This is a genomic window from Methylocystis parvus (genome assembly GCF_049675845.1).
Taxonomy (GTDB): Bacteria; Pseudomonadota; Alphaproteobacteria; order Rhizobiales; family Beijerinckiaceae; genus Methylocystis; species Methylocystis parvus_A.
In genome coordinates this window covers 1,508,115-1,735,935 of record NZ_CP187161.1, presented here as the reverse complement: position 1 = coordinate 1,735,935, position 227,821 = coordinate 1,508,115, and the positions used below count along the sequence as shown (strand labels likewise).

The following is a 227,821-nucleotide window of genomic DNA, read 5'->3' as shown; positions in this document are numbered from 1 at the left end:
CAACGCCCGCCGAATATGACGCCGGCTCGATCGAGGTGCTGGAGGGGCTGGAGCCGGTCCGCCGGCGCCCCGGCATGTATATCGGCGGCACGGACGAGACCGCGCTGCACCACCTCTTCGCGGAAGTGCTCGACAACTCGATGGACGAGGCCGTGGCCGGCCATGCGACCTTCATCGAGGTGACGGTGGAGCCGGGCGGTTGGCTGACCGTGACCGACAATGGCCGCGGCATTCCCGTCGGCCCGCATCCCAAGATGAAGGACAAGTCGGCGCTCGAAGTCGTCATGACGGTCCTGCATGCGGGCGGAAAATTCGACAGCGGCGCCTATCAGACCTCGGGCGGCCTGCACGGCGTCGGCGTCTCGGTCGTGAACGCCCTTTCCGAGAAGGTGGAGGTCGAGGTCGCGCGCGACCAGCAGCTCTACCGCATGGAGTTTTCGCGCGGCCTGCCGCTCGGCAAGCTCCAGAATGTCGGCAAGATCCACAATCGTCGCGGGACGCGCGTGCGCTTCAAGCCGGATGCGCAGATCTTCGATCAAAGCGCGCACTGGAAGCCGGCGCGGCTCTTCCGCATGGCGCGCTCCAAGGCCTATCTCTATGGCGGCGTCGAAATCCGCTGGCGTTGCGATCCGTCGCTGATCGAACCCGGCTCCGACATTCCGGCCGAGACGGTGCTGTGCTTTCCCGGCGGCCTGAAGGATTATCTCGCGCGCGAAACGCACGGTAAGGAGCTCGTCACCGACCAGCCCTTCGCCGGCAAGGTGACGCGCGAAGGCGGCCATGGCTCGCTTGAATGGGCGATCGCCTGGTTCGCGGAGGATGACGGCTTCATCAATTCCTACTGCAACACGGTCTGGACGCCGGATGGCGGCACGCATGAAGCGGGTTTCCGCCTCGCGCTGATGAAGGGCCTGAAGGACCACGCCGACCGCACTAATCAGTCGAAGCGCTTCAAGGACGTGACCGCCGACGATCTGATGGGATCGGCGGCGGCGATGATCTCCGTCTTCATCCATGATCCGCAATTTCAGGGTCAGACCAAGAACCGCCTGATGAGCGTCGAAGGTTCGCGCATCGTCGAGCAGACGGTGCGCGACGCCTTCGATCACTGGCTCGCGGCCGCGCCGACGCAGGCGAACAAGCTCATCGATTTCGCCGTGTCGCGCGCCGAAGAGCGCATGCGCCGCAAGGCGGAAAAGGATGTCGCCCGCAAGACGGCGACGCGCAAATTGCGCCTGCCGGGCAAGCTGGTCGACTGCACCAACAATTCGGCGCAGGGCTCGGAGCTCTTCATCGTCGAAGGCGACTCGGCCGGCGGCTCCGCGAAGGAGGCGCGCAACCGCGCGACGCAGGCGGTGCTGCCCCTGCGCGGCAAGATTCTCAACGTCGCCTCAGCGACGAAGGACAAGCTTCTCGCCAATCAGCAGCTCGCCGATCTCACGCAGGCGCTTGGTTGCGGATTGGGCTCGCATTATCGCGACGAGGAACTGCGCTACGAAAAAGTGATCGTCATGACGGACGCCGACGTGGACGGCGCGCATATCGCGTCGCTGCTCATCACCTTCTTCTATCGGCAAATGCCGCGGCTCATCGAGAAGGGCCATCTCTATCTGGCGCAGCCGCCGCTCTACAAGCTCACGCAGGGGCCGAAGACCGTCTATGCGCGCGACGAAGACCATCGCGAGGAGCTGATCAAAACCGTGCTCACCGGCAAGGGCAAGGTCGAGGTCAACCGCTTCAAGGGCCTCGGCGAGATGAGCGCGGCGCAGCTCAAGGAGACGACCATGGACCCGGGCAAGCGCACGCTGCTCAAGGTCGTTCTCGCAGGCGAGGAGCGCGACGACGTCGCCGATTGCGTCGAGCGCTTGATGGGCAACAAGCCCGAGGCGCGCTTCGCCTTCATTCAGGAGAAGGCGGCGTTCGCGACGGATCTGCTGGATATTTGATCCTCATTGCCGTTAGGCCCTCTCCTCGTCCCTTCTCCACAAGCGGGAGAGGGAACGCTCGCGATCCGCGGCGTTGATAAAGGCCACGCGCTGCTCCCTCTTCCGCAAAACTGGGAAGGGGGCGAAGACGTCGCCGAAGCGCTCGCGCGCGCGGCGGTCTCGCTCTATAATGCACCCGCCCCAGATACAGGTGATGCGTGAGCGATACGGACACTCTTTCCGACGCCGGCGAGGCGCGCGCCGCGCCTTCCGGGTGCGATGCGATCAAGGATCAAGCCTATGCGCTCGAGCGCATGCAACTCGCGCTCGACGCGGGACGCACCGGCGTGTGGGATTGGAACCTCGTCACCGGCGAAGTGCATCTCGACGCGCGCGTGCGGCAATTATGGGGTCTGCCCGACCATATCGAGCCTGGCTTCGACGTCTTTCGTAACGCCATTCATCCGCAGGATCGGCGGCGCAGCAAGGAGGCCGTCGGCCTCGCGCTCGATCCCGGCTTCGAGGGGGATTACGAGATCGAGTATCGCGTCATCGGCGTGAGCGACAAGATCGAGCGCTGGGTCTCGATCCGCGGCCGCACTTTCTTCGAGGAGGGTCGCGCCGTTCGCATTCTCGGCACGGCGCGCGACATCACCGAGCGCAAGATGCGCGAGCAGCATGTGCGCGTCCTCTTGCGCGAGCTGGTGCATCGCTCGAAGAATCTCCTCGCCGTCGTGCAGGCCATGTCGCGCCAGACGGCGGCCGGCTCCCCATCTGTGGAGGAATTCCAGCGCAAATTCAGCGCGCGCCTGCAGGCATTGTCCATGGCGCATGACCTCCTCGTTTCACAGGACTGGCGCGGCGCCGCCATGCACGATCTCGTGCGGGCGCAAATGGCCTATTGCCTGGATATCTCGAAGGACAGCCTCGGCGAACGTGCGGCGATCGACGGGCCGAAGATCATGCTGAAGCCGGAGGCGGCCCAGAATATCGGCCTCGCCTTGCACGAGCTTGCAACGAACGCGTTGAGCTATGGCGCGCTGTCGCGCCCCGAGGGCAGCATCTCGCTGAAATGGGGGTTCGACAATGATCGCCTCAACATCGAGTGGCGCGAGATCGGCGGGCCGGCGCTCGCCATGCCGCCCCGCGAAGGCTTCGGCCACAAGGTCGTGAAAAAGCTGGTCGCTCTTGCGCTCGACGGCGAGGCGACCCTGAGCTTTCCGCCCGACGGGTTGATCTGGACGCTCTCCATTCCCGCAAGTTTCGCGATGATGCGGGATTAGGATGCGCGACGATTATCCAAGCAGATCGACAAGCGGCGCAATGAGCGGCGCGTCGGCGGGCGGCATGTCGTAATTGCGCAGATCGCGCGCCCGCACCCATTTCACCGCCTGTCCCTCCGCCGGATGCACGAAGCCCTCCCATTTGCGGCAGACGTAGAGCGGCATGAGGAGATGGAATTCCTCATAGGCGTGGCTCGCGAAAGTCAGCGGCGCGAGGCAAGGGGCCTTTACGGAGATCGACAGCTCCTCGGCGAGTTCGCGAATGAGCGCGTCCTCCGGCCGCTCGCCGGGATCGAGCTTTCCGCCGGGAAACTCCCATAAGCCGGCAAGCTGCTTGCCCTCAGGGCGCTGCGCGATGAGCACGCGATTGTCGGCGTCGACAAGCGCGCAGGCGACGACGAGGAGGAGCTTCATGCAGACCCTTATTTGCCGGAGACGATGACCTCGACGGGTTTTTCTTCCGCGCCGGTGACGGTGACCTCCTCATATATCAGCCCGCCTTCCTGGCGAAAGGCGTTGTCGGGCTTCCAGATCACCTGCGTCGAGACATAGTAGCGTCCGGGCGGCACGTTCTCGAAAGTAAAGCGACCCGTCGGGCCGGCTTTCGCCGTGCGGGTGTGGGCGACATAATCGGGGTCTGGATCGTTTTTCGGGATCGACGTCGCAGGCGCGAATTTGGCGCCGTGGAAATAATAATCGAGCCGCGCTCGCGCATAGCTCGTATCGGGAATGAGGCGCACCGTCTCGCCCGAGGCATAGCGCACATTCATGCCGCCGGTTCTGTCGGGGAGGAACGCCTGCCCGTGGATCGCGGTCTTGCCCGGCTTGTCGAGATAGGCGGCTTCCGCCGCGTCGAAGCGCAGTTGCGGCGCGGGGGGCGCGGAGTTGCAGGAGAGCAGGGGGAGGGGAAGGAGAAACGGGACAAGACGCAGCAAATACATACGCGCAACGCTCCAGGCGACATCTGCAATTACGGCAGAGTTCCAGCTTGGGCGGCGGAAGGCAAGGCGTTTGAAATCAGCGTTGTTGCGGGCGGCTTTACGTGGGTCCGCAGCATGGTCGCGGTAAAGAGCCTTGATGAGCGCCCCCTCCCCAGCCCTCCCCCGCTTCGCGGGAGAGGGAGTAGGGCGTGGCCTTCATCGGCGCCGTTGATCGCGAGCGTCCCCTCTCCCGCTTGCGGGGGAGGGACAGGGAGGGGGCCGCGCGCGAAATCAGCTCCGGTAATCTCCGTTGATCGCGACATATTCCTTCGTCAGATCGCAGGTCCACACCGTCGCGGCGCCGGCGCCGAGGCCGAGATCGACATTGATGACGATCTCCTGCCGCTTCATGATCTCCGAGACTTCGCGCTCGTCATAGGCGGGATCGCGCAGGCCTTTGAAGGCGACGCGCACCCCGCCGAACCAGATGGCGAGCTTGTCGCGGTCGGCGCGCTCGCCCGCCTTGCCCACCGCCATGACGATGCGGCCCCAATTGGCGTCCTCGCCGGCGATGGCGGTTTTCACCAGCGGCGAATTGGCGATGGAAAGCGCGATCTTCTTGGCGGCCTTGGCGCTGTCGGCGCCTGTCACCGACACTTCGACGAATTTGCGCGCGCCTTCGCCGTCCTTCACGACCTGATGCGCGAGATCGAGCAGCACCTCATCGAGCGCGCGCTTGAAATCCGCAAGGCGCCGGTCGCTCGCCTTCTCGATCTTCGGCGCGCCGCGCTTCTTGGCGGCGCCCGTCGCGAAGAGCAGCAGCGTGTCGGAGGTCGAGGTGTCGCTGTCGACCGTGATCGCGTTGAAGGAACGCTGCACCGATTTCGAGAGCATCGTTTGCAGCGCCTCGGCGGCGATGGGCGCGTCTGTGAAGACGAAGGAGAGCATGGTCGCCATGTCCGGCGCGATCATGCCCGCGCCCTTCGCCATGCCGCTGATCGTCACCTCCACGCCGCCGATCGTCGCCGTGCGGGTCGCGAGCTTGGGGAAGGTGTCGGTCGTCATGATGGCGCGCGCGGCTTCCTGCCACCGGTCGGCGCGGGCCTCCTTGGCGAGCTTGTCCAGCACGCCGTCGAACTTCGAGGCGTCGAGCGGTTCGCCGATGACGCCCGTCGAGGCGAGGAAGACCTGGTTCTCGCGCGCGCCGGTCGCGGCGGCGGCGAGCTTGGCGGAGAACTTCACCTGTTCCGCGCCGGTCTTGCCGGTGAAGGCGTTGGCGTTGCCGGAATTGACCAGCAGCGCCTTCGCCTTGCCGCCCTTGAGCTTGGCGCGGCACCAGTCGACCGGCGCCGAGGGGCATTTGGATTTGGTGAAGACGCCCGCGACCGTCGCGCCTTCGTCCATTATGGCGAGCATCACGTCCGTGCGGCCGGCATAGCGGATGCCGGCGGCGCCGGCGGCGAAGCGCAGGCCGTCGAGCGGCGCGATCTCGGGAGTGGTTTTCGGCGCGAGCGGGGAGAGGGGGGCGTCATGGGCCATCGGAATCACCGGAGCAGGGATGGACTGCGCCGGGTTTGGCCTTGCTGCGCTGCGGCGTCAAGCGTCTGCGCGCCAGAGCGATGCCGAGGACCGGCTTTGGGCGCGACGGCGTTTGCCGGCAAACCTCCGAGGCGGCCTCGTCCTTCGAGACGCGAGCTTCGCCCGCGGGATGAGGCCCAGCTGTTTCACCCAAAAAGCAGAAGCCCCTCATGCCGAGGCGCCTGCGCGGCAGGCGTCTCGAAGCACGAGGGGCGTCGACTCGATCGAAGCGCGGTTTACTTCTTCTCGGCGGGCTTGCCGGCCGGGGCCGGCGCGGCCTTCGCGTCGGCCGGCTGGTCGGTGCGCTCGATCTTGGCGCCGTCGCGCAGCTTCATGACCAGTTCGCTCTGGGCCTTCTGCACCACGTAGCGCGCGACCTGCTCCTTCACCTGATCGAGCGGCGGGAAGGTCTTCGGGCGCGTCTCGTCGAGCTTGATGATGTGCCAGCCGAACTGGGTCTTGACCGGCTCGGACAGCTCGCCCGGCTTCATCTTGGACGCCGCCTCGCCGAATTCCGGCACCATGCGGTCCTTGGTGAACCAGCCGAGATCGCCGCCCTTGGAGCCCGGATCCTTGGACACTTCGCCGGCCACCTTTGAGAAGTCCTCGCCGCCCTTCACGCGGGCCAGCGCCTTCTTGGCCTCGTCCTCGGTCGGCACGAGAATGTGGTGCGCGTGATATTCCGTCTCGGGCTTCTGGTTCTTCGCGGCCTCGTCATAGGTCGCCTTGATGGCGGCGTCGGTCGCGGCCTCCTTGGCGACGTTGCCGAGCAGCGTCTCCATCAGCGCCTTGTCGCGCAGATAGGCCATCTTCTTGGCGAAGTCCGGCGTTTCGGCGAGCTTGTCGGCCTGCGCCTTCTGCACGACGAGCTGCTCGTCGATAAGGAAATCGAGAATGTAGCTGTCGCGCGCCTTGCCCTCGAGCTGGCGCGGAATGCCCGGGCCCAGATCGTCCATGGCGAGCTTGACGTCCTCGTCCGTGATCTCGACGCCGTTCACCTTGGCGAGAACTTTCGCCTGCGCGGGGAAAGCGGCCGCCATCAGGGCGACGAGGCCGATCGTCCCGAGTGCGGCGCGGGTCATGGAACGCGCATTCTTGCTAGACATGATATGCTCCAGAAATAGAGGCAAACCGCCCCGGAAAACCGCCGCCACGGCCGGTGCGAATGGTTCCTGCGTGACGAATGGGGCGTATCTATGCCGGCGGCGCGCCTCCTGACAACTCCCTGCCGCCCGATAATTCCGCGCCTTTGACGGGTCCGACGAGCCGCACGAAGACCTCGCGGGTCTTTTTTTCGGTCTCGGTCAGCAGCGCCTCGAGATGCGAGAGATCGGGCGAGTCGCCGACGCGCAGCAGCAGCTCGGCGAGGCCGCGCGGTGCGTCCTTCGGACGGAAGGCGCCGTCGATAGCGAGCCGCAGGAGCTGGGTAAGCCCTTGATAAAGACTGTAAGCGTTCAGCAGCGCCTCGGCCGCGCCGGCGTCGAGAAGCCCGGCCTCGCGAAGTTTCCGCAGGGCCTCCGGCGTCGTCTGTGAAAATATCTCGGGCCGGTCGCCGCCATGAAGCAGCATGAGATATTGGGTGAGAAACTCGACGTCGATGAGCCCGCCGGCGACCTGCTTGACCTCCCAGGGATTTGTGGAGCCCTTCTCCTTCTCGATGAGGCGGCGCATGGCGAGAACGTCCGTCTTCAGCTTTTCGGCGCTGCGCGGCAGCATCAGGGCGTCCTGAATCGCCTGCTCGACGCGGGCCGTGAAGTCGGCCGGCCCCGCAAGCACGCGGGCGCGCGTCAAAGCCATATGCTCCCACGTCCAGGCCTCGTCCGCCTGGTAGAGTTCGAAGGATTTCAGGCTCGACGCGATGGGCCCCTTGTTGCCGGAAGGCCGCAGGCGGAAATCCGTCTCATAAAGCAGGCCTTCGGCGGTCGGCGCCGAGAGCGCGGTGATGAAGCGCTGGGTGAGGCGCGCGTAATATTGCGGCGTTGAAATCGAGCGCTCGCCCTCGACCGACTCCGCCAGCGGATCGGCGTCGTAGAGCAGCATGAGGTCGAGATCGGAGGCGGCGGTCATCTCGCGGCCGCCGAGCTTGCCCATGGCGACGATGGCGGCCGCGCCGCCTTCGATGCGGCCATGGCCTCTCTCAAACTCCTTGCGAACTTCCTCGAAGAGCATGGAGATAAGCGTCTCCGCGAGGCGCGTATAGGCGAAACCGGCTTCGGCGACGGAGACGGAGCCGGTGAGCACGCGCACGCCAATGAGGAATTTCTGCTCCTGCCCAAAGATGCGCGCGGCGTCGAGCACGTCTTCGTAAGAGCGAGCCTCCGCGAACAATGCGGCGAGACGCTCGCGCAGATCGTCGTCAGTCGGCATTGTCGTGAAGAACGCCGGCTCCATCAGCGCCGCCAGCACATGCGGACGCTTCGAGACGGTAGCGGAGAGCTTCGGCGCCGCGCCGGTGATGGCGGCGATGAGGTTGAGCAGGCGCGGCTGCGAAACGAGCAGCGAGAAGAGCTGCACGCCCGCCGGCAATCTTTGAATGAGCTTGTCGAAGGCGAGGAAGGCCTGATCGGCGTTTTCCGTCGCGGCGAGCGCTTCGAGCAGGATCGGCGTCAACTCGGTGAGGCGCTCGCGCGCGACCGTGGAGCGCGTCGCGGCGTAGCGGCCGAAATGCCAGCCGCGGATCGTCGCGGTGACCATCTTCGGGTCCTTGTAGCCCATCTTGGCGAGCGTCTCGATCGTGCCCGGATCGTCGTCGTCGCCGGTGAAGACGAGATTGCCGCCAGTGGAGGAAAGCTCCGGCGCGCTTTCGAAAAGCTCGGCGTAATGACTCTGCACGATGTCGAGCCGCTTCAGCAGCGCCTCGGCGAAAGCGTCGTAATCCGCAAAGCCCATCATGCGGGCGATGTTCTCGACGCCTTCCTTCGTGTCGGGGAGCGTATGCTTCTGCTCGTCCGCGACCATCTGGATGCGATGCTCGACGTCGCGCAGGAAGAGATAGGCCTCGGTGAGATCGTCGCGCGTTTGCTTTTGAACCCAGCCGCTTTCGACGAGCTGGTCGAGCATGGGCAGCGTCGCGCGGCCGCGCAGCCGCTTGTCGCGCCCGCCGGTGATGAGCTGCTGCGTCTGCGTGAAGAATTCGATCTCGCGAATGCCGCCGCGCCCCAATTTGATGTTGTGGCCGATGACGGCGATCTTGCCATGTCCTTTGTGCGCGTGAATCTGCCGCTTGATGGAATGCACGTCGGCGATGGCCGCGAAGTCGAAATATTTGCGCCAGACGAAGGGTGCGAGCTCCTTCAGAAATTCCTCGCCCGCATAAATGTCGCCAGCGACGGGACGCGCCTTGATATAGGCCGCGCGCTCCCAGTTCTGCCCCATGCTTTCATAGTAGGAGAGCGCCGCTTCGAGCGGGATGGCGATGGGCGTCGCGCCGGGATCGGGACGCAGGCGCAGATCGGTGCGAAACACATAGCCGTCGGGCGTGCGGTCGCTCATGATCTTCACGATGCGTTTCGTCAGCTTCACGAACAGATCGACGTCTTCCAGTCGGTCGACAACACGGGCTCGTGCGCGGTCGAAGAACACGATGAGGTCGATGTCCGAGGAATAATTCAGCTCATAGGCGCCGCCCTTGCCCATGCCGAGAAAGATCCAGCCCGAGCCGCGCTCGGGATCGCGCTGGTCGGCGAGTTCGAGCTTGCCCGCGTGCTGCGCCTGGCGCAACGTGAAACGGATGGCGGCGGAGAGCGTCGCGTCGGCGATGCGGGTGAGGGCTTCCGTCGCCTGCAACGTCTCCCATGCTTTCGAGAGGTCGGCGAGCGCGATGACGAGCGCGGCCTCCTGCTTGACGAGACGCAGGCGACGCATGAGGTCGGCTTCGTCGTCCGTTTCGATGGCGTTCGTCTCGTCGATCAGCGCCTCGACTCGCGCTCGCGGATCTGCCGCGAGCCCCGCGGCGAGGCGCGCAGGGTTCTTGGCGGCGAGGTCGGTGAGATAGGGCGAGGAGCCGAAGGCGCCGAAGAGGAGATCGCGCGCCTTGGGATGTTCGCCGAGGAAGGCGCCGAGGGCGCCGGTCGAATCCTTCTCGAGCACGCGGTCGAGGGCCGTCCGGGCCTTGTCGGCGTCGGCGGGGGCGATGATGATTTTCGCCCTCTCGATGAGGGCGGCGGCGTCGAGCGTCAAAGGCGTGTCCCTTCCCGGTGCGCCGCTGAAGCCAAAGCCCCCTCTCCCCGCGTGCGGGGAGAGGGCCGGGGTGAGGGGCGGGCCATCATGACAATGGTCGCCGCTTGCGTCTGACAAGCGATGGCGACGTCATTCGTCGATGCCGCTCGCCCCTCACCCTAACCCTCTCCCCGCAGGCGGGGAGAGGGAATGCGTCGGCCCAGCGCATGGCCGTCTGATGCGGCCTTTTCGCTCCCGTATAATCCGGCTATGCCCGCAAAGCAGCCCCAGCGGTCAAGGAACCGGGAATGTCCAAGAAAGATATCGCCGCCCATCTCTCCCGCATCGCCGAAGCGCTGGAGCGTCTTGCGCCGCCTGCGCCGCCGGCCCCGGATTTCTCGGCCGCCGAGGCTTTCGTCTGGCGTGCGGCGGGGACGGTCTTTCACCCGGTCCCGAAGGTGAACCGCGTCGATCTCTCGCTGCTGGAAGGCATAAACCTCCAGCGCGACATCCTTTTTTCCAACACGGCGCGCTTCGCCAGGGGCCTGCCCGCCAACAACGCGCTGCTCTGGGGCGCGCGGGGCATGGGAAAGTCCTCGCTCGTCAAGGCCGTGCATGGCGCGCTGGCCGGGGAGGGGCGCCTTAAGCTCGTCGAAATCCACCGGGAGGACATCGAGGCTCTCCCCGATCTTCTCGGCGCCCTTTCGGGACAGCCCTACCAGTTCATCGTCTTCTGCGACGATCTCTCCTTCGACGGGCCGGAGACGAGCTACAAGGCGCTCAAAACCGCGCTGGAGGGCGGCGTCGAGGGGCGGCCGGAGAACGTGCTGTTCTACGCGACCTCCAACCGCCGCCATCTCATGCCGCGCGACATGATCGAGAACGAAAGCGCCGGCGCCATTCACGGCAAGGAGGCGGTGGAGGAGAAGGTCTCGCTCTCCGACCGTTTCGGCCTGTGGATCGGTTTCCACAATTGCAGCCAGGACGATTACCTCGCCATGGTCTTCGGCTATGCGCGCCATTTCGGGCTGGACGCGCCGGAGGCGGACATTCGCGCCCAGGCGCTGGAATGGGCCATGACGCGCGGCGCCCGCTCGGGTCGCGTCGCCTGGCAGTTCGTGACGGATCTGGCGGGGCGGTTGGGGAAGGGGCTGTAGCGCTTATTTTTGAACGCTGCGGATAACGCCCCTCGTGCTTTGAGACGCCTGCTTCGCAGGCTCCTCAGCATGAGGGGCTTCTTCTTCCTATGTGAAACGCTTAGGCCTCATCCTGAGGAGCGAGCGAAGCTCGCGTCTCGAAGGACGAGGCCGCCTGGGGATTTAGGGCTCTCTCACAACCCCGCATGCGCCATTTCGATTTGCGGCGCGCGCGTGTCCGTGTCGCCGAATTTCGCGCGATAGACGACGAAATTCTCCATCACGCGCTGCACGTAATTGCGCGTCTCGGTGATCGGGATGCGTTCGACCCAATCGATCGGATCGACATTGGGCTTGCGCGGATCGCCATAGGCGTCGATCCACTGCTTCACGCGCCCGCCGCCGGCGTTATAGGCCGCGAAGGTGAGGAGATACGCGCCCTTATATTCGCCGAGCAGAATGCCGAGATGCGCCGCGCCGAGCTTGGCGTTGAAGGACGGCTCGCTGATCATGCGCGAGAGGTCGAAGGCGACGCCATGCTGATAGGCGGTGTGGCGCGCCGTCGAGGCGATCATCTGCATCAGTCCCATCGCGCCGGCCGAGGAAACGGCCTTCGGATCGAAGGCGCTTTCCTGACGCGCGATGGCGTAGACCACCGAGCGCGACGCCGAGTGCGGCAGCGCCTCGAAATCTGGAATGCCGTAAGAGGGGAAGGCCACGTCGTCGAGCGGAACGCCGCGATAGGACGCGCTCTTGCCGAAGACGAGAGAGAGCTTGGCGTCGTGCTGGCTCGAGATGACTTCGCCCAGCGCCGCGACCTGCTTCGCATCGGTCATGTTCTTCGCCGCGTCGAGGGCGAGCGGCGCCGCCACTTCCTTGTCGCCGGTCGCGAGCAGCAGCTCGACCACCTTCACCGCCTCGTGACGTTCCTCCGCCTTCGCCGTCGCGGGGGCGGGGCGCAGCGGCCGGTCCTCGGCGCCGAGTTTTGCGCTGGCGAGCTGGCCATAGAAGGTCGTCGAATGCGCGGCGGCCTGCCGGTAGAAATCGCGAGCGCGGGCGTCGTCTTCCGCCGTGCGGAAAGCCTCGGCGGCGCGGCCGCGCCAATAGAGCGCGCGCGACCTCTGCAACGGCGTCTCGGCGGCCTGATCGAGCGCCGCGAAATGGCGCGAGGCGCGCGTCGGATCGTCGAGGAAGCGCAGCGCGATCCAGCCCGCCTGGAATTCGGCCTCGACCTTGTTGCTGGTCGAGCGGGCGTTGTGCTGCGCGGCGACGACATAGGCCGTGTCCGCGTCGCCGAGATCGAGCAGCTTGCGCGAGGCCTGCCGACGCTCCGCCCACCAGGCGTCGCCGTCGATCACCCTGGCGGGATCGGTCGGCGCCTTGCGCAGCAGCGCGCCGGCCTCGGCGAATTTCTTGGCGTTGTTCGCGATCCGCACGCGCGAGAAGAGGAGGCCCGGATCGTTCTGCAAGGCAGGCGGAACGGAAGCAAACAGCTTGTCGCCGGCGCCGCCGGCATTGGCCGCGGCGCGGGCGCGGGCCAAAAGAACCACGTCCTTGCCCGCGAGTTCGGCCGCGCGCAGCGCCGGCCCGTTCTTCCCGGCGTAAAGAAGCCGGTCAGCGCGGTATTTGTGATCCGCCGGGGCGAGAAGCTCGCCCAGCTCCTTCAGGAACTGCGTTTCGAATGCCTGCGGGAGATCGTCCTCGCGCCATGCGTCGCGCGCATAGAAGGCGGCGGTGTCGAAATCGCCCTCGCGCGCCAGCGCCTTTGCGATGGCGTATTTGCCGTAGGGCGTCGCGGGCGGCGCATTCTCGAACCAGGCCTTCACGACCTTGTCCGGCTGATGCTCGCTGACCAGCGCCTCCTCGGCGCGCCGGCGCAGCCAGTCGGCGGCCGGCCAGTCGGGATGCGCCTCCAGAAAGGCCGTGATCCGCTTGAATCCCGCCTCATGCGAGTGCAGCTTCAAGCCCGCCCAGTGCGCGGCCGTATGCGCTTCGCTCGACTTGAGTTTGGCGGACGCGGCGTCGCCCGCCGCGAAGTCGGCGGCCTTGAAGGCGGCGAGCGCCTGATAGAAAGCTTCGGAATCGTCGCCCAGCAACTTGCTGGCGTCGAGCGGGGCGCTGGTTGGGCCGCGCAGCCAGCCGTCCGGAGGCGCGTAATTGGCGAGCGGCGAAACGGCCGCGTCGTCGGGCCCGAAAAGCCCGGCCTGAGGCGGATGGGCGGCTTCCGTATGTGGCGGCTCGCCGGTCACGAAGCCGCGCACGCCCTCTTCCAGATTGCCGACGCGCACGCGCCAGGCGCCGAGGCTGAAGGGCACATGCGGGACCCAGCGCGCCGTATCGCCAGACTTGCCGGCGTCGAGGTCGCCCACCGTGCCAAAGCCCGTGAAGGCGGGCGCGACGAGCGCAATGGCCGTGGCCGTGGCCAGGACCTTGAGGCGGATCGAAATGCGTGGAGGCAACATCATCGGCTTTGTTCCGTCGTTGCGCAGAAGCTGCTCTCTATTCATTTACGAATCGTCAACCAAGCGAGGCCGACAGACGCCGGCGCACAGGCTTGGCGGCTACGCTCTTTTTCGACACGCGCTCTAGGTGGGGCTTTTCTAGCAAGCGCCCAGCGGCTATGAAGGACGCTTCCATAATACGGGCGCGAATACGGCGGCTGTGAGGCGCGGGGAAGTTCCTGATTCTATGAGCACAAAGCCGATTTTTCACGGGTCGATCACCGCTCTGGTCACGCCTTTCGCCAGTGGCGAGGTCGATTTCGAGGCGCTGCGCGCGCTCATCGACTGGCAGATCGAGCAGGGCACGCATGGGCTCGTGCCGGTCGGCACGACGGGCGAGAGCCCCACGCTTTCCCATGAGGAGCATGGCCGCGTCATCACCGAGACCGTCCGCGCCGCCAAGGGGCGCGTGCCGGTCATTGCCGGCGCCGGCTCCAACAATACGCGCGAGGCCATCGCCATCGCCGGCCACGCCGAGCGCGCCGGCGCCGACGGCCTGCTCGTCGTCACGCCCTATTACAACAAGCCCAATCAGGAGGGGCTTTATCAGCATTTCAAGGCGATCAACGACGCCGTCTCGATTCCGATCGTCATCTACAACATCCCGCCGCGCTCGGTGATCGACATGAGCGTCGACACGATGAAGCGCCTCTCCGAGCTCAAGAACATCGTGGGCGTGAAGGACGCGACCGGAAATATCGGCCGCATCTCGCTGCAGCGCGAAGCGATGGGTCCGGAATTCATCCAGCTCTCGGGCGACGACATCACGGCGCTTTCCTGCATGGCTGCGGGCGCGCATGGCTGCATCTCCGTCGTCTCCAACATCGCGCCGCGTCTATGCGCCGATCTGCAGAACGCCTGCCTTTCCGGCGATTACGCCAAGGCGCTGGCGATCCAGGACAAGCTCGTGCCGCTGCATGTCGCGGCCTTCCTCGAGGCGGGCGTGACGGGCGCGAAATACGGACTTTCGCTGCTCGGCAAGGTGCGTGAGGAAGTGCGGCTGCCGCTCGTGCCCTCGACGCAGCCGACGAAGGACCGTATCCGTGCGGCCATGATTCACGCCGGCGTTTTGCCGGGCTGAAGGTAGTCCGTGGCCGCAAAACAGGAGCCGAACTTCAAGGTCGTCGCCGACAACCGCAAGGCGCGCTACCACTACGAAATCGGCGAGACCTTCGAGGCGGGATTGGCGCTCACCGGCACCGAGGTGAAGTCGCTGCGCACCGGCAAGGCGACGATCGCCGAGAGCTACGCCCATGTCGACCGGCATGGCGAGGCGTGGCTCGTCAACGCCAATATTCCCGAATATCTCGCGGGCAATCGTTTCAATCACGAGCCCAAGCGGCCGCGCAAGCTGCTGCTGAAGACGCGCGAACTCGCCAAGCTTTCGCAGGCGGTGGAGCGCGAGGGCATGACCATCGTGCCCCTGAAGCTCTATTTCAACGAGAAGGGCCGCGCGAAACTTACAATCGCGCTCGGCAAGGGCAAGAAGATCCACGACAAGCGCGAGGTCGAGAAGAAGCGCGACTGGAGCCGCGAAAAGGGCCGGCTCATGCGCGACAAGGGGTGAGCCAGCTCTTGGCTCTCCAGCGAAACATGCATCGCCAAAAAAGCCCGGCGAGCCGGGCTTTTTGTTTGTGCGCCAAGGAAAATCGATCGACATGAAGGCCCGCGCCGGCTTATGGAAAGGCAAAGCGAGGATATTACTCCTCGTCTTCCTCATGGCCGGCCGGCGCAGGCGCCGGCATCGGCGGACGGCGTTCCTGATAGCGCTGCATACGCTCGGCGCGCTCGCCCGGATCGCGGCCGATCTTGCCGACGAGATGGATGAGGTCGATGAATTCGTCCGCCTGACGGCGCAGTTCGTCGGCGATCATCGGCGGCTGCGTCGTGATCGTGGAGATCACCGAGACGCGCACGCCCTTGCGCTGCACGGCCTCGACCAGAGAGCGGAAGTCGCCGTCGCCCGAGAAGAGAACCATGTGGTCGATGTGTTCGGCCATTTCCATCGCGTCGACCGCGAGCTCGATGTCCATATTGCCTTTGACCTTGCGGCGGCCGAGCGAGTCGACGAATTCCTTGGTGGGTTTCGTCACGACGGCGTAGCCGTTGTAGTCCAGCCAATCGATCAGGGGGCGGATGGAAGAGTATTCCTGGTCTTCGATCAGCGCTGTATAGTAGAAGGCGCGGATGAGACGGCCCTTGCCCTGGAATTCGCGAAGCAGACGTTTGTAGTCAATATCGAATCCCAGCGACTTGGCGGTCGCGTAAAGATTTGCGCCGTCAATGAATAACGCAATTCGTTCGATATCTGCCATTTTATTCTCGCGTTCGGGTTGTATGTGGTGACGTTTCTATAGCGCTGCCTTGCTTAGCCTTCTGACGGCTCATGGCTACGATCGCTGACCACAACTGCGTTGCTACCTGCTCGGCTCCAAGCTGCGTTTCAAAATCAATTTTAAATTTTGAACACGGCTACTATTCGACTACGCCGCTGCGACTGTTGAAAGATGGCAAAAGCGCCTTGTCGAAAGCTGGACGCCGGAGCGTCATACCGATAAATTGCGCCTATAAGCCGCGAGGTCAAGTCCGTCCCAAGGGTTTCATGCATAAAACATTGCCTGTTTTGGCGAAAGTTAATCCCAAAATGGGCGTTCGCAAGCTGAGCTGTTGGAAAACCAGCGGCGCGCCATTGATTGACGAACAATTTTAGTGTAGTTGCCCGGGCTTCCCTCTTCAATCAGGAGCCGTTAGAGATGGCGCGCGTCACCGTCGAAGATTGCATCGACAAGATCGAGAACCGTTTCGATCTCGTTCTGCTCGCCGCTCATCGGGCGCGCCTCATTTCTTCCGGCCAGCCGATCCTCGTCGATCGTGACCGCGATAAAAATCCGGTCGTCGCGCTGCGCGAGATCGCCGAGACCCAGCTCTCCCCCGAGGATCTGTCGGAAGACTTCATCCATTCGCTCCAGCGCCATGTCGAGGTCGACGAGCCGGAGGCGGAAGCCGCTCCGGCCCTGACGCCCGCCGTCGGCGGCGATTTCGACAGCGACCAGCAGTTCGACCGCATGACGGAAGAGGACCTGCTGCGTGGCCTCGAGGGCCTGGTTCCGCCTGCCGAGGTGGAAGAGGACGGCGAGTAAAAGCTTTCCAAATTCCGCCGCCTTTTGCTGGAGGCGGCGGTAAAGCTGCGCTATGCTCGACATCCGTTCTCTAGCGGCGAGCGAAGTCCGTCGGGCGTTCTAGTTGCGCCGGCGGCGCGCGGGCCGCGCCGTTTCGCCCTGGCTTTCGCGCATGATGCGTCAATACGAACTCGTCGAGCGGGTTCGGAAATATAATCCGAACGTCGACGAGGATTTGCTGAACCGCGCCTATGTCTACGCCATGAAGGCGCATGGCCAGCAAACGCGCGCCTCGGGCGATCCCTATTTCTCCCATCCGCTCGAAGTCGCGGCGATCCTCACGGATTTAAAGCTCGACGACGCGACGATCGTCGCGGCCGTGCTGCACGACACGATCGAAGACACGGAGACGACGCGCGAGGAGATCGACCGTCTCTTCGGCTGCCAGATCGGCAAGCTCGTCGACGGCCTCACCAAGATCGAGAAGCTCGACCTCGTCTCCAAGCAGGCGCGCCAGGGCGAGAATTTCCGCAAGCTGCTGCTCGCGGTGGCCGAGGACGTGCGCGTTCTGCTCGTCAAACTCGCCGACCGCCTGCACAATATGCGCACGCTGCATCATGTCCCGCTCGACAAGCGCGCGCGCATCTCGCAGGAGACGCTCGACATCTACGCGCCGCTCGCGGGCCGCATCGGCATGCAGCGCCTGCGCGAGGAGCTCGAAGGCCTCGCCTTCCGCCATCTGTCGCCCGAGGCGCATCAGGCGATCGAGCAGCGCCTGCACGAATTGCGCACCAAGAATGGCCGCATCATCAAGCGCATTGAGGACGAACTCGCCAAGGAATTCGTGGAGCGGGGCATCGAGGCGGCGGTCACAGGCCGGCAGAAGACGGCCTATTCGGTGTGGCGAAAGATGGAGCGCAAATCCATCTCCTTCGAGCAGCTTTCGGACATTTTCGGCTTCCGCATCATCGTCGGCACGGTCGAGGACTGCTATCGCGCGCTCGGCATCGTGCACACGAAATGGCCAAGCGTGCCGGGGCGATTCAAGGACTACATTTCAACGCCCAAGCAGAACGATTACCGCTCGATTCATACGACCGTAATCGGCCCCGGCCATCAGCGCGTCGAGTTGCAGATCCGCACGGCGGAAATGCATGAGATCGCCCGCTTCGGCATCGCCGCCCACGCCCTCTACAAGGACGCGACCGGCGATGAGGGGCGCGAGGAGCTCGCCAAGGAAAGCCGCGCCTTTCGCTGGCTACAGGAGACGCTGGAGCTGCTCGCGCATGGCGACAGCCATCCGGAAGAGTTTCTCGAGCATACGCGGCTCGAACTCTTCCAGGACCAGGTCTTCTGCTTCACGCCCAAGGGCGCGCTTATCGCCCTGCCGCGCGGCGGCACCCCGATCGATTTCGCCTATGCGGTTCACACCAAGCTCGGCGACTCGGCGGTCGGCGCCAAGATCAACGGCCGCGTCGCGCCGGTGCTGTCGCAATTGCAGAATGGCGACGAGGTCGAGATCATCCGCGCCGACGGCCATGTGCCGCCGGCGGCGTGGGAGGCGGCCGTCGTCACCGGCAAGGCGCGCGCCAGCATTCGCCGCGCGACGCGCGAGGCCGTGCGCCAGCAATATGCGGGGCTCGGCCGGCAGATCGTCGAACGCGCCTTCGAGCGTGCTGGGCGGCCCTATTCGGACGATCGGCTCAAGGGCGCGCTGACGCGCCTCGCGCGCCATTCCATAGACGATGTGCTGGCGGCGGTGGGGCGCGGGGAGATTTATTCCGGCGACGTCGTAAAGGCGGTCTATCCGGACTTCACCGAGGATCGAAAGACCGCGCAGACGCCGCCGGCGCCGGGCGAACCGGGCTGGTTCGGCGTGAAGGCCAACGCCAATGTCGTCTTCAAGGCGCCGGGCGCCGAGGGCGACGCGGGCGCCATCCCCATTCGCGGCCTGCGCGGCGACGCGCCGGTGCGCTTCGCGCCGGAAGGCGGTGCCGTGCCGGGCGACCGCATCGTGGGCATCATCACGCCGGGCGAAGGCATCACCATCTATCCGATCCAGTCGCCTTCGCTGACCGCCTTCGACGATCAGCCCGAGCGCTGGCTGGACGTGCGCTGGGATATCGATCCGGAAGCGCGCGCCTATTTCCCGGCGCGCATCGTCGCGACGGTGCTGAACGAACCTGGCTCGCTCGGCGCGCTTGCGACGCTGATCGGCGAGACGGGCGCCAATATCGACAATATCAGCTTCAAGGCCCATTCCCCGGACTTCCGCGAGATGACCTTCGACCTGGAAGTCGCGGATCTGAAGCACCTGACCGGCGTGCTGACGAAGCTGCGCGCGAGCCCGCTGGTAAGCAAGGTGGAGCGCATGATCGGCTGATCCTGCGCCCCACTCGTTCCTGAACGCGTTCTAGAAGCCCGCCGCCCCGCACTGGCCGATTTTTCCGCTCGTCGCGACATTTGTCCCGTAAGTGATCGGATTCGGGCTGTTGCCGACGCATTCGAGCTTCTTGCCGACGAGATTGCTCGTCATCAGCGCCGACACATTGTTCTGGGAAGGCGCGCCATTGGCGATATTTCTGTCGACGCGGATATTGCCGCCGACATCGACCTTGTAGACGGCGCAGAGCGCCGCGTTGCCGACGCATTCGACGTCGCCCGCGATCAGGGCGCGGCCAGACGTGCCGTCGATGAAGCCCGCCACCCAGAGGCTGCCGTAATCGAGCTTGCCGGTGCAGCCGCGGATCTGAACGTCGCCGCGCACCAGCAGAGGCGCCGCCTCGCCCCTCAACAGAACCTCGGCGCAATCGGTCGCTTCGACATTGCCTGCGACGGTTCCGCCGCGAAACTTCAGGGTCGCCTGCTTTCCGACGACCAGATTGCCGATCACCGAGACGCCGGTGATGTCGCAAGTCTGTCCGTCTGGGACCACGAGGCGGCCGGGAACGGTGGCGCCCGCGGCGATGGGCGACGCCGCGCTGCAATTCGTGTCCGCCGCGATGGCGGCCGACGCGTCTGTGGTTAGAAAGGCCAGAAAAGCCAGCCTGCTAATCTTTGTCATTTATCCTTCTCCATCCGAAAATGCCGGAAAGAGTTCGCAGACCGACTTGGAAATTCAAATTAATAGAGAGTTAATAATGAACTATCGAGGTTAACATCCCCAGGCAGTCGCGCACGCCCCCTTGCTTCCGAAGGCGGGGCGTTCTCCACGCTTGGCCCCGCCGCTCGGCGACGCTCTCTAGTAGGGCCGCTCCAGCCTGCAATCGGCTTCGCCCGGCTGGCAGCGCGGCTGGTAAGCGTAGGGAATCATAGCGCCGACGAACATGGCGACGCCCAGGATGATAATGGCGACCTTGTAATCGATCTTGAAGCCCATGGCGGATTCCTTTCGGTGACGTTGCGTTTTTGAACCAGTCGCGCGCAGCGTTGTCCGTGACAATGTCTCTTGGCGAAGCGGTGCGCGGAACGCGGGCCAATGACAAGTCCGCCGCCGCCTTGCTATGAAAGCGCATGACCATCAAACCTCTACGCCTCGGCGTCAATGTCGACCACGTCGCCACCATCCGCAACGCCCGCGGCGGGCCGCGTCCGGATCCGGTCCGGGCGGCGTTGCTCGCAATCGACGCCGGCGCGGACGGCATCACCGCGCATCTGCGCGAGGATCGCCGTCACATCACCGACGCAGACATGGCGCGGCTGAAGGCGTCAATCACGAAGCCGCTGAATTTCGAGATGGCCGCCACGGGCCAGATGCTCGACATCGCGCTCGCGACCGCGCCGCACGCCGTCTGCCTCGTGCCGGAAAAGCGCACCGAGCGCACGACCGAGGGCGGGCTCGACGTCGTCGGCGGCCACGACTATCTCGCGCCTTATGTCGATCAGCTCGCGCGGGGGGGGATCAGGGTGTCGCTCTTCATCGAGCCCTCGACGGAAGCGATCGACGCCGCCGTCTCGATCAAGGCGCCGGTCGTCGAGCTGCATACGGGCGCCTGGTGCCACGCCGTCGAGGTGGGCGAGGCGGCGCTGGCCGGGCGGGAGTTCGAACGCGTCAGGAAGGCCGCCGCCTATGCCGTCGAGGGCGGGCTTGAAGTTCATGCGGGCCACGGGCTCGACTACGACACGGCCCGGCAGGTCGCGGCGCTGCCGCAGGTCGTGGAGCTCAATATCGGGCACTTCCTGATCGGAGAGGCGGTCTTTGTCGGCCTCTCCGAGGCCATCCGCCAGATGCGCAAGGCGATGGACGAGGGGCGGGTCTCATCCTGCCCCTGAGGGGGCGGGCCCCGCTCAAAATGCGGCCCAACCGGTTCCCCGCCGCAGTTCTCATCGCCTCGATGGCGTGCTAAGCGGGATCGAGGGGCGGCTGGCCCCCAAATGTCAAGGAGCGCACGGCTTGAGCAGGAACGTCCCGGTGGCCCAGAAACAGGATGAAGGCGGGGTTCTGGAGACCATCAAGGTCATCATCCAGGCGCTGGCCATCGCGCTCGTTATCCGCACGCTGCTGTTTCAGCCGTTCAACATTCCCTCGGGGTCCATGATCCCGACGCTGCTCATCGGCGACTACGTCTTCGTTTCGAAATACGCCTATGGCTATTCCAACTATTCCATGCCCTTCGGCCCCAACGTCTTTTCGGGCCGCGTTCTCGCCTCGCCGCCCAAGCGCGGCGACGTCGTCGTCTTCAAGCTGCCGCGCGACAATGAGACGGATTACATCAAGCGCGTGATCGGCCTGCCGGGCGACCGCATCCAGATGATCGAGGGGCGTCTCTACATCAACGGCGTCGTCGTGCCGCGCGAGCCGATCGCCAAGGCGCTCACGGAAAATCGCAATGGCGACGAGGTGCCGGTCGCGACCTACAAGGAGACGCTGCCGGGCGACGACAACCATCCGGGCGTCGAGCACACGATCATCGAGATCGACGGCGATCACTTCATCCACGACAATACGGATCTCTTCGTCGTGCCGCCGGATCATTACTTCATGATGGGCGACAATCGCGACAACTCGACGGATTCGCGCATCGCGCCGGATCTCGGCGGCGTCGGCTATGTGCCCTTCGTCAATCTCGTCGGCCGCGCCGAGATCATCTTCTTCTCCGTGAAGAAGGACGAATCCGCGCTCGCCTTCTGGCGCTGGCCCTGGTCGGTGCGCTGGGACCGCCTGTTCAAGCCGGCGCATTGAGCGAGCGTGAATGGCGCGGACGAAGCCTGATCTCGCGGCGCTCGAGGCGCGCATCGGGCACGACTTCAAAGACAAGGCCCTGCTGCGCTGGGCGCTGACCCATGTCAGCGCCGCGACGCAGCGGCCGGATTCCTACGAGCGGCTGGAGTTTCTCGGCGACCGCGTGCTCGGCCTCGCCGTCGCGCACATGATCTACGGGACGTTTCCCGGCGACAGCGAGGGCGAACTCTCGCGCCGCCTTGCCGCGCTGGTGCGCAAGGAGACCTGCGCGGAAGTCGCCGAACTGTGGGGCGTCGGCCCCCATATCCGTCTCGGCGAGGGCGAGGCGCAGACGGGCGGGCGCAAGAAGCGCGCGATTCTCGGCGACATTTGCGAGGCGATCATCGGCGCCGTGTTCCTCGATGGCGGCGCGACGGCGGCCGAGCGCATCGTGCGGGAGGCTTTCGGCCCCAAGATGCACGAAGCGGGGCGGAGCCTTCGCGACGCCAAGACGGCGTTGCAGGAATGGGCGCAAGCCCGTCGCCTCTCCCCGCCGCGCTATCGCATGGTGACGAGAAGCGGCCCCGACCACGCGCCGTCTTTCGAGCTGGCGGTGGAGGTCGAGGGTTTCGAGCCGGCGACCGGGGCGGGAAGCTCGAAGCGCGTGGCGGAGCAGGCGGCGGCTGCCGCTTTTATGGCGCGCGAAGGGGTGACGGAGTGACGCCAGTTCCCTCTCCCCGTGAAACGGGGAGAGGGTTAGGGTGAGGGGCGAGGCAGTCTATGGCGGCGTTCGTCAGTGCGAGCAATTCAGAGCTCTGGATTGCTTCGCCGCTCTCGGGCGGGTGGCAGGCGCTCGTTGCGGCCCGCCCCTCACCCCGGCCCTCTCCCCGCAGGCGGGGAGAGGGGGCGGCGGTTCGTTTGCGGCGCTTTAGTCCGTAACGTGCGGAAACAGGAACACCTATTGACCGACGAAAGCGACATGGACCAAGAAACAAGCTGCGGCTTCGCAGCTCTCGTCGGCGCGCCCAACGCTGGCAAGTCGACGCTGCTCAATCAGCTTGTCGGCGCGAAAGTCTCGATCGTCTCGCGCAAGGCGCAGACGACGCGCGCGATGGTGCGCGGCATCGCCATCGACGGGCCGGCGCAGGTCATCCTGGTCGACACGCCCGGCATTTTCAAGCCGAAGCGCAAGCTCGACCGGGCGATGGTGGCGAGCGCGCTCTCCGGCGCGGCGGACGCCGACGTCATCGCCTTGCTTGTCGACGCCCGCAAGGGGCTCGACGAGGAGGTGGAGGCGATCCTCAAGCAGCTTGAGGAGACGAAGGCGCCCAAGGTTCTCGTGCTGAACAAGGTCGACGTCGTGGCGCGCGAAAAGCTGCTGGGGCTGACGGCGAAGCTCAATGAGCGCGCCAAGTTCGAGGAGACCTTCATGGTCTCGGCGCTGACCGGCGACGGCGTGTCCGACCTGCTGCATGCTTTGGGCAAGCGCATGAAGCCGGGGCCGTGGCTTTATCCCGAAGACCAGCTCTCGGACGCGCCGCTGCGCCTGCTGGCCGCCGAGATCACGCGCGAGCAGATCTATGAGCGGCTGCATGACGAATTGCCTTATCAATCCACCGTCGAGACGGATAGCTGGACCAACCAGAAGGACGGTTCGGCTCGCATCGAGCAGACGATCTATGTCGCGCGCGACGGCCAGAAGAAGATCGTGATCGGCGAGGGCGGCAAGACCATCAAGGCGATCGGCGCGGCGGCGCGGCGCGAGATCGCGGAGGCCGCCGAGCAGAAGGTGCATCTCTTCCTTTTCGTGAAGGTGCGCGAGAACTGGGCCGAAGACCCCGAGCGCTATCGCGAGATGCGGCTCGATTACCCGAAGGGCGAGTAAGCTCTAGCCGCTTTCGATTCGCGAGGTTCGCATGTCCAGGAAAAGACTGACCGTCTACCGCTATCTCACCGGCCCCGACGACGCGACCTTCTGCCATCGCGTCACCGAGGCCCTGAGCAAGGGTTGGACGCTCTATGGCGGCCCGACGCTGACATTCGATTCCGCGCAGGGGCGCGTGATCTGCGGGCAGGCCGTGACGAAAGAGGTCGAGGGCGTGGAATATAGCCCCGAGATGAAGCTTTCGGAGCAGTAAGTCGACTCGCCAGCGCCGCGACCATCCCTCCCCCTTGCGGGGAGGGCAGGGTGGGGGAGAGCCGCACAGGCGATCGAGATTGTGACTCCCACCCCCCTAGCCCCTCCTCGCAAGGGGGAGGGGGATTAGATTGTCAGTGCTGAAAGAGACGCCATGGAATGGCAGGACGAAGGTCTCGTCATCGGCGCCAGAAGGCACGGCGAGACGTCCGTCATTCTGGAGTTGATGACGCGCGCCCATGGCCGCCACCTCGGCGTCGTGCGGGGCGGGCGGTCGAAGGCGCTGCGGCCTGTATTGCAACCGGGCAATCTCGTGGCGGCGACGTGGCGGGCGCGGCTTGAGGATCACATGGGCGCCTTCGCGGTCGAGCCCCTTGTGTCGCGCGCGGCGCGTTATCTCGATCGCGGCGCGGCGCTGCACGGCGTCGCGACCCTCGCCGCGCTGCTGCGGCTTTTGCCGGAGCGCGATCCGCAGGAGGAATTGTTCGAAGCGGCGGACGCCATCGCGGTCGCGCTCGGCGCGGAAGGCGCGGCCCCGATGATGGCGCGTTTCGAGCTGGCGCTACTCGGCGCGCTGGGCTTCGGACTCGATCTGGAGCGTTGCGCCCTCACCGGCACGCGAGAGGATCTGGCTTACGTCTCGCCAAAATCCGGCCGCGCCGTGAACCGCGTCGCGGCGGCGCCCTGGCGCGAGCGACTGCTGCCTTTTCCGCGACTGCTGCAGGAGGATGTGGAACTCGCTTCGCCCGAGGAGGTGGCCGACGCTTTTCGGCTGACGGGCTATTTTCTCGCGCGCGATGTCTTCTCCCCGCGCGGCGCGGCCATGCCGGCGTCGCGGGAGCTTTATATCAGCGCGATTGTCAGTTGATCACCGGAGATCGTCGCAGATCACGCGCGATTCGCGGCTCGTGACGCCATAGCCCTCATCCGTGTCGACGAGGATCTCGCGGCACATGGCCTGCATCGCATTGTCGGCGTTGCGCGCTTCTTCCTGCGCCGGGGCCTGATGTCGGCGCTGAAAGCGGCCCGAATCACTGGCGATCAGTTCGACGCTCTCGACCGCTTGGGCGGCGCCCGCAGCGATGAGCGCCACGCCAAAAACCGCGAATACTCTGGGGATGGACGTCATGGTGCGGAAACCACAGAAATGTAAGAGGAAAGCGCCGGCGGGGAAGCGAAGCGGCGCATCGCTGTCGTTACCTTTCTATGAAGGGCGGCCATGCGTCGCAAGCTCAATTTTGCAACATTGACGGCTAAAAATGAAAATCCGGTTGCGGGTTGGTTTTAGCGCTCGTTCGCCGCGCAATTGCCGTTTTGCTGGGCGCTTGCGTGCGGGCCCGTGCGCCAATAGGACAAAAGCGGCGGAACAAACAGGAACGAGTTGATGGCGCAGAAGGGCGGTCCAACGGGCAAGGGCAAGGATGGCGGCGGCGAGAGCGTCGTGACGCCCGTCGATTTGCGCGAGGCGCTCGAAGAACGCTATTTGCGCTACGCACTCTCGACCATCACGGACCGCGCGCTGCCCGACGTGCGCGACGGATTGAAGCCCGTGCATCGGCGCATTCTCTATGGCATGCATGTCCTGCGGCTCGATCCCGGCGCGCCCTTCAAGAAATGCGCGAAGATCGTCGGCGACGTGATGGGCTCCTATCATCCGCATGGCGACCAGGCGATCTATGACGCGCTGGTGCGCCTCGCGCAGGATTTCTCGTCACGCTATCCGCTCGTCGACGGGCAGGGGAATTTCGGCAATATCGACGGCGACTCCGCCGCAGCCTATCGCTACACCGAAGCGCGCATGACGGCGGTCGCGCGCGGGCTTCTCGAAGGCATCGACGAGGACGCGATCGACTTCAAGCCGAATTATTCCGGCGAGGAGAAGGAGCCGATCGTCCTTCCCTCGGCTTTGCCGAATATGCTCGCCAATGGCGCGCAGGGCATCGCCGTGGGCATGGCGACGTCGATCCCGCCGCACAATCTCGCAGAGCTTTGCGACGCGGCGCTCTATCTCATCTCGCATCGCTCCGCGACGAGCGAGCAATTGCTCACCTTTGTGCAGGGGCCCGATTTTCCGACCGGCGGCATCATCGTCGACAAGCGCGAGGAGATCGTCGAAGCCTATCGCACGGGACGCGGCTCCTTCCGCGTGCGCGCGCGCTGGACGAAGGAAGAGCTGCCGCGTGGCGGCTGGGTGGCGGTCGTCACCGAGATTCCCTATGGCGTGCAGAAGTCGCGCCTCATCGAGAAGCTCGCCGAGCTCATTTCCGAGCGCAAGCTGCCGCTCGTCACGGACGTGCGCGACGAGTCGGCCGAGGATGTGCGCATCGTCTTGGAGCCGCGCGCGCGCAATGTCGATCCGGCCTTGATGATGGAGACGCTCTTCAAATTCTCCGAGCTGGAGACGCGCTTCAGCCTGAACATGAACGTGCTGGTCGATGGCGTGACGCCGCGCGTCGTCTCGCTCGACGAGGCGTTGCGCCAGTGGCTCGATCATCGCCGCAACGTGCTTGTGCGCCGCTCGCGGCACCGCCTCGCGGCGATCCTGCGGCGCATCGAACAATTGGAAGGCATGATCATCGTCTTCCTCAATCTCGACGAGGTGATCCGCATCATCCGCGAGGAGGACGACGCGAAGGGCGAGCTGAAAAAGGCGTTCAAGCTGACCGACTTGCAGGTCGATTACATTCTCGACACGCGCCTGCGCTCTTTGCGCAAGCTCGAAGAGATGGAGCTGCGCCGCGAGCTGGGCGACCTCACCAATGAACGCGCCGAGATCGAGAGCCTTCTCGAAGACGACGGCAAGCAGTGGAAGACGATCGCGGCGCAGGTCCGCGATCTGAAAAAGCTCTACGGCCCGCAGACGCCGGTCGGCAAACGCCGCACGACTTTCGAGGACGCGCCGGCTGCGGTCGACCTCGATCTCGCGGAGGCGATGATCGAGCGCGAGCCGATCACCGTCGTCGTGTCGAAGAAGGGCTGGATCCGCGCGCTCAAGGGCCATGTGCAGGATCTGTCGACCTTGCAGTTCAAGGGCGACGACGCGCTGGACACGAGCTTCTTCGCGCAGACGACGACGAAGATTCTCGTGCTGGCGACGAACGGCAAGGCCTTCACGCTCGACGCCTCGAAACTGCCGGGCGGGCGCGGCCATGGCGAGCCGATCCGGCTTTACGCCGATATCGACGAAGGCGCCGACATCGCCCGCGTGCTGCCGCATACGGGCGGCGCCTCGCTGCTGCTCATCGGCGACGACGCGCGCGGCTTCGTCGTCGCGCAGGACGACCTTCTGTCGTCGACCAAGAAGGGCCGCGCGGTAATCACCGTCGAGCCGCCCGCGAAACTGAAGGTTGTCACGAAGGCCGAGGGCGATCACGTCGCCATCATCGGCGACAACCGCAAACTCCTCGTCTTCCCGCTGGAGGAAGCCCCGCGCATGGCGCGCGGCAAGGGCGTGCGGATGCAGCGCTACAAGGATGGCGGCGTCGCGGACGCGAAGGTGTTCGCGCTCGCCGACGGGCTGAGCTGGACGGATTCGGCGGGGCGCGTCTTCAACGTCGGGGCGGCGGAGCTGAGCGAATGGATGGGCCACCGGGCGGAAGCGGGAAGGCTGCCGCCGCGGGGGTTCCCGAAGAATAATTCTTTCGGGTGACGTAGGGGGCGCGCTTTGGGGCGCGCATCTCCTAGAAACGAAAGACCGACCGCAACGCTGTCGCCGTCTGCGCCTGATGCGCCATGTTCATATATTCCATGACGCGGCCGATGATTACGGCGAAACCGAAAAACCAATAGGACAGGCTGGTGCGGTCGGTCATGAGCAGCCACACGCCGATCGAGGTGCAGGCGATGGTGGCGAGAATGGGCGAATATTCCACAAGCTCGGCATGCGTCAAAAACATAAGCGGCGTTCCAATAAATCTGGACGAATAGCGGCAGCTTATGTGTGTGGGCGTTAGCGTAAGGTTAGCAATAAAACGCCCTTGCTCCCGGCGCGCAGGCCGCGAGAAACGAAAAGGCTTTTGGCGACGGGGAGGTTATGTCGCGGGACGACGGACGAAAATTTTTCGGGCGGCGTCGACATCTCGACGCCGCCGTTCTCCGTCAATCAGCTCGGCTTCGAAAAATCCGGAATCTTGAAGAACAGCTTCCCCTGCCGCCACATCGTGAAAGCCACGCCGCCGGCGACGAGCGCGAAAATGCCGAAGCCGATATAGAGGTAGAATTCCTCGTCAGTCATAAGACCAACGGAGAAGGGGTGGCGTCCCTCATAGCTCTTCGCGCCATTGTCGCTCGAGAGCTTGGCGTAGAGCACGTAATAGCCGGGCTCTTTGAAGTTGTGGTCGAAATTGACCATTCCGTTGGGGAATTTCTGCACCGGCAGCTTCGCGACGACGTCGGCGTCCGGGTCGGGCTGCGCCTCGGGCCCCTTGGCCTTCAGCACGCGAATGTCCCATTTCATGTCGCGCAGTTCGCTGTCGCCGGCGTCGAGCACGATGACGGAGGGGCCGGTGTCGGGCAGCGTCACGCATTCGCGGTCGATGTTCTTCTTGGGCTGCATGGCCACGAACTTCATCGACTTCTCGCCGAGCGCGACAGGGCATTCGGGATCGTAATAATGCCAGCCGGCGGCCTGCGCGGACGACGAAAGACCCGCGGCGCCCATGAGCAGCGCCGCGCCAAGAAGCAGTTTCTTCACCTTACAACCCCGTCCTCGTATGCGTTCCCGCATCTAATACAGCGAGCATCTGGTCCATGGCGAGGGCCGGCTCGGCGCATTTTGCGTCGCCGACGATCCGGGCCGGGACGCCCGCCACGGTCTTGTTGGCCGGAACCGAATCGAGCACCACGGAGCCCGCCGCGATCATGGCGCAGCGGCCGATCTCGATATTGCCCAGCACCTTGGCGCCGGCGCCGATCAGCACGCCTCGCCGAACCTTTGGATGGCGGTCGCCGCGCGACTTGCCCGTGCCGCCGAGCGTCACGCCATGCAGCATGGAGACGTCGTCCTCGATAACGCTGGTCGCGCCGATGACGACGCCGGTTGCGTGGTCGATGAAGACGCCCTTGCCGATTTTCGCGGCCGGATGGATGTCGGTCTGGAAAATCTGCGAGGACAGGCTCTGCAGCGTCAGAGCGAAGTCGCTGCGGCCGTTCTTCCACAGCCAGTGCGCGAGCCTGTAGGTCTGCAGCGCGTGGAAGCCCTTGAAGTATAGGGCCGGCTCCAGAACCCGCGTGCAGGCGGGATCGCGCTCCAGAACCGCCAGAAGGTCGGCGCGGAACGCCTCGATCAGCCCCGGCTCGCGCGCGAGGCAGGCGTCGAAGGCCTGCCGAATCGCGGCGTAAGGCGCCTCCGGGCGGTCGAGGCGCTGGGCGACGCGATGGGCGACGACGCCCGCCACGCTTTCCTGCGCCATGATGGCCGGATAGATGAAGCCGCCGAGCTCGGGCTCGCGGCGCAGCACGTCCTCGGCCTCCAGCCGCAGCCGGGCCAGAAGCGGGTCGAATTCAATGACGGTCGCGGCTTGCTCCCGCGTTTCGGCGGCCATGGGCTCCTCCTGAAGACGCTATATAGCGCCTCGGCCACGCCCGCGCATCACGGGCGCGCCGCCAGGAATTCGAGCGCGGCCTGCTTGTAGATCCGGTCGCCGACGGCGCGGTTGTGGTCGCGGCCGGGGATATCGACGAGGCGCACGTTCGGGAAGAGCGGTTCGAGCGGTGAGGGATCGCCCGCGACATCGTCGCGCGTGCCGACGCAGATGAGTACCGGGCAGGTAATGTTGGCGAGAAGGGCGGGATCGAGCGCCTTGCGCGCGCCTCGAACGCAGGCGGCGAGGGCCGCGAGGTCGCTGCGGGTCGATTCGGCGAAGCCACGGAATATCTTGAGCATTGAATTGTCGATGTCTTCGATCCGTTCGGCCTCCATGGCCTCGGCGAGGCCGCTCGGCAGGCCCGCCTCCTGGACGAGATACTGGCCGATGCCGCCCAGAATCAGCGAACGGACCCGGTCGGGTTTGGCGAGGGTCAGCACGGTGGCGATTCGCGCCCCGAGGGAGTAGCCCATGACGTCGGCGCGGGCGATGGAGAGGTGATCCATCAGATTGGCAACGTCGCCCGCCATGAGGTCGAGCGCGTATTGGGCGGGATCGTAGAGCTTCTGGGAGCGGCCGTGCCCGCGATTGTCGAGCACGACAACCCGGCGCCCGTCTTCGGTCAGCGTCTTCACCCACTGGGTGAACATCCAGTTCACCGCATGGGTGGAGGCGAAGCCGTGGACGAGGACGATCGGCTCCTGCCGGTCTTCGCTGAGGGGCTCGAAATCCGAATAGGCAATCTCGACGCCATTCGAGACGAAAGTTTCCATCGCAAATCCTGTGTGACAGTTCCTAATTAAAGGCTCACACAGGCTGTGCAAGCCGCAGGCCGGCAAATTTCGCCTGTTTAGATAAGAGCTCTTGCCATTCGCTCCGCTTGTCGCTAAACGGACGCATGTCGCGACGCGGCGGCCCCAAGAAGGGCTGCGAAGCGCGAGACGGGCGCCCGTAGCTCAGCTGGATAGAGCACCAGACTACGAATCTGGGGGTCAGAGGTTCGAATCCTTTCGGGCGCGCCATTCAAGCCAAAAGCATGAGAGACTGCGTCCGTAGGCGTTTCCCTGCGGAGTTGGCCTGCGCCATTGAGCGGACGACCAGCCTCATCTGCCGCCCGCATTGAAGCCGGCTCGACGCTCCTCTCGATTAGTTCGCCGAAGGGGTCGTCACGACGACCGACGGAAAATAGGCGTGCGCGTCCTCTGCGTATAAGCCGACATAGCCGCCGGAATAGGGTCGCTCCGTATCGACAAAAGTCGGGAACGCGCCTGTCGTCGGGTTGGCGAGGGGCGCCCCGTTGACCCATATCGAAAGCGCCGTCGCCGAAGCTGTCGCGGCCTGTTTGACCGTGACGACGTATCGCTGTCCGATCGGGAACTTGGGCGTCGTCCCAGTCGCCAGAAATCTCTGGTTCCCGGCGTAAGCGAGGTCTTCTTTCCCAAGCTCCCAGCCAGTCGGCTTGCCGATGAAATAGTAGAAATGCGTGTTGTCGCCATAGTCCCACAGCAACCACGCAACCTCCCAGGCGTTCGGGGTGCTGCGGAGCTGCCTTATGGTTTGCGTGGAGGCTTCGAGCGTAAAGTTTCCGCCCGTCGGCACGGTCGGCCCGGTGGGCCCTACGATCAATCCGCTATGGGTCTCGCCGCGCTTCGTCGACGTTTTCGGCGTGATCGAAGGCGCCGGCCCGTCGAACAAATTCGAAGCGTCGGACGCCGCTATCTGGTTGCAGCCGAAGCCGTTGAAGACGGACCGCCAGTTGGGCGTAAGGGCGGCGCCGTCGCTGACGCATTCCGTGCTCGCGGGTGGGCCTGCAAATGTGTCGGAAAAAGCGATTTGATCCGGCGTTACGGTCGCGGTGGCGGAAGCGATCGTCCTTCCGCTGCAGGTCACGCCATAAGTGGTTGTCGCCGATAACGACACATTCGTGGATCCCAATGCGCCCGAAAAATCGAACCCCGCGCCCGTGCAGCTCGAGGCGTTCGATGAATTCCACGCAAGCGTCGAAGCGCCTGCATTGATGATCGTCGGCTTGACGGAAAGCAAAGCCGTCGGCGACCCCGAGACCGTAACCTGCACGCTCGCCGTCGCCGAGCCGCTGCCGGTGCATGTAACGGCGTAGGTGGTCGTAAGCCAGGGCGTCACCGATTGGCTCCCTGAGGTGCGCAAACTTGTTTCAAATCCGGAGCCGGTGCATGATTTTGCGTTCGTCGAACTCCAATTCAACGTTGATACGTCCCCGTAGGAGATGCGGGTCGGGCTGGCGGTGAGTGTAACTGTCGGCGGCTTCGCCAAGGCGGGACTGAAGAAGGCAAGCGTGAAAGCGAAGGCTGACATCAAATGAAGCGCCGCTGATTTCGCATAAGCGTTCGCGCGCATTCTCGTTGGGCCGGGATGCATGTCTTCTGTCATGGCTCTTCCCCTCGAGGCTTCTGGTTTCGACGCATCTTTGGTCTGGCAGGGTTGAGGCGTTTCCATCTCCAAAAATTCAGGCAATGAGGATTGCGAGCATCGTCATCGAAAAGAGGCTTGTCGTTTTCTTGGCGCGCGACGCACGAAAGCCGAAGGGCGCCGCCGATGATCGGCGGCGCCCCGTTCAGCTTTGGAGATAGGTGTCGGGGGGCATGAAACACTCAGGGTCGAACCGACGGCCACAGTCGTGGAAACCCCGCATGGCGATTGCTCCCGAGCTAAAGCACGCAAATGTTTGTTACGACGCCATTGGTTATGCCGCTCGCCAAGGTTAACGCTCCTTCCCGAGGAAAGGTTGCTGGTAAATTCAAATAATGCGTAAGAAAAATTGCATGTATACTGAATACTCTTGCATTTTGGCTTGATTAATAGTTGAGATTCAGGTCGATATAGTTGCGGCGCCGGTCAGATTGACGTTTTGCTATCGCTCGCGCTCTGTCGGAAGTCTCTACGGCTGGTGGTGCGCGCTTGTTCAGTGGTCACTGCGCCGTCCAGCCGCCATCCATCGACAGAATGGCCCCCGTGATTCCGCGCGCATCGTCCGATGCGAGAAAGACGGCGAGCGCCGCGACCTGTTCGACCGTCACGAACTCCCGCGTCGGCTGCGCCTTGAGCAGCACCTCTTCGATGACCTGCTCCCGTGTCATGTCGCGGGCGCGCATCGTGCCCGGAATTTGCCGCTCGACGAGCGGCGTCCATACATAGCCGGGCGCGATGGCGTTCGCCGTCACGCCGTCCTGGGCCATTTCGAGCGCGACGGCCTTGGTCAGCCCCGCAACGCCGTGTTTCGCCGCGACATAGGCGGATTTGAAGGGAGATGCGACAAGCGCGTGGGCCGAGGCGATGTTGATGATGCGCCCCCATTTGCGGCTCTTCATCCCCGGCGCGACCGCGCGGATGGCGTGGAACGCGGACGACAAATTGACGGCGATGATCTGATCCCACTTCTCGACGGGGAAATCCTCGATCGGCGCCACGAATTGCACGCCAGCATTGTTGACGAGGATATCGACGGAGCCGAATGCCTGTTCGGCGCGCGCAATCATTTGCGCGATTTCCAAAGGGGAACTCATATCCGCCGGGAAGTAGAGCGCCTCGACGCTATAGTCGGCCTCGATCCGCCTACGCGCTTCCTCTGCCTCCTCGGCCGGGCGCGAGCCGTTCATCGCGACATTCGCGCCCTGCGCGGCGAGAGCCTGCAGGACGGCAAGGCCGATCCCGCTCGTGGAACCCGTCACCAGCGCGGTCTTACCCCGAATCATATCGTCACCTTGAAAACGAGAAGGCATGGCCCCGGCCTCGTCAGGATATCGGGCCGCGCCAGTCTATAGAAGGCGCGAAGCGCCGGCGACGGCAAGACAGGCGAGCCTATCCTTGATGAATTTCCTCATTGTTTTCGTGGGAGGGGGGATCGGCGCGGCCGCGCGTCACGGCCTGGGCGTCGTCGGGATGCGCCTTGGACTCATGTCGCCGCTTGTCACCATGTCCATCAACGTCGCAGGCTCTTTGATGATGGGCATGGTCGTTGGCTATTTCGCCTTCGCCGGACATGCGTCGCAGCACTGGCGGCTTTTTCTCACCACTGGATTTCTGGGGGGATTTACGACTTTTTCGACCTTCTCGCTCGACGTCGTCCTTTTCTATGAAAGAGGGGAGACGCTTGCCGCTTGCGCCTACGTTCTCGCCTCCGCGCTGGGCGCAATCAGCGCCGCTTTCGCCGGTCTGGCGATCATGCGAAGCGCATTCTGACGCGAACCCGCTTCGAGCTGCTTCTTCGCGCGCTGAGCGCTGCGCCGGCCGCTTCCCCGCCTAATTAAGCAGGTGACGACCAGCGGGGCGTCGATCTTTTTCCGCGTCAGGCATGGGAGCGGCAAATGCATGAGGGCTTCGTTTTCACGCCGGAAATGATGTCCGACGCCCTGGAGGCGAATGGTTGGTTCAACGCTTGGGATATCTACTGGACGCGCGGAAAGGATAAGGGCGACGACTGGGGCGGCCTGGCCTTGAGCGACGCATTCGAAGTGCTGCTGAGGGAAAAGGCGATACTGCCGGCCGCAACGGCCCGGCGCGGCTTTTCGACGGCCGCCGCCTAGCGGTTTTCCAAACGCGAGCGGCGCACCTATCTTACAATGGCTCAGTTGTTCGGAGGGGATCGACATGGCGGCGCTCAGGCGACTCTCGGAGATTCTGACGCCGGCGCCGAAGCCGGATCGGCTTTACGAGATCTCGCTTTTCGACAGGCGCTTCGAATTCGTCGGGCTCAAGCGTCTGCTCGGCGCGGCGGATATCGACAAGGCCGGTGACCGGCTGGCGCGCCTCGCCGCCAAAAGCGAGGTCGAGCGGGAAGCGGCCCGCGCCATCCTTTCCGATCTGACGCTTCAGGAAGTTTACGACACGCCGCTCGTCGATGACGATGGCCGCGTGGATGACGTCATGCGCGTGAGCTATGACATTGACCGCGACATCTTCGAGAAGCACGCGCATCTGACGCTTGGGGCGGCGAAGGATTTAATCCTCGATCGCTCGGGGGACGAGGTCTCGAGCTTTGCGCGCGGACTGACGGCCGTGACGGTCGCGGCGATCGCGAAGATCATGGATGTGCACGAGCTCATCCTTGCAAGCCGCAAGCTCGCGCGCGCGGCGACCGCCCGCACGACGGTCGGCTTGCCGGGAACGCTCTCGTCTCGGCTGCAACCAAACCATCCGACGGACGATCTCTCGGCGGTGACGCTGCTGGTTTACACCGGCTTGAGCCTCGGCGCCGGGGATGCGCTCATCGGGATCAACCCGGCGCTCGACACGATCGAGAACACGACGACGCTTTTGCGTCATATCGATGCGTTGCGCCGGCGCACAGGCGCGCCGACGCAGATTTGCGTTCTCTCGCACATCCGCACGCAGCTCGCCTGTCTCGAGCATGGCGCGCCGGTCGAAATCATGTTTCAGAGCCTCGCGGGCACGCAGCGAACGCTCGGCGAAGAGTTCGACTGCGATGTGGAACTGCTCGACCGCGCTTATCGCATCATGGCCGAGCGCGGCCCGCTGCGCGAGACAGCCGGGCAATTCATGTATTTTGAAACCGGCCAGGGCAGCGAACTGAGCTACGGCAAGCATAACGGCATCGACATGACGACGACGGAAGCGCTCTGCTATGCGCTGGCGCGCCGCTACGATCCCTTCATGGTCAACAATGTCACGGGCTTCATCGGGCCGGAGACGCATCGCAGCAATATGGAAATGATCCTGTCGAATCTTCAGGATCATTTCATGGGCAAGCTCATGGGCCTGCCGATGGGCATGGCGCCTTGTTACACGCTGCATTCCGAGATCACGCCCGAGGGCCAGCAGATCGCCGCGCAATTGCTGACGGCGGCGGGCGCCAATTATTTCATGGACGTCTATCTCGGCGTCGACCGCATGCTCGCCTATTTCGACACGTCCGGACATGACGATCAGACGCTGCGCGAAATTTTCGCGCGCGAGCCGGCGCCGGAGTTTACCGACTGGGCGATTGCGCGGGGGATTTTCGAACGGGATTGCGCCGGACGCTTGAGACGCGGAGCGAATTGGGGGAACCCGCGCATCTTTTGCGAATCCGACGCGGAACTCGGGGAGCTGTGCGGCAAGCTGCCGATCGCCCATGGCTGGGAGAATGCAGGGCCGCGTCCCGCCAACGCCGTGTCACGAAGGACGCGCGCCAATCTGGCGTTGGCGCGCGAAGCGATCTACGCCGAACTGTCGCCGCACAAGCTCGGGCCGGCGCCGCTGCGGACCGTTCGCACGCGCGCGGCGACGAAGGCCGAGCATCTCGCGGCGCCGGAGCTCGGCGCGCTTCTCGATCTCGAGTCGCTAAGCGAGCTGAAGCCGGACGGCGCCGATGTGCGCATCCTTGTCTCGGATGGGCTGAGCGCAGAGGCGATCCATCACAATATTCCGCAACTGCTGCCTGCGCTGCTGGACTTGCTGTCGCAACGCGGCCTGCGCGTCGCGACGCCGCTCCTGGCGCCCAATGGGCGCGTGAAGCTCGCCGAATCCGTGGGCGAGGCGACTGGATCCAAAATCATCGTGACGCTCATCGGCGAGCGACCGGGCGGCGACGCCATCTCGTCGCGCAGCATGTCCGCCTATCTCGCCCTTCGCGTTCAGGACGAAGAGACAGGGTCGCGTAACGCGGTCAGCCGATATGAATATTCGGTGATCTCCAACATCTACGAACAGGGAACGCCGCCGCTCAGTGCGGCGGAGGCGATCGCGGAGCGCGTTGGGCAGATGCTCGCGCACGGCGCCGGGGGCAATCGCCTCGAGCTTCTCTTGCAGGACGAGAAAGGTCAGCGCTTCGATCGCGCGTAATAGCGTGCGATCGCCGCAATTTCTTCGTCGGACATCGTGCCGCCCATAAATCCCATCGTGTCGTGACGCCGCTTGCCCGCGCGAAACGCCTTTAGCTGGGCGACGAGAAGGCGCTCGCTCTTGCCGGCGATCGACGGCGTCTGGTCAGGTACGACCGAAACGCCGCCCACGCCGTGACAGGTGTCGCAATTCATTTTCAACTCATCAAAGCGATGCGCCGATATCTCCGCGGCTGCGGCGATATGGGGGAAAAGTGCGCAGGCGAAAATTCGAATAGCTATTTTCATCGAGAAGACTCTCCTGTGAAACGAGCTGCAACTTAAGTATAGCGAGCTCTGTCGATGTGATTTTGCCATTTATCTCAAAGGCATGAAGAAATGAAGCGGGTAACTTTTACGTTAAATCGCTTCTGGTGTTGCCAATTAGAAAAGTTGTTTGCTACGAATTGGCCTTGAGGCCGTCACTCGAGCGGTCGATTGCTGCACGAATTTTCAGCTCTTTGCTTGGAGCGGGCGACATGATGAAGCTAAAATGGCCTTCCCTTCTCGCGGGCGTCTCCCTCTCGCTCGCATTTGGCGGGACTCCAGCCGAGGCGGCGTTAAATCGCGTTTGGGTGTCCGGTAAAGGCCTCGATCAGCCCAGTTGCGGCGCGCTGGTTTCTCCTTGTCGCCAGATAAATTACGCCATCACAAACGGCATCGTCGCGGCCGGCGGCGAAATCAACATTCTCGATCCCACCGGCTTCGCCCCTTTCACGATCGCCACGGCCTTGAGCATCGTGAATGACGGCGTCGGCACGGCGAGCATTCAGCAAAGCAGCCCGGGCGGCAACGCCATCACGATCACGGCTCCCGCGAACGCGCCGATCATGCTGCGTGGATTGAGCATTGAAGGACTCGGAGTCGCCGCCAATGGCGTGAGCTTTACGTCCGGCGCCTCGCTCGACGTCGTCAATTGCGTCATCCGGCATTTCACGACGGCAGGCGTCAACGTCACGACCAACGCCGCGGTGAAGTTCAACCTCATCGACAGCCTCGTTTCGGATATCGCCGCGTCGGGCGTCAAGCTGTCGCCGGGCGGCGCCTTGATCGGCTCGGTCTTGCGTTCGACCTTGATCAATAACGGCGCGAACGCATTTTCGCTCGACGGCAGCGCCGCAGCCTCTTCAGCGGGCGTCATGATCACCGTTGCGGATTCAAACGCGTCCAACAATGGCGGAGCGGGCTTTGCCGTGTTGTCGGGGGCTGGTCAATCCCTCGCGACTCTCGTTGCGACGAGATCCATCGCAAGCGGCAATGTCGGAGCCGGCTTTAACGTCGGCGCCAATAGCGTTCTGCGCTTGAGCCACTCCGTCGCCGCCGGCAACGCGATCGGCGTGAACATAACGGGCGGAACCGCCTATTCGCTCGGCGACAACAGTCTCAGCGCGAACAACTCGGCGACGGCGGGGCTCACGGCTGACCCGGCTCAATAATCCGGTTCCCGCGAATCCCTGTCGCTCCAACCCGAAAAGCCGCCTGTTTGCCGCGCTTCGAGAGGTCGTCATGAGCCATCTGAAAGCATTCAGAATCGCCTCGGCGGCGGGGGCCGTTGCGCTGTCCTTCGCCTTTCCCGGCCTTGCCGAAGCCGCGCTTAGCCGCGCATGGGTTTCGAGCAAGGGCGCCGACGGGGCAGGGTGTGGCGCGCCCACATCCCCGTGTCGTCAGATCAAATACGTGCTGGACAACAATATCGTCGCTCCCGGGGGGGAGATCGACGTTCTCGATCCCGCCGGCTTCGCGCCGGTGACGATCACGATGGCTGTCAGCATCGTCAATGACGGCGCCGGGACGGCGAGCGTCCAGCAGGGCGCGGCAGGCGGCGCCGCCATCACGATCAACGCCGGCGCTAACGACGCCGTTCACCTCCGTGGCCTGTCCATCGACGGCGTCAGGACGGGTCACTACGGGGTGTTGTTCAACAGCGGCGCCTCGCTCGACATCGTGAACTGCCGCATCGGCAACTTCGCGAGGACCGGCGTCGTCGTCCAGCCCACCGCAGGCACGGTCAAGCTCGCCGTTCTGAAATCCAGCGCCTCGAACAACGCGCAGTTCGGGATTCTCGTCAATCCCGCGAGCGCCGCCGTCGTGAAGGCGAATTTCAGTCAGGTCGTGGCGCAGAACAATGCGCTCATCGGCATCCATGTCGTCGGCATGAATGCGACGTCTGCTCCGTTTGGCGTCGACATGACGATGTACGGCAGCGACGCCAGTTCCAACGGGAACTACGGCGTCATGTCCGTGTCGGACGCCGTCAACCGGTCGACGGGCATGACGCGGGTGGTCGTCAGCCAAACGACGGCGAATCAGAACTACGCCGGCGGATTCGGCGCGCTCGGCGATGGCGTCGGCGGCGGCGCCGTCATGTTCCTGGATCGCTCCGTATCCATCGGCGGCGTCTATGGCGATTGGTTTCAGTTTTACTCCACTTCCACAAACTACCTGAAGGGCAACTCCGCCGATTCTTTCTGGAATATTTTCACGGCAAGTCGCCAGTGAGAAACCCATTCGAGTTGGATCAGCCGAGCGCATCGGACATTCGAGGAAACCCGCGGAGCGAGACACGCCAATGGCTCTGAAAATTGCAACTAGAATTATCGCCGCGGCGGCAGTTTTCTGGAGCGTCGCAGCGTCCTGTGCGCCGGTGGCGGTCAGTGAGAGCGACCGGCAAGCCGCGCAAACAGCCACAAATTACGGCGCGCATTTCTTTCCGACCCATGAGAAAATGAAGGCCTATCCGCCCTCGGCCCGCACAGTCGGTTCGTTGGCGCTCCTCGGGAGGCTGACGCAAAATCTGGGGACGCCATCTCCCTTCAAAGCCGATCTGGCGACGTCAGGGGGGCCCTTCATTCAGAGCGCCACACAATATCTGGTCTTCGTCAATTGCGCCGCCGGGGATTGCTGGGGAACGCCGGGACCCGCCGCCTCGCTTGCCGACCTCAACGCCAGCGATTTCATTCACATTCTGGACCAATATACTGGCTCGACCGCCAATGGCCGTTATCCCGTTGCGCCCATCGCGCCTTTCAACGTCACGACGCCGGCCGCGCCCATCCTTTACGAGAGTGACCTGACTTCCTCCCTCCATGCAGCCATGGTGGCGGGGAGCCTCACAGGGGGGTACGACAAAATCTTTCATATCCTCCTGCCGAACGGCCAGGCGACATGCTTCGACGCTCCCGATGACAGCAAGTGCTACTCTCCGGGCAACACGAGCACATTTGTGTTCTGCGGCTATCATGGCGCCATCGACTTCCCCGATTTGGGCCATGTGATTTACACTGTCGAGCCGTATCAGGCTGTCAATGAGTGCTCGAACTACTTCGTCTCGCGCTCTGGGCACAGCGTGATCCAGGATGCGACGCTGCGCATTCTCGGGCACGACCTCTTCGGGGCCGTCACCAATCCAGATATTTCCAACGGCTTCGTCAACGCCGGGGGGAGTGAAATTGGCGACATCTGCAACGGGACTCAGTTTTCGATCCCATTGACCTCGTCCGAATATGTGGTCCAGCTCGGATACTCGAACATCTCGCACGCCTGCGCTTCTTTGCCATGAGGCCGCCGCCATCTCTCGCGACGCGCGCGAGAGATGGCGTTTGGGCGTCAGGCTTGCGCAGGCGCAAAGCCCCGCTGGCGCAGCAGGGGTTCGACCGTCGGCATTCTGCCGCGAAAAGCCGCATACGCCTCTGCCGCATCCCGCGCGCCGCCCGCTGCGTAGATAAAATCCTTGAGCCGCGTCGCCACGTCGGGCGCGAAGGGATCGCCCTTCTCCTTGAAGGCCTCGAAGGCGTCGGCGTCCAGCACCTCGGCCCACAGATAGCTGTAATAGCCGGCGGAGTAGCCGTCGCCGGAGAAGATGTGGCTGAAATGCGGGAGCCGGTGCCGCATCACAATTTCCTGCGGCATGGCGAGACGCGACAGCGCTTCCGCCTCAAAGGCGCTGGCGTCGACGCTGGCCGCGCTGCGGTCGTGAACGTCCAGATCGACATAGGCCGAGGCGCAGAATTCGACTGTCGCGAAGCCCTGGTTGAAATGGCGCGAGGCGACGATGCGCTCGAGAAGGTCGTCGGGCATGGGGGCGCCCGTTTCGGCGTGCAGCGCATATTCCCGCAACACGACCGGCTCCAATAGCCAATGTTCATATAGCTGCGAAGGCAGCTCCACGAAATCGCGCGCAACATTGGTTCCCGCAACGAGCGGATAGGTCACGTCCGAGAGCATCCCATGCAGTCCGTGACCAAACTCATGGAAGAGCGTGCGTGCGTCGTCGAGGCTCAGCAAGGCCGGCGCGCCGTCGGCTCCCTTGGTGAAGTTCATCACATTGACGATGATCGGACGCACCTCGCCATCGAGCTTTTGCTGCGATCGGAAATCCGACATCCAGGCGCCGCTGCGCTTCGACGGCCGCGCGAAATAATCGGCGAGAAACAGCGCGACATGTCTTCCGTCGGTGTCGAGAACCTCGAAGGCGCGCACGTCGGGGTGATAGAGCTTCAGGCCCTTCTGCTCGACGAAACGCAGGCCGAAGAGCTTCCCGGCGACGTCGAAGGCCGCCGCCATGATCTTTTCGAGCTGGAAGTAGGGGCGCAGCGAAGCCTGATCGAGATCGTAAAGGTTCTTGCGCACGCGCTCGGCGTAATAACGCCAGTCATGTGCGGCGACGGTGAAATTAGCGCCTTCCTTCTCGACCATCGCCTGGATATGCGCGCGCTCTTCGGCGGCGCGCGCCAGCGCCGGCGTCCAGACGCGATCGAGAAGATCGCGTACGGCGCCCGGCGTCTTCGCCATCGTGTCGTCCAGCTTGTAATCGGCGAAGGTTTCGAAGCCGAGAAGCCGTGCGCGCTCTTCGCGCAGAGACAGGATTTCACGAATGATCGCGCGATTGTCGGTATCGCCGCCATTCTCGCCCCGGCTCGCCCAGGCCCTGAAAACGATCTCGCGCAGATCGCGCCGTTCGGAGCTCTGAAGAAAAATCTCCGCGCTCGATCGCGCGAGCGTCACGGCGTATTTGCCGGGCGAGCCGCGCTCGGCGGCGACGCGCGCGGCCGCCGCGCGGAAGTCTGCCGAAAGCCCGTCGAGATCGCTCTCGTCCAGAAGCAGAAGCCAGGAGGATTCGTCCGCGAGAACGTTCTGCGAGAAGCGCGTGGAGAGGCCGGCGAGCCGCTCCAATATCTCCGTCATGCGCGCCTTGTCCGTCTCGTTCAGCTTCGCGCCGGCGCGGACGAAATTCTTGTAGGTGAGCTCCAGAACGCGGGCTTGCTCCGGGGCGAGACCGAGACTGTCGCGTTTCGCGTAAAGCGTTTCGACCCGGCGAAACAGCACAGGGTTCATGGAAATTTCGCTGGAATGGCGCGAGAGCGCGGCGGCCATGTCGCGCTCGATATCCTGCATCTCGGGATTGGTGTCGGTGGCGGTCAGGTTCCAGAAAACCGAGCCCACGTCGGTCAGGAGGCTCCCGGCGCGTTCGAGCGCCTCGATCGTGTTCGCGAAATCCGGTTCGGCGGGGTTTTGCGCGATGGCGTCGATTTCGGTCCGGTGCCGCGCCAGCGCTGTTTGGAAGGCGGGGCGAAAATGTTCGGGCTTGATCTCGCCGAAGGGGGGCAGTCCAAAAGGCGCCGTCCAAGGCGCCGTCAGCGGGTTCGACATGAGAGTTCTTTCCTGGTCGTCGCGTTTTCACGCAATTTGGCGGCCAGAATAGCGGCTTTTCCTCCCCTAAGACATCAGGACTGTATCGAAGCCCCGCCGACCCCCCTCTGGTCGACGGTCTTTTAGCGACGATTCACTCTTCGTCGTCGTCGCTCGCCTCTTCGCGATGCGCTTCGGAAACGGCCGAAGCGACGTCGGCGACGGAGAGGAACTCGTCCTTGTCCACGTCGCGGAGAATGTCGCCCAGACTTTCGGAACTGTCCTTCGTCCAGTTGACCTCCTCCTTGCCGTGCTGGCGGATCAGGTCCTCTTTCGAGATCGGGAAGCTCGTCCCGTGCAGCGCCTGCGTCACCGAGGCGACGCCGAAGGCGAAGCCCTTTGCAGGGCCCTTATGGCCGCTGCCGCGTCCCTCGCCCGTGTTTTCGGTCGTCCGAGGCATGCGATCCTCCGCTCTAGTGCTTCTTGCCCTTGCCGGAAGAGCCGCCGCTCTCGGCGCGCTTGCCTTCCTCGATGAGCTCCTTCACGCGCTGCCCGCCCTTGTGGCCGAGCTCGGAATAGCCCTCGGGACCCAGCTCTTCCTTACGGATTTCGCCGCCCATCTTGCCGGCTTCCTTGACGGTCATCGGCCCTTTCGCGCCCGATTTGCCGCCCTGCGATCCTGTCTGTTTCTGTGGCATCGTTTCTTACCTTTCGCGACGAAGCTCAATCAGGCCTCGCCGTCCTCTTCTTCTTCGTCGTTGGCATTTTCGATTTCTTCGCCGCCATCCGCCCGCTCGGCGCGCTTGCCTTCTTCGACAAGCTGCTTCACGCGCTGGCCGCCCTTATGGCCGCCGAGCCGTCCCGCTTCCTCGACGGTCATCTGCCCCGGCCGCGCCGGCGGCTTTTCCTGCTCGGTTTGTTTCTGCGCCATGTTTGCCTCCTTTCATGCGAGGAGCTGTCAGTGGCGCGGCTTGCTGCGTCCGCGGCTCTCGCCGCCTTCGCTCTCTTCGTCCTCGCTCATCTTGGAGCCTTCGCCGCCGCCCTCGGCGCGCTTGCCTTCTTCGATAAGCTGCTTCACGCGCTGGCCGCCCTTATGGCCGAGCTCCGAATAGCCTTCCGGGCCGAGCTGCTCCTTGCGCGCTTCGCCGCCCATCTTGCCCATCTCGGAATAGCCTTCCGGGCCGAGCTGCTCCTTGCGCGCTTCGCCGCCCTTCTTGCCCATCTCGGAATAGCCCTCGTGGCCGAGCTGCTCCTTGCGGACCTCGCCGCCCATCTTCCCGATCTCGGAATAGCCTTCCGGGCCGAGCTCTTCCTTGCGGATCTCGCCGCCCATCTTGCCGGCTTCCTGCACCGTCATCGTGCCTTTGGGCTTCTGCGTGCCTTTTTCCTGTTCTGTGCCATGCTGGCGGGCCATTGTGACCTCCCGTTACAAACTGCGCTGGAAGTTCGGGGCCGGTTCTCTTGTCCCCTGCCGAAACGAACGCCCGAGCGCATGTTCCGGTCCTCGATGGCTGCTTGCCGGCCAGCGCTTTGTCCAAGCCGAGCAGCCTTCCTTCTGGGTGTCGCGGCGCCGGCGCTTCAGCTGCTGAAACGCCGGTCGCACTCGCCAAACCATCGAAGATCAGCGCTAGATCGGTTGCCCGCTGAGCATGGGAAGTAAGTACGAATACGTAACCGGGCGTTCATCCCGCAAAGAGGCGCGCGACGCTTTCGCCAGTGGTGTTTTTTCTCCCGCGGCCAGCATGTTTGGCGCGCTCTTGGCCGCGACCTTTTTCGTCTCCCATGCGTTGAAAGGGCATGAGCCCCACGGATGCGCGGCTCGATCGTAATCGACTCCGCGCCGGTGCGCTGCGTACGGTCTATGAGCGAGCCTTTTATTATTTCTCGGCTGATTGGCGCTGGATCGCGACGCTTGTCGCGCTGATTGGCGTTTCCGTCGCGGTGGGCCTTCTCGAAGCATGGCCGCTCGCCATTCTCGTCGACACCGTTCTCACGCACGAGCCGAGGACCGGCTGGCTGCATCATTATTTCCTGGCCGTGCTGCCGCCGGACAAGCCGGGGCAAATCATGGGCCTCGTGCTCATCGGCCTGGCCTTCCAGGTCGTCGGCTACGCGGCGTGGATGGCGCGCATGATGATCAACGCCTATCTGAGCGCCTGGGGCACGACGCGCGTGCGCGCGAATCTCTTTGGCAAGCTGCAGCGACTGGATCTCGCCTATCACCAGTCGCGGCCACTAGGCGATTCCCTTTATCGCCTCACCACCGACGCTTTCGGGCCGTGGGGCATCGTCGACATCACCATCGGCACCTCTGTCGCGTCGGTGACGCTTACCGTGATGACCGCAATCATGCTCTCTCGCAATGTCGGGCTTACGGTCGCGGCCTTCGCCGTCGCGCCGCTCATATTGTGGAGCAATTGGCGCTTCGGGCTGCGCATTCATCAACGCGCGCTCGAGTCGAAGCAGATCGACGCCGAGCTCACCGCGCATATCCAGCAGGCGATGACGCGCGTGCCGCTCTCGCAGGCGTTCCGGCGCGAGCCTTGCGAGTTTCAACGTTTCGACGAGGCCGTGTCGCGCAGCGTGAAGGCCGTGCTGCGCCTCAATTGGCAGGAGCAGCTCTATCCCCTCGCGCGCGACACGATCCTTTCCATCGGCTCCGCCTTCATCCTCGGCTATGGCGGCTGGCTCGTTTATCGCGACCAGTTTCTGGCGCCCGTTCCCGACGGCATGACCGTCGGCGCGCTCATCGTCTTCATGGACTATTTGCGCAAGCTCTGGGATCCGTTGAAATGGCTCGCCGAGTTCTTCTCGAAGATCCGTACCTTCGAGGCCGCCGCACGCCGCGTGTTCTTCGTGCTGGACGCGCCCGAAGCGATCGCGGACAAGCCAAATGCGCGTCCCCTCGCGCCGCGCCCGCGCCGTCTCGTTTTCGATCATGTGTCCTTTGGCTATGAGCCGGGCCGTCTTGTTTTGTCGGATGTCACGGCGACGATTGCGCCCGGCGAGATGATAGCCTTCGTCGGGCCGAGCGGCACGGGCAAGAGCTCGCTCCTCAAGCTCATGTTGCGTTTTCACGATCCCTCACGCGGCGCCGTGCGGCTCGACGGCGTCGATGCGCGGGACGTGAGGCTCGCCGATCTACGCGCCCATTTCGCTTTCGTGACGCAGGATAATCTCATGCTGCCCACGAGCGTGGCCGAGAACATCGCTTATGGGCGTCCCTCAGCCTCGCGCGAGGAGATCGAAGCGGCGGCGACGCTTGCGGGCGCCGCGGATTTCGTGGACGACCTGCCCAAGCGCTACGACACGATCCTCAGCGAAGGCGGCGCAAATCTCTCCGGCGGACAGCGCCAGCGCATCGCTATTGCGCGCGCCCTTCTCAGCGCGGCGCCTTTCCTCATTCTCGACGAGCCGACGAGCGCGCTCGATCCGCAGAATGAGCAGATGCTCGTCGAGACGCTGCATCGGTTGAAACGCCGCCGCACGATCGTGCTCGTCACGCACCGGCTGCATTCGGTCGTTGATTGCGACCGCATTTTCATGATGGATGCGGGCCGCATCGTGGAGCGCGGCGCCCACGAGCAGCTTCTTGCGCAAGCCGGCGCCTATGCGGCCCTCTGGCGTGGGGAGCTGACGGAGCGGCAGGCGCAGTCCGCGCCGGCGCTGGAAAAGAGCGCCCCGGCGCGAAATCCAATATTCTATAGATATAGTTGACTAAAGGGTGGCGGCGCGATAGAACGCAAGCGTCGCCCGCAGAGAGCTTGCGAGCAAATGCAAAAGGAATGCGTTCATTGCCTCCGGAAGTCGGCCCGCAAATTCTCATGACTGCCGGCCGTTCACGCCGCGGGCCGGCGCCGATCAAGCTCGCAGACGCATCGTTGCAGGCGCTGATTCCCAAGGCGGAAGAGGCCGAACAATTTCTCAAGGCGCTCGCCAATGCGCACAGATTGATGATCCTCTGCGAATTGCTCGAGGGCGAAGCCTGCGTCACGCAGTTGCAGAAGGCCGTTGGGCTCAGCCAGTCGTCGCTCTCCCAGCATCTTGCGCGACTGCGGCAGGATGCGCTGGTGAAGACGCGCCGGGAATCCCGGACCATTTATTACTCGCTCGCGGATGACCGGGTTAAGCGCATGATCGCCCTGCTGCACGACATCTTCTGCGCCGTCCGGGTAGATTAACGAGCCTCGTTCACTCAGCGACAGGTTGGAAGGCGGACCGGCTCGAGCCGACGCCTCGACGCGCTCTGCATCCCCCTGATTCGCTGCTGGAAATCAATGTTTTTATTCTCCGCAATTTCGCGGGAAGGAAACAATTTTAACCATCCTGCTAATCCTCTGATGAGGAGTTTACTTTACTCCTTCGCGCATCGGGATAACCCTTTGATAACCATTGCGACCATGCGCCGAAGACGCGCGGGCCCCTGGTTTCGCTCGGGCAGGAGCACGAATGAAGCAGCCGATCACGCGCGAACTTTACTCTTATTGGAGCCGGCTGAAGGGCGCCCGTCTTGCGCCGGAACATAATGACATCGACCTTTTGGCGATCCGCCATCTGCTCGCTGACGTCTTCACCATTCAGATCGACAGGCTGCGGCAATTCCCGTTCAGAATGTGCGGCACGCGGATCAACGCCTACTGGCTGTCGGAACAGAAGGGCCGGTCCTTCCTCGATCTGTGGGAGGCCGAGGATCGCCGCCGGGTCTCCTCCGCGATCGCGGCCGTCCTGGACGGAGTCGAGCCGCTCGTCGCGGGCGCGCATATCGACGCGCATGAAAGCGCCGCGCTCGACATGGAATTATTGCTGCTGCCGCTGCGTCACTTTGGAAAGACGCATGCGCTGATGCTGGGCGCCCTGACGCCGGCGCAGGACCCCGCATGGCTCGGGCGAAGACGGGCGCCCGCCCTGGCTCTTCGCTCGATGCGCATCGTTCACGCAAGCGAACTGCGAATGCCGACGCTGCGCCATGCCGACGCTCCCGGGCCGCCTAACCTCGTGATCCACGAGGGCGGCAAGGCGGGGGAGAGCGCTCGCCTCTAACCCGCTCACCCGTGCAGGCCGGGCGCCTCATGGCCGGTGCGGGCGACATATTCCGTGTAGCCGCCTTCATATTTGTGGACGCCTTCAGGCGTCAGCTCCAGCACGCGATTGGAAAGCGCCGCAAGGAATCGGCGATCATGCGAGACGAAGAGCATGGCGCCCTCGTAATTGCCGAGCGCCGTAATGAGCATTTCCTTCGTTGCGAGGTCGAGATGGTTCGTCGGTTCGTCGAGCACGAGGAAGTTCGGCGGATCGTAGAGCATCTTCGCCATGACGAGCCGCGCCTTCTCGCCGCCCGACAGCACGCGGCACTTCTTCTCGGCGTCGTCTCCCGAGAAGCCGAAGCAGCCCGCGAGCGTGCGCAGCGAGCCTTGCCCCGCCTGCGGGAACGCGTCCTCCAGCGTCTCGAACACCGTGCGGTCGCCGTCCAGCAGGTCCATGGCGTGCTGCGCGAAATAGCCCATCTTGACGCTCGCGCCGATATTCACCGCGCCGTCATCGGGCTGCGCGGAGCCGGCGACGAGCTTCAGCAGCGTCGACTTTCCGGCGCCGTTGACGCCCATCACGCACCAGCGCTCCCTGCGGCGCACGGCGAAATCGAGGCCCTCATAGATGGTGCGGCTGCCATAGCTCTTGTGAATGCTCTTGAGCGTCGCAACGTCGTCGCCCGAACGCGGGGCCGGACGGAACTCGAAAAGGATGGTCTGGCGGCGGCGCGGCGGCTCCACCTTCTCGATCTTGTCGAGTTTCTTCACGCGGCTCTGCACCTGCGCGGCATGCGAGGCGCGCGCCTTGAAGCGCTCGATGAATTTGATCTCCTTGGCGAGCATCGCCTGCTGGCGCTCATATTGCGCCTGCATCTGCTTCTCGTTTTGCGCGCGTTGCGCTTCGTAGAATTCGTAATCGCCCGAATAGGTCGTGAGCGAGCCGCCGTCGATCTCGATGATCTTGGAGACGATGCGGTTCATGAACTCGCGGTCATGCGAGGTCATGAGCAACGCGCCTTCATAGCCTTTCAGGAACGCTTCGAGCCAGATGAGGCTTTCAATGTCGAGATGGTTGCTCGGTTCGTCGAGCAGCATGACATCGGGGCGCATGAGGAGAATGCGGGCGAGCGCGACGCGCATCTTCCAGCCGCCGGAGAGCGCGCCGACGTCGCCGTCCATCATCTCCTGCGTGAAGTTCAGCCCCGCGAGCACTTCCCGCGCGCGGCCCTCGAGCGCATAGCCGTCGAGCTCCTCGAAGCGGCCCTGCACCTCGCCATAGCGCTCGATGATCGCGTCCATGTCGTCCTGGTCGGGGTCCGCCATGGCGGCCTCCAGCTCTTTAAGCTCGGCCGCCACCTCGCTCACCGGTCCGGCGCCGTCCATGACCTCGGTCACGGCGCTGCGGCCCGACATTTCCCCGACATCCTGGTCGAAATAGCCGATGGTCACGCCGCGATCGACGGAGACCTGCCCTTCGTCGGGCAGCTCCCGCCCGACCATCATGCGAAAGAGCGTGGATTTGCCGGCGCCGTTCGGGCCGACGAGCCCCACCTTCTCGCCCTTGAGGAGCGACGCGGAGGCCTCGATGTAAAGGATCTGGGAGCCGTTCTGCTTGCTGACGTTTTCGACGCGGATCATGTCTTTGGGAGAGCCGGAGGGAAGGGATTGGGCGCCCTTATGGCACGTCTCCCCCCGGCAAGGTAAAGCCTATTTCGCCCGCGCCTCCCAGACCGGGGCCTTCGGCTGGGTCAAATCCAGCGTCCAGTTCAGCCGGCTGATGAAATTATAGCCGAGAATGAAGGGCGTCTGAGGCCCCAGCGCCTCCCGCAACACGCCGAAATCATAGGCGAGCGCATAAACGCCCTTGAGAACCCGGCCCCCGCCCAGATCGAGCGATTTGACGCTGTAGATCTTCGACGTGAACGCCGCGCCGCCGGCCTCGCTCGCCTTGCCCTTGCGCTTAACGAGCGTGAAGAGGCCCTTGTGGCTGTCGACGAATTTCTGGTCCACGGCGGAGATTTCCGCGCCCGTGTCGAAGAGCCCGACGACGGTCGTATTGCCTAGTTTCACCGCGAGGCCGACGAGCTTCTGCTCCGGGCCGATCAACCGGAACGGCGTCGGATGAACCGGCGGGTCGCCGAAAAAGGTCATTTCGCGCTTCGTGAAATCAAGCGAAAAGCGCGCGCCCTTGAAGAAATCGAGGCCGAGGAGATCGTCGCCGTCATTCGCCGCGCAGCGCGCGACCTCGTATTTGGCGCGGGCGATCCCGTTTCCCTGAGCGGCTTTGATCTCGACATTCTTCGCCTCGACATCGTCGCAGCGGACCGTCCGCCCGGACGCCCCCGTGGAGTCGCTCTGCCCGATGACGGCGAGATCCCTGTTCCAGGGCGCCAGGGCGACGCGCGTCGTGGAGGCGCCCGTATCGAGCCGCATCGTCCCCATCATGTTTCCAAAGCGCATGGGCAGATAGATTCGGCCGCCGCCGAAATCCGCCTGCGTCAGCGTCATCGGAACGACCGAGCGGCCGGGCTCGGCGCGGAGGTCGGCGGCGAATAGCAGGGAGGCGCATAAAAAGGCGAGGCGTCCAGGCGTCTTCATCTGTGCATGTCACCTATTCAAAAATGCCTTTGGGAAATATCCGCGCCCCGCGCGCGTTCTGCAATGGGCGTGCAAGCTCCCTAAGCCACGGAGCCTGTCCCGGCGATTGAGCGCGACAGGAGCGACGATATGGTTGCGGTTACGTTCCCCGACGGGGCTTCCCGTCAGTTCGAGCCCGGCGTCACGGGCTTCGACATCGCCAAGAGCATCTCACCCTCTCTCGCCAAGCGCACTGTCGCCATGACGCTCGACGGCGAGCTCGTCGATCTCATGAAGCCCGTCAAAAAGGACGCGAAGATCGAGTTCGTCTCGCGCGACGATCCGCGCGCGCTGGAACTGATCCGCCACGACGCGGCCCATGTGCTGGCCGAAGCCGTGCAGGAGCTTTATCCCGGCACGCAGGTGACGATCGGCCCCGTGATCGAAAATGGCTTTTATTACGATTTCCATCGCGCCGAGCCCTTCACGCTCGAGGACCTGCCGGTCATCGAGAAGAAGATGAAGGAGATCATCGCGCGCGACGCGCCGATCGTGCGCGAAGAGTGGGACCGCGACCACGCCAAGACATGGTTCATCGCCAAGGGCGAGACCTTCAAGGGCGAGCTGATCGACAGCATCAAGTCGGACGAACCGCTCTCCGTCTACAAGCAGGGCGACTGGCTCGATCTCTGCCGCGGCCCGCATCTGCCGTCGGTCGGCAAGGTCGGCACGGCGTTCAAGCTGATGAAGGTCGCCGGCGCCTATTGGCGCGGCGATTCGACGAAGCCGATGCTCTCGCGCATCTACGGCACGGCCTGGGCGACGCAGGAGGATCTCGACGCCTATCTGCACCGGCTGGAGGAAGCCGAGCGCCGCGACCATCGCCGCCTCGGGCGCGAGATGGATCTCTTCCATTTCCAGGAAGAAGGGCCGGGCGCGATCTTCTGGCATCCCAAGGGCTGGACGCTTTCCAGACGCTGATCGCCTACATGCGCCGCAAGCAGAAGGCGGCGGGCTATACGGAAGTCAACACGCCGCAGGTGCTCGACCGCGCCCTGTGGGAGACGTCGGGCCATTGGCAGACCTATCGCGAGAACATGTTCGTCACCAAGACGGAGGACGAGCGCGTCTTCGCGATCAAGCCGATGAACTGCCCCGGCCATGTGCAGATCTTCAAGAACGGCCTGAAGTCCTATCGCGATCTGCCGGTGAAGATCGCCGAGTTCGGCGTCGTTCATCGCTACGAGCCTTCCGGCGCGCTGCACGGCATGATGCGCGTGCGCGCCTTCACGCAGGACGACGCGCATATCTTCTGCTCCGAAGACCAGATCATGGAAGAGGCGCTGAAGATCAACGATCTCATCCTGACGATCTATCGCGACTTCGGCTTCGACGACGTCGTGGTGAAGCTCTCGACGCGGCCGGAAAAGCGCGTGGGCTCGGACGAGCATGGGACAAGGCGGAAGCGGCGCTTGGGCGCGTGCTGGAAGAACTCGGCAAGCGCGGTCTCAAGACGAGCATCCAGGAAGGCGAAGGCGCGTTCTACGGGCCGAAGCTCGAATACGTGCTGCGCGACGCCATCGGCCGCGAATGGCAATGCGGCACGACGCAGGTCGACTTCAATCTGCCGGCCGCGTTTCGGTGCGTTCTACATCGACGCCGACAGCGGAGAAGAAGACGCCGGTCATGGTGCATCGCGCCATGTTCGGCTCGCTCGAGCGCTTCACCGGCATCTGATCGAGCATTACGCCGGCCATCTGCCGCTGTGGCTCTCGCCGTTGCAGATCGTCATCTGCACGATCACGCAGGAGGCGGACGACTACGCCTATGAAGTGGCGGCGACGGCGCGCAAGCTCGGCATGAATGTCGACGTCGACGCGCGCAACGAGAAGATCACCTACAAGGTGCGCGAACACTCGCTCGCCAAGGTTCCGGTGCTTCTCGTCGCGGGCAAGAAGGAGGCGGCGGAGCGCACGATTTCCATGCGCCGTCTGGGCTCGCAGCAGCAGACGCAGATGGGGATCGACGAAGCTCTGAAGTTGCTGGGCGACGAGGCGACGCCGCCGGACGTGCGGGGGTAGGGGATCGCCCCCTCCCCAACCCTCCCCCGCTTCGCGGGAGAGGGAACAAATTGCCGGTTCATTGAACCTCGGACACGGGCCCGGACAGCGCAACACCCCTTCTCCCGCAAAGCGGGGGAAGGTGGCGCGACGCGCCGGATGGGGGCGCGAGCGTTAGAGCGCCAACAGCGCCAATGCCGTGGCCGGCGCGCAATTTGCAGCGGCGACGCGCAACTCGTCCGATGCAGCAACGATGAAAGCGGCAAAGTCGCGATAGCTGCGGCCCTGCCTCTGCGCGAGTCGCTCGGCAACAGCGCGACCAACCCCGGCGCCGATGAAAGACGCGTCGGGCGCAATCGCATTGCGAGAGGCGAGCAATGCGATCTGATCTTCGATGACGCGCATTTGCGCGCGGGCGAAATATGCGGCGAGAGAAAAAGCCTGAGCGTCTGAGAACTCGGCCCCGTCGCGCCCGACGACTCGCGCCAGGCGCGCGCGCGACGCCGCGACGGTTTTCGGCCTTCCATCCGCCGTCGGCGACAGATCGGCCGCGCTATCTCCCTCTTGCAGGTCGCCAAGCGCGCGCCTTACGTCAGCCATCGACGCGAAGGCCTCGTTGACGAGCGGCGTCCATTGGCCGCCGACAGGCGCAAGGCGCGCATAGGCTTGCGGGGCGCCGCGCGAAAAGCCAGCATAGGCAAGTTCGCCGCAGGCAAGTCGTTCGGCGTCGGTCGCGCCCTGCGCGTCGACGCGGCCATTGCTGATCGGGACGAGGTCCGTCGTCGTCGAGCCCATGTCGATGAACAGCGCGTCGCTGCAATGCTGCGTGACAAGCTCGGCGCTGGCGCGCCAATTGGCGGAGGCGACGGCTTCCGCCGCATCGGCGACCGAGCTGCGAAGGATGAAGCCGCGCGCGCCCGCGTAAAAAAGAAGATCGCCCGCGCCGATCTCGCGCGCGGCGATGGCCGCGACCGAAACGACGCCTGCGGAGCGATCCTCGAAGGCGTCTGACAATTCGGCCGTCATGGTGACGCGATGACGCGCGGCGGGGCCGAGTTCGGCGAGGGTCTCGCGGATCGGCGCTTCGAGATGCGCGAGGCCCAGATGCGGCGCGCAGGCGCGCTGCGTCACCGCGACGATGCGCCCGTTCTCGGCGCGGGCCGCCTTCACATGCGCGCCGCCAATGTCCCAGCCGATGGTTGCGGTCATGCTCTTCTCGAAAAGAAAAAGGGGAGCCGCAAGGCCCCCCTTCAAATCTTGGCCCAGGCCCGAACCTTAGTTCGGAGCGAAGGGGTGCTTGGCGTCGTTGCGCTTGGCGACGACTTCCGAAGCCTTCGGCTCGCCGGCGACGGCGCGGGCGATGGCTTCCTTCGTGGCCTGGTAGTTGTAGTCCTGGATCTTCTTGTCGTCGTTGGCGTCCCAGTGAATGAACACGCCGACCGAGATGAAGAGGTCGTCAGCTTCGTCGACCGGAATCACGCCCTCGGCGACCGAGTCGGCGACGGCCTTGGCGACGCCGTGCTGGGCCGGGCCGAACATCTGGACGGCCTGCTTGGCGCCCTTGATCGTGACCTTGTTGAACAGGATCGTGTTGGGCTTGCAGAGCAGGTTCGGGGCGACGACCGCGAGAAGGGTCGTGAAGCCGTCCTTGTTGTTGACGAGCGCGTTCGCGAAAGCGAGCTCGGCGGCCGAACCGCGCGGACCCATGATGAGGTCGATGTGAGCGACTTCGTTGCCTTCGCCGACGAGCGACTCGCCGACGAGCATCTTGTTGATCTTCGCCATGTGCGTTTCCTTTCGAAGAAACCTACGCCCCGCCGCAGCGGCGGGCGTTTGGGGAAAGCGCCGTGCGCATAATTGCGCCGGCCTTGAGAAGCGCCGCGGGCCTTCCGCGGCGCGCACTCAATCAGTTTCGCGTGACTTTGCCAAGACTATCGCTCCGGCGATCGACCTGGCCCACGCGATTTAACTCAAACCAGCTTGCGCGCCAGGGCGAAAGCGTGACGGAAATCGAGGCAGAGCGGCTTGTCGGATTCGACCATCTGCTTGAAGAGGCCCGATTCCGTACCGTATTTGACGTTGCCGATCGCCAGCGCGCCGATGCCGAGCGCGCCGTGATCGGAGATCACGACGCCATTGTCGTGCAGGCCGCAGCCCTCGACGCCGAGCGGCGGAACGGCGTTGACGTCGGCGGCGATGAGCAGGTTCTTGGCGGCGTTGAGATCGGCCTTGGAGAGCACCTGCACGCCGGCGCGGGCGCAGCACAACGCGATCTCGTGATCGAGAAGCAGGCTGCGCACCATTTCCTGCGAGCTGCCGTCAGCCGGCTTCACCTTGATGTTGAAGCGCTTCGACATTTCGTCAGCCTGCTTGGCGACGCGATCGAGGCCCGAATAGCCGACAATGGTGACTTCCGCGCCTTCCAGCGCGGCGATCACCGCGGAGGAATAGCCCACGACGCCCGTTGCGCCGTAAATGACGATCTTGGCGCCCTTGAGCTCGCGCTGCTTCTTTTCCTTCAGCACCTTCTCGGTGCAGGCGACCATCGCGCCGGCGGTGGTGAAGGAGCCGTAGGGATCGGCGAAGAGCGACACTTCGAAAGGCTTCAGCAGCGCCTTCTGGGCGGCTTCGAGCATGTCGAGCGCGAGCACCGCGTCGCGGCCGGCGAAGAAGATGCCGGTCTTCAGAGCGGCGGAGGGGGCGCGGGAGAACATCGCGTCCTGGACGAGCGCGGTGACTTCGTCGAGCGTGACGTTGGTGTAGGGAATCGCGGCGTCGTAGCCGGCGTCGAGGGCCATGTTCACGTCGAAGGGGCTCATATGCTTCAACGTGCTGAGCATATGCAGGATTGCTTTGGCCATTGGAAAATCCCTAACCTTTGTCGTTCTGGCCCGGCGCCGAACGGCGGGCGCGGCGGGAGGACAGGCTCCGGCTCTGTCAATTTTCGATGATTCCGGGCATGAAGAATGGCGCGCAGGGCGCCGGGCCCCGCCCGGAGCGACGATGAGGCTTAGAGCCCAGAATGTGGCCAATGTCCAGAGGCGAATACGCCGCAGCAGGGGCTTTCCCCGGGCCTTTCCCGCCTTCGCCCGGTTGACGCTCGGCAGGCTTGGACTTATAAGGCGCGCGATCAGGGCTCGGCGCGAGAGCGGCGGGCCTTTGCTGTCGTTTCCACCCATCCGCTGACGGCTGTGGGCTCAAAGGCCCCTCCCGGCGCATGGATTGTCTAAAACGGTTCGAAAGGAAGTTCCATGTCCCGGCGTTGCGAGCTGACCGGCAAGGGCGTGCAGACGGGCAATCTCGTCAGCCACTCCAATCGCAAGACGCGCACGCGTTTCCTGCCCAATCTCGTCAATGTGACGCTCGCCTCCGAGGCGCTGGCCCGCTCGGTGCGCCTGCGCATCTCGGCGGCGGCGCTCCGTTCGGTCGAGCATCGCGGCGGCCTCGACGCCTTCCTGGCCAAGGCGCATGACGAGGAACTGTCGCAGGGCGCCCGCGCCCTCAAGCGCGAGATCGAGAAGAAGCAGGCTGGCGCGACCGCCTGATTGCGCAAGATCGTTCTGGTCCGGCACGGCCCCGTCGCTTTGAAGGCGTCGGGGCTTTTGTCGTTCGAGGACTTTCAGGCGTATATCGCCGCCTACGAATCATCGGGCCTTGTCGAGGCTGCGACACCGCCTGAAGAACTTTTCAGGCAGGTAGCCGACATCTCGACGGTCTTTGCGAGCAATGCGCCGCGTGTTGTCGAGACGCTGGCGCGGCTTCGTCTTGAGCCAAATGTCGTTTCATTGGAATTCCGGGAAGCGCCGCCGAGTGCGCCCAGGGCGACGCTGCGCCTGCCGGCCATCGTCTGGCTCGGACTGGCGCGCGCCCGCGGCGAATTCAGCCCCGCCCTCGCAAGCGCGCGCGGCGACCTTCGCAGCCGCGCCGCCGCTTGCGCCGAACGGCTGATCGAGGCCAGTCAATCGGGTCCCGCGGCGCTTGTCGGCCATGGCTGGTTCAATCGCTATGTTGCTGGGGCGCTGACGGCGCGCGGCTGGCGGCGGGCCGGCGGTCCCGGCTTCGCCGGCCCTTGGGGATATTTGAGCCTCGAGCGTCACGTCGGCTGAAAGGCAGTTTATCCCGAACGCTGCGCAGCCTTGCGGAGCGCGCTCTAGCTAACTGCTGATCGGCGGGCGGCGAGGAGCGCGCAATGACTTATTTCATGTTCAGCACAGGCATAGAAAACAGCAGTCCCAAAATCGCGCATGGGCGCAAGCGCATCGACGAGATGGAGCTTTGCGGCCATTACCGGCGTTGGCGCGAGGATTTCGACCTCGTCGAAGATCTGGGGGTGAACAAGCTGCGCTACGGCGTGCCGCTGCACAGGACATGGCTGGGGCCCGGCCGCTATGACTGGGAATTCTCCGACCTCGCTTTCAGCGACCTGCACGCGCGCGGAATCTTCCCCATCGCCGATCTCTGTCATTTCGGCGTGCCGGACTGGATCGGAGATTTCCAGAACCCGGATTTTCCGGAGCTCTTCGCGGGTTATGCGAGAGACTTCGCGATCCGCTATCCGTTCGTGCAACTCTATACGCCCGTTAACGAGATGTATGTCTGCGCGACCTTCTCGGCCGCCTATGGGTGGTGGAACGAGCAGCTGACGACGGACCGGGGCTTCGTCGCCGCGCTCAAGCACATCGTGAAGGCCAATGTTCTCGCGATGTACGCGATCCTCGCCGTGCGTCCCGACGCGATCTTCGTTCAAAGCGAATCGACCGAGTATTTCCACGCGGAAAATCCGCGGGCGCTCGGTCCGGCGGAGCTGCTCAACGAAAGGCGGTTTCTGTCGCTCGACCTCAATTACGGTTGGCGCGTCAATTCGGAAATGTTCCGTTTCCTGATGGATAACGGCATGACCCTCGAAGAATACGACTTCTTCATGCGCGAGCATCTGAAGAGCCACTGCATCATGGGAAACGATTATTACGGGCGCAACGAGCATAATGTGACAGAGGAAGGCAAGACGTCCTCTTCGGGCGAGATTTTCGGCTATAACGAGATTACGCGCCAATATTACGAGCGCTACCGCCTTCCGGTGATGCACACCGAAACCAATACATGCGAAGGGCCGAGCGGCGATGAGGCCGTGCGATGGCTGCGCAAGGAGTGGGCGAACGTCCTGCGCGTCAGAAACAGCGGCATGCCCATTGTCGGCTTCACCTGGTATTCGCTCACAGACCAGATCGATTGGGACATCGAACTGCGCGAGGCCCGCGGCAGGGTTTGGCCGGTCGGCCTTTACGATCTCGATCGCAAGCCGCGCGCCGTCGGTAAGGCCTATAAGCAGCTCATCAAGGACTGGCGTGAAGTGCTGCCCGCGCAGAGCGTCTGCCTCACCGTGCCGCTCGCGCCCTATGGGGCCGGAGAATTGGGCGTCGCCGTGCGGCCGATCGAGGCGGAGCGGACGGAGGCACAGGCGAGTTCGGGGTAGTCATTCGATTGCCGTTCAGGTTGCCCGCGGCCCGCGCGCTCCGATGTAATTCGCGAAAGGGAGCGCCGAATGGACATACATGACGAAGCCCCTGTCGCCGTCGTCACCGGCGCTTCCGCCGGCGTCGGCCGCGCCGTCGCCGCCGCCTTTGCGCGGCGCGGATACCGCGTCGCCCTGCTGGCGCGCAGCCCGGAGGGGTTGGAGGGCGCCTATCGCGACGTGGCGAATGCGGGCGGCCAGCCTTTCGAGCTTATCGCCGACGTCGCCAAGCCTGACGACGTCTTCGCCGCCGCCGAAGCTGTCGTTGCGCGTTGGGGCCGCATCAATGTCTGGGTCAACGACGCTATGGAGACGGTCGTTGGACCCGTGGACAGGATCACGCCCGAAGAGTTCAGGCGCGTCACGGAAGTGACGTATCTCGGCGTCGTTCACGGCACGCTCGCGGCGCTGCGCCACATGCGAGCCCGGGACGAGGGTCATATCATCCAGATCGGCTCTGCGCTCGCCTATCGCGCCATCCCGCTGCAATCCGCTTACTGCGCGGCGAAATTCGCCATTCGGGGGTTCACCGATTCGCTTCGCGCCGAGCTTCTGCACGACAGAAGCGGCATCCGGCTGACCATGGTGCAGCTGCCCGGCGTCAACACGCCGCAATTCGACTGGTCGCACATGCATTTCACGCATCGTCACCAGCCGATCGGAACGGTGTACGAGCCCGAGGCTGTGGCGGATGCGATCGTGGGGGCCGCGCAGGCGCCGCGCGCGCCGCGCGAATTGTGGCTCGGGGCGCCGACCGTTCAGTCGATCGTCGGCCAATTCGTTGCGCCGCGCTTTCTCGACCGCTATCTCGCGCACAACGCCTATGAGGCGCAGCTTTCCAACGACCCCGTGCTGCCCGGCGATCCCGACGAATTGCGCGGGCCCGACGATCGCGACCATGGGGCGCGCGGGCGCTTTGCAGCGCGGGCGCAGAACAGCATCTTGGCGGTCGATCCGGCGCAGCTACGCGCCGGCGCCGTGATCGCCAGCCTCGGCTTGCTCGCGGGCGCGTTTTTCCTCGGGCGCGGCTCGCGGGCCTGATTACGCCGCGCCTCTATGCGCGGCGATCTTCTCCATCACCATGTCCCACGCCTCGCGTTCCGCGGGGCCGGCCGTCTTGTCGATGGCGATCTTGAGATAGGCGATCTCGCTGTCGATCTTCTCGCGCGACAGCATATTGAGACGCGTCGCGAGAATCGCCGCCTCCAGCACGGCGGCGCGCGCGCGGTTCATGCCGAGGAAGGGCCGATGCGATTCCGTATGCTTCACCTTGCAGAAGAAGCGCGGACGAACCTCGTCTTCATCGACGCGCGCGATCTCCAGTTCCGCATGGGCGAGGGCGCAGGAGAGGCGCGGCGCGGGCCAGCCTTCGATGTCGGTCAAAGGAAAGCTGCGCTTGCCCACGACGAGGCCCGCAAAGACGCGCGCGTCGTCGGTGAAGCTGGCCGTGAGCTTTTTGTTGTGTTCGAGATTGAAGAGCGTCTTCGACGGACGGAACGGCGCGGCGATCCAGTAGTCGCCGTCGTCGATGAGCCCGAGCGGCGCGATATGCGGGCGGCCTTCGGGCGAGAGCGTCGTGAGGACGCATTCATGAATCAGAGGCATTGCCTTTTCCCTCGCCCGCCTTGCGCATGGTGTGGCCCATTTCCTTGAAGCGGGTCGCGTCTTCTTCGTTGTTGTCCGTGGCCGCGCCAAAGTCGAGCGGCTCGTCCTGCCGGTAGCGCTTGCCGAGCTTGTAGGCGAGCTCCGCCTTCATCAGCTCCGCCCCGAGATAGAAGGCGTGCGCGCCGTCATGCTCCACATTGAGATGCGGAAAAAGGGACATCGCGTCCTGCTCGACGCAATGAAAATGCTTGGCGAAAATGTGTACGCCGTCGCGTGTGACGTCGATGCGGAAATTCGAATCGCGCAACTCGCGCGCGAGCTCGGCGATCTCCTCGGGCGTCGTAGCGTAAGGCCGCCTGTCATGCACCTGCAGCAGCGCGTCGCTATAGCCCTTCGGCAAAGCGCGGTCGGCGCGCGCGGCGTACATCAGGCGACGCGCCGCATCGTGCTCCTGCAGCGTGCGCCGTGTATGCGGACTCACCTGCACGGTGAGGAGATGGCGAATGTTCAGCTCCGAGCAGATGCCCAGCATCGCCGCCGTGACGCCTCCCGAATCCGCATCGGTAAGCTCGGTGAGATTGCCCGTGCCCATCATGATCTCGGCCTCTGGCTCGCGCGCGCGTATTTCCACATAGCGCGCGATCGAGGCCGCGAAACCGAAGTGAATAGGGTCGAGGATTGGATCGAGAATGAAGTCGATGCCGCGCTTGCGGGCGATGTGCGCGGCGCGTTGCAGCGAGTCGAGATCGCCATGCGGGCGCGGCACGAGGATCGGCACGAGCGGCGAGTTGTCGGGCAGAATAGAGAGCGTTTCTTCGTCGAGGCTGAGCAGATGATCTGCGCCCGCCTTCGCGGCGCGCGTCAGCTCGGCGACATTGGCGGAATCAACAGAGACCTTCAGCCCCCGCGCCTTCAGCGCCGCGATCGTCTCCTCCATATGATCGAAGGGCGTGTCGGGCAGGCAGCCAAGATCAATGACGTCGGCGCCGGTGCGCGCAAGCTCAAGCGCCTTGGCGACGACTTCCTCGACGCTCATCTTCGAGGCGTCGACGATCTCGGCGAAGATGCGCATGTCGTAGCGCGAGAGATCCGGCTTCGTCCGGCCGCGGCCCAGATATGCGGGAAGGTCCGCGACCTCCTCCGGCCCGCGCTCGAAGGGCACGCCGAAATCCGTCGTCAGCGCGTCGAGATCGGCGCGGCAGCGACCCGGTAAAATGACGCGGTCGGCCTCGAGCGGGCGCGGCAGGCGGCGCTGGATGATCTCCTGCGTCATGAGCGCCGCGACCTTCACGCCGATATCGTGAACGCGCCAGCCCTGCGCCGCCTCGCCAAAGCCCGCGACCATCCGCTCGAGTCGCGGATAGGCCAGATGGCCGGTGAGGAAGAGGAGGCGCTCGGTCATGACTGTGCTTTCCTGCGGGCGGAGGTCGCAATCGAATGTGAGATAGCGGCTTTACCCCGCCCCGGCGCTTCGCGCCCACGCTCCCCCTCCAGAGCCGTTTCCGATCCGATTGCATCGGATCGTGGCTCCAGCTTTTTGTTTCGACGCGCTTTCTCGCGCCGAACCAGTTTCCACTCCAGCGGAAAGCGCTCCAGGGGAGTGTGTGAAGCGGTGTCGATCACGCGTGCTCCGCCAGCTCCCGCTTGCGGCGCTCCACCGCCTCCACGAGAGCGGCGAGGCTCTCCACCACCTGCGTCGCCTCGAAGGATTTGAGCTTGTCGGTGTTCTCGAGGTCGATGCGGCGCGGATAGACCATCACCATGCCCTTGGGCGCGCGGGTCTCGAGCTCCGGCGCGGTGTCGCAGGCGAAGACGATTGTCGGAACGCGGCATTTGCCGGCCTGGGCGAAGACGTTGGTCGCGAGATTGTCGGAGATGCCGACGACGGCCTTGGCCACGGTGTTGGAAGTCGCCGGCGCCACGACGAGCGTGTGATAGACATTGTAATAGAAGCCGCCGACCGGCGCCGCGCTCGCGGTCGTGTCCTTGAAGATGCGGATCGTGTCCGGCAGGTTGAGATCGTGCTTGTACATCCGCACGACCTCCGCCGCCGCCTTGCTGACGAAGAGGTCGCAATGGTCGAGCGAGCGGATCATCTCCAGGCATTCGGTAAAGAAATGGCCGGAGCCGGTGAGCGCCCATCCCCAGCGCGGCGTGACGACGTCTTTCTTTTTTGTCATGAAGCGATCTTCTGTGTTGGGGAGACGACAGGCGCGCCGGGCAGGGCGCCGCTGGCGAGACGCGCGCCCGCATCGGGAAGCGCGCGTGGACCGGCGACGTAGACGGGCGTTCCGCCGACATAATCAGGAAAGGCCGGATCGACAATGCCGGCCGAGGCGAGGCTCGCAGAAGCAGAATCGGCGCCGATATCGACGCTCTTGATCATCAGCAATGCGTCGGCGCGGGTCTGGCGCGCGAGCCAGGCCGCGAGGCTGTCTGAGGTCACCTCCCAGCCGGGGACGATGTCGCGCGCGGCGCAGACCATATTCGAGGCGCGCCACAGCGCGATGCGGCCCGCCGCATGGATGACCTCGATTTCCTCGGGCGTCGCGGCGAGGTCGAGACCGTAAAGTTCGGAAAGCGCCAGCGCATATTGCTCCATGGCGAGCACGGCCATGGCGTGGGCTGTCTCGTCGGAGTAGCGCAATTTCGGCTGCGCGGCGCGGACCGCATCGGCGAAGGGGCCGCCGCCGCCCACCAGCGTCAGGCGATGCGGCCAGCGCTTCAGCGCCTCGATCCAGCGCGCGAGATTGGGCGAGTCGTGGAGCGAACCGCCGATCTTGACGACGAGGAGAGGCGCCCGCGTCATCGCGTCAGCTCGGGGTCGAACGGCGGGCGCCCTCATGGCGCTCCCGGCGGATCTTCACGCCCACGGCGCCCGGCGCGACGTCGAGCTTTTCGACCTGCACCGTCACCGAGCGCACGCGTTCATGCAGCAGCACGCTTTCCGCTAGACGCTCCGCGATCGTCTCCACCATGGCGATATGGCCGCCCGAGAGGATCATTTTGATCGCGTCCATGATGACGTCGTAGGAAAAAACCGCGCGCATGTCGTCAGAGACTTCGATGCGGCTCACTTCGGCGTCGACATTGAAGCGCACGCGCTGCGTATGGCCGTATTCATGGGCGTAGGCGCCGACTTCCATCGGCACGATATAATCGTGCAGGAAGACGCAGTCCGTGTCGTTCGCGCCCGGCGGCTCGATGAAGCCGCGCGCGATGAGCGACCATTCGGCGGCCATCTCCTCCACGACGTCGCGCCGCGTCGGGATGAGGTCGCGGATGAGCGCGACGGCGGGCGCCGAGAGCGCGCCCTTGCGGTCGCCATGGGCGCAAAGCGCGCCTCGAAAGCCGATGACGTCGGCGCCGGTGACGAGAAGGCGCGGCACGTCCGGCGGCTCCAGCGCGCCGGCGAGGCCCGCGGCGAGCCGCAGCTCGCGGCAGCGCTCGGTGAATTCCGAGAGGGCGCCGACGGTCATGATGTCGATGAGGCGGCCATTCTCCTTATGCGCCGTGTCCAGCATGGCGCCGTGGAAACCGGCCTTGGCCAGAGCGGGCAGGCGCGCGAAATCCGGCCGCAGATCGGCGAAGAGCACGCCGACGAGCTTGACCCGCTCCGCGAGGGGCGCGAGCGCTGCGACCATTTCATCGGCGTCCGGCGTCAGCGGCAGGGCGAATTTGACATATTCGACGCCGGTCTTGATCGCCTCCTCGAAGGCGCGGCGCGCCTGGGCCACGTCATGGGGCAGATCCACCACGGCGCTGACCGGCCGGCGGCCGTTCACGGCGGCGACGATCTCGGCGACCTTGGCGAGGGGCAGCGCGCCGAGCGCGCCTCGGGCCGGGTCCTTGCAGTCGACGATGTCGGCCCCATAGGCGAGGGCGATCTCCGCCTCTTCGCGCGACAGAACGCTGGCCAACATCAGGGTCATTTATTCGGGCTCCCAAGAAAATAGCCGGCGACCCCTTCTCCCGCTTGCGGGAGAAGGGAGCGTCCGCCTGCGATGCGGACCCTCCTTATACGCTCTTGTCGCTTCTGTGAATTGAGCGCGGCGCTACTCGATCTGCGACCCGTTCGCCGACAGCACGGCCGCCGCGAGATAGAGCGAACCGGCGATCAGCACCCGCGGCGGCTGGTCGAAGGCGCGCGCGGAGAGGATTTGCAGCGCCTCTTCGACGCTGTTGGCGGCGGCGGTGGATGGGATGCCTTCCGCCTTCGCGAGCGTCGCCACTTCCTCCGGCGGCCAGCTCTTGTGCTCGCCCTCGACCGGCACGGCGACCACCTCGCGGGCGAGGCCGGCGAAATGCTTGAGCAGCGCGCGCACGTCCTTCGTCGTCTGAGCGCCGCAGATCAACGCCAGCGGGCGGGGCGAACGATCGTGGAATTCGGCCATGGCTTCGGCCAGCACGCGGCCGCCGTCTTCATTATGGCCGCCGTCGAGCCAGACCTCGGCGCCCGCCGGGGCGGCGTCGACGATATGGCCGCGCAGCAGGCGCTGGAGGCGGGCGGGCCATTCGGCGCGGGTCAGGCCCGCCTCGATGGCGCTCGTTGGAATCTCCGGGGCGACGGCGCGCAAGGCCGCGATGGCGTTGGCGGCGTTCTGGTGCTGGTGGCGGCCGGGCAGTCGGGGCAGGGGCAGGTCCAGCAGCCCGCGCTCGTCCTCGAAGACGAGGCGGCCATTTTCCTCCCGCACATGGAAATCCTGGCCCGCGACGGAAAGCGGCGCGCCGACCCGGCGGGCTTCGCGCTCCAGAACCTTTTCGGCCGCCTCCGACTGGAAGCCGATGATCGCCGGGGCGCCGCGCTTGAAGATGCCCGCCTTCTCGAATGCGATCTTCTCGACCGTGTCGCCAAGAAACTCCATGTGGTCCAGCGACACGGAGGTGATGATCGTCGCCTTGGGGTTCTTGATGACGTTGGTCGAATCGTAGCGACCGCCGAGGCCGGTTTCGAGCAGCAGCCAGTCGGCGGGATTGTCGGCGAAAAGCGAGAAGGCGGCCGCTGTCGTCACCTCGAAGAAGGTGATGGGCTGGCCGCCATTGGCCTCCTCGCAGCGCTCCAGAATCGCGTTGAGGCGTTCGTCGTCCACAAGCTTGCCGCCGCCTTCCGCGCCGAGCCTTATGCGCTCGTTGAAACGGATCAGATGGGGCGAGGTGTAGACATGCACCCTCTTGCCCGCCGCCTCGAGCATGGCGCGCAGGAAGGCGATGGTCGAGCCCTTGCCGTTGGTGCCGGCGACATGGATCGTCGGCGGCAGGCGCAGGTCCGGACGGCCGAGCGCCTCCAGCAGCCGCTCGGTGCGGCCGAGCGACAGGTCGATCTTCTTGGGGTGGAGCGTGAGCAGTCGCGACAGGATCGCGTCATGCTGATCCATGGCGGCCGCGCCTTTCTCGAAAGATCAGGCGGCGCGGCGCGGCGGGGACTTGGTCAGGAGGCCGCACAGGCGCGCGAGAGTCTCGCGCATTTCCTGACGCGGCACGACCATGTCGACCATGCCATGGTCGCGCAGATATTCCGCGCGCTGGAAGCCCTCGGGGAGCTTCTCGCGAATGGTCTGCTCGATCACGCGCGCGCCGGCGAAGCCGATAATGCGCGCCGGGCTCCGCGATCTGAATGTCGCCGAGCATGGCGTAGGAGGCCGTGACGCCGCCCGTCGTCGGATTGGTGAGCACGACGATATAGGGCAGGCGCGCGTCGCGCAGGCGCTGCACGGCGATGGTCGTGCGCGGCATCTGCATGAGCGAGAACATGCCTTCCTGCATGCGCGCGCCGCCGGAAGCCGTGAAGATGATGAAGGGCGTGCGTTTGGCGAGCGCATGCTCCGCGCCAGCGACGATGGCCTCGCCCGCCGCCATGCCCAGTGAGCCGCCGAGGAACTCGAAGTCCTGCACGGCGACCGTCACCTGCGAGCCGTCCAGTTTGCCCGTGGCGAGCGTCACCGCGTCCTGCGCGCCGGTCTTGACGCGATATTCCTTCAGCTTGTCGACATAGCGCTTGATGTCGCGGAACTTCAGCGGATCGACCGGCGCCTCCGGCGTCGGCAGCAACTCCAGTTCGCCATTGTCGAACAGGCTCGTCAGGCGCACGTCGACCGGGCAACGCATGTGATAGCCCGAGCTCGGCACGACGAAGAGATTGGCCTCGATGTCCTTGTGGAAGACGAGCTGGCCGCTGTCGGGGCATTTCACCCAAAGATTTTCCGGCGCCTCGCGCTTGATGAGGGCTTTGATCTTCGGCGGGACGACGTTCGAATACCAGTTCATGCCCAAAGCCTCGTGAGCCAGGAAAATGCGCCGCCATTTTTGGCGGGGGCCGTCGCGGCGCGCGCGGCGCGCACGCCCGCCGAGATGCTGGCGACGAGCGACGTCACAGCCTCGACGCTCTTCTCGGTCGCCTTGTTCTCCGCGCCGAGAGACCCTTTCAAAGCGTCCACCAGCGCCGAGCCGACGACCACGCCGTCGGCGTTGCGTGCGATCTCGGCGGCGTTGTCGGCGTTCTTCACGCCGAAGCCCACCGCGATCGGCAGGCCGGTGTGCCCCTTGATTCGCTTCACGGCCGCGCTCACGCCGGCATAGTCCGCCAGCGCCGCGCCCGTAATGCCCGTCAAGGAGACATAATAGACGAAGCCGGAGGTGTTTTCGAGGACCTTGGGCAGGCGCTTGTCGTCGGTGGTCGGGGTGGCGAGGCGGATGAAGTTCAGCCCCGCGTCGCGCGCCGGGATGCAGAGCTCCTGATCCTCCTCGGGGGGAAGATCGACGACGATCAGGCCATCGACGCCGGCACCCCCGGCGTCGGCGAGGAACCTGTCGACGCCATAGACATAGATCGGATTGTAGTAGCCCATCAGCACGATAGGCGTGGCGTTGTCGCCGGCCCTAAAGTCGGCCACGAGCTTCAGGGTTTTCTTCAGCGTCATGCCGGCCTTGAGGGCGCGCAGGCCCGCCGCCTGGATCGCCGGGCCGTCGGCCATGGGATCGGTGAAGGGCATGCCGAGTTCGATCACGTCGGCGCCCGCCGCAGGCAGGCCCTTGACGATGGCGAGCGAGGTCTCGGGGTCGGGATCGCCGGCCATCACGAAGGTCACGAGGGCGGCCCGGCCCTCGGCCTTGAGGGCGGCGAAACGGTCGTCGATACGGGTGGACATCAGAATTTCAGGTCTTTCCGGTTCGGCGGTTCTCCCGCCCGTTTTCGACCGCAGGCTTAGTCCCTGGCCCGCCTCCCGTCCACCCCCTCTGGCGTCGCAGAGCGCCGTCCGAGGGGGCGGATCGTCAGCCGGGTCAGATCGTCACCTGCGCCCCCAGCTCCACGACCCGGTCGGACGGAATCGCGAAGAAGTCCGTCGCATTCGCGGCCTGCTTGGTGAGGGCCACATAGAGCTTGTCCTGCCAGGGCGGCATTTCGGACGCCGGGCTTTCCTTCACGACGCGGCGGCCGAGGAAGAAGCTCGTGGTCATGATGTCGTATCTGTAGCCGGCCTTGCGCATCAAGACGAGCGCCGCGGGCACGCGCGGGCTCTCCATGAAGCCGTAATGCAGGACGGCGAGGTCGAAGCCGTCCGCCAGCTTCGTCAGCTCGAAGCGCATTGCCGGCTCGACGCGCGGGCAGTTTTCGGTTCTCACATAGAGGATCAGCACGCGCTCGTGCAGCACCTTGTTGTGCTTGATGTTGTGCATCAACGCGGTGGGCGCGACATTCGGGTCGTTGGTCAGGAACACGGCGGTGCCGGGCGCGCGCATCGGCTTCGATTTCTCGAGCATGGGAATGAGCTCCATGATCGGGATCGAGTCGCGATGGGTCTTTTCCTTGAGCAGCCGCGTGCCCCGCACCCAGGTCCACATCACGATCATGGAGCATCCGCCGAGCGCCAGCGGGACCCAGCCGCCATCGACGACCTTTGTGAGATTGGCGGCGAGGAAGGCGAGATCGACTGTGAGGAAGGAGGCGATGACGAGGACGCAAAGCCAGAGCGGCCACTTCCAGTCATAGCGCACGACGATGAAGGCGAGGGCCGTCGTCACCACCATGGTGCCCGTGACCGCGATGCCATAGGCGGAGGCGAGCGCCGACGAGCTGCGGAAGGCGATGACGAGCAGCAGCACGCCAAGCAACAGCAGGCGATTGACCCGCGCAATATAGATCTGCCCCTCTTGCTTCTCGGAAGTGTGGGTGATTTCGAGGCGCGGCAGCAGGCCGAGCTGGATCGCCTGCCGCACGATCGAAAAGGCGCCGGTGATGACCGCCTGGCTGGCGATGACGGTCGCCACGGTGGAGAGCAGGACGAGGGGCAGCAGCGCCCAGTCCGGCGCCAGCAGGAAGAAGGGATTGTCGATGGCCTCGGGCCGCGACAGGATCAGCGCGCCCTGGCCGAGATAATTGAGCAGCAGCGCCGGCAGCACGAAGCCGATCCAGGCGGCCTGGATCGGAAAGCGCCCGAAATGGCCCATATCGGCATAGAGCGCCTCCGCGCCCGTCACGCCGAGAAAGACCGAGCCGAGAATGGCGATGCCGAGCCAGCCATTGTTCAAGAGGAACGAAAGTCCCTGACGCGGGTCGAAGGCCCAGAGCACCTGCGGCGCGTCGCCGATATGCAAGGCGCCGAGACCGCCGATGATCGCAAAGAAGACGACCATGATGGGGCCGAAGAAAGCGGCGACGCGCGCCGTGCCGTGGCTCTGCACCCAGAAGAGGGTGATGAGGATCGTCAGCGCGATCGGCATGATGTAGTCGCTCAGGCCATGCGCGACGAGTTCGAGGCCCTCCACCGCCGAGAGGACCGAGATGGCCGGCGTGATGATGGCGTCGCCAGAAAAAAGCGCCGCTCCCGCGACGCCGAGAAGAAAGATCGCAAGAGAGCGGCCGCCGACCGAAGATTCGGCCAGCGCCATCAATGAAAGCGTGCCGCCCTCGCCGCGATTGTCCGCGCGCATGAGGAAGACGACATATTTCAGCGTGACGGTGACGATGAGCGCGAGGATGAGAAGCGAGATCGCGCCGATGACGGCGTCTTCCGTCAGCGCGTCCGCTTTCACGCTGTGCGAGAGGGATTCGCGCAGGGCGTAGAGCGGGCTCGTGCCGATGTCGCCATAGACGACGCCGATCGAGCCGAGGATGAGCGCCGGCGTCGAGTGCTTGGCATGATCCCCATTTGTTTCCGAAATGTTTCCGGCGTCGACTGGCGCGTGCTTTGTCATTGAACCGGCTCCAAAAAATGAGAGCGATTAAATCGTGACCTGCGCGCCGAGTTCGACCACGCGGTCGGATGGAATGGAGAAGAAGTCCGTGGCGTTCGCGGCCTGTTTGGTGAGCGCCACATAGAGCTTGTCCTGCCAGGGCGGCATTTCGGACGCGGGGCTTTCCTTCACCGTGCGACGGCCGAGGAAGAAGCTCGTGGTCATGATGTCGTATTTGAAGCCCGCCTTGCGCATCAGGACGAGCGCCGCCGGCACGCGCGGGCTCTCCATGAAGCCGTAATGCAGGACGGCGCTCGAGAAGTCGTCGGACAATCGGGTGAGTTCGAATCGTTTTTCCGGCGCGACGCGGGGGCGGTTCTCGGTCCGCACGCAGATGATCAGCACGCGCTCGTGCAGCACCTTGTTGTGCTTGAGATTGTGCATCAAGGCGGTGGGCGTGACGTTGGGGTCGTTGGTCAGGAAGACGGCGGTGCCGGGGACGCGCGTCGGCTTCGATTTCTGGAGCATCTCGATCAGCTCCATGATTGGAATCGAGTCGCGATGCGTCTTCTCGGTGAGGAGCCGCGTGCCGCGCACCCAGGTCCACATAACGAGCATCACGCAGCCGCCGAGCACGAGCGGCACCCAGCCGCCCTCGACGATCTTGAGCATGTTCGCCGCGAGGAAGGTGAACTCGACGACCAGGAAGGACGCCGCAAAGAGAATGGCGAGCCAGAGCGGCCAGCCCCATTTGCGCCAGGCGACGATGAAGAGCAGCGACGTCGACAGCACCATCGTGCCGGTCACGGCGATGCCATAGGCGGAGGCAAGCGCAGAGGAGCTCTTGAAGGCGACGACGAGCAGCAGCACGCCGACGAGAAGCAGCCGGTTGATGCGGCCGATATAGATCTGCCCTTCGAGCATCGCCGAAGTGTGCGTGATTTCGAGACGCGGCAGCAGGCCGAGCTGGATGGCCTGACGCGAGAGCGAAAAGGCGCCGGTGATAACCGCCTGCGCGGCGATGGTCGTCGCCATGGTCGAAAGGATGACGAGGGGCAGCAGCAGCCAGTCCGGCGCCATCAGGAAAAAGGGATTGCCGACCGCCTCCGGATGCGACAGGACGAGCGCCCCCTGGCCGAGATAGTTGAGGAGCAGCGCGGGCAGAACGAATCCGAGCCAGGCGAGCTGGATCGGGAAGCGGCCGAAATGGCCCATATCCGCATAGAGCGCCTCGACGCCGGTCACCGCCAGAAAGACGGAGCCGAGCACGGTGAAGCCGAGCCAGCCATGCGTGAGCAGGAACTCGACGCCGTAGCGCGGATTGAAGGCGCGAAGCACTTCCGGCGCATCGGCGATATGCGACGCGCCGAGCACGCCCATCGTGAGGAAGAAGACGATCATGATCGGCCCGAAGAGGGCCGCGACGCGCGCCGTGCCGTGGCTCTGCACCCAGAACAGCGTCACGAGAATGAAGATCGTGATCGGGATCACGAATTCGCTGAAGCGATGGGTGACAAGCTCCAGGCCCTCGATGGCGGAGAGCACCGAGATCGCCGGCGTGATCATCGCTTCGCCCGCAAAGAGCGCCGCGCCGCCGACGCCCAGCAGAAACGCGATCTTCGTCTGCCGCCCGAGCGCGGTCTGCGCCAACGCCATCAGCGAGAGGATGCCGCCTTCGCCGCGGTTGTCGGCGCGCATGACGAAGAAGATGTATTTGATCGTCACGGTGAAGATCAACGCGAAGATCAGCAGGGAGATCGAGCCGATGACGCCTTCTTCCGTCAGCTGGTCCGCCTGCACCTGATGGGCGAGCGACTCACGCAGCGCGTAAAGCGGGCTCGTGCCGATGTCGCCGTAAACGACGCCGATCGAGCCGATGACGAGGCCGAGAAGGCCGCTCTTGCCGTGACCATGCTCGTGCCCGTGACCCTCGGACCCCTGCTCACGGACCGGCGCGGTTTTTTGCTCCGCGCTCGTTTGCTGCGTCATGAAGGGATCCTTGTGGAAAATTGGGGATGCGCGCAAACCGGCGCGCGAGGGGAGGGAGCTGGCTCGACCACGACCTTCCGGGCAAACACGAACGCAGCCCTCCTGCGCGAAAGGGCGTCCCTCCCGCAAATGGCGCCGCGATATACGCCCTTTTATCCCGGATGAGAAGGCCAAGTTTTGCGGCGCGAAAAGACGGTTTACGGCGCTTGCGGTCCCGCGCCGAGGCGCGCAACCTGTGCGAGATAAAAAGCGGGAGGGGGCGACGTTGACGCAGGACAAGAATGACAAGGGCTTCGCGGCCGCGGCGGGGGAGGTGTCGATCCACGTCATCCGCACGGACGCGGAGGGACTGGAGACGGGGCTCGCGACGTTGCCTTGCGGCGCGCCCGCCTATTATGCGCGACCCCACCACGGCCACAATTTGCCCGTGGTTCTGGTGGCGCAGGAAATTTTTGGACTGCACGAGCATATTCGCGACATTGTGCGCCGCTTCGCGAAAATCGGCGTCTTCGCCATCGCGCCCGATTTTCTCATCCGCCACGGCGACCCCATGACCGCGCCGGACATCGATGCGATCCGCGCCATCGTCGCAAAGGTTCCGGACGCTGAAACCATGACCGCCTTCGACGAGGCGCTGGCCTGGGCGGAGGGCAAGGGCGGCGACGCGTCGCATGCGGCGATCACCGGCTTCTGCTGGGGCGGGCGCATCGCCTGGCTCTACGCCGCGCATAATCCGCGCCTCGCCGCCTGCGTGCCGTGGTACGGCCGCCTCGACGGCGCGCGCACGAAAGAGCAGCCGCGCTGGCCGATCGACGTCGCGGGCGAGATCAAGGTTCAGACGCTCGGCCTTTATGGCGGCGACGATCCGAGCATTCCCTACGACCTCATCCTGACGATGAAGGACAAGCTCGACGCCGCCGGCGCGCCTGCGGACATCATCATCTACGACAAGGCCCCGCATGGCTTTTTCGCGGACTACCGGCCGAGCTATCGCGAGAAGGACGCGCATGACGCCTGGGGCCGGATGGTCGCCTTTCTGCGGGCGCAGGGCGTCGGGTAAGGCTCTCCGTCATGGCGATGAGCGCCAGCGACGAAGCAATCCAGAGCCTCATCCGACTCCTGGATTGCTTCGCTGCGCTCGCAATGGCGGACCCAGATCCGCCTTGGCTCTAAAAGTCGCTCGCGAGCCCTTTCACTTCCCAGTCGCCATAGCGCGCCGGGTCGAGCCCGCCGCGTCCGCCGCGTTCATCAGGCTGAGTCGGCGCTGTCGCCGCTTTCCGCCGCGCTTGCGCCTCGGCGAGGGCCCGCTGCGCTTCCGGCGACAAATTGCGCTGTGTTTTTAGCGGCTTGGGGCGGCGCTTGGCGTCGCCGCTTTCTCTTGTGGTTTCGGACATGGTCGACGCCTGACTTTCTCGCCGCCGCGCGCCCCCTTGTGATATGATTCGCATCAAGCTGGGGACCTGTGGAGACGGCCGTTTGAGCGATAGTAGATCATTCCCCGGGCGGTCGAAACCAGCGCGGCAGTCCACCCGGCAAGGCTTTGTGCCCGCCGAGGCGGCGCGCGAGGCCGAAGCCGCCAAGATACCCGGTCTGCCCGCCCGTCTCGCCGCCGCCGCCATCATCGGCGACGTGGTGCAGGGCGGCCATCGGCTGGACGAATGCTTCTCGCCGCAGGCCGTTCCCAACCGTCTCACGGGCCTCGATCCGCGCGACGTCGCATTGACCCGCTCCATCGCCACCGTGTCGCTGCGCCGCCTCGGCGTCATCCGCCACGTTCTGGGCGAACTCCTCGAAAAGGGCCTGCCGCGTCAGGCCGGGCGGCTCGAATACACGCTCATAGCGGCCGCCGCGCAGCTTCTCTTTCTCGACGCCGCCGACCACGCGGCGATCGACCTCGCCGTGCGCGCGACGAAGCTCGAACCCAAGACCGGCGCCTATTCGGGCATGGTGAACGGCGTCCTGCGCAATCTCGCGCGGCGCCGAGATGAATTTCTGGAGATCGCCGCCGGCGGCGAATATGACGCGCCGCCCTGGCTCGCCCAGCGCTGGCGCAAGGCATATGGCGACGACGCCGCGCGCGCCATCGTCGCCATGCATATGCAGGAGCCGCCGCTCGACGTCTCGGTGAAATCCGATCCGGAAGACTGGGCCGAGAAGCTCGACGGCGTCGTGCTGCCGACGGGCTCCGTTCGCCTCCGGTCCCGCGCGCCGATTACGGAGCTTGCCGGCTATCGCGACGGCGAGTGGTGGGTGCAGGACGCCGCCGCCGCGCTGCCCGCGCGGCTTCTCGCGACGAAGCCCGACGAGCGCGTGCTCGACATGTGCGCGGCGCCCGGCGGCAAGACCGCGCAGCTCGCGCTCACCCGCGCCCATGTCGTCGCGCTTGACCGTTCCGCCGAGCGCCTGAAGCTCCTCGCCGCCAATCTCTCGCGGCTCGATCTTCGCGCCGACATCGCGGTCGGCGACGCCACCGGCTATCAGGCGCAGCCCTTCGACGCCATTCTCATCGACGCGCCGTGCTCCGCCACCGGCACCGCGCGGCGCCACCCCGACGTGCCCTGGACAAAGAAGCCCGGCGACATCGAAACGCTTGCCGCGCTGCAATCCAAAATGCTCGCCCGCGCCGCGCTGCTGACGAAAGCCGGCGGCCGCGTCGTCTATTGCACCTGCTCGCTCGAACCCGAGGAAGGCGAGCAGCAAATCGCCGCCTTCCTGCGCCGCAACCCCGACTTCCGCCGCGAGCCGGTGACGGCCGCCGACGGCGTGCCGGCCGAGTTCATCAACAAGGACGGGGATCTTCGCACGCTGCCGAGCTATTGGCCGAACGAAGACGCGCGCCTTGCGGGGATAGACGGATTTTTCGCGGCAAGGCTGGTGCGGGGGGCGTGAGAGCGCGCGAAAGCGCCCGCCGCCAAATCCCGGCGCGGGTTGCAACAGGAGGCCGGGACGCCCCGGCCCCGTTCGGCCGAGTGCGTGGAAAATAAATGCGCACGACGACGAAGCGTCCCGGCCGCGGTCTTTATTCGCGAGGCGCCTTTCCGGCCGGGATCTGCGCAAATGCGTTTCCCCCTTCCAGCGCGACCGCCTGACGACAGCCGCTTCTTTCCCGATTTGCCTTACGCAAACCGGGCGCGTCGCAAGGTTTCTTATGCGCCGCCGCCGGTCGCGGACGCTTTCCCTTTCGGTAATCGCGCCCCGTTCAATTCCGCCCAGCTTTCAAGCCTCCGCACGATGGAGAAGCCCGGCGAGCGACGCCGAAATCCGCTGGAGCGAGGGTCGCCGCTCCCTGCTTGACCGGCCCCGCTGGCGCCGCCGACCCAGGCGACGCCCCTGCAAGTGACGAGGCGCGGCAAAGATAGGGGACGTTTGGCGACTGCGGATAAATGGGGCGCGCCGCCCCTCAGATTTTTGACAAACCTCCGAGGCGGCCTCGTCCTTCGAGACGCGAGCTTCGCTCGCTCCTCAGGCTGGAGACCTTTGCACGGAAGCGGGTGTCTTGCGCGAGACGGGTTTAACGGCCCGTGGGCCGCTGTTGGATCTGTCGGTTTGGGCGGCGGGGATGCTTCGCCTGGACAGGCCAGCGCTGGGCGGACGCTCCCCGGGGCGTCCGCCTTGCCTTCACTGCGCCGCGAGGACGCGCCAGCGACGTAGATTGAAGGCGAGGCAGAAGAGCGTGAGATCGGCGGCGTTGCGTAATTGCGAAAAGGCGCGCATGCGGCCGAGCCGATAAGTTCGCTTCATCGTGCCGAATAGGCTTTCGACCGCGCGGCGAACCAGCGACAGCTCATGATTGCGCGCGACGTCCGCTTCCGTCAGGGGCCGGCCGCGCTTGCGGCGCATGAGGCCGTCGCCCAGTTCCCGCCGCGCAAGCTCCGACCGCAGTCCGTCGCTGTCATAGCCGCGATCCGCATAGACGGTCCCCGCCGCCTGATCGAGAAGTTGCGGCGCGACCGAGACGTCCTGCACATTGGCCGGCGTCAGCCTCATGTCGCGCACGAGGCCGGAGCCGGCGTCGACCGCCACATGCATCTTGTAGCTGAAGGCGAAACGGCCGCGCTCATTGGTCGTGCCGAACCGCGCCTCCTTGTCGGTCGAACTTGTCTTTCCTTCATCCATGCGCGGGCGTCTGGCGGCGCTCGTCACCAGCGTCGCGTCGATCAGCGTGCCTTGCTTGACCATGAGCCCCGCCGCCTCGATCTGGCGATTGGCCTCCGCCAGCAACGGGTCGAGCAGATCATGGCTCCCAAGCTTCTCGCGGAAACGCCAGATGGTCGAATGATCCGGCGTCGGATCGCCGAGCGCGAGGCCGGCGAAAGCCATGAAGCTCAGGCGATCCGCCAGCGCCGTCTCCATTTCCGGATCGGAAAGGCCATGCCATCGCTGAAGGAGCAGCGCCTTGAACATGACGAGCGCCGGATAGGAGGGCTCGCCCCTCGCCGCGACCGGAATCGCCCCGAGCAGCTTCTCGAAGGGCGCCCAATCGACGAGGCGCGCGATCTCCATCAGAGCCGAAGGCCGGGATTGAGGGCGCTGGGCAACCAACCCATCGACAAAATCAAGCTGGCCCACCCGGCGCTTCGGCATGATCATCCTCCCGCTCTGCCGGGAGTGAATCACGCCGAAACGTTTCGTGCAAAGGTCTCCAGCATGAGGCCTAAGTGTTCTGCGCAGAAGAAGAAGCCCTTCATGCTGAGGAGCCTGCGCAGCAGGCGTCTCGAAGCACGAGGGGCGTCAGCCCGATTGGTCAGCGCCCTGACGACTCTCATGAAGATGAAAGCGCGCGCCGACTATTCCGCTGCGAACTCCCTAAAAGCCCCCACCACCTCCAGATAGACCTGTCGCTTGAACGGCACGATCAGATCGGGAAGCTTCGAAAGCTTCTCCCAGCGCCAGTCGTCGAATTCCGGCTTGTGCTTGCCGCCGCCCGGCGCGTGAATGTCGATCTCGCTGTCGCTGCCCAGAAAGCGCAGGGCGAACCAGCGCTGCGTCTGGCCGATATATTTGCCGCTCCAGCGCTTGTTGGCGTCGGGCGGCAGGTCGTAGGAGAGCCAGAGCGGCGCCTCGGCGACGAACTCGACGCTCGTGACGTTCGTCTCTTCGTGCAATTCGCGCAAAGCCGCCTGAAATGGCGTCTCGCCCTCGTCGATGCCGCCTTGCGGCATCTGCCAGAGAAACGGTTCGGCGACCTGATCGAAGGCGCCTTTTCCCTTGCGGTGGCCGACGAAGACGAGGCCCTGCGCATTGATGAGGGTAACCCCCACGCAGGGGCGGTAACGGCTGTCGGGCGGGGTCATTGGCCGCGCCCCGCATCTGCCGAAGAGGCGCCGCGCGGCGCGAGCGTCGCGGAGACGGGCGCGAGCGCGATGCCGCGCCGCTCCAGATCGCGCGCGTAACGCGCAATGCGCGCGACGGTCGCGGGCGTCGCGTTGGCGAAGCCGATCGCCGCGCCCTTGTCGCGCGCCAGCGTTTCGAGCTGGGCGAGCGCCGCGTCGATGGATTGCGGCGTCGCGCGCTGGTCGAGGATCACGTCGACCTTGCCATTGGGCAGGGACAGTTTGGGCGCCAGCTTGCCCGCAAGGGATTGCGGCGAGGCGCCGTCGTCGAGGAAGAATAGCCCGCGCTGGGCGATCTCGCTCAAGGCGCCGTAAAGCGCGTTTTCATCCGCCATGAAGCGCCCGCCGAGATGGTTCATCACCCCGGCATAACCCGCGAAACGGCTCATCAGCCATTGCATATCGTCGGCGCCGCCGTCCTGCGCGCCCGTGACGAGGGTGTGTGGCCCCGGATTGTTCTGCGGATAGTCGAAAGGCTCCATCGGCGCCTGCAGCAAAGCCTCGTGCCCGCGCGTGCGCGCCTGCGCGACGAGGCGGTCGAGATCGGTCCCGTAGGGCGCGAAGGCGAGCGTCACGCCCTCGGGGAGCTGTTCGATCGCGTCGAGCGAATATTGCGCGTTGAGCCCCAGCCCGCCGACAACGAGCGCGAGGCGCGGCGCGCCGGGCTTGATCGTCGGGCCGGTGACGAAGGGGCGGGAATAGACGTCCATCGGCCGCGCGCCGTCGGCGCCGATGCGCGGCAGCAGGCCGTAGCGACCCTTCTCGACCACGCGGCGGTCAGGGGCGGGGGCGAGCTTCACGCCCGAAGGCGGATCGATGCGGATGATGCGGGCCGTCGAGCCCTCGCCGCCATGGCGCGTGACTTTCACGCCTGAAAGCTGCTCGATCTCGCTTATCCCCAACTCATTGCCGGGCAGGACCGGCTCGGCCGCGGCGACGGTCTGCTGCTGTTGCGGCGGCGGCGCGGAGGCGGGCTCCGGCGGCTTGGCCGGCTCGATCTTCGCGACGGCGTAGGGCTCGCCGCCGAACGGGTCCTTCGGGGCGAGATAAAGCGCGATCGCCCCCGCCGCGACGAGCGCGCCGGCGACTGCGACGACAGGCCGGCGGGGCGAAGACGCCGCGTCCGCAGCCGGACGCCTGGGCTCTCGTCCAAGAGGTTCGTTCAGTTCGTCGGTCATGCGGGCGGGCGCTCGAAATCGGGGCGTCAAAATCTTGACGAATCACACCCCCGCATCTTGACGGCTGAGGCCCCGGCCGTCGAGCGGAAAGCCGCCCTAGAGCCCGTGGAGCGCGCCGTCGGCCTCCATCAACTCCAGAAGCATCCCCTCGCGCAGGCCGCGATCGGCGATGCGGGTGCGGGCGGCCGGGAACATCTCGCGAATCGCCTCGAAAATCGCGCAGCCGGCGAGAACGAGGTCGGCGCGCTGCGGGCCGATGCAGCCATTGGCGACGCGCGCCTCGAAATCCATGTCGCGCAGCCGCTCGATCGCCTTCGTCGCCTCGGCGTCGGACATCCACAGCCCGTCCACCCGCCAGCGGTCATAGCGCTCGAGACCGAGATGCACGCCGGCGAGCGTCGTCACCGTGCCGGAGGTGCCAAGAAGGTGAAAGCGCGAGCAGCGGCGGACTTCCGCCGTCTCCTGCACAAAGGCCTCCAGCGCGTCGAGCGCATATTGCTTCATCGCTGCGAAGGTCTTCGCGTCCACGACGCGGCCGCCGAAATGCTCGGCCAGCGTCACGACGCCGAGTTCGAGCGAGGTCCAGCTATGGAGGTCGCGGGCCTCGCCCGAGGCGGGCGAGCGCGTGAGCCAGACGAGCTCCGTCGAGCCCCCGCCAATGTCGAAAAGCAGCACGCTGGCGGCCTGCGGATCGGCCAGAGAGCCGCAGCCGCGCGCGGCGAAGCGCGCCTCCGTCTCGCGGTCGATGACTTCGAGCTCCAGCCCGGTGCGCTCGCGGACGCGCTCGACGAATTCCTCGCCATTGGCGGCGCCGCGGCAGGCTTGCGTCGCGACGAGACGGGCGCGGGTGACGCCGCGCGCCTCCATCTTGTCGCGGCAGACTTCCAGCGCCGCGATGGTGCGCTCGATGGCCGCCTCGCTGATGCGGCCCGCGCGGCCCAGTCCTTCGCCGAGGCGCACGATTCGCGAGAAGGCGTCGACGATGCGCAGGAAATCGGAATTGCGCCGGCGCGCGCGTCGCTCCGGCCGGGCGATGAGCAGGCGGCAATTATTGGTGCCGAGATCGAGCGCGGCGTAGGTGTGGCCGTTTCCATAGGCGGCGTGCCCGGCCGAGCCCGCCGCTACAGCCGTTACGGCGGCCTGCGCGCGCGCCGCGCCGCCGGCTTCCGCCGCCTCCAGACCTGGCCCCGCATGAGGAGGCCGATCGGTCCCTGCCAAGTTCCTGCTCCCGCGATATCCGCCGCTTTTCGCCGCTCGCGCGACCACATTCGCGTAAACGTCTTAAATGCAGGATTGCGGACCCGCCCGCAAGTGGCGCATGGCGGCAGCGACGCCTTGCCGCGAGATCCCTGGGGCCATCCCTGCTCGCCTGCAAGAGGCGGTTGACAGCGCGCCTCGCTCTCTCTAGATCACGTCCCGCTACGGCGACGCGCCGCCGGCCCGTTGGGGGATAGTTCAACGGTAGAACAGCGGACTCTGACTCCGTTAATCTTGGTTCGAATCCAGGTCCCCCAGCCACTATTTTTCCAGAAAAATCAGCGATCTTTCAAACCGTGTCACGACGGGGCGCCTTTCGTGTCACCACGGTGTCACCGGTCGGCGGGTGAGCCTTCGACAATTTGTCAAACCCTCGCGCGGCCCCGATTTGCCGGGACCGCGCCTAGAGCCGGCCATCATCCAGAGCGGCGGCCCAAGGCCTGTTTGGCGGCCTCGATCAGCTAGCGCGCTAGCCGCATGTGAGGGCCGCTGTAACGGTCGCTGGCGCGCGCGTCTGATCGAGGCGATTGAAAACGTCACATTTTGGAAAGCAGGGCTGAAGGTTGCGTTGATCTTGGAAAGAAAACCGCCCCGCCGTGGACGAAACGGCGGGGCGTTTTGATTTTTGGCTTTTGAACGAGGCTCTTCAAGCCGCCTCGAACCTATCCTGTCGCGGGCGAACCCGCACAAATATAAATGCTCGCGGCTTGTTTTGAGATCCGTTCAGCCGTTCGATCTCCGCGGTAACCGATCTCTGGTCTATCCATTTCAAGAAGGTCGACGTCTGTAACCGGTTTATGTAGCCGATCGTGTGTGACTCGATCAGCAACGCTATCGCGTTTGGATCCTTTTCGTTTGTGGGTTCGTGTCTGAGTTGGACACGCTGCCCCACTGCGATGGGGAAATCGAGGTCCTTTTTGTAATAGCGAAATCCGGCCACCTCCAGCATAAGGTCGCATTCAGCGATGCTCGGCTCCAAAGGGTCGACCAAAGAGAATCCGTCGCTTGGGAGTTTTGCCTCGGTTGCCGCAAGCATCGCAAGATCCGACAGCTGCGCTTGCGGATCAAGGCAGAATTGCTTCTGATAGGTCGCATAATCAGGCCGATTGCGGGGCGGGAGGCGTCGCAAAAACGCTTCAATGACCCCCTCGGAGTGCTCGGGACGTCGAGGATTGAACGCTGGGTAGCCTTGGTAGCCCAAGCTGAGTATTTCCGAATAATTCCGTCCCTGGTTTGCTGCCTCGAACTCCGCCCCCGTTAGATAACGAAGGCGAATTCCATCGTCTGCCGGCGCGATAACCGCTACAGCCCAACGAAATCTTGTTCCGACCCCGTCTGGCGCTTGCCAGGCCAGATAGAGCCGCTCTGGTTCACAAAAGTGCCGAATAAGGTTCGCCATCTCAGCCTTCCAGCAAGTTCACCAGAGCCGCTTTCCTCGCCTTGACCAGCGAGAAAACGAGCGCCGCTCGCTCTCTAGAGAATTTAATGCCAGTGTCATACGCGACACATTCCTCCAAGATGGATTTAACGTCCTCGAGGTCGAATTGCAGTATTTCTCGCATCTCTATCGCTAATTTCGGCGAGGATTTTAAGAATTCGCGGCACAATTCAAAATGCCCCAAGGGTCCGTCTTTTTGCCATCCACAGTGATGTTTCCCCCGCTGAATATACGCTTCAACATTTTCGGGCATGGCTTGAGAGATCAGCTTTGCCTCAGCTACCTCATAGGCCAGGCTTGTACCATTGTCGAATAAAGGCGCTAAGGCTGTTTCGACCTTTCCGCGTCCAGGGTGACGAAACAAAAATCCCCAGTTTTCAGGGTGGCGGTCTGTGTTCCCAATGAGTGCGTCGAAAACAACAGCCTTCGCCCACCAATCTTGTGCAGGAGCCCCGCACAGCGCGCGACTAACCGTCAAATTGAGAGGTAGCCGATGGGGGCGGCCCTTCTTTTTGTCCACCAGGATTCGTGTCATAAACTCTGACGCGTGAATGAACCTAGTAGGTGCGGAATCCCCAGGATGACCGTAAAAAAATTCGATCAGTGCGCCTATCTCCTGAGAATTCTTGTCCTCGGCAATAAAACAGGGCGGGACAGGAAGGCCCAATAAGATGCCGATTCTGTAAGCAATAACTTCAGACCACGCTTGTTGCTGAAATCGACCTACGCCGATTTTAAACAAGTAAGAGTGGCCTGGAATGAGGCAGTTTTCCGTCGGTCTGGACGGACAAAGCAACATCTTTTTGGGCTTCGATCCAACAGGGAATACGGGAAACTCCTCGTGCTTAGCCCAGCTGGTCACATCAATAACTTGGGTCTGCATGGGGTAATTGGACAAATCGACGACCTCTGAACGGCGAGAATCAAGGTGATGAGTGTGCCTCAAAATGCCATCCCGCTACACCGGCCCCGCCATGGATCTTGCCAACATGCGCAGCCTAGGGATGCGCGCGGTCGACGTATCTTGCGCCTGCGGCCGGCGGGAGTCGGTCGACGTGTCGTCGCTGCCAGGCTCGATTGAGGTTCCCGCGCTGCGCCGCCGGCTGCGCTGTTCGGCTTGTGGCGCTCGGCCGGAGGACGTGCGACCAGACTGGTCCCAGTATCGGGCGAGCGGGATGGGGCATATGTCACCGTCTCGCTAAATTGGATTTATGGGAATCCTCGCCATCCTCGGACGTGTCGGTAGGAAGATAATGAAAGGTGTGATTGCGAGGAGGCTATATGCGATTTTTGCTCGTTCTAGGCGCACTAGCGGCATTTCCCGCCGTCGCTCAACCGGTCCAGCGGCACTTGTCCGCAACCGATTTCCTCGTCGATGGTGCCGATCTCATTGATAAGCGCGTGGCGGTTTCAGACTGCCGCATCGTCACCGCGTCCACGTCGTTCCTGCAATGCAGCACCAATGGCGGGTCGTTCATGATCGACTCGACGGGTCTCGACAAGGAGACGCTCCGCCGGGCGATCAAAGCCTGCAGTTCAGTTCTGACCGGGCCGCAATGCCAGGCGGATGTCTACGGGACTGCATTCTATTTCCATGGCAAGCCCGGCCTGCGTGATGCTGTGATTTCGTGGGGCGGCAGAAGCGGCGTGATATCCGCCGCTCCGGCGCCGGCCTACAGGCGCCAAGAGCCATCGCAGCCCGAGCCGTGTCGCGGTCGCATGGCGCGCGGCGCGGGCAGCGTGACTATGTGCATTGAATAGCAGCGCATTATAGCTGGAGACTGAGCCGGCCCCGCGGGACAACATCCGCGCGGGCTTTCTCAATCAACTTTCGACATTCGGTTGGGTGCCACTTCCCTGCTGCCAATCTTTTTTCGACATGCTCTCGATAAATTTGAGGAGGCCGAACCCGCGCCGATTTATGACGCGCAGCGTTACAATATTTGCACGCCGCCGCGAGATTTATCCGTCTATTTTTGCCGCCTTCACTCCGAGGGGCGAGGTGTTCCACAGTGCATTGAAACCTCTTGGCGATGCTAACCGAGATCGAATATCTCGACGCAAATGCGTCCGCGCTCCCCGACCACATCGGAAAGCCGCAATAATAGCAAAGCCATCCCTGCTCGCAGGCGAGGTTATATCGTAGTTTTTGAATCGTGCGCATTTCTCACATCCGTCCACGTCATGGTGAATCGGATGTGCAGCAGCCCCTTGGGCTGCTCCCGCATTAGGAAGGCCTTTGCCTCGCACGAGACGGCACAACGCGCAGTTGTTGCCACTCCGAAGTACGCACTGGACATACCCGCGTCTACCACAGGCACTCTCTGGTTCGCCGTTTGGCTCCCCGCTTGAGCGTTCATCTCAAACCCAGCCACAACAGGCTATCTCAGAATTTGGACTCTCACAACACGGTCCAGCAAGCACCGATTTGCCCACAAGTAACCGTCCGGTGGGACGCGATGAATCGTTCAGAACCTCACGATTTAGTGAGAGAAGGCCCCGCGTCAGGTCGATAGCTCCTTGCCTGGAGCTTTTTGCACTCCCCCCCTGCCCCTAGCCGCCAAGGCCTGCACGGATCGTGCGGAGCGCCTTCTCGGCTTCGGCCATCAGCCTCAAGTAGATCCTGTCGGCCTCGCTGCGGTCGGCTTCGATTAAGTCTTCGGCAAATTCCACGGCCGACGCCTCGTCCATGCCCGAGACGATGCATCGGCGGATGAGGTCGTCACGGTTATTTTGTGGCATTGATTAATCCTTGTTCGGGTGCAGCGATTTTGATTTCGAGTTCGGCGACGCGCTCGCGCCACAGCGTGCGTTCGTTTGGTACAGCCTGCTGGATGTACTCGCCCATTATGGTTTCGAAGCTCTCGAGCGTGAGATAATGCGCCGCCGGCTTTGGCGCCCCTTGCTCCAAAGCGGTGAGGCGAATTTCCAGCGCGGCGAGTCGCCCCTGCGATTCCTCGCGCTCTTTCTTTGTGACCCTTGCGATTGCCTCGATCATCGCGTCCTGACGCGCGTCGGCCGCCGCGACACTGAGATACTGCCCGGGCGCCGCCGGCGCGGGTTGCGGAGATGGCGCCCGGCTGCGTTCGAGCGACTGCTCCCACGCCCGCTCATCGTCTCGCGCGCGCCGGCCGGCTTCGTATTCGCGCCAGCGACGGTCAGCCTCGGCCGGGTCGGGGCGCGGCTCCTGGAGCGCCGCGTCAACACGCTGCAACACCTCGGCGGCGCGTTCGAGGGCGCGCTCGACGCGCGCGGCGCGGTCGTCGTCGGTCGAGTCGGTTAGAGCCACGAAACGCCCTCCATTTTCGCAACGCGATTGCCGCGCGAGATGAAGCTCATATCGATGAGCAGGCGCAACGAAACGCAGGCCGTCTGCCATGCCGAGCGAACCGGGTCCGCCGTCGCCGGGCCAGTCCCGGAGACGATTTCCGCCGGGTCGTCAGCCATGTGCAGCGTCGCGGATTCGCTCGCCTGAATGTCAATTTCGCCGAACGATGACGCGAAGCTCGCCGGGTCAATTGCAACCACAGTTCCAGCCGCGAGCGCCTTCGTTTCGAGAACCGGATAGGACAATTGCGGGAGACGGACGCGAAGCGTCGCGGCCTCGCGCGGGTTGCAGGCAATCATCGCCCCGCCTGTTCCGCCTGCATCGGCGAGGCCGGCAATCAGCGCCTCCACGTCGGTCACGGGGTCGCCACAACTCGACACGCTCGCCGCGCCGAAAAGCAGGCCGGGGTGGATAATGTCGTCGCCTTCCGCGTCGCTGAAAATCGCCGCGTCGATTGTCGCGGCGGCGCGCTCACGTAGCACTAGGTCAAGGACGCTGGCGCCATTGGAGGCTTTCAGCAACTCACGCGAGGTCACGAGGCTGACGCCGGCCTTGCGCATCGGCCCGAGCGCGTCGCCATCGAGGTCGAGAGAGCCGACTGGAATCGGCGCGCCCTCCCCAACCCACGCGACCGCAGTCGGCGTGTCGGCAAGGCGGGGATAGGAGATGGTCGAGAACGGCTTCAGGTTCACGCGCTGGCCCGCCTCGATAAGCCGCGCGCCGGCTGAGATCGGCGCGAGCGACGCGACATAGGCGCCGACTGCGGCCTGCGTCAGCGCGCCGTGGTCGGCAATCATGCCCACGGTCGCGTCGGCTTTCAGGACGGCGTGCGGGTCGAGAAGCCGGGTTGCGGCGGGGTCGGTTTTTTCCACCTTCGCGGCGCGGTCGTATAGCGCGGCGGCGCGCGCGGCGGCGAGGTAGGCGGCCTTCGCGATGGTCCCGGAATAATCCGGGCGGCGCGCGCCCAAGAGTTTGTCGATGGCTTCGCGGCTCAATTCCGTAAGTCCTTCCGAATGCGTGTCTCGACGAAGAGTTGCACGTTCGGGAATCGCGCGGCGTGACGCGTCACGGGACATAGGCGGCGCAAATTTTGGCGAGGAGCGCGCTTAGCGCCCGCTCAATCGCCTGCACATCGTCGGCGCGGAGAGGATCCAAATGACCGAGCTCAATCAGCGTCGCTTCGAGGGCGAGCTCGTCGACTTCGGCGCGGACTATCCGCCGGCCGGCTGCCCTTCGAGCGCGAAGGCGGCGCATTCGGGAGGCCGATTTCATCGCTTTTCATCCCCGAAGGGGATGAACCAAACTTTTAGTTTCAAAATCGGTTTCGGTGCGAACGGAGGTCGCGCGTCAGGTCGATAGCTCCACCCCCTGAAGATTCGACCCTCCCCCCCCCGGCCATCACCCCGCGCCCGGTCATGTGGCCGCCCCCGGCTGCGTCGTCGCCGTCTCGAACGCTGTGCGGGCGCGCCGGTAGGCGGCAAGTTCCGCGGGCGTGAGTCTCACGGGCGGGCGCGGGAGCCACGCCTCTGCAATCCGCCCGTCCGGGGTCAGGCTGAAGGAGACGGTGTAGCGCCCACATCTGGCGACGAAGGGGGAGTAGAGGACGATGGCGCTCATTGCGGCGCCCTGCAGTCATCGCATCGCCATAACTCGCGCCCGTCGCATCGCCACGCGGTCGGGGCGATCCGGCCACACGCGCAGAAGCGGTCGGTGAGCCGCGCGCGGATGGCGTCGGCGTTCCTCTGGTCGGCCGCCTGCTGGAGGGCCGCGGGGTTGTAGGCGCACTCGGCGACGAGGGCCTCGACCAGCGCGTCGCGGTTCTCGACCAAGACAGGCTTGAATCGCTCCACTTCATGCGCCGGGCCGCGGCATTTAAGCCGCCCGCTTTCCGAGACGCCAATGGTGAGGCCAGCCTCGCGCGCCTGCTTCAGGAGACGGGCGGCGCTCATAGCTCAACCTCGATTTCCCCGATAATCGCGTCAGTTTTTTTCGGCTGGTCGTCAGTCATAGGACTCATAGGGGTCATAGGCTCAAGTCCGGCCGGATGTGTCCTATGAGTCCTATGCGCGGCCTGCCCACCGGAATTTTTCAGCTGGTAGGTTGCGGCATTCCATTTGCCGGCCGCTTCCTGCTTCGACATGACAAATCCGGCGAGCCGTGTACCGGCCAAGCTGCTGACGGCGCGCGCGACGAACTGACGGCCTTTCTCCTGGGGGTCGATGACGCATAGGACTGATCGGTCTAGGTCCTTCACTGGGACAACGCCGTCGCGATGCGCGGCCCACCAAGCGCTGAAGATTTCCGCCGTTCGCTGTCGCCTCGGGTCATTGGCCTTGGCTTCCGCAACACGTTCGACTGCGTCCTTGCATCCGAGAGCGAGTAGCGGGTCCCTGCACCAGCGAGCCCAAGCATCAAAGCCGCCGAGCGCCCGTCCTGCCTTCAACTCGGTCTGTCGTCCCCATCGCCAGATTGTCAGACAATCGGCGAGCAGTTCGGCGCGGCGGTCTGTAATCTCCTTGACGATGTCGCCTCTAAACGGACGCGTCTCAGGGGCCTCGGTCCTCGCGTCGAAGCGGACCTCGATGAAACGGCGCGCAAGGTCTTCTGAAACCCGCAGGCCATTCCCCGTTATCGTCAGGAAGGCGGAGGCGTTCAGCTTCGCCATCTCTGTCCGCCCGAGAATACGAATTTCAGCTGGACGCTCAGTAATGGCGGAGGCGAGCAAGTCGGACTTGAGGGCGGCGCCATTCACATTGTCGACGAGGATGGACGGTGCGCTTTCGATGAGCTTGGCCGAGAGTCGCTTTTCCAGCTCCTCAATGCCGGAGCCCGCCGTCACCGCTGCCGGCTGCCGTCCGAAGGCAATAGCGGAGATGCAGCGAGCGAGCTTTCCCTTTCCGGTTCCCGCACCGCTCGTCTCCGCCGCGGTGAACAGCACGCCAGGCGCAAGCGGCATGGAAGGCCGACAAACAGCGGTCAGAAGCGCAGTCAGGAAGGTGCTCTCGTCCATGAAGGGCGCCGTTCCTATATCGACAATCTCCAACCCGGTCGCGCCGCTCCGGGTCGTCTCCGCGTCGGCAAAGCAAAACGTGCGGAAGGAGATCCTGATCCTACGCAACGCCGCCTGCGCATCTTGAGCCGTGGGGCGGGCAGGAACCAAAGTCGCGACATCGGGAACGTTTTCGAGCCAGAATCCGCTATCGCGGTCGTATCCACTGGCGCAGCGAATTGAGCCGTCTTCCGCAAGCAGAGGCGCAGACGCGATGCCGTTTAGAACGTCGAGATTCCAGTCGCCGGACGCGCTGAGATACATGCTAGCCACGGACTTTGGCAGACGGGCGTCAACTTCTACTCGGTCGCCTTCCTTCGCCTTGATGGCATACGGACGCGCGAGCTTGTGCGCGGTCAGGACGATTGCGTCGGCGTCCATTTTGACTGCGACGGCGCCGCCTTGCGTCTTGTCGTGCACAATGCGCACAGGCGCGCCTCGGTCGAAAAACTCGCCGCTCTCAGCAAAGATGTCGCGCAACTGCTCGACGGTCATGTCGGGATTGACGGCGTCGACCAGAATGCGCGGCTTCTGCGCCGTTCGAATGGGTCGCGGCGCTTCAATGACGATGTGTTCGTCTTGAGTGCTTGCCGTCTTCTCTTCGTTGTTAGCGCCGCCCTTGGCCTTTTCGCGATAGGAGCGTGCGGCTTCCGCAGCCCAGGCGTTTTTCTGCTCTTCGGACCAATTTGGGTTGAAGCTATTTTCCGCCATTAGCGGGCCTCTTTCTGAAGGAGAGCAAGCGCGCGGCGGATTTCCCGGCCGACGATTACCAGCTGCTCAAAATGCGCGGCGGCGGTCGTGTCGGCGCCGCGGAGCGCGGCAAGACTCGCGGCGCTGGCGTAGTTGGCGGCCACGTCGAAGAGCTCGGCGAGATAATCACGGAGCAGTTCCGGGGCGATTGTTTCGGCGCCAGGCGCCGGCTTCATCGTCGCGAAGGGCGCGCTCATAGCCGCGCCTCCCTTGTCTCGAAGGCGATTTCCGCGACGGCTGCCGCAATCTCCGGCGTGAGACCGAAGCGGCGCGCGAGGACACGAACGCGAAGTTGTTGCAGAGAGGGGAGGGCGGTTATATGCTCAGGAACATTCGCCGACACAGCGATGCATTCCAGAGCCCGCCGAGCGCCCCCCGCCGGCGGGTTCAGTTTTTCGGGGGCCATCTGTTACGCGGCCTCCCCGACTTTGCGCAGAGCGCGCGCTTGGGTTGTCGACCGGACGGTTCTGCGTTCGAACCAGGCGTCGACCGCGGAGCGGCGATATCGAACGAGTCGGCCAACCTTAATAAAATCGGGGCCGCCGCCTTTTGTGCGAAGCGCCTCCCAAAATTCAATCGTCGTCCCCGTTTCAGCCGCGAGGCGCGCGGTATCGATCAGGGGATCATCGTTCTGGATTAGTGCGAGCGCGGTATCCATCTAGCACCCTTTGGTTTCGTTGGGTGCTAGTCACATTAAACACGTCTCAGGCCGTTTCATCAAAATAGCGGTCCAAACAAATCAGAGCATTTTTTTGGACATTTTGATTTGGCCTAAGAGCCATTCGAGTTCTGGGTCGCGGCTCTTGGGCGCTTCTTTCGTTGTGATAGCTAAATAAACGTCGATGCGGCTCAGGCCCCAACGGTCTATGACATGCTTGATTTGTCGCTCGCACCTGCTTTCATCATATTTTTGCGCGAGTTCTGGCCTTGCGGCCAACACCTGGTTCACCTTGGCGCGCGCCGCCTCGACCGTAGAACGGCTTATCCCCCAATGCGCCATTGCGTCGGCGACGGCCGCCTCCGCCTTTCGTCCGAGTGACGTGCGCTCGTCAACAAAATCCCAAATTGTCCCCGCGTCGACTTTTTGCTTCCTTGGCCGCCCGGGTCGTCTTTTTAGTTCCGCTACGTATAAACTCTGGGCCTTGTCGTCGAATATATCGGCCAGCGCATCGCGTATGACGCGAGGAATCTCAGGGTCGCCTCGTAATAGCTCGGCGATTCTGGCCCGCGCTTCATCTGGCATTCGAGAATTGAGAGCGCGTGACCAGGTGAGTTCAATGAAAAGGTCGCGGAGATCCGTGTCATTGCCCATCGAGCACCGCCTTGCCAAAGCTCGCGGCGCTTTCAGCAGCGGCCTTGCGGCGCTTGTCGCTGGCGTGAAGATAGCCCGCCGTGGTCGTCAAATCGGCATGCCCTAGGAGCGCTTGGACGGCTCGCACGTCGGCGCCGCTTGCGAGGGCGCCGGTCGCGGCGCTGTGGCGAAGATCGTATGGTCGAAAGTGTTCGACGCCCGCGCGCTCTTGAGCCGCCTTTAGCGCCTTCTGGACGGTCGCGAGCGGCTGGCCAACACGCCTCCCAACGAAGACATATTCGTTGCCCTGGACGCGCGGCGTTGCGCTCAGGACTTTGATCGCCGCGTCGGTTAGGTCGATCTCCCGCTCGCCGGTCTTGCCAATGACAAGCATCTTTCGGCGCGGAATATTGACGCGCGCCCAAGTTAGCGTGCGCACTTCGCCCGGTCGCAAGCCGCAGATGAGCGATAGGCGGAAGAGATTGGCGGCCCATGGCGTCACCGCGCCTTCGATCTCAAGCTCAGTGAGGGCGCGTCCGAACGCGGCGAGTTCGTCATGTTCCAGCGCTCGCGCGCGGCGCGGGGGCCTCTTGATCGCAATATCCGCCGCAGGATTATGGTGCGATGCTGGAAGGTGACGCGCCCGAATGGCCGCGTTGATGGTCTTTCGGATCAGCGCGACGACGTAGGCTTTGTTTCGCGCTCCGGTCGTCGCGGCGACGATCTTATCAACGTCGGCCGGCGTCACATCGCCGACGAGCTTCTTGCCGAGCTTCGGTAGGATCAGGCGGTTTGCCCTGTCCTCATAGTCGGTGATGGTGCGCTCTGAGAGGCGAGGGCGGTCAATCTCGTCAATCATCTCCCGCCACATCTCGCCAAACGTCGGCTGGTCTGTCCTGTCGCCGATGGTTAGGTCGCGGCCTTCCCTCGCGGCGACCATGATGGCGCGCGCGCGGTGGAATGCTTCGTCATAGGTGAGGATACTGGTCGCGCCGAGAGCCACGCGGCGGCGCTTTGACCCGATGCGAAAATCGACGATGTAGGCCACCGCGCCTTCGGTCACGCGAAGGCCGAAGCCGGGCAGGGCGTCGTCCCACAGGAAGCGGCGCGGCCCCGGCGTGACTCCATTGACGGCTTTTTGCGAGAGCTTCACGGGCGAGTCCGACAATCTAGATTTGTGACACGGGATTAGCGGACTCCCCTTTTGAGCCCGCCGTGTCACCATCATGTCACCAAATGGCGCGGGGTTCAATTGGGTTTGGTTGGGTTTGCTCGAAGATAAAACCCATGTTTTCCAGGTGTTTCACGGCTCTGCAATGTTTCACAAGGTTGCGTTGGGGTCGAAAGTTTGGACTCTGACTCCGTTAATCTTGGTTCGAATCCAGGTCCCCCAGCCAAACACACTCCGATTCCAGAGACTTGGCCGAGTCGACGTAAAACCCCCGCATTCCGCGGGCTTTTGCGCGCGGGAAAATCGCAGACCGCCCGGGACGCGGTCTTTCGCGGGAGTTTGGACCCGCGATCTCCAACCCGGAATTTCCAATTTTCGTTTCTTTCGAGGTCGGGGGCGGGGAGACGGGGTTCGCGAGCGGCGGAGACCGGTCCGACAGAGGCTGTTGGAGGACGGTTGCGCCAGTCCGGAAGGGGGCGCGCGGGCGCACCGATTCTCTGTCGATCCCTGTTCGTATCTGGGATTCGACTTCAGGCCGAGAGGTAGCGCTCTTCCTGCTCCGCCCAGTTCAGCGGCAGGTCGCCCAGCAATTTTGTTGGGGTGAGATCAGCGCCGCCACTCCCCTCGGCGATCGCCTCGACGAGGGGGGGGGGAGAAAGATAAGCGAGCGCCGCAAGCCGTCGCAGATAAGCCGCGCCGAGCCCTTCGCGGGCCGCAATGTCTGAGAAGCCGAGACTTGGATCGCGCTGGATTTCGGCGATCCAGGCTTTGGCGCGGGCGATGGCTGCGAGGAGGGCCGTCCGAGCCTCGTCACTCAGGGCGCCGGCATCGGGTGGCCGATGCACGACACCTTTCCGCACGGGAAGCGCGGGCATGAAGGGGCTCGTGATGGGGTTTCCCTCTTCCTGACTCTCCCCGTTCTCGACTCTTGTTTCGGGCCGAAGATAGATCGAGATGCTCTGCCGATTGACGACGGCTCGATTGAGCAATCTATCCACAAGATCGCGATCCGCCTCCCGGACCCTTGTCTCGCTTTCAGAATGCTCACGACGCAGGGCCGCCATCACAAGAGTCTCGACATCCGGCGCAGAGACCCTCGGGACGGAGCCGGCGTCTAACTTTCTTCCCTGCAAGAGAGCCTGCGATACGTAGTAACGGTAGCGGACGCCCTTTTTGTTGGCATGGGCCGGCGACATTGGATTCCCGCGGTCGTCGAAAATCTTCCCCGCGAGGAGCGACGGCGACGCCTGGCGCACCGCGTTGCGCCCAATGGATTGTTCCTTCAATTTCTGCTGAACTGCGTCGAAAGTCTCACGGTCGAGGATCGCTGGCTGCTCGCCCTTAAAGGTTTCACCGCGATAGGCGATCTCGCCAACATGGATGCGGTTCTTCAACAAATAGAACAGCGCCCCGACGCCAAATTGTGGGGCGGGGGAGTTGGCGGATGATTTCTTTGGCTTCGGTCGAAGCCCCTCCGCCCGCAACGAGGCCGCTAATGTCGCGATCGAGCCCAGATGCAGGTAATCCATGAAGATCTTTCTCACGAGCGCCGCTTCCTCGGGAACGATCTCGAGCTTCTTGTCGACGCTGCGATAGCCAAGCGGCACGGGGCCGCCAACCCAGATGCCCTTTCGCTTGGAGGCGGCGATCTTGTCCCTCACACGCTCCCCGATCACCTCACGTTCGAACTGGGCGAAGGAGAGAAGGACGTTGAGGGTCAGCCGCCCCATGCTGGACGTGGTGTTGAAGGACTGTGTGACCGAGACGAAGGAGACGTCGTATTCGTCGAAGAGTTCGACGAGCTTGGCAAAATCGGCAAGGGACCGGGTCAGGCGGTCGACCTTGTAGACGACGATGACGTCGACCTGCCGCGCCCGCACAAGATCCATCAGGCTTTGCAGCGCCGGCGGATCGAGCGAAGCCCCCGACAGGCCGCCATCGTCGAAACGATCGCGAAGCGGCGTCTAGCCTTCATGCGCCTGGCTTTTGACATAGGCCTCGCAGGCCTCTCTCTGGGCGTCGAGGGAATTGAAGGCGAGATCGAGATTATGCTCGGTCGACTTGCGGGTGTAGATGGCGCAGCGCTGGCGTCTGGGAGCGACGTGCTTCATCGTCTCCCTCCCGTCCGGATGCTGGAGCGCCGGCCGACGCGGCGAGCGGGTTCTTCCTTCCGCGATGAGCCCTTTGGCGTCGGCTTGGAGGAGCGCCTCGCTTCATCGGAAGAAGAGAGTCCCAGCGCGCTCACCAATGGAATCAGAAAGTGCGGAAGTGGGATGAGCTACGGGAAAATCTTGCAGACCCATAACGGACCTGCCGGGATGTCGCCCAAAGCACACCGGCGAAGGACGTGCATGAGGAAAGCATCACGAGCTCCTCTCCGTGGCGGCGTGCATCTCCTCTGGAGCTAATTGAACGTATGGAGGAGTTACGATAGAGGCCCTTCGGTTCTTCATGAGATTCTGCGGCACGCCTAGACGTAATAAAAATTGACGCTTATCAATCTCACCCGGTCGCTTGCTACGGGGCGCTCGGAGATGTCTGAGATTGACGGCGCCGAAAGTCTGAATTCGACGGAGCTTGCTGCAGAGATTGTGGCGGCCTTCGTATCGCATAATTCTCTCCCCGTGATGGATCTACCGGGGCTGGGCGCGGCCCTGCGCGGCCTTATCAGTGGCGCTCCGACAACTTCGGCGAGCGAGAAGCGGACGCCCGCCGTGCCGATTAAAAAATCGGTCACGCCGGATCACCTCGTCTGTCTGGACGACCGGAAGAAGTTCAAATCGCTACGGCGGCATTTGGCGACGTTGGGAAGGGCGCCGGAGGAGTATCGCGCCAAGTGGGGCTTGCAAAACGCGGTCGCAAACCCAAAACTTGATCGGCCAGTGGCGCGAAGAGCGACCGCCGCGAACTGGCGGGCGCCATCAAGGCGCTCGGCGAGCTCGTCACTCGCCTCGACCGGCTCGCTCGCTCGACTCGCGACCTCCTGAACATTCCCGACGCCGTGGGGGAGGCCGGGGCCGGGTTCCGTTCGTTCAACGAGGCCCTTGCAGCGCTCGCCGAAGGCATTGCGACGCAGGCCGATCTTGTGCGGCGGTTCAATGTTAATCGGATTACGATTTCGAGGCTGTCATGATGTTTTGGACGGGGTAGTTGTCTTCGACGGAAAAAGCACTCGAAGTGATTATCGGTGCGTCATTTCTGGTGTATCCCCTCACTTCCTGACATTTGGCGGCTCGATAGGCGATTTTGGGTCAACAGATACCCATTCCGCGATCTGCCCGGCCCTAGCTTGTAAGTGACTCATAATTTCGTGAGGCAGTTCCGTCACATAAGCAATCTTGGCGTCAGGCGCTCTTGCGAGCGCTAGGTTTTGAGCTTCATCTAGGTCGTTTACCGCAACTGTCAGCTTGCGAAAGCGGCCGCCCGCTTCAAGCCAGATATCCCATCCCTTCAATAAACTACTCGACATTGGTCACCCTCCTTGCTTCCCACCAAGCATAGCACGGCAGATTGGGGGCGGGCGAGGCGCGTTAGCGCCATTAAAACTCAAACTGAGACACTACCGAGAATTCTAAAGAGTTGACGCATGGCTACCGGCGCGGGAGAAATGCCGAATGCCGAATTCGAGCCGAGAAACGAAAATGGGCGAAGAGACGCATAAGATCGAGATAGAGCTCGATCAGGATTTAGCCGACGAGCTCAAGAATGTCCTGCTACATGCCGCCAGTAATTATGGAATTATGATCCAGTCTAGACAAAAATCCAAAAACAAGCTGACGCCACAACAAGTTGGGGAACTGCGACAGAGGGCTCAGGTCCTTCGAACCGTCGCGGATCGGATCGAAGAAATAGAGATCGCTAGGGGTTGGATCGACGGCGGTGGAGACGAGTGACGAACGGTAAAAGCGAGGGCGGCCCGCCAGCCGCCGTGGGCATGTGGAAGAGATTGGCCCACGCGCCCTTCGCCGCACAGTTCGCCATTTCTCCGGAGTCGAGATACCGAGCCTAAAAGCGCTACAGGATACCGACCTCGATGCGTTGATTCTCGACGTGCGGGGGAACGAAATCGCTCAATTTAAAGTCGCGGACGTGTGGCGATGCGAGACAGACGCTGTGAACTCTGGAAAAATATATCCGCACTGGGCTTAGGGGATAGCACGCGGCGAGGGAGGCGCAACCGTGACAGAGCAACCGCAAGGGCGCTATCGGACGCCCGGTGAAAAGGGCGGCCCAAGCACCGCATTCATTGAAATCGGAAGGGTCGGGATCGAGATCACCGAACAGGAATATCGCGAGCGGGGTTACGAGCCGGATTTCGACGAGTTGCCTTTGAAGATTGATTATTGCCCAGTCGATTCGAAACATCGGCGTTGACAAAAAATTTAATCTTCCGCCCGCGCTGACGCTAAGTAACGGGTTCTTCCGACTTGGAATAGGGCTCGCCTGCGCCGGGATGGCCGACTAAGACATCAAGCGCGCCCTCGACCAACAGGCCCGGTATGTGCACACGTCCTCGGACCGACGGCGCAACATACCTTTCATCATGGCAACATGAAGTGCCTCCATTGCCTCTACCCTTGCTTTGTACTCACCCTAAGATGGTCTCGACAAACGCCGCCTCCGTAAGGATGGACCCTTGCGCGCCGTTATTGCCTTTCCGTGCCCCAAGTGAGCCAATTTTGGAGTCCAGATCACTCACGTCGCTTTCATCTCGGTGTTCGTAGTGGACGACCCGCCCCTCGCTCGCAAGGACTTGGAACGCGTTGACCGACGGCTCATAGCCTCTGGTTGATAGGATGGTCCGTATTCGAGAAACAACCGAGTAAAGGTCTTCAGCCTCGAAGTTGACGGTTCGAACAATGCGGGGTTTCGCGCTCCGCTCTGCATCGCTCAAAAATTGGACGAGGAAGCTCATGTCCACACTCCGACGTTCCAACAGCCGATTGGTCCCCGCGCGCGGAGAGCTGTGTTGGTAGCATCGTCATGGGAGAATTTGTAACAGCGTCGGCCGAGCGCGCTTGCCGCTACGCTTGATCTACAGATAGCGGGAACAGATTATCGGCGCATATGAGCTGACGTCCCCAAGCGTCGAAATCGTCAGCGCGGAACGGGTCGCCTCTGGCCAGGCGGCCCGTTTCGTTCTCAGCCATCAACGCTAGCCTCGCCTTTTCACCCGCCATCACAGCCGCGTTCGAGTGGCCGGAAGGGCGTAGCGCAAAGACAACCCGCCAGGCTTTGGCGGGCTGTCGACTCCCCTGAAAAGCGCCCCGAACAAGCAAACGACTCTGCAAGCACGCTACCACCCGGTCGCTTGTGCGCCTATTGGGGAAAATCCGCATTGACCTTCTGGCCTTGGCCACTAGCCCATAGCCCATGGTTTGCTTGGTTCAAAGGCGTGTCGTCTCGTCGATTTCACCGACCGCGAACGGCGTGAGGAACTCGGCGGCAAAACCTCCGTCAAATTGACGTACGACGACCGCTGGCGCTCGTCCGATCATAACTTGCTCGCCGACCTTCGGAAGACGAGATAATTTAGCGCTTACGCCAGAGGCCGAAAGATCTCGGATTTTTACGATGTGCTCGTTCCCGTCAGCAAACCTTAGGATCGCGAACTTTTGAAATGGTTCGAAGCGCTCATGGCGTCGCTGGTCATCCAAATTAAGCGTTATGCGATTGGCGAACCACGTGAGTTTATCGGCGAGCATTTCCCGCCTTTTGAGGGACGTTTGGATCGTCATGGAGAAGCCGTCCGAATGGATGCGGACAACATTTCCCGCAAAGCGTCCCAATGCGTCAATGTAAATGACCACCCTTTCCTCAATTCGCGGCTGAACGGCGCTGATTATTTTCATGCCTCCAGGCGATATATCCACGGTTCGGCAATGATGTTCATCTTTTGATTCAAGCATGTACCGTCCAGAGAGGTCGATCTGGACACGCTGGAACCGGCGTCGCTCGGCCTGCGTGAAGAGGGGCTCATAGTTATCGAACGAAGAACACGGTGGTTGCAAAGTCATTTTCTGCACGCGCCCATCCTAAACCGACGGGCGCACCATAGGAAACTCTCTTTAATTCTTCCCTACTTAATCAAAACGGGCGCGTGCGTCGTTCTTTTTAAGCAGTAAACCGGCGCGCATCTGATCAACGTGGCGCCCCGGTTCCAAATCTCGCGAACGCGAAGCTTGGTATGCCCAATATTTCAACACTGACGCGCGCCGATCCTCCTTGCGCCGATCCCGTAGGTCGGGGATCCTCAGATAGGCGACCAACTCCCGCGGCCGATCACAAACACAGACGCAACCCAGTTGCAGGAATGGCTTCAGCGCGAAGGGCTGATCCGTGTTTCAAGGGAAACCGTGCATAGCCGTGATGGCTTCCCTCAGCCGAGCCGAAGACGCAGCGCTGAAAGCGCTCCTGACGCGCTCCCTGGAGCGGCGCCGCCCCGCCTACGGCCGCAAAGAGGAGGTGGAGCCACCCTAGGGCCCGGACCCATAAACCCGTTGGCAAGAGCGCAGCGGCGTGATTCACGGCTTCTGAAAGGAAGCTCAGATGATTCCCTGCCATTTCTTCCGGTGGCCGCGACCACTCGTTTTAGACGCAGGACCTAGAGCAGATCATTCAAACGCCACGCTTTTTCGTATCCGATTTTCACAATAGAGTAGCGCGGGTTTCGGGGATCGGTGGATGCGCGATAGCTCGCATTTTAAAATGCTGGCGGACAATAGCCCGTTGTTCATCGGCATGTGTGATCTTGATTACAATCCGTTCTACGTGAACCATGCCGGTCGCGAGCTTGTCGGGCTGGACGATCTGGATTTCTCGCAGATTCCAGTTGCAGAATATTTCTTTCCCGAAGACCAGGATTTCGTCCTCCATGAGTTTTTCCCGCGCGTCATGAAGGAGGGCCGCGCTCAGACTGAGATTCGCTTCCGTCATTTCAAGACGGGGGCCGCGATCTGGATGACCTATGACGTCTTCTTCCTCTCGGACGAGAGCGGCAAGCCGACCGGACTTGCGACGGTAAGCCGCGATATTACTGAGGTGAAGCTCGCGGAGACGGCGCTGCGCGCAAGCGAACGGCGTTTCCACGCCATCTTCGATCACCAATTCGAATATAGCGCTCTCCTGAGCCCGGACGAAAATATTGTCGAGATTAGCGACTCTGTATTCCGTGGGACGGGGATCCAACCCGCAGAGGTCATTGGCAAGCCGTTCTTAGATGGGGCCTGGTGGCGAGACTTGCCGGAGATGCGCGCGCAGTGGCGGCGTCAGTTCAAGGAGGCCACAGGGCGATCAGGCCCGTCGCGCGGCGAAACCGCTTATCGAACGCGGGATGGGGAGTTGCGGCATGCGATCAATACGGTCACAGCCATACGTGACGAGGAGGGCAAGCTAGAACACCTGCTCCTCGGAGGTATGGACATTACCGAGCGCAAACGCGCCGAGGAACACTTGGCGCGCGACCTCGATGCGATGACGCGCTTGCAAAGGCTCGGCACATTATCTGGGCAAGATGGCGGATTGGAACCTGTTCTCTTAGAGATTGTGGATGCGGCAATTGCAATTGGCGGGGCGGATTTTGGAAACATCCAACTGCTCGATCCGGTAACCGGCGACCTACGTATCGTCGCTCATCGCGGCTTTCCGCCCTGGTGGATCGAATATTGGGATGCCGTCGCCAAAGGCAAAGGCGCTTGCGGCACTGCTCTGGAACGAAAAGAACGGGTCATTGTCGAAGACGTTGAGCGAGATTCGATATTCGTCGGCGCGCAAGCTTTAGACATCCAGCGCAAAGCCGGCGTGCGCTCCGTGCAATCGACGCCCTTGGTTAGCCGGTCGGGAAAAGTAGTCGGAATCTTCTCGACGCATTATCGGAGGCCGGGCCATCCAGACGACCACACTCTTTGCCTTCTCGACCTCCTCGCTCGCCAAGCGGCCGACATAATCGAGCACGCACAGTCCGACGCGGCCCTTCGTGAATCGGACAGGCTCAAGGACGAGTTTATCGCTACGCTTGCGCATGAGCTCCGCAATCCGCTCACCCCCATTCACAACGCGGCGCAAATCCTCAAGAAAAGGAACAATTCCGACGAACGTGACGCGGCCTTGCTCGACATGATTCAGCGCCAAACGGCTCACCTTGTTCGGCTTGTTGACGACCTTCTTGAAATATCGCGCATCAAGGAAGGCAAAATTGATCTGCGCAAAACGCGAGTCTCTCTGGACGCAGTCCTTCGGGATGCGCTGGAAACGTGTAAATCGCAAATTGATCAAAAGGGGCATCGGGTCACCATGGATAACCGCAGCGGGTCATCGCTGGTTTTCGGCGACCCTGTGCGCCTCGTCCAGATCGCGGCCAACCTCATCAACAATGCCGTTAAATATACACCGCCTGGCGGGATGATTGCGGTCGAGACCGGCGCCGATGGTAATGAAGCTGTGCTGAGCGTCCGCGATAATGGCGTGGGCATAGCCCCGGCCATGCTTCCGCATGTTTTCGATATCTTTGCGCAAGCAGCGCGGCCTCCGGGCGTTGCACAAGACGGACTCGGCATTGGCCTTGCCCTTGTACGGAAGCTGGTCGAAATCCATGGCGGCCGCATCGAGGCGCGTAGCGCAGGGGTTGGGTGTGGTAGCGAGTTCTTGGTTTGGTTGCCCATCAGCAAAGAAGCGGCAACGGCGTCTCATGAAAGCGCCTCAGGGGCACTGCCAGACAGTGCCGGGCGCAATCGAGATATCAGAGCGCTCGTTATCGACGACGATCACGATGTTGGCGACAGTTTTGGACTATTATTGAAAAGCATGGGAGCCGCTTTCCAAGTCGCCTATGATGGCCCGTCGGGAATTGCAGCTGTCGAAGCTTTTAAGCCTGATCTCATCTTCGTAGACATCGGTATGCCGGGCATGAACGGCTACGAAGCGGCCAGCTGCATTCGCGAGAGCGCGCATAGTCATCCGTTTATGCTTATTGCCCTCACTGGTTGGGGTGAGCCCGAGGACCGCCGCCGGACGCAGGAGGCAGGCTTTGACGTGCACCTAGTGAAACCGGCTCCAGTGGAAGCTATCGAAGAATTGTTAGGTATCGTTAGGCGGTCACTTCCCGTCCATACGCACCTTTAGCAGCTTCACCGGCGCTCGCTTTGCTCCTTCGCTTTGGCCAAAGTTTCCTCGAGCGCGACATCGGCGCTGCGTAGATCCTTCACCTGACGCTGCCTGTCGCGAATGTTCGCCCATCACGGAAGGCCGGCCAACAGGAGAGCGACATAGCCGCCACTTTCTGAGCGTTAGATCAATTCCTTTCCGGAAAGCCTTTCGAGCTCGATGATCGTTATTTCAGTCCCACCGCGGTCGTAAACTTTGATCTCCGGCTCTCGCTGAGACTGGAGTTCCCTGACTCTTTCAAGGCACGCTGTCGCTGTTTCCCGGCGCTCGGAAGTGGCGTTTTGGTCTGTGCCGTGCTTGATCGAATAAGCCATGGTCCTGCTTCCTCAAGGATCGACGAAGGCCGCTCAGCGCGGGTGTAGCCAAGCGGCCTTCTCGACCTCTCAAAAGCCTCCCCTGCTGAACACCCGCCGGAGCATGGGGGCCGGAGAGGTGGAGGCGTAGGTAGCGTTTCTAGTCCGCTCGACAAGAAGAAGCCGCCGGTGATGAGATAGCCGACGTCCGAACGGGCGGCCTCACTAGCTGGCCTCAACAGCGGCGACACCGTAAAGTTGCATTTCAGCAACAAGCGCTTGTGAACGTTGATCTCAGCGCGCGGCTCAGCTTGGTTGTGACAGGCCGCGTCCGTAGGCTGATCGGCGTTTTAGGTCGTTTTTTAGGGGAAATCGACGGCTTGCCCAGGGCGCCCTATAGGGCGAGCCGTCTATTCCCTCTTTTGGTGCTGGGCCGAGTTAGATTCCTCGTCCATGCACCGTCTGAGCGGGCTCCCTCCTCGGCTTTCGCAGTCGCGAAACTGAGGGGTAAAGTTGGCGAAGGGCGGGCGGCCGCTCTTAGTGCTGTCCTTTACGTTCGCCACCCCGCCGACGGGCAGCCCGAAAGAGGGCCCTCCTCACCGGAGGGGCGCATGGGACCTATCAGCACAAGTCATAACACTTTTTTTGCAAACGCTCCGCAAGATCGGTCGCTCTTTAGTAAATTGTCGTGAGCGCCGGAGCGTCGAATGGACAGTGCGGGGAGCGGCGGCACAACGATCTCTCAACTGGATGTGTTTTTTGGCCGAGGCGGGATGCGCCGGGTCGAAGAGGACGCGCTGCGCAAGATGCGGGAGTCGTGGTTGCGAGTGTTGTTAGCCGTCCAGTGCGAATACGGGGACGTGATGGAGCCCGCGCAAGGCGTTGTGCTCTCCGGTGAAATTAGGCGGCTGCAAAAGCTCCTGGAGATTGAGCCTACACAAGAAGAACGCTGGGAGCAGGCCAGAGACCGCGTGCGGCAATGGCAACGGCTTCGGCAAGATGGCGCAGACGCGAACGTCAGGGGGCCTGATCCTCTGGGTCCTGAGGGTTTGTGAGGCTTGATGGACTGAGACGTCTGAACCAGCGTTGGATGGTCGTGACGGACGCCAGAGCGGTTTACGCGCAGCGAGACGATCCATTCCTGCAGCGCATCCTCGGGTGGGCGCAATAGGTCGCCTGGCCGCTCGCCAGCCACAAGCGACAAGGCGGGCGCACCAGACAGCAATCGACGCGGAGGTAAAGCTCGCGGCATCGCGGGCGCGCGAACTACGTGAAAGCGAGAAACGATTCGCCAGTTTCATGCGTCATCTGCCGGGTCTGGCATGGATCAAGGACACGCGCGGTCGCTATTTTTACGCAAACGATGCTGCCGTGCGCGCATTTCAAAAAACACCCGAAGAATTGTATGGCAAAACCGACGAGGAGATTTTCGATGAAGGCACTGCTGCCCAGTTCAGGTTGAACGACAAAAAGGCCCTCTTTTAACGAAGGGGGCGTCACCGCCATCGAGACGCTTAGGCATGAGAACGGCGTTATTCATCATTCTCTCGTGAGCAAGTTCCCCATCCCGGATGAGGAAGGCTCTGCAAAAGGCGTTGGCGGCGTGGCCATCGACATCACCGAACGCGTGGAGATGGAGGAAAGGCTGCGCGAAGCGACCGCAAAATTATTGGATGCCGATCAGCGCAAATACGAATATATGGCCACGCTCGCGCATGAGCTTCGGAACCCACTGGCTGCTGCGCACAACGCAACCTTTGCACTTGTGCACGCAGCTTCAAAAGTGACGAAGGAGCAACGAGAGTTGGACGCGCTCGCAATCGTCGAACGACAGCTCGCTCATTTGGTCCGTCTAGTCGACGACCTCTTGGATGCATCACGAATTCGCGCCGGAAAAATTCAGCTTAAGATTGAGCACGTCGATTTGACGGACGTCCTGCGGCATGCAGTGGAGACCGCCCAGCCGGCAGCCGGCGATTGAGCGAGGCGGTCACGCATTCACGATGCGAATCCCAGCCGCACCGCTTTTTCTTAGCGGCGACCCCGTGCGCCTCGCCCAGGTTTTCGCCAATCTCCTCGGAAACGCAGCCAAATATACGGATCCCGGCGGCGCGATCAACCTGGCCGCCGAACGGTCGGGGGACCAAGCAATAATCACTGTCCGCGACAATGGCATTGGCATTTCACCTAAGATGTTACCTCGCGTCTTCGACCTCTTTGCCCAGGAAGACCGCAGAGGTGCGCGGGCGCAAGGCGGCCTCGGCATTGGGCTCGGGTTGGTGAAGCAATTGGTCGAACTTCACGGGGGATATGTGGAGGCTCACAGCGACGGCGTTGCACGCGGCAGCGCATTTATTGTTCGTCTGCAGTTGGCGAATGAGGATCGGCCGCTCAGGCGCTGCCTCTGAACGAAGCGTCGACGCCTTGTGGAACAAGATCGGCGCCTTGCTCGAGGGGATCACGCCAAAGGAATGCGCCAACTTCTTCCTGGTGGGAGGGTTAAGGGCTAACGCTGCGCGATCTGCCAACCACTTTCGGATCCGCGACGCAATCATTAGCCGTCATTCGAAAAGAAGCGTGTTTAGACATGGCCCCTAATTCTCCAAGCCACCATGGCCACAGAATTGCCCTATCCTTTGACGCAGATGAGTGGCTTCAGAAACGCGACCTTCCTGGCGAGGCCCGAACTCTCGGCGGAATCCACGACGGCGCGAACATCCTTATAGGCGCCGGGCGCCTCCTCTGCGACGCCTCTCATCGACGGGCTCTTCACGACAATCCCCCGCGCGCGAAGCTCGTCGACCACCTGCCGGCCGCTCCAGTTCCGGGTAGCTGCGTGCCGGCTCATCCGCCGGCCGGCGCCGTGACAGGCGGATGAAAAGGCGCGATCTTCGCTCGTTGTCATTCCAGCGAGAACAAAGGACCCCGTCCCCATGCTTCCGCCGATGAGGACCGGCTGGCCGAAGGGACGTATCATCTCGGGCAGATTTCCGTGTCCGGGCCCAAAAGCGCGGGTCGCGCCTTTGCGATGAACATAAAGCTCTCGCATTTCGCCATCGACCTCATGCATTTCCGCCTTGCAGGTGTTGTGAGAAACGTCAAACATCAAAGGCAATTCTGCATGGAGGAAGAAACGCGCGAAAACCTGTCTGACAAGATGGCCGATGATTTCGCGGTTGGCGAGGGCGCAATTGATCGCTGCGCGCATCGCGCCAAGATAGCGTTGGCCGAGGTCCGACCCGATGGGCGCGCAGGCCAATTCGCGATCCGGCAGCTCGACGCCAAGAGTCTCGGCCGAGATCGCCATCTCGCGCAGGAACTCTGTGCCGATCTGATGCCCGAGCCCCCGTGAGCCACAATGGATCGTGACAACGCATTCGCCCAGCTTGAGGCCAAATCCTGCGGCGATTGCAGGGTCAAAAATCTCGACCACTTCCTGCACTTCGAGGTAGTGGTTCCCCGAGCCGAGCGTGCCCATTTCACGCCTTTGTCGCTTCCGTGCGAATTCCGACACCAGAGCCGGATCGGCTCCCGCTACATGGCCGCCCTCCTCGATCCGGTCGAGATCTTCCCGTCGCCCGAGTCCGTTATCGACAGCCCAACTCGCCCCACCCCTCAGCATGGCGACCATATCGATTTCGTCGAGGGAGATGTCGCCCTCCGCGCCGAGGCCGGTCGGCACGTGCTCGAAAAGCGCGGTTGCGAGATCTTCCTGTATGGAAAGGATCTGCTCGCCCCTAAGGCCGGTGAGGTGGGTCCTGACCCCGCAGGAAACGTCGAAACCGACCCCGCCCGCAGAAACGACGCCACCCGCCCTCGGATCGAAGGCTGCGACGCCGCCAATCGGAAAGCCGTAACCCCAATGCGCGTCAGGCATGGCGTATGACGCCCGCACGATCCCCGGCAACTTCGCGACATTGGCGACCTGCTCGAAGACCTTGTCGTCCATTTCGGAAACGAGCCCTTCTGTGGCGAAGATCACGCCAGGCACGCGCATTTCGCCGCGCGCGGGAATGCGCCATTCGACTTCAGAGATTTTTTTCAGCCGCGAGAGGTCCATCAGCGTCCGAGCCTTTCAAACGTCGACGACGCATTGCGCGCGCCATCGCCCCGGTTGATCCTCCGTCACGGCAAGTTCCGTGAAGGTCGCTCCTTTAACTTCTACCGCGGGAGCATGGCGCTCGCGGGAAATCAGCTCTCCATGCGCCCGGCCGTTAAGGCGTCCATTCTCAATCTGAACCTCGAAGGCTCCGAAAATCATACGCCGCTCCGCCATCTCGTAGATTAGAGCGTTGAGCCAATCGAGGAACAGAATATCGAGCGTCGGAGCGCTGCAACTGATATCAATCGTTTTGGCTGTCCTGACCTGCGTCAAATCGGTGATCGCCGCCATCAGTGCGTTGGCAGCTTGCTCGAAGGCGGCCGCTGGCGTCGCGCCGAATCCTCTAATGCCCAAGTCGGCGTCGTGCGGGAAATGCTCCCATTCGCAAATCGCGGCATAATTCGGAGGCTTGACGCTCATTGCTGCCCGTCCTGACGCGTGTCCGAGAAAATCTGGCTATTCGACGTGAGGGGAGTGTTGGGTTTGCGGTCGCGCCGAGGGTGGCGCTGCGCTTGAATTTGGTGTCCGAGCCACCGGCGCCGTAGTAAAGAAACTAGCGTGGACTTTGGGTCACGTGACGTAAAAACCAGTCGCCCGCCAAGGTTACGACCTCCTCCAGTGTCCCGGGCTCTTCGAACAGGTGGGTCGCCCCAGCCACGATCTCGAGGCGGGCTTCGCACTGGAACATTGCGAGCGCTTTCCGGTTGAGAGTGAGGACGTCCTCATCCCATCCCCCGACAATCAACAGGCTCGGCGCCTTAAGCCGTCTCAGCACGTCTCCGGCGAGATCAGGGCGTCCGCCCCGCGAGACGACCGCGGCGATTTCTGTCGTCGCCTCGCATGCTGCAACCAGAGCCGCCGCAGCGCCCGTACTTGCGCCAAACAGGCAGATAGGCAAATGCGCGAGTCGTTCTTGGCCTGGAACCCAGCGTAACGCGTCGCCTACTCTCTCGGCGAGCAACGGGATATCGAATACATTTCGCCGATCTTCCGCTTCCTCTGGCGTGAGCAGATCGAAAAGGAGGCAGGCGAGCCCACGATCAACGAGCTTTTCGGCGACAAAGACATTTCGCGGGCTTAGCCGAGACGAACCGCTGCCATGAGCGAATATTACCAAAGCCGATGGATTTGGAGGAAGGTATAAAACCCCCGACAAGTCATGGGGCTCGATCAAGACATGCCTTCGCATTGTCAAATCCGCTGAGTTGATCAGGTCGCGAACAAGCGGATCAAACGCTCTCCCCGGCTGGCGTTACCCGACTTGCTCATGGCTCGCGCCTTTAGGTGGGCAGCGATTGGCGGCTTCCGTTAAGGGATGAATATTAAGTTCAGCATCGAACCTTGGACCTGCGGTTGATTGCCACACGAAAGCGTCAGCCAAGCAACGCACAAGAAAAGGCGATGGGGCGCTGGTCGGTAGGCTCTCGATTGCGCGCGCGGCGCGGCGATAGGCCCTGATCCGGAACGGGTTGTCGCCCTTGATCTCCAGAAGCTCCGCCGCCTGATCGAACATGGCGGCGATTTCAGCGTTTTGAACCGGCATTCTGTCCTCGCGCGGGCGAGCGCATCTGGGATAATAAACGCACAGCCGTGGCCTTGCGAGATTTTTTGCAGGATCTTTACATTGCGTAGCCACCGGCTAGGCTTGGTTTCGGGCAGGCGCATGCGACGCTCGTCAATCCGCGTGAGACATGTCAGACCGACAAGCGACGGCCGCAACCGCCCTTGAGATGGCCGGGCGGCAAAGGGAAATCTCCGTTTCGGAGTTCTTTCTCAAAAACCGCCATCTGCTGGGCTTCGACACGCCAGCCAAGGCTCTGGTCACGGCCGTCAAGGAGGCGGTCGACAACGCGCTCGACGCCTGCGAGGAAGCGGGCGTGCTACCAGAAATCACGGTGGAGGTCCGTGGTCGTTTCGAGCGGTCACGCGTCGCTGTCGAGGACAACGGCCCAGGCATTGTCGAAGGTCAGATCGCGCGCATTTTCGGCAAGCTGCTCTACGGCTCGAAATTCCATAAGCTCAGCCAGTCGCGCGGTCAGCAGGGCATGGGCATTTCGGCGGCGGGCATGTATGGGCAGCTTACGGTCGGCAAGCCGCTGCACATCATCAGCCGCATTGAAGGCGAGCCGCTGGCCTCCGAACTTTACGTTTCGATCGACACGGCCAACAACCGTCCGGATATTCATAAAAGGAAACGGATCGCCTGGAGCCGCCCGCACGGCACCCGGGTCGAGATGGAGATGGAGGGCGTCAATCAGGGTGGCCCCCATTCGGTGGAAGCCTATCTCAAGCTGACCGCCATCGCCAATCCGCATGTGTCGATCACTTACAAAGGCCCACGCGGCAAGGAGCTTACCTTCGCCCGCTCCTGCGAAGAGTTGCCGCCGCGCCCGAAAGAGATCAAGCCGCATCCAGGCGGCGTCGAACTCGGACGGCTCATTCAGATGCTGAGCGGGGCGAAAAGCCGTTCGCTTGTGCAGTTCCTCGCCGACGAATTTTCTTGCGTCGGCGAAACGACCGCGCGCGAGATCGTCAAGCTCGCCGGCAAGCCTTTGAGCGAACGCTCCTATCCGGCGCATATCGCGCATGCGCAGGCGAGCGCTCTGCATCGCGCCCTGCAAAAAGCGCGCGTGCAAAAGCCTCGCCCGGATTGTCTCGTCCCCATCGGCGAGGAACAGCTGCTCGAAGGGCTGCGAAAGGAACTGCCGGCTCATTTCTATACAGCTGCCACGCGCCCGCCAGCGAGCTACCGTGGCAATCCCTTTCAGGTGGAAGTCGCAATCGCCTTCGCCCGTCCCGGCGAAGCGGAGATCGACGTCGACGCTTCCGGCCGCATGCGGAAAAAGCAGCCCGAAGACCCGGCGCAGCATCTCATCGCGCGCAGGGATGAGCCGGTCCGGCTCCTGCGCTTCGCCAACCGCGTGCCTCTGCTCTATCAGCAGTCGAGCTGCGCCATCACCAAATCAGTCCTGCAGACCAATTGGCGCGCCTATGGCCTGCATCAGCCTAAGGGCGCCCTGCCCATCGCCCCGATGGCGATCCTGGTTCATGTCGCTTCGGTCTGGGTTCCTTACACCTCAGAGGCCAAGGAAGCCATCGAACCATATCCGGAACTCGTCCGTGAGATCAAACTGGGCTTGCAACTATGCGCTCGGCGCCTCGCTCATTATCTGCAGCACGAGCGCAACATGCAGCTCGAGTACGAGCGGCGATCCTACATTGAGAAATACCTGGCCCATATCGGCGTCGCCCTTCAGGAGATACTTGAGCTCGACGACAACGCGCGCGACGCGATTGTGACGAGGCTCGATGACGCGCTGCATGCGATCCGCGCCGCTAGAAGGCCCGCCTCATGAAAAGGGACGCCAACACCCCGCAGAGCGATCAGGACAGGCTGACGATCGCGCTCATCGAGTCGATCGCCAATCAAGTCCGGGCTGCGATCGAGAGCGGCGATCTGCCAAAAATCCGCATGCCGACGCGGGGACTCGAAAATGTGACTTATGACAGAGCCGCAGGCTATCTTGAGCTTGGGGCGATGGAAAAGGTCCGCGCGCTGACGGTGAACACCGCGCGCTCCTTTGCCCAAATGCTGAGATTGATGGCGGCGTCCCGCGCAATGGTGAAGAGCAACGACTTCGCCACGAAACGCGAAGCCTATTACATCAGCAAGAACTGGGGTGACTGCCGTTTCGACGAACAGGCCGAGTCGGACGCCATCATGGACGACATAGAGGCCATCGCCTCGCGACAGAGCCTGTCACGCGAGAACCTCAGATTTTATCCCGAGGCGCACGGCGGTTCAGTAGCGGGGCGGCTCGTCGTGATCGATCGAAACGTCCTGACCGGGGAAACGATCGAGATCGATTGCGCCAAACTCGGGAGCGGCGCCTACAGCATACCGCGTTCGGCCGAGCAGTTAAACTTCAGAACGGATGCGCGCTTCATTCTCGCCATCGAAACCGGCGGCATGTTCCAGCGCCTCAACAATCATCGGTTCTGGGAGAGCGCCCAATGCATCATCGTCGAGATGGGAGGGGTGCCGACCCGCGCGACCCGGCGCTTCATTCGTCTCTTGTCCGACAAGCATGACCTGCCGGTCTATTGCTTCGTTGACTGCGACCCCTACGGCTTCACCAATATCTACCGGACGCTGAAGGCGGGGTCAGGGAACGCCGCTCACCTCAACCGGTTCCTTTGCGTGCCGCGCGCGAGATTTCTGGGCGTATCGCCCCAGGACATCATCGATTTTGGCCTCCAGGACGCAACACATCCGCTGACGCCCGTGGATATCAAGCGCGCGAAGGACGCGTTGGGAAACGACCCCTTCATCATCGCCCATCCTCAATGGAGCGCCGCGATCAAGCAGTTGCTGGAGATGGGCGTTCGCGCCGAGCAGCAGGCGCTCGCCAAATGGGGGCTGAACTATGTGATCGACGAATATCTGCCCCGCAAGCTCGCGAAGGTCAGCGAATTTCTACCGTAGGCGGCGCGCACCCATAGAAACGCGTTAGATCGTTTGGCTCCGCCAGGAAAGCGCGAGCCGCCCGCCAGAGATCGGTAAGACCCGCGCGCCCAGCTTGCGGCTTTCTTGGTCAAGCCTGCGTTGCAGCCAGGCGACATCCTCCGGGGATGGTTGGCTCAGACGGAACCGTCTAACTTGCAGAGGCGTCATCTCAAGAGCGAGAAGGTCGCCGCTCCCCGCCTCGACTTCGGCAAAATACATCAGCGCCAAATCGCCCCTGTACTCCTCATAGCCTGAGATGCCTTCGTAATCGTTCAGAAGGTCGCCGCAGCCATAAAGGATGAGCCGCTCGCGATAGACCTCTATTCCTTTCGGATGATGCGAGGAATGACAATGCAGGATGGAAATCGGCGCCGCGTCGAGCAATTGGTGAGCAAAGCATCTGTCTTCGTCTGAGACCTCGTAGCCCCAGTTCGCTCCGCAATGAAGGGACAGCACGACGATATCACCAGCGTTGACGGACCGCGAAACTTCATCGGCAATGCGCAAGACATTCGCTTTCGACAAGGCCGACAACAGCGCAATGCCGGGGCTGTCGGTAGTCGCAGCCCAACTCCTCGGCGCCCCACTGGAGACGCAGGCACAGGAAAAAACCAAGAGGCGCCCTTTGTCCGAGATATTGAAAGCAGCCGGCGTCCAAGCCTCCGCCAGACACCGTCCAGCCCCTGCCGCCTTAATTTTCAGGGCTTCGAGAATCTTGAGCGTGTCGAGCAACCCCCCACGGCCCCAATCCAGGACATGGTTGTTCGCCAGCACGCAGCAGTCCACGCCGGCCGAAATCAGGCAGCCGGCGTTTTCGGGGCTCATTCTGTAATTGATGCCCTTCGGAAAATAGCTTTCCTTTCGGGTGACGCTTGTTTCGAGATTGATGATGCGCAGGTCAGGCTTGGCGCGCTCGAGTTCCTGAAGCGCATCGCCCCAAATATAGGAAAACGGCGCCGATCTCGGGATGGCGCCATGGGCTTCTTCCGCGAGTTTCACATAGCCATCCGCAGAAGCCATGCACTCCTCGTAAATGCGCGGATCGCACGGGTGCGGCAAAATCTGGTCGACGCCACGTCCCGTCATTACATCCCCGCTAAGGAACAGCTTGATAGAGGAGCGCATGCATCTCGATCCTGAATGATCCGCTGGCCGGCGAGGCCACGGGCGTATCCCTGGCTTTAGCCACCACCAGAGAACTTCTGTCCGTGAGCCAACAGGATATCCCTCGCGAATGGATGGACAATGCCCGATCACGTCGGATCAGCCGTCTTCCTCGGTCCGCGGCGACGCGGGAGGGTTAGCTTGCTTAAGCGGCGCGGACGCGAGAATTTGGTAGCCCGTCGCGCCGGGAGGCGGAGATTGGAATAGCTCGACGGATATTACTTGCTGGGTGAAGGACAAATTTCTGTCGATCGGGCGCCGGCGGGCGATAGCTGCGCCGTCTCCGCGAAGACGGGCAAGCGTGACATGCGGCAGAAATGGCCGGCCGTCGCTTTGATCGAATAAGCGAAGGAGTGCGCCTCGCACAGCCGTGATGTCATCAGACGCCGCGCATTCCACCCACAATAGTCGAGGCCGTTTCAGCACGGGCCCATAATTCAGATGCCGAAACTCGAGCACGAACGGGCTGAAGCTGGAGGCGACGAGGCGAATTTTCTCGATCGCTTCGGAAATCCACGTCTCCCGCCAAGGGGGAACGAGCGTGAGATGAAGATCCGCAGACGCGACGATCTTAGCGTTTTCCTGCCGTAACTCTTTCGCCAGCCCAACCAGTTGATCCGCGATGTCGGGGGCTATCTTCACGCCGAGAAAGACGCGCATCCCCCGGGGCGGAATATTGCCGCCGTCGTTGCCGTGAGAAGCGTCGATCACGAAACTGGCCACCATGTCCCGAACGCTGAAGCAAGCTGGCGCGCGGCTCCTTCATTCCTCGAAGGTCGGCGGCTCGGTTTCGTCGGTTTCGACCTGTTCGATGGGCTCATTCCCAGTCTCTGGAACCTCCCGCTCCACATCGACCATTTCCGTTTCAATAAGCTTCGGAGCCTCGTCTTCTCCTTCGGAATAGGCGTCGGGCCGCTTGGGCCTTTTGGGCCCGCAGGAGTCTCGTATCGCCTCGCCCCACATGGGAGGACCTCCTTCTTCTTCATTGCCGCGTTTGCGCCAACGCAACAAGTATACGCGCAACCATTCGTCTCGAGAAACGGCGTGACGCAGTCGCTTGAACCGGAGTATTTGCTTTTTACAAGTTGCCCCCGGCTCCACATTCTGGGAGGTTTTGCACAAAGGAGATGTCTCGCCGGAACCGGGCACAGATACGGGTCTCGCTCGAGTTTGGGGCAGATTGCACGGGGAAGGTCGATGATGCCTAGAGTCTGGTGGAAAACCGGGGTGATCTACCAAATCTACCCGCGCTCTTTTCAGGACTCGGACAATGATGGGGTCGGCGATCTCAATGGCATCCGCAATCGCCTCGACTATCTCATCTGGCTCGGCGTCGACGCGCTGTGGCTCTCGCCCTTTTACAAATCGCCAATGAAAGACTTTGGCTACGACGTTTCCGATTACTGCGCAGTGGACCCTCTATTTGGATCGATGGAATCTTTCGACGCTCTGCTGAAGGAAGCGCATGCGAGCGGACTAAAAATCATCCTCGATTTCGTTCCAAACCACACGTCAAATCTGCATCCCTGGTTTCTTTCAAGCCGCCGATCCCGGGACGACCCCAAGAGGGACTGGTATATTTGGCGCGATCCGGCTTCCAGTGGCGGGCCGCCGAACAATTGGGTCAGTCATTTCGGCGGCAGCGGCTGGACTTTCGACGAAGAAACGCAACAATATTATTATCACGCCTTTCTCGAAGAGCAGCCCGACCTCAACTGGCGGAACCCCAAGGTTCGCAATGCAATGCACGACGTGCTTCGCTTCTGGCTAAAGCGGGGCGTTGACGGTTTTCGTATCGACGTGGCGTCGCATCTCGTCAAGGACGCCTTTTTTCGAAATAATCCGCCTAATCCTCACTATGACGGGCGAGGGCCCGACATTCAGCGGCTAACCCAAACCTATTCGTCGGATCAACCGGAAGTGCAGGCGGTCATCGCCAGCCTGCGGAAGGTCGTTGAAGAATTCGGGGGCGATCGCCTGCTCATTGGCGAGCTGTATCTGCCCATCGACAGGCTTGTCCGTTATTATGGCGAGGGTCTTGGAGGATTGCATCTTCCTTTCAATTTCCAGCTGCTCGACGCGCGCTGGTCGGCCCTCGAAATTCGCAATCTGATCGAGAAGTATGAAGCGGCCTTGCCGGAAGGCGCCTGGCCAAACTGGGTGCTGAGCAACCACGACCGGCCGCGCGTCGCCGCGCGCCTTGGCGAGGCGCAGGCACGGATCGCGGCGATGTTGGTCTTGACGCTTCGCGGAACGCCCACGCTCTATTACGGCGACGAGATCGGTCTCGGGCGCGTTCCCGTTCCTCCCGACAGAATGAGGGATACATGGGCGCTTCGCGAGTCGGGTTCCGATGTCGGACGCGATCCCTCGCGAACGCCGATGCAATGGGATGAAGGTCCCTTTGCTGGTTTTTCCAGCAGGGAGCCCTGGCTTCCTCTGTCGCCGGACCATGCAAAGCGCAATGTCTCCGTCATGCGCGGGGACAAAGGCTCGATACTGCTGCTCGTCAGGGAGCTGTTGCACTACAGACGCAATCATCAAGCGATCGAACAGGGGGCTTGGCGCCCCATGGAGTCTGACGGAGACATCCTCTCCTACGAACGCACCTTGGGCGAGGAGAGGATCGTGATCTTGCTTAATTTCTCTGACACGCCGCATCGCGTCGCAGGCCTCGGTCTTGAAGCCGCGAAAATTTCGCTGTCGACTCACGCAGATCGTCGCGGGGAGGGCGCCGGCGCAGTTGTGGAGCTTCGCCCCAACGAAGGGCTTATCCTTGAGTGAAGTTGATCCCCTCCGAAGGATGACCTGCGGATAGGGCGCCTCGCAGCCGTACCCTGACCCTTAACGCCGATTTGCGATCGGCGCTGACGCCAACCATCACTTCAAAGTCGCCGGCTTCGATGACAGGCTCGAGCGTTTTGCCGAGAAACCGGAAATGGTCGCGGTCAAGCAGGAAAGAAACAGTGCGGGTTTCGCCAGGCCCGAGCGCAACCTTGGTCCATTCCTTCAATTCGATCATTGGACGCGCCACGCTGGCGACGACGTCGTGAAGGAAGAGGAAGATCGTCTCCTCAGTGGCGACCTCCCCGTCATTCGTGGCCTCGACCTCTATTTTGACGGGCGCATCCTCATCCAGTTCTTCCGGCGTGGCGCGCAGATAGTTCAGGCTGACTCTGGCGAAGGACAGGCCGTGCCCGAAATGGAAAAGTGGATCGTTTGGCAAATCCAGATATTTGCTCGTGAAGAAATCCGTCGACTGCGGCGGCCGGCCAGACGATCGCTGTGCATAATGAATTGGAATTTGGCCCACGTGGCGCGGCCAGGTGACAGGAAGGCGACCGCCCGGATTGAAGCGCCCAAGCAATATGTCAGCGATGGCGTCGCCGGCCGCTTCGCCGGGCTGCCAGCTCGCCAAGACGGCCGCCGCCGGCTCGATCAGATCGGAAATCATCAGCGGGCGTCCCGCCGACACAACCAGGACGACAGGAGGCCCGACGTCCATTATCGCCTGGGCGAGCTCGCGCTGACGACCCGGCAGGTCGAGCCTGGCGCGGCTGGCGGCTTCGCCGCTCATCGCGGCTGATTCCCCGAGGCACAGCACGATGACGTCGGCCGATGCGCACAAGGCCCGCGCGGCGCCAATTCCGCTCGCGTCTTTGCCATCGACGTCAACGCCTTGGTGATGCAGCAGTTCGCCATGCGTCCAGGCGGCCCGCAACGCTTCAAGCGTCGTGACGACCTTTGCCGGATCGCCCGCGGCCGACCAGGGACCCAACATATCGGCGCGGGCGTCCGCAAGGGGACCCACGATCGCAAGACGTCGGATGTTCGGGTCGAACGGCAGCACGCCCCGGTTCGTCAAGAGGATAATCGACCGTCGCGCGGCGTTCCGCGCCAGTTCTCCCCATGTCTTTCGAGCAGAGCCCGCGGAACGGAGCCTTACATAGGGATCGTCGAGTAGACCTAGCTTTTCCTTGAGCTCGAGAACTCTGCGCGCGGCGGCGTCTATTTGGGCTTCATCGACAAGGCCGCGCGACAGGGCTTCTGGCAGGTGCAGATAACATCCACTCACCATATCCATGTCGACGCCCGCCTTCAGGGCCAGTGCAGCCGCCTCGACTTCATCGGCCGCTAGGCCGTGCTGTATAAGTTCGGCGATCGCGGTGTAATCGCTGATGACGACCCCGCTGAAACCGTGTTTTATCCGCAACCAGCCGGTGAGCAGCGCGGCGTGCGCCGTCAGCGGAATCCCCGCGAGACTGTTGAAGGCGGGCATTATCGCTGCGCAGCCCGCCGCGACGGCCGCACGGAAAGGCGGCAGGTAGGTTTCGTGAAGCTCCCGGTCGGACATGTCGATGGCCGCATAATCCCGTCCGGCCTGAGCCGCGCCTCCCCCGCAAAAATGCTTGGCGGTCGCGCCGACCGCGGCCCTGCTCGACAGCCCGGCGCCCTGAAAGCCGCGGATCTTCGATTGCGCGAATTTAGCCGCGACAAGCGGGTCTTCGCCGGGCCCCTCGACGATGCGTCCCCATCGCGGGTCGCGGCAGACATCGAGCATTGGCGCAAAGGTCAGGTCGATTCCTCCGCTGGCGGCCTCCTCGGCGGCGGCGCGCGCGGTTTCCTCCCAAAGGTGGGGATCGAAGGCTCCGGCCTCCGCGAGCGGAACTGGAAAGATCGTCTCGAAACCGTGCAGCACGTCGAGCCCGAAAAAAAGCGGCACGCCGAGTCGGCTCTCTTTGAGCGCGGCCTTCTGCATGGCCCGCACGGCCTCGCGCCCCCAGAGGTTGAAAACGCCGCCGACATTGCCGGCGCGGATATTCTCTATGACGTCGCCGGATCCTGAAGGGCCGGTCACGACCTGTCCAGCAGTCACTAGGTTGAGCTGACCGACTTTCTCTCGAATGGTCATCTTCGATAAAAGCGAATTGACCCTGTCCATCGTGCAACTCGGCCGGTTTTTGTGGCCGGAAAAATATACCCCATCTCCGCCTCGCCGGCGACGCGCGCAGCTCGGGTCGGGGATTTTCTCGTTGCCGCCGCGACCCCTCCGCTGCGATGATGTGACGGTTGCAAAGTCTCCAACGGCTAGTCGGCATTACAATATGGACGAGACGACCATGACGCAGCAGACAGGCGGCCCCGGTCCGGCCGTCGACAAGACAGTGGCGAACCAAAGCAGGATCTTTCTGCAGCTAGGGACGCTCTGGCGGATGGCGCGCGCATCTGGGGAAGGGGGCAGGCTTCTGTGGCTCATCGCGGGACTCGTCACGGTAATTGGCGCGACAGCCTATGCGCAAATCCGGCTCAATGCGTGGAACGAGCCATTTTACGACGCTATCAACCGAAGAGACATTCCTGCTTTCGGCTTTCAGCTCGGCGTCTACGGGATCATCGCCGGAACGCTGCTAGTACTCAATGTCAGCCAAACTTGGCTGAATTTGATGATGAAACTCAAACTGCGGGAGATCCTCACACGAGATCTCTTTCAGCAGTGGCTCGCGCCTCGCCGCGCCTTCTTAATCGCCAATGCAGGACCGATCGGCGTCAATCCAGATCAGCGCATTCACGAGGACGCCCGGCGTTTCACCGAACTCTCCACCGATCTCGGCGTCGGGCTGTTTCAGGCGACGCTGCTGCTGGTCAGCTTCATCGGCGTGCTCTGGTCGCTTTCTGCTGGCGTCAGCTTTACTTTCGAGGGGGCGAGCTTTGTCGTTCCGGGCTATATGGTGTGGTCCGCTCTGCTCTACGCCGGTCTGGCCTCGCTCGCGAGCTGGCGCCTGGGTAAGCCTCTCGTCGACCTCAACGCCGAGCATTACGCGCGCGAATCTGACGTGCGTTTCTCGCTTGGACGCGTGAACCAGAATTGCGACGGCATCGCCGTCTATCGCGGCGAAGCGCAGGAGCGCGACCGTCTGAACATGGAGTTCGATCGACTCCTCGAGGTCATGCGGCGACTCGTCAGTGCGACGACGCGGCTCGCCTGGGTGACGGCGGGCTACGGATGGTTCACAATAGTCGCGCCCGTTATCATCGCGGCGCCTGCCTATTTCGCCGGAAATCTGACATTTGGCGGTTTGCTTATGGCGGTCGGCGCTTTCACGCAGGTCCAGCAGTCGCTGCGCTGGTTCGTCGACAATGCGAATCTGATCGCCGACTGGAAGGCCACACTTCTGCGCGTCAGCGAATTTCGGAGGGCCCTGATCCAGATCGATCTGGTGGAACGAGACGCTCGGCGCATTGAGATCACGGAGGCGAAGGATCGCATCGTTCTCGACGACCTCAGGGTGCTGCTTCCGCCCGGGCCGAGCAGTCTGAGCGAGCGAAGACTCGAAATCGGGCCGGGAGAGCGCGTCGTGATCGTCGGGGGACCAAGTTCAGGGAAGACTAGTCTCTTCCGCGCCCTGGCGGGCCTATGGCCCTGGGGCACCGGCCGTGTCGAACTCTCTGCCGAGGGCCTCATGTTCATGCCGAAGCATCCCTATCTTCCGGGCGGCTCCCTGCGCGACATCCTCGCTTATCCCTATGCGCCCGACACATTCAGGGACGAAGATTACCGCGCGGCCTTGACGAGCATGGGGATCGCACACCTTATTCCGACGCTCGACACGACGGCGCAATGGGAAAAGGAGCTGAGCGATCCGGAGCAGCAGGGTTTAGCTTTCGCGAGGCTCCTGCTTCACAAGCCACGCTGGGTGGTGATCGACACGGCGATCGACACATTACCCCCGCAGTCGCGCCGCGCGCTGTTCGACGCCTTGCGGAAGGAGTTGCCGCGGACGTCCATCCTCGCGATCAGCGGCGTGGAGCATAAATACGATTTCTTCGACCGCCTCATCGGCCTGAGTCTTCACTCTGGAAACGCCGGCGCTGTGGGCCTCTCGCCGAATTCAGTCTGAGAGTTCGCGCAAACGAACAAGCCCACCCCACAGCCCACCGAGGTCGTTGAGAGACGCCCGCCGTAGTTCGGGCAGGACCGGATTTTTGCGTTTGAGCGCCGCAAGGCGAGCTTCGACGCGATCGAGACGAATGCCCACGTCTCGCATCATGGATCCGCCGAGGACAAGTCGGTGGGGAGACCAGTAAGCAATCGCATTGTGGAGTCCAATCGCGACAATCTCGGCCAACTCTTCCCACACCGGATGGTCCTTGCCGAGCGAGGCGGGCAACGTGCCGAAGCGAGCTTCGATCGCCCGGCCTGAAACAAGCTCCTCCAGCGTGCGGGCCTTCGCGTCGCAGCCCATGAACTGCTCGCCGATCTCAAATCCGAACGCCGCGCGGTCGAGCGCGCCGTCGACGATGCGCGCACCATTGACCCCCGTTGAGATTGTCACATAGGCCACGATCGCGGCTCCCTTTCCAGCCCCGACTGCCGCCTCGCCGAGACCGACCAAAGCCGTGTCGTTTTCCAGGATTACGGGCGCGCCGAGCGCCGCTTCCAGATCGTCGGCGAGAGCGGCCCCGTTCCAGTCGGGGAGATTGGGCGCATTGACGATCCGACGTTTGTCTAGCGATAGAACGCCCGGCGCGCCCACCGCGACGCCGCGCGGCTTTCCGCCCGCAATTCTTTTCACCGCATCGACCACCGCGTGGAGCCCCTCCCGATAGTTATGCAAAGTGTGGAAAACCTCGACAGAGGCGAGCGCATCTGGTTCATCGGCGCGACCGATGCGCGTTTTCGTTCCGCCGATGTCGATCACGATGAGCATGGGCGCGCTTCAACCGCCCGAACCCGACTGGGCGAGCGCCTCCCCGACATAGGTGATTGCGCCACCGAGCGTGAAAAGCTTCCGGTAATCGAGCTCGGGAATACTCACCCCTGTGCGCTTGTGTATCGCGACCACCAGATTGGCGAAATCCATGGAGTCGAGGTCGAAGGCCTCGCGGATGTCCTCGTCTTCGGCGATGGACGTCGGATCGGCCTCCGGCGCGATGTCGCAGATCAGTTGGAGAAGAAGCGATCGTATTTCATCGTTTGTCACAATTTTTCGGGCTCCTGCAAAAGACGCGCGACTTCGGCGAGATAGAGTCCGCCAAGATGTCCGTCGGTCACGCGATGATCGGCGGCGAGGCTCACCGTCACGAGGGGACGAGGCGCGATCCCTCCATCGAAGACGAAGGGGCGCGTGACAACGCGCCCAAAGCCGATGATCGCCACCTGGGGCGGGTAGATAATGCCTGTCACTGTCTCCGCGCCGCGATCGCCGACGCTCGTCACGGTTATTGTCGAAGACGTAAGCTCCGACGCCCGCAGCCCGCCCCGCCTAGCGCGTTCGACCAGATCGCGCATCGACGACATGAGTTCTGCGAGCGATTTCTTGTCCGTGTCCCTGATCGCCGGCGCCACCAGTCCGCCGCCGCGGAGCGCCACGGCCCAGCCGATGTGAATCTCGCTCACCGGGACGAAGGCCCCGCTCTCATAAAACCCGTTCAGTTTCGGCTGCGCGCGCAACGCGAGGGCGGCAGCCTTCAGAAAAAGCACGGCCGGCAGGATGCGCGCAAGCGGCTCCCGGTCGCGGTTGAAGGTCTCGAGCCAGGACAAAGCGGCGTGAAGGTCCACCGTTTCGCTCAAATAATAGTGCGGGATTTCACGCTTCGAACGGCTCATTGCGGCGGCGATGGCCTTGCGCATTTCCGACAGATCGACGCCGCGCCTGATCGACGGCGCTCCGGTTGGAACGGCGGGCGCCGCCGCCTCTACATCCGCAAGCCGGATCGCCCCATCGACACCCGTGCCGCGCAGCGCCGTCACGTCGATGCTCAGCTCGGTCGCGCGACGGCGGGCGACAGGCGTAATCTTCAGGCGCGCGCCTGGCGCGGTCACTGGCTTCGCGACGGGAATCGGCGTCGCGGCGACTTGCGGCGTCGGCGGTCGCGCGGCCGCCGCGGCGGGCTGCGCGGTCTCGCCCGCCGGTCCGTCGATCCGCGCGAGGACCGTTCCGACCGGAACGCGCGCGCCGACGGGAACCAGGATGTTCGAGACGACGCCCTCAACGAAGACTTCGACTTCAATTGCGCCCTTCTGCGTCTCGACGACGGCGATCACGTCGCCCGACTTCACGCGATCGCCCTGCTTCACATGCCATTCGACGAGCGTGCCGGCCGCCATGTCGGCGCCGAGCGCGGGCATTTTGAAGTCGCTCATGTCAGCCGCACGAGATCGCGCGCGGCGGCGACGATGGCGTCTCGCTGCGGCAGGCAGGCGTCTTCGAGATGCGCGGCGTAGGGCATGGGGACTTCGCGCCCGCACACCCGCCTGAGTGGCGCGTCCAGTTCATAGAAGGCCCCTTCGGCGATACGCATGCCGATTTCCGCCGAAATGGAGCCGCTGCGCCAGGCTTCGTCGATGATGACGCAGCGCCTCGTCTTGCTCACCGATGCGATGATCGCGTCTGTATCGAGCGGCCGCAGCGTGCGCAGGTCGAGCACTTCTGCGTCGATGCCCTCCTTCGCCAGCGTCTCCGCGGCTTCGAGCGTCTTGAAGAGGCCGCCGCCGTAAGTCACGAGACTGACGTCGCGCCCCGGGCGGCGGATCGCGGCATGGTCGATGTCGACGGACGTCACGCCGGGCGTCAGAACGCCTTCCATATTGTAAAGCATCACATGCTCGAAAATGAGCGTCGGATTGGGTTCCGCGAGCGCGGCGAGGAGCATGTAGCGCGCATCATCAATCGTCGCTGGGGTCAGCACGCGCAAGCCGGGAATATGCGCATACCATCCCTCCAGACTGTGCGAATGCTGCGCGGCCACCCGGCGCCCGCCGCCCGTCGCCATGCGGATCACGAGGGGGACCGCGAATTGGCCCCCAGACATATAGGGGATCGTCACGGCGTTGTTGACGATCTGATCTAGCGCCAGAAGGCTGAAATTGACGGTCATGATCTCGACAATGGGCCGCATCCCCGTCATCGCCGCGCCGATGCCGGCGCCGACGAAGGCGCTTTCCGAAAGCGGCGCGTCCCTGATCCTCTCGTCGCCGAATTCTTCAAGAAGCCCCTTCGTCACCGCATAGCAGCCGCCGTAACGGCCGATGTCCTCGCCTATGAGAAAGACGCGGGGGTCTTCCAGAAGCGCCTGACGCAGCGCCTGTTTGCAGGCTTCGCGGTAAGTGAGGGGGAGGGGAGGGGACTCGCTCAAGAGGGAATCTCCGCCATTGTCACGAAACGCTCCACCTCCGCGACGGACTCGAGCGCGCCCGCTTCGGCGAAGGCGACGGCCGCGGCGATCTCGGCCTCGATTTTCGACTCGATCGCTTCGACCTCTTCCGGCCTGATCAGATGATTGCTTTCGAGCCAGCCCTGAAAGCGCAGGATCGGGCCTTTCTTTCGCCAGGCCTCCACCTCTTCCTTCGAGCGATAGAGTTGCGCATCGAACATCGAATGCGCCCGAAAGCGGTAGGTGCGGCATTCTAGGAAATAGGGATCGCTGCCGGCGCGAACTCTTTCCACGGCCTGCCGCGCCGCGCTCTCGACGGCGACGACGTCCATGCCGTCGACCCGTTCCCCCTCGATCCCGTAGCCGCTGGCCTTGTGCACGAAATCCGTGTCCGCCTCGGCGCGCTCGACGGCCGTGCCCATCGAATAGAGATTGTTTTCGCAGACAAACAGAATGGGCAGCCGCCAAAGCTTCGCGAGATTGAGCGTCTCGTGGAATTCACCCTCGTCCACGGCGCCTTCGCCGAAGAAGCAGGCGGTAACGGCCGTCCGCTTCGATAATTTGTCGGCGAGCGCGACGCCCAGCGCCAGCGGCAGTCCGCCGCCGACGATGGCGTTGCCGCCGTAGAAGCGATGGGCCCGGTCGAAAAAATGCATCGAGCCGCCGCGCCCGCGGCAGCATCCGTTGAGCTTGCCCATCATCTCGGCCATCAGGCAGCCGGCGTCGACGCCGCGGGCAAGAGCCTGACCATGTTCGCGATAGGTGGCGATGACGGAATCTTCCGCCTTCAGCGCCTCCATGACCCCGACCGACACCGCCTCCTCGCCATCGTAGAGATGCAGGAACCCCAGGATTTTCTGCGCCTGATAGAGCTCCACGCATTTGGCCTCGAAACGGCGGATGCGGATCATCGCCTTGAGGAGACGCAAGAGATGCGCATGATCGAGATGCACCTTTTGCTTCATCTCTCATCGCTCTCCAGTGTCGACAGGTCGCCCTCCGGCAGGCCCAATTCGCGCGCCTTGAGCAAGCGTCGCATGATCTTGCCGCTGCGCGTCTTTGGCAGATTGACGCGAAACTCGATCTCCTTCGGCGCGACGGCGGCGCCGAGACGTTTGCGCGCATGTCCCAGGAGGTCCTTGCGCAAAGCTTCATCCGCCGCGACGCCTTGCTTCAAGGCGACGAACGCCTTGACGATCTCGCCCGCGACCGCGTCCGGCTTGCCGATGACGGCCGCTTCGGCCACGGCTTCATGCTCCATCAGGACGCTTTCGACCTCAAACGGGCCGATCAGATGGCCGGACGATTTGATCACGTCGTCGGCGCGGCCGACAAACCAGAAATAGCCGTCAGCGTCGATGCGGGCGAGATCTCCGGTGAGATACCAGTCGCCGACAAAACATTTACGGTAGCGCTCTTCTTCATGAAGATAGCCGCGCATCATGGAAGGCCAGCCGCGCCTGAGCGCGAGCTCGCCCTCCTTCTCCGGCGTATCGACGATGTCGACGCTTCCGTCCGGCTTGCGCAAGGCGATGCGCGCCTCGACCCCCGGCAGCGGGCGCCCCATGGAGCCGGGCTTGATGTCCATGACCGCGAAATTTCCGATCATGATGCCGCCCGTTTCCGTCTGCCACCAATTGTCGTGAAAGGGGAGACCCAAAGCCTGCACGCCCCAGACGACGGCTTCCGGATTGAGCGGCTCGCCGACGCTGGCCGCGAAGCGCAGAGACGAGAGGTCGAAACCTCGAACCGCCTCCTCGCCCACTTTCATCATCATGCGGATGGCGGTGGGGGCCGTATACCAGACGGTGACCTTTTCTTCCGCGAGAACGCCATACCAGCTTTGTGCGTCGAATTCGGCCTCGACGACGATATTCGTTACGCCATGCACGAGCGGCGCAATGACGCCATAGCTCATGCCCGTCACCCATCCCGGGTCCGCCGTGCACCAGAAGCGATCGTCCTCATGCAGATCGAGCGCGAAGAAGCCGGTCGCGTAATGCGTCACCACGGCGTCGTGAACATGCAGGACGCCCTTCGGCCGCCCGGTCGTCCCGCTGGTGAAATGCAGGAGCGCGACGTCTTCCGGATCGGTGGGGGGTATCTCGAAAACGGTCGACGCCCCGCGCATCAGGCCTTGCCAAGAGAGCACGATCTCTCCGCCCGTCTCGGCGTCGACGAGAATGACGTGTTCGAGTTTGGGGAGACGCGGACGCAAGGCCTCGATCTTGCGCCGATAGAGCGCCTGCGTGGTGACGATGACGCGCGCCTCGCCGATCTCCATGCGCGTGGCGATCGGTTCCGGCCCGAAGGCCGAGAACAATGGCGAAACCACGCATTTGGCCTTCAGTGCGCCCAGAATGGCGATGTAGAGTTCGGGAATGCGCCCGAGCAGAACGAAGACCGCGTCTCCCGGCCCGGCGCCCAGCGACCGCAGGACGTTGGCGAAGCCGTTCGTTGATTGCGCGAGATCGGCGTAGGAATAGTCCCGACGTTCGCCTGACTTGCCGATCCATCTTATTGCAATCTTGTCTTTCCTGTCGCCGCCTGCATGGCGATCGACGGCTTCGAAGGCGATGTTCAACCCGCCGGCATTGGGAAGACCCGTCAATTTTGCGCGCGCCGTCTCCCAGCAAAATTGCGCGCGCGCGGCGTCGTAATCGGCGAGATTGGGGGCCGTCGCGAGCGAGGCCGCATCCTTGTGGATGCTGGCGTAGCGCAGGCCGTGACTCGGCAGCCCCATTCTTGCCTCTCGATCCCGGCGCACATCAAAGCCGCTTGCTCTTGTGATTATTGTGTGATCTGCCGGCTTGGTGATCAAGCCAATTTCGGCCAAGCGTTACCTCGGCCTTGTTTACCCTCTCAATTTCCGAGCACGAATACCGCGATCGCGGCTATGAGCCGGCGTTCGATGCGCTTCCTTGGAAGATCAATTATTGTCCCGTCGACCAGAAACGCGGCAATCGTTAGGCTCACGCGCGGCGCTGGCCACCCCGGCGCGCTTTATTCGGCGCAACTAATTCTTGGCGTGATTCATTGGACCATGAATGCCGGCGTCGTCGTGCTCCGCTCACAGCGATACTGCCTCCGCCTACTTCAGCAACTCGTACTCATCCAACCGGTAGCGGTCCCGCGAAAATCAAGCCGCTGTTCGCTGAGGAAGCTCTCGAATTGCGTCTGCGACAGCCTCACGCTGGCAATCTGGAACTGAACAGCTTCTCGCCTAGTTTGGAAGCGACGACCCGTCTTATTTAGCTCCTGCTATAAGCCTTGAGTTAAATGGCGAGCGCGTCTTGCTTGGCAGTACCTGCGACGAATTTTTTTATGTCCTCCCGTAGGCCTTCAGGAAAATGGCGAGCGAGTTGGATCCGTCGTCGTTGAGCGCCTGGCTGATGGAGTCGCACTGGTCGCCAAAGCGGCTGCCGGGGAAGGCGAATAATTCGGCCTCGAGCTCCGGCAGCCATGAGGCGCGTTCGGGCAAATAGACCTGCCAGGCTTCGAACTTTGCGGAGGCGACCGACAGGCGGGATATCTTGTCGCGCTCCGGCTTGACGCCGATGAGCCCGCAAACCTCGTATTGCAGCTCCGCGATTAAAGTGATCGCTGTGCCCGCCTCCTCGATCAGGATACGATTGGCGCTCCAGCGATTGGCCAACTCGACCACCTTGGCTTTGAGCGTCGGATAATCGACCCGCGCGCGCCAGAGTCGACCAGATACCAAGTTTTTTCAGTTAGCCGTTCCCCGCCCTACGGCCTTTGGCATGGCGCGCAGCTCATCCCACTGCGAAAGCAAAAAATGTCTCGCGAGGTCCGACGGGCCTCCGATACCACAATCGGCAACGCCATTCGGCCAGAGCCGACCGCCAAAGGTTGCGGCAAAGGGCCCAAATTGATGTTCGAGCATCGGGCCAACGGGGGTCTCGAAGCGCGATACGATCCATGTTTCTTCGCTGCGCCGCCCGATAAAGTTATTTTCCTCGCCACGATCGCCATTCCGGCGGAAAAAGACATCGATTACGTCATCGTCGGGTATCCCGTCGATGAACCTGGCGGTAATCCCGAAATAAGCGCCAGCACAATAAGGGCATGCGCCAAGCCGCACTTCGATATCCCACCCAAATATTGGCTGTCGGGGGGCCAACTCAATCGGGACGGTATCGTCGTCGGTATAAAGATAGCGGTCGAAGGCATTTTTAGGCCCATGCGAACACACAGTGAGGAGCAATCTGCGGCAATGGGGGCAATCAATCGCTATGCCACTTGGGTCGATTGCCTCGGTTTCGATCATGAAGGGCTCCGTGTCCCGCATCCGACCGTGCTCACTTTGCAACAACGATTAGATCTCCCGCAACGTCCCTGCGACAAAAGCATGCGGCAATTTCGCGCCCTTAAGGAATGCGCCGCCCTTGCCGCTGGCGCGGAACACAACCTAGCGCGGTTATGAGATCGACTCTCGCTCAACATTCTATAGGTGCGGCAGCTTCGAAGAGGTCGACCGCAGGATGCTGGTTGCAGAAGATCGTCGCTAATCGTCCATAGGTCACCTCGCCTATGGAGCAGCCGCACAATCGGGCAAATGCGGGACCGACCGTGACCCGAAAAATCGCGCCAAGATCCACAAAACGAAACACATTGTAGTTTATCAGTATCCGTCCCAGTGGCGTCTGCTCGCTCAGAATCTCATCGCGAACCGCCGGAAGCACCATATCCAAGTCGAACCTCATAACCGCGAACTGAACCACGGTTCCATCATCGCTCCGTTTCAGAAGGATTGTGCGGCTGTATATATTCCCGTCCAACTTCCGATTGAGGACCTCTACGATGACCGGCGACCGGTGGAACTCCTCCATCGTAACCGTCATGTGACGATCGTGAACCAAAAGCCGCTTGTAAGGTTCTGGAGTCAGCAACGCTGGGGTGTGCTTGACGGCTCCGAAGAGCTCGTCGCCTTGGGGAAAAAGCGAAATCAGCTTTCTAAATTCATCGGTCGGATTCACGCGCTGCGTCCTTAAGGGGGATTCTCAAGCGTTTTGTTGCACTGGTGCGCCTCAAGCGCAGTTTGCTCCCGCCCTCTCGCGTCATCAAGCCGGGGTCTCTGGCAAGAAAGGCAAGCGCCCAGAATAATCAACTGACGGGCGTTGGAATGGCCGGCGCGTCGCATCGTGTAGCCGCCACCCTCCCTGTTACAGGCGGGAAGCCAGCATGTGAATCTTTGTTTCCTTGAAGACTTTCCCTGTTCCGATGTTAGGGAATTCCCAAACAAGGCGTTGATTTTTATGCCCTTGGGGGACGGCATTTCGCCCAGAATGGCCTGACTTTACCAAAAAATCCCTGCTATTTTCCATTTGCACTTCGAGACGGGTTCGAGGAGGACCGCGTCGTCAGCCAGCAATCCCCCTGACCTCATGTGTCTCGCACAGCCAACAGCCGAGGCGGGATTCCCCCTATATGTCGGTTGATTGCGGGGCGAGCCTTGCGACGGCTGCCTCCTGGAAACGCAAATTCAGGGCTGCGCCGCGAAAATCGGGGTAATGAGAATCGGGCCCGTTTTCGTGATGTTGTGCAGCTTTGCTGATAGTCTTCATGTCGCGAAGAACGACTCCGCAAATGTTTCCGGGTCGTGCACGCCGCGTATCTCGTTCTGTCCGCCGGCCTGGCTAGAGATTGAAAGCCTAGTCTTGACAGTAATCGCGCGTTCTTTGCAAACTAATTATTAATATTGCCATTTTATTCATATTTTGAATGATAATCGTTGCTGATTCGGAGGGGTCGATGACTGGAAGTTACAAATATCCTGTCTTGATCTTCGCTGCCGTCATCGTCGGCTATCTTTTCGCCCCTGGCCCGATGGGAACCCTGGGCGCCAGCTTCATCAAAGAAGACCGGAAAACTGGATTTCTGTCCCAGGGGAAAGACCCTGACGGAATATATCAGTCTGATGAGAAGGTAGGGGTCGCTGGAGCGGACACGGTCGGCGAAGAGAACGGCCTCGTCTACTTTCGATCAATAACGGATGCCTCGAAATTGGTCCCGACCGCGGATTTTACGTATCGCGGTTATATCCTGCATGTAAGTTCGATTAACTCAGTCTCAAAAGCAGTGACCGCGGACAAGGAAGTAAGAACGCTTAGCTCTGTGAAATGCCTCATCGTAGGTCGCGTAGATCAGTAATCCCCTCGGTCCATTCACGCATGGCGGCGCGGTTCGCCTCGCCGTGATCGCCTGATCTTCAAAGGCGTTTTATCCCCCTAGCGGGGCAGAAGCCACAATGCGGGCTTCTCCTTGGCGCCTTGCCGTCACCACGGCCTTGGCGACGGCGCGGCCGTGGAATTGCCGTTCACGCCTTCTTCGCCATGCGCCAGAAAGTCCAATTGCCAAAGATTGTTTGGGACGGACGTGCCCGGAACCGTGGGCTCGGCGAAGATGAACTCCGTGGTCGGAGCGGAATATTGGCCGGTGAAGAGACCATTGGCGAAGCCGGCGCTCTGCAGGCAGCTTCCGTCGCCGGCGGCGGCGCCTGACAGGGGCGGGCGTGTCCCGTTGATGTCGAAGAACGCGCCGCCGTCCAGATTGCCGGGATTGCCGGCGGGCGTTCCGGCGCCGCCGGCCGACGTCGGCGCGCAGAGCGAACGCAGAACGGCGCGAATGTAACGCGTTGGCGATTGCGTCACCGCGCAGGCCCGACTCCCTGCCTCGGGCGGACAGGCGCCGAGCGTGGGGTCGATGGCGGGAACCTTGTTCTGGCTGACGCGCGCGCGTCCCGGCACGGCCTCCGTGAACTGCGTGTGGATTCCGCCGCCGAAGGGCTGCGCGCTCGTCCCAAAAGGAGTCTCTCCGGCGAGCTGATCGGCGAGCGTATTCGTCACGCCCTCGACCGTGATCCAGCGATAGGATTGCGCGGCTCCTGCGCCTCCCGGGTTGAGGTCAGTGAAATAGGCGTCGACAATGGACGTCACGTCCGTCGTGAACGCCTCGAAGCCGAAGCGGTTTGTCGTCTCGATCGGCGCGACGCCGTCGGGCGCGCCGTCCGGGCGCGGATCGACGCCCACGCGAAACTCGCCGATGGCGAGGTAGGCGGGAAGCGTCTTGGGTTGCGTATAGATGCCGATATTGGCGACGACGCTGTTGGCCCAGATGAGGTTGGTCGACGGCTTGGCTCGGGGCGTCGCTGGCGGCGGCTTGCTGGCGTCGCGCACGAGCGTGCCGGTCCATGTGATGAAATCGCCGACTTCGAAGGGGGCCTGCTGCCGCGGATCCGGATCGGACGCGGCGCGCTTATGCTGCGGGGCGAGCGTCGCCGTCCCCGGCATGCCGCCTTCGGCTTTCATCACAAAGGATGTGCAGAAGCGGCCGTTCGGAGTCGGGGGGAGATCGGCGGGCAGACCGGGCAGCGCAACGCCTGCGGCCAGAAAGTTTCGGCAAGGCGCCGTCGCTGACGCCATGGGTCGATTTTTCTGCGGGCAGAGCGGGTCCGTCTCGGCGCCGCCGGCCGATGGCGGCGCGGCGCGTGGCACACACATCGGATAGCCTGTCTCCGCTCTAATCGTCGGATTTTCATCATCGACGGCGAAGCGCGCGTCGAGCGACGTCTGCTTGCGTCCGAAACGGCCCTTCGGATCATTGATCACGAGCCGCGCCTCGCCGCCTGTCGTGCTGACATATATCGAGCCGTCAGCGTAGTCGATAAACGAAATGTAGCCGCTGCCGGCGTTCAACGATTGCTGTGAGGCGTATATCAGCGCGGCGACATGCGGAGCGCGGACGCCCGCTGGCACCCCTGCGGCGCCGACAATATTGCCTTCGACGCGCAACTCCGTCGACGGATAGAGCGTCGCGGCGCCGCCGGAGCCGCCCGAGCCGTCCAGTCCAATCGGCGACAGCCCCGCGTCGCTCGGGCAGACCGCATCCGCCCATTTCAAAGTCGCGGCGGGGAACTGCACGATCATATTCGAAGGAACCGTGATCGCGACGCCATTGACCGTCACGGAGCCGCCGGCCGTCGAGCCGGGCGGCTGTGGGCAACCCCCGGCGACCGTCGCCTTTTCGATGAAGCCGAGGATGGAGAATCCCGTGGGTCCGAATAGCGGCGGAAAGGCCGGCAAGACGGGACCCGCTTTTGGCAGGAAGCCGCTGATGGTCGGCGGCGGCGGCGGTTGCGCGCCGCCCTTGCGCGCATCGGCGTCGCGAACGCCGCTTGTGAGCGCGACGGCCGCAACGCCGACAATTGCCGACCGCCGCCGCAATTGCGCAATCCGCCTTCCCATGATCGCCCGGTGTCGATTCCAAAAGTCGGTCGAATGCATCCCAAAAACTCCCAGCAATGCGCTTACAGAGAAAATCGAAAACAAATCAAACGCCGACGAAAAGCTATGCGCTTCGTCCGAGCAAATTGCGCAATTGCGTAAATGCTCAATCGGGAGTTTGGTTCCATTCATCACCGCGCTTTCAACTTGACCGCGCATTCAACCGCGTTGCGCTTTTTAAGAAGCGCAAGAAGGCAGTTGGCAAGCGGCGACAATCGCGCTAGCGTTCTTGCGTTCGTCCATTCGCGCCTTTTTTGGATTAAACGCGAGTTTGCTGGATGTGGTCTATTGCTCGCGCGATCTTCCGCGCATTCGAAAACATTTGCGCAAGCCAAACTCGCCTCTTCGCGATGCCTGCGTTCCTGACGATGTCGGCGATCGCTTTTGTGGATGCTTCGCACGGCGAAACGCTCGACCAGACAGACGCGACGATCTCCGACATAAGATTGATCGACGCGACCCTCGTCGACAAGAATGGTCGAGACGTCGCTTTTCCGAGGGATGCGGTCGGGGACCGAATTGTCGTCGTCAATTTCGTCTTTACATCCTGCCAAACGCTCTGCCCGCTCGCATCGGCGACGTTCAAACTCGCGCAGGATCGCCTGGGCGCGCATATGGAAGACGATGTGCGGCTGATCACGCTGACGCTTGATCCGCAGACCGATACGCCGCAGCGGTTGCGGGAATTCGCCGATCAATTCGAGCCTGGATCGAATTGGCTATGGCTGACGGGGAAGGCCATGGATGTGCGCAGCGTACTGCGAGGTCTGGGCGTGAGCGACGACAATTTCACCGCGCATCCGCCGGCGACATTGATTGGCGACACAAAAAACGGCCACTGGACTCAGATCAATGTTCAGGCGACGCCGGCGCAGATAGAGGCGGAAGTGACGCGCATGTTCGCCGCGCGCGGGACGACGAAATGATCATCGGACGGGCGTCGCAACTCATGCGCATCGCATCATGCGTCGGGTTGCTGACCTCGCCGGTCGCCGCCGCGCCGCTCAGCGAGTTGGAGGCGCGCGGCAAGGAACTCTACATGCATGGCGCGCAACAGGAGGGCCCCGCGCCGGAGGTTATTCTCGGCGCGGAGTCTGCGCCTGCGCGCCTCGCGCCTTGCGCCTCCTGTCATGGAGAAGACGGCGCGGGGCGCCCTGAGGGGAAGATCAATCCGCCCGACATCAGTTGGAGCGAATTGTCGAACCCGTTGGGCAAGGCTTATCTCAATGGACGCGCGCGTCCGCCATTTTCCGAAGACGACGTCGCGCAGGCCGTGTTGCGCGGTTTGGATCCTGCCGGCAATCGCCTCGATCCGGTCATGCCGCGCTATAAGCTATCGCAGGGCCAACTAGACGCCCTTGTCGCCTATTTGAAGGCGATAGAGATAGACCAGGCGCCCGGCGTTACGTCGGACGCCATCCATGTCGCGGCGATTGTTCCAACGCAGGGAGCGGTCAAAGACGCTCTCGTGGCCGCGTTCTCTGAAATCAACGCAAGGGGCGGCGTATATAACAGACGGATCGACGCGTCGTATCTCGAGAATAATGATCGACCGCAGGACGCAGCGGCGCGTCTCGACGCATTGTTGCAGGACCGCTCAATTTTCGCCGTGCTGGCGCTGTCGGGCGCAGCGGACATCTTTGAAGCCGCCGAGCGCGCTCACGCGCCGCTCGTCGGGGCCGAGGCTTCGTCGGAAACGCTCCGGCGCAGCGGCTTCTACCTCCTGCCGAGCCCCTCGGCGCAAATGCGCATCCTTGTCGACTTTGTCGCGAGATCCAGGGAGGGCGCGTCACGGGCCGCCATTCTCTTTCCTGTCGACGGCGCCGCTGATGAAGCGCGCCGGGCCGTGACCGAGCAAAGCCTGAAGCGAGGATTGCCCGCGCCCATCGAGCGCTTCTATTCCGCGGAGGCGTTTGACGCGGAGACCAGCGTGGCGGCGCTGAAGGACGGGGCGTGCGATACGGTATATTTTCTCGGCGATCGTCTGGCGTTTGCGCGTTTCATAGACGCTGCCCAGGCCTTGAACTTTCATCCAAGGCTGCTTTTCTCGGGCGCTTCGATCGCCCCGGCTCTCTTCGAGGCGAGCCGTGGCTTCGCCGGCAAGCTTTTTTTCGCGGCGGCGATCTCACCCGATGACGTCTTGCAGGATGCCGGTTTTGCGGCGTTGCGAGAAAAATATGGGCTGAAGCCTCATTCCGTCGCCTCGCAAGGGCTTGCTTATGCGGCGGCGCAAGTTTTCGCGCTAGGACTGAAAAACGCCGGCAGGCGGCTGAGCCGACCGCGCTTCAGCGCAGCGATCGAAAGCATCCAGGATTTTAACGCTGGCGTCATCCATCGTATCGACTTCGGGCCGCGCCAACGCGTCGGCGTTCGCGGCGCTCATGTCGTCGAAGTCGATCTGGCGCGAAAACGATTCCTGCAAGTGAGCGAGTTCATGGCGCCAGAATGAGCGATGCGAGCGTATGAGAATGGGAATCGTTGCGTGAAGGGAACGAACGGCGCGTCTCCGCGTTAGCTTAGGCTGTTTCCTGGTATGCGCGTTTTTGTTTAATTTTTGGGAGCGCGTCATGGCGATCGAATCGATGTTGCGCATGAAATCAAATTTTTCCGGCCAGTGGATCGCAATGGCTCTGGCGCTGATCGGTTGCAGCGGCGCCCGCGCAGAGATCAAATGCGAACGCACTGTCAGGGCGGACGTTGTCGCGATAGACCAGCCGCTGATGTTCAATCGGCTTGGCGCACAGAACATCAACGGAATGGTGTTCGCGCTCAAACGCGACGTCGTCGACGACAGCCCCCAGCCTCGTCCGCTCACGATGGGAGGCGCCGCCCGGCCGGGCCATGTGTTCCTGCGCCCCGACAAGCGACCGCGCCCATTGACGCTTCGCGTCGCGGCGGGCGACTGCCTGGACGTGACGCTCACCAATCTGCTTACCAGCACAGCCAACCCGCATCATTCGGCGCCCTTTGCGCCGCCGCGCGCGGACACGCCAACGGCGCCCGACAAGACGGGCGCGCCGCAGCCGGTAAAGCCCTTCGGACTGATCAAGCAGGACGGCAAGTGGCAAGTCGTCGACGATCAGGTCGCCGACCGGATGGTCGGCTTTCATGTGCAAGGCATGCAACTGCGAGACAACATCCGCGACGACTCCTCGATGGTGGGCGCCAATCCCAATTCCCTCCTCGCGCCGGGCCAGACGGCCACGTACCATCTTTTCGCCGAACATGAAGGAACCTTCCTCGTCACGAGCCATGGCGCAACTTTTGGCGGCGACGCCACGTCCGGCAACAGCGCCAATGGCCTGTTTGCGGCCGTGAATGTCGAACCCCCTGAGGCGCGTTTCTATCGCAGTCAGGTGACCGATGAAGAGATCCGGCTCGCCGCTTCGACGGACGCAAACCATGTCGGCGGCGCCGGTCAGATGCGTCATACGCCGGCCGGGCAGCCGATCGTGGATTACGAAGCTGTCTACCCGGAAAAGGACCCCTGGAAATCGGAAGGGAAATCCGGTCAGCCGATCCTCGATATGGTGAAGCGTACGCAGGGGCAAGACGCCGTCGAACTCGTTCATGGCGATCTCAACGCGATCATTGCTGGGCCCGACGACGATGGGAGCTGGACGAGCCGTTGCCCCAAACCCCTGCAGCAGGGAGAAACCCTGCCGCCGGCCCAACCGGCGAACAAATGGGACAAATGTCCCTATCCGCTCGAGAAGGTGGGCCGCAACAATCCCAGCCTGCCGGACCGTCTCGAACCCTTCCGCGAATTCACGGTCGTCTTCCACGACGAAATGTCGAAGCAGAACGCCTTCGAGAAATGGTATGCGCCGATCATCGACCCGGAGGGCATGAACCGCCGCAATCCGCTCGCGCATACATTGAAGGCGGTCGGCGACGTCTTTCTCGTCAATTACGGCTCGGGCGGCATTGGTTCGGAAATCATCGCGAACCGTCTTCATGTCGGCCCGATGCATGATTGCCTCGATTGCGCCGCCGAGGAGTTTTTTTTGACGTCGCACGCGGTCGGCGACCCCGCAATGGTCGTCGACATCCCTGCGAATTTCGGCATGGAGAATTGTTGGCCGGAGGCGAAGGAGAATGGAGACCCGACCGTTCCGCACAATTGCGGCGCGCAGGGGCCGAAGGCGACCAAAGCCTATTACCCGGACGATCCATCAAACGTGCATCACAGCTATATCAACGACCATGTGAAGTTCCGGAACCTGCACACCGGGAAGGAGCATCACATCTTTCATCTGCACAATCATCAATGGCTGTATAATCCAAACGACGACAACGCCAATTATCTCGACGCCCAGGCGATCGGCCCGGGATCGGGCTACACTTACGAAATCAATTTCGGGGGCTCTGGCAATCGCAACAAGAGCGCTGGCGACGCCATCTTCCACTGCCATCTCTATCCTCACTTCGCCCAGGGAATGTGGGAGCTGTGGCGAGTCCACGATGTGCTGGAAGCCGGCACGCCGCTACAGGCGAGCGGCGGTCCGGACGGTTTTCATGCCAAGATATTCGGCCTGCAGGACGGCTTGCCGCTGAAGCTCGACGCCGAGGGCAAGACGCATGCGCGCGCGCTGCCGGATGGGGAAATCGCGGCGGGCACGCCAATCCCGGCCGTCGTGCCGTTGCCCGGCAAAGCCATGGCGCCCATGCCGGGCCGCGTGACCGTGGTCGCCAAGGATCAGAAGGTCCCGCAGCATTATTTCGACCCTGGCGAAAATTCGAAAGAGCCCGCGCATCTCGTGGCCGCCGGCAGCGTCGCGAAGGTCGATCGCGCCGACAAGGATCCGTCCTTGAAGGAAACAACAGCGACGACGCCGCTCGGAACGCCCCTCAATCCAGAAGGCCTCAAAAATCCAGGTTTTCCATTCTGGATCGCGGGAGTCGAGCATTCGGTCGGCCAAAGACCGCCGACGCCGCCTCTCGACATGATGCCGATCAAGGATCCGTCGGAAGCCAGCGCCGACCAGCCGGATGCGATCTGGCGCGGGGGCGGATGGGACGGCGGGTTGCCGCGCCACACGCTCGACGGCGCGGCGATTGCAGAGACGGCCCAGCCAACACAACAGGATATGGACGAAAACAAAAACGCGGCTCCGGACCACCGGGATCCTCGCCAGAGCCATTATTTCGTCTCGAACGAGACCCGGCTCAATCTCACAAAGCGCGTAAAGATCGCGAAGCCGTTCTGGTTTCCTGAAGACGGCACCGACCTGGAGCGCGTTGCAATGGCGTTCCACGCCAAACGGCAGCATCCGAGCTGGGCGGCCCATCTCAATGGCGCGCCCACGCAGAAGCCGTTCGTGACGAATGGGTCGGGCGGTCCCGTGGCCGGCGCGCCGTTTCACAACCCCTGTGTCGACGACCGGGGCGTAACGATGAACAAAGGCGTTCTCGGTCAATTCTTCGATGGACATGGCGGATTGACGACGACCGGCAGTTCGCCCTTCACCTCCGATGCGCCCCGCGTCTACAAGGGCGCGGACATTCAGTTCGACGCCGTGCTGAACAAGGCGGGCTGGCATTTCCCGCAGGAGCGCATCGTCGCGCTTTGGAACGATGTGATCCCCGTGATATCCAAGGAGAAGGCGCCCGAGCCGCTCGTGATGCGGAGCAATACCTTCGACTGCACCTTGTTCCTGCATACCAATCTGGTGCCGGAGGTTTACAAGCTCGACGACTTCGAAGTCGAAACGACCACGGACATCATCGGACAGCATATCCATCTGCCGAAATGGGACCTGACCACGACAGACGGGTCGGGAAATGGCTGGAATTACGAGGACGGCACGCTGTCGCCGGGCACGGTGCGCGAGCGCATCGACGCGATCAACGCGTTCAATTTCTATCTCAAGAAGCACAACAACCAGCCGATTATAAAGGATGTCGAAGACAAGCCGATCTATCTGACCTCCAAGCTGAAGGACAAAGCGTCGCCGGTCGTCGCGCAGACGCTGTTCAAACGCGAGTTGGAGCCGGCTATCCACCCCTTCTTCCAGGAACAATACCCTGCCGACGCGCCTCGCACCCAATATTGGGCCGGCGCGCGGACGACGTTGCAACGTTGGTTCTTTGACCCGGTCGTCAACGCCGAAGGCCTGCATCGCGGGCTCGGCATCATTTTCACGCATGATCATTTCGGCCCGTCGACCCATCAGCAGGTTGGGCTCTATGCGACCGTGCTCGTCGAACCGGCAGGCTCGCTCTGGACGCATAACGAAACCGACGAACTGCTCTACGACGCCGCCAGGCGCAAGGATGGCGGCCCGACGAGCTGGCAAGCCATGATCAAAACCGGCAAGGCGCCGGGCTACGTCGTCGGAAAGGGAGCGGCGACTCCGGACATAGACGGGGACGGAGAGGACGACAGCTATCGCGAGTTCTACCTCGAATATAGCGATTTCCAGCACGCCTATTTGCCGGGGAAATATATTGGCGCCGATCAGAACGGCGCGATCGAGGGGCGACACGAAATCGAAGTAACCACCGAGAAGAATGGTCGCGCCGAAACCAGCCTCGCCTTCGCCGTTGCAACGCCGAAGCTGGCGCCTGCGGAGAAAATCCTCGGACAGAAGATCGAGGATCCCTACGCGCCGGATGAAGAGAGCTACAAATACGCCATCAATCCCCCGGTGAAGAACTATGAAAACGCCTCCCTCGATCAGGGCAATACGCTCGCGACCTATGCCGAGCATTGTCCGCCGGACGCGGGCGGAGGTTCCGAGATTCCGCGCCCGTGCCCGGAGGCCATCACGGCTGACGATCCGGGGACGATGGTCGTGAATTATCGCAACGAACCGGTCGGCCTTCGCATTCAGGACACCTCGACAGGCGCGCAGGCCAATGGCGCGGCGGGCGACCTCGCCTTTGCGCTGCAGACATTCACAAAGCACCGCCATGTCGATGATCACAACGATCCCGCCGAGCGCGGCTACAGGGTAAAAAGCGCCACATTCGGCAAGGAGGACGCCAACGGGCGGCGGCGCGTGCTCGACGACCAGCCGCGCGGCGGCGATCGCATCGGCGAAACCTGTTTTCCGAACGTGCTGCAGCCCAAGCCGGGAGAGCCAAAGCTTGCGGAGCCGTGCAAACCCCAACATGACAGCGGGGTGGGCGCGGCGAAGTCGATCGCAAAGAAAGCCGATCCGTTTACGCCGCTCATCCGCGCTTATTATGGCGACCGAATTCGTTTGAAGGTGCAGGCCGGCGGCGATGAGGAAACGCACAACGTCACCCTGCATGGTCTGAAATGGCTGCAAGGCGGCTCGGGATACGGTTACGACGCGAATTCCGGCTGGCGCAACAGCCAGCAGGCCGGCATCTCGGAACAATTCACCTTCGGCGCCGCGATCATCCCCTCCACCGCCTCGAAGGAGGCGATGGCTCGCGGATTCGACAAGGCGAAGGAAGAAAAGGACAGTCTGGAGACGGCGATGCTGGCGCAGGGTCGCTCTGTCGAAGAAATTGTCCGGCTCGACGACACGCTCGATGAGGAGGAAACGCGTGCGCGCAAGAGAGCGGACTATCTTTATTCGGTCGACGCAAGCACGGAGGGCTACTGGAACGGCATGTGGGGCCTGATCCGGGCTTATGGAAAGTGGCACAGAAGCCTCGCGCCCCTGCCGAACAATCCGTATGCGTCTCACTCGGCGGCGCAATTCGACGAGGGCGGCAAAGTGTGCCCGGCGGGCGACCCCCTCCGGCGTTACGCTGTCGCCGCCGTCCTCGCGAATGACGTCTTGGACAACGCCGTCGGCGCAACTCTGCCGGCGGGCGCCTGGACGTCTTACAAGTTGCCGAAGACCGAACCGGGTTCGATGAAGCTGAAGGGGACGCTCGTCTATAATCCGCGCAAGACCGCAATCCAGAGCGTCGTCATCCCGGCCGATCCGACCGATGGCGCTCCCGAGAGAAAGACTCTGCCGCATCTCGACGGCGTGCTGCACGATCCGACGGCGATCCTGTATGTCCGGTTGAGGGATCTCGAATTGCGACCGAACGCGCCGGCGGTCTGCTCGAAGAACGGCAGGCTCGATCCCGAAAAGATTGGCGAAAGCTGCGCGGCCGCGAATCTCCGGATCAAACAGTCGGCGCCTGTGGAGCCGCTCGTCTTGCGGGCGGCGGCGGGGGATTGCATCGAAGTCGATCTCTATAATTGGGTCGACAAGGACGGCGCGCCGGACATGATGACATACCGCACGCTCGCGCCCGTCATCCCAAGCCATCCGGACGAACCCAACGGATCCGTCTTCAACGCCAACAATGTGCGCACGTCGAACGTCGTCGGTCTGCATCCGGGACTCGTCGCCTTCGACATGACCCAGGACAACGGCGTCGCCGTCGGCGTCAACGACGATGAAATGACGGTGGTCGATCCAAGGAAGAAGAGGAAGATCCATTACCAATGGTATGCCGGCGAAGTCAGCCTCGAACCGCACGCGCCGCTCAAGGAAGGCGAGGCGCGCGCCTATAAGGTGAAACATACGCCGATCGAGTTCGGCGGCGTGTCGCTGATGCCGGCCGATGCGATCAAGCAGGGCCAGAAGGGTCTCGTGGGCGCTCTGGTGATCCTCCCGAAGGATGCGAGTTGGAACGACAGCGCCTGTGACGACAGCGAGAACGCGTCTTCCGGCTGCGTTCTGGATCAGGTCGACGATCATCAGGGAGGCGTCCAGAAACGCGACACGCGCCTCTCGACGACGGTCACGACCAAAGACGGCCGCACATTCCGCGATCTCGTCGCCGTCATTCAGAAGGGGCTGACTCAAGTTTATGGCGACGGCCTGCCTGTCGAAGGCGTCGCGGCGGAGGGCGTCATCAGCGAGGACACGGAAGATGGCGGCGCCATGGCGATCAATTACGGATCCGAGCCGCTCTGGTTCCGCTTTGGCCTGCCGCCGGTTCTTCCTTTCACCGGCGGCCAGACCGCGCCGGGCGTCGTGACGAGCTTCGCCCATGTCCCGAACGCGCACGAGGCCTACAGCGAAAGTCTCATCTGGAAGATGCGCGACAACGAGGAAAACCCCGATGCGCCGCGGCCGGATTGCGGATATCCGAACACGTCGCCGCCCTGCGTCAGCGGCGCGCCCGCCGTGCCGGTGTTGACGGCGCATGCCGGTCAGGAAATCCGCATGCATGTCATCGAGCCGACCGGTTCGGCGCGCGGCACGGTGTTCAATCTGCACGGCCATGTCTGGCAGCGGGCGCCGTATAATTGCCCGAAGTCGAGCTATCTGGGACTGCCGGATGTTTGCCGGCAAACAGGCTTCTTTCCGACTCTGCCGCCTTTCGAGGTCGGCTCGCGCGCGCTCGGGAAGAATCCCCTGTCCATGTATTTCGGCGGCCAGGACTCCGTGTTGCCCGCCGGACATTTCGACATTCTTGTCCCGCATGCAGGCGGCGCGAATGGCGTGAAGGGAGATTACCTTTACAAGGATCAGGCCGCCTTCGGGAATCTCGGTGGCTTGTGGGGCGTCCTCCGCGTCGATTGAGCGGCGCGAACTGAATATGAGAGGTCTTCACTCTCGATGAGCAAATTTCTGGGAAATGCGCGATTTCGGATCGCGGCGCACATTCTCGCGACGGCCATCGCGTTGCCGGCGGTCGCAGATGAGAAAATCGCTGCGGCGACGACGCCGCAGATGCAAGGCGCCCCCGTCGAAACGCCGGATCGCGTCGAACGCAAAGGCTTGATCATCGAGTTCACGGCGACAGGGCGGGACTCAAAGAGAGACCTCGTCGAAGGCGAGGAGGCGCAATTGCGCTTCAGCATCCGCGACGCAACGTCCCAGCAGCCGATGAAGGGGTTGGCGCCTGGAGCCTGGCTGGACACGGGCGCTGTCGAGCGAAGTGAGCGCGCCAGTTCAAATTGCAAGAGAAAGATGGAAAAAATCCTCAGGGGCGCCGCCGGGGACCGTCCCACCGTCGATCTCAGCGCCTATTACATCGTCGCCTTCAACCGCGACGCCAGCCTCTCCATCATCGATCCGCTGGTCGGTTTTGCGGGCAAGACGAATCTGCTCGCGACGATCCAGCTACCGAAGCCGCCTGCCGATTGGGCGAAGTCGCCCGACAGCCGGCGGCTATATGTGACGCTGCCGGAATCTGGCCAGATCGCGGTGATCGATGCGGAGAGCTTCAAAGTCGGTGCTCTGGTCGACGCAGGGACAAGGCCGACGCGTATCGCTTTGCAGGCGAGCGGTCGATATCTGTGGATCGGAAATGACGGCGAGACGTCTGACAGTGGCGGCGTGACGGTGATCGATCCGACGACGATGAAAATCGTCGCGCGCTTCTCGACAGGAAAAGGCCATCACGAACTTGCATTCTCGCATGACGATCGTTTCGCTTTTGTCAGCAATCGTGAAAGAGGCGATGTTTCCGTCATCGACATTGCGTCTTTGCAAAGGATCAAGGATATCGCCACGGGCCCGGCGCCGATCGCGCTCGCTTCTTCGAAGATGGCGCAGGCCGTCTATGTGGCTGACGGCGTCAGCGGCGTCGTCAGCGTCATTCAGGGCGATCAACCCGCCATCGTCTCGAGGATCCGCGCAAAGCCGGGCTTGGGCCCTGTTGGGATCACGCCGGACGGTCGTTGGGCGCTCGTGTTGAACAGCAAAGAAAATCTCGTGCATGTCATCGAGATTTCCACGAACAGGCTCGTTCGGGAGGTCGCCGTCGCGGCGCGGCCCTATCAGATCGCTTTCTCGCAGGCATTCGCCTATGTCCGCGCGCTCGACAGCGAGAATGTCGGCATGATTCCGCTCTCGCATCTCGGCGAGGGTTCAGCGGCCGAGACCAGCGCCTTCGCGGCGGGCGCCCTCGCGCCCGGAAGCGTCGCCGGTCTCGGCCTCGGCGCCTCAATATCGCCGGCGGTGGGCGAAGCGGCGATGGTCGTGGCCAATCCCGCAGACAATCTGATCTACTATTACATGGAGGGCATGCTGGCGCCCTCGGGAAGCTTCCGAAATCCCGGGCATGAGGTCGCCGCCGTCGACGTAATCGACCATGGCCTGAAGGAGACGGCGCCGGGCGTTTATACGGGTCGCGCCAAAATCCCGGCGGCAGGCGATTACGATGTCGGTTTCATGCTCGGCGCGCCCCGCGTGAACGAATGTTTTCATGTGAGAGCGGGTCCCAGCCCCTCGCGCATAAGAACTGTCCACGCCGCTGCGATCGAATATCTCGACGTTCCGGCGCGCGCCACGCCGGGGGACGTCGTGCATTGGCGCTTTCGTTTGAAAGACCCACTGTCCGGAGAGTTGAAAACCGGGCTGACGGACGTGCGGGTCCTCTATTACGCCGCTCCGGGGCTGTCCCGCGCCGAGGCGCCGTCCCACGAAGTCGAAGCAGGTCTCTACGAAGCGGAACTGCCAATCCGAAGCCCCGGAGCCTATTACATATATGTCGGCTCCTCGTCTCTGCCTTTGAGATTCGAGGAAACGCCTTACCGTAATCTGCTCGTGCAGGAATGATCCCGGCTGCCGTCGGCTGTCCTCGCCGCGCTAAAGCGCTTTGAGAAAAGCGACCAGCGCGTCTTTCTCTTCTGGCGTGAGGCCGAGCGGCTTGATTTTCGGATCGAGGTTTGGATTGGCGCCGCCGCCGCGATCGTAAAATTCGACGACCTGTTCCAGCGTCGTCAAACTGCCATCATGCATATAAGGCCAGCTCTCTTTCACGCCCCGCAACATCGGCGTCGCATAGGCCCAGCGATCGGCCGAATCGTTCGTGATCTCGGAACGGCCCACATCACTCCGTGATGGCGGTTCGCCGAGGCCCGTCGCAGAGAGGTTCACATTCTTGACGACGCCAGGCGCCAATTCGACCTTGATATATCCGGACGCTTGTCGCCTCGAAAATGCGACGCCGGTGTTGTGGAAGGATTGATCGGTAAAGAGGGCGTCGTCCTTTTCGATCGTGTGACACGCGGCGCAGCCGCCTTTCGATGAGAAGATCTCGAAGCCGCGCCATTCTTGCGCCGTCAGCGCGTCTTTTTCGTCGCCGAAAAAGGCGCGATCGAACCGGCTGTCGCCGCGCAGCAATGTTGCTTCATAGGCTGCGATCGCCCGGCCCAGCGTGCTCATCGAAACGCCTTCACCGGGAAATGCGGTATCGAAAGACGGGCCGTAGGAAGGGTTCTCGCGCAGTCGCTTAAGGAGCGGACCGATTCCGGCGTTTCCCATTTCGTCGGCGGCGAGCAGAGGCCCCCAGACCTGCGCGGCGAGATCGGTCTCGCGTCCGTCATGGAAGAGAAACTGCTTGAAGACGACATTGTACAGGGAAGGCGCGTTGCGACGCAGCATGCGGCCTTCCATTCCAATCGACAGCGCGCTTTGATTGGAGGCGAAACCTTGCGCGGGGATATGGCACATTGCGCAGGACAGCGTGCCATTGGCGGAGAGGCTGCGGTCGAAGAAGAGCCTTTCGCCCAATTTCTGCATCTCGACCGCACCGGCGATGTTCGCGGGAACAGGCGGCAGGCCGAGAGGTCGCGGCGCTTCTTTCGCCACGGCGGCGCATGCAGAGAGGCTCAACAAGGGAGCGAGGAAAAGCCAGCGTCGCTTGCCGGGCATGTCACCGCTCCTTCGGCATGTTGCGCGCGCCGGGAAAGGCGAGGGCGAGCGTGCGCGCATCGTTCAAGAGATTTTCAGGCGTGAGAAAAGCCGTGCTGTAGATTTCCCGAACCCAACCTTGCGGGTCGATCAGGAACACTTTCAACATGTGATTGATCACGCCGGTTCGCCGGCCTGCGCGATCGACTTCGTAGCCTGTATCCTGTCCCATGGCATGCAGCAGCGGCGTGATGTCCTGCTCGGACGCGCCCGTGAGGAAAAGCCATGGCGGGGCGCGGCCGTCCTGTTCGGCGGCCCCGAGAAGGCGCAGAACGGCTGGCGTATCGCGCGCCGGGTCCAGACTGACGAAGAGCAATCGCAACCGACCTTCAAGGAGGGGGTCCGACGCGGCGGCCTTCCGGGCCGCTTCGAAAGTCGACCATGCGACGGGGCAACCGGCGGCGTCTTCGCAATGGCCGTAGAAGAAACCGAGCGCCGTCACCGCGCCGCTCACATATGAGGAAAGCGCGGCTGGCTTGCCGTCCGCGTCGAGCAATTGCGCGTCCGGGACGCGCTGAATGCGTTGCAGAACGTAACTGCCCGCCGCCGGCAAATTCGCAACCGCCGGGGCGACGGCTTCGGCGCAGCGCGAATTGGTGGCCGCCGAAAGCCAGACGAGCGCCGCGGCAAGAACGAAGGGCGCGCGAACGCCCTTCGTTATGTTGCGAGGGCAGGTCACAGTCCGGCCTTCTGCGTCCGCGCGGTGAATTTCATGTGATGCGCGCGCCCGAGTCCTTCCTTGTGGAAGTCGACGACGAAGTCTTCCTTCAGCTCCTTGCCGTCCCAGGAGTAGCCTTTCAGGAACTGCTCGTTGTCGGCGCCCTTCTTGTCCCAATTGGCGAGCAGAGAGGTCGTGAAATAGACGCGCTTTCCGTCCCAGCTTTGCGAGACCATGTTCACCTGCGCGCCAATTTTCTTTGAATAGACCTGCTTCGGCGCGTCGGGATTGGAGAGGTCGAAGAGCCGCGTCGTGCCGTCCATGAAGGTATTCACCCAAAGCGACGATGCGTCAGACGAGATCGAGATGTCGACGGGGAGAGGGATTTTCGCAGGATCGCCAATATCGGCGACAGGCTTCGCCTGCCACTGATGGTTCTCGTCCTGCTTGATGAGATAAAGCTTGGAGGTGAGCGCGCCGGCGGTGATCGCCCAATCGGCGCCGGGCTTCAGCGCCCAGCGAATTTCGAGCGGGGCGCCGGGGACCGAGAAGACCTTTTCTGGCTTCATCGCCTTCAGGTCCCAAAGAACCATCGTGTTGCCGAAGTTCTTCATCGCGGAGCTGTCCTGGATGAGCTGGGACATATCCATCATGTAATTGGTCCAGCCGGTGAAGCTCGACGTGAGCATGCGGTTCTGGCCGGGGTTGATGGCGATGTCGTAGCCATAGCCATCGCCCCCATTGTCGAGCGGCATAGGCGTCGTGGACACGAGATCGCCCGCATTGTTGTAAATGATCAGGCCGGTCACGCCACCATGATCCTTCTTGTTCGACAACGCCTGCACCAGCATGCGTCCAGGCAAGGCGTAGAAGGTATGCGGGCCGACATAGCCCGTGCTCTCGGCGAGATTGTCGATCATCTTGACCAGTTTCGGCTTCGAGGGATCGGAGCCGACGTCGAAGATGAAAATCTTGCTGTCGTCGAGGCGACCGGCCCAAAGATATTTGCGGTCGTCGGTGAAGCCCATGTGATGGGCCTCGCCGCGCCCGCCGACGGAAATCGTGTTGATGACTTTCCCGTAAGTCGAAGAGTTGGGAACGACGTCGATCGTTACGAGCTTGTCCGACTCGTCGCCGACGCCTTTCTCGCCGAGGGTCCAGACATGCAGAAATTGCTCCTGCCCCTTGATGAGACCCGTCATGAAGGGCGAGTTGCAGGTTTCGTCGGCTCGCGCGGGCGCCGTCGCGGAAAGCGCCAGAATCGTGATTGACAGGCACGAGCCAAATGCGGCGCGCCGAAATGCGCGGCGGCGGATCTCAACAGCTTTCATTTCTTCCTCCCTCTTGCGCCGATCCGCCTATGCCGTGGCGGGATCGATGATCGACTTGACTTCGCTGATGCGATTGGCGGGGAAGCCGCCGAGTTCCGCATGCTTGCGGATGAGATCCGCGCTGGGCGCGATGTAGACGCAGTAGATCTTGTCGTCGGTGACGAAGCTCTCGACCCACTGCACGACCGGCCCGAGATCGCGAAGAACCGAGCAGGATTTGCGGGAGACCCCTTGCAGATCGGCCGCGGACATTCGCCCCGCGCCCGGGATTTCACGCTCGACGATGAATTTCGGCATGTTTTTCTCCAACAGTTTATCTAGGGCGCGTCTTAAAATGACCGGTCGTCTTATTGCCGGGCAAAAAAAGCTCATGCCCGGAAGTAGCCGTTCAGCAACATGTCGCAGAACTGCGTGAGGGGACGCACGGACCGTTCGATCTTCACGCGCAGAAGCGCGCCTTGCCACATATTAACGAGGAAATCAGCCATGTCTTTGGCATCCATGTCCTTGCGAAAGTTTCCCTCGCGCTGTCCGCGCGCAAGCCCTTCGCGCAGCTTGTCGCGATAACGATGAACTGCGCTGCGCAAGGATGTCTGCGCGAGTTCGCTGGTGTCGCCGATCTCGCCCATGAGGTTTCCGAGAAGGCAGCCGCCCTTGAAATCCCTGCGCTCCGTCTCTTCGATGAGCTCGTCGAAATAAGCGCGCAACGCAACGTCCGCGCTCACGTCCTTGCGTTGGAGATGGTGATCGAGCTGCTTGATGAATGGGTCGATATAGTGCTTGACCACCTCGGCGCTGAAGGCTTCCTTACTGGGGAAGTAATTGTAAAAGGAGCCTTTCGGCACGCCGACGCTCTGCACCAGCTCCTGAATGCCCGTGCCGTGATATCCTTGCTCCATGAGCAGGGCGACGCCCTTTTCCAACAGGGCGTTGCGGAGTTCGTTCGGATCGCGGCGGCTCATGGCGGCACTGTATGACCGGTCGTCTCATTTTGCAACCGATTTTCGTCGGGGCATTGTCGGTCCCGCGCGCGCGGGCGCCGAAGCCGCGCCGGTGTCCGGAGAGGCAAGAGGATCGGGAGGTTCATCCATGCCTGCGGGGCGCTCGGCGCGGTTACTATTTCTTGAAGTCTTTGGCCTCTCTTGGGCGATCGCATCGCGTGAAAATGGAGATCGCTTCATGAGCGAGCCGCAACGCAGCCAGCGCTCCTTCGCCGTCGTCACGACCCTGTTCTTCGCGATGGGTTTCATCACTTCGGTGATCGATCCGCTGATCCCCAGCGTAAAGGCGGTGTTTCAGCTCAATTTTACGCAGTCGATGCTGACTCAGTTCACCTTCTTCCTCGCCTACGGACTCGTGTCGCTGCCCGCAGGACGGATCGTTGCGAGCGTCGGCTATGGAAGGGCGGCCTTCGCCGCGCTGGCGATCACCGCCGCCGGCTCTCTCGTCATGCCGCTCGCGACGGGAATGGAAGCCTATTGGCTGGTGCTCGTCGCGCTCTTTGTCATCGCGAGCGGCTTGACCATTCTTCAGGTCACGATCAATCCGCTCGCCGCCAGCCTCGGGCGGCCGGAGCATGCGCATTTGCGTCTGACGCTCTCTCAGGCTTTCAACTCGCTTGGCACGGTGATCGGGCCCTATTTCGGCACGATGATCATGTTGCGGGGCGGCGTCTTCTCGGACACGGCGTCGGCGGCCGGACGGCAGGAAACCCTGCAGGGCATCAACGCCTCCTTCCTCGTCATCGCGGTCCTGATCATCGGCTTGACCATCCTCGCCCTCGCGACGCGAGAGGCGCTGGGGTCGCAAGCGCCGGAATCGACGCTCGCGTGTCGTCCTTCGCTGGCAGGCGCGCTGGCCTCGCCCTGGGCGCGCTTTGGCGCTTTGGCTATTTTTCTCTATGTCGGCGCGGAGGTTTCCGTCGGCAGCCTCATGATCAATTTCCTGCATCAAAAGAACGTGCTCGACGTTTCGCTCGAAACGGCCGGAAAGCTCCTGATGCTTTACTGGCTCGGAGCGATGATCGGCCGCTTCGCGGGATCCATAATGCTCGCGCGCTTCGCCGCGTCGCGCATTCTGGGTTTGGCGGCTGTCGGCGCGGCGACGCTCTGCTTCTTCGTCACGCAGTCGCACGGGATCGTCGCGGCCATCGCCGCGCTGCTGATCGGCTTGCACAACAGCATCATGTTTCCGACGATCTTCACGCTCACGTTGGAGCGCTCGACCGCGTCCACGGCGCAGACGTCCGCGCTTCTCTGCGCCGCGATCATCGGAGGCGCCATCCTTCCGCTGGCGACGGGATTTCTCGCCGACACGATTGGTCTGCGCTTCGCGTTTCTGGCGCCGATGATTTCCTATGTGATCATTGCGGGCTTCGCCTTCGCCGCCGCGCGCGAACCTATACGGGGCCGCGATATTGCGCCCTCGCTGGCGGGAGCGGAATGATGCCGCGGCTGCTCCGTCGAGGCGGACGGCGGGGACTGGCGCTCGCAATCTTCATGCTGTTGGACGCAGCGCTTCCTGCTTTCGCCGAGGAGGCGGGAACGGCGCATCCCGAGCTTTGGCCCAAGACGGCAAGCCCCGGCGCATTCATCGACGCGGCGCGAGAGACGAAGATCGCGAGTCTCATCGCCTCCATGACTCTCGAGGAGAAAGTCGGCCAGACCATTCAGGCCGATGTGTCCGCGATCCGGCCCGAAGAGCTGCGGCGCTATCCGCTCGGCGCCCTGCTCGCCGGCGGCAACTCCGCGCCGGGCCGCAACACGCATGCGGAACCGGCTGCCTGGCTCGCGCTCGTGAAGGCTTATCAGGACGTCGCGATGGAAGCGCGGGCAGGGCATGTTCCGATCCCGCTCCTCTTTGGCGTCGACGCGGTCCATGGCCACAGCAAGATCGTGGGCGCGACGGTTTTTCCTCATAACATCGGGCTCGGTGCGGCGCGCGATCCGGAATTGATCAGGCTCATCGGCGAAGCGACCGCGAAGGAGGTCGCGGCGACCGGATTCAATTGGACCTTCGCGCCGACGCTCGCGATCCCGCGCGACATCCATTGGGGCCGCACATATGAAGGCTATTCGGAAGAGCCGGAGATCGTCGCGCGCTATGCCGGGCCGATGGCGCTTGGCCTCCAGGGCGAGCTGGCGGCGGGCCAATCGATGCAGGCCGGCCATATTCTCGCAACGGCGAAACATTTTCTCGGCGACGGCGCGACCGAGGGCGGCGTCGATCAAGGCGACGCGCGCATCTCCGAGCACGAGCTCATTCGGTTGCACAACGCCGGCTATCCGCCCGCGATCGAGTCGGGCGCGCTCTCCGTCATGGCCTCGTTTTCGAGCTGGAACGGGGTCAAGCATAGCGGCAACAAAACGCTTCTGGCCGATGTCCTGAAAGGGCGCATGGGGTTCGAGGGCTTCGTCGTCGGAGACTGGAACGCGCATGGCCAGCTTGCGGGGTGCACTCCGACCGATTGCCCGCGGGCGCTGAACGCCGGCGTCGATCTCTTCATGGCGCCCGACAGTTGGAAGGGTCTCTTCGAGAACACGCTCGCGGCGGCGCGCGACGGCCGGATTCCGATGGAAAGGCTCGATGATGCCGTCCGCCGGATCTTGCGCGCGAAGCTCGTCTTCGGCGCGTCGGACGGCTTCTCGCCGCTCGCCGGACAATTCGAAAATCTCGGCGCGGCCGCGCACCGCGCCATCGCCCGGCGCGCCGTCAGAGAGTCGCTCGTTCTCCTGAAGAACAATGGCGCAACTCTCCCCCTGCGCAGTTCCGCGCATGTCATCGTGACGGGGGACGGCGCCGATAACATCGGCAAGCAATCCGGCGGGTGGACGCTGAATTGGCAGGGCCTCGGCAATGCGAATGCGGATTTCCCAAACGGCCAGTCGATCTATACCGGCCTGAGGGCGGCGCTCGAAGCAGGCGGAGGCTCGGCGGAACTCTCGGCCGACGGAGAATTCAGGGCGCGCCCCGACGCGGCCTTCGTCATCTTCGGGGAATCCCCTTACGCAGAGTTTCAGGGCGATATCGACACCCTCGAATTCGAAGCGGGCGGGGGGCCGAACCTCGCGTTGCTGCGCAAGCTGAAGGCGAAGGGCGTCCCCGTCGTCGCCATCTTCCTCTCGGGCCGGCCGCTCTGGACTAATCCGCATATCAACGCGTCCGACGCCTTTGTTGCGGCGTGGCTTCCGGGGAGCGAAGGCGCCGGCGTAGCCGATGTGCTGATCGGCGACAAGGACGGCCGTGCGCGCCATGATTTTCGCGGCAGGCTCTCCTTCTCCTGGCCCAGTCGCGCTGACCGCGTTCCGGGCCACCAATCGGAGGGAAATTACGCGCCCCAGTTCGCCTATGGCTATGGGCTCAGCTATGCGCAGCCGGCCGAACTTGCACTGCTCTCGGAAGACCCCGGCGCGCGAAGAGAGGCCCGCAACCTCGAACGCTATTTCCTCAATGGCCGCGAACAGGCGCCGTGGCGCTTCCAGTTGAGCGGCGCGGTCGCCCAAACGACGATCGACGCCGGCGCGCAGGAGAATGGGCGCCGTCTCGACTGGTCAGGCGATGGCGCATTCGCCGTGACGGGGCCGGTCGTCGATCTCACGCGGCAGGCCAATGGCGACATGGCGCTGGTGGTTCGCTACCGGGTCGAGGCCGCGGCCGCCAACCCGGTGCTCCTGAGCGTTTCCTGCGGCCCGCAATGCGGCGGCGCCATCGACGCCTCGAAATTATTCGCGCCTTCGCCCAAGGATGAATGGCGCATTGAGAGGATCAAACTCTCCTGCTTTCGAAGCGCGGGCGCGGATCTCTCCCGCATCGCATCGCCATTCACCCTGACGACTTCGGGAAGATTCTCGATAACCCTTACCGAGCTTCGCCTCGTTCCTGACGAGGGCCATGCGGACTGCCCGCCTCGCTGAATGCCGGCAACGCGTTAGCGAAGATTTTCTTCACAGCGCGCACCAAACTGTCCAGCTTGCCCTTCGCACAGCCGGACCTTTAGGTTTTCGACCCGGCGCGGGCGCGAGGTTGCGCCCCTTTGTTTCATGGAGACTGAAATGGCGACCAAGACGATGGCGGATTATGCGCAGCAAAAATACGAAGAGGCGCGCAAGAGTCTGGGCCTCGCCGCCATCGACTTCTCGATTCCGGACGAAAAGCTCCTTGAGTTGAGGAAGGCTGTGCGGCTCGAGGAGGCCGAAGCGCGAAGGCTCAAGAAGAAAAAGGGATTTTTCGGCTTTCTGCGGTTCTGACGGGTCGCGCGTCCCTGGCCCGACTCACCGGGGCTGGCTGGCGACGGGCGCGGGCGCTTTCGGCTTTTGTTTCATCGAGATCGGCGCGCCTGACCGCTTCGCGCGCTGGGTATTGATCGACGCCGTGGGCATGGGATCGATCGAAAACCCGCGCTGCGGGCGACTGGTCGCAACGCGCGGGGTGTCGGCCTGCTCAAGTCCGAGCTGCAACACTCGCCACGTCCCCCCGCCGAAAACCATGATGACGAGCGAAAGCCAAAACAGCCGGTCGGCGAACGGAAGAGTCGCCGCCTCGCCGCCGTGCCGCTCATCCGAAGTTGCCTCTGACATGGCCTGAACAGTCTTGTTTAAAAATGGATAGCCGTAAGTTGAAAATTAAAGGTTAAATTTAAGTATCCTCCCGCAGGGGAACGCGGGAAGCATTGAAAATCAGGGGCTTGCGCGCGTCATCGCTGGGCCCGCGCCTCGGCGAGGGGCAGATGAACAATGAACGCGCTGCCGCTTCCCGCGCCTCCGCTTTCGGCTTCGACGGTCCCCTGATGGAGCTCGACGAGTTTTTTCACGAGCCCTAGTCCGATGCCGAGGCCGCTTTGAGCGCGCCTGTCCCGGCGGTCGACCTGGCTGAAGAAGTCGAAGATGTCGCCCAGCATTTCAGGTGGAATGCCGATGCCGTTGTCGCGGACCGTCACGACCGCCTCGTCCTTGCACCGTTCGGCGCTGAGGCGGATCGTCCCGCCGGGATCGGTGTATTTGGCGGCGTTGTTGAGGAGATTGGTGAAAACCTGCGCCAGACGGGTGGAGTCGCCGTCGAGAATGATCGGGGCCGCCGGCACGTCGATTTCGAAGGCGTGGGCGCCTCGGGCGATCATCGGCTGCGCCGACTCCGCGGCGCTACGCAACACGTCCACCAGATCGACGCGCTCTTTCTTGAGCGCGATATTTCCAGTCGTGATGCGAGACACCTCCAGGAGGTCGTCAACCAGACGGATGAGCTGATTGAGCTGCCGATCGATGATCGCGAGCGCGCGCCGCTTTTCCTGCGTTTCCTCGGGCAATTCATGTTCGAGCGCATAGGTCGCGCTGCGCATGGCGGCCAGGGGATTTCGCAATTCGTGCGCAAGCGTGGCGAGGAACTCGTCCTTGCGCCGGTCGGCGTCTTTCAGGGCGTTTTCGGAACGCGTCAGCGCGTCGATGGCCGCCTGCTGCGCCCGCGCCGTCGCGGCTTCGAGCTCCGCGTCGCGTCGACGACGCATCCAGTCCGCTCCAAGGCTCAGCGACACGCCCATGCCGACAAAAATCAGCAGGCGGAGGTAATCTTCCTGCGCGGCGATTGAGAGCGTGCCGACCGGCTGCATGAAGGCGTATGCGGCGATCGCTGCGGAAAGCATGGTCGCCACGACGCCCGGACCTGCGCCGGCGAACGCGATGACCAGCAGGACGGCTAAAAAGAATGGAATGAAGGGGTGCTCGCTGAGAAAGCCGCTGAACCAAAGCCTCAATGCAGTCGCGACGACAACGGCCAGGACCGCGCCTCCGAAACGAATGATTGATTTTGACAAATCGAAACTGCGCAATTGGCGGCTGCTATTCCGAAGCTAACGCGTCGGCCGGCGCCGGTTCTGGACGCTCGCCATCGTGGAAGGGCTGGTCGTCGTCTGGCCCGTGCGACTTTGGCCGGTTGACTGCCGCCCGCAGCAGCAGCGACGGATGGAAAGTCATTACCCGGCGTGGGGAAATTCTCGCTTCCTCACGGGTCTTCGGGTTGCGGCCGACGCGCTCCCGCTTGGCGCGAACCAGAAAGGAGCCGAAGCCAGACAGCTTCACATTTTCGCCCGAGGCGGCGGCTGCGGCGATTTCTTCCAACGCCTCGTTGAACAAACGCATCGCTTCCGGTTGCGTGAGGTCGGGAAGGCGTTCGCGGATCGCGTCCGCGAGTTCTTTTCGGGTGATCGTGGACATTCGCGTCACTGGTGACGAAGGCAGCCGCCCGCGGCGAGGCAGGCCTCGGGGAAATCGTCGAGGAACTGACGCAGCACCAGCAACAGATCCGCGGCGCGCGCGGGGGCTCCGATCTCTATCGCCGAGCGGTAGTCGGCGACGAGCATCTCGCGCACAGCCTCGGGGCCTCGCCACAAATTGAGCAGGTAGGAGGATAGAAGCACCCGATGCTTGGGCGACGGGCTGACGCCCAGCACCAAGGCGCCGACGCGCAATCCTGAAACGGCGCTAAGTTGTTCAACGCTCAACATCTTCTTGCACTCTGAGGACTAGGTTCCATACAGACTGCCGCGCTTTTGATCCCCTCTCAACTCGTGAAACTACTTAGAAAGACGCTTATGCGCCGTTGAAATGCACGGCCCCCTGATGGATGCAGTCATAGCCGCCCATCGTCTGCGCCCGCGACCTGAAGGCGTCGCCAGCGCAGAATTTCGTAAAGCTCTGAAAAGGCGGATCGAAATAGCTTTTCCGCCAGACCAGAAGGTCGAAGCGCTCGACAACGAGCGGCGTGAAAGCGAGGCCGAATTGCCGCGCCACAGCTTCGATCCCCAGCCCCACATCGGCCCGGCCGGCGGCGATCGCCATTGCGAGATCCGTCTCCGTGCGCTCGACCGCGTCGACGATCTCGAGGTCGGCTTTGCCGAGCCCTTCCTTCGCGAGGAGGGTCGAAAGCACCAGTTCGCTGCCGGCCTCCGGCTGGCGCGATTGAAAGCGCAGCTTGCCGACATCCGCGAGCTTCGCGATCCGGCGCTTTTCCGTCGGCCGATACATCAGGCCGCGCGTGCGCTTCGCCCATTCGATCAGCACGACGGGCTCCTGTCCGAATTCGCGCTTCACGGCGGCGACGTTCCATTGGGTCGCCGTTTCGTCGGGGATGTGCAGGCCCGCGGCGAGGCAGCCGCGCTGCCCGAACCGCGCAAGCCCGTCCAGTGCGCCGTCGAGCAGCGCGGCGATGCCGCAGCGGGACTCCCGCAGCGCCCAATCGAGCAGCGGATCGTGGCCGCCCGCCATGATGAGGGGCAGGGGGCCGGTCTCCGCCGCTTTCGCCGGCTGGGCGCCGCCGTCATGGCTCGCGGCGATCCAATCCTCGATCTCCTTTTTCGGAAACAGGAGCTTGCCCGTCACGCGCCGCACCGGCAGGGCCTTGCCGGAGACGAGATCGTAGATCTTGCGCTCCTTCACCCGCAGCAGGGCCGCCAGTTCGCGCGTGGTGAAATAGTCGGACATCCATCCCCTCTCCGGCTTTCCGGAAAATTCGCATGGATTCGCACATGAAGGAAGGCGGGGCGCGCGTCCTAGCGCCCTGAATTACGGGCATACGTCCCGCTAGATGATGAAAATCTAGGTCATGCTGTGTGAAATTTACGCATGACTCGGTCCAGGCAATAAAATAAGCATAAGAAGACAAGCTGAAGCACATGGCTCCAGCCCCAGCGGCGCAGGGCGCCGACGCCAACCAGGACGTTCGCCATGTTGAGATTTTCTGGGATTGCCTTGGCTCTCGCGCTCGCCTTCGCAGCGTCTGCCCTTCGCGCCGAGGCGCCGGCGCCCGCCGCGCCGACTCAGGCGGGGGCGCCGACGGTGACGGTCTTTGCGGCCGCGAGCCTCAAAAACGCGCTCGACGCGGCGGCGACGGCCTTCAAGGCGAAGACCGGGATCGAGCTGAAGATCAGCTATGCGGGCTCCATGGCCCTCGCCAAGCAGATCGAATCGGGCGCGCCGGCGGATGTCTTCTTCGCCGCCGACGAGGCGTCGATGGATTATCTCGCGGGGAAGAGCCTCATCAAAGCCGACACACGCGCCGATCTCCTCGGCAACGCCCTCGTCGTCGTCGCGCCGAGAACCGCGAAGCTCGACAAGCTCGCTTTCACCAGGGAGGCTTTCTCGGCGGCGATCGGCGCGGGCAAAGTCACGACGGGCGATCCCGCTTCCGTGCCCGTGGGCAAATACGCCAAGGCGGCGCTCGAGAAGCTCGATCTGTGGTCGACGGTCGAACTGCATTTCGCTTTCACGGACAATGTCCGCGCGGCGCTCATGTTCGTCGCGCGCGAAGAGGCGCCGCTTGGCGTCGTTTATCTCACCGACGCGAAATCGGAGCCCAAGGTAAAGATCGTCGCCTCCTTCCCGGCGAATTCGCATCCGCCGATCGTCTATCCGATCGCCGCCACGTCAGCCGCGACGGGCGACGGCGCCGGCAAGCTCCTCGCTTTCCTCAAGAGCAAGCCGGCGAAGGCGCTCTTCGTCGAGCAGGGTTTTACAGTGAAATAGCCGGATTGGCGGCTAGTCGGTCAGCAGACCGACCACCTGTCGCGTCGCGGGATCGACGACGGCGACGCGTTGGTCGCGCACGACGAAGCGGTAATCGCGCAGCCCCGGCGCCTGCGCGACCAATCTGCGCGGGAAGATCGCGAGGCGCGCGCGGCGCGGCACCGTCGCGCCGATCTCAGGCTTGAAGTCGGCGTTTCCAATCCGCGCCGACCGCCAGTTGACGACCGTCTCATAGGCGAGCCGCTGCTGCTGCGGCGACAAGCCCAGCGCCTTTGCGTTCTTCTTGTTCTCGTCGGCGGCGGCGATCATGGCCGCGTAAGCGTCGGAATGCGATTGCAGATGGCGCGCGCCGGCGCTTTCCTCGGTTGTCTCCTGCAGTGCGGGCGGCGCGCTCAGGGCGCGGTTCCGCTCCGCCAGAAATGTTTCGGAGCGAACATCGGGCGGGTCGCGACGATGCCCTGGCCCGAGGAAACCGAGCAGATAAACCGCCGCGGCGAATGCGGCGAGCTGACCGGCGATGACGCGAAACTGCAGGCGGCCGGCCTTTCCCTCCCATTGCTCCGCCGGTTTTTCGACAAGGAGCGCCGCGCGCGTCCGCGCCGCCCGCCGCGCCGCATTCCTGTCGATCGTCGTCGCGGCGACATAGGCGATGAGCGCGTCGCGCGACGCCTGTTCGGCCGCGCTGTCGATGAGCCCGTTGAAAATCAGATTGTCTTCGATCGAGCGCAGCGAAACCTTGCGCCGCATAAGTTCGCGCACGGCGTCGACGATTTCCTGATAGTCCTCGCCAAGCGCGCCCAGTTCGTCCACCACGAGCATGTCGCCCGGCGACAGGTTGTCTTGGATACGCAGGCGCGCCGGCTTTCGAAGCGGAAGGCGAACGATCGCCTGGTCGATCGCAAGGCCCGTCGCCTCCGCCGCTTTCCATGCGGCGACGGCTTGCGTCGATCCCCTGTCTCCATAGAGATATGTGGTCACGATCCTCGCCCCGCGCCGCTCGATTACTTCGCTTCCGTCCCCGGCGTTTTGGGGGGCCGGATGACCGGCATGGAGTCGGGGTTTCGCGCCGGAGGCGGTATCTCGGCCTGGGGGTCGACGCCGGGTTTTGGCTTCAGGACCCCCTTCTGGCGATCGAGTTTTTCGCTCAGCGTCTCGCCGCTTTTGGTCTCGCCGCTTTGGGGCGCGGGCGAGGGTTTCTGCGTCTCTTCGGCGCCCGCCAAACCCTGCGCAAAGACGAATGCAAAGGCGAAGCAGATCGAACCAAAGAGGCGCGCGCGCATTCCGCTCTCCCTACCGTCGCATTGATGCATGAGCTATCGCCAAAGGCGGCCAAGGCAAGCGCGGGCGGAAGGAAGAATAGGCGCGAGAACTCAAAAAGAAGGGCCGGGAGGTTGGTCCCGGCCCTTCGCGTATTTTAGTTTTTCGAAGAGGCGCTTACCCGTCCGCTTGGTCCAGGGCTGATTGTCCTCGTCGGGTTTCAGCTTGAACAAGGCGCCGTAGCCAGCCGAGCCGCTCTTCCTCACGACGCCATAGCGTCCGAGCCGTCCGCGTCGTCGGCGAAGGCGTAGAGAACGCCTCGGTCCAGAACTTCGAGTTCACATTGTGAAGCCGCCGTCGATCCCGCCTTGGAAAGTGTGGATGGTCGTCTTGGGCGCCAGCGCCTGCGCGTCGCATATCGCGAAGACGAGCGCGCCGAGAACGATGAGATAGGCGACGACAATGTCGCGCATCGTTCGGGAGCCGAGATAGGATGCGAGGGCCTTGCGCGTCGCGTCGCTGAAAGTCGCAAAGTTCAACATGGTCTGAGAACCTCCTCGGCGGCGACAATGTCGACGCACCCCATAAGCTTTGCTGCCGCCGATGGATAAAATTGCGCGGGACCAGGTTCCTCAGGCTGCGCTGATTGTCGCAGTCCAAAAGCGCGCCTTTTGATGATTTTGACGCGCAGAGAAGCGCTGCGCGGAAGAGCCCGTCTCAAGCCGCCTGCCGCCGTGGTTGATATTTTCTTTCAAGGAAAAGAGCCGCCTCTTTCTGAAAAACCGCCGCGTGAAAAACATTCGCCCGCATGTCTCCATGCGGGCGATCTCTGTTTTCAGCGGCGCGTCAGGCGACCGGTTGCGGCGTCTGCGCCTTGTTGCGGGAGGGGCGGCGCCTCGACCGCTTGCGCGTATGGTGCTGCGGCTGGTGCGTCGGCGTCGTCACGAAAGCCTCGGCGTGGTCCTCCGGCCCCGGAATCTCGGGCCTCAGCTCCCGATAATGACGTCTCGCCGACTCGATGAGTTCGAGGCCGCTATAGCCGTCGAGCGGATAGATGGCGAGGCCGGCGGGCAGGGACGGCGCGCCTTCGTCGATAAGATCGCGCCGCCGCGCCGCCGCGGTGAGACGCGACGCCACCGTCTCGAGATCTTTCCGGCCGGCGAGAAGGCAGATCGAGACGAGGATCTGCCTACGATTGAGGATCGCGACATGGTCCGTCTCGCGAAGCGCGCGACGGAAATCCTGCGCGAGCGAGGCGATGAGATGGTCGGCGCCTTCCGCGTCATTCTCGGCCTCGAACGCCGCCAGAGCGGGAAATTCGAAATAGATGAGGCCGACGGTGCGGCTGAGCCGCACGGAGGCCGCGGCGGCCGCTTCGATCTCATCCGCGAGAACGTCGACGCGGTTCGACGACGTGAACGGATTCTGCGGAAGCGTGCGCGGCACGACGTCGTACTGGCCCGGGGCCGGCTTCCACGGGGCGCGGGTCTGCGCCTCGGTCGGATCTTCCTCGGGCTCCTGGTCGGCGCGGCTCAGTAAGTAATACAGGCCGGCGAGGACGGTGAACGAGCCTGCAATCACACGCAGGTAGGAGAAGATATCGGCGTCTTGCGGCATGTCTCCAGCCTCCGCGGCGGCAGTGCGTTTCTTCGATGAGGTAGCGCGGCCGGCTTTCGGGGCGGGCGGCGTCGTTATGTCTGCCTCTGGCGGCGTCCGCACATACGCCGGGGCCTCCAGGCCGGTTTCGATCCTTTCGAGCGAGCCGATTCGGGGCTGCCAATTATGCGCCAGAATCTGGCTCATTTCACGCCCGTCGAGGCAGGGGCCGCCGCGCATGGTCGCGGCGATGAGCGAAAGAATATGTAAAGTCGCCGGGTAATAGTTCTGGCTTTCCGAGAAGCGATAGAAGCTCGCCGGGTAGCGCGTCCCCTGGCAACTGCAGCGCAGGAGCGCGGCGATGGCTTGATAGCCCGGCTCGGCGAGGTTCTCGCCAGCGCCCTGGTGGGGCACGATCGCGGCCCCTTGCGACCACGCCGCGTCGAAAACCCGCAGGCGGTCGGCCGTCACCGCATCGGCCCAGTAGAGGTAAAGCGGAATGCGCAGCGCGTCGTAACCGAAACGTTCGTCGAAGCCCTGCGCCGGCGCCACGGTCGATTTCGCGAGCGACAGCCAGTCGCTGGGCAGCTTCGCCTTGCCGAACTGCGCGCGGCCGATCAGGTCGAGGCCGCTTTGCATCACGGCGTTCCAGTCGAAGGTCGGGTCGATCTGGGCGAGGCGGTAGAACGCGGGAAACACCCAGTAGGAGAGATTGACCACCGGCCCGTCCGGCCGCTCCCTGGGGCCGAAGCCCTCGGCGGCGGGCATGAGCACGGCGCCGAAGGCGCGGGTCGACTTCACGAGCTTCGACGTGATGTCTCTCGTCATCGCCTGCGCCGCGCTGAGATAGCCCGGATCGTTCCAGTAATCGGCCGCTTCCGCGAGCGCCCAGGCGATCAGGATGTCGCCGTCGGTGGCGTTGTGCGGGTCCTGCTTGGCGCGCGATTGCCCGGTCCAGCGCCAGGCCGCGAGATTGTCCCTGCGGATGTGGAGATTGAGCGTCGTCCAGGTCAGGATCTGGTCGAAGGTCGCGCGGTCGCCCGCGGCCGTCGCGAGCAGCATGCCGTAGCCCTGGCCCTCGCTATGGCTGAAGGCGCCGTTGCCCGTGTCGACGACGCGGCCGCCAGCGGTGACGAAGCGGCTCCGCCAGTTTTCCCAGACAGGGCTGCCCTGCAGCATGCCGCCGATCGAGACAGGCCCGGATCGGGCGAGAATGGCCGCGTCGTCGAAACCGGCCGCCTGCGTGGGCGCGACAGGCGCAGCCAAGTAAGCGACGAATACGGCGAGTGACAGGTGTATAAGATCGATCTTCAAGAAAAATCTCTATGGCCGCGAGCCGTGCAGGCTCTGGTTGCAAAGTTCTCTGAATGCACCGCTCTCAGATGATTGCGCATCTGTTAGATCATTGATCTATAAAACGTAAAATCCTATTTCCCCGGCGCCTACATTTGTCTCGATTGGAATTTGTCAGGTCGGCAATCGATGCGTGCATCGGATCCCTTCAGGCGCCTTTCCGCCTTTTTGCCGCCTTTGCGGCCCAAAAGAGCGGACGGGGCTAGATGACGGGTTCAAACCTTGCGTAGACGAAACCACCTCCTTCTCCTCGCTGTTTCCGTGTCCTTGGTTGCAGGACAGAAAGCAGCGACCGGACAGAATTACTATGCGCCCGAGCCGGGCGATCCCTACGCCTATGACCGCGGGCTGGCGGACCCCTACGAAGCCGATCCTTACGGCGACTTCGACAGGCCGACGCGCGCGCGGCGGGGCAGGAGCGTTTCGCCGCAGGAGCAGGATTACGGGGACTATGGTCCAGAGGAGCGGGCTCCGGGCCGGGCCGGGCCGGGCGCGCGCCGTCCAACGCGGCTCGCCTCCCTGCCGCCCGACGCGGATCCCGCCTATTCGACGCCGCTCGATTACGACGACCAGATCGACCCCAGCGTCGCGACGCGCGAAGTCGTGGACGATCCGACGGGCCGGCCGGCAGGGACGATCACGATCGACACCAAGGCGCGCAAGCTCTACCTCTCGATGGGCGGGGGTCGGGCCTATGAATATGGCGTGGGCGTCGGCGGCGAGGGCTTCCTGTGGAAGGGCGAGGCGCAGGTGGGGCGCAAGGCCTATTGGCCGGGCTGGACGCCGCCCAAAGAAATGCTGCTGCGGCGCCCCGACCTGCCGAACCATATGGAAGGCGGGATCGAGAATCCACTCGGCGCCCGCGCGCTTTATCTCTTCCGGGGCAATAAGGACACGATGTTCCGCATCCACGGCACAAATGAGCCGGATACGATCGGCCAGGCCGTGTCGTCGGGCTGCATCCGCATGCTCAACGCCGACGTGATCGACCTTTATCGGCGCGTCTCGAAGGGAACCCGCGTCGTCGTGCGCTGAGGGGGCTCGAGGATCAGCGGTCTTTTTCGTCGAGCGATTGGACGAGCTCGACGAGCCTCTCCGGAACCGGCTCGCGCAGCATCTTTTGATAGAAATCCCGCAATTGACGGCCGAGGCGGTCTTCTGTCTCGGTCTTGCGGCGGGCGGCGAGCAGGGCCGAGCCCTGATCGCCGCGCAGCGCCGCCGTCGGGGCGCTCTTTCCGGCGCGTCGAAGCACAGCGGCTCCGGCGCGGTCGTCATAGGCCTTGCGGGGCTTGGCGCTACGGGCGCCGCCGGCGTCGCTCGGGCTGAGCAGGGAACCGAGTTCGAGAAGGTTCATGGGCGCCTCGCGTCGCGAGGGTTTCCGTCGGAGGCGGAAATCGAAACTCGCGCGGATTCAAGGAAAATTGAAAAGAATTAATTAACCGTAAACTTCCTGCGGCCATCTCTTTTCCCGTTTGACAGGCGGCTTCGGCTCAGCCTGAATTCGCTCCGTTCGCGCTTTGAAGGCGCGAATCGCCGCAATCCGGGGGAAAAGATTTGCTGCTCTTCCTATGCGCGTTGCCCTTGTGGCTCGGCGCCTTCTTCACCGTCGTCGTCCCCACCGCGCTCGCGATGCTCGGGCCGATCATTGTCAGAAAACGCTATCCGCTTTCCGTGCTCGTGAAGAACAACGAGATCGCCGGGTTCAAATTCGCGACCGTCGGCGTGATTTACGCCGTCATCCTCGCATTCGCGATCGTCGCCGTGTGGGACAAGTTCAACGAGGCGGAAGCGCTCGTCCTCAAGGAGGCCGGCGCGGCGGCGACGCTCTATCGCATCTCGGCGGTCGACGAACCCAGTGCGCGCTCGATGCGCGCGGCGCTCGACAATTACCTGACCGCGGCGCTCGAGGACGACTGGCCGAAAATGGCGGTGGAGCAGGAGGGACAGAAAGCGGCCAGAGCCCTCGACCGGCTCTACTCGGCGGCGATACAGTTCGGCGAAACCAAGCGTCAGGCCGTGGGCGTCGAGATCATGTCGGAGCTCGCCGCCATAACGGAGGCGCGGCGCGGACGCCTGCATCATGCGATGGGCGTCGTGCCGTCGGCGCTATGGCTGATGCTCGTTTTCGGCGCGGTGCTGACGATCGCCTTCACCTTTTTCTTCGGGCTCGAAAACTTGAAATCGCAGGTGACGATGACGGGCGGTCTGGCGTCGATCGTCTTCCTGGGGCTTTTCGTCATCGTGTCCTACGATCATCCTTTCACGGGCCAGGTCTTTGTCGAGCCGCACCCGATCAAATCGGTGCTGGACGATTTCCACGCCGCCGAGGCCCTCAGCGCGGCGCAAAGGCAATGACGCGCGCGGGCGCGCCGGAGCCTTGCGCGATCTTCATCGGCATGGCGATGACGAGCGCGCCCGTCTCGGGGAGCTGATCGAGATTCATCAGATTTTCGAGCCCCGGCACGTTCGCCGCGCCAATGGTGCGATGGACGAGAAATTCATGCGAGGGCCCGATATCGACGCTCGCCGTATCGACGCCGATCAGCGAGACATGTCGTTCTGCGACGAGGAACGCGGCCGCCTCGGGTCCGTAAGACGGAAAATGCAGATTGTCGACCTTCCCGGGCGCGTCGTCGCCGAGATAGGCCTTGCGATCCGGCCAGCGCGCGCTCCAGCCCGTGCGCAATAGAACGATGGCGCCGTCGGGGATGCGCCCATTCTTTTCCTCCCACGCCGTGATGTCGTCGGGCGCGAGCGCATAGTCCGCGTTCTTCGCCGCCTTCTCGGTCACGTCGATGACGACGGCGGGGCGGATGAGACGATCGATCGGAATGTCGGAATTGGTCCAGCGGCTCTCCGCGAAATGCATCGGCGCGTCGATATGCGTGCCGCCATGCTCGGGCGAGCAGAAGGCGTTCGAATAATAAAAAAAGCCGCCCTTGGTGAGGCCCTTGTGCTCCTGCTTGAGTTGAAAGCCCGTCGGCTCCGTCGGCCAATAGATCGTATTGGCGTCGTAAGGGTGGCTCAGGTCCACCACCTTGGACGAAGAGAGATCGATCGTCTGCGCAGCGGCGGAGCAGGCAGCCGACGTGGCGAACGCCAATGCGCAAGAAATCCCGACGAACATTCGCGGCATCGACTCTACTCCTCCAAGGCGCCGCCGGCCGGCGCGAGAAGAGGCGACATTGCCCGCTCGAAGGCCTTTTGCCAATGGCGGGCGCGGAGCGCGGTCCGGGGGCCCGCGCCCGCGACCTCCATGCGGCAGGGCGCGGCGTCACTTCTCCTGACGAACGCCTGTGCCCTGGATGATGACGGCGCGGCTGTTCGCGCCTCGTTGTCTCACGATGACGTAGCCGGGGCCGGATTCGATGTCGAAGGCCGGCGACTTCTCGCCCGGCGTCGTCTGAACGATCGTCGCGGAACTGTGGCTCCCGTCCGAGTCAGAGACGACCGAGACGCCGGTTGCGTGCGACTGCTGCGTCATGGCGACCATGCTCATGCAATAAAGGATCGAGGTCGGTTTCATGCGTTTGCCTCGCCTTGTCGGCTCCGGGATCGCGCCTAATAACCGATGAAGGGCGACGCCGGCGTGATTTGAACGACGTTGGCTATGTTGTGAATGCCGAATTGGAAGACCGCAGCGTTCAATGACTGACCGATCTGCGTCACCGCGAACACGTTCGTGGCGCTGGTCTGCACCGCTCCGATGCTCGCCGAACGACCCATTTGAAGGCCGGTCGTGACGCTGATCAAAGGCGTCTGGTAGTTATAGATATAGCTTCCAGCGTAAGCCGGATTTGCCGCCAGTCCCGCGACCGCAAGGCAGAAGCAGAGTAGCGTTGAATTCGACGTTCTTTTCATCCGACTACTCCATTGTCAGGACGCCGAGCGCTTCGAGCGCTGATCCTCCAAAGCGCGGGGTCCGTGTATGGCAAGTCCATTTATCAAATGCGCGCCTACGGCCGCAGCGAGGCGTCGCCGCGGCCGCCTGTTTTCTAGCGCGTCATGAAATCATCTCTCGCCCGGTCAGGGAGCCGGCGACCAGGTCGGCGAGTTCTGGATGACCGTAGCGTTCTGAAGAGCCGTATTGTACTTGCCGTAGGTCTGCGTGATGGTCTGGTAGACATTGGCGCTCGCCGTGGCGTTGCCGAGTCTCACCTTCACGGGGCCGTACCCGGAAAACGTCGGGGAGTTCTGGACGACCTGCGCGTTCTGGCTCGCGTAATTGTTCCAGCCGTGATTCTGCGTGATGAGCTGGGAAACGTTCGCGCTGGCGCTCACATTGCCGATATTGAAGCTCGGCACGGTGTAATAGGAGCCAGCGGAGGCGAAGCTGGCGGACATGACGAGGATGGCCGGGACAATAAGCAGCTTTTTCATGAGTAAATCCTCCATGATGCGACTTCCCGCTGAAAAATAAGCAGTCCGCCGCCGAAGCTTTACTTGCAAGCTTCGACAAGAAACTTAGTTCAACAAATAGAAAGAGATAGGCGCCATTTCGGCTCATTTAGAACACGGTTTTGCCAAGACGCGCTAGCCGAAAAGGGAATGGCGGTTACGGCGATGCGCACGGTACGCGAGGCAGCGTTGAACTGGCGATCCGCGCCAAAGCTCAGCTAAAGTTATTCCGTACGTAATCTTACGTATTTATACGCGTAAATACGTATATTTAGTGTTGCAAAATTACCGCACCGCCAGATCTGTTGCTTCTCTGCTAGTGGAAAGCGCTTTTCAGCGCTGGCGCTCTCCGCCGACCGTGCATTACCGTTCAAAAAATTGCAGCTAAATCAGGTGGTAACGGTGACTTGGCAGAAAAATATTGCGAGGCCCAATGGGCTCAAGGGCGGCGCCTGCATTCTCGCCGCCTGCGCTGCCGGCGTCGGTTTTCCCGCATCTCTCGCGCAGGCGCAGGCCTTCAACCCCACTGTGCTCGCGCCCGCGGCCAAGCTTCCGCAGCAGCGCGACGTTGCGGTGAGCGTGGCGCGCGGCCGTCGCGGGCTTGAAGCGCCAGCTGGCGCGGAGAAGAAATATGTGACCGTCAGAAGCGTGACGATCGCAGGCGCCTTTCCAGAGCTTGCCGAACAGAACGCCACGCTCGCCCAGAAGCTTCAGGGCAAGCGGCTCAGTCTCGCCGAAATTTATCTGGCGGTCGGCGAATTGCAGGCGGCTTACGCGAAGGCGTATCCGCTTGCGCTGATTACGGCCCCCAGACCGGATTTCGCCAATGGCGATGTGCGCCTTTCGGTTTCGGACGGCTTCATCGAGAAGCTGGAAATTTCCGGCGTCGCGGAGAACACCCAGGAGTTGGTTCGCGAGCGGCTCCAGCCGCTTGTCGGCCAGCGGCATTTGACGGCGGCCGAATTCCAGCGCCGCACGATGCTCGTCGGGACCCTCTCCGGCGTCAGCGGCCAGGCGGCCACCAATGCCGGCTCGAGCCAGGATGGTTGGGTTCTGGCGCTCGGCGTCGTCGAGAACCGCGTGGCGTCGTCGACGGCGGTCACCAACCGGCTGCCAAAGCAGTTCGGCACGTGGGAGTTCGCACACTCCTTCGCGCTCAACAACGCTTTGGGTTACGGCGAGCAATTTGCCGGCGCCGTTTCGTCGAGCCCGGATTTCGACCGTTATTTCGACGGGACCGCCAAGAGCCAGGCTTACAGTATGGACGTCGCCGTGCCGATCGGCGCCGACGGTCTCATGGCTGGCGTTGGCTATCTCAACGCGCATTCGCGCGCCACGCCTTTGTTCTCCGCCACGTCTCCGGACCTGCTCAATGCCGGCGAGCGCGTGACCGGACGCTTCCAGCGCGCCTATGCGCGAATCGCCTATCCCGTCTTTCTGACCAACGACCTGACGCTCCGGACGCAGGCGGCCTACGAATACATCACGAACCGGAACAGTTTTCTGCCCTATCCGGTCCTGTTCGCCGATCCGCTGTTGCAGGGAGCCATATACGGCAACGACATCAGTCGGGACCGCTACAGCGTGATCCGGCTCTCGTCGGATGCGAAATACAAGCTTCCCTGGCTCGAGAACACGACCTTCTCCGGTCTCGTTCTCTACAGCAACGGGCTCGGCGGGCGCGCCGACAGCATCGATCAGATTTTCGGTCCGCCGCTGTCCCGCGTCGGCGCGAGCCCGACTTTCCACCGCCTGAACCTCAAGGCCCGCCTCGATATCGGCCTGCCTGAAGAATTCATTTTCTCCGCGATCGGCCGCTATCAGACGAGCTTTGGCCAGCCCTTGATGTTGCCGGAGAACTTCCTGCTCGACGGATCCGAGGCCGTTTCAGGTTTTGCGTCGGGCACGCTCAACGTCGATCGCGGCGTCACCGCGCGCGGCGAGCTGATGCGGCCCGTCACGCTTGAGATCCTGGACTACAACCACCTCATCGCGCCTTACATCTTCGGCGCCTGGGGCAGCGGCGTGCATGAAAACGTTCCTGTGGGTTTCCACCGCCAGCTCTGGGCGTCGACCTTCGGTGGCGGCGTCAGGACCGATACGAATTTCACCGGCTCGCCATGGGGCGAGTCGCTCGCCCTCGAATTCGGCCGCGATTTCTCGAACATACCTTTCCGCGAATCCGGCTATCGCACCAATGTCGCATTCAACATGCGCTATGCGGGCAATCCCCTCGCGCCGGACGCGGCGCCGGCCTCGGTGACGGGCGTGCTGAAGAAGGGCCCGCCGCCATCGGCCGCGCCGGCGCTCTGGCAAGGCGCCTATGCGGGCCTCAACGCCGGATATACGTGGGATCCGCGGCCCGAGATCGCGACGGCGGGCGTTCCGGTCGCGACCGGGATCGACGATTTCCTGACGCTCAATGGGGCGCTATCGCTTTATCCGCCGTTCTGGCTCGCCTCGGCCGCCGGTATGAGCGGAAGATCGATGGCGGCGGGGGGCGGCTCCACCGGCGGCGCGCAGATCGGCTACAACTTTCAGGCCGATCGTTTCGTCGCAGGCTTCGAGGCGGATTTGCAGGGCTCGAACGCGCGGACCCGGCATGGGCTCTTCAACGGAACCGACGCCTGGGACGGCTTCACCGAGCATGTCGTGATTACGACGGTCAATCACACGAAAAACGTGGATTGGCTGGGAACGGCGCGCGGGCGTCTCGGCTATCTCATTTCACCGACCCTGCTCGGTTATGGCACTGCCGGCTTCGCCTATGGCGAAACGCGGGCGTCGACCTTCATCCGCCAGAACTGGGGCGACGCCGGATTTGGCTTCGCTCTCCAGGCCTCCAATTCGACGGGAAGCTATTCCGGCTTCCGTACGGGCTGGACGATCGGCGGGGGTCTCGAATGGATGTTCGCGCCCAACGCCAGCGTGAAGGCGGAATATCTTCATTACGACCTGGGAAGCGCGTCCTACGCCCTGACGCCTTTGGCGACGCTTCTGGCGGGAGGCGCCCTTAGCAACGTCCTCGCTCCCTCCGCGCGCACGCAGTTCCGGGGCGATATTGCGCGCGTCGGCCTCAACTATCATTTCGGCCAGTCCGGCTTCGAGACCGCCTCGCTCGTGCAACCCAGCGCCTTCGGCTCGGGCTTCTATGCGGGCCTCAACGCAGGCTATGGCTGGGACACGGCGTCGAGCGTCTCGACCGTAGCGACGCCCGCGCAAACGGGCCTGGACGGCGAGCTGCGCGGCACGATCGGCCTCGCCACGGCGGTCAGCGCCACCGGCGTCGCCCACGCGCCCGCCAACGGCGCCTTTGGCGGCGGCCAGGCCGGCTACAACTATCTCGTCGACAACTATGTCGCTGGCGTCGAGGCGGACCTTCAGGGCGCGGCGATGAGCGGTCGTGGCGGCTATGCCGGCGCCGCGACCGGCGCGATTGCGGGAGTCCCGCTCACGAACATGGCGGCGTCAGCGCAGATCGAAAAGACGCTCGACTGGTTCGGAACGCTGCGCGCGCGCGGCGGCTATCTCCTCACGCCCTCGATTCTGCTCTATGGCACGGGCGGTTTCGCCTATGGCGGCGCCACGATTCAGAACCAGGTCGCAAGTCTCACGGACGGCGGCGGGATCGGCCTGAGGTCCATGAGCTCGATCAGCGCGCTCTCGACCGCGCGCGTCGGCTGGACGGTCGGCGGCGGCGTCGAGTGGAAATTCACGCCGGCGATGAGCCTCAAGGCCGAATATTTGCACTACGATCTTGGCCACGTGCAATTCGGCTCGGGCGCGCTCGCGACGTCGCTCGTCACCAACGTCCCCAACCTCGCCGCCTTCACCAACACGACCCTGCTCAACAGCGCGACCCGCCTCAGCGGCGAGATGGCGCGGCTCGGCGTCAATTACCATTTCGCGCCCGCGGCGGCATTGCCGCTGCTGGGACATTAGCGGAAACGCCAAAAACCGCGGCGTCGATGACGCCGCGGCCTATCTCGCCTCGTTCATGGCGGTTACGCTGAATAGGCGGCTGCTGCCGGGCGCGCGTCCGAATTCCCCCGCACGATCTCCGCGATCCTGATCACGGCCTCCGTGCGATTGCGCACCTGCAGCTTGCGCATGACGTTGCGGATATGCACCTTCACGCTGCTTTCGCTCATTGCGAGCTCGTAGGCGATCACCTTGTTCGACTTGCCCTTCAGCAGCGCCCCGACGACGTCGTTCTCCCGCGCGGTGAAGTCGAGCTTCGTCTCGCAGGGCGGCGGCTCGGGCTCAGAACGCCCCTGCGTCTCCAGGAGCACATTTGGCGGCACGAAGACGCCGCCCACCAGAACCAGCTTGATGGCGCGCGCGACGACCTCGAGCGGCGTATCGCTGGGGATATAGCCCTTGGCGCCCGAGCGAAGGCTGCTCGTGATGTGCGCACGGCTTTCATTATCCGAAAAGACGACGACCGGAACTTCCTTTTCCCAGTGCGACAACTCCTGAACAAGCTCCGACTGCTCGCTCTCGATCTGCCTGTCGCCGCTGAGGATGATCACGCAGGCTGACGCGCCCGCCGGGTCCTGTCCCCAGGCGTTGACGTCGGCATAAGTAAGGACGGGAAGCCCCAACTTTTCCTGGAGGCACAATGCCAAGCATTCGCGGATCAGCGCGCGAGATTCGATGATGACGACGGACGGTGAAAAAGCGCCCGAGAGATGCGCGGCCGAAAAAATTTCGTCTCGCGCTAAGATCTCGTCTTGAGCGTTTCCAATCATGGTTACCCCCTACGCAAACGCATACGCAACGCGGTTAAGAACGCACGTTATTTTTCTCTACACTTATTTTGTTTGCAAGACAAATTTAAGCTTTGGGCTATGGCTTGGCTATAAGATAAGCCTTTTCGTTTCAGGTATGAATCTGACTTCTTAAACTTCGCTCAGGCAATATCTCGGTAATTACTTAAGTAGCGTTGCGGATGTTTGTTGAGACAAGGGAGGGCGCGGCAGGAGCCCGTCCTGCCGCGCGAATCCGTCACCAGTAACGGCGCGGACCCCAGTAGCGCGGGCCGTAATAGGGCCGCGGGCCGTAGACGGGGCGGGCGTAATAGGGACGGTAGTAGCCGCCGCCCCATTGGCCGCCTGCGCGGCAGCCGCCCCAGGGCCCGCGATGGCCATAGGGGCCGCAGCCGCCCCAGACCTGGACGACCATGCCCTGTTCCGTTTGTGGCGCGGGAACCGGCATCGCCGCCTGCGCGCCGTCAAAGGCGAGCGGCAGGGCCATGAAGACGCCAAAGGCGGCGGCTCCGATCAGAGGTCTCGTGATCATCGCGAGGTTTCCTTTTGTGCTTCCCGCCGCGCTTTGAAAACGCGCGACGAATTCCGGCCCGATCATCGGGCGCGTGGGAGCATACCGCACGGGCAAGCTGAAGGGCAGCAGGCGGCCCTCGACGCTTTCGTCATGACTTCGCCGGACGGTTTACGGATTGTTTCGGGGTGAAAACGCGCTTTTTATGAACGGCTTGCGAGCGATAAAGACGCTCGCCCTTTCGCTTGTCCGCGAGGGTTGCGTAGTTACCACAATAGCGCCCGTTCGGCCGCTCGGCGAAACTTCCGGAGCGCTGACCCTATGCTGGCGCGGCGCTCCGCAATCGGGCGAAAGGGCCTCATCGCTCGACGCGAGGGAAAGCCCGGCGAAGGCCGGGCTTTTCTCTTTTGCGAACGGAAATCCATGCTATGCCCGCGGCGGAAGGGCCGGGGGCGTCGATGATCATTTCCTCCATCGCGGATTACCGCGAGGCGGCGAAGCGTAAGCTGCCGCGTTTTCTCTTCGACTATATCGACGGGGGCGCTTATGGCGAGGAGACGCTGCGCGCCAATGCGGCCGACCTCTCGGCGATCCGGCTTCGGCAGCGCGTGCTGAGAGGCCTCGCCGGCCTCGACATGTCCGCGCAGTTCTTCGGCCAGTCCGCGGCGATGCCCGTTATCCTCGGCCCTGTCGGCCTCACCGGCATGTTCGCCCGTCGCGGCGAGGTTCAGGCCGCCGCCGCCGCGGCGAGGATGGGCGTTCCTTTCACCCTGTCCACCGTCTCGGTCTGCTCGATCGAGGAAGTCGCTTCGCAGAGCCCGCAGACCATCTGGTTTCAGCTTTACGTGCTGAAAGACCGCGGCTTCATGCGGCATGTTCTGGAGCGCGCGCAGGCGGCGGGCGTCCGCACGCTCGTCTTCACCGTCGACCTGCCGACGCCCGGCGCCCGCTATCGTGACGCGCATTCCGGCATGTCGGGCCCCTATGCGAGGCGGCGCCGCATCCTGCAGGCGATGGCGAAGCCCGGCTGGGCCTATGACGTCGGCGTGAGGGGCCGCCCGCACGATCTTGGAAACATCTCCGCCTATCTCGGCAAGGCTGTCAGCCTCGTCGACTATATTGGCTGGCTCTCGGCGAATATGGACCCTTCCATTGGCTGGTCGGACATCGAATGGGTTCGCGACTTCTGGAAGGGCGATCTCGTCATCAAGGGTATTCTCGATCCGGCCGACGCGCGCGACGCCGTCCGCTTCGGCGCCGACGGGATCGTCGTCTCGAACCATGGCGGCCGCCAGCTCGACGGCGTCCCCTCGACAGCCAAAGCCTTGCCCGCCATCGCCGACGCGGTGGGGTCGGATCTCGTCGTCCTTGCGGACTCCGGCGTCCGCTCTGGTCTCGACGTTCTGCGCATGCTGGCGCTCGGCGCGCGCGGCGTGCTTCTCGGCCGCGCAATGGCCTATGCGCTAGCGGCGCAGGGGCAGGCCGGCGTCGAGAACATGCTGCGCCTCATCGGCGACGAACTGCGCGTCGCCATGATTCTGACGGGCCAGTCCTCGGCGTCCAAGGCGGGCAGGGACATGCTCGTCTGAGCCGATTCAGGCCGCGGCTTTGGCTGCGAGGAGCCGACGCAGCGCGCCGTCGACGGTGTCGCGCGAAAAGAAGCGCGAGATGAAATCGAGGCCCGCCTTCGCCACGTCCTTATGGAAGGCGATGTCGTTGTGCAGGCGCACGATCTTGTCGGCCTGTTCCTCGAGGCTGTCGGCGACGAGATATTGTAGTTCGTCCGTCAGCGGCAGCCCTTCGGCCGCGATCGGCGTCATCACGCAGGGAACGCCGGCGGCGAGGCTGTACAGCACCTTGCCCTTGACGCCCGCCCCGTAGCGCAGCGGCGCGACGGTGATGCGCACCTGCTCGAAGAGGGTATCGAGCTGCTCGATCTTCCCGACGGCTCGGATGTCGGGGCCGGCAAGATCCGCAATTTCGCTCGGCATGTTGCTGCCGACGAGTTGGCAGACAATCTTGGGCTCTCTGGCGCGCACGAGCGGCATCAGATCGAGCGCCAGCACTTTCGCGGCGTCGACATTCGGGGGGTGGCCATAGCCGCCGACGAAGGCGATCCCGAGCCGTTCGGCGACGTCGACCTTGGTCGGATTGACCGTCACTTCCCATGGCGCGACCCCGATGCGAGCCGAAACCTTCTCCTGCCTCAGAATATCGGCCTCGGCGAATGAATAGACGAGGACTGAATCCGATTGATTGATCGCGGCGAGCTCAAGCCGCCGCATTTCCTCCGCCTCGCGCAGGATTTCGGGCAATTTCGTCACGGCGGCTTCTCTCTGCAGGCGCAGATAATGCAGGTCGCAGACGCTGAAGACGATTTGCGCTTTGGGATGATAGCGGCGGACCATCCCGATATATTTCGAGGCGTTGGAATATCGGTGCAAATAGACGACGTCGAAAGGCGCGATCGCCTGACGCAGCGCCTCTTCCACCGACCCGACATAGGGCAGGTACAAACACTCGACGCCCATCGCCTGCAAGCGGCTCGTATGAGGCTCGATCCGCGACATATTATCGGAGGGCGCAAAAGTGACCTTATAGCCAAGACGCTGGAGGCCGCGAATATGCTCCAGCGCGGCGAGCGAGCCCGCGTCTTCGTCGGGCGTGAGCGCCGTATTGTCGATGAAGAGCGCGCGGCGCGTGACATGCCGTTCGCATTCCAGTTCGGGCTGTTCGCCGTTGAGCCGATGAGACGCGAGGACGTCGCGCCAGCGGGCGCGGAATTTGTGGTGGTTGACGGCCTGATAGCGTTTCGCGCCCGACGCGGTGCTCGTCCCGGAGGTCGCGCCCTCGAAATGCACGACTTGCGAGAGCGGCTGAACGACGACGCGCTTCCCCTTCTGGCGCGCGCGGAAGCAGAGATCCGCATCCTCGTAATAGGCGGGCGAATAATGCGCGTCGAAGCCGTCGAGTTCGTCGAAAAGGGCCTTTTCGATCATGAGGGCGGCGCCGCTGACGTAATCCGCGTCACGCAGATAGCTGTATTGCGGCGCCTCCGGGTCTTTCCCGCGTCCGAAATTCCATGCGTCGCCGAGTCGCCAGACGATGCCGCCGGCCTCCTGAAGCTTGCCGTTCGGAAAAAGCAGCTTGGCGCCCGCGACGCCGATACGGTCGTCCATCTCGAAGGTTTCGACCAGCGCGTCGACGGCGTTTTCCGTCAACTCGGTATCGTTGTTCAGGAAGAGGAGGAACTTGCCCTGGGCGGCGCGCGCGCCCTTGTTGCAGGAGCCGACAAAACCGAGATTCTCGTCGTTGCGGACGATCTTCGCGCCTTTGAAAAGAAGCGGCGCGAGGAGCGTCTCGTCGAGCGATCCGTCATCGACGACGATCAACTCGTAGCGCGTCCTGATCTCGGCCCGCGCGAAGGATGCGAGGCAACGATAGGTGAAGTCGAACCCGTTGTAGACCGGAACGATGATGGAGACGACCGGCGCTCGACTCGTCGCCAGGGCGAGCTCCGGATAATCGGTCCGCGCGGCCTGCACGATATCCGCGAATTTTCCGAAAAACTTATTGTTCGGCAGCGACGCGCTCGTCGCGGCGTCGTCGAAACGGCGGCGCGCCTCGGCGACTTCGTTCAGCAGTCCGAGAACCGCGCCGAGCGCGGGATACAAATCCTTCGCGGATCCGGCGTTGGCGATCTCGCCTTGGATAGTCCGATGCAGCCAGTTCAGGACGCTCTCGTCGAAGGCGGGATTCTTCTTGCGCAGCAAGACCGGCGAGCCCGGGAGGTCTTCGCCCTTCACAGTACGAATCGAAACGATCTGACGCGAGTAGGGAAAGACAGTGTCGCTGAACCAGGCTTCGAAGCCGTGATTCGACGAGTGTCCGATGGTCTTGAGGTCGTCGCGCGGATGGTCTGCGAGGAGACGGGTCAGGACCGACCCCGTTTCGTCGACAAGTTCGAGGAGGACCGGTTCGTCGGGCCTGTCGAGATCGATCACCCATCCAATGAGGTGATCACAATCGAAATGCTCGATATTCCCGGCCAGTCGCGTCATCTGCCTTCTCGAACTCCATCCGCCGCAGCGCAACAAACCCGAAGGGGATAAGTCGAACGGCGGGCGGCATATTGGCGAGACCGGATTATAGCGTCAACAACGCCTTAAAATTGCAAACTTTTTTTGATCGGGCGTCGCCCCGTCGCGCGCGGAGCGGGAGCCCGATTGGCCGCCGCGAGACGATGCTTCTTTGTGCGCACGCCGCCGCCCGCGCGGGCGCCTCGCCACATGTTGCGGCGCAGGCGCCGATTTATCCGTCGCATCGATTGATTTGTTTGACGCAGCACGCGACCTTTTCTAAAAAGCGCTGGTGGGTCAATATTTTAATCGGAAGCCGGAGCCGCCGTTTCACACATGGTCACGCATCTCGAGCGCCTGGAAGCCGAATCGATCCACATCTTTCGCGAAGTGGCGGCCGCCTTCGCCAATCCGGTCATGCTTTACTCGATCGGGAAGGATTCCTCGGTGATGCTTCATCTCGCGATGAAGGCGTTCTATCCGGCGAAGCCGCCTTTCCCGCTGCTCCATGTCGACACGACGTGGAAGTTCCGCGAAATGATTGCGTTTCGCGACCAGCTGGCCGCTGAACTCGGCGTCGACCTTCTGGTGCATGTCAATGAGGACGGCCTTCGGGAAAAGATCAGCCCGGTCACGCACGGCTCCAATACGCATACGCATATTATGAAGACCGTCGCGCTGCGGCAGGCGCTCGACAAATACGGTTTCGACGCCGCATTCGGGGGGGCGCGGCGCGACGAGGAGAAATCGCGCGCCAAGGAACGCATCTTCTCCTTCCGCAACGCGCAGCACGCCTGGGAGCCCAAATCCCAGCGGCCGGAAATGTGGAAAACCTACAACACGCGAATCAACAAGGGCGAATCCATTCGCGTTTTTCCGCTATCGAACTGGACCGAGCTCGATGTCTGGCAATACATCCTCAAGCATCAGATTCCGATCGTGCCCCTTTATCTCTCGGCCATGCGGCCCGTTGTCGCGCGGGACGGCATGTTGATCATGGTCGATGACGCGCGCATGCCGATCTACGAGGGCGAGAAGGTCGAGGAACGGCGCGTCCGTTTTCGCACCCTGGGATGTTACCCGTTGACCGGCGCCGTCGAATCCGAAGCGGCGACCGTGCAGGACATCGTGAGGGAAATGCTGACAGTGCGCCAGTCGGAGCGGCAAGGCAGGCTCATCGACCGGGATGAAGCGGGATCGATGGAGAAAAAGAAGCGCGAGGGGTATTTCTGATGGCGGCGAATCCCATCTCCGACGCTGACGGAGACCTCGACCGCTATTTGGCCGAGCAGGAAAACAAGGCGCTGCTACGTTTCCTGACCTGCGGTTCCGTCGACGACGGCAAATCGACGCTGATCGGCCGTCTGCTTTACGACACCAAGCTCATATTCGAAGACCAGCTCGCCGCGCTCCAGAGCGACAGCGCGAAATACGGAACGGCCGGCGCCGATCTCGACTTCGCCCTGCTGGTCGATGGGCTTGAGGCAGAGCGGGAGCAGGGGATCACAATCGATGTGGCCTACCGCTTCTTCGCAACGCCCAAGCGCAAATTCATCGTCGCCGACACGCCGGGACATGAGGAATATACGCGCAATATGGCCACGGGCGCGTCAACGGCCGACCTCGCCGTGGTGCTGGTCGACAGCCGCCAGGGCGTGCTCAAGCAGACAAGGCGGCACAGTTTCATCGCGTCCCTTCTCGGCATCCGGCGCATCGTGCTGGCGGTCAACAAGATCGACCTGGTCGATTTCAGCCGGGAGACCTTCGAGACCATCGTCCAGGAATATATGGAATTCGCGGCGACGCTCGGTTTCAAGTCGATCACGCCGATTCCGATCTCCGCGCGCCACGGCGACAATGTGACCTTCCGATCCGGGCGCATGCCCTGGTTCGACGGTCCCACGCTGCTCGGCCATCTCGAAACGGTCCCCGTCGATAGTGATGAGCTCGCCAAGCCGTTTCGGTTTCCGGTCCAACTCGTCAACCGACCCAATCTCGACTTCCGCGGCTATGCAGGCCAGATCGCATCCGGACGGATCGCGGTCGGCGACAAGGTCACGGCCGCGAAATCCGGACAGCAAACCACCGTCGCGCGCATCGTCACCTATGATGGCGACCTTCTCCAGGCCGCCGCGGGGCAGGCGGTCACGCTTGTTCTCAAGGATGAAATCGAGCTCGCGCGCGGCAATCTGCTCGTCGACCCGGCGGCGCGTCCGCATGTCGCAGACCAATTGCAAGCGCATCTCGTCTGGTTCGATCACGAGGATTTGATCCCCGGCCGCTCCTATATTCTGCGGACCGAAACAGAAAGCGTCGGCGCCACGGTGACCGCGCTGAAATACAGCGTGGACGTGAACAGCTTTTCTCACGAAGCCGCCAAGACGCTCTCGATGAATGAGGTCGGCGTCTGCAATCTCTCGACGCAGCACCCCATCGCTTTCGACAGTTACGCGGAGAATCGCACGACCGGCAATTTCGTGCTGATCGACCGCTTTTCCAACGCGACCGTCGGCGCCGGGATGATCGACTTTCCGCTGCGCCGCGCCCAGAACGTGCATTGGCAGGCGCTGGAGATCGATAAGGCCGCGCGCGCCGCACAGAAGCACCAGTCGCCGGTGGTGCTGTGGTTCACCGGGCTATCGGGGTCCGGCAAATCGACGGTCGCCAATCTCGTTGAAAAGATTTTGCACGCCAAGGGCAAGCACACTTTCCTGCTGGACGGCGACAATGTGCGCCACGGTCTCAATCGCGATCTCGGATTTACCGACGCCGACCGCGTCGAGAACATCCGCCGGGTCGCGGAGGTCGCGAAGCTGATGAACGAGGCGGGCCTGATCGTGCTCGTCTCCTTCATCTCGCCTTTCCGCTCGGAACGGCAAATGGCGCGCGAGATGCTGCCGGAGGGAGAGTTCATAGAAGTCTTCGTGGACACGCCGATCGAGGAATGCGCCCGGCGCGATCCGAAGGGATTGTACAAGCGCGCGAAGGCCGGCCAAATTCAGAACTTCACGGGGATCTCCTCTCCCTATGAGCCGCCGGAGCAGCCGGAGATTCATCTCCATACGGTAGGACGCGATCCGCTCGATCTGGCCCAGTTCATTGAGAGGTATCTGGATGCGAGATAGTGGGGCGAGCGCGTAAATTTCCCTGTTGCCAGTCGGCAAGTTTCAAACAGGGCGCTTCGTATGCGCCATGCCGACGAGCGAATAGGGTCGGGTATTGGTGGGTGATGCAAGGGCGAGCGTTTGGGCGTCCGCCGCTGGGAGGGAGATGGGGTTGCATAATAAGCTCGCGAAAATCGTCATTCATACCGGCAGTCACAAGGCCGGCTCCACTTCCATTCAGGACTTTTGTTGCGAAAACAAATCGGCGCTTCTGCAAGCCAATATTCACTACCCCGTCGGATTGTTCGAACAATTTCCACGCCAGCATTCGCATCTCGCCCGGTTGTTGGGACGCGGCGCGGTGGAGGAAATCCGCGCGGCGTTCGACAAGGTCCGTATGGACGCTGAGGCGCAAGGCGCGAACATCGTTTTTCTTTCTGGCGAGGATCTTTGCACGCTGAAGGATAAGCACGTCATTTTGCTTTCCAGTATTTGTGACGAGTATTTCGAAGCGAAAGAGTTCGTCTTTGTCGTGCGGAACAGGAGGGATTTCCTTTTGTCCCAATTGAAGCACAACCTCACGCATGGACCCCAGGTCACAGAGAACGAATACCTCCGCAAATTCCATTTTTCGCCGAGAGATTCGTACAATGCTTGGAAAGCGCATTTCTCGTCGAGCGGAAAAATTGTTCTTTACGACGAGATCTCCTCCGACTTGATTCAAGGGTTTTTTCGAGCCGCGCTCGTCATCGACGTCAGGCAGGCAAAGTTCAGCAACGCGTCGCACGACATGCTGACGATCTCTATTATAAACATGTTTCTGAAGGACAAGTGGACGCCGGAAATAGATAAGATCATGTGGAATTTGACGCAAAATCACAGAGAGAGGATCGGCTTCCAGATCGAGGAAAAATATGCCGACGATATGGTTGCTCGTTCCGACGAAAGCGACTGGATCCTGGACGAGTTGGAGGACCCACGCAAACTGGTGCGGGAAGCGAAGCCGCAACGCCAGGGGCACGACCCCGTCGCCGTATGCGACAAGATGATCGACCTTTTCGGCGCGCTAAAGCGCCATTTTGAAGCGCAGCCCAAAGGCGGCTGAGGAACCAGGTCGAGTTCATCTTCCGGGCAAAGAACGAGCAGATGTCGATGACAGCAATCGATACGTCATTTTTCCAACGTATCCGTCATGCGGCTGTGGTCGCGTCGGCTGTTCTGTGTTGCGGCTCGCCGGGCCCGGCTACGAGTCTCGCGAAATCGACCGTTCCTTCGTCTCGACCGACTTTGGATGTCACCCAATTCGCCAGCGTCGACCCAACCGGCGAAACGGACAGCACCGAAGGGATTCTCATGGCGATCGCGTCCGCGCCGGCGAAGGTCGTTTTTCCCTGTGGAGTCTACCTGATCTCCGGCACAATCCCTCTTCCTTCGAATATGGAAATATCGGGGATGGGAGAATGTTCGGTCATCCGCACGGATCGGAATTTTCGAGGCAACGCGAACTGGAGCCGCCTGAATTTTCCTCAGCCGCGCGGCGATCCCGGCGGCGTCTTCGCAAACGCCGATTGGGAAAACGGCAACGGAAACATTCGAATCCACGACCTCTCTCTCGACGGCGGGGCGGGGACAGGGGGCGGCCGTCGCCTCTATCTCATCGCGTTTTACAAAGCTGCGAATGTCGTTGTTGAACGTTTGCGGCTCACTGGCGCGTCGAACAATGACGTGCAGATCGGAGTGGCGTTCATCAACTCCCACGATTTCACGATAAAGGACAGTTACGCCATCGGCGAACGAAGCGCTTGCTATGGCGTTTGGGACGGCAGCAGCCGTTTCGAAATCGAGCACAATGTTTGCGACGGGAACGACGTCGCCGACGGTGGCGTCGTCGTCAACGGAATCAGTACTGCCTATAAGTCGGCGACGTCATATGATGGAAAGGTGATAGGCAATAAGATTTCCCACACGCGGCTAACCGGCATTTTCGTCGGGGGATTATGGAACGGAGATCGGGCCGCCCCCGTCTATGGGGATGTCCAAGAAATAACGGTCGAGGGCAATTCGATCGACGGCGTCTCTGTTTATCACGGCATTCTCATATCCGACGCGTTGAATGTTAACGTACGTGGTAACTCGATCTCTAATGTGTCACGGGAAGCTATCCGCGTCGGATCGCAGTTCCAGGGCCGGACGAAGAACATTTTTGTCGAGAACAACATTATCAAAGACGTCGATCAGTCCTCTATTCCAGACGACGCGATCAAGGTGACCAATCATTCTGAGGACGTCACCATCTCCAACAACAAAATCGCGTCGGGCAACCATCGCTTCTCGATCCGCGTCGATCCCGATGTCCGAAACGTCCATGTCGAGGGGCCGAGACCGGGGCGCGGCAAACTCGGCGATATCTCCGATGGACAGGCGCTCGGCGAGAGATGAGCTAGAAGACGCGCCGCTAACGAGCAATCGAAGGTTCGCCGGCATCGTGCGGCGCGCCTAGTATAAACCCAAAGAAAAGTGGATGCGATGGAATTCGAGTTGAACGCGCGGTGCCCTATTTGTGATCGTCAGCGCAAATTCATCAGCCCCGACGATTACTGGTCTAGCAGGGCCAATCTTAGGTCGCCTGAGTGCGAATACAGCATCTGCATCCCGCGCCATCGCGCGCTCGCCGACGTGCTGTTTTCGCTTATTCCGCGGGATCAGATCTCAAAGAAGTCGATCCACGAATCGTCTCCGGCGCCGATGGGTCTCAGCCTCTGGCTGCAACGAAACTGCCCGGGCTATGTCATGTCGGGGTTTTTTCCGGGCAGGGCCTTCGGACAAGAGGTTGAAGGCCTGCGGAACGAAGATCTTGAGCGCCAGACATTCGGCGATGGGACCTTCGATGTCGTTATCCATCTTGACGTGTTGGAGCACGTCTTCCAGCCCTTCGCTGCGCTTCAGGAAATCGAGCGGACGCTGAAGCCTGGCGGCGTTTGTCTCTTCACGGCCCCCACTTATCCAGACCGGCATCGCAGCGAGCAGGTGGCCTTTCAAGAGGCCAACGGGCTCCGGATTGTCGGTGAGCCGGAATATCACGGCAATCCGCAGAACGAGGAAGGCGCCCTCGTCACCTGGCGCTACGGGTATGATTTGCCCAGGCTCATTTCGCAGCACACGAACTTCGATATCGAAGTGCGTCGTTGGCATTCGCGGGCGCGGGCGATCATGGGGCCGATGACGGAAGTATACATTCTCAAAAAGCCCGGCGCGTAGAATTCGATGCGACGGGCAAAGGGTTAGATCGTCCACGCGTCGGCCTTTGGCTTGACGAATGGCGGCCTGTAGTCTACCACCCTAAAAGGCGCTCGGAAAATCAGTGGGTTGGGCAGATAGCGGGCATGCGCGATCCAATCTTCTCCCGCCGATCGGCTTTGCCCGAAATGGTTGCATCCGACCGCGACGGACGAGTGGTGGATGGCGTTTGCGCCCTTCTCCTGTCAGCGCCCGGGTCGATATGGCTGCGGCCAGTGGCGGGTTGTGTAGCGTTGTCATTGACAGTCGCTGGACCGCGCCATGCAGAACCCTCCTGCGCCGACGACGAAAGGCGCGCATCTAGGCTTCGTCACATTCTGCGCCTCGGCCCCCAGTCTCCGCGCTGTATGAATCATAGCGCGGCGGAATCAGAGGCGTACGCGACGCTCAGAGAGGCGCTGGAAAATTTTATGTGGGAGTTACCAGGATGAGTGACAACGCCCAATCGGCTACACCCAATTCAGATGACGCGGTGACCTGGTCCTACCGCCTGTTTCTCGACAGAGAACCCGAAAACTCCGAAGCAGCCACGATGTTCAGGGGACTGACCACGGCGCAGCTCCGAAAGACGTTTCTGTCGTCTGAGGAATACCGTCACAGAAGCGGCGCCCACATTCGGGATGTCAGCAGCGCGGCGTCGCCTATCGTCGAAGCGAAGATCGATAACGCTCAAGCCAAGAAGCTTTCGGAGCGCGTCGCGCGCACATGGACGGAGCTCGGCAAAAGCATGCCGCATTGGTCTGTTCTCTCTTCGGATCAATTCCGCCCGGCCAATATCGACGCGTTCCGGGATTCTTTCTATGCAAGCGGCGGAAGCGATTTGGCGGTGTTGCTCGCCACCCTCTCGAGGATTGGCGTTGACGCGAAGCGTTTGCGCTCGGTCCTAGAGTTTGGTTGCGGCGTCGGGCGCGTGACCAACTTCCTCGCGCAAGAATTCGCGGAAGTGATCGCCATCGACATCTCTCAGTCGCATATGCTTCTGGCCAAGGAGCACGTTGAGGGCAACGGCGCGAAAAACGTCGTGTTCAATCTTGCCAAGTTTCCCGACTTCGGCATGAAGAACTGCAATTACGACCTCTGGTACAGCCGCATCGTGCTGCAACACAATCCGCCGCCGGTGATCCGGGCGATTTTGCAGCGAGCATTCGAGGGATTGAACCCGGGCGGCGTCGCCGTTTTTCAGGTTCCGACCTTCGCGACCGGCTACCAATTCCAGATCGACGGCTATCTCGGGCGTGAGGATGACGGAAAAATCGAGATGCACTGTCTTCCCATGGATGCAGTCTTTGAGGTCGCGTGTGAGGCTGGATGTGTCCCGGTCGAGGTCATGACGGACGATTCCGTCACCGATCCCGGCTGGATTTCCTCCCAATTCGTAATCAAGAAGCCTAACAAGCTGAAATAGCCCTATGACCGAACTAGCCTCTGGTTACTGAGCAAGGCTACCTAAAGTTCCTTGCTTCGATCCGTCTCCAAAATGCTAGTGAGCACAATCAGCCTGAGTCGAGGATTACAGAATGCGCGAAAAATTCGATGATCCAATTGCGCTCTTAAAAGTTCCCTATTTCGTCGTGAAGCTTTTTGCGGCGAGGAATGGTGAGACGATTGTGTCGGCTGTCTTAATAGCTCCAAAGTGCAGTAGCGCTCTGATCGCTCCGGTGCTTCATATCGGAGACGATTCCGTGCTCCCGATCAGTGAGGCCGAACAGTCGTCATGCAGGCATTATGATGCAATCAATTCAGCGTTCCCGATGGAAAAGGTTTATTTCGAAAAGCTTATCAAGTTTCCCTTCGAAGAGAAGGACGGGCAGAGCCTGACGTTCGAGATCGTTGCGGATAGCGGGCGATATCGCAGCCCGAAATACTCTTGGATATCAAAGAATCGACTCCCTTTCCCGGATAAAGACAACATCTATCGTGTTGCGGGGAATATGGGCGTGCCGAGTTTTCTTCTTGAGGGTGGCACTTGGTTCAAGAAGCTCGATGATGTCTCTCGTGCGAGATTGGGGAAGTCAGTAATTGATGTGGATGTCCTAGACTGGGGTGTCGGTTGTGGCCGCATCCTGCGCCATCTTGTAGAACACGGCGCCAAAAGCGTTAGCGGATGTGATATCGACCCAGTCAATATCGCTTGGGCGAAAAAAAATATCTGCCAGGAAGTCTACAACTCAGACTATGATCCACCGCTGCCGTTTTCGGATAGCAGCTTCGATGTTATCTACGGACACTCTGTCTTCACCCATTTGACTTACGATGACCAGTTCAAATGGTTGGACGAATTGAACCGCATTTTACGCCCAGGCGGGTTTGCGATTGTAACAGTCTGTGGTGAGACCGGGGTTTACATCACGAAAAACAAGCAGTTGGACGGCGCTGCGCAGTTTTTGAGAGAATATCGCGAAAAAGGATTTTTTGATTTCGGGGCTCTTAGCGTTGGGGTCGATGACGCTCGCCCAGGATATTATAGATTGATTGCGCACACGCACGACTTCGTTCGCGAGAAATGGTCCAATCATATGGTGGTGGCGGACATCATTCCATGCTTCGCACAGCATCAGGACGCGGTCATCTTAACTAAAAAGGGTAGTGTCAGCCCTCGGCGTGGCTAGGAGCTTTCAGAACGTCACTGAATGGGCGCAGCGCATGCTGCGCCCCGTCCTTTTCGAAATGCGATGGCGAGAAAAAAAGTGACGCGAAGCCCTTTGCGATTTTATCGGGGCGCAGCGCAATCGACAATGTTGGTTTCCAAGCCTTCATTCGGCTGGAACGAGGCGCCTACGGCCTTCGCGTGCGAAAGCGATGCCGAACATGATTTGACATGAATCGGGTGGTCTATAAAAATAGCAGCCAGAATAATCACTTGCGCCGATTTACGTAGAATGTGCGCGCGTTGAGTGGAAGGGTCGAGGCCTGAGTTCGAAAGCGAAACGCAACGTAGTTGAAGGATTCTACCCGATGAGAGATTCAAAAGGCGGCGCTGAACTGGCGACCCGTGCTGTGATGAGCAGCATTGGCATCTCGAACAAGGATTTCCTAGTCGCAAGCACGATCGAGCGTTGCCCAAAGACGATGATGTTGCGGGAGCTGGTGAAGAACGCCTTGGAGGCGGCTGCGCTGGCGTCGGAACACGCGCGGGAAGTGCGCATTGGTCACAAGCTTGTGGATGGCGTCCGGAAACTCCGTGTCTGGAATACAGGGCCCGGAATGTCGGCGCAGAACTTGCACGACATTTGCGATCTCGCCTCTTCGCTTCGGAAGACGAACAGTCTCGACGGGAATTTCGGGATGGGCGCCAAAGTCGCCGCGCTGCCGTCCAATCGACATGGACTCCGATATCGCTCGTGCCTGGATGGCGTCGTCAGTGAGATAACGCTCGGCGAGCGCGATGGCGTTTATGGCCGTCTCGCGGCCGGACGGCACAGAGACGGGACTGCGTATGAAGTGGCGGACGTCACCCAGTCGGTCAATGAATATGACCGCAGGCGCGATTGGACGGAAGTCCAGCTTCTCGGCAATAGGCCCGATCAGGATACGCGTCTTCAGCCTTACGACGACGACCCGTCCGTGCCCGAGGATTGGTTGGAGGCGCAGCTTTCGCAGCGCTTCTTCCGCCTCCCGTCGGCAATCAAGCTTTTTGTCGCCGATCTAGACGGAGTCTGGAGGGTTTTCACGCCTATCGCGGCCCAGACGAAGAAATTCGACCGCTGGGAAAGCGTGCTGGCGGCGCACGGCATCATCGTGCATTTCGGGTTTTCGGCGAACGCATCTGTCAACAAGGATTTCGCGGGCTCTGGCGCAATCGTCTATCACGACGAAATTTATGGACGGCGCGCAGAGCAAGACTGGCTCATGGATGCGCCCAACTTTGGTTTTCCCTTCGGCGCGGCGCATTTCAGCGTGCTGGTCGAACTCCCGAATGATTTTGGCGTTCTCCCCGAAGTTTATCGCCAGTTTCTGCGCTTCCGCAGCGGCGACCAGCGCCAGGTGTTTTTGAACGATTTCGCGCCGATCGTTCGCGACGCGATGCCGCAATGGCTAAAGGAACTCATCAAGACGTTCGGCCCTGCCCAGGTAGATCTCACGCAGGAAGTCGAGAGCGAACTGGCCGAACTCTTGGAACAGCTCGGCGTTCGCGCGATCTCCCGCTCGACCTCGAACATCCGTGGAACGAAGGCTGCGGAAAAGAAGGGGGAGTCCGGGGAACGAGCGCAGCCTAAAGTGCGCTTCGAGAAATCGCCAGAAATCATTGCGCTGAATACGCCGGAGCAAATAGCGGAGCGAAATCTGGAAGGCCGCGTCGCGCGCTATTATCCCGCGACCCATCAGCTATTTATCAACCTGACCTATTCGGCAATCCAATCGCTCGCCGCGCAACTCGAGCAGGATTTCGCCCATGCGCCCGATCCCGACCTTTGTCGAATCGCGGCGCGCGACTTGGCCGAATGGGCGACCATGCGAAGCGCCGGACGCGCGATTGCTTATGGCTTGTCGAAAAAGGCGCTTGGCTGGACGCCCGAAGAGATCTCCAAGGTGCAATCGCCGGAAGCCCTTAGCCTCATTGCCGATGATTATAGCGCGCTCCTGCCCATGTTGCGTCGACGCATCGCCGAGCGGTTGGGATTGAGCGATCCTGAGGCGTATGAGCATCTGGGCGGGACGAGGCGGCTTAGCCCAGATGTTCGCCTCGCCATCGAATCCGCCGAAGCGCAGCAGGCGATCAGGCACGCCCTCGCGACGAAGCAAGTCAACGTCGCCCCCATCATGCGACGCGTCAGCGCGATTGAGGTGCAGCGAGGCAATTATGACGCAGCTCTGGATTGGGCTCAGCAGGCCGTGTCCAACGATGCGACCGACTGCGCCTGTCATGTGCAGCTCGCGGGCGTTCACATACTCAGGGAAGAACTGGAAGAAGCCGAAGCCGCTCTCGCCAAGGGAATGGAACTTGCGGAGAATGACGCCGCAGTCGCCTCATGCCTTAGGCACCAGGCGAATCTCGAGCGCGCGCGCGGGAACCTTGCCCAGGCAATCGAAAAAGTTCGCGACGCAATAAAGGTCGCGCCGATGGACGCCGGGCCGGTGGTCCAACTCGCGTCGTTCCTGTTGCAATCAGGCGACCTGGATGCCGCCGGAGCCGCTTGCGATCAGGCGTTGGGCTTGTCGCCCGACCGCCCTGCGCCAATTCTTCGTCTGGCGGCGACGGTCAAAAATCGCATGGGCGATTTCGCTGCCGCGGTTGCGCTCCTTCAAAAATCGGTCGAGGCCGAGCCGCATGAGTGGCGCCCTCATCTGGAGCTCTCGCTCAATCTCGTGAAGAGCGGAAATCTGTTCGAAGCTGAAAGAGCGAGCCTGAAAGCGCTCGAACTAACGCCAGACGACCGGGGTCCGGTGTTGCGCCTGCTAGGTTCGATCGAACGGGCGCGGCAAAATTCCAAGGGAGCGTTGCATTGGATCACGCAGGCGTTGGAGGTGGATGAAAATGACGTGTTCGCCCTCGATCAGCTCTGCGCCATCAAATTGATGGAGAACGAGCTTGAAGAAGCCGAGCGGGCGGCGAAACGGCATCTGGAGCTTACGCGTGACAAACCCGGCCGCGCGCTGCGCCAGTTGAGCCTCGTAGAAAAACATAAAGGATCGACCACCTCCGCAATCAAACTGGCGAAGAAAGCGATCGAAGCGGATGCGGAGAACGCCGAGGGCTATACAATTCTTGGCGGCGTGTTGATGCAGGCTTCCGAGTGGGACGCTGCCGCAGCCGCCATGCGTTGCGCGCTCGAGCGCACGACCACAAATCCTGCGCGTCTTTTTCGACAGCTCAGCATCATCGAACAGCGCCGCAAAAATCTTGATCTGGCGATTGAGTTCGCGGAAAAAGCGGTCGAAGCCGATCCCGACGACGCGCTCGCCCACAATCACCTTTCCGGGCTGCTGTTCCAGAACAGCAATCTCGACGGCGCCGAATTGGCAGCGCGGAAAGCGCTGGAAATTTCGAACTCTCGACCCGGCGGTTGAATAGGATTATCAGGACCGGCGTCGCTTTCAGAGCGGCGCCGGCGCATTTCATTACAGCTCGGGCGCCCTTAGGGCTGCAGCATCGCGAGCCAGAACTTGACGTCTTTTTCGGTTTGCGCGTTTGCGGCCCGGCCTTCGCGCCAACCAGTGATCGCGTAATGTTCGCTCGCAGAGCCGATTTTTCCGGTTTTCACCGCCTTGGCGACGTCCGGGTAGGCAGCAAGATACCATTTCTCGTCCACGACCGGATCAGCTCCGTGGCGACCTTCACTGAAACCTTTATTGATGAAATGTTCTCGGCCCGTCTTGAGAACGCCTTTGGCGATGGCCGCCCTCACATCTGGATTTTGCTCGAGATAGAAGCGCTCATCAAATTCCGAGGCTGAAATAGCGATCTTGAGGAGAAGATCGAATAAGTTCTTGCTGACGACGACGCTCGCGGCCGTCTCGAACTCGGGGTTGCTCTTTTTGATTTCCGCCATCAAGACGGCGTAGCTCGGCATATGCATGTAGTGGTCCTTCGCCACGTCAATCATAGAACAATCACAGGCATACGCCGGGGACTGTGTCGGCGCAATCATAAGCCATGGCCGAGCATAGCGAAGGCGCCCGCAAACATCTCACTCACGCGCGTTATCGCCAGCCGCATTGCGAACTCCCCGGCGCGTTGCTGCAGCGATAAGCGAGTTGCCTTCGCCGTGATCACAAGAAGCGCGCTTATCGAGCCTTGATGTGGCGGCGGCAGCGTGATAGACAAAACAGCAACGCTGAATTTGGGTTTTATCCCAAATAGTTACCAGGCACTCTCCACGTTCGGGCCGGGCAATATGCAAATCGACTTGTTGGGCCATCCGTTCGCGAAGAGCGGGGTCGGTCAGCATCTTCGCTCGTCGCTAAAAGCTTTCCTCGGTCTCGGCGTCAATGTGAAAGTGCTCGACGTCTATCGTTACGCCGAGCGCGACGACCAGGAACATCTATCCCTCGTTCTTCCCCACGAGATCAATATCTCGCGAGGCGACGTTCGCATCTTCCATATCAACGGCGACGAGGTGGAGCCCGTCTTGCGTCACCTCGGCGCCAAGGATTTCAATTTCGGGGCCGCGCGCAACATCATTCTGCCGGCTTGGGAGTTGCCGGTTTATCCTGACGTCTGGGTCCCTCAGCTCAAGAAATTCGATGAGGTCTGGGCGATTTCGAAATTCGTTCAGGAGAGCCTTGCCGCTTCTGGCGTCGAGAGCAAGTTCGTCGGGCAGGCGGCGGAGGTGACTCCGCGGCCCTATCTGTCCCGCCGTTACTTCGGTTTGCGCGACTCCGCCTTCGTCGTCCTCGCCATGCTGGATTTTAGCTCGTTCCCCGCGCGGAAAAATCCGCGAGGCGCGATCGACGCCTTCCTGCGCTTCAGGGATAAATATCCATATGGCGACGCGCAGCTCGCCTTGAAAGTAAAGGGCGACAATTCCGAGGAACTGGTTTCCCTCAAGGAGCGTCTTGCAACGGAATTGCCTGACGCCGTTTTCTTTTCACACGCGATGACGGCGCATGAAGTTGAAAGCTTGATCGCCACGTCGGATTGCTTCATGTCCTTGCATCGCGCGGAAGGATTTGGCCGAGTCCTGGCGGAAGCGATGTTCCTCGGCACGATCGCCGTTGGCACGGCCTGGTCGGGCAATCTCGATTTCATGACGCAAGCCAATTCGATCCTGGTGCCCCACGAGATGCGGGACGTTCAGGACGGAGAATATCCTGAGTGGAAGGGCCAGCGCTGGGCCGATCCAGACCTGGCCTCCGCGTCCGAGGCGTTATCCCGGCTTTTCAACGATCGCGTCTACTGCCGCGATCTGGCGGCGAAGGCTGCGCGTTCCGTTCGAATGACCTGCTCCAACCGGGCCGTCGGCTTGCGCATGTACGAGGCATTGCAGTGATCGAAGGCCCTGAGCTTAATCCATGGAAGATCGTGGCGGGCGAATGGTATTCCGATCGCTGGACGACGACCTATCTTCGACTGAATTTCTCCAATGCCTATTGCGGCCGGGAGCTGGAAGCGTCCTTCTGGAATCCCGAAGCGGAGATCTTCGACGGAAATACGCTCATCATTGCATGTGAGGGCTCGGCGCTCCTGCGCAAGAGCCTGCGCCGGAGCGAGAGCCTCGTTGCGACGATCCCCCTCCCGCGCGTCAACAAAGATGAGATCGACGTCCTCATTTCGACGACAAGCCAGCAACGTGCTTCGGATGGCGACATTCGAAGGCTGGGCATCGTCATGTCCGGCCTGCGCATCGTCTAGGCGTATCGAGTTCAGAGCAGCTAGCCAAACCTGGGAGCTTACCGTGAGTGCGAATGAAAAAGGCGCGTGGATTCCGAATTATTCGCTCATCGCCAATGCTCTTGGCCTCGATAAGGGGGTTCCCGATAAGGTGACGATGAGCCGGGAAATGTTCCTCATGCTCATGCGCGCCGCGGTTGCAGGCTCCCGTTTCGACGAAGAGGCCTATCTCCAAAAGAATCCCGACATCAAGAAGGCTGTCGACAACAAGTCGATCGCCGACCCCAAGGCTCACTATGTGGAAGCGGGCTATTTCGAGGGACGCGCCGCGAATTTCCAGGAGCTGGACGTAGAGTGGTATCTGGGCTTCTACAAGGACGTCGCGAGCGCCCTCAAGGACGGGACGATTTCTTCCGCCGAGCAGCATTATTACGGCCATGGCCTTCGCGAATGGCGCGCGCCGGATGAAGCCGCCTTGCCGAGCGTTCACGCCTGGCGGAAAGCGATTCTGGGAATCTGAGAATGGCGAGTCTGGCGAGTCATCACGACTATGAGTTGCAGGATCTTTATGAGCTGCTGATCCGCAAGAACGCTGTCAACGCGCAGCATTTCGAGGCTGTCGTCGGCCGCCCGCCGCTCTACGGCCTCGAATTGATAGATGTGTACGAACTCGCCAGCGCTGCCGACCGTCAGGCGCTCATTCCTTTCTTCGACGAGGAGTTCTACTTGCGTTCGGCGCCGGTTTTCGAACCGGGATCGAGCGCGTTGAATCACTTCCTCAGGAACGGGATCGAAGAGCAGAAATCTCCGCATCCCCTCATCGATCTCTCTTATATTTCGCGCGTTCGCAGCGACATATTTCCATCGGAGAGGCCCGTAGAGGCGCTCTTGACCTTTCTCGAACTCAATCTTGGAAACCCCAGTCCTTATTTCAACATCAATTATTATCTGAGCAAGGCGCGCGAAGTCGCGGGCTCGGCTCTGGCGGATTATCTCCTGCGCGGCGCGGCGCGCGGGATCCAGCCGAGTCCCTATTTCGACTATTCGCATTACAGGAAGCAGATGCCGGCGGGAGCGCCTGGCGATCCCTTCTCGTGCCTAAAGCATTTCATCGAAGAAGGCGACGCTTTCGGCCTTGCGCCGTCGAAGGCGTTCGACCCCGAGCATTATCGTTCGCAGCGCGACGACATAAAGTCGAGCATCGTCCCGCCTTTCAAACATTTCATCATGTTCGGCCAGATCGAAGGCTTGTCGCCGATCAGCGACGGCGGGCAACAGCGCCGCGTCGGATTGCAGCCTTATCTGCACCCTGCGCCCGAATCCCCAAACGCGATCCTCAGCAATTATTGGCAGCTCAAGCACCGGATCAAGGCCGCCCATCAAGCGAGACTCGGCGCCTTCGAAGAGAATCCGAGCCTGCCTTATCCTGCGATCGACCACGAAGCGTCGCTCGCGGAAATGAGCTTCCCCGAGCACAAGAGCCCCGAACTCGACATCATCATTCCCTTCTACAACGAGTTCGAGCTGACGGTGGAATGCCTGTGGTCGCTCTACAAGGCGAGCGATAAGGTCAAGTTCCGGATCATTCTCGTCGACGACTGCTCGAAGGACGAGAACTGCGCGAAATTCAAGAAGATCAAAGGTCTCGTCTACACGCGCAACGAGATGAACCTGCATTATCTGCGCGGATGCAACGGCGCCTATAAGCGCTGCTCCGCCGATTTCCTTCTGCTCCTCAACAATGACACGCAGCTCGTCGACGGCTCGCTAGACGCGTTGATGGCGGTGATGAAGCGAAATCCAAAGGTCGGCGCGGCGGGCCCCATGGTCCTCTATCCGAACGGCCGCCTGCAGGAAGCGGGATGCGTCCTCAAAGCGGATGGAACGTCTGAGCTCGTTGGCGTGGGCGAAGACCCGTCCGACCCACGCTACAGTTTCGCACGCGAGGTCGACTATGTTTCCGGCGCCTGCCTGCTGGTGCGGCGGGCGGCCATTGGCGACACGCTCTACGATACGCGATACGCGCCCGCTTACTGCGAGGACGCCGATCTATCGCTGCGCCTTCATCACGATGGCTGGAAGATCGTGTACGAACCGGCGGCGCGGCTCTATCATCACCTCAGCGCGTCGACCAACAAATATACGATGGGCAAGAAATACGTCTCCATCGTGCGCAACCAGGCGGCGCTCATGGCGAAATGGGAGGAGACGCTCGCCAGCCTCAACAAGGTGCGTTGCCTCGCTTTTTATCTGCCGCAATTCCATCCCATCGAGCAGAACAATTTCTGGTGGGGCGCGGGATTCACCGAGTGGACGAACGTCTCGAAGGCGGAGCCGGTCTATCCCGGTCATGTGCAGCCGCATATCCCGACGGATACGGGCTACTACGATCTGCGCCTCGCCGAGACCATGGCGCACCAGCAATCGCTGGCGAACATTTACGGCGTCGAGGGTTTCGTCGTTTATTACTACAATTTCGGCGGCGAGCCGATCCTCTCCAAGCCGATCGACAATCTGCTGAAGAACCCGGATATCGATTTCCGTTTCTGCTATTGCTGGGCGAATGAGAACTGGACCAAGCACTGGAACGGTGGCGAGAAGAGCATCCTTCTCGAACAGAAATACGACAGAGACACGCTCAACGCGCTGATCGACGACGCCATCCGCGCGGCGAAGGACCGGCGCTATCTCACTCTCAAGGGCATGCCGCTTTTCGGCGTTTATCGCCCGCTGCTCATTCCGGACGTTAAATCCGTCGCGGCGATGATCCGCAAGCGCTTCAAGAAAGCAGGCTTCGCGGGCGTCCAGCTGATGTATGTCGAGAGCATGGAGGCGGTGTCGAAGAAGCTGAACCCTGCAGACATCGGGTTCGACTTCGCGGTCGAATTTCCGCCGCAGGGCATCGCCGAGCCGGTGAAGAAAGGCGTCGTGAAGACGCGGCCGGATTGGGACGGCGCCCTCTACGACTATGCGGGGAGCGTCGTTAACTCCTGTAACAGGGATGGCGTCGGCTACAAGCGCTTCCCCTGCGTTTTCCCTTCCTGGGACAATACGGCGCGACAGCCGAAGACAGGCACGATCCTTTACGACCCTTCGCCCGAGCGTTTTCAGGCGGCGGTCGAAGCGAAATGTCGCCGTCTCCATTACGAGCTGCCGCCCGGCGAGCGCCTGCTCTTCGTCAACGCCTGGAACGAATGGGCGGAAGGCGCGCATCTCGAGCCGGACAGAGCCTACGGACATCGCTGGCTTTCCGCGCTTCAGACGGGCATGAGCATCGCCCAGTTCGCCGAGCAGAGCGACGACTAGCTCTACGATCGCCTAGCGCACCCGCAATGGCGGGCGCATCCCCCGGCCTCATGGCTGGGGCGCGTGGGCGTGCGTCATCCCCTTCCCGTGTCGAAAAGAACGGACGCCGCGTAGCGAAGCGCGCTGCGACGGCCGATGCGCATTTTCTCGCCCTCGATTGCACAGTCCGAGCAAGTATAACGTGGCCGTCGGTTAGTACTTACGACTTTAGGTTCGGAAATATCTTTTCGCTTCCGACTGTCATCATAATGTATAGGCCCGTTTTGCGGTGCAAAATACGTGACATTAATGCTTGTATTGAAGTGATTTAGAATAGATCATTGACGGTGGTGTAGCGTGAGGTGTGCTATGCGTATTGTTAAATCAACATGGAAGCGTATTGCTAAACAGGTTAGCTTGGCAAAAGGCTTCTGCGCGTTCTCTTCAAACTTGAGTATACATGTCGCTTGTTGGGAGAGCTTCGATTTCGTCGTCGCGGCGAGTTGCTCTCTGCCAGGGCGGCGCGGTCCTCCATAAAAATAAATAAAAACAAATTTCTAACCGTTGCTGCGTCGGCTCCTTGGGGGCCGCGGCCGGCGACGCATGTCCTCGTACAGGAGAACCGAACATGGTTCCGAATTACTTGAGCGTTTCTGGGGTAGACCCCAACGAAGGCGCAACGACAGTTTATGTCTGGCGCAGAGATCAAGCCGCGAAAGAGGGGCGCGTTCTTCTCAGCACGGCTCCGCTCGTTCCTGCAGAGCAGGCCGCGCGCCTCCCCGGCATCCAGCCAGGCGAATTCCGGGTGACGTTCCCGGCGCCGGCCGGGTGCTCCGTCCGCGACATTCTCGTGACCGACGACCTCAAGAAAGAGGAGCCGCTCCCGAACGTCACAGTCGTTCCGTGCGGCGCAAGTGCAGTGTCGGCGCGTCCGGACGGCAAAAAATCCGGAGCATCCGGATTTTTCTTTTTGCGGCGTTGATGAGGGAGGCTGAAAATGGGCGAACTTGTCAACATCACAAACCAGGGAACACAAAATTACGCTAACCCGGGAGGACAAGTATTTTTATATTACTACAACGCTGACACCGGTTTGTACTATTTGCTGGGGTCGGCGGTTTCAGCGAGTGGGTTCCCCCTCACTGAAAATGGCGGCGTCAACAACAACGACAATTTTTTCAACACGATCGTTTTCATCCCCGACAGCGTGGTCGACGCCGGCGCTGACGGAGATCCGGCGCTGTCGACTTCCGATTACACGCACCTGGCGGCGTTGAATGGCGACACGCCGACGGAGTCCGGCATCGTCGTATACGGGAACGATAATCACGCCCTAACGGCCGACACCCTCAACGTGTCGGCCATTGGAGCAACCGGCGCGACCGGCCCGGCAGGTCCAACCGGCCCAACCGGCGACACAGGCGCGACCGGCGCAACGGGCGTGACCGGAGCTACAGGCGCAACGGGCGATACTGGCGCGACGGGCGCAACGGGCGCAACGGGCGACACTGGCGCAACGGGAGCCACGGGGGCGACCGGCGCGACAGGCGATCCGGGCGCAACGGGCGCCACGGGGGCGACCGGAGCCACGGGCGCGACCGGTTTGACCGGCGCGACTGGTGAGACCGGAGCCACGGGAGCGACTGGGGCGACGGGCGACACCGGAGCGACGGGAGCAACCGGAGCGACCGGTTTGACCGGCGCGACTGGTGAGACCGGAGCCACGGGAGCGACTGGGGCGACGGGCGACACCGGAGCGACGGGAGCAACCGGAGCGACCGGTTTGACCGGCGCGACTGGTGAGACCGGAGCCACGGGGGCGACCGGAGCGACGGGCGACACAGGAGCGACGGGAGCCACGGGCGCGACCGGTTTGACCGGCGCAACTGGTGAGACCGGGGCCACGGGGGCGACCGGAGCGACGGGCGACACAGGAGCGACGGGAGCCACGGGCGCGACCGGTTTGACCGGCGCGACTGGTGAGACCGGAGCCACGGGGGCGACCGGAGCGACGGGCGACACAGGAGCGACCGGAGCCACGGGCGCGACCGGATTGACCGGCGCCACCGGCGAGACCGGAGCGACAGGCGCCACCGGCGACACCGGAGCCACGGGAGCGACTGGAGCGACCGGCGCCACCGGAGCGACGGGAGCAACTGGAGCGACCGGTGAGACCGGCGCAACCGGAGCGACGGGAGCCACCGGCGCAACTGGTGAGACCGGAGCCACGGGCGCGACTGGGGCGACGGGCGACACTGGAGCGACCGGAGCAACTGGAGCGACCGGTGAGACCGGCGCAACCGGAGCGACGGGAGCCACCGGCGCAACTGGTGAGACTGGAGCCACGGGCGCGACTGGGGCGACGGGCGACACTGGAGCGACCGGAGCAACTGGAGCGACCGGTGAGACCGGCGCAACCGGAGCGACGGGAGCCACCGGCGCAACTGGTGAGACTGGAGCCACGGGCGCGACTGGGGCGACGGGCGACACTGGAGCGACCGGAGCAACTGGAGCGACCGGTGAGACCGGAGCAACCGGAGCGACTGGAGCGACCGGAGCCACGGGAGCGACTGGCGCAACGGGAGCTACGGGAGCGACTGGCGCAACGGGAGCTACGGGAGCTACGGGAGCCACGGGAGCGACTGGAGCGACTGGAGCGACGGGAGCCACCGGCGCAACTGGTGAGACCGGAGCCACGGGCGCGACTGGCGCAACGGGAGCGACTGGCGCGACCGGCGCCACCGGAGCGACGGGCGCAACCGGAGCGACTGGAGCGACCGGAGCTACGGGAGCAACCGGAGCGACTGGAGCCACTGGCGCGACGGGAGCCACCGGAGCGACTGGAGCCACTGGCGCGACGGGAGCCACCGGAGCGACTGGAGCCACCGGCGCGACTGGAGCGACTGGAGCGACCGGAGCCACGGGTGCCACCGGAGCCACCGGCGCGACTGGAGCGACGGGCGCAACCGGAGCGACGGGAGCGACTGGCGCAACCGGAGCCACTGGAGCGACGGGGGCAACCGGAGCGACTGGGGCAACGGGAGCCACTGGCGCAACGGGAGCGACTGGAGCGACCGGAGCCACCGGAGCGACTGGGGCAACGGGAGCCACGGGTGCCACCGGAGCCACCGGCGCGACTGGAGCGACTGGAGCGACCGGCGCCACGGGTGCCACCGGAGCGACTGGCGCCACTGGCGCGACGGGCGCAACCGGAGCGACTGGAGCCACCGGAGCCACCGGAGCGACGGGAGCTACTGGCGCAACCGGAGCCACTGGCGCGACGGGAGCCACCGGAGCGACTGGAGCGACTGGAGCCACGGGAGCTACGGGAGCTACGGGAGCTACGGGAGCGACTGGAGCCACCGGCGCGACTGGAGCGACTGGAGCGACGGGAGCCACCGGCGCGACTGGAGCAACGGGCGCCACCGGAGCGACGGGAGCTACTGGCGCAACCGGAGCCACTGGAGCCACGGGAGCGACTGGGGCGACTGGCGCCACCGGAGCGACGGGAGCCACTGGCGCAACCGGAGCCACTGGAGCGACGGGCGCAACGGGAGCGACTGGAGCCACGGGAGCGACTGGCGCGACGGGAGCCACCGGAGCGACGGGAGCCACTGGCGCAACCGGAGCCACTGGAGCGACTGGCGCAACGGGAGCGACTGGCGCGACTGGAGCGACTGGAGCGACCGGCGCCACCGGAGCGACTGGGGCAACGGGAGCCACGGGTGCCACGGGAGCCACTGGCGCAACCGGAGCCACTGGAGCGACGGGGGCCACTGGAGCCACTGGAGCGACGGGCGCAACGGGAGCCACCGGAGCGACGGGAGCGACTGGCGCAACGGGCGCAACCGGAGCGACTGGAGCGACTGGAGCGACCGGAGCCACGGGTGCCACCGGAGCCACCGGCGCGACTGGAGCGACTGGCGCAACCGGAGCGACTGGAGCGACTGGAGCCACCGGAGCTACGGGAGCCACTGGAGCGACTGGAGCCACCGGAGCGACGGGAGCGACTGGCGCAACCGGAGCCACTGGAGCGACGGGGGCAACCGGAGCGACTGGGGCAACGGGAGCCACTGGCGCAACGGGAGCGACTGGAGCGACCGGAGCCACCGGAGCGACTGGGGCAACGGGAGCCACGGGTGCCACCGGAGCCACCGGCGCGACTGGAGCGACTGGAGCGACCGGCGCCACGGGTGCCACCGGAGCGACTGGCGCCACTGGCGCGACGGGCGCAACCGGAGCGACCGGAGCGACGGGAGCTACGGGCGCAACCGGAGCTACGGGAGCGACGGGAGCGACGGGAGCCACTGGAGCGACTGGAGCCACTGGAGCGACCGGAGCCACCGGCGCCACCGGAGCTACGGGAACGACTGGAGCGACCGGAGCCACCGGAGCGACTGGAGCCACCGGCGCCACCGGAGCAACGGATGCCACCGGAGCCAGGGCCGCCACCGGCGCGACAGGAGCCGCAGACGCAACGGGAGCCACGGGTGGACATGGCCATACCGGCCACCACCATGGCCACACCGGGCGCCATGGCCACACGGGTCACACCGGCGGCTACACCGGCGCTACCGGCGGCTCGGGCGGCGCGACTGGCGGCCATGGCCATACCGGCTACGGTCAACCGGGCGCGACCGGATCCGACAGCTCCGGCGGACCGGCCGATCGCTACACTGCGAGGTTCAATGGGGATCGGCTCTTCCCGAGCGCCGACTCCGCCCAGACGAAGTTCCTGCTTCCGACGGGATTGAGCGCGCGGTTCGGCGGTCCGAAGGGCTACGGAGCGAACCAGGGCGACGCCGCCAGCGGCGACGCCTTGAAGAAGGGGGCGGCTGGCTACAGCTCGGCCCCGGATCTGACGGCCACCGATCCGTTGGCGAGTGTCGGTCCGACCGGCGCGAGCAATGGCTCCGGCCAGCAGCAACCGCCGACCACGCCTCTCGGCGCGGCGCTTGGGCACCTCGATGGTCGCAAGCCGGATCTGAAGGATCTGATGGCGAACGACTCGTCGAAGCCGCCTAAGCACTAAGGCGAAAAAGGGCGCCGGCTTTTCGAAGCCGGCGCCCACTCTTTTTCTGCACCGCTGGAAAACAGGCTCGGAGCCCCAAATGGATCGGCGGACCTTCTTCAAACTCGCAGCCGCGCTCGGCCTATGCCCGGGACGCGTTCTCGCCGACATGACCGCAAATCGAAACGGCTCGCTTTCGCGGGCGCCGATAGAGATGAAGGGCTCGTGGCCGGAAGCTTCTCCCGAAGTCGCCGCCCGCGTCGCCGCGCGCGTCAGGGAAATCTGTCTGACAGGCGTCCAACTCGTTTCCGATCGCCAGCCCGACCGCATCATCGTCGACAATCATCAGCAAGGCTCGCCAGCCATCTGGCTTCACGGGGATCAGCCCGAAGCCGCCTGGATCATCCTGGATGTCGGTCCGCGCGACTGGTGCAAGCTCGCCTATCAACTGGGTCACGAGCTCGGCCACGTGCTTTGCAACAGCTGGGAGGCGACTGCGCGGCCACGGCCTCCTTCGCAATGGCTGGAGGAAGCGCTCGTCGAAGCCTTCTCGATACGCGGACTTGGCATGCTCGCGCGCAATTGGGCGGAACGCCCGCCTTTCGAGGGCGACGAGGCCTTCGGCGCGGCGATCGCGGATTACCGCAAGAAACTCCTCGAAATGTATCGGGCCGAGGCCGCGAAAGAGCGGGCCGCGGACGCGGCCGCCTGGTTTCATAACGATCGCAAGGTTCTCGAAAGCGGGCTCGCTGCGCCCAAAGGCCTCGCCGTGCTCGAAATCATCGCGCTGTTCGATCGCGACAAAAAGCTGGTCTGCGACCTTGGCGCCGCGAACCGCTGGGCGTCTCGGACAGGCGTGCCGCTCGAAGAATATCTGACGCTTTGGGAAAAGAGCTGCAGGGAGACCGGCGCTCCTGGACGTTTGCCGGCGCAGCTTCGAAACGCCTTCGGCGTGAGCTGAGAAGAACGGCGCCAAGCCGCCACATCGCAACGCGCACTTAATCGCGACCGGGGAACGATCATGAATGGCTATTTTCCGTTGATTGCACAAGCCGTCGCAAGTCTCGAGAGCAATACGGCGGAGACAAGAGGCGTGCTCTACGCCCGCGCCCGCGCCGCCCTGCTGGAAGAATGCAAGTCGTTGGAGGAGGACGCGGCGACGCGCGAGACTTTGGCGCTCGAAGAGGCGATCAACCAGGTCGAGGCCGCGGCGATCAGGAGGCATGCGCGAGCGGGGGGAGCCGAGACGCATGACGACGCGCACGCCCACGCCTTCACCTTCTTTCGCAATCTCGCGCTCGTGGAAACGCAACCGGAGGACCTCGATCCCGCTGGCGAGAGAGACGAGGCCGACGCGCGCACGCGCCATCCGCGCATTGCGGCGCTTCTTCAGGTCGCGAAATATTACGGCGGCGAGCTCGACATCAAGGAGCTGGTGAAGGAAGCCGACGACGCGCCGCCATCCGCGGAGGCTCTCGCGCTCTGGGCGAGGAACGCGGGCATGTGGGCGCGCGCGACGCGGCTGCGCTGGCGCAATCTCATGCGGCTGCACGACGCAGGCCCAATCGTGCTGCTGTTGAAGGACGGCGGCGCGGCGATGCTGACCGGAACGAATCCCGAGCAGCGAGTGGCGTATCTGAAAGACCCGGCCTCGCCTCCGGGCGCCGATCCCGTGGCGGTCGACGAATTGCGGCTGTCGGCGGGATGGAGCGGCGAGGCGATCCTTCTGCGCAAGGCGAGGGGCGAATCCGAGAGCGACGCGATGTTCAATCTGCGCTGGCTCGTGGATCTCGTTCTGCAGGAGCGCGCGTCGTTGCGGGATATCGCCTTCGCCTCGATCACGATCAGCATCCTGACCGTCTTCCCGCCGCTCCTCGTCATGGCGACAGTGAACAAGGTGCTGCAGTTCCACAGCCTGTCGACGCTCATTCTGCTGTCGACGCTGATGGCGATCTCGGTGCTGTACGAGACGTTGCTCGGCTATGCGCGTCGCTCGATTACGGCGGTGATCGGCGCGCGACTCGACGCCAAGCTCAATCTGCACATCTTCAACCGGCTGCTACGCCTGCCGCTCGACTATTTCGAGCGCCACCCCGCCGGCGAGATGATGTACCAGATCAGCCAGGTCTATCGCGTGCGCGAATTCCTGACCGGAAAGCTCTTCGCGACTTTCCTCGATCTCATCACGCTCTGTATCCTTCTGCCCTTTCTCTTTTATATCAACGCCGTCCTCGCCTGCTTCGTCATCGGCTGCGCGGCGGCGATCAGCCTGATCATCTTCGCCTATCTCGGCCCGTTGCGCACGCTCTACAGCCGCGTCGCCGCGGCGGAGAGCTGGAAGGCCGCGGCCCTCGGCGAAACGATCGTCGGCATCAAGACGGTGAAGGCTCTGGCTCTGGAGCCGCAACGCAAGGCGATTTGGGACGAACGCATCGCCGAGGCCGGCAAACATCGGCTCGAATTCGCGCGGGTCGCCAACTGGCCGGAGACTCTGGTGCTGCCCATCGAGCGCCTCATGACGCTCGGCGTGATGCTGATCGGCGCCTATATGGCGATGAACGATCCCTCCGGCTATCTCGTCGGAAGTCTCTTCGCCTTCATGATGCTCAGCGGTCGCGTCGCCCAGCCGCTCGTGGGGCTTGCGCGTCTCGTCGAGGAACATGAGGAGATCAACGCCGCAATCGGCGAGGCCGGCAGCGTTCTGAACCGTCCTTTGGAAACGAGCGCGAGCGTGAAGGGGCTTCGTCCCAAATTGCGAGGCGCCATCCATTTCGACGGCGTGAGTTTCACCTATCCCGGCAGCAAGACGCCCGCGCTCGACCGCGTGAGCTTTTCCGTGCCGGAAGGAACGATGCTCGGCGTCGTCGGACGAAGCGGATCGGGCAAGTCGACGATCACGCGCCTCCTGCAGGGGCTGAATCGCGACTACAACGGCTTCGTCAAGATCGACGGCTACGACCTGCGCGACATCGATCTGCGGCATCTGCGCCAGGGCTTCGGCGTCGTGCTGCAGAGCAATTTCCTTTTCCGCGGCTCGATCAGGGACAACATCATCGCTGGCCGGCCGGGCCTGACATTCTCGGACGCAGTGCGCGCGGCGCGTCTTGCGGGAGCGGAAGAGTTCATCGAGCGCATGCCGGCTGGCTACGAGACCTATATCGAGGAAGGCTCGCCCAATCTTTCCGGCGGCCAATGCCAGCGCCTCGCCATCGCCCGCGCGCTGATCCACGACCCGCGGCTTCTCATCCTCGACGAGGCGACAAGCGCGCTGGACCCGGAAAGCGAAGCCGCCGTGAACGACAATCTCCTGCGGATCGCGCAGCGCCGCACGATGATCATCGTCACGCATCGATTGTCGTCGCTGACGCAATGCAATCGCATCCTCGTGATGGACGCGGGCGGCGTAGCCGACATCGGCGCGCATCACGAGCTGCTGGAGCGCTGCGCGATCTATCGCCAGCTCTGGATGCAGCAGCATCGCCATATGGAGAAGCCGCATACAAGGCATCTCGCCGTGGCGCCGGTTCCCAATGTTTGACTTTAGCGGCAGGCGCTACGGGCGCGTGCATTGAAACGGTGATTTCGTCATGGGCAAAGAACTCTCTCTTCTGCGTCGCGCGGATCCGGAAGACGTGTCTGCGATCCCGCTTGACTTCCACTGGCCGTCAGCCGCCATCGTCAATGCGGAGACGCCGCCGCTCGCGCGTAACATCGTCTGGATCGTGGCCAGCATGGTGGCCGCCGGCGTCGGGGCGATGGCGGTCATTCCGGTAGATCAGGTCGTGAGCACGCGCGGGGTCGTCGTGTCGCATACGTCGACCGTTGTCGTGCAGCCTCTGGAGACCTCGATCGTGCGGGCGATCAAGGTGCATGAGGGGCAGACCGTCAAAGCGGGAGACGTGCTCGCGCGGCTCGATCCGACATTCGCCGCCTCCGACGCGAAGGCGCTGGCGGCGCAGGTCGCGAGCGGCGAGGCCGAGGTCGCGCGCCTCGAGGCGGAAGCGGACGAGAAGCCGTTCAAATATTCGGGCTTCGATCCGCGATGGGCGCTCCAGGCGGGAATCTACAGTCACCGCCGGGCGGAGTTCGTCGCGAAGCTCGAGCACTATAAGCAGAAGATCGCGGAAGCCGGAGCCGTCGTGGCTCGCTCCGAGGCGGACGCCGCGGGATACCGGCAGCGGCTCGGCGTGGCGCAGAATATCGAGCAGGCGCGCAGGAAGCTCGAAGCGATGAAATATGGAAGCCGCATGGAAACATGGATGGCGACCGACAACCGGGCTGAAATGGAGCGCTCGCTCGCGAACGCGTTGCAGACGGCCGACGGCGCGCGGCGCGAGCAGGCCGCGCTCACGGCCGAGCGTGACTCGTTCACGCGCGGCTGGCAGGCGGAAATCTCCCAGAAATTGTCCGAGGCGCGGAGCCGCGCGAGCAATGCGCGCGAAGAGCACAACAAGGCGAAGCTGCGCAGTCAGCTCACCGATCTGCGCAGCGACGTCGACGCCGTCGTGCAATCGGTCGAAAAGGTTTCCGTCGGCTCGGTCCTCCAGTCCGGCGAACGCCTCATCACGCTCGTGCCCGTCAGCGCGAAACTCGAGGTCGAGACCAATATCTCAGGACGCGACAGCGGCTATGTGCATGCTCATGATCCGGTGATCATCAAGTTCGACACCTTCCCCTTCTCGCGGTTCGGCGTGGCGGAAGGCAACGTGCAGTTCGTCAGTCCGGACAGCTTCACGCAGCAAACGGAGGCGCGAAATCCCACAGGCGCGTCGCCGCTGCCGTCGTCGTCCGAACAACAGCACTTCTATCGCAGCCGCATCGAGATCGAAAAGGTCGCGTTGCATGGCGTGCCGCCGGATTTTCACGTCATGCCGGGCATGCCCGTCACCGCCGACATCAAGGTGGGGAAGCGGACCGTCCTGCAATATCTCGCGGGCCTCGTCCTGCCCGTTGCGCAAGAGGGAATGCGCGAGCCGTAAAACGTGATCCGCAACCTTCCGATGGGGCTTTGTCGCCATGACGCTTCTTGATCATTTCGTCGGCGCCGTGTCGCCAAAGGCCGCGTTGCGGCGCGGCCTTAGACTGAGCGAAAAGGGCAGGCATCTGCAGTCCTTTCCGTTGTTCACCGCAGCCGCCAAAGCGGGTATCGCCGAGGCCGAATATCAGGTCGCGCGATCCTATCTCGAAGGGGCGGGCGTTCCGCGCAGCAGGGCGAACGGCGCGTGGTGGCTGACCCGCGCGGCGTCGCGGGGCTTCGTCGAAGCGCAATCACTGCTGGCGGCGCTCTGCCTGAACGGCCTCATCCAAGCGCAATTGGCGACGGCCGACGGCGTGCAGCTCGACGATTTCTTCGACGAAGACGAGGCGCCCGCCGAACCCGATTACGAAACCGCCTTGAGCTGGGCGCAACGCGCGGCCGCCGCCGGTTGCGCGAAGGGGCAAGCGTTGCTCGCTTACGTTCTCACCAACGCCCCGGAGCCGATTCGCAATATGACGGAAGCGCGACGCTGGTATCGCGCGTCTGCGGAGGCCGGCTGCCCCGAGGGGAATCTCGGCTACGCTCTGTCCCTCATGCGCGACGCGTCGGGCGACGAAGATTGGTCGGTGGTCAGGGAACATTTGGGCGCCGCCGCCGCCGCCGAACTGCCGACCGCGATCTATCTCCTCGCAGCGCTGCACGAGCGCGGTCTCGGCGGACCGTTCGATTCCGACGAGGCGTGGCGGCTGTATCGAAGCGCCGCCGAGAAGGGCGTCGCCGCTGCGCAATACTGGTTGGGTCTCGCCTTGCTGGAGGGCCGCGTGGTCGCGCAAGACACGGTGCTGGCCGAGACCTGGCTGCGGCGCGCTGGGCTCGGCGGCGAAGCCGAGGCCGCGTTTCTCGTCGGCAATCTTTGCCTCGGCAATGGCCGCCTGCCGCCAAATTACGTCGAGGGCGCCCGCTGGTATCGCATGGCCGCCGAAGGCGGTCACAAGGGCGCCGCGCGCGCCCTCGGTTCGCTCTATCTCGTCGGCGCAGGCGTGACGCGCGACCATGACGAAGCGGCCAAATGGCTGAAGATCTCCGCAGAAGCCGGCGATCAGGGCGCCCAGATCGAACTCGCCAATCTCGTTCTCGAAGGCGAGGGCCCCGCGAGCGAGGCCGAAACGATTCCGGCATGGTTCGAGAAAGCCGCCGCGTCCGGCGATCTCGTCGCGGCCTTCAATCTCGGCATCTGTTTCGCCAAGGGCGTCGGGCTTGCGCGCGACGACCGGATCGCCGCGCTGTGGTTCCGCCGGGCGGCGGAAGGCGTGCCTGAAGCGCAATACGCCTATGGTCTCATGCTCGCCGAAGGGCGCGGCATGGGCAGCGATTTCGCCGCCGCGCGCAAATGGATCACGAAGGCGGCGACGGCCGGTCTCGCGGAGGCGCAGGTGGCGCTTGCGGAACTGTTGATCAAGGGGCTTGGCGGCGACGTCGACATTCCAGGAGCGAAAGCGCTTTTCGAGCAGGCGGCGCTGCGCGGACATAGCGGCGCGATGTTCGGAATGGCCGCGCTTTACAGCGGCGGCCATGGCGAGCCACCCGATCGCGCGATGGCGCGACGCTGGTTCCGCGCCGCCGCCCAACTCAATCACGGGCAGGCGCAGCTGATGCTCGGCCGGTACCTCATGGCGGGCGTCGGCGGAGAGCGCGATCTGGGAGAGGCGCGCGAATGGCTGAGCCGCGCGGCGGCCCAGGGCGTCTCAGACGCGGAAATCGAACTCGAGACGCTCGGTTCGTGAAGGGCTTTCCTGCGCAATAAAGTCAAGATTAAATAATTCGTATTGCATTGTCAGTAGTGACGTGAGAATGGAAATAGAAAACAAGTGGCGGAATAGCCAAGCTGTAATAAGTAAAAATACTCAATAGAAGACAGTCCGGCTTTAATATAAGCTCGGCCGTCTATCGGAGGCAGGATTGGCTAAGCCCAATTACGTACGTAGCGGCGTCTCGGCCATGCTGCCGTTGTTTGGCTTTATTTCCTTGGCCGGCTGCGATCTCACCTGGGATAAACCGGACCTCGCGATTCCGCCGCCGGAGAAATTCCGGGAAAGCAAACTGCTCTCTTCGACGCCCATCGGCCGAGGACCGGACTTTGCGGTCAAGTTCGGTTCGAAGGAGTTGACCCGGCTCGTCGAGGATTCGGTCGGCGACAATCTCGACATCGCGGCCGCGGTCGCGCGCATCACGCAAGCCGATGCGCAGGCGCGCGTCTCGAGCGCGGCGCTTTGGCCGAACGTGTCCATGCAGGACATCGTCCGCACGACGCGCGTGCCGGGAACCACCACGAATATCGGTTCCGCGAGCACCGGCTTCAATCCGGCGACGAACAGCGTCCAGCCCGGCGGCGCCTCGGGCTTTTCCTCCCGACATTTCGGCTTCTTCCAGCTTGGCCTCAATGCAAGCTACGAGATCGACTTCTGGGGCAAGAACGAGGACGCGTCCTATACGGCGCGCATCCTGGCGAACGCCAGCCGCTTCGATCGGGACACGGTCGAGATCTCGACCGTCTCCTCCATCATCAACGCCTATTTCCAGCTTCTCGCGGCGCAGGACCGTCTGCAGATCGCGCGCAACAACGTCGCCATCGCCGAGCGTGTCAACCGCGCGATCCAGGCGCGCTTTCAGGCTGGCACGGCGAGCGTGCTGGACACGGCCCAGCAGGAATCCGTGGTCGCGCGGGAGCGCGCTACGATCCCGCCGCTGGAGCAGACGGTGCGCCAGACGCGCAATCAGCTCGCGGTTCTGATCGGAAGGACGCCCGAGAGCGTCAATGTGCAGGGCGGGTCGCTGACGCGATTGACCTATCCGCGCGTCGCGCCGGGCTTGCCTTCTGAAGTGCTTCTCCGCCGCCCCGACGTCGCTTTTGCCGAAGCGCAGCTTGCGTCGCAGGAGTTCTCCGTTCTGCAGGCGCGGGCGGCCTTCTTCCCGTCGATCCAGATCACGGGACAGTATGGCCTTCAAAGCGCCTTGCTGCGAAATCTGGGGCGTCCCGAGGCGATCGCCTGGCAGATCGCCGGCAGTCTCACGCAGCCGATTTTCGACGGATTTTTTCTGCAGGGCCAATACGACCTGCAAAAAGGCCGCTACGCCGAATTCGCCGCTCTCTATCGCAAGCAGATTCTGACCGCGTTGGCCGATGTCGAAAACGCCCTGATCGCAATGAAGGAGACCGAACGGCAGGTGAGGCTGCAAGCAGTCGCAGCATCCGCGGCGCAGCGCGCGCTTACGGCGGCGGAGATGCGTCTCCTGGAAGGCACGATCGACATCATCACGCTGTCGACGACGCAGACGACGCTTTTCGAGGCGCAGGATCTGCTCGCGCTTGCGCGTCTCGCCTATTTTCAGTCGGCCACGAGCCTTTATCAGGCGCTTGGCGGCGGCTGGTCGCCGACGACGCGCAATGCGGAAATCGCGAGCGCCAACGCGGCTTATGAGGCGAATAAAGGGCTGTTTCCATGAACGCCGCCCCGACACGCTCGAGTGGATCCTTGCGCCCGCCCTAGCTCAGACGTCCCTTTCTTCGCCCCGGTTCGACCCGCGCATCAGAGAGGAAGACGAACGACATGACGAAGCTTTGCCTGTCGATGATCGTGAAAAACGAGATGGCGAATCTCGAAAGATGTCTTCGCTCCGTCGCGGATCACATCGATTACTGGGTGATCGGCGACACCGGCTCCACAGACGGCACGCAGGATTTCATCCGGTCCTTTTTCGATCAGCAGAATGTTCCGGGCGAATTGCACAGCTTTCCATTCGTGAATTTCGAACAGGCGCGCAATGAAGGGCTGCGTTGCGCTTATGACAGCAAGCGCGCCTTCGATTACATCCTTTTCACCGACGCCGACATGGAGCTCCTTGTCGAGGATCCCAATTTTCGTTCGCGTCTCGAAGGCCCTGGCTATCAGCTCGTGCAGCGCACGTCGTCCGGGCTTTTCTACTGGAATACGCGGATCGTGCGCCGGGATGTCGGCGCCTGGTATCGCGGCGTCACGCATGAATATGTCGACGTGCCCGGCGGTTCGACGCAATTATCGGGCCTCTGGTACATGGACCATGCCTGCGGCTCCAACCGCGTCGACAAATTCGAGCGCGACATTCGCTTGCTGAAGCAGGGGCTGAAGGACGATCCGAAAAACATTCGCTATCATTTCTATCTTGCGCAATCTTATCGCGACGCCGGGAAAAAGAAGGAGGCCGCCGAAGCCTACGCCAAGCGTATCGCTTTGGGTGGATGGGATGAAGAAGTCTATGTCGCGCGTCTGGAGCGCGCTAGATGCCTGCGCGACATCCAAGACGAGAGCGGCTTCGTCAAGGAAGAACTGACCGCTTTCAACCAGCGGCCGACCCGTGCGGAGCCCTTATACGACCTCGCGCGCTATTACCGCATCAAGGGTTGGAACGACGTCAGCGCGATGTTCGCCGAGCGTGGTCTCGAAATTCCGGTCCCCGCCGAGGACGTGCTCTTTGTCGAAGAGTGGATCTACTGCTTCGGACTGAAAGAGGAATATTCGATCGCTGCGAACTATGCGCGCGATCCCGCCCGAAAGGAAAGAGGCTTCGTCGCCTGCGAATGGCTAGCGCTCAATCGGGACACGCCGCCCGGCCCCGCGCAGCTCGCTTACTCCAATCTGCAATATTACGTCCTTCCGCTCACCGCCTTCGCGCCGTCCTTTTCGGCGCGGCGCCTCGCCTCCGTTTCTTCGGATGCGCAAAAGGCTTTCACCCCCTCCGTCGCGGTGCGCGGCGATGACGCATTCGTTCTTCAGGGCGTCATGAACGCAGAAGGGTCGGTTCGCTATTTCCTGTCGCGTTACGACAGAGAATTGCAGTTGCAAGGCGCCGCCGAAGCGCGCATTCCCGAAGAGGCGCCGCTGGGACGGGAGATGGCGGATGCTAGGCTCTTTGCGCTGCGCGGCGAATTGCACTGCACGGCAAGGCGGGGCTCAGACAAACACGTCATCGCGCGCATCGATGAGAGCGGTGTCGAGCCATTTCGCTTGTGCGATTGGCGCAGCCTCGAAACGGGAGCCGATCACCCTTCCACAGTGTGGATTCCGCAGGTCGCGGGCGAGACGCTTGGCTTCATCTCTTCCTGCGATCCCATTCGCATCCTCGACGAGCAGGGCCGCCTTGTTGCAGAGACAAATCCCGGAATCGACGCAAGAAGCTTTGCAGGCGGCGCGCAGGCGATCGAGTTCGACGGTGGCTGGCTCACCCTTATTCACGAGGCGCATGAAGCGCCGCAGGCTCTCCTCCGAAGCCGCTTCGTGTGGCTCGACGCAGATAACGAGTTACGCGCAATCAGCCGTCCGTTTTTCTTCCAGGAACGGGGAGCGGAGCGGGTCGGAGGCTTGGCCTGGGCTCCCGACGGGTCGCGCCTGCTGATATCCTACAGCACGACCGAGCGAGACGGCTGGTTGGCTTCCGTCGATGCGAGCGAGATCCGAAACGCCCTTCGGTCGATCGATCTCATCCTGTCCGGCGCGAGCATGAAACGCAGCCAGGATGGCGTCGCGCGCAGACGCGAGGCGCGTTCGCAGAGCCTTGCAAGAAGACCCGCCCGTGCTGTAACGGAAGCGGGCGCGAGCACGGCGGACATCATCCATTCGCTGGCTCCCTATCTGAAGGACGCCGATTCCGTCGTCGACAGGGTCCAGAGCTCCCGTAATTTCGACGCCCATATCACGCCCTACCTGAAGCGCCGCGACCTCTCGGCGCTGCCGCCGATACACTGCTTCTACGAAGCGCTTTCCGACAGCGCGAACCACGACAGCCTGATCGCCGCGACGACGTCGATGGTCGCTGCGGGGCATCAGGTGAAGGTGTGGACATACACGCCCGACCGCTTGGCCTTCCTGCGCGAATGCGGCGTTCAAACCGCACCCGCAGAGGACATCGTCCCGCGCGGCCTGTTCGAGCGCATTCTCGGCAGCTCGGAGATTCGCTATTTCAGCGACATATTCCGCTACGCCGTGCTCTACGAGCATGGCGGCCTTTGGATGGACACCGACGTCGTTCTGCTTCGGTCCTTCCCCTTCTGCGGCGATTATTTCTTCAATCTGCAATGGCGCGCCGGCGCTGCAAATGAGCACTTCATCTGCGGCAACGTCATCTATGCGAAGAAATATAGTCCCCACATCCGGGCGCTCTATGAAGCCGCCGTTTCGCTCGCAAAGGAGCCGCATTCTGGCGCCTTTGGAGATGTCGGGCCGAAGCTGCTGTCGGATTATGTCTGCTCAAAGGAAGGCGCCGAATTGCGGGACTGGGTCTTCAGTCCAATGTTCTTCAACTCGATCGACTGGACCGAAACAGATCGCTTCGATCTGTCGATCATGGAGAACAGCGCTTTCCTGAACGACGAGCGCGTCTTCGGCGTCCACCTATGGAATGCGAAGACAAACCAGCACATAAGGGAAGGGCGCTCGCTGATATCGCAGCTTACGAAGCCCACGGAATACTTTCCGAGCTTCACGGCGCTTGCGGACCGTTTCGAAACGGACAAAAACCGGCGCACGGGTAATGCGCATTTCTACGCCCGCGTCTTCGAAGGTCTGCTTGCAGGCAGGCGGCTCAGTGTAAAGCGGATCGTGGAAATCGGGCTCTGCCGGGGATTGCCCGAAGGGCGGCAGGTCGAGGAATCCTCGATCGGAATGTGGCTGCGCTATTTTCCTTTCAGCCATGTCATCGGCGTCGATGCAAAGGGCGGAGCCCAGTTCAACCACGATCGATTCATGTCGCTTCGCTGCGACGCCTCCGAGGCCGGCCAGCTTCGGGAGCTTGTGGGGACGCTCGGCGCCGCCTCAACCGACGTCATCGTCGACGATGGGACACATGCCTCGCTCGATCAACAAACGAGCCTCGTCGAATTATTTCCGCTTCTTTCTCCGGGGGGCTGGTATTTCATCGCTGCGCTCGACTGGCAGCCGCCGGGCGAAGACAGGCGGCGCGTCACGCCCACCAAAGATCTCTTGCGCGAAATCCAGCGCTACAACTCGACGAAGTCCGTCGATCCGGCGGGCGTCGGCGAGCTTTCGCGTGATTTTGAGGAGATCCTGTTCTTCGACAGCCACTATGAATTGGCGCGCGCCAATCTGCTCGGCGGTCTCGTCGCCATTCGCAAGCGTGGGGGCGCTGGCTTCGTCCCTTAGAAGAAGAAATTGGCCGCCGACAAATGTCGATCTCATTCGTAAACGCCGGGGAGTTCGTCAGTGAAAGTCGCAGTCTACAGCATCGCCTTGAATGAGGGCGCGCATGCAGAGCGCTGGGCCAATTCGGCCGTCGACGCGGATTACCGCATTGTCGGCGACACCGGCAGCGCCGACGATACGGTCGAGAGACTGACGCGCGCCGGCGTCACCGTGCATAGCATCGCCATTCGCCCCTGGCGCTTCGACGATGCGCGAAACGCGGTGATGGCGCTGATCCCTTCGGATGTGGACGTCTGTTTGACGATGGACATGGACGAATATCTTTCCCCAGGTTGGCGCGGCTATCTGGAGTCGGTCTGGACGCCGGAAATCTCGGCGGTGTGGTGCCAAAAAGCGTCGAAGGCGCGCGTGGAGGATTCCGACATCCTCAGCTCCTTTTCCGTGAAGAATTTTCACAGCCGCTGGAATTACCGCTTCAAGCGCCCGGTGCACGAGGCGCTCGCCTTTTCGGGTGAGCGGGAGATCGCCCGAGATTGCCCGGACATCGTGCTGTATCACGTGCAGGATCACGGCAAGTCGACGCGCAAGCAATATCTGCCCTTGATGGAACTGGCGCATAAGGACGATCCACAGGATGCGCAGATCTGTTTCTGGCTTGGGCGGGAATATGCGTGGGCCGGCTCGACCGAGCAGGCGGCCAGGATGTTCGAGACCTATCTCGCTTTGCCCAGCAGCACTTGGCCCGACGAACGGTCGGAGGCGATGCGCTATCTCGCCCGTCTCCACGAAGGCGAGAGGCGCATGCACTGGTTGGAACGCGCGCGGCTCGAGGCGCCGCATCGACGCGAGATCTGGCTCGATCTCGCGGAAGAGCTTCACAATCAGGGCGACTGGACGAACCTCTTCTGGGCTTGCGCGAGTGGGATCGAAAAGACCCGGCGCACGGGAACCTATCTCGACGAGGAACATAGTTGGGGGTTCCGGCTTTACGATCTCGCAGCCATGGCCGCCTGGCGCCTCAATGTTCCGGAGCGCGCACTGGATCTGGGTCGCAAAGCGCTCGAACTGGCGCCGCCCGACCAGAGGGCGCGTCTCCTGGCTAACCTTGATACGTTCGAGGCGCAGCGCGCAATAACTGGAGTTCACGCGTGACTGAGACAATGCTGGAACGGCGGGCGCGGTTGTTCACGGCCTTTGGGACCGTGCTGTATATCGATCCGATCTCACGCCAATTGCGCCACGGACCCGTGGAAAGCAGTCCCGCGAATCTGTATTTCGTCGCAGAGCCGAGCTTTTCGACAGTTTCGTCGCGAGGCCGACTCATGCACGAGTCGCGTGGCGAGCGCACCTTCGTGCTTTGCCGTTCCGATCGGTGTTACGCCATCGGTCGGGACGGCGCCGGACCGGCGGAGCTGCAATTGACCCGGCTCGAGCGCGGGTTGATCGCGTTGAGGGGAGGCGACTGCTTCCTCTGCGCCGTGCCTGGCGGCGAGGTCTCCCTCTCCGCCTCGACATGCAGCACCTGGGAGCTTTTTCTCGCGTCCGAGAGTTGGTGCGGCGCCGGAGCCGGTGACAGCGATTGGCGCAAGGATGCGCGGTTCGACGTGAAAAGCGTCAAGAGCTATCTCATTCACCCGAGCATTAGAGCGGCGAGCAAGGTCGACGCAAAGGCGCGGAAGGTGTTGATTTACGGATACACCAAATGGTCGCATGGCAGGGTGTATTACGATGTGGCCCGACGCCTGCATGAGCGCGGCTACGTGGTCGATATTCTCGACTGGCAGGTTGGCCATTGGGATTATTTCGAGAAGCTCGTCTCTAGTTACGATTTTGTGATGACCGCATTGGACGGCGTCCGCCCGCTCGTCGAAGAATACCGACTGCCTTTTGAGAAGATCATCGCCATCTCCCATTCCGAGTTCGACATTCGCATGCTTGTCGAGGCGATGGGCATGGAGGCTTTCGAGCGCTTTGCGAGCTACGGGGTCGTCGGCGAGTTTCTCTATTGCGCGTCACTGACGCGGGGCGTCAAAAGAGAGCCGGTGATCGCGCAGATCGGCGTCGATTACGACGAGTTCTACAGCGAACCGTCGGAGCGGCTGGAGGCCGTCGGCTATGGTTCATCGATCGCCGTCGAGACTTTCGGCGTCGAATGGAAGCGCGGAAATCTCGCGGAGGCGGCGGCGAAAAGGGCCAATCTTCCGTTCAAGGTGGCGGGATGGACCGGCGAGCAAACGTCCTTTCACGACATGCCGGATTTTTACCGCTCCGTGGACGCCGTGCTCGTGAGTTCGCTCACCGAGTCTGGCCCGTTGCCCGCCATCGAAGCGGCCGCAGCGGGCCGCCTCGTCATCGGCGCGCCGGTGGGGCATATTCCGAGAAAGGCTTATGAAGGCGGCGCCATCCTCGCGCCGATCGAGCAGGAGAAATTCGTGGCTTTCTGCGCGGAGACGCTCTCCTACTACAGGGACCGCCCCGGCGAATATGTCAAGAAATGCCTCGACATCCGTGAATCCGCGCAGAACTTCGACTGGCGCTATTGCATAGATGGATGGATCGATCTCATCGAGGCTGCCGCGTGATTTAAATCGGTCCTACATCGATGCGGCGTGGCCTTCACAAAGCTGCAAGACGGGTTCCCCCTCAGACCTCGCATAGCTGCGTCCTTGCCGTAACGCGCGCAATGTTGCGAGAGGCGCCATAGTATTTTCAAGGTGATGGCGGGACATTAACCTTTAAATTCCTTTCTTGAAGACTCTAATTAAGAGAATGTTAACCTTGTGCTCGCTGGTGGGTTTGAAGGCGTAGGCGCTCGATTGGCGCTTGAGCAGCGAGTGGCGAAAATGCAGCCGGGAAACAGCGGCTTTAGTATTCAAGCGGGTGACCATCGCTTGATTGCGATGCTGGAGGATCTCGAAAGAGGTTTGCGTCGCGCACAGGCGGCGGAGCGGTTCGTCGACCTTTCCTTAGGCGGGGGGACACGGCCTGCGCGAAGGCGGCAGGGCGGGTCGGGCGCCTCGGCCCGAAGGGCTCACATCGCAATGCTGACTTTTGATCGCACCTTGGCGGTCATTGTCATCCTTTGGGTCGTCAGCGTGATTTGGTGCCTCCTGTTCGGCTTGGGAGCCGAAAACGGAACGCAGACCCCTATCGCAAGAGGGCTCGAAGGCGTGCATGCCTCAACGCATCGCCAACGATCCATTGAAGCCGGTCTGCTCGAGCCTCTTTCCGTATCGGGAGACGCGGAGGCGGCCGCCGTCAAAGATGGACTCTCGGCGGAGGAGTTCGAACGCGAAGTGCGTCGCGTCTTCTCCCAGAACCGCAAGCGAGCGCAGGGGGCTGGTTCACAGACGGACGCCGCCGATTACCCAGCTGATCCGGATTATGCATTCCCCTTGGCTAAAGGCGAATCCTTGCCGGAACCGCTTGCGCCGCCGACGGTCGTCAAGACCGAGCCAGCCGACCTTGCGCCAGTGGAGGCGGTCGCCCAAGCCGTAGAAGCGCCCAAGGCGCGCGTTCTGAAGATCGTGAAATCGAAGGCGGCTACCGAGAAGGCGGGGAAATCAAAGAACGCAAAGAAGCCGGCGCCGTCCGCTCAACCGGATCAGGAGCAAAGAGGGCCGGGTTGGCTGCTCGCCGCGGCGACGGAAACGATCAGCGGCGTCATCAGGAAATGGAGCCGCTGACGTGAGTGAGAAAGCGGTCGCGAAACGATGTCTCCGACGATATCCGTTTCGCGACCGCCGCCTCGTTGGAGGCCGACGCGCAAATCTCCTTGTGCTTTCGAAAATATCGAGCGTCAAAAAAATCCGATGGGCAAGCCGGACGGATAAATCGTGAAAATCCAAGAAATTGGCCTTTTGATCTGAAGGTTGGAGCTGATTCCCGTCGATCGCCTGCGCCTTGACAGCTCATAACAGGAAACTGTCTTATCTGTTTCCCCTTTGATAGGTTTTTGCTGAGGCGGATGATGCAGCCTGGAAAGATAAACGCGCAATGGATCGCAGCAGTCATCATCGCCATGCACGCAGTCGTCGCGGCTCAAGCGCAGACAGCTCCCAAACCGGCGACGGAAGCGACGAAGGCGGCCAACCGCTCTGTCCTTCAGTCGTTGAACTTTGCTGACAAGGCCGACTTTGAAGATGCGGCGCGCGGCCTGATCGCGAAGCCGGACAAGTTGACGATCAAGGATGCGAACGGGCGCGTCGTCTGGGACATGGAGAGCTACAAAGCTTTCATCGACGACGAAAAGAAGGCGCCCGATACGGTCAATCCGAGCCTGTGGCGGATCGCGCAGCTCAATTTGAAATACGGCCTGTTCAAGGTGACCGACCGGATCTATCAGGTCCGCGGTTACGATTTGTCGAACATCTCATTCGTGCAGGGCGCGAAGGGGTGGATCGTTTTCGATCCGCTGATTTCGCCTGAAACGGCGAAAGCCGCTTACGAACTCGTCACGCAGACGCTCGGACCGCGCCCGATCAGCGCGGTGGTTTATAGCCACTCGCATGTCGATCATTATGGCGGGGTTCGCGGGATTGTGAGCGAGGCGGACCTGAAGGCGAAGAAGGTCCAGATCCTTGCTCCCGAGGACTTCACCGAACATGCGATCAGCGAAAACGTGATCGCCGGCAACGCGATGAGCCGCCGGGCCGTCTACATGTTCGGCGCGCTTCTGCCCAGAAATGCGCAAGGGAGCGTCGGCGTCGGCCTGGGGCAGACGAATTCTGTCGGCGCGCCGACGCTCATCCTGCCGACGCGAGAGATCAAGAAGACCGGCGAGAAGGTGAAGATCGACGGCGTCGAAATGGTCTTTCAGATGACGCCCGGCACCGAAGCGCCGGCGGAAATGAACACTTATTTCCCGCAGTTCCGCGCCATGTGGATGGCGGAAAACGCGACCAATACGATGCACAACATTCTGACCCTGCGCGGCGCGCAAGTGCGCGATCCGCTCAGATGGGCGGCGTATCTGGACGAGACGATCAACCTCTTCGGGGACAAGTCCCACGTCAAATTCCAGAGCCACCACTGGCCGATGTGGGGGAAAGAAAAGATTGTCGATTACCTGAAGAAGCAGCGTGATCTGTATAAATACACGCACGACCAATCCGTGAATCTGCTCAATCATGGCTATACGGGCGTCGAACTCTCCAACATGATCCAGATGCCCGACGAGCTGGGGAAGTTCTGGCCCAACCGCGGCTATTACGGCACGCTCAAGCATAACAGCCGCGCGGTCTACCAGCGCTACATGGGTTGGTACGACGCCAATCCTTCCTCGCTCGACGCATTGCCGCCGGAAGAGGCAGGGAAGAAATACGTCGAGTATATGGGCGGCGCGGCCGCGGCGCTGAGCAAGGCCAAAGCAGATTTTGACAAGGGCGAATATCGCTGGGTCGCAGAGGCGGTGAAGAACGTCGTCTTTGCAGATCCTTCCAACAAGGAAGCCAAGGAACTGCTCGCCGACGCCTATGAGCAGTTGGGTTATCAGGCGGAAGGCGGGACGTGGCGCTCGATCTATCTTCAGGGCGCGCTCGAACTGCGAAACGGCGTGCCGACTGCCGGCGGCGCCAACTCGGCGAGCCCCGACACGATCAAGGCGATGCCGCCGGAAATGACCTTCGACTTCTTCGCCGTTCGACTGAACGGGCAAAGAGCGGCAGGTAAGAAGATCGTGCTGAACGTCGAGTTTACGGACCTCAAGCGGCCGTATTCGCTCACTGTCGAAAACGGCGTGCTCAACTACGCCAAGCGCGCCGCGCCCGACGCCGACGCCAAGGTGACATTGACGAAATCGACCCTCGACCGCATCCAGCTCGGCGAAACGACGCCGGAGCAGGCGATCGCCTCGGGTGATCTGAAAGTCGAGGGAAAACGCGAGGCGTTCGTGGAATTCGTCGGCTTGCTGGACCGGTTCCCCTTCTGGTTCAACATCGTCACACCATGAGGCGACGCCGGCCGATAAATTTGCGTATCGCCGTCGCCGCGTTTCACGTGGCGCTGGCGCCAATGGCCTCCGCATGCGGGTTCGACGGGCTGCTTGGCGATCAGTTCAGCGCGCAGCACGCCAAATCGCTTCCCGTGGCTTTCGCGATCAATGACGCCGTTGCGGCGGGCGTCATCGGAAAGGCCGCCCTCGCGCCGATCGAACCCGGCCAAAAAGGCTATTGGCGAGCGATGATGCGGCTGCAGCGCTTCGCGGAGCTGCTGGAGGCGACGGCTGATCGCGATGGGCTCCCGCCTGTTTCCATCCTGTTGATCGACTCCCAGCTATGGACGCGGCTGCGCCCCGGACCGGCCGGATACGAGATCGAGGCGCATGCGCTGCGCCCTGCGCCCGGCGACGTGGTAATCGTGACGAACGAATTCGTCCTTGCTGGGATCGTCGAGGGGAGCCTGTCCTCCCGTCGCGCGCTCGATCTCGGGGTGGTTGCGGTCGATGGTGACGCCAGGTTGGCGACATCGGTTCAGGATAAGATGCTGGCGCGCATCGGCTCGGATAAAACGCCCGGCGGGCCGCGGATGGCGCGCAAGATTTTGGCGCCATGGGGAAACAAGGCGGTTGGGTCGCAATAGGGCCAGGCTGGGCTCTTCATGGCCATGGGCCCTTATTCGCTTCGTAAGCTTCATTGGCGCGTGCGATCTCGGCGTTGCGCGTCGTGGGAGACCAACCTCCGCCGAGCGCCTGGTATAGGCCGACGGCCGATCGGAGATGGGCGAGACGCGCTCGCGTCAGGTCGAATTCGTAATTGAAGAACCTTTCCTGAACCGTCGCCAGCGTCACGACGTCGATCGTTCCTTCGAGGAGTTGCGCCTGCGCCGCGTCTAGCGCGATTTTCGACGCCGCAACGGCCTCAACCGCGATCTTGACCCATTTGGCGGTCTCTTTCCTGGCGATGAGCGCGCTTTCCGTTTCGCCAAGGGCCGTCAGGATGCTCTGGCGATAGCTCGCCGCCGCCTCTGCATAGCGCCCTTTTTCAAGCTCATATCTCCCCTGGAGATTGTAGCCGTCGAAGAGAGGCTGGGCCAGGTTCGATCCGATCTGCCAGGCGATGGCTTCGGGCCTGAGAAGGTTGCTCAAAACGATGCTTTGCAGACCATACTGCCCGTTCAGCGTCACGGACGGGAAAAACGCCGCGCGCGCCCGCAGCACGGAGAATTCCTGCGACGCGAGCAATGCTTCGGCCTGCGCGACGTCGGGCCGGCGCAGAAGGACTTCGGAGGGCAAGCCGGGATCCAGCCGCGGGAAAATCAGCCTGTTGAGCGATCCGCCCTCTATTGGGAGCGTTTCCGGCGTTTGACCCAGCAACACGGCCAGGACGACTTTCGTTTGCCTCAGACTCTGCTCAAACTGTGGGATAACCGATTTTTGGCCCGCGACGACAGCCGCTTGCTGACCGTAGTCCAGCATCGTCGCGGCGCCCTTGTCGAGCCGCGTGGTTATGGCGCCGAGCACGCGCTCCGAGATCTTGACGTTTTCCCTGGCGATTCTGAGTTGATCTTGAGTCGCGAGAACCTGAAGGTACTGGTTCATGACGGCGGAGGCGATTGCGATCTCCACGACGTCCCGCTCGAAGCGCGACGCGTTGGCGATCAGTCGCGCGGCGTTCGATGCGTCCTGGTTCTTGCCCCAGAAGTCGATTTCATAGCTTGCATTCAGCCCAAGGGCGAAGAGATTGGTGCGGGTCGCGCTGAATGTCGCCTGGTCTTCGAGGAGCGCCGCGGACTGGCGCTGCCCCGCGGCTTGCAGGAAGGATTGCGCAGGATTGAAATTGGGCGTCGGGCTCGCGCGCGTTCCCGGGACTTGCGTGCGCTGCGCCGTTGCGCCGAGGCCGACCGAAGGCCAGAGCGCGGAACTGGCGATGCGGGCCGCTGCGTCCGCCTGATCGATGCGCGCCACTGCGGCGGCGATCGCAAGATTGTCCTGTAATGCGACTTCGACGAGGCCGGTCAGTTCCTTGGAACCAAGTTTCGACGCAAAATGCGGCCCGGAGGCAATTGGCTTCGCCGTTTGAGGATTTGCTTCGTTGAATCGCTCGGGCGGCGGCGCGCTTAATTCCGGCTTTTCCCATTCGAGATTGCAACTTGCGAGTCCGGTCGCAGCGATGACGATGGACGCGGGAATCCAGCATCGACGCTTTATCGACCGACAGGCCTTCAACGTCGGGCCTCCTTCGTAGCAGGCGCGCCCTGCGCCCTCGCGCGGTTTATCCGATGGACGTTCAAACGCGGCTCATCGTGTCGATGCTGCATAAAAGCTGCCGCTTCTTTCGTCTTCGACAGCCCGGAAAAAGTCTTATCGATACTTGGCGGCGGAGAGACGCTTCCACGCGAGAATTCCGCGCTTTTCCACAAAAAACTTCAGCGGCGCTGTCTATCCTTGCAGACCGATGACGTTTTTCCGATTACGCCTTAAGTACAGATCCTCGCATTGATCGGAAAGTATCCATTGGGTCGCGCTCGAGATCTTCCAAACGCAATTGTCGTGCTAAGCGTCGGAATTAGCGCGTTGATTGCGTTTCTGACGCTCTCGGGTTGCGGAGGACGAGAGGAGGATGAGGCCAGCGCGCCGCGGCCCGTTCGCGCTGAGACGATCGCGAAAGGCAAATTCGGCGAGATCGTCGAACTGACCGGCAGCATTCAGCCCGAGAACGAAGTTGCGCTGTCCTTTCGCGTCGGCGGGAGAATCATCGAGCGGTTGGTCGGGACAGGCGACGTCGTGAAGCCGGGCCAGTTGCTTGCGCGGCTCGATCCGCAGAACGAGCAGAATGCGCTTCGTTCCGCACAAGCGCGTCTCACGGCCGCGCAGGGCCGTCTGCGCGAGGCGCGTAACATATTCGCTCGTGAGCAAGCGCTTCTTGCGCGCCGCTACACGACGAAAACGCGCTTCGATCAAGCGCAAACGGCCGTGGAGACCGCCCAGTCGGATATAGAGGACGCAACGGCGCAGCTCAAGATCGCGCAGGATCGCCTTGGATATACGGAACTCAAGACCGACGACGCCGGCACAATCGTCGCGCGCGGCGCCGAGAGGGGCGAAGTCATTCAGGCGGGCCAGCTCATCTTTCGTCTGGCGCGACAAGGCGGATGGGACGCGGTGTTCGACGTGCCCGCGCGTGTGCTGAACGCCGCGCGCAGAGACGCGCCGGTCGCGTTGTCATTGACCGACGACCCAACCGTCACGGCGGCGGGCAGGGTCCGTCAAATCGATCCGGCCGCGGATCCCAACACGCAAACCTTCCGAGCGCGCGTCACCATCCTGTCGCCGCCGCCGGCGATGCGGCTGGGCGCCAGCATCACGGGCAGCATTCGTCTCGATCCGTCGCCCGGCGTCGCGATACCGCCGAGCGCCTTGACAGAGTTGGACGGCGCGCCCGCCGTTTGGATGGTCGATCCCAAAACCATGGCGGTTTCGCTGCACAAGATCGGCGTGTCGCGCTTCAGCAGCGACGCCGTCTTTGTCACGGAGGGGCTCAAGCCGGAAGACATTATCGTGACTGCAGGCGTCCAGGCGCTGCACCCGGGGCAAAAAGTCCGGCTGCTGGGCTCGAAGCAATGAGCGGCCTGAACCTCTCCGCCTGGGCGCTACAGCACCGCTCATTCATGATCTATTGCATGATCGCGGTGACGATTGCAGGGTTGAACGCGTATCTGCGTTTAGGGCGCGACGAGGATCCGAACTTCACCTTTCGAACGATGATCGTGCAGGCCGCCTGGCCGGGCGCGACCGTCGACGATACCATGAAACAGGTCACCGAACGTCTCGAACGCAAATTGCAGGAGACGCGCAACCTCGATTTCATCCGCAGTTACACGCGGCCGGGCTCGACGGTGATCTTCGTCAATCTGAAAGGGGCGACGTCCCCCGCCGACGTTCCCGACATCTGGTACCAGGTGCGCAAGAATATCGGCGACATTCGCCATACGCTGCCTGCGGGAGTGGTCGGTCCGGGGTTCAACGACGACTTTGGCGACACATACGGTATCATCTACGGCTTTACCGCGGACGGATTCACGCAGCGCGAATTGCGGGACTACGTCGAAACGACGCGAACGCGCCTGCTCAACGTCCCGGACGTCTCCAAGATCGAGGTGCTCGGCGCGCAGGACGAGAGGATTTTCGTAGAGTTTTCAACCAGGCAACTCGCCGGCCTGGGGATCGACCGGTCTCAGATGATCGCGATCCTTCAGGAGCAGAACGCCGTCACGCCGTCCGGGGTGGTTCAGACCGGCGATGAGAAATTGTCGCTGCGCGTCTCCGGCGCCTTTGAAAACGAGAACGATCTCCTCGCCGTGACCATTCTCGCCAATGGGCGGCTCGTCCGTCTGCGGGACATCGCCACCATCCGGCGCGGGCCGGTCGATCCGCCGCAGCCGCTGTTTCGCGTGAACGGCAAGCCGGCGATCGGGCTCGCCATCGCCATGCGCCCCGGCGGAGACGTGCTCGCCCTCGGGTCCAACATCGCGAAAGCGATGAAGGAAATCAAAGCCGAACTTCCGATCGGCATAGAGCCGACGCTAGTGGCCAACCAGCCGCATATCGTCGAACACGCAATCGGCGACTTCATGGAGTCGCTTTGGCAAGCGATCGCCATCATCATGGCGGTCAGCTTCGTGAGCCTGGGCATGCGCGCAGGCGCTGTGGTCGCGATTTCGATCCCGCTGACGCTCGCCATTGTCTTTCCAATCATGCAAATGGTCGGCATCGATCTCCAGCGCATATCGCTCGGCGCGTTGATCATTGCGCTCGGCCTCCTGGTCGACGACGCCATGACGACGGTCGACGTCATGACGTCGCGCCTCGCCGCCGGAGACGACAAGGAAACCGCCGCGAGTTACGCCTATACGAGCGTCGCAATGGCGATGCTGACCGGCTCCTTCGTCTCCGCGGCCGGCTTCGTGCCGATCGGCCTCGCGAAAAGCTCCGCCGGCGAATATACCTTCTCGATCTTCGCGGTCGTCTCCATTGCCTTGATCGTTTCGTGGTTCGTCGCCGTTCTGTTTACGCCGCTCATCGGCGTCTTCCTGCTCAAGAAGCCCGAGGGAGCGGCTTCCATGGAGGAGGGGAGGGTCTTAAAGGCCTTCCGCCAGCTGCTTCTCGCCGCGATGCGCGCGCGCTGGGTGACGATAGGGGCGACGCTCGGCTGCTTCATTCTGGCGCTGCTCGTGTCGCCGCTGGTGCCGCGACAATTCTTTCCGGCTTCCGACCGCCCGGAACTCGTGATCGATCTTTCCTTGCGGCAAAACGCGTCGATCAACGCGAGTCAGGAAATCGCCGAGCGCCTGGACAAAATCTTGAAGGGCGATCCAGACGTCGCGAGCTGGAGCGCCTATGTCGGACGCGGCGCGATCCGCTTTTACCTTCCGCTCAATGTCCAACTCGCGCATGACTTCTTTTCGCAATACGTCGTCGTCGCAAAGGATGTAGCTGCGCGCGATCGTCTTCAAAAAAGGCTGGAGATTCTTTTTGCGGATGATTTTCCCGGGCTCGTCACCCGTATCGCGCCCCTCGAACTCGGGCCGCCTGTCGGATGGCCGGTTCAATATCGGGTCAGCGGCCCGGACGTCGAAAAAGTACGCGCCATCTCCCTCGCTCTGGCCGCCAAAATGGGAGAAAACGCTTCCGTCCGGCGCATAAATTTCGACTGGATCGAACCTGCGCGCGCGGCGAGAGTCAAGATCGATCAGGACAAGGCGCGCCTCCTCGGCTTGAGTTCGCGCGCTCTCGCGAACGCTCTCCAGGGCGTCGCAACCGGTCAGACCATCACGCAGGTACGCGACGACATCTATCTCGTCGACGTCGTCGCGCGCGCCACCGACGAACAGCGCATGTCGCTGGAAGCGTTGCAGTCTCTTCAGATCGCGCTCCCAAATGGCGGCGTTGTTCCCCTCAATCAATTCGCCACATTCGATTTCGAGCAGGAGAATCCGCTCGTTTGGCGACGCGATCGCTTGCCGACGCTGACCGTGCAGGCCGATCCCGCCGCCGGAGCGACCGCGGAGACAGCCGTCGCTTCGCTTGCGACGGTCGTCAAGGAGATGCAGGCCGGCTTACCGGCTCAATACACGATCGAAACGGGCGGCACCGTCGAGGAAAGCGCCAAATCGCAAGGCTCGGTATTCGCCCGGGTCCCCTTGATGCTCTTTCTGATGACGACCTTTCTGATGATTCAGCTTCAAAGCTTCAGCAGGATGTTTCTCGTCCTCGCCATTGTGCCCATGGGCCTGATCGGAATCATCGCCGCCTTGCTGATCTTCGGGAAGCCGCTGGGCTTCGTGGCCATTCTCGGCATTCTGTCGCTACTTGGCATGATCGCGCGAAATGCGGTCATTCTTGTCGAGCAGATCGAAACCGAAAGACGACAGCAGAGCGATCAATGGCAGGCGGTCGTCGACGCGACGACCTCGCGTTTCCGGCCGATCGTGCTGACAGCGGTTTCAACTGTCTTGGGCCTCATCCCGATCGCGCCGACCGTCTTCTGGGGCCCCATGGCCTTCGCCGTGATGGGCGGATTGCTCGTGGCGACGGTGCTCACTCTCGTCGTCACGCCGGCGCTCTATGTCCTTTCTTTCGGGATCAAGGAACCTGCCTGACGGTCGGTTCGTCTCTGGCGGTCAGCGAGAGGGGCGAGAAAGGCGAGAGACTTAAGTTTGCGCGGCAATCCGTATCGACTCGATCAGCCGCCACGAATGATAGAGGGCGCGATCGAGGGAGAGCAGCGCCTCAAGTCTTCCATCGCCCGCCGAGACGGTCATCTGTTGCATCGCCACCGATTCAAGCACACTTTCGCGCGAGGTCTTCCGATCTGCCGAGAGATGCGCGGAAGCTGAAGCGATTTGATCGTAAACGTCGGCGGGAATGGCGTGTGAGGCGTCTGCGCTGGCGCTCAGCCACGCGTTCAAGGCCGTCGCGCCGGCCAAGAGGCTCGGAGGCGGCGTCCAGTCGGCGGGAAACGCGACTCCCGCTTTCGAAAGCTCATCCAGGCGCTTGAGATGATCGACCGCGTGGCACAGGCGGACGAGGCGCGCCTCAGTGGCGCCGAGGTCGAGCGTTTCGAGGGAAAGCGTCTCGAGGAAGCGATCGATCCGAGCGATGGCGTCGTCAGAAGGCGGCGCGGCGACGTTCTCTCCCGCAAGACGACGAGAGACCGTGTCGACTTCGCGGCGCGCGACTTCCAGGGTCGCGCGCCAGGCCGCCTCTAGGGCGACCGCGCCTCCCGCTTCGGAGAGCGCCGGCTCGAGCCGCGCGACGGCCGTATCGGCGCCTGCGCCCGAGAGCCTTTCGATGAACCGCGCGAAGGCATTCAGCCAAGGGAAAAACACGACCACGCCCATCAGCTTGAAAAGGCTGCTGAAAGCGGCAAGAGCCAACACGCCGTCATAGTCGTCCAGAGAGGAAACGGCCCATGTTGCGGCGTTTGTGATCGGCTTGAGCAGGATCATGCCAAGCAGGCCGACGGCCAGACTGAAAATGATATGAGCCAGGGCCGCGCGCCGCACGGCGAGGCCGCCGCCGCCAGCGGCGCCCAAAGCTGCGCTCGTTGCGGCAGTCCCGATGCTTTGTCCGACGATCATGGCGCAAGCCTGGTGAAAACTCAGGCTGCCTGCATGCAGGGCGACGAGCGTCGCGGCCGCCGCCGCGCTCGAACTCTGCATGACGACGGTCATGACGACGCCGAGACCCGCCAGCAGCCAATAGGCGAACCATCCGTCCCCAACGAAGGAGTCGATGTTCCAGCTTATGTTTCCCATTCCGCGCTGGAGATAATCGAGCCCGACGAAGATCAGTCCGAAGCCCGCGAGGATCGCGCCGCCCGCGCGAAGCCGGCCCTTCGCAATCAGCCAAAGAAAGGCCCCGACGCCAACAAGAGGCATCGCAAAAGATGAGATCTGCACGCGGAAGCCGAAGAACGCGACCATCCAGGGCGTCGTCGTGGTTCCAAACGTGGCGCCGATCAGCACGCCGATCGCTTGCGAGAAGCTCATGAGACCCGCGCTCACGAAGCCGATGACGGTGAGAACGGTTGCGCTGGAAGACTGTATGAGCGCGGTGAACGCCGCGCCGAACAGGACCGCGCTCAAACGACCGCGCACGAGCGTTTGCAGAGCGCGACGCAGGGAATCGCCAGCAAACCCCTTCAATCCATCGGTGAGATGGTGAATGCCCAGCAGGAACAAGCCAAGGCCGCCGAGGATCGTCGTAAAGTCTGAAGCGTCCATCAGCCGTTCCTGCAGCGGGTTCCCGCATAACCTTTTGTTAATTCAGATTCAACAGGCTGAGCACAACGGCAAACCCACGATTTTTCATATCTTTACTTGCAGACGGCGCTCCGTCAAGATTACGCGCGGATGGAGAACGCGGCGATGAGTCATCTTCCGGACGAATTCAAAGCCAGTTGGCATTCTCTCGACGCAGGTGAGGCGGTCCGGCGCCTGAACAGCGACGCGGACAAGGGCCTCTCCCAAGAAGAGGCCGATAATCGGTTGAGGGCCTTGGGACCCAACCGGCTTCCCGAGGGCGCCAAGCGCGGCCCCTGGATGCGGTTCTTCCAGCAGTTCGACAACATCCTCGTATACGTCTTGCTGGCGGCCGGCTTCATCAAGTTGATGCTCGGCCTGTGGCTCGACGCCTCGATCATTACGGGTGTGGTCGTCATCAACGCGATCCTCGGATTCGTGCAGGAAGGCAAGGCCGAGAAGGCGCTGGATTCGATCCGCAACATGTTGTCCGCGGATGCGCGCGCATTGCGTGACGGCGAAGCGCGCGTCGTGCCGGCCGAGGATCTTGTCCCGGGCGACGTCGTCCTACTCGAGTCCGGCGACCGCATTCCCGCCGACCTCAGACTGATCGACGTCAAGAACCTTCGCACGGACGAAGCTGCGCTCACCGGAGAGTCCGTCCCCGCGGACAAATCGATCGATCCCGTTCCCGAGAAGGCGACGGTCGGCGATCGCGAGGACATGGCTTTCTCCGGGACGCTCGTCGTCTCCGGGCGCGCCGCGGGCGTGGTCGTCGCGACCGGCGCGCAGACGGAGCTCGGTCGCATCAATCAGATGCTCGCCTCCGTCGACGCGCTCGAAACGCCTCTACTGCGTCAGATAGAAGAGTTCGGACACACGATCGCGAAAGTCATCGGCTTCGTCAGCGTTGCGGTCTTCGCCTACGCCCGTTGGGCGCGGGACTTGCCTTTTGTCGAAGCGTTTCAGGCGGTTGTCGGAATCGCCGTGTCCGTCATTCCCGAAGGCTTGCCTGCGCTCATCACCATCACGCTCGCGATCGGCGTGCAGCGCATGGCGCAGCGAAACGCTATCATTCGGCGCCTGCCGGCCGTTGAGACGCTCGGCTCCGTGTCGCGCATCTGCTCGGACAAGACCGGCACGCTGACCTTGATGGAAATGATGGTTTCCTCCGCCGTCACCGCCGGTCACAATTACCGCGTCACGGGCGACGGCTATGCCAATGAAGGCCAGTTCCTGCTCGGGGAGCGGGAAGCGACGCCGGGCGCCGCGCTGAAGGCGATGGGCGTCGTGTCCAATCTGTGCAACGACGCTGAGCTGCGGTTGCAGGACGGCGTCTGGAAAGTCGAGGGCGACCCGACAGAAGCCGCTTTGTATCCTTTCGCCGCCAAGATGGGGATCGATCGGAACGACGCGCGGGAGAGCTGGCGTCGCATCGACGCCATTCCCTTCGAGTCCGAACACAAGTTCATGGCGACGTTGCATGAGGAGCAAGGGGGCGGGCGCCTATTCGTCGTGAAAGGCGCGCCGGAGGTCATTCTTGCGCATTGCGACCGGCAGGAAGCGGAGGGCGGCGCTGAACCGCTTCGGCGTGACGACTGGTTCGCGGCCGCCGATCGTTTGGCCGCTCAGGGCGAACGGGTGCTTGCGCTCGCCTGGCTGCTTGATCCTGCGGTTGGCGCAAAGAGCCTGACGCCCGGCGATCTTCCGAAAAATCTGGTTTTGCTCGGACTCGTGGGACTCATGGACCCTCCACGCAAGGAAGCGGTGGAGGCGGTCGCGGAGTGCCACAAGGGCGGCATTCGCGTCACGATGATCACCGGCGACCACAAGATCACCGCTGCGGCGATCGCGAAAATGCTCGGCATCGGCGACGGGAAAACCGCCGTGTCTGGCGCCGAGATCGAGGAGATGAATGACGGCGCGCTTCAGGAGGCCGTGCGCAATGTCGACGTCTTCGCGCGGGCCAGCCCCGAGCACAAATTGCGCCTTGTGAAAGCCATACAGGCCAATGGCCAGGTCGTGGCGATGACGGGCGATGGCGTGAACGACGCGCCGGCGCTCAAGCGCGCCGACATTGGCGTCGCCATGGGAATCAAGGGCACCGAGGTGACAAAGGAAGCGGCGGCCATGGTGCTCGCCGACGACAATTTCGCCTCCATCACGGCGGCCGTGCGCGAAGGGCGCACCGTCTACAACAACATCGAAAAAGCCCTGCTCTTCATGCTTCCGACCAATGTCGCGCAGGCTTTGGTCATCCTCGTCGCGATCGTTGCGGGGTTCATCCTGCCCATTACGGCCCCGCAGATTCTTTGGGTCAATATGGTGACGTCCGTCGCACTGGGCCTTGTCATTTCCTTCGAACCGCACGAACTCGACGTCATGCTGCGCCGGCCGCGCGCCGTGTCGCGACCCATTCTCGACGGCTTCGCGATTTGGCGAGTGGTCTTTGTCGGCGTCGCGCTTCTCGTTCTCACGCTCGCGGCGTTTTTCTGGATGAAGTCGTTGCAGGCTTCCGACGAGCTCGCGCGCACGGTCGCCGTCAATACGCTCGTCATCGGTCAGATTTTCTATCTGCTCAACAGCCGCTTCAAGACGGACTCCGCTCTTTCGATCTCCGCGCATCTCGGCAATCGTTATTTGCCCATGGGGATCGGCGCCGTGATCCTGCTGCAGGCGCTCTTCACCTATGCGGGCCCGTTCCAGAGCTTGTTTGGAACCGCAGCTGTGCCCGCGGAAATCTGGCCCTGGTTGTTGCTGGGCGGTCTGATCTTCTTTCTCGTCGTCGAGACCGAGAAATTCTTTATCCGCAAATTTCTCTTGCCGGCGGCCGGCGCGTCTGCGCCGTCGGCCGCGGGCGTTCATCCGTCAGCCGTAAGCAGAGGGGCTCGGCCCTCCTTGCAGTTGCCCGGGCGCTGGCAGGCGGCGCTCGGCGCGCTGGCCGTCCTTGGTCTTGTCGCCGGTGAGGTGTGGATGTTCTGGCGCCAGGACGGCGCCCAATATGCCACGGCGGCCGTCGAGAGGGCTCATCAGCATGAGGCGCGCGGGGACGTAGCGCCGCGCGAAGTATTCGCGCAACGCGCCGGGCGCGTCGCTTCCATCCTGTGCGAGAAGGGAGCGGTGGTGTCCACTGGCCAGATCTGCGCGAGGATCGATCCTCCGGAGGTTTCGCCGGCGGTCGAAAGTCTGAAGGCCGCACAAAAAGCTGCGCAGCAGCGGGAAGAGTCGAGCGCAGCGAGTCTCGCGAAGGCCAGGGATGACGTAGAGCGAAGCGGCCGATCGCGCGCCGCTCTCGACAAAGCAAAGGCCGCGCTCGAGCGGGCGAAAAAGCGCGCGTCGGTGGATCGCGCGGAGGCCGAGCGCGCGCGCGCCGCGCTTGCCGCCGCAGAAGTAGGCTCGGCGCGCGTCGATGTCGCCGCGCCGGTCGCAGGAACGATTGTCTCGACGGCTGAGGTCGGCGCGGCGGTTGCTGCCGGTGAACTCCCCGCCGTGTTCTCCATCGCTCCGGCGGCGACGGAATCAAATCGCACCCTCCGGGTCTCAAAAAAAGCAATCGCATACGCCGGGAGACGCAATGCTCGCGCGCCGGCGCAAGAAACGCTTCCCGACGGCTGGTCTCTCCTATGGGTGCTGCAGGACGGTTCTCCCTCGCCTGTCCGAGTTCGGCTGGGCGTCGAGAACGAAGGTCACGTTGAAATTGTCGAAGGCGTTTTATCAGAAGGCGATCTCGTCGTCGTCGATGACGGTCGCGAATGAAGGCCAATCAGAGCGGAAAGGACATCGTCACAGACGTCTGGCGAACATGCGGGGCGCTTTGAGCTTAGGTTGAAGGCTCGTTCCTTCGCGCTTCAACAAAAATAATGGCCGGCGACGGAGGCCGGCGATCACCAGGGGAAATTCAATGACAAATGCAGTTGGCAATTCAAGCTCTTCATCCCGCGGCGCTCTCTCCTGGCTGCGCGCAAGATTGCCTTACCTCATCGTTCTCATCCTCGCGATCGCGGGCGTGGGCTACACGAGCATGTCCGGCCGGCCCCTGAACGGCTACTGGGAATTTCTGGGTTTGGCGATCGGCCTCGCCTGCATCGCGATCGGTTGGCGGAAGACCAGCGACAAGGCCGAAAGGAGACGCATTCTCGTTACCCAGTCCCTTCATTGGCTGGCCTTTCTGATCGCGATGGGCATCCTGCTGCTGCCGTCCGTGAACACCTTTCTCAATGGCCCCGCCACGGGTCTCGCCCTCATGCTGTTGCTTGCGCTTGGGACATTTGTCGCGGGCGTTCATGTCTCTTCCGAGATTGCGACCCTGGGCATTGTTCTAGCGCTCACCGTTCCCGCCATGGCGTGGCTCAAACAATCGGCTCTGCTGCTGGTCCTGATCGTACTGGTGGTCGGCGCTTTCGCCGTCGCGCTGCGGCCGCAAAGAAACGAGGCCTGACGTCGAGAACTGGCTGGATCTACCGGAGCGGCCCCGCATGTTGCGCTTCCTGTTCATCTGCGTGCTTGCGGGTTCGCTCGCCGGGTGCGCGGCGCCGGTCGGCGTGCTGGAGCCGGTCGCGGCTGAAGCCCCGGGCGCGACGCGTCTCGACATCCTCGTTGCGACGACGCGCTCCCCTTCGCCCGACAATGGGGTGGCGTTCACCGGGGAGCGGGGCGGGGGCGCCTCGCTTTCCAGTTTTGTCGTTTCCATTCCGCCGGACGGGAGCCGTCAAGTCGGGCGCGTTCAATGGCCGCAGCAAACGCCCCCAGATCCGTCGAGGGAGTTTGCGGTCCTGGGCGTCGAATCCTTGCGTGAGTCCCAATTTGACGACTGGCTTCGCAAGCACGGGGGCAAAAGCCGCCGCGCGCTCGTTTTCATCCACGGCTTCAACACGCGCTTTGAAAGCGCGCTGATGTCTTTGGCGCAGATCGCGCACGATTCAGGCGCCGAGGCGGCGCCCGTTCTGTTCAGCTGGCCCTCTCGCGGCAGCCTGTTCGAATATAGCTATGATCGGGAAAGCGCGAATGCGTCGCGCGACGCGCTCGAGAAGCTGCTGGCGCGATTGGCGGCCAACCCCGCCGTCGGCGAAATCACGGTGCTCGCGCATTCCATGGGCGCTTGGCTCACCATGGAGTCGCTGCGGCAGATGGCTATTCGAAGGGGCAGGCTTCCCGCGCAGATTCGGAACGTGATCCTTGCTTCCCCGGACATAGACGTCGACGTGTTCCGCACGCAGTTTGCAAGTCTCGGGCAAAAGCATCCCCGCGTCATCGTGTTTGTATCGAGGCGGGATCGGGCGTTGCAATTCTCGCGCAGCATCGCTGGCAATATCGAACGCCTGGGAGTCGCCGACCCGCGGGAAAAGCCGTGGATCGAGGAGAAGGGAATCGAGGTCATCGATCTGACAGACGTGGATAGCAGCGATTTAACGCGGCACAGCAAATTCGCGGAGAACCCGGACGTGGTCAGGTTTCTGGGCGCGCAGCTCATCAATGGCGGTTCGCCGGGCGAGGCGGAGGCGGGCGTTGGAGAACGGCTCGGCGGCGCCGCAATGGGATTGGCTCAGGGCGTGGCTGGCGCCACGGGACTGGCGCTGAGCGCTCCGATCGCCGTTGTGGATCCCAAAGTAAGACGCGCTTACTCCAACCAGCTCGAACAAGTAAGGCAGGCGGTCGACAACGCGGTTGCCTCGGGTGCAGATCGGTGAGAGACTATTTGAGCATAGCGGTCGTTGTCACAAGGGGCCGTCATGTAGGCGACATGGAAGCTCGGCACGCTTGAATCTCAACGACGCAGCGCGGCCCAATAAGAAGCGATCGCATGCGTCCCAGACTGGCGGGGCTGAAAAGAATGCCAAGAGGCAAGCGTCAGTATCCTGGAGGCGGACCATGACAGATCTGGATCGTCGCACAATTCTAAGAAGTCTATTCGCAGGAGCGCTCGTCGCCGCGGCGGGCGTGTCATTGACTGCGACGGATGCGGGGGCAGCGCCCGTGATGGGCGTCATTCCCGACGACGCTCTGCCGAGTCTTCCTGTCGAGGATACGGCTGTGCGGTGCTGGTGGCGCGGCGGGCGGCGCGTCTGCGCACGGCGACCGGTGCGTCGCGTTTGCTGGTGGCGAAGAGGACGGCGCGTCTGCGCGTGGCGCTGACAGAGGTTCGTCCCGAAATAATATTTGCGCACGGCGCGCGAAATAAGTCGCAGCGTCACTGGCTGCCTTTGAATATGAGCTGAGGGGGCGTCCTTCGCCCGCGTCGGCACGGGGGAATGTGATGTCCGATCTCGTCGTCATCGTCTATGAGACCGAGGCCAAGGCCGAGGAAATGCGCAAGAAGCTCTTCGAGCTCCAAAAGGAATATCTCATCGAGCTCGGTGACGCTGCGATCGCCGTGAAAGAGCCGGATGGAAACGTCAAACTCAACCAGTTGCTCAACACCACGGCTGCAGGCGCCGCCGGCGGCGGCATGTGGGGCCTGCTCATCGGAATGATATTCCTCAATCCGCTGCTGGGGGTCGCATTGGGCGCCGCTTCCGGCGCGATCAGCGGCGCTTTGACCGATTATGGCGTCAACGACAAGTTCATGAAGGATTTGTCGGAGTCGCTCAAGCCAGGGAACGCGGCCTTGTTTCTGCTGATCCGAAAAGTGACGGGAGACAAAGTCCTCGAGGCGGTCAAAGGGACGGGCGGGACGGTTCTCAAGACTTCGCTGGACGACAGCAAGGAGAAAGCCTTGCGCGACGCCTTGGCGTCGGCGGGCTGAATGTTGACGCTCGTAGCGTATCGCCGCCCTTGCGCCCACGCGCCGGCTTGGGCGACGTCATGAAAATCAATCTTTTGGGTCGCGCGAATAATTCCCGGAACGAAGGTAACGACGATTGGATTGCGCGCGCAGTCGCGTTCTCCCTGATCCTCGTGACGACCATTGGCGGCGCTCTGGCGCTTTGGCGCCTCGCCGACTTGCTGCCGATCGTTTTCGTTACCATTCTACTCGCGATCGGGTGGCGCGCCTCGGCGGAGTTCCTCTCCCGTCGCACAAGCGCGCCTATGGGGTTGTCGCTTCTTCTCGTTGGGGGCGGCCTCGTCGTCTCGATCTATTTTTTCTCATCGCTGTTCGGGCGGCAGCTTCTGGCTCAATATGACGAAGTCGCCCTCGATATCCCGGCCGCCATCGCGTTGCTCCAGCGCTCGATCGAAGAACACCCGTGGGGGCATTTCCTCGAGAGACTGATGAGCATCGACTTTTCCCAGGCGGCCGCTCCCGTCGCCAACAAATTCACCGACGCCATTGGAGCCGTCGGAAGCCTTCTGGGTATGGGAATCTTCGTTATCATCGGCTCCGCCTATCTGGCGGCCGATCCGGATAGCGCGTCTGCGGGCGTTCTGGCGTTGACGCCAGCTTCTCGTCGTGACGCCATGACCCATTTCCTCAGCCGCTCGGGCGCAACATTGCGCAAGTGGCTCGTCATTCAACTCTATGTCGTCGTCATGAACACGGTCTTTGCCGCGGTTCTGCTGTGGCTGTTCAGCGTCCCCGCGCCAATGGCGATCGCGACGACCAGCGGCCTCCTCGCCTTCATTCCTTACTTCGGGTCTATGGTTGCGCTTCTGATCGCGGCGCTCGTCGCGCTTCCGCATGGGGTAGGCGTCGCAACATTGGCGGCCGTTGCGGTGGGTGGCGCGAGCTTTGTCGAAGGTTATCTGATCACGCCATATCTGCAGGGCCGGTCGCTCATGGTGCCGCCGGCGATTCTTCTGCTCTTTATGCTGGCTTTCGCCACGCTGTTCGGGACGATGGGCGTTGCCCTGGCCGTTCCGGCCACCGTTATTGTCCTGGTCGCGTGGAGCGTTTTCGTAAAGAACGAGATGAGCGTCGAGTAGTTTGCCCGCGCGCCAAAAGGCGATCGCGCGCGGGCCTTGGCTGCGGCTACTTTAGCGCCACTGAACGCAGCGACGATGACCGAAGCCGTGTCGCGTATTCCACCTGCGGGTCCATTTGATGCATTTCGCGCCCGCGGGAGCGGCGTGGACCTGCTGGACGAGAGAAGATGTCAGTGCGTCGCTGGTGAGGTTGGAAGCGCCCGATAGCGCCGCAGCGTGCGAAGGCGGCGCGACCAGAAGCAAGGCGCCGAAGCTTGCAATGGACAAGAGGCTCTTAATCTCGAAGCGCATTGAAATCCTCCGCTTTTCATGCATGGCATGATGTTAGCCGCTTATCAAAAACGGCTGCTCATTAGCTGCCGAAGGTCGAAAAGAGTCAAGATTGCGCACCAAGTTGTCGGCAGGCTCTCACGTCGTGCGCCAGGTAGCGATCCAAAACGGACGACAGGCTGAAGACCAGGAGCCAAACGGCGCCGCTTGCGCTTCTCCCGATGCTTTAATGTCTTTGAATTTCGTAGGCTTTCGCTTCGATCCGTCCTCCTGAAAGGATATCCGCAATGCTGCGCGTCGACGGAAATTCCGCGAGCAGAGTTATAAAAGCGATCGCGATTGGAACGCCGAGGAAAGCGCCGAGGGCGCCCCATAGGAACGTCCACAAGACGATTGAGAAGAGCACGAGAGGCGGTGAGATCGACAACGCCTCTCCTGAAAACACCGGTTCCAGATAGCTGCCAATCACCGCCTGAATGAACAGCATGCCAACCAGAACGAGCGCGGCGGACTCCATCGACCCAAAATGCACCAGAGCGAACAGCGGCAGCAGCACGGTCACGATGAACGATCCGATATACGGAAGGTAATTGAGAGAAAACGCCAGCATGCCGCACGCCCCCGCCATCTCCAGGCCAATCAGGCGCGCAAGGAGCCAAACGGAAAGACCGGTCGCGATGCTGGCGCCCGTCCGTACGACGATATAAGTGCGAAATTTGTGACCGATCTGTTCGCTCGCAGCTAGCAAATGGCTGCTTGCCTCCTCGTTCTTCAAAGCTGCGATACGCCCTCGAATGACGCCGGCTTCATTGAGGCCCAGCACGACATAGATCATTACGATCAGCGCGAAGGCGAGCAAGGTGTTCACCTTCATGGCGGCGACCTGAAGGATACGTACGATCGTGGCCGGATCGAACTGGTCCGTGATCATCGTCAGGACGAAAATGTCATGCGCCTCCAGCCATGAGGTGGACGCGACAAGCGAGTCCTGAATACGATCGATATTCCTGTTCACCCAGTCGACAATTTCGCGCGCTTCCCATGCGATGACGGATAGGAGCGCCAGAAGGACCAAGGCGGTCGCGACGAGCGTGATGGAGATTGCCGCCCCGTTTCCGATCCTTGGCCGCAGCGCGTTTTTGACGGGCAAGACGATCGTGATGATGAAAATGGCGAAGGCCGCCGGCTCGATGACGGTCTGCGCGACTTTGCATACGGCCAGGACAATCAGAAACGCTATGATGATGCACGCGGTTTCCGCGCCCCGCCCTTTGTTCATGACGATCTTGAGCCCCTGAAACCCGACCGCTACAGACCCACACGGCGCATGCTTTTTTCGCCAGCCGGCTGAGCGCGTCGATGAAAGGTCGGCCAAATGAACCGTCACCATATCGGGGCGTCGTGCGCTGTCAATTCGCTGGCCGCTTCCGTCTAAGTCGCGACGCCGATGACATAAGGGCGCATGATGAATGCGGGAGCGCACTCGGCGGGCGGCGATTGCGCGTTCCTCATATCGTCGTATGGTGTCAATGCGGACGAAATCGAGAAGGCGAACCCAATCGTGGTTTCGTGGACGCGCTCGGGGTCTTGATGACCAATCGGCAATGGCGCAGTCGCACGAAGGCGTTTCCCTTGGATGCGGTAGGATAATAAATGCTGGCTTTGGGGTTGAAAACGATGAAATGGGCGGCCGGGCTGGTCGCCCTTGCCCTGTTCATTTTCATCGGAGTCCGGGCATATAAATCGGTGCGAGGACCGGATCTGGAGCTTTGGCACACTTATGCGCCTACGGAACTCACCCTCGACG

The 227,821-nt window shown here is 62.7% G+C and carries 198 protein-coding genes, 2 tRNA genes and 2 pseudogenes (2 of these 202 only partly in view); 94 read left to right on the top strand and 108 right to left on the bottom strand.

What is annotated here, in order from left to right; genetic code table 11:
• On the top strand, positions 1–1,946 hold the 3' portion of the coding sequence (gene parE, locus ACPFMJ_RS08865) for a DNA topoisomerase IV subunit B (protein WP_424363444.1). It extends 70 nt beyond the left edge of the window; 1,946 of the gene's 2,016 nt are visible here — the last part of the coding sequence; its start codon lies beyond the left edge, outside the window; its stop codon occupies positions 1,944–1,946.
• A gap of 197 nt (positions 1,947–2,143) precedes the next feature.
• Positions 2,144–3,208, top strand: coding sequence for a sensor histidine kinase (locus ACPFMJ_RS08860; RefSeq protein ID WP_424363443.1), 1,065 nt, complete (start codon positions 2,144–2,146; stop codon positions 3,206–3,208).
• Between the two features lie 12 nt (positions 3,209–3,220).
• On the opposite strand, the gene ACPFMJ_RS08855 is transcribed toward ACPFMJ_RS08860, so the two are convergent.
• The 5 genes from ACPFMJ_RS08855 to ACPFMJ_RS08835 form a co-directional block, all read right to left on the bottom strand.
• Entirely contained in the window at positions 3,221–3,622 is a 402-nt protein-coding gene (locus ACPFMJ_RS08855) for a (deoxy)nucleoside triphosphate pyrophosphohydrolase (RefSeq protein WP_424363442.1), read from the bottom strand.
• Between the two features lie 8 nt (positions 3,623–3,630).
• Positions 3,631–4,149: a carboxypeptidase regulatory-like domain-containing protein gene (locus ACPFMJ_RS08850; protein WP_424363441.1), complete on the bottom strand. Its 519-nt coding sequence runs from the start codon at positions 4,147–4,149 to the stop codon at positions 3,631–3,633.
• 270 nt (positions 4,150–4,419) lie between these two features.
• Positions 4,420–5,667 (bottom strand): bifunctional glutamate N-acetyltransferase/amino-acid acetyltransferase ArgJ, encoded by a 1,248-nt coding sequence (argJ, locus tag ACPFMJ_RS08845; RefSeq protein WP_424363440.1) that lies wholly within the window; start codon positions 5,665–5,667, stop codon positions 4,420–4,422.
• A gap of 275 nt (positions 5,668–5,942) precedes the next feature.
• Positions 5,943–6,812 (bottom strand): peptidylprolyl isomerase, encoded by an 870-nt coding sequence (locus tag ACPFMJ_RS08840; RefSeq protein ID WP_424363439.1) that lies wholly within the window; start codon positions 6,810–6,812, stop codon positions 5,943–5,945.
• Positions 6,813–6,900: 88 nt separating this feature from the next.
• Positions 6,901–9,885, bottom strand: a complete 2,985-nt coding sequence (locus ACPFMJ_RS08835; RefSeq protein ID WP_424363438.1) for a bifunctional [glutamine synthetase] adenylyltransferase/[glutamine synthetase]-adenylyl-L-tyrosine phosphorylase — start codon at positions 9,883–9,885, stop codon at positions 6,901–6,903.
• A 287-nt stretch (positions 9,886–10,172) separates the two neighbouring features.
• On the opposite strand from ACPFMJ_RS08835, the gene ACPFMJ_RS08830 reads away from it, so the two are divergent.
• Positions 10,173–11,021 (top strand): ATP-binding protein, encoded by an 849-nt coding sequence (locus ACPFMJ_RS08830; RefSeq protein ID WP_424363437.1) that lies wholly within the window; start codon positions 10,173–10,175, stop codon positions 11,019–11,021.
• Positions 11,022–11,194: 173 nt separating this feature from the next.
• Here the strand turns inward: ACPFMJ_RS08830 and ACPFMJ_RS08825 are convergent, their stop codons facing one another.
• Positions 11,195–13,507, bottom strand: a complete 2,313-nt coding sequence (locus tag ACPFMJ_RS08825) for a transglycosylase SLT domain-containing protein (protein ID WP_424363436.1) — start codon at positions 13,505–13,507, stop codon at positions 11,195–11,197.
• 181 nt (positions 13,508–13,688) lie between these two features.
• Here ACPFMJ_RS08825 and dapA point away from each other — a divergent pair, with 181 nt between their 5' ends.
• Both dapA and smpB read left to right on the top strand, forming a co-directional pair.
• Positions 13,689–14,582, top strand: a complete 894-nt coding sequence (gene dapA / locus ACPFMJ_RS08820) for a 4-hydroxy-tetrahydrodipicolinate synthase (RefSeq protein WP_424363435.1) — start codon at positions 13,689–13,691, stop codon at positions 14,580–14,582.
• Positions 14,583–14,591: 9 nt separating this feature from the next.
• Positions 14,592–15,068: an SsrA-binding protein SmpB gene (gene smpB, locus ACPFMJ_RS08815; protein WP_424363434.1), complete on the top strand. Its 477-nt coding sequence runs from the start codon at positions 14,592–14,594 to the stop codon at positions 15,066–15,068.
• Between the two features lie 133 nt (positions 15,069–15,201).
• Here smpB and ACPFMJ_RS08810 read toward each other — a convergent pair whose 3' ends face one another.
• Positions 15,202–15,816 (bottom strand): NYN domain-containing protein, encoded by a 615-nt coding sequence (locus tag ACPFMJ_RS08810; protein WP_424363433.1) that lies wholly within the window; start codon positions 15,814–15,816, stop codon positions 15,202–15,204.
• A 438-nt stretch (positions 15,817–16,254) separates the two neighbouring features.
• Here ACPFMJ_RS08810 and rpoZ point away from each other — a divergent pair, with 438 nt between their 5' ends.
• Together rpoZ and ACPFMJ_RS08800 are read left to right on the top strand one after the other, a co-directional pair.
• The gene (gene rpoZ, locus ACPFMJ_RS08805; RefSeq protein WP_424363432.1) at positions 16,255–16,641 is read left to right on the top strand and encodes a DNA-directed RNA polymerase subunit omega; all 387 of its coding nucleotides are present in this window, start codon (positions 16,255–16,257) and stop codon (positions 16,639–16,641) included.
• 151 nt (positions 16,642–16,792) lie between these two features.
• Entirely contained in the window at positions 16,793–19,003 is a 2,211-nt protein-coding gene (locus tag ACPFMJ_RS08800) for a RelA/SpoT family protein (RefSeq protein ID WP_424363431.1), read from the top strand.
• A gap of 30 nt (positions 19,004–19,033) precedes the next feature.
• Here ACPFMJ_RS08800 and ACPFMJ_RS08795 read toward each other — a convergent pair whose 3' ends face one another.
• The gene (locus tag ACPFMJ_RS08795; protein WP_424363430.1) at positions 19,034–19,684 is read right to left on the bottom strand and encodes a hypothetical protein; all 651 of its coding nucleotides are present in this window, start codon (positions 19,682–19,684) and stop codon (positions 19,034–19,036) included.
• Between the two features lie 177 nt (positions 19,685–19,861).
• Positions 19,862–19,999, bottom strand: coding sequence for a hypothetical protein (locus ACPFMJ_RS08790; RefSeq protein WP_424363429.1), 138 nt, complete (start codon positions 19,997–19,999; stop codon positions 19,862–19,864).
• 134 nt (positions 20,000–20,133) lie between these two features.
• Here ACPFMJ_RS08790 and ACPFMJ_RS08785 point away from each other — a divergent pair, with 134 nt between their 5' ends.
• The 6 genes from ACPFMJ_RS08785 to recO all read left to right on the top strand — a co-directional run bounded on the left by ACPFMJ_RS08785 (position 20,134) and on the right by recO (position 24,786).
• Complete coding sequence (locus ACPFMJ_RS08785; protein WP_424363428.1) at positions 20,134–20,892, top strand: pyridoxine 5'-phosphate synthase; 759 nt, start codon at positions 20,134–20,136, stop codon at positions 20,890–20,892.
• 139 nt (positions 20,893–21,031) lie between these two features.
• Positions 21,032–21,802, top strand: coding sequence for a signal peptidase I (gene lepB, locus ACPFMJ_RS08780; protein ID WP_424363822.1), 771 nt, complete (start codon positions 21,032–21,034; stop codon positions 21,800–21,802).
• 10 nt (positions 21,803–21,812) lie between these two features.
• On the top strand, positions 21,813–22,502 hold the full coding sequence (gene rnc / locus ACPFMJ_RS08775; RefSeq protein ID WP_424363427.1) for a ribonuclease III: 690 nt from the start codon (positions 21,813–21,815) through the stop codon (positions 22,500–22,502).
• Between the two features lie 258 nt (positions 22,503–22,760).
• Complete coding sequence (gene era / locus ACPFMJ_RS08770; RefSeq protein WP_424363821.1) at positions 22,761–23,666, top strand: GTPase Era; 906 nt, start codon at positions 22,761–22,763, stop codon at positions 23,664–23,666.
• A gap of 46 nt (positions 23,667–23,712) precedes the next feature.
• A complete protein-coding gene (locus ACPFMJ_RS08765) occupies positions 23,713–23,919 on the top strand; it encodes a DUF1737 domain-containing protein (protein WP_424363820.1) in 207 nt (68 codons plus the stop codon).
• Positions 23,920–24,072: 153 nt separating this feature from the next.
• Positions 24,073–24,786, top strand: coding sequence for a DNA repair protein RecO (recO, locus tag ACPFMJ_RS08760; RefSeq protein ID WP_424363426.1), 714 nt, complete (start codon positions 24,073–24,075; stop codon positions 24,784–24,786).
• On the opposite strand, the gene ACPFMJ_RS08755 is transcribed toward recO, so the two are convergent.
• On the bottom strand, positions 24,787–25,047 hold the full coding sequence (locus ACPFMJ_RS08755) for a hypothetical protein (RefSeq protein ID WP_424363425.1): 261 nt from the start codon (positions 25,045–25,047) through the stop codon (positions 24,787–24,789).
• A gap of 255 nt (positions 25,048–25,302) precedes the next feature.
• Between ACPFMJ_RS08755 and parC the strand changes: the two genes are divergently transcribed.
• Positions 25,303–27,567: a DNA topoisomerase IV subunit A gene (gene parC, locus ACPFMJ_RS08750; RefSeq protein WP_424363424.1), complete on the top strand. Its 2,265-nt coding sequence runs from the start codon at positions 25,303–25,305 to the stop codon at positions 27,565–27,567.
• 31 nt (positions 27,568–27,598) lie between these two features.
• On the opposite strand, the gene ACPFMJ_RS08745 is transcribed toward parC, so the two are convergent.
• From ACPFMJ_RS08745 to ACPFMJ_RS08730, 4 genes are all read right to left on the bottom strand, one after another.
• Positions 27,599–27,814, bottom strand: coding sequence for a hypothetical protein (locus tag ACPFMJ_RS08745; RefSeq protein ID WP_424363423.1), 216 nt, complete (start codon positions 27,812–27,814; stop codon positions 27,599–27,601).
• Between the two features lie 206 nt (positions 27,815–28,020).
• A complete protein-coding gene (locus ACPFMJ_RS08740) occupies positions 28,021–28,611 on the bottom strand; it encodes a hypothetical protein (protein ID WP_424363422.1) in 591 nt (196 codons plus the stop codon).
• Between the two features lies 1 nt (position 28,612).
• Positions 28,613–29,461 (bottom strand): serine O-acetyltransferase, encoded by an 849-nt coding sequence (cysE, locus tag ACPFMJ_RS08735; RefSeq protein WP_424363421.1) that lies wholly within the window; start codon positions 29,459–29,461, stop codon positions 28,613–28,615.
• 47 nt (positions 29,462–29,508) lie between these two features.
• Entirely contained in the window at positions 29,509–30,276 is a 768-nt protein-coding gene (locus ACPFMJ_RS08730; RefSeq protein WP_424363420.1) for an alpha/beta fold hydrolase, read from the bottom strand.
• A 172-nt stretch (positions 30,277–30,448) separates the two neighbouring features.
• Here ACPFMJ_RS08730 and ACPFMJ_RS08725 point away from each other — a divergent pair.
• Positions 30,449–30,525, top strand: a tRNA-Arg gene (locus tag ACPFMJ_RS08725).
• 124 nt (positions 30,526–30,649) lie between these two features.
• On the opposite strand, the gene ACPFMJ_RS08720 is transcribed toward ACPFMJ_RS08725, so the two are convergent.
• Entirely contained in the window at positions 30,650–31,012 is a 363-nt protein-coding gene (locus ACPFMJ_RS08720) for a hypothetical protein (protein ID WP_424363419.1), read from the bottom strand.
• Between the two features lie 43 nt (positions 31,013–31,055).
• On the opposite strand from ACPFMJ_RS08720, the gene ACPFMJ_RS08715 reads away from it, so the two are divergent.
• Positions 31,056–31,340, top strand: coding sequence for a hypothetical protein (locus ACPFMJ_RS08715; protein WP_424363418.1), 285 nt, complete (start codon positions 31,056–31,058; stop codon positions 31,338–31,340).
• A gap of 60 nt (positions 31,341–31,400) precedes the next feature.
• On the top strand, positions 31,401–31,622 hold the full coding sequence (locus ACPFMJ_RS08710; protein WP_424363417.1) for a hypothetical protein: 222 nt from the start codon (positions 31,401–31,403) through the stop codon (positions 31,620–31,622).
• A gap of 829 nt (positions 31,623–32,451) precedes the next feature.
• On the opposite strand, the gene ACPFMJ_RS08705 is transcribed toward ACPFMJ_RS08710, so the two are convergent.
• A complete protein-coding gene (locus tag ACPFMJ_RS08705) occupies positions 32,452–33,234 on the bottom strand; it encodes a 3-hydroxybutyrate dehydrogenase (protein ID WP_424363416.1) in 783 nt (260 codons plus the stop codon).
• A gap of 115 nt (positions 33,235–33,349) precedes the next feature.
• On the opposite strand from ACPFMJ_RS08705, the gene crcB reads away from it, so the two are divergent.
• From crcB to eutB, 3 genes are all read left to right on the top strand, one after another.
• A complete protein-coding gene (gene crcB, locus ACPFMJ_RS08700; RefSeq protein ID WP_424363415.1) occupies positions 33,350–33,721 on the top strand; it encodes a fluoride efflux transporter CrcB in 372 nt (123 codons plus the stop codon).
• 125 nt (positions 33,722–33,846) lie between these two features.
• A complete protein-coding gene (locus ACPFMJ_RS08695) occupies positions 33,847–34,065 on the top strand; it encodes a hypothetical protein (RefSeq protein WP_424363414.1) in 219 nt (72 codons plus the stop codon).
• A gap of 64 nt (positions 34,066–34,129) precedes the next feature.
• Positions 34,130–36,322 carry an ethanolamine ammonia-lyase subunit EutB gene (gene eutB / locus ACPFMJ_RS08690; RefSeq protein WP_424363413.1) on the top strand — a complete coding sequence of 731 codons (2,193 nt, stop codon included), beginning with the start codon at positions 34,130–34,132 and terminating at the stop codon, positions 36,320–36,322.
• Here the strand turns inward: eutB and ACPFMJ_RS08685 are convergent.
• Entirely contained in the window at positions 36,301–36,609 is a 309-nt protein-coding gene (locus tag ACPFMJ_RS08685) for a c-type cytochrome (protein WP_424363412.1), read from the bottom strand. The genes eutB and ACPFMJ_RS08685 overlap by 22 nt on opposite strands.
• A gap of 230 nt (positions 36,610–36,839) precedes the next feature.
• Between ACPFMJ_RS08685 and ACPFMJ_RS08680 the strand changes: the two genes are divergently transcribed.
• The 3 genes from ACPFMJ_RS08680 (at position 36,840) to ACPFMJ_RS08670 (ending at position 39,919) form a co-directional block, all read left to right on the top strand.
• On the top strand, positions 36,840–37,796 hold the full coding sequence (locus tag ACPFMJ_RS08680) for a hypothetical protein (protein WP_424363411.1): 957 nt from the start codon (positions 36,840–36,842) through the stop codon (positions 37,794–37,796).
• A 70-nt stretch (positions 37,797–37,866) separates the two neighbouring features.
• The gene (locus tag ACPFMJ_RS08675; RefSeq protein ID WP_424363410.1) at positions 37,867–38,859 is read left to right on the top strand and encodes a hypothetical protein; all 993 of its coding nucleotides are present in this window, start codon (positions 37,867–37,869) and stop codon (positions 38,857–38,859) included.
• Positions 38,860–38,929: 70 nt separating this feature from the next.
• Positions 38,930–39,919, top strand: a complete 990-nt coding sequence (locus ACPFMJ_RS08670) for a hypothetical protein (RefSeq protein WP_424363409.1) — start codon at positions 38,930–38,932, stop codon at positions 39,917–39,919.
• 47 nt (positions 39,920–39,966) lie between these two features.
• Here ACPFMJ_RS08670 and ACPFMJ_RS08665 read toward each other — a convergent pair whose 3' ends face one another.
• From ACPFMJ_RS08665 to ACPFMJ_RS08645, 5 genes are all read right to left on the bottom strand, one after another.
• Entirely contained in the window at positions 39,967–42,009 is a 2,043-nt protein-coding gene (locus tag ACPFMJ_RS08665) for a M3 family metallopeptidase (protein ID WP_424363408.1), read from the bottom strand.
• A 133-nt stretch (positions 42,010–42,142) separates the two neighbouring features.
• Complete coding sequence (locus ACPFMJ_RS08660; RefSeq protein WP_424363407.1) at positions 42,143–42,448, bottom strand: hypothetical protein; 306 nt, start codon at positions 42,446–42,448, stop codon at positions 42,143–42,145.
• Between the two features lie 13 nt (positions 42,449–42,461).
• Positions 42,462–42,686, bottom strand: coding sequence for a hypothetical protein (locus ACPFMJ_RS08655; RefSeq protein ID WP_424363406.1), 225 nt, complete (start codon positions 42,684–42,686; stop codon positions 42,462–42,464).
• Between the two features lie 29 nt (positions 42,687–42,715).
• Positions 42,716–42,919: a hypothetical protein gene (locus ACPFMJ_RS08650; RefSeq protein ID WP_424363405.1), complete on the bottom strand. Its 204-nt coding sequence runs from the start codon at positions 42,917–42,919 to the stop codon at positions 42,716–42,718.
• 27 nt (positions 42,920–42,946) lie between these two features.
• The gene (locus tag ACPFMJ_RS08645; protein WP_424363404.1) at positions 42,947–43,402 is read right to left on the bottom strand and encodes a KGG domain-containing protein; all 456 of its coding nucleotides are present in this window, start codon (positions 43,400–43,402) and stop codon (positions 42,947–42,949) included.
• 383 nt (positions 43,403–43,785) lie between these two features.
• Here ACPFMJ_RS08645 and ACPFMJ_RS08640 point away from each other — a divergent pair, with 383 nt between their 5' ends.
• The 3 genes from ACPFMJ_RS08640 (at position 43,786) to ACPFMJ_RS08630 (ending at position 47,028) form a co-directional block, all read left to right on the top strand.
• Complete coding sequence (locus ACPFMJ_RS08640; protein ID WP_424363403.1) at positions 43,786–45,705, top strand: ABC transporter ATP-binding protein; 1,920 nt, start codon at positions 43,786–43,788, stop codon at positions 45,703–45,705.
• Between the two features lie 68 nt (positions 45,706–45,773).
• Positions 45,774–46,169 (top strand): ArsR/SmtB family transcription factor, encoded by a 396-nt coding sequence (locus tag ACPFMJ_RS08635; protein WP_424363402.1) that lies wholly within the window; start codon positions 45,774–45,776, stop codon positions 46,167–46,169.
• Between the two features lie 268 nt (positions 46,170–46,437).
• Positions 46,438–47,028: a PAS domain-containing protein gene (locus ACPFMJ_RS08630; protein WP_424363401.1), complete on the top strand. Its 591-nt coding sequence runs from the start codon at positions 46,438–46,440 to the stop codon at positions 47,026–47,028.
• A gap of 5 nt (positions 47,029–47,033) precedes the next feature.
• Here the strand turns inward: ACPFMJ_RS08630 and ACPFMJ_RS08625 are convergent, their stop codons facing one another.
• Together ACPFMJ_RS08625 and ACPFMJ_RS08620 are read right to left on the bottom strand one after the other, a co-directional pair.
• Positions 47,034–48,653, bottom strand: a complete 1,620-nt coding sequence (locus tag ACPFMJ_RS08625; protein WP_424363400.1) for an ABC-F family ATP-binding cassette domain-containing protein — start codon at positions 48,651–48,653, stop codon at positions 47,034–47,036.
• Between the two features lie 69 nt (positions 48,654–48,722).
• Entirely contained in the window at positions 48,723–49,613 is an 891-nt protein-coding gene (locus tag ACPFMJ_RS08620; protein ID WP_424363399.1) for a retropepsin-like aspartic protease, read from the bottom strand.
• 129 nt (positions 49,614–49,742) lie between these two features.
• Between ACPFMJ_RS08620 and thrS the strand changes: the two are divergent.
• Positions 49,743–51,673 (top strand): annotated as a pseudogene (thrS, locus tag ACPFMJ_RS08615) (threonine--tRNA ligase).
• A gap of 153 nt (positions 51,674–51,826) precedes the next feature.
• Here thrS and ACPFMJ_RS08610 read toward each other — a convergent pair.
• The 3 genes from ACPFMJ_RS08610 to ACPFMJ_RS08600 all read right to left on the bottom strand — a co-directional run bounded on the left by ACPFMJ_RS08610 (position 51,827) and on the right by ACPFMJ_RS08600 (position 54,513).
• The gene (locus ACPFMJ_RS08610; RefSeq protein WP_424363398.1) at positions 51,827–52,861 is read right to left on the bottom strand and encodes a hydantoinase/oxoprolinase family protein; all 1,035 of its coding nucleotides are present in this window, start codon (positions 52,859–52,861) and stop codon (positions 51,827–51,829) included.
• Between the two features lie 66 nt (positions 52,862–52,927).
• Positions 52,928–53,437 (bottom strand): formaldehyde-activating enzyme, encoded by a 510-nt coding sequence (gene fae, locus ACPFMJ_RS08605; RefSeq protein WP_424363397.1) that lies wholly within the window; start codon positions 53,435–53,437, stop codon positions 52,928–52,930.
• 185 nt (positions 53,438–53,622) lie between these two features.
• Complete coding sequence (locus tag ACPFMJ_RS08600) at positions 53,623–54,513, bottom strand: NAD(P)-dependent methylenetetrahydromethanopterin dehydrogenase (protein ID WP_424363396.1); 891 nt, start codon at positions 54,511–54,513, stop codon at positions 53,623–53,625.
• Positions 54,514–54,903: 390 nt separating this feature from the next.
• Here ACPFMJ_RS08600 and rpmB point away from each other — a divergent pair, with 390 nt between their 5' ends.
• From rpmB to ACPFMJ_RS08580, 4 genes are all read left to right on the top strand, one after another.
• Positions 54,904–55,197, top strand: a complete 294-nt coding sequence (gene rpmB, locus ACPFMJ_RS08595) for a 50S ribosomal protein L28 (RefSeq protein WP_424363395.1) — start codon at positions 54,904–54,906, stop codon at positions 55,195–55,197.
• On the top strand, positions 55,198–55,758 hold the full coding sequence (locus ACPFMJ_RS08590) for a hypothetical protein (protein WP_424363394.1): 561 nt from the start codon (positions 55,198–55,200) through the stop codon (positions 55,756–55,758).
• Between the two features lie 83 nt (positions 55,759–55,841).
• Positions 55,842–57,125 carry a family 1 glycosylhydrolase gene (locus tag ACPFMJ_RS08585; RefSeq protein WP_424363393.1) on the top strand — a complete coding sequence of 428 codons (1,284 nt, stop codon included), beginning with the start codon at positions 55,842–55,844 and terminating at the stop codon, positions 57,123–57,125.
• 69 nt (positions 57,126–57,194) lie between these two features.
• Positions 57,195–58,205: an SDR family oxidoreductase gene (locus tag ACPFMJ_RS08580; RefSeq protein ID WP_424363392.1), complete on the top strand. Its 1,011-nt coding sequence runs from the start codon at positions 57,195–57,197 to the stop codon at positions 58,203–58,205.
• Here ACPFMJ_RS08580 and ACPFMJ_RS08575 read toward each other — a convergent pair whose 3' ends face one another.
• The 10 genes and pseudogenes from ACPFMJ_RS08575 to ACPFMJ_RS08530 all read right to left on the bottom strand — a co-directional run bounded on the left by ACPFMJ_RS08575 (position 58,206) and on the right by ACPFMJ_RS08530 (position 69,929).
• Positions 58,206–58,769: a DUF447 domain-containing protein gene (locus ACPFMJ_RS08575; RefSeq protein ID WP_424363391.1), complete on the bottom strand. Its 564-nt coding sequence runs from the start codon at positions 58,767–58,769 to the stop codon at positions 58,206–58,208.
• A complete protein-coding gene (locus tag ACPFMJ_RS08570) occupies positions 58,753–60,171 on the bottom strand; it encodes a DUF6513 domain-containing protein (RefSeq protein WP_424363390.1) in 1,419 nt (472 codons plus the stop codon). The genes ACPFMJ_RS08575 and ACPFMJ_RS08570 overlap by 17 nt, the downstream gene beginning before the upstream one ends.
• Before the next feature lie 217 nt (positions 60,172–60,388).
• Complete coding sequence (locus ACPFMJ_RS08565; protein WP_424363389.1) at positions 60,389–60,949, bottom strand: flavoprotein; 561 nt, start codon at positions 60,947–60,949, stop codon at positions 60,389–60,391.
• Entirely contained in the window at positions 60,946–61,578 is a 633-nt protein-coding gene (locus ACPFMJ_RS08560; protein ID WP_424363388.1) for a uridylate kinase, read from the bottom strand. Before ACPFMJ_RS08560 ends, ACPFMJ_RS08565 begins: the two co-directional genes overlap by 4 nt.
• A gap of 4 nt (positions 61,579–61,582) precedes the next feature.
• Positions 61,583–62,701: a (5-formylfuran-3-yl)methyl phosphate synthase gene (locus tag ACPFMJ_RS08555; protein ID WP_424363387.1), complete on the bottom strand. Its 1,119-nt coding sequence runs from the start codon at positions 62,699–62,701 to the stop codon at positions 61,583–61,585.
• 123 nt (positions 62,702–62,824) lie between these two features.
• A complete protein-coding gene (locus ACPFMJ_RS08550; protein WP_424363386.1) occupies positions 62,825–64,144 on the bottom strand; it encodes a bifunctional folylpolyglutamate synthase/dihydrofolate synthase in 1,320 nt (439 codons plus the stop codon).
• 24 nt (positions 64,145–64,168) lie between these two features.
• Positions 64,169–65,033: pseudogene (gene accD, locus ACPFMJ_RS08545) on the bottom strand (acetyl-CoA carboxylase, carboxyltransferase subunit beta).
• On the bottom strand, positions 65,030–65,914 hold the full coding sequence (gene trpA / locus ACPFMJ_RS08540) for a tryptophan synthase subunit alpha (protein WP_424363385.1): 885 nt from the start codon (positions 65,912–65,914) through the stop codon (positions 65,030–65,032). The pseudogene accD and the gene trpA overlap by 4 nt, the downstream one beginning before the upstream one ends.
• Positions 65,915–66,047: 133 nt before the next feature.
• A complete protein-coding gene (locus tag ACPFMJ_RS08535; protein WP_424363384.1) occupies positions 66,048–67,961 on the bottom strand; it encodes a potassium transporter Kup in 1,914 nt (637 codons plus the stop codon).
• 27 nt (positions 67,962–67,988) lie between these two features.
• Positions 67,989–69,929, bottom strand: coding sequence for a potassium transporter Kup (locus tag ACPFMJ_RS08530; RefSeq protein WP_424363383.1), 1,941 nt, complete (start codon positions 69,927–69,929; stop codon positions 67,989–67,991).
• A 265-nt stretch (positions 69,930–70,194) separates the two neighbouring features.
• Here ACPFMJ_RS08530 and ACPFMJ_RS08525 point away from each other — a divergent pair, with 265 nt between their 5' ends.
• On the top strand, positions 70,195–70,989 hold the full coding sequence (locus ACPFMJ_RS08525) for a dienelactone hydrolase family protein (protein ID WP_424363382.1): 795 nt from the start codon (positions 70,195–70,197) through the stop codon (positions 70,987–70,989).
• Positions 70,990–71,098: 109 nt separating this feature from the next.
• Here the strand turns inward: ACPFMJ_RS08525 and ACPFMJ_RS08520 are convergent, their stop codons facing one another.
• Positions 71,099–71,323, bottom strand: a complete 225-nt coding sequence (locus ACPFMJ_RS08520; RefSeq protein ID WP_424363381.1) for a DUF1674 domain-containing protein — start codon at positions 71,321–71,323, stop codon at positions 71,099–71,101.
• Between the two features lie 148 nt (positions 71,324–71,471).
• On the opposite strand from ACPFMJ_RS08520, the gene ACPFMJ_RS08515 reads away from it, so the two are divergent.
• The gene (locus tag ACPFMJ_RS08515; protein WP_424363380.1) at positions 71,472–72,818 is read left to right on the top strand and encodes an RsmB/NOP family class I SAM-dependent RNA methyltransferase; all 1,347 of its coding nucleotides are present in this window, start codon (positions 71,472–71,474) and stop codon (positions 72,816–72,818) included.
• A 729-nt stretch (positions 72,819–73,547) separates the two neighbouring features.
• On the opposite strand, the gene ACPFMJ_RS08510 is transcribed toward ACPFMJ_RS08515, so the two are convergent.
• The 4 genes from ACPFMJ_RS08510 to ACPFMJ_RS08495 form a co-directional block, all read right to left on the bottom strand.
• Positions 73,548–74,513, bottom strand: a complete 966-nt coding sequence (locus ACPFMJ_RS08510; RefSeq protein ID WP_424362435.1) for an IS5 family transposase — start codon at positions 74,511–74,513, stop codon at positions 73,548–73,550.
• 203 nt (positions 74,514–74,716) lie between these two features.
• Positions 74,717–75,223, bottom strand: coding sequence for an RNA pyrophosphohydrolase (locus ACPFMJ_RS08505; RefSeq protein ID WP_424363379.1), 507 nt, complete (start codon positions 75,221–75,223; stop codon positions 74,717–74,719).
• On the bottom strand, positions 75,220–76,440 hold the full coding sequence (locus ACPFMJ_RS08500; protein ID WP_424363378.1) for a divergent polysaccharide deacetylase family protein: 1,221 nt from the start codon (positions 76,438–76,440) through the stop codon (positions 75,220–75,222). The genes ACPFMJ_RS08505 and ACPFMJ_RS08500 overlap by 4 nt, the downstream gene beginning before the upstream one ends.
• A 96-nt stretch (positions 76,441–76,536) precedes the next feature.
• Positions 76,537–77,619, bottom strand: a complete 1,083-nt coding sequence (locus ACPFMJ_RS08495; protein ID WP_424363819.1) for a Ppx/GppA phosphatase family protein — start codon at positions 77,617–77,619, stop codon at positions 76,537–76,539.
• A 265-nt stretch (positions 77,620–77,884) separates the two neighbouring features.
• Here ACPFMJ_RS08495 and ACPFMJ_RS08490 point away from each other — a divergent pair.
• Positions 77,885–77,958 (top strand) — tRNA-Gln (locus tag ACPFMJ_RS08490).
• Between the two features lie 385 nt (positions 77,959–78,343).
• On the opposite strand, the gene ACPFMJ_RS08485 is transcribed toward ACPFMJ_RS08490, so the two are convergent.
• A complete protein-coding gene (locus tag ACPFMJ_RS08485; protein ID WP_424363377.1) occupies positions 78,344–79,096 on the bottom strand; it encodes an HIRAN domain-containing protein in 753 nt (250 codons plus the stop codon).
• A gap of 1 nt (position 79,097) precedes the next feature.
• Positions 79,098–80,018, bottom strand: coding sequence for a HipA domain-containing protein (locus ACPFMJ_RS08480; RefSeq protein ID WP_424363376.1), 921 nt, complete (start codon positions 80,016–80,018; stop codon positions 79,098–79,100).
• 398 nt (positions 80,019–80,416) lie between these two features.
• On the opposite strand from ACPFMJ_RS08480, the gene ACPFMJ_RS08475 reads away from it, so the two are divergent.
• The gene (locus tag ACPFMJ_RS08475) at positions 80,417–80,896 is read left to right on the top strand and encodes a hypothetical protein (RefSeq protein ID WP_424363375.1); all 480 of its coding nucleotides are present in this window, start codon (positions 80,417–80,419) and stop codon (positions 80,894–80,896) included.
• Between the two features lie 7 nt (positions 80,897–80,903).
• Here ACPFMJ_RS08475 and ACPFMJ_RS08470 read toward each other — a convergent pair whose 3' ends face one another.
• From ACPFMJ_RS08470 to ACPFMJ_RS08455, 4 genes are all read right to left on the bottom strand, one after another.
• A complete protein-coding gene (locus tag ACPFMJ_RS08470; RefSeq protein ID WP_424363818.1) occupies positions 80,904–81,224 on the bottom strand; it encodes an HNH endonuclease in 321 nt (106 codons plus the stop codon).
• A gap of 464 nt (positions 81,225–81,688) precedes the next feature.
• Positions 81,689–81,877 carry a hypothetical protein gene (locus tag ACPFMJ_RS08465; protein WP_424363374.1) on the bottom strand — a complete coding sequence of 63 codons (189 nt, stop codon included), beginning with the start codon at positions 81,875–81,877 and terminating at the stop codon, positions 81,689–81,691.
• Positions 81,864–82,424, bottom strand: coding sequence for a hypothetical protein (locus tag ACPFMJ_RS08460; RefSeq protein WP_424363373.1), 561 nt, complete (start codon positions 82,422–82,424; stop codon positions 81,864–81,866). The genes ACPFMJ_RS08465 and ACPFMJ_RS08460 overlap by 14 nt, the downstream gene beginning before the upstream one ends.
• Positions 82,415–83,458, bottom strand: coding sequence for a hypothetical protein (locus ACPFMJ_RS08455; protein ID WP_424363372.1), 1,044 nt, complete (start codon positions 83,456–83,458; stop codon positions 82,415–82,417). The genes ACPFMJ_RS08460 and ACPFMJ_RS08455 overlap by 10 nt, the downstream gene beginning before the upstream one ends.
• Positions 83,459–83,618: 160 nt before the next feature.
• On the opposite strand from ACPFMJ_RS08455, the gene ACPFMJ_RS08450 reads away from it, so the two are divergent.
• Complete coding sequence (locus ACPFMJ_RS08450) at positions 83,619–83,822, top strand: hypothetical protein (RefSeq protein ID WP_424363371.1); 204 nt, start codon at positions 83,619–83,621, stop codon at positions 83,820–83,822.
• A gap of 54 nt (positions 83,823–83,876) precedes the next feature.
• On the opposite strand, the gene ACPFMJ_RS08445 is transcribed toward ACPFMJ_RS08450, so the two are convergent.
• The 9 genes from ACPFMJ_RS08445 to ACPFMJ_RS08405 form a co-directional block, all read right to left on the bottom strand.
• Positions 83,877–84,080, bottom strand: a complete 204-nt coding sequence (locus ACPFMJ_RS08445) for a hypothetical protein (protein ID WP_424363370.1) — start codon at positions 84,078–84,080, stop codon at positions 83,877–83,879.
• Positions 84,077–84,412 (bottom strand): hypothetical protein, encoded by a 336-nt coding sequence (locus tag ACPFMJ_RS08440; RefSeq protein ID WP_424363369.1) that lies wholly within the window; start codon positions 84,410–84,412, stop codon positions 84,077–84,079. Before ACPFMJ_RS08440 ends, ACPFMJ_RS08445 begins: the two co-directional genes overlap by 4 nt.
• Positions 84,409–86,223 carry a hypothetical protein gene (locus ACPFMJ_RS08435; protein ID WP_424363368.1) on the bottom strand — a complete coding sequence of 605 codons (1,815 nt, stop codon included), beginning with the start codon at positions 86,221–86,223 and terminating at the stop codon, positions 84,409–84,411. The genes ACPFMJ_RS08440 and ACPFMJ_RS08435 overlap by 4 nt, the downstream gene beginning before the upstream one ends.
• On the bottom strand, positions 86,223–86,459 hold the full coding sequence (locus tag ACPFMJ_RS08430) for a hypothetical protein (protein WP_424363367.1): 237 nt from the start codon (positions 86,457–86,459) through the stop codon (positions 86,223–86,225). The genes ACPFMJ_RS08435 and ACPFMJ_RS08430 overlap by 1 nt, the downstream gene beginning before the upstream one ends.
• Positions 86,460–86,671: 212 nt before the next feature.
• Positions 86,672–86,920 (bottom strand): helix-turn-helix transcriptional regulator, encoded by a 249-nt coding sequence (locus ACPFMJ_RS08425; protein WP_424363366.1) that lies wholly within the window; start codon positions 86,918–86,920, stop codon positions 86,672–86,674.
• A gap of 81 nt (positions 86,921–87,001) precedes the next feature.
• The gene (locus ACPFMJ_RS08420) at positions 87,002–87,574 is read right to left on the bottom strand and encodes a hypothetical protein (protein WP_424363365.1); all 573 of its coding nucleotides are present in this window, start codon (positions 87,572–87,574) and stop codon (positions 87,002–87,004) included.
• Positions 87,564–88,721: a tyrosine-type recombinase/integrase gene (locus tag ACPFMJ_RS08415; protein ID WP_424363364.1), complete on the bottom strand. Its 1,158-nt coding sequence runs from the start codon at positions 88,719–88,721 to the stop codon at positions 87,564–87,566. Before ACPFMJ_RS08415 ends, ACPFMJ_RS08420 begins: the two co-directional genes overlap by 11 nt.
• A 533-nt stretch (positions 88,722–89,254) precedes the next feature.
• Complete coding sequence (locus ACPFMJ_RS08410) at positions 89,255–90,613, bottom strand: recombinase family protein (RefSeq protein ID WP_424363363.1); 1,359 nt, start codon at positions 90,611–90,613, stop codon at positions 89,255–89,257.
• A 75-nt stretch (positions 90,614–90,688) separates the two neighbouring features.
• Entirely contained in the window at positions 90,689–90,835 is a 147-nt protein-coding gene (locus tag ACPFMJ_RS08405) for a hypothetical protein (protein WP_424363362.1), read from the bottom strand.
• 423 nt (positions 90,836–91,258) lie between these two features.
• On the opposite strand from ACPFMJ_RS08405, the gene ACPFMJ_RS08400 reads away from it, so the two are divergent.
• Both ACPFMJ_RS08400 and ACPFMJ_RS08395 read left to right on the top strand, forming a co-directional pair.
• Positions 91,259–91,711 carry a MucR family transcriptional regulator gene (locus ACPFMJ_RS08400; protein WP_424363361.1) on the top strand — a complete coding sequence of 151 codons (453 nt, stop codon included), beginning with the start codon at positions 91,259–91,261 and terminating at the stop codon, positions 91,709–91,711.
• On the top strand, positions 91,633–91,857 hold the full coding sequence (locus ACPFMJ_RS08395; RefSeq protein WP_424363817.1) for a recombinase family protein: 225 nt from the start codon (positions 91,633–91,635) through the stop codon (positions 91,855–91,857). The genes ACPFMJ_RS08400 and ACPFMJ_RS08395 overlap by 79 nt, the downstream gene beginning before the upstream one ends.
• A 78-nt stretch (positions 91,858–91,935) precedes the next feature.
• Here ACPFMJ_RS08395 and ACPFMJ_RS08390 read toward each other — a convergent pair whose 3' ends face one another.
• A complete protein-coding gene (locus ACPFMJ_RS08390) occupies positions 91,936–92,193 on the bottom strand; it encodes a hypothetical protein (protein ID WP_424363360.1) in 258 nt (85 codons plus the stop codon).
• Positions 92,194–92,338: 145 nt separating this feature from the next.
• On the opposite strand from ACPFMJ_RS08390, the gene ACPFMJ_RS08385 reads away from it, so the two are divergent.
• Positions 92,339–92,617: a hypothetical protein gene (locus ACPFMJ_RS08385; protein ID WP_424363359.1), complete on the top strand. Its 279-nt coding sequence runs from the start codon at positions 92,339–92,341 to the stop codon at positions 92,615–92,617.
• A 286-nt stretch (positions 92,618–92,903) separates the two neighbouring features.
• Positions 92,904–93,098, top strand: a complete 195-nt coding sequence (locus ACPFMJ_RS08380) for a hypothetical protein (protein WP_424363358.1) — start codon at positions 92,904–92,906, stop codon at positions 93,096–93,098.
• A 214-nt stretch (positions 93,099–93,312) separates the two neighbouring features.
• Here ACPFMJ_RS08380 and ACPFMJ_RS08375 read toward each other — a convergent pair whose 3' ends face one another.
• Both ACPFMJ_RS08375 and ACPFMJ_RS08370 read right to left on the bottom strand, forming a co-directional pair.
• Positions 93,313–93,639 carry a hypothetical protein gene (locus tag ACPFMJ_RS08375; protein ID WP_424363357.1) on the bottom strand — a complete coding sequence of 109 codons (327 nt, stop codon included), beginning with the start codon at positions 93,637–93,639 and terminating at the stop codon, positions 93,313–93,315.
• 472 nt (positions 93,640–94,111) lie between these two features.
• Complete coding sequence (locus ACPFMJ_RS08370) at positions 94,112–94,741, bottom strand: PilZ domain-containing protein (protein ID WP_424363816.1); 630 nt, start codon at positions 94,739–94,741, stop codon at positions 94,112–94,114.
• A 667-nt stretch (positions 94,742–95,408) separates the two neighbouring features.
• On the opposite strand from ACPFMJ_RS08370, the gene ACPFMJ_RS08365 reads away from it, so the two are divergent.
• Entirely contained in the window at positions 95,409–97,844 is a 2,436-nt protein-coding gene (locus tag ACPFMJ_RS08365; protein WP_424363356.1) for a PAS domain S-box protein, read from the top strand.
• A 164-nt stretch (positions 97,845–98,008) separates the two neighbouring features.
• On the opposite strand, the gene ACPFMJ_RS08360 is transcribed toward ACPFMJ_RS08365, so the two are convergent.
• On the bottom strand, positions 98,009–98,200 hold the full coding sequence (locus ACPFMJ_RS08360; RefSeq protein ID WP_424363355.1) for a hypothetical protein: 192 nt from the start codon (positions 98,198–98,200) through the stop codon (positions 98,009–98,011).
• Between the two features lie 686 nt (positions 98,201–98,886).
• On the opposite strand from ACPFMJ_RS08360, the gene ACPFMJ_RS08355 reads away from it, so the two are divergent.
• From ACPFMJ_RS08355 to ACPFMJ_RS08340, 4 genes are all read left to right on the top strand, one after another.
• Positions 98,887–99,234: a hypothetical protein gene (locus tag ACPFMJ_RS08355; RefSeq protein ID WP_424363354.1), complete on the top strand. Its 348-nt coding sequence runs from the start codon at positions 98,887–98,889 to the stop codon at positions 99,232–99,234.
• A gap of 103 nt (positions 99,235–99,337) precedes the next feature.
• Complete coding sequence (locus ACPFMJ_RS08350) at positions 99,338–99,664, top strand: PAS domain-containing protein (protein ID WP_424363353.1); 327 nt, start codon at positions 99,338–99,340, stop codon at positions 99,662–99,664.
• A gap of 118 nt (positions 99,665–99,782) precedes the next feature.
• Complete coding sequence (locus ACPFMJ_RS08345; protein ID WP_424363815.1) at positions 99,783–100,160, top strand: sensor histidine kinase; 378 nt, start codon at positions 99,783–99,785, stop codon at positions 100,158–100,160.
• Positions 100,161–100,224: 64 nt separating this feature from the next.
• Positions 100,225–100,587, top strand: a complete 363-nt coding sequence (locus tag ACPFMJ_RS08340; protein WP_424363352.1) for a sensor histidine kinase — start codon at positions 100,225–100,227, stop codon at positions 100,585–100,587.
• 221 nt (positions 100,588–100,808) lie between these two features.
• On the opposite strand, the gene ACPFMJ_RS08335 is transcribed toward ACPFMJ_RS08340, so the two are convergent.
• The 4 genes from ACPFMJ_RS08335 to ACPFMJ_RS08320 all read right to left on the bottom strand — a co-directional run bounded on the left by ACPFMJ_RS08335 (position 100,809) and on the right by ACPFMJ_RS08320 (position 103,824).
• Complete coding sequence (locus tag ACPFMJ_RS08335) at positions 100,809–102,239, bottom strand: RtcB family protein (RefSeq protein ID WP_424363351.1); 1,431 nt, start codon at positions 102,237–102,239, stop codon at positions 100,809–100,811.
• Positions 102,240–102,254: 15 nt separating this feature from the next.
• Positions 102,255–102,701: an archease gene (locus tag ACPFMJ_RS08330; protein ID WP_424363350.1), complete on the bottom strand. Its 447-nt coding sequence runs from the start codon at positions 102,699–102,701 to the stop codon at positions 102,255–102,257.
• A 133-nt stretch (positions 102,702–102,834) separates the two neighbouring features.
• Positions 102,835–103,455, bottom strand: coding sequence for a dienelactone hydrolase family protein (locus ACPFMJ_RS08325; RefSeq protein WP_424363349.1), 621 nt, complete (start codon positions 103,453–103,455; stop codon positions 102,835–102,837).
• A gap of 78 nt (positions 103,456–103,533) precedes the next feature.
• The gene (locus tag ACPFMJ_RS08320) at positions 103,534–103,824 is read right to left on the bottom strand and encodes a hypothetical protein (protein ID WP_424363348.1); all 291 of its coding nucleotides are present in this window, start codon (positions 103,822–103,824) and stop codon (positions 103,534–103,536) included.
• Positions 103,825–103,972: 148 nt separating this feature from the next.
• Between ACPFMJ_RS08320 and ACPFMJ_RS08315 the strand changes: the two genes are divergently transcribed.
• Both ACPFMJ_RS08315 and ACPFMJ_RS08310 read left to right on the top strand, forming a co-directional pair.
• Positions 103,973–105,637 carry a DNA topoisomerase VI subunit B gene (locus ACPFMJ_RS08315; RefSeq protein ID WP_424363347.1) on the top strand — a complete coding sequence of 555 codons (1,665 nt, stop codon included), beginning with the start codon at positions 103,973–103,975 and terminating at the stop codon, positions 105,635–105,637.
• Complete coding sequence (locus ACPFMJ_RS08310; RefSeq protein WP_424363346.1) at positions 105,634–106,767, top strand: hypothetical protein; 1,134 nt, start codon at positions 105,634–105,636, stop codon at positions 106,765–106,767. The genes ACPFMJ_RS08315 and ACPFMJ_RS08310 overlap by 4 nt, the downstream gene beginning before the upstream one ends.
• A 24-nt stretch (positions 106,768–106,791) precedes the next feature.
• Here the strand turns inward: ACPFMJ_RS08310 and ACPFMJ_RS08305 are convergent, their stop codons facing one another.
• From ACPFMJ_RS08305 to ACPFMJ_RS08295, 3 genes are all read right to left on the bottom strand, one after another.
• On the bottom strand, positions 106,792–107,913 hold the full coding sequence (locus ACPFMJ_RS08305; protein WP_424363345.1) for a CapA family protein: 1,122 nt from the start codon (positions 107,911–107,913) through the stop codon (positions 106,792–106,794).
• Between the two features lie 138 nt (positions 107,914–108,051).
• A complete protein-coding gene (locus ACPFMJ_RS08300; RefSeq protein ID WP_424363344.1) occupies positions 108,052–108,678 on the bottom strand; it encodes a 2'-5' RNA ligase family protein in 627 nt (208 codons plus the stop codon).
• Between the two features lie 36 nt (positions 108,679–108,714).
• Complete coding sequence (locus ACPFMJ_RS08295; protein WP_424363343.1) at positions 108,715–108,915, bottom strand: hypothetical protein; 201 nt, start codon at positions 108,913–108,915, stop codon at positions 108,715–108,717.
• Between the two features lie 234 nt (positions 108,916–109,149).
• Here ACPFMJ_RS08295 and ACPFMJ_RS08290 point away from each other — a divergent pair, with 234 nt between their 5' ends.
• Complete coding sequence (locus ACPFMJ_RS08290; RefSeq protein WP_424363342.1) at positions 109,150–110,736, top strand: alpha-amylase family glycosyl hydrolase; 1,587 nt, start codon at positions 109,150–109,152, stop codon at positions 110,734–110,736.
• Here ACPFMJ_RS08290 and ACPFMJ_RS08285 read toward each other — a convergent pair.
• A complete protein-coding gene (locus tag ACPFMJ_RS08285) occupies positions 110,723–112,894 on the bottom strand; it encodes a glycoside hydrolase family 3 N-terminal domain-containing protein (protein ID WP_424363341.1) in 2,172 nt (723 codons plus the stop codon). The genes ACPFMJ_RS08290 and ACPFMJ_RS08285 overlap by 14 nt on opposite strands.
• 178 nt (positions 112,895–113,072) lie before the next feature.
• Between ACPFMJ_RS08285 and ACPFMJ_RS08280 the strand changes: the two genes are divergently transcribed.
• Positions 113,073–114,851: an ABC transporter ATP-binding protein/permease gene (locus ACPFMJ_RS08280; protein WP_424363340.1), complete on the top strand. Its 1,779-nt coding sequence runs from the start codon at positions 113,073–113,075 to the stop codon at positions 114,849–114,851.
• Here the strand turns inward: ACPFMJ_RS08280 and ACPFMJ_RS08275 are convergent.
• From ACPFMJ_RS08275 to ACPFMJ_RS08235, 9 genes are all read right to left on the bottom strand, one after another.
• Entirely contained in the window at positions 114,843–115,661 is an 819-nt protein-coding gene (locus ACPFMJ_RS08275; protein ID WP_424363339.1) for an ROK family protein, read from the bottom strand. The two genes, ACPFMJ_RS08280 and ACPFMJ_RS08275, sit on opposite strands and share 9 nt — an antisense overlap.
• Positions 115,662–115,670: 9 nt before the next feature.
• On the bottom strand, positions 115,671–115,934 hold the full coding sequence (locus ACPFMJ_RS08270; protein WP_424363338.1) for an acyl carrier protein: 264 nt from the start codon (positions 115,932–115,934) through the stop codon (positions 115,671–115,673).
• On the bottom strand, positions 115,931–117,097 hold the full coding sequence (locus tag ACPFMJ_RS08265; protein WP_424363337.1) for a dihydrolipoamide acetyltransferase family protein: 1,167 nt from the start codon (positions 117,095–117,097) through the stop codon (positions 115,931–115,933). Before ACPFMJ_RS08265 ends, ACPFMJ_RS08270 begins: the two co-directional genes overlap by 4 nt.
• The gene (locus ACPFMJ_RS08260; protein ID WP_424363336.1) at positions 117,094–118,089 is read right to left on the bottom strand and encodes an alpha-ketoacid dehydrogenase subunit beta; all 996 of its coding nucleotides are present in this window, start codon (positions 118,087–118,089) and stop codon (positions 117,094–117,096) included. The genes ACPFMJ_RS08265 and ACPFMJ_RS08260 overlap by 4 nt, the downstream gene beginning before the upstream one ends.
• Positions 118,086–119,072: a pyruvate dehydrogenase (acetyl-transferring) E1 component subunit alpha gene (gene pdhA, locus ACPFMJ_RS08255; protein ID WP_424363335.1), complete on the bottom strand. Its 987-nt coding sequence runs from the start codon at positions 119,070–119,072 to the stop codon at positions 118,086–118,088. Before pdhA ends, ACPFMJ_RS08260 begins: the two co-directional genes overlap by 4 nt.
• Positions 119,069–120,850 (bottom strand): acetate--CoA ligase, encoded by a 1,782-nt coding sequence (gene acsA / locus ACPFMJ_RS08250; protein WP_424363334.1) that lies wholly within the window; start codon positions 120,848–120,850, stop codon positions 119,069–119,071. The genes pdhA and acsA overlap by 4 nt, the downstream gene beginning before the upstream one ends.
• Before the next feature lie 579 nt (positions 120,851–121,429).
• On the bottom strand, positions 121,430–121,828 hold the full coding sequence (locus tag ACPFMJ_RS08245) for a hypothetical protein (protein WP_424363333.1): 399 nt from the start codon (positions 121,826–121,828) through the stop codon (positions 121,430–121,432).
• A gap of 6 nt (positions 121,829–121,834) precedes the next feature.
• Positions 121,835–122,395, bottom strand: coding sequence for a hypothetical protein (locus ACPFMJ_RS08240; RefSeq protein ID WP_424363332.1), 561 nt, complete (start codon positions 122,393–122,395; stop codon positions 121,835–121,837).
• Positions 122,396–122,564: 169 nt separating this feature from the next.
• The gene (locus ACPFMJ_RS08235) at positions 122,565–123,104 is read right to left on the bottom strand and encodes a hypothetical protein (protein WP_424363331.1); all 540 of its coding nucleotides are present in this window, start codon (positions 123,102–123,104) and stop codon (positions 122,565–122,567) included.
• A gap of 775 nt (positions 123,105–123,879) precedes the next feature.
• On the opposite strand from ACPFMJ_RS08235, the gene ACPFMJ_RS08230 reads away from it, so the two are divergent.
• Positions 123,880–124,278, top strand: coding sequence for a hypothetical protein (locus tag ACPFMJ_RS08230; protein ID WP_424363330.1), 399 nt, complete (start codon positions 123,880–123,882; stop codon positions 124,276–124,278).
• 125 nt (positions 124,279–124,403) lie between these two features.
• Here the strand turns inward: ACPFMJ_RS08230 and ACPFMJ_RS08225 are convergent, their stop codons facing one another.
• Positions 124,404–126,410 (bottom strand): hypothetical protein, encoded by a 2,007-nt coding sequence (locus tag ACPFMJ_RS08225; protein WP_424363329.1) that lies wholly within the window; start codon positions 126,408–126,410, stop codon positions 124,404–124,406.
• A 386-nt stretch (positions 126,411–126,796) separates the two neighbouring features.
• On the opposite strand from ACPFMJ_RS08225, the gene ACPFMJ_RS08220 reads away from it, so the two are divergent.
• From ACPFMJ_RS08220 to ACPFMJ_RS08205, 4 genes are all read left to right on the top strand, one after another.
• Entirely contained in the window at positions 126,797–127,336 is a 540-nt protein-coding gene (locus ACPFMJ_RS08220; RefSeq protein WP_424363328.1) for an SCO family protein, read from the top strand.
• Positions 127,333–128,859, top strand: a complete 1,527-nt coding sequence (locus tag ACPFMJ_RS08215; protein ID WP_424363327.1) for an ABC transporter substrate-binding protein — start codon at positions 127,333–127,335, stop codon at positions 128,857–128,859. The genes ACPFMJ_RS08220 and ACPFMJ_RS08215 overlap by 4 nt, the downstream gene beginning before the upstream one ends.
• A gap of 118 nt (positions 128,860–128,977) precedes the next feature.
• A complete protein-coding gene (locus tag ACPFMJ_RS08210; RefSeq protein WP_424363326.1) occupies positions 128,978–135,919 on the top strand; it encodes a hypothetical protein in 6,942 nt (2,313 codons plus the stop codon).
• 36 nt (positions 135,920–135,955) lie between these two features.
• Complete coding sequence (locus ACPFMJ_RS08205; RefSeq protein ID WP_424363325.1) at positions 135,956–137,902, top strand: YncE family protein; 1,947 nt, start codon at positions 135,956–135,958, stop codon at positions 137,900–137,902.
• Between the two features lie 30 nt (positions 137,903–137,932).
• On the opposite strand, the gene ACPFMJ_RS08200 is transcribed toward ACPFMJ_RS08205, so the two are convergent.
• From ACPFMJ_RS08200 to ACPFMJ_RS08180, 5 genes are all read right to left on the bottom strand, one after another.
• Positions 137,933–139,000 (bottom strand): cytochrome-c peroxidase, encoded by a 1,068-nt coding sequence (locus ACPFMJ_RS08200; protein ID WP_424363324.1) that lies wholly within the window; start codon positions 138,998–139,000, stop codon positions 137,933–137,935.
• 1 nt (position 139,001) lies between these two features.
• Positions 139,002–139,718, bottom strand: coding sequence for an SCO family protein (locus tag ACPFMJ_RS08195; RefSeq protein WP_424363323.1), 717 nt, complete (start codon positions 139,716–139,718; stop codon positions 139,002–139,004).
• Positions 139,715–141,028, bottom strand: a complete 1,314-nt coding sequence (locus tag ACPFMJ_RS08190) for a selenium-binding protein SBP56-related protein (RefSeq protein WP_424363322.1) — start codon at positions 141,026–141,028, stop codon at positions 139,715–139,717. The genes ACPFMJ_RS08195 and ACPFMJ_RS08190 overlap by 4 nt, the downstream gene beginning before the upstream one ends.
• A 27-nt stretch (positions 141,029–141,055) precedes the next feature.
• On the bottom strand, positions 141,056–141,325 hold the full coding sequence (locus ACPFMJ_RS08185) for a DUF4242 domain-containing protein (RefSeq protein ID WP_424363321.1): 270 nt from the start codon (positions 141,323–141,325) through the stop codon (positions 141,056–141,058).
• 71 nt (positions 141,326–141,396) lie between these two features.
• A complete protein-coding gene (locus ACPFMJ_RS08180) occupies positions 141,397–141,990 on the bottom strand; it encodes a TetR family transcriptional regulator C-terminal domain-containing protein (protein WP_424363320.1) in 594 nt (197 codons plus the stop codon).
• A gap of 217 nt (positions 141,991–142,207) precedes the next feature.
• Here ACPFMJ_RS08180 and ACPFMJ_RS08175 point away from each other — a divergent pair, with 217 nt between their 5' ends.
• The 3 genes from ACPFMJ_RS08175 (at position 142,208) to ACPFMJ_RS08165 (ending at position 146,274) form a co-directional block, all read left to right on the top strand.
• Positions 142,208–143,473, top strand: a complete 1,266-nt coding sequence (locus tag ACPFMJ_RS08175) for a sugar MFS transporter (protein ID WP_424363319.1) — start codon at positions 142,208–142,210, stop codon at positions 143,471–143,473.
• Positions 143,470–145,941, top strand: a complete 2,472-nt coding sequence (locus ACPFMJ_RS08170; RefSeq protein WP_424363318.1) for a glycoside hydrolase family 3 protein — start codon at positions 143,470–143,472, stop codon at positions 145,939–145,941. Before ACPFMJ_RS08175 ends, ACPFMJ_RS08170 begins: the two co-directional genes overlap by 4 nt.
• Positions 145,942–146,079: 138 nt before the next feature.
• The gene (locus tag ACPFMJ_RS08165) at positions 146,080–146,274 is read left to right on the top strand and encodes a hypothetical protein (RefSeq protein ID WP_424363317.1); all 195 of its coding nucleotides are present in this window, start codon (positions 146,080–146,082) and stop codon (positions 146,272–146,274) included.
• 24 nt (positions 146,275–146,298) lie between these two features.
• Here the strand turns inward: ACPFMJ_RS08165 and ACPFMJ_RS08160 are convergent, their stop codons facing one another.
• The 5 genes from ACPFMJ_RS08160 to ACPFMJ_RS08140 form a co-directional block, all read right to left on the bottom strand.
• On the bottom strand, positions 146,299–146,604 hold the full coding sequence (locus ACPFMJ_RS08160) for a hypothetical protein (RefSeq protein WP_424363316.1): 306 nt from the start codon (positions 146,602–146,604) through the stop codon (positions 146,299–146,301).
• 116 nt (positions 146,605–146,720) lie between these two features.
• Positions 146,721–147,773, bottom strand: a complete 1,053-nt coding sequence (locus ACPFMJ_RS08155) for a sensor histidine kinase (RefSeq protein ID WP_424363315.1) — start codon at positions 147,771–147,773, stop codon at positions 146,721–146,723.
• Between the two features lie 85 nt (positions 147,774–147,858).
• Entirely contained in the window at positions 147,859–148,233 is a 375-nt protein-coding gene (locus tag ACPFMJ_RS08150) for an HU family DNA-binding protein (RefSeq protein WP_424363314.1), read from the bottom strand.
• A 5-nt stretch (positions 148,234–148,238) separates the two neighbouring features.
• Positions 148,239–148,523, bottom strand: coding sequence for a hypothetical protein (locus ACPFMJ_RS08145; RefSeq protein ID WP_424363313.1), 285 nt, complete (start codon positions 148,521–148,523; stop codon positions 148,239–148,241).
• A gap of 85 nt (positions 148,524–148,608) precedes the next feature.
• Entirely contained in the window at positions 148,609–149,499 is an 891-nt protein-coding gene (locus ACPFMJ_RS08140; protein WP_424363312.1) for a substrate-binding domain-containing protein, read from the bottom strand.
• A gap of 243 nt (positions 149,500–149,742) precedes the next feature.
• Here ACPFMJ_RS08140 and modA point away from each other — a divergent pair, with 243 nt between their 5' ends.
• Positions 149,743–150,540 (top strand): molybdate ABC transporter substrate-binding protein, encoded by a 798-nt coding sequence (gene modA, locus ACPFMJ_RS08135; protein WP_424363311.1) that lies wholly within the window; start codon positions 149,743–149,745, stop codon positions 150,538–150,540.
• A gap of 12 nt (positions 150,541–150,552) precedes the next feature.
• On the opposite strand, the gene ACPFMJ_RS08130 is transcribed toward modA, so the two are convergent.
• The 4 genes from ACPFMJ_RS08130 to ACPFMJ_RS08115 all read right to left on the bottom strand — a co-directional run bounded on the left by ACPFMJ_RS08130 (position 150,553) and on the right by ACPFMJ_RS08115 (position 154,707).
• Positions 150,553–151,518, bottom strand: coding sequence for a DUF1236 domain-containing protein (locus ACPFMJ_RS08130; protein WP_424363310.1), 966 nt, complete (start codon positions 151,516–151,518; stop codon positions 150,553–150,555).
• 23 nt (positions 151,519–151,541) lie between these two features.
• Positions 151,542–151,820: a hypothetical protein gene (locus ACPFMJ_RS08125; protein ID WP_424363309.1), complete on the bottom strand. Its 279-nt coding sequence runs from the start codon at positions 151,818–151,820 to the stop codon at positions 151,542–151,544.
• Between the two features lie 315 nt (positions 151,821–152,135).
• A complete protein-coding gene (locus ACPFMJ_RS08120; RefSeq protein ID WP_424363308.1) occupies positions 152,136–152,339 on the bottom strand; it encodes a hypothetical protein in 204 nt (67 codons plus the stop codon).
• Positions 152,340–152,643: 304 nt separating this feature from the next.
• The gene (locus ACPFMJ_RS08115; RefSeq protein WP_424363307.1) at positions 152,644–154,707 is read right to left on the bottom strand and encodes a glycosyl hydrolase family 8; all 2,064 of its coding nucleotides are present in this window, start codon (positions 154,705–154,707) and stop codon (positions 152,644–152,646) included.
• Positions 154,708–154,968: 261 nt separating this feature from the next.
• Here ACPFMJ_RS08115 and ACPFMJ_RS08110 point away from each other — a divergent pair, with 261 nt between their 5' ends.
• Complete coding sequence (locus tag ACPFMJ_RS08110; protein ID WP_424363306.1) at positions 154,969–155,781, top strand: L,D-transpeptidase; 813 nt, start codon at positions 154,969–154,971, stop codon at positions 155,779–155,781.
• A 13-nt stretch (positions 155,782–155,794) separates the two neighbouring features.
• Here the strand turns inward: ACPFMJ_RS08110 and ACPFMJ_RS08105 are convergent, their stop codons facing one another.
• Positions 155,795–156,100, bottom strand: coding sequence for a NepR family anti-sigma factor (locus tag ACPFMJ_RS08105; protein ID WP_424363305.1), 306 nt, complete (start codon positions 156,098–156,100; stop codon positions 155,795–155,797).
• A gap of 200 nt (positions 156,101–156,300) precedes the next feature.
• Here ACPFMJ_RS08105 and ACPFMJ_RS08100 point away from each other — a divergent pair, with 200 nt between their 5' ends.
• Entirely contained in the window at positions 156,301–157,101 is an 801-nt protein-coding gene (locus ACPFMJ_RS08100; RefSeq protein WP_424363304.1) for a DUF4239 domain-containing protein, read from the top strand.
• Here the strand turns inward: ACPFMJ_RS08100 and ACPFMJ_RS08095 are convergent.
• From ACPFMJ_RS08095 to ACPFMJ_RS08080, 4 genes are all read right to left on the bottom strand, one after another.
• Positions 157,079–157,882 (bottom strand): cyclase family protein, encoded by an 804-nt coding sequence (locus ACPFMJ_RS08095; RefSeq protein ID WP_424363303.1) that lies wholly within the window; start codon positions 157,880–157,882, stop codon positions 157,079–157,081. The genes ACPFMJ_RS08100 and ACPFMJ_RS08095 overlap by 23 nt on opposite strands.
• Positions 157,883–158,020: 138 nt before the next feature.
• Positions 158,021–158,272: a hypothetical protein gene (locus ACPFMJ_RS08090; protein ID WP_424363302.1), complete on the bottom strand. Its 252-nt coding sequence runs from the start codon at positions 158,270–158,272 to the stop codon at positions 158,021–158,023.
• Between the two features lie 35 nt (positions 158,273–158,307).
• Entirely contained in the window at positions 158,308–158,607 is a 300-nt protein-coding gene (locus ACPFMJ_RS08085; RefSeq protein ID WP_424363301.1) for a hypothetical protein, read from the bottom strand.
• A gap of 165 nt (positions 158,608–158,772) precedes the next feature.
• Positions 158,773–159,126: a hypothetical protein gene (locus ACPFMJ_RS08080; RefSeq protein ID WP_424363300.1), complete on the bottom strand. Its 354-nt coding sequence runs from the start codon at positions 159,124–159,126 to the stop codon at positions 158,773–158,775.
• A 420-nt stretch (positions 159,127–159,546) separates the two neighbouring features.
• On the opposite strand from ACPFMJ_RS08080, the gene ACPFMJ_RS08075 reads away from it, so the two are divergent.
• Positions 159,547–163,086, top strand: coding sequence for an outer membrane beta-barrel protein (locus ACPFMJ_RS08075; RefSeq protein ID WP_424363299.1), 3,540 nt, complete (start codon positions 159,547–159,549; stop codon positions 163,084–163,086).
• A 62-nt stretch (positions 163,087–163,148) separates the two neighbouring features.
• Here ACPFMJ_RS08075 and ACPFMJ_RS08070 read toward each other — a convergent pair whose 3' ends face one another.
• Positions 163,149–163,748 (bottom strand): LuxR C-terminal-related transcriptional regulator, encoded by a 600-nt coding sequence (locus tag ACPFMJ_RS08070; RefSeq protein ID WP_424363298.1) that lies wholly within the window; start codon positions 163,746–163,748, stop codon positions 163,149–163,151.
• Between the two features lie 403 nt (positions 163,749–164,151).
• Positions 164,152–164,445, bottom strand: coding sequence for a GCG_CRPN prefix-to-repeats domain-containing protein (locus ACPFMJ_RS08065; RefSeq protein ID WP_424363297.1), 294 nt, complete (start codon positions 164,443–164,445; stop codon positions 164,152–164,154).
• Positions 164,446–164,882: 437 nt separating this feature from the next.
• Between ACPFMJ_RS08065 and lldD the strand changes: the two genes are divergently transcribed.
• Positions 164,883–166,013, top strand: a complete 1,131-nt coding sequence (gene lldD, locus ACPFMJ_RS08060; RefSeq protein WP_424363814.1) for an FMN-dependent L-lactate dehydrogenase LldD — start codon at positions 164,883–164,885, stop codon at positions 166,011–166,013.
• Between the two features lie 6 nt (positions 166,014–166,019).
• On the opposite strand, the gene ACPFMJ_RS08055 is transcribed toward lldD, so the two are convergent.
• Positions 166,020–168,485, bottom strand: a complete 2,466-nt coding sequence (locus tag ACPFMJ_RS08055) for a glycosyltransferase (protein ID WP_424363296.1) — start codon at positions 168,483–168,485, stop codon at positions 166,020–166,022.
• Between the two features lie 354 nt (positions 168,486–168,839).
• On the opposite strand from ACPFMJ_RS08055, the gene cysD reads away from it, so the two are divergent.
• The 8 genes from cysD to ACPFMJ_RS08015 all read left to right on the top strand — a co-directional run bounded on the left by cysD (position 168,840) and on the right by ACPFMJ_RS08015 (position 180,913).
• Positions 168,840–169,736 (top strand): sulfate adenylyltransferase subunit CysD, encoded by an 897-nt coding sequence (gene cysD / locus ACPFMJ_RS08050; RefSeq protein WP_424363295.1) that lies wholly within the window; start codon positions 168,840–168,842, stop codon positions 169,734–169,736.
• Positions 169,736–171,628: a sulfate adenylyltransferase subunit CysN gene (cysN, locus tag ACPFMJ_RS08045; protein WP_424363294.1), complete on the top strand. Its 1,893-nt coding sequence runs from the start codon at positions 169,736–169,738 to the stop codon at positions 171,626–171,628. The genes cysD and cysN overlap by 1 nt, the downstream gene beginning before the upstream one ends.
• Positions 171,629–171,779: 151 nt before the next feature.
• Positions 171,780–172,712, top strand: a complete 933-nt coding sequence (locus ACPFMJ_RS08040) for a hypothetical protein (protein ID WP_424363293.1) — start codon at positions 171,780–171,782, stop codon at positions 172,710–172,712.
• 41 nt (positions 172,713–172,753) lie between these two features.
• Positions 172,754–174,046 (top strand): glycosyl hydrolase family 28-related protein, encoded by a 1,293-nt coding sequence (locus ACPFMJ_RS08035; protein WP_424363292.1) that lies wholly within the window; start codon positions 172,754–172,756, stop codon positions 174,044–174,046.
• A gap of 87 nt (positions 174,047–174,133) precedes the next feature.
• Positions 174,134–174,865 carry a class I SAM-dependent methyltransferase gene (locus ACPFMJ_RS08030; RefSeq protein ID WP_424363291.1) on the top strand — a complete coding sequence of 244 codons (732 nt, stop codon included), beginning with the start codon at positions 174,134–174,136 and terminating at the stop codon, positions 174,863–174,865.
• Positions 174,866–175,331: 466 nt separating this feature from the next.
• Positions 175,332–176,309 (top strand): class I SAM-dependent methyltransferase, encoded by a 978-nt coding sequence (locus tag ACPFMJ_RS08025; protein WP_424363290.1) that lies wholly within the window; start codon positions 175,332–175,334, stop codon positions 176,307–176,309.
• 112 nt (positions 176,310–176,421) lie between these two features.
• Positions 176,422–177,513, top strand: coding sequence for a class I SAM-dependent methyltransferase (locus tag ACPFMJ_RS08020; protein WP_424363289.1), 1,092 nt, complete (start codon positions 176,422–176,424; stop codon positions 177,511–177,513).
• A 676-nt stretch (positions 177,514–178,189) separates the two neighbouring features.
• Positions 178,190–180,913 carry a tetratricopeptide repeat protein gene (locus tag ACPFMJ_RS08015; RefSeq protein WP_424363288.1) on the top strand — a complete coding sequence of 908 codons (2,724 nt, stop codon included), beginning with the start codon at positions 178,190–178,192 and terminating at the stop codon, positions 180,911–180,913.
• 68 nt (positions 180,914–180,981) lie between these two features.
• Here ACPFMJ_RS08015 and ACPFMJ_RS08010 read toward each other — a convergent pair whose 3' ends face one another.
• Both ACPFMJ_RS08010 and ACPFMJ_RS08005 read right to left on the bottom strand, forming a co-directional pair.
• The gene (locus tag ACPFMJ_RS08010) at positions 180,982–181,449 is read right to left on the bottom strand and encodes a hypothetical protein (protein WP_424363287.1); all 468 of its coding nucleotides are present in this window, start codon (positions 181,447–181,449) and stop codon (positions 180,982–180,984) included.
• Between the two features lie 84 nt (positions 181,450–181,533).
• Positions 181,534–181,794 (bottom strand): hypothetical protein, encoded by a 261-nt coding sequence (locus ACPFMJ_RS08005; RefSeq protein ID WP_424363286.1) that lies wholly within the window; start codon positions 181,792–181,794, stop codon positions 181,534–181,536.
• A gap of 42 nt (positions 181,795–181,836) precedes the next feature.
• Between ACPFMJ_RS08005 and ACPFMJ_RS08000 the strand changes: the two genes are divergently transcribed.
• The 4 genes from ACPFMJ_RS08000 to ACPFMJ_RS07985 are packed head-to-tail and all read left to right on the top strand — an operon-like array spanning position 181,837 to position 186,482.
• Positions 181,837–182,835, top strand: a complete 999-nt coding sequence (locus ACPFMJ_RS08000; protein ID WP_424363285.1) for a glycosyltransferase — start codon at positions 181,837–181,839, stop codon at positions 182,833–182,835.
• The gene (locus tag ACPFMJ_RS07995; RefSeq protein WP_424363284.1) at positions 182,832–183,197 is read left to right on the top strand and encodes a hypothetical protein; all 366 of its coding nucleotides are present in this window, start codon (positions 182,832–182,834) and stop codon (positions 183,195–183,197) included. The genes ACPFMJ_RS08000 and ACPFMJ_RS07995 overlap by 4 nt, the downstream gene beginning before the upstream one ends.
• Before the next feature lie 43 nt (positions 183,198–183,240).
• Positions 183,241–183,696, top strand: a complete 456-nt coding sequence (locus tag ACPFMJ_RS07990) for a hypothetical protein (RefSeq protein WP_424363283.1) — start codon at positions 183,241–183,243, stop codon at positions 183,694–183,696.
• Between the two features lie 2 nt (positions 183,697–183,698).
• On the top strand, positions 183,699–186,482 hold the full coding sequence (locus tag ACPFMJ_RS07985; RefSeq protein ID WP_424363282.1) for a glycoside hydrolase family 99-like domain-containing protein: 2,784 nt from the start codon (positions 183,699–183,701) through the stop codon (positions 186,480–186,482).
• A gap of 1,305 nt (positions 186,483–187,787) precedes the next feature.
• Here the strand turns inward: ACPFMJ_RS07985 and ACPFMJ_RS07980 are convergent.
• Entirely contained in the window at positions 187,788–188,573 is a 786-nt protein-coding gene (locus tag ACPFMJ_RS07980; RefSeq protein ID WP_424363281.1) for a hypothetical protein, read from the bottom strand.
• A 2,638-nt stretch (positions 188,574–191,211) separates the two neighbouring features.
• On the opposite strand from ACPFMJ_RS07980, the gene ACPFMJ_RS07975 reads away from it, so the two are divergent.
• The 12 genes from ACPFMJ_RS07975 to ACPFMJ_RS07920 all read left to right on the top strand — a co-directional run bounded on the left by ACPFMJ_RS07975 (position 191,212) and on the right by ACPFMJ_RS07920 (position 210,222).
• Entirely contained in the window at positions 191,212–191,493 is a 282-nt protein-coding gene (locus tag ACPFMJ_RS07975; protein ID WP_424363280.1) for a hypothetical protein, read from the top strand.
• A 79-nt stretch (positions 191,494–191,572) separates the two neighbouring features.
• A complete protein-coding gene (locus ACPFMJ_RS07970) occupies positions 191,573–192,433 on the top strand; it encodes a hypothetical protein (RefSeq protein ID WP_424363279.1) in 861 nt (286 codons plus the stop codon).
• Positions 192,434–192,493: 60 nt separating this feature from the next.
• Entirely contained in the window at positions 192,494–195,010 is a 2,517-nt protein-coding gene (locus ACPFMJ_RS07965) for a peptidase domain-containing ABC transporter (RefSeq protein WP_424363278.1), read from the top strand.
• A 49-nt stretch (positions 195,011–195,059) separates the two neighbouring features.
• On the top strand, positions 195,060–196,451 hold the full coding sequence (locus ACPFMJ_RS07960; protein WP_424363277.1) for an HlyD family type I secretion periplasmic adaptor subunit: 1,392 nt from the start codon (positions 195,060–195,062) through the stop codon (positions 196,449–196,451).
• 37 nt (positions 196,452–196,488) lie between these two features.
• Entirely contained in the window at positions 196,489–198,234 is a 1,746-nt protein-coding gene (locus tag ACPFMJ_RS07955) for a tetratricopeptide repeat protein (RefSeq protein WP_424363276.1), read from the top strand.
• Positions 198,235–198,409: 175 nt separating this feature from the next.
• Entirely contained in the window at positions 198,410–199,954 is a 1,545-nt protein-coding gene (locus tag ACPFMJ_RS07950; RefSeq protein WP_424363275.1) for an efflux transporter outer membrane subunit, read from the top strand.
• A 104-nt stretch (positions 199,955–200,058) separates the two neighbouring features.
• Positions 200,059–203,643 carry a glycosyltransferase gene (locus ACPFMJ_RS07945; protein WP_424363274.1) on the top strand — a complete coding sequence of 1,195 codons (3,585 nt, stop codon included), beginning with the start codon at positions 200,059–200,061 and terminating at the stop codon, positions 203,641–203,643.
• Positions 203,644–203,703: 60 nt separating this feature from the next.
• The gene (locus ACPFMJ_RS07940) at positions 203,704–204,795 is read left to right on the top strand and encodes a tetratricopeptide repeat-containing glycosyltransferase (protein ID WP_424363273.1); all 1,092 of its coding nucleotides are present in this window, start codon (positions 203,704–203,706) and stop codon (positions 204,793–204,795) included.
• Between the two features lie 170 nt (positions 204,796–204,965).
• The gene (locus tag ACPFMJ_RS07935) at positions 204,966–206,225 is read left to right on the top strand and encodes a glycosyltransferase (protein ID WP_424363272.1); all 1,260 of its coding nucleotides are present in this window, start codon (positions 204,966–204,968) and stop codon (positions 206,223–206,225) included.
• 234 nt (positions 206,226–206,459) lie between these two features.
• On the top strand, positions 206,460–207,329 hold the full coding sequence (locus ACPFMJ_RS07930) for a hypothetical protein (RefSeq protein ID WP_424363271.1): 870 nt from the start codon (positions 206,460–206,462) through the stop codon (positions 207,327–207,329).
• A 281-nt stretch (positions 207,330–207,610) separates the two neighbouring features.
• Entirely contained in the window at positions 207,611–209,593 is a 1,983-nt protein-coding gene (locus ACPFMJ_RS07925) for an alkyl/aryl-sulfatase (RefSeq protein ID WP_424363270.1), read from the top strand.
• Between the two features lie 62 nt (positions 209,594–209,655).
• Positions 209,656–210,222 carry a hypothetical protein gene (locus ACPFMJ_RS07920; protein WP_424363269.1) on the top strand — a complete coding sequence of 189 codons (567 nt, stop codon included), beginning with the start codon at positions 209,656–209,658 and terminating at the stop codon, positions 210,220–210,222.
• Between the two features lie 16 nt (positions 210,223–210,238).
• Here ACPFMJ_RS07920 and ACPFMJ_RS07915 read toward each other — a convergent pair whose 3' ends face one another.
• Positions 210,239–211,807, bottom strand: coding sequence for an efflux transporter outer membrane subunit (locus ACPFMJ_RS07915; RefSeq protein ID WP_424363268.1), 1,569 nt, complete (start codon positions 211,805–211,807; stop codon positions 210,239–210,241).
• 348 nt (positions 211,808–212,155) lie between these two features.
• Between ACPFMJ_RS07915 and ACPFMJ_RS07910 the strand changes: the two genes are divergently transcribed.
• Both ACPFMJ_RS07910 and ACPFMJ_RS07905 read left to right on the top strand, forming a co-directional pair.
• Complete coding sequence (locus ACPFMJ_RS07910; protein WP_424363267.1) at positions 212,156–213,205, top strand: efflux RND transporter periplasmic adaptor subunit; 1,050 nt, start codon at positions 212,156–212,158, stop codon at positions 213,203–213,205.
• A complete protein-coding gene (locus ACPFMJ_RS07905; RefSeq protein ID WP_424363266.1) occupies positions 213,202–216,240 on the top strand; it encodes an efflux RND transporter permease subunit in 3,039 nt (1,012 codons plus the stop codon). Before ACPFMJ_RS07910 ends, ACPFMJ_RS07905 begins: the two co-directional genes overlap by 4 nt.
• A gap of 51 nt (positions 216,241–216,291) precedes the next feature.
• Here the strand turns inward: ACPFMJ_RS07905 and ACPFMJ_RS07900 are convergent, their stop codons facing one another.
• The gene (locus ACPFMJ_RS07900; RefSeq protein ID WP_424363265.1) at positions 216,292–217,866 is read right to left on the bottom strand and encodes a Na/Pi cotransporter family protein; all 1,575 of its coding nucleotides are present in this window, start codon (positions 217,864–217,866) and stop codon (positions 216,292–216,294) included.
• A 144-nt stretch (positions 217,867–218,010) separates the two neighbouring features.
• Between ACPFMJ_RS07900 and ACPFMJ_RS07895 the strand changes: the two genes are divergently transcribed.
• The 5 genes from ACPFMJ_RS07895 to ACPFMJ_RS07875 all read left to right on the top strand — a co-directional run bounded on the left by ACPFMJ_RS07895 (position 218,011) and on the right by ACPFMJ_RS07875 (position 225,744).
• A complete protein-coding gene (locus tag ACPFMJ_RS07895; RefSeq protein ID WP_424363264.1) occupies positions 218,011–221,640 on the top strand; it encodes an HAD-IC family P-type ATPase in 3,630 nt (1,209 codons plus the stop codon).
• A 145-nt stretch (positions 221,641–221,785) separates the two neighbouring features.
• Positions 221,786–222,322 (top strand): hypothetical protein, encoded by a 537-nt coding sequence (locus tag ACPFMJ_RS07890; protein WP_424363263.1) that lies wholly within the window; start codon positions 221,786–221,788, stop codon positions 222,320–222,322.
• A gap of 37 nt (positions 222,323–222,359) precedes the next feature.
• On the top strand, positions 222,360–223,571 hold the full coding sequence (locus ACPFMJ_RS07885) for an alpha/beta hydrolase (RefSeq protein ID WP_424363262.1): 1,212 nt from the start codon (positions 222,360–222,362) through the stop codon (positions 223,569–223,571).
• Positions 223,572–224,137: 566 nt separating this feature from the next.
• On the top strand, positions 224,138–224,626 hold the full coding sequence (locus tag ACPFMJ_RS07880) for a DUF1269 domain-containing protein (protein WP_424363261.1): 489 nt from the start codon (positions 224,138–224,140) through the stop codon (positions 224,624–224,626).
• Positions 224,627–224,685: 59 nt separating this feature from the next.
• Positions 224,686–225,744, top strand: coding sequence for an AI-2E family transporter (locus tag ACPFMJ_RS07875; RefSeq protein WP_424363260.1), 1,059 nt, complete (start codon positions 224,686–224,688; stop codon positions 225,742–225,744).
• Positions 225,745–225,795: 51 nt separating this feature from the next.
• Here the strand turns inward: ACPFMJ_RS07875 and ACPFMJ_RS07870 are convergent, their stop codons facing one another.
• Together ACPFMJ_RS07870 and ACPFMJ_RS07865 are read right to left on the bottom strand one after the other, a co-directional pair.
• On the bottom strand, positions 225,796–226,035 hold the full coding sequence (locus ACPFMJ_RS07870; protein ID WP_424363259.1) for a hypothetical protein: 240 nt from the start codon (positions 226,033–226,035) through the stop codon (positions 225,796–225,798).
• Between the two features lie 205 nt (positions 226,036–226,240).
• On the bottom strand, positions 226,241–227,293 hold the full coding sequence (locus ACPFMJ_RS07865; RefSeq protein ID WP_424363258.1) for an AI-2E family transporter: 1,053 nt from the start codon (positions 227,291–227,293) through the stop codon (positions 226,241–226,243).
• A gap of 398 nt (positions 227,294–227,691) precedes the next feature.
• On the opposite strand from ACPFMJ_RS07865, the gene ACPFMJ_RS07860 reads away from it, so the two are divergent.
• Positions 227,692–227,821, top strand: partial view of an alpha/beta hydrolase gene (locus ACPFMJ_RS07860; RefSeq protein WP_424363257.1) — the 5' portion only. Its footprint extends 1,451 nt past the window's final position; the window shows 130 of its 1,581 coding nt (coding positions 1–130); its start codon is at positions 227,692–227,694; its stop codon lies off the right edge, out of view.

What these genes read in the sequence shown, in the direction of transcription:
- ACPFMJ_RS08330 (WP_424363350.1), bottom strand. Translation starts at nt 102,701, where the DNA reads ATGAGCGTCAAGCCTCCGAATTATGCCGCGATTTGCGAATGGGAGCAT.
- ACPFMJ_RS08745 (WP_424363423.1), bottom strand. Translation starts at nt 27,814, where the DNA reads ATGTTTTTGACGCATGCCGAGCTTGTGGAATATTCGCCCATTCTCGCC.
- ACPFMJ_RS08030 (WP_424363291.1), top strand. Translation starts at nt 174,134, where the DNA reads ATGGAATTCGAGTTGAACGCGCGGTGCCCTATTTGTGATCGTCAGCGC.
- ACPFMJ_RS08625 (WP_424363400.1), bottom strand. Translation starts at nt 48,653, where the DNA reads ATGATCCGCGTCGAAAACGTCAGCAAGCAGAACGGCTCCCAGATCCTT.
- ACPFMJ_RS08420 (WP_424363365.1), bottom strand. Translation starts at nt 87,574, where the DNA reads ATGGGCAATGACACGGATCTCCGCGACCTTTTCATTGAACTCACCTGG.
- ACPFMJ_RS08830 (WP_424363437.1), top strand. Translation starts at nt 10,173, where the DNA reads ATGTCCAAGAAAGATATCGCCGCCCATCTCTCCCGCATCGCCGAAGCG.
- ACPFMJ_RS08630 (WP_424363401.1), top strand. Translation starts at nt 46,438, where the DNA reads ATGAAGCAGCCGATCACGCGCGAACTTTACTCTTATTGGAGCCGGCTG.
- ACPFMJ_RS08175 (WP_424363319.1), top strand. Translation starts at nt 142,208, where the DNA reads ATGAGCGAGCCGCAACGCAGCCAGCGCTCCTTCGCCGTCGTCACGACC.
- ACPFMJ_RS07960 (WP_424363277.1), top strand. Translation starts at nt 195,060, where the DNA reads ATGGGCAAAGAACTCTCTCTTCTGCGTCGCGCGGATCCGGAAGACGTG.
- ACPFMJ_RS08315 (WP_424363347.1), top strand. Translation starts at nt 103,973, where the DNA reads ATGTCAGACCGACAAGCGACGGCCGCAACCGCCCTTGAGATGGCCGGG.
- cysE (WP_424363421.1), bottom strand. Translation starts at nt 29,461, where the DNA reads ATGGCCGCCGAAACGCGGGAGCAAGCCGCGACCGTCATTGAATTCGAC.
- ACPFMJ_RS08280 (WP_424363340.1), top strand. Translation starts at nt 113,073, where the DNA reads ATGACGCAGCAGACAGGCGGCCCCGGTCCGGCCGTCGACAAGACAGTG.
- ACPFMJ_RS07870 (WP_424363259.1), bottom strand. Translation starts at nt 226,035, where the DNA reads ATGCGCTTCGAGATTAAGAGCCTCTTGTCCATTGCAAGCTTCGGCGCC.
- ACPFMJ_RS08190 (WP_424363322.1), bottom strand. Translation starts at nt 141,028, where the DNA reads ATGAAAGCTGTTGAGATCCGCCGCCGCGCATTTCGGCGCGCCGCATTT.
- ACPFMJ_RS08375 (WP_424363357.1), bottom strand. Translation starts at nt 93,639, where the DNA reads ATGAGCTTCCTCGTCCAATTTTTGAGCGATGCAGAGCGGAGCGCGAAA.
- ACPFMJ_RS08730 (WP_424363420.1), bottom strand. Translation starts at nt 30,276, where the DNA reads ATGGAAACTTTCGTCTCGAATGGCGTCGAGATTGCCTATTCGGATTTC.
- ACPFMJ_RS08150 (WP_424363314.1), bottom strand. Translation starts at nt 148,233, where the DNA reads ATGTCCACGATCACCCGAAAAGAACTCGCGGACGCGATCCGCGAACGC.
- ACPFMJ_RS08225 (WP_424363329.1), bottom strand. Translation starts at nt 126,410, where the DNA reads ATGCATTCGACCGACTTTTGGAATCGACACCGGGCGATCATGGGAAGG.
- argJ (WP_424363440.1), bottom strand. Translation starts at nt 5,667, where the DNA reads ATGGCCCATGACGCCCCCCTCTCCCCGCTCGCGCCGAAAACCACTCCC.
- ACPFMJ_RS08355 (WP_424363354.1), top strand. Translation starts at nt 98,887, where the DNA reads ATGGACAGTGCGGGGAGCGGCGGCACAACGATCTCTCAACTGGATGTG.
- ACPFMJ_RS07900 (WP_424363265.1), bottom strand. Translation starts at nt 217,866, where the DNA reads ATGGACGCTTCAGACTTTACGACGATCCTCGGCGGCCTTGGCTTGTTC.
- parC (WP_424363424.1), top strand. Translation starts at nt 25,303, where the DNA reads ATGGCGCAGAAGGGCGGTCCAACGGGCAAGGGCAAGGATGGCGGCGGC.
- ACPFMJ_RS08160 (WP_424363316.1), bottom strand. Translation starts at nt 146,604, where the DNA reads ATGTCAGAGGCAACTTCGGATGAGCGGCACGGCGGCGAGGCGGCGACT.
- ACPFMJ_RS08790 (WP_424363429.1), bottom strand. Translation starts at nt 19,999, where the DNA reads ATGGGCTTCAAGATCGATTACAAGGTCGCCATTATCATCCTGGGCGTC.
- ACPFMJ_RS08470 (WP_424363818.1), bottom strand. Translation starts at nt 81,224, where the DNA reads ATGTGGTCGGGGAGCGCGGACGCATTTGCGTCGAGATATTCGATCTCG.
- dapA (WP_424363435.1), top strand. Translation starts at nt 13,689, where the DNA reads ATGAGCACAAAGCCGATTTTTCACGGGTCGATCACCGCTCTGGTCACG.
- ACPFMJ_RS08215 (WP_424363327.1), top strand. Translation starts at nt 127,333, where the DNA reads ATGATCATCGGACGGGCGTCGCAACTCATGCGCATCGCATCATGCGTC.
- ACPFMJ_RS08785 (WP_424363428.1), top strand. Translation starts at nt 20,134, where the DNA reads ATGACCATCAAACCTCTACGCCTCGGCGTCAATGTCGACCACGTCGCC.
- ACPFMJ_RS08200 (WP_424363324.1), bottom strand. Translation starts at nt 139,000, where the DNA reads ATGCCCGGCAAGCGACGCTGGCTTTTCCTCGCTCCCTTGTTGAGCCTC.
- ACPFMJ_RS08555 (WP_424363387.1), bottom strand. Translation starts at nt 62,701, where the DNA reads ATGACCCTGATGTTGGCCAGCGTTCTGTCGCGCGAAGAGGCGGAGATC.
- ACPFMJ_RS08055 (WP_424363296.1), bottom strand. Translation starts at nt 168,485, where the DNA reads ATGACGCGACTGGCCGGGAATATCGAGCATTTCGATTGTGATCACCTC.
- trpA (WP_424363385.1), bottom strand. Translation starts at nt 65,914, where the DNA reads ATGTCCACCCGTATCGACGACCGTTTCGCCGCCCTCAAGGCCGAGGGC.
- ACPFMJ_RS07880 (WP_424363261.1), top strand. Translation starts at nt 224,138, where the DNA reads ATGTCCGATCTCGTCGTCATCGTCTATGAGACCGAGGCCAAGGCCGAG.
- eutB (WP_424363413.1), top strand. Translation starts at nt 34,130, where the DNA reads ATGGCGGCGCTCAGGCGACTCTCGGAGATTCTGACGCCGGCGCCGAAG.
- ACPFMJ_RS08020 (WP_424363289.1), top strand. Translation starts at nt 176,422, where the DNA reads ATGCGCGAAAAATTCGATGATCCAATTGCGCTCTTAAAAGTTCCCTAT.
- ACPFMJ_RS08635 (WP_424363402.1), top strand. Translation starts at nt 45,774, where the DNA reads ATGCGTTCATTGCCTCCGGAAGTCGGCCCGCAAATTCTCATGACTGCC.
- ACPFMJ_RS08705 (WP_424363416.1), bottom strand. Translation starts at nt 33,234, where the DNA reads ATGATTCGGGGTAAGACCGCGCTGGTGACGGGTTCCACGAGCGGGATC.
- ACPFMJ_RS08570 (WP_424363390.1), bottom strand. Translation starts at nt 60,171, where the DNA reads ATGACCGAGCGCCTCCTCTTCCTCACCGGCCATCTGGCCTATCCGCGA.
- ACPFMJ_RS08370 (WP_424363816.1), bottom strand. Translation starts at nt 94,741, where the DNA reads ATGACTTTGCAACCACCGTGTTCTTCGTTCGATAACTATGAGCCCCTC.
- ACPFMJ_RS08560 (WP_424363388.1), bottom strand. Translation starts at nt 61,578, where the DNA reads ATGACGCGGGCGCCTCTCCTCGTCGTCAAGATCGGCGGTTCGCTCCAC.
- ACPFMJ_RS08450 (WP_424363371.1), top strand. Translation starts at nt 83,619, where the DNA reads ATGACCGAGCTCAATCAGCGTCGCTTCGAGGGCGAGCTCGTCGACTTC.
- ACPFMJ_RS08035 (WP_424363292.1), top strand. Translation starts at nt 172,754, where the DNA reads ATGTCGATGACAGCAATCGATACGTCATTTTTCCAACGTATCCGTCAT.
- ACPFMJ_RS08840 (WP_424363439.1), bottom strand. Translation starts at nt 6,812, where the DNA reads ATGTCTAGCAAGAATGCGCGTTCCATGACCCGCGCCGCACTCGGGACG.
- ACPFMJ_RS07945 (WP_424363274.1), top strand. Translation starts at nt 200,059, where the DNA reads ATGACGAAGCTTTGCCTGTCGATGATCGTGAAAAACGAGATGGCGAAT.
- ACPFMJ_RS08530 (WP_424363383.1), bottom strand. Translation starts at nt 69,929, where the DNA reads ATGACGCAGCAAACGAGCGCGGAGCAAAAAACCGCGCCGGTCCGTGAG.
- ACPFMJ_RS08285 (WP_424363341.1), bottom strand. Translation starts at nt 112,894, where the DNA reads ATGGACAGGGTCAATTCGCTTTTATCGAAGATGACCATTCGAGAGAAA.
- pdhA (WP_424363335.1), bottom strand. Translation starts at nt 119,072, where the DNA reads ATGAAGCAAAAGGTGCATCTCGATCATGCGCATCTCTTGCGTCTCCTC.
- ACPFMJ_RS08465 (WP_424363374.1), bottom strand. Translation starts at nt 81,877, where the DNA reads ATGCCACAAAATAACCGTGACGACCTCATCCGCCGATGCATCGTCTCG.
- ACPFMJ_RS08405 (WP_424363362.1), bottom strand. Translation starts at nt 90,835, where the DNA reads ATGAAGCACGTCGCTCCCAGACGCCAGCGCTGCGCCATCTACACCCGC.
- ACPFMJ_RS08140 (WP_424363312.1), bottom strand. Translation starts at nt 149,499, where the DNA reads ATGTCCGACTATTTCACCACGCGCGAACTGGCGGCCCTGCTGCGGGTG.
- ACPFMJ_RS08855 (WP_424363442.1), bottom strand. Translation starts at nt 3,622, where the DNA reads ATGAAGCTCCTCCTCGTCGTCGCCTGCGCGCTTGTCGACGCCGACAAT.
- ACPFMJ_RS07885 (WP_424363262.1), top strand. Translation starts at nt 222,360, where the DNA reads ATGTTGCGCTTCCTGTTCATCTGCGTGCTTGCGGGTTCGCTCGCCGGG.
- ACPFMJ_RS08125 (WP_424363309.1), bottom strand. Translation starts at nt 151,820, where the DNA reads ATGCGCGCGCGCCTCTTTGGTTCGATCTGCTTCGCCTTTGCATTCGTC.
- ACPFMJ_RS08065 (WP_424363297.1), bottom strand. Translation starts at nt 164,445, where the DNA reads ATGATCACGAGACCTCTGATCGGAGCCGCCGCCTTTGGCGTCTTCATG.
- ACPFMJ_RS08675 (WP_424363410.1), top strand. Translation starts at nt 37,867, where the DNA reads ATGAGCCATCTGAAAGCATTCAGAATCGCCTCGGCGGCGGGGGCCGTT.
- ACPFMJ_RS08685 (WP_424363412.1), bottom strand. Translation starts at nt 36,609, where the DNA reads ATGAAAATAGCTATTCGAATTTTCGCCTGCGCACTTTTCCCCCATATC.
- ACPFMJ_RS08810 (WP_424363433.1), bottom strand. Translation starts at nt 15,816, where the DNA reads ATGGCAGATATCGAACGAATTGCGTTATTCATTGACGGCGCAAATCTT.
- ACPFMJ_RS08645 (WP_424363404.1), bottom strand. Translation starts at nt 43,402, where the DNA reads ATGGCCCGCCAGCATGGCACAGAACAGGAAAAAGGCACGCAGAAGCCC.
- ACPFMJ_RS08085 (WP_424363301.1), bottom strand. Translation starts at nt 158,607, where the DNA reads ATGAAAAGAACGTCGAATTCAACGCTACTCTGCTTCTGCCTTGCGGTC.
- ACPFMJ_RS08670 (WP_424363409.1), top strand. Translation starts at nt 38,930, where the DNA reads ATGGCTCTGAAAATTGCAACTAGAATTATCGCCGCGGCGGCAGTTTTC.
- ACPFMJ_RS08655 (WP_424363406.1), bottom strand. Translation starts at nt 42,686, where the DNA reads ATGCCACAGAAACAGACAGGATCGCAGGGCGGCAAATCGGGCGCGAAA.
- ACPFMJ_RS08170 (WP_424363318.1), top strand. Translation starts at nt 143,470, where the DNA reads ATGATGCCGCGGCTGCTCCGTCGAGGCGGACGGCGGGGACTGGCGCTC.
- lldD (WP_424363814.1), top strand. Translation starts at nt 164,883, where the DNA reads ATGATCATTTCCTCCATCGCGGATTACCGCGAGGCGGCGAAGCGTAAG.
- ACPFMJ_RS08025 (WP_424363290.1), top strand. Translation starts at nt 175,332, where the DNA reads ATGAGTGACAACGCCCAATCGGCTACACCCAATTCAGATGACGCGGTG.
- ACPFMJ_RS08180 (WP_424363320.1), bottom strand. Translation starts at nt 141,990, where the DNA reads ATGAGCCGCCGCGATCCGAACGAACTCCGCAACGCCCTGTTGGAAAAG.
- modA (WP_424363311.1), top strand. Translation starts at nt 149,743, where the DNA reads ATGTTGAGATTTTCTGGGATTGCCTTGGCTCTCGCGCTCGCCTTCGCA.
- ACPFMJ_RS08505 (WP_424363379.1), bottom strand. Translation starts at nt 75,223, where the DNA reads ATGACCCCGCCCGACAGCCGTTACCGCCCCTGCGTGGGGGTTACCCTC.
- ACPFMJ_RS08385 (WP_424363359.1), top strand. Translation starts at nt 92,339, where the DNA reads ATGCCGAATTCGAGCCGAGAAACGAAAATGGGCGAAGAGACGCATAAG.
- ACPFMJ_RS08620 (WP_424363399.1), bottom strand. Translation starts at nt 49,613, where the DNA reads ATGAAGACGCCTGGACGCCTCGCCTTTTTATGCGCCTCCCTGCTATTC.
- ACPFMJ_RS08145 (WP_424363313.1), bottom strand. Translation starts at nt 148,523, where the DNA reads ATGTTGAGCGTTGAACAACTTAGCGCCGTTTCAGGATTGCGCGTCGGC.
- ACPFMJ_RS07920 (WP_424363269.1), top strand. Translation starts at nt 209,656, where the DNA reads ATGGCCTCCGCATGCGGGTTCGACGGGCTGCTTGGCGATCAGTTCAGC.
- ACPFMJ_RS08010 (WP_424363287.1), bottom strand. Translation starts at nt 181,449, where the DNA reads ATGATTGACGTGGCGAAGGACCACTACATGCATATGCCGAGCTACGCC.
- ACPFMJ_RS07865 (WP_424363258.1), bottom strand. Translation starts at nt 227,293, where the DNA reads ATGAACAAAGGGCGGGGCGCGGAAACCGCGTGCATCATCATAGCGTTT.
- ACPFMJ_RS08390 (WP_424363360.1), bottom strand. Translation starts at nt 92,193, where the DNA reads ATGTCGAGTAGTTTATTGAAGGGATGGGATATCTGGCTTGAAGCGGGC.
- ACPFMJ_RS08585 (WP_424363393.1), top strand. Translation starts at nt 55,842, where the DNA reads ATGACTTATTTCATGTTCAGCACAGGCATAGAAAACAGCAGTCCCAAA.
- ACPFMJ_RS08335 (WP_424363351.1), bottom strand. Translation starts at nt 102,239, where the DNA reads ATGGACCTCTCGCGGCTGAAAAAAATCTCTGAAGTCGAATGGCGCATT.
- ACPFMJ_RS08850 (WP_424363441.1), bottom strand. Translation starts at nt 4,149, where the DNA reads ATGTATTTGCTGCGTCTTGTCCCGTTTCTCCTTCCCCTCCCCCTGCTC.
- ACPFMJ_RS08400 (WP_424363361.1), top strand. Translation starts at nt 91,259, where the DNA reads ATGTCTGAGATTGACGGCGCCGAAAGTCTGAATTCGACGGAGCTTGCT.
- ACPFMJ_RS08105 (WP_424363305.1), bottom strand. Translation starts at nt 156,100, where the DNA reads ATGAACCTTCTCGAACTCGGTTCCCTGCTCAGCCCGAGCGACGCCGGC.
- ACPFMJ_RS08640 (WP_424363403.1), top strand. Translation starts at nt 43,786, where the DNA reads ATGAGCCCCACGGATGCGCGGCTCGATCGTAATCGACTCCGCGCCGGT.
- ACPFMJ_RS07955 (WP_424363276.1), top strand. Translation starts at nt 196,489, where the DNA reads ATGACGCTTCTTGATCATTTCGTCGGCGCCGTGTCGCCAAAGGCCGCG.
- ACPFMJ_RS07925 (WP_424363270.1), top strand. Translation starts at nt 207,611, where the DNA reads ATGATGCAGCCTGGAAAGATAAACGCGCAATGGATCGCAGCAGTCATC.
- ACPFMJ_RS08715 (WP_424363418.1), top strand. Translation starts at nt 31,056, where the DNA reads ATGGTTTGCGTGGAGGCTTCGAGCGTAAAGTTTCCGCCCGTCGGCACG.
- ACPFMJ_RS08825 (WP_424363436.1), bottom strand. Translation starts at nt 13,507, where the DNA reads ATGAATAGAGAGCAGCTTCTGCGCAACGACGGAACAAAGCCGATGATG.
- fae (WP_424363397.1), bottom strand. Translation starts at nt 53,437, where the DNA reads ATGGCGAAGATCAACAAGATGCTCGTCGGCGAGTCGCTCGTCGGCGAA.
- ACPFMJ_RS08535 (WP_424363384.1), bottom strand. Translation starts at nt 67,961, where the DNA reads ATGACAAAGCACGCGCCAGTCGACGCCGGAAACATTTCGGAAACAAAT.
- ACPFMJ_RS08800 (WP_424363431.1), top strand. Translation starts at nt 16,793, where the DNA reads ATGATGCGTCAATACGAACTCGTCGAGCGGGTTCGGAAATATAATCCG.
- ACPFMJ_RS08240 (WP_424363332.1), bottom strand. Translation starts at nt 122,395, where the DNA reads ATGATCGAAACCGAGGCAATCGACCCAAGTGGCATAGCGATTGATTGC.
- ACPFMJ_RS08120 (WP_424363308.1), bottom strand. Translation starts at nt 152,339, where the DNA reads ATGTTGAACTTTGCGACTTTCAGCGACGCGACGCGCAAGGCCCTCGCA.
- ACPFMJ_RS08480 (WP_424363376.1), bottom strand. Translation starts at nt 80,018, where the DNA reads ATGCAGACCCAAGTTATTGATGTGACCAGCTGGGCTAAGCACGAGGAG.
- ACPFMJ_RS07935 (WP_424363272.1), top strand. Translation starts at nt 204,966, where the DNA reads ATGCACGAGTCGCGTGGCGAGCGCACCTTCGTGCTTTGCCGTTCCGAT.
- recO (WP_424363426.1), top strand. Translation starts at nt 24,073, where the DNA reads ATGGAATGGCAGGACGAAGGTCTCGTCATCGGCGCCAGAAGGCACGGC.
- ACPFMJ_RS08500 (WP_424363378.1), bottom strand. Translation starts at nt 76,440, where the DNA reads ATGACCGACGAACTGAACGAACCTCTTGGACGAGAGCCCAGGCGTCCG.
- ACPFMJ_RS08310 (WP_424363346.1), top strand. Translation starts at nt 105,634, where the DNA reads ATGAAAAGGGACGCCAACACCCCGCAGAGCGATCAGGACAGGCTGACG.
- acsA (WP_424363334.1), bottom strand. Translation starts at nt 120,850, where the DNA reads ATGGGGCTGCCGAGTCACGGCCTGCGCTACGCCAGCATCCACAAGGAT.
- cysD (WP_424363295.1), top strand. Translation starts at nt 168,840, where the DNA reads ATGGTCACGCATCTCGAGCGCCTGGAAGCCGAATCGATCCACATCTTT.
- ACPFMJ_RS08660 (WP_424363407.1), bottom strand. Translation starts at nt 42,448, where the DNA reads ATGCCTCGGACGACCGAAAACACGGGCGAGGGACGCGGCAGCGGCCAT.
- era (WP_424363821.1), top strand. Translation starts at nt 22,761, where the DNA reads ATGGACCAAGAAACAAGCTGCGGCTTCGCAGCTCTCGTCGGCGCGCCC.
- ACPFMJ_RS08290 (WP_424363342.1), top strand. Translation starts at nt 109,150, where the DNA reads ATGATGCCTAGAGTCTGGTGGAAAACCGGGGTGATCTACCAAATCTAC.
- ACPFMJ_RS08665 (WP_424363408.1), bottom strand. Translation starts at nt 42,009, where the DNA reads ATGTCGAACCCGCTGACGGCGCCTTGGACGGCGCCTTTTGGACTGCCC.
- rpmB (WP_424363395.1), top strand. Translation starts at nt 54,904, where the DNA reads ATGTCCCGGCGTTGCGAGCTGACCGGCAAGGGCGTGCAGACGGGCAAT.
- ACPFMJ_RS07965 (WP_424363278.1), top strand. Translation starts at nt 192,494, where the DNA reads ATGAATGGCTATTTTCCGTTGATTGCACAAGCCGTCGCAAGTCTCGAG.
- ACPFMJ_RS08520 (WP_424363381.1), bottom strand. Translation starts at nt 71,323, where the DNA reads ATGTCCGAAACCACAAGAGAAAGCGGCGACGCCAAGCGCCGCCCCAAG.
- ACPFMJ_RS08600 (WP_424363396.1), bottom strand. Translation starts at nt 54,513, where the DNA reads ATGGCCAAAGCAATCCTGCATATGCTCAGCACGTTGAAGCATATGAGC.
- ACPFMJ_RS08680 (WP_424363411.1), top strand. Translation starts at nt 36,840, where the DNA reads ATGATGAAGCTAAAATGGCCTTCCCTTCTCGCGGGCGTCTCCCTCTCG.
- cysN (WP_424363294.1), top strand. Translation starts at nt 169,736, where the DNA reads ATGGCGGCGAATCCCATCTCCGACGCTGACGGAGACCTCGACCGCTAT.
- ACPFMJ_RS08425 (WP_424363366.1), bottom strand. Translation starts at nt 86,920, where the DNA reads ATGGATACCGCGCTCGCACTAATCCAGAACGATGATCCCCTGATCGAT.
- ACPFMJ_RS08005 (WP_424363286.1), bottom strand. Translation starts at nt 181,794, where the DNA reads ATGCTGACCGACCCCGCTCTTCGCGAACGGATGGCCCAACAAGTCGAT.
- ACPFMJ_RS08485 (WP_424363377.1), bottom strand. Translation starts at nt 79,096, where the DNA reads ATGGCGAACCTTATTCGGCACTTTTGTGAACCAGAGCGGCTCTATCTG.
- ACPFMJ_RS07875 (WP_424363260.1), top strand. Translation starts at nt 224,686, where the DNA reads ATGAAAATCAATCTTTTGGGTCGCGCGAATAATTCCCGGAACGAAGGT.
- ACPFMJ_RS08410 (WP_424363363.1), bottom strand. Translation starts at nt 90,613, where the DNA reads ATGGATCTTGTGCGGGCGCGGCAGGTCGACGTCATCGTCGTCTACAAG.
- ACPFMJ_RS08275 (WP_424363339.1), bottom strand. Translation starts at nt 115,661, where the DNA reads ATGCTCATCGTGATCGACATCGGCGGAACGAAAACGCGCATCGGTCGC.
- ACPFMJ_RS08510 (WP_424362435.1), bottom strand. Translation starts at nt 74,513, where the DNA reads ATGCCGAAGCGCCGGGTGGGCCAGCTTGATTTTGTCGATGGGTTGGTT.
- ACPFMJ_RS08435 (WP_424363368.1), bottom strand. Translation starts at nt 86,223, where the DNA reads ATGGCGGAAAATAGCTTCAACCCAAATTGGTCCGAAGAGCAGAAAAAC.
- ACPFMJ_RS08650 (WP_424363405.1), bottom strand. Translation starts at nt 42,919, where the DNA reads ATGGCGCAGAAACAAACCGAGCAGGAAAAGCCGCCGGCGCGGCCGGGG.
- ACPFMJ_RS08550 (WP_424363386.1), bottom strand. Translation starts at nt 64,144, where the DNA reads ATGGATCAGCATGACGCGATCCTGTCGCGACTGCTCACGCTCCACCCC.
- ACPFMJ_RS08320 (WP_424363348.1), bottom strand. Translation starts at nt 103,824, where the DNA reads ATGCCGGTTCAAAACGCTGAAATCGCCGCCATGTTCGATCAGGCGGCG.
- rnc (WP_424363427.1), top strand. Translation starts at nt 21,813, where the DNA reads ATGGCGCGGACGAAGCCTGATCTCGCGGCGCTCGAGGCGCGCATCGGG.
- ACPFMJ_RS08090 (WP_424363302.1), bottom strand. Translation starts at nt 158,272, where the DNA reads ATGAAACCGACCTCGATCCTTTATTGCATGAGCATGGTCGCCATGACG.
- ACPFMJ_RS08360 (WP_424363355.1), bottom strand. Translation starts at nt 98,200, where the DNA reads ATGGCTTATTCGATCAAGCACGGCACAGACCAAAACGCCACTTCCGAG.
- ACPFMJ_RS08300 (WP_424363344.1), bottom strand. Translation starts at nt 108,678, where the DNA reads ATGGTGGCCAGTTTCGTGATCGACGCTTCTCACGGCAACGACGGCGGC.
- rpoZ (WP_424363432.1), top strand. Translation starts at nt 16,255, where the DNA reads ATGGCGCGCGTCACCGTCGAAGATTGCATCGACAAGATCGAGAACCGT.
- ACPFMJ_RS08795 (WP_424363430.1), bottom strand. Translation starts at nt 19,684, where the DNA reads ATGACAAAGATTAGCAGGCTGGCTTTTCTGGCCTTTCTAACCACAGAC.
- ACPFMJ_RS08440 (WP_424363369.1), bottom strand. Translation starts at nt 84,412, where the DNA reads ATGAGCGCCGCCCGTCTCCTGAAGCAGGCGCGCGAGGCTGGCCTCACC.
- ACPFMJ_RS08695 (WP_424363414.1), top strand. Translation starts at nt 33,847, where the DNA reads ATGCATGAGGGCTTCGTTTTCACGCCGGAAATGATGTCCGACGCCCTG.
- ACPFMJ_RS08430 (WP_424363367.1), bottom strand. Translation starts at nt 86,459, where the DNA reads ATGAGCGCGCCCTTCGCGACGATGAAGCCGGCGCCTGGCGCCGAAACA.
- ACPFMJ_RS08305 (WP_424363345.1), bottom strand. Translation starts at nt 107,913, where the DNA reads ATGCGCTCCTCTATCAAGCTGTTCCTTAGCGGGGATGTAATGACGGGA.
- ACPFMJ_RS08210 (WP_424363326.1), top strand. Translation starts at nt 128,978, where the DNA reads ATGGCGATCGAATCGATGTTGCGCATGAAATCAAATTTTTCCGGCCAG.
- ACPFMJ_RS08265 (WP_424363337.1), bottom strand. Translation starts at nt 117,097, where the DNA reads ATGAGCGACTTCAAAATGCCCGCGCTCGGCGCCGACATGGCGGCCGGC.
- ACPFMJ_RS08610 (WP_424363398.1), bottom strand. Translation starts at nt 52,861, where the DNA reads ATGACCGCAACCATCGGCTGGGACATTGGCGGCGCGCATGTGAAGGCG.
- ACPFMJ_RS08580 (WP_424363392.1), top strand. Translation starts at nt 57,195, where the DNA reads ATGGACATACATGACGAAGCCCCTGTCGCCGTCGTCACCGGCGCTTCC.
- ACPFMJ_RS08165 (WP_424363317.1), top strand. Translation starts at nt 146,080, where the DNA reads ATGGCGACCAAGACGATGGCGGATTATGCGCAGCAAAAATACGAAGAG.
- ACPFMJ_RS07890 (WP_424363263.1), top strand. Translation starts at nt 221,786, where the DNA reads ATGACAAATGCAGTTGGCAATTCAAGCTCTTCATCCCGCGGCGCTCTC.
- ACPFMJ_RS08565 (WP_424363389.1), bottom strand. Translation starts at nt 60,949, where the DNA reads ATGACAAAAAAGAAAGACGTCGTCACGCCGCGCTGGGGATGGGCGCTC.
- ACPFMJ_RS08475 (WP_424363375.1), top strand. Translation starts at nt 80,417, where the DNA reads ATGCGATTTTTGCTCGTTCTAGGCGCACTAGCGGCATTTCCCGCCGTC.
- ACPFMJ_RS08755 (WP_424363425.1), bottom strand. Translation starts at nt 25,047, where the DNA reads ATGACGTCCATCCCCAGAGTATTCGCGGTTTTTGGCGTGGCGCTCATC.
- ACPFMJ_RS08365 (WP_424363356.1), top strand. Translation starts at nt 95,409, where the DNA reads ATGCGCGATAGCTCGCATTTTAAAATGCTGGCGGACAATAGCCCGTTG.
- ACPFMJ_RS08185 (WP_424363321.1), bottom strand. Translation starts at nt 141,325, where the DNA reads ATGCCGAAATTCATCGTCGAGCGTGAAATCCCGGGCGCGGGGCGAATG.
- ACPFMJ_RS08575 (WP_424363391.1), bottom strand. Translation starts at nt 58,769, where the DNA reads ATGCCTCTGATTCATGAATGCGTCCTCACGACGCTCTCGCCCGAAGGC.
- ACPFMJ_RS07895 (WP_424363264.1), top strand. Translation starts at nt 218,011, where the DNA reads ATGAGTCATCTTCCGGACGAATTCAAAGCCAGTTGGCATTCTCTCGAC.
- ACPFMJ_RS08230 (WP_424363330.1), top strand. Translation starts at nt 123,880, where the DNA reads ATGACTGGAAGTTACAAATATCCTGTCTTGATCTTCGCTGCCGTCATC.
- ACPFMJ_RS08205 (WP_424363325.1), top strand. Translation starts at nt 135,956, where the DNA reads ATGAGCAAATTTCTGGGAAATGCGCGATTTCGGATCGCGGCGCACATT.
- crcB (WP_424363415.1), top strand. Translation starts at nt 33,350, where the DNA reads ATGAATTTCCTCATTGTTTTCGTGGGAGGGGGGATCGGCGCGGCCGCG.
- ACPFMJ_RS08095 (WP_424363303.1), bottom strand. Translation starts at nt 157,882, where the DNA reads ATGCCGCGAATGTTCGTCGGGATTTCTTGCGCATTGGCGTTCGCCACG.
- ACPFMJ_RS07985 (WP_424363282.1), top strand. Translation starts at nt 183,699, where the DNA reads ATGGCGAGTCTGGCGAGTCATCACGACTATGAGTTGCAGGATCTTTAT.
- ACPFMJ_RS08445 (WP_424363370.1), bottom strand. Translation starts at nt 84,080, where the DNA reads ATGAGCGCCATCGTCCTCTACTCCCCCTTCGTCGCCAGATGTGGGCGC.
- ACPFMJ_RS08015 (WP_424363288.1), top strand. Translation starts at nt 178,190, where the DNA reads ATGGGCGCCAAAGTCGCCGCGCTGCCGTCCAATCGACATGGACTCCGA.
- ACPFMJ_RS08295 (WP_424363343.1), bottom strand. Translation starts at nt 108,915, where the DNA reads ATGTGGGGCGAGGCGATACGAGACTCCTGCGGGCCCAAAAGGCCCAAG.
- ACPFMJ_RS07905 (WP_424363266.1), top strand. Translation starts at nt 213,202, where the DNA reads ATGAGCGGCCTGAACCTCTCCGCCTGGGCGCTACAGCACCGCTCATTC.
- ACPFMJ_RS08080 (WP_424363300.1), bottom strand. Translation starts at nt 159,126, where the DNA reads ATGAAAAAGCTGCTTATTGTCCCGGCCATCCTCGTCATGTCCGCCAGC.
- ACPFMJ_RS07970 (WP_424363279.1), top strand. Translation starts at nt 191,573, where the DNA reads ATGGATCGGCGGACCTTCTTCAAACTCGCAGCCGCGCTCGGCCTATGC.